Origin of the sequence: Rhizobium sp. BK112, assembly GCF_014193215.1 — a bacterium.
Taxonomy (GTDB): Bacteria; Pseudomonadota; Alphaproteobacteria; order Rhizobiales; family Rhizobiaceae; genus Rhizobium; species Rhizobium anhuiense.
On record NZ_JACHYZ010000002.1, the window covers coordinates 506,661 to 723,483 of the forward strand.

Below are 216,823 nucleotides of genomic sequence, written 5' to 3' on the forward strand. Positions count from 1 at the left end.
ACACCGACATGCTGTTCATCGACGATGACATGCAGTGGTCTCCGAACGATGTGCTTCGCCTCCTGGCGTCCGACAAGCCGCTGATCGGTGGTGTTGGCCGAATGCGGGTGCAAAAGCCGAACAGCGATCCTGCCGTGTGGTGCTGGCGTCCGATCATGGGTGCCGCCGGCTATGCCATTCAGGACGAGATGGGCGCGGTTGAAGTGCTCGGGTTCGGCGCCGCCTTCATGATGATCAACAAGGTGGTTTTCGACCGGATGATTACCGAGCATCCGGAATGGAAAAAATCCGGTCCCGATGATTGGGCGCCTGAGATCCGGCAGCACTATTTCGAGTTCTTTCGCCAGAACCATGAGGGCGAGCCCGGCGAGGTCAGCGAAGATTATGTCTTCTGCGACCGCTGGCGCCGACTGGGCGAACATGTGTGGGTCGATCCGACCATCAGTCTCGGTCACATCGGATCGTGGAATTTCCGGGGCTCGGTCTCCGAAACGATGAGCCAAGCCGAACAATAGAGGAAACTGCCATGGATACCTCCATCGAAATTCGCCGCCTGCTCATCACGGCGGCGAGAGAGCTTTCGGCCCGCGACGGCGGGGCTGCGACGCGTGCTCACCTGATCGGGGCTTTTGGAGGCCTCGGCGCCATCCTCCGTCAGGAGTTCGATCGCGCTATGGCGCATGGCCCCGAGCATCTCGATGACGACGGCGAGCTGCTGGCGGCGCAGGCCGCCGAGAGCAAGGATATCGCCCAACCCGCCACCAGCGCCAAAGCAGCCAAGACGCCGCGCGCAAAGAAGAAGGATATCCCGGCATGAAGCTCGTGGACCTGACAACCGATCTGCGGCCGTGGCGGAAGGGGGACTCGGTTCCCTTGCCGAACGATGTCGCGCGGACCCTCGTCGTTAACGGCGAGGCCAAGAACATGCGGCCGTTCAAGCCGGGAGCGCACGCCGCACCGCAGCCGGTTGAGCGGCCGAAGGGAACTTACCTGACCAAGGGCAAGGACGCCTGACATGAACCTTCTCAATCTTGCAATTGCAGCCGCCGGGTCTGCTGTATCAGCTGCGACCAAGTTCAACGCCGCGCCGCGCAATCTCGCGGTGCAGGCGAAGTTCAATTATGGCTCCGGCGGCACGTCGGTCGACGTCTATCTGCAAACGTCCCTCGATGGCGGGCAGACCTGGATCGATATCGCCAATTTCCACTTCACGACGTCTTCAGCGACGGCGATCTTCAATCTATCGGCGGCTACCCCGAAGACGACGGCCGTGACGCCGACCGACGGCAGCCTTGCTGCCAATACCTGCGTCGACGGCATCCTCGGCGCTCAGTTCCGGACCAAAGTCGTTTCCGTCGGCACCTATGCCGGCAGCACGACGATCGCCATCGACCTCGTGACAGACCAGGCGGCTTGACCAATGGGCGTACGGGTCATTTCGACTGTGGTGACGCCAGCCGTTGGCGGCTATGACCTGACGACCCTCGATGTCGTCAAGGACGAGATGTCGATTACCGGCAACGCTCAGGATGCGACGCTGACGCGTTACATCAAGGCGGCGTCGGCGACGATTTCGCAGTTCTGCAACCGAGTGTTCCAGAGCGAGACCATCAAGGATGAATTCTGGCCGGACCGCGAGCCTTATGCCTACCAGGTTGCCGGCGCCGTACCGAGCCTGCAGCTGTCGCGGTGGCCGGTGACGTCAGTGACTGGTGTGACTGAGAACGGAATTGACCTGACGGTCGACGTCGACTTCAGGGTGGACAAGGCGAATGGCTCGCTGGTGCGCCTCGACGGGTTGGCATATCCCTGCCAGTGGCTGGCCTGGCCGATCGTCGCGACTTATACCGGCGGCTTCGCCGAGATCCCCGGCGATGTTTCCGATGCGGCTGTTCGCCTGGTCAAGGCGCGCTATTTGGCAAAGGGTCGGGATCCTTTCCTGCGGTCTGAAAGCATTCCGGATGTGCGCGATGTCAGCTACTGGATCGCGACTGGCGCCGACGCTGGCGCCCTGCCGCCGGATGTCTCCGACATCCTCGAAAACTATCGCCAGCCGGTGATAGCATGAGCGCTCCAGAGATTGCGGCGCTCGATCGCGCGCTTGCGCGTGCCGGCGAAACCATTGTCCTTCGAAAGTCCAATGCGGCCTCGCCGTCGATTCAGATCATGGCTCATGTTCGGAAGGTTTCGTCGGACGAGATCGATGGTACGACCATTCGGCAGAACGACAGGAAAGTGATTATCTCGCCGACTGGCTTGGAGGACTTCGGGCTGCCGCAGGCCGGCGGATTTGCGCTGATCGACAACGAGCCGCACGCCATCATCGGCAAGCCGGATTACATGAAGATGGCGGATACTGTCGTTCGCATCGAGATGTTCGTGAAGGGCTGACAGGGCGAGGATGGCAAAGCTCACGATGGGCGAGACAATCCGCATCCTCAAGCAGGATACGGAGAAGTTGACGCAGCAGCTGATCGTCAGCACGGCAAAGCGCGAGCATGCGGCCATCATGGGTGAAGAACCAAGGCCCTCGTCCTTCATAAGGATCGTTGACGGCGTGGCCGGCGCTACGGAAGAGCGGGTGAAGGCGGACGGCGTCATCATCTATCAATATCAGCGGATTGCGGAGATCGTGCAGTTCGCCATGGAAACGCTGTTCGATTTCTCGCCGGTCCTGACGGGCGCCTATCGGAATGCACATCAGATGCTGCTGAACGGAAGGGCAGTCGCAAATCTCGCCAATTGGCGCTCGGGCGACGAGGTGATGCTTACGAACACACTGCCATACAGCCGCAAAATCGAAGTCGGCCGCATGAAAATGAAGGTTTCCGGGAGTTCTGAGGTCTATCAGCAGGCTCGCCGAAAGATCACCTCCCGCTTCGGGAATGTCGTCAGCGTCCAGTTCACCTATCGTGCGGTGATCGATGGCGCCGGCGTCAATCAGAGCAAGGCGGCGTCATCCGGCGCGTCGTGGTGGCTCGGCCACGATGGAGCGGAGCGTGCCGCGTCCGGCGTGCTTGAAAGCGCGATCGCGAAGAGACACGGCAAGACCGCCCACAATCAAGCCGACCGGCGCTTCCCGGTCATCATCATTACGGAGCGTTGATGGCTAGCTATGCTGGGGCTGAAGCTGCGATCCGCGCCAAATTGGTGGCGGAATGGACGCTGACGCGCATCGCCTTTGAAAATGAGGTTCCTGCCGATCCGTGGCCGCCTGTCGACGGCGACGCGGTACTGCAGCCATGGGTCAACCTCGAAATTCGTTGTTTGTCGTCGGAGATCTACGGACAGGGCAAGCAGGGAAGCCATCCTTACCAGTACCTCGGGATGATCTTCGTGCACGTGTTCGTTCCTGTTGGGTCGGGCACCGAGCTCGCGAAGCAGTATGGCGATCAGATCGGCGAGATCTTCCGGCGCAAACAGTTCTACGACAGCGTTTCGCCGGGCTGCTACCTGCGCACCGAAGATCCGTTCACGGCTGGCGGCGGAAGCGCATCCGACGATGGTAATTGGTTCGGCGCGACCATGACCTGCGCCTTCATCTATTGGCACCGCGGCTAGAGCGGTTCGGTTTCAACTTCCATCAACCCGCCTGGACGCGGACATCAAGGGAGCCTTCGATGGCCTATTCTGAACAATGGAACGGCTATGTCGCCATCAAGGCGCAGGGCGCAAAGGGAACACCTGCCAGCGGCGCCGGCGCGCTGCTGCTCGGCACCTCGGGCGGCCAGGGCGGTCAGCTGACGAAGCAGTCGATCAACTCGAATATCGTCCGCCAGGACGGTCAGCAGTTGCGCGGCCGTCACGGCTCGCGCCGTACAACCGGCGTCTACAACAGCGAGCTCGCTATCGGCCGCGCGGACCCGATCTGGCAGGCGATCATGCGCAGCACATATTCCGCCGCCGATCTGGCCATCACTCAGGTCGACATGACCAGTGTCACGACGACGACAAGCACGATCGTCGCCGCCGCGGGCGACTGGATTGCCAAGGGGCTGCGGGTCGGCGACGTCATCCGCGCAACAGGCCTCCCGGATGCGGCGAATAACAGCCAGAACCTTCGCATCGTCGGGCTGACATCGTCCGTCATTACCGTGGCTGAGACCTTGGTCGCGAATGCATCGCCGGACACGGCTTTCAGCATTGTCCGTCCCGGTCGCATCCTCATCAACGGCGCAGCGGGCGCGATGACGCGCACCTACTTCACGATCGAGGAGTATGAATACGATCTCGACAGCTCCGAAGTGTTTTCTGACGCGCGCTGGACGCGGGCGGCGCTCCGAATGCAGCCCGATGGTCTGCTCGACACCGAATACGGGTGGACTGGTACCGGCGCCATGAGCACGGCGACCGGCGCATCTGCACCGGTGTTTACGTCGCCGACAGACGTCACAACGCTTTCGCTGGCCGCGACCGAGGCGACGATCCGCCTGGGCTCCACCGACGTCGTCGACATCACCTCGTTCGACATCGCCTTCGACCTGCAGCCGAATGCGCCGAGCACCATCAGCCCCGGCGGCCTGGCGCCCGATGTCTTCACGGGTGTCTTCCAGACGTCCATGAACCTGACGATGCTGCGCAAGGACCTCCAGGCGCTCGCCGATTTCAGTTCCGAGGCGCAGTTCTCGCTGCATGTCCTCGGGCAAGAGAACGCGGCGGCGCCGGCTGCCTTCTTCTCCGTGTTCGTGCCGAATTTTACGCTGGGCAGTGTGGCAAAATCCGCCCTCAGCAAGGCGGGCGGCGCCCGTACCGTCACGATCGGGGTTCCTGCCGAGCTCGTCGGCAAGGATACACGCGGTGGCGCCTATGACGCCACCATGGTGAAACTGCAGGTCAGCAACGCGACCTGAAACTCCAGAAGGAGATCCAGATGGAAGCACTTGAAAAGGCCGTGCGTGATGCCGCCGAAACGCTCCAGCAGGCAGTCGATAAGGCAGTTGCGGCCGGCTACGTGGTGGTCTTTCCGCAGGCGGCGGGTCAACCCGTGACCGCCCTCTCGATCAGTTCGACTGCAAAGGTGGTCGAGGATGTCGCAACGGCAGCCACCCCGTCCGAGGCGGGCAAGAAAGCGAAATAGCAGGAATCGGCACCGAGAAGCCGATTAAAAATTGCGCGCAATGCGGAGGGGCGTTTCTCGGCGCCCCTCCGCTCTCCTTCCCGAGAAAAGGACAGATACAATGGACAATGCAGTTGAACTCGACGGCTTTCTGCCCACGGATGTCGCCGTCATCGAAATCGAGCGAAACGGCACGCCGACCGGCTGGAAAGTCACTCTGGCCGGCCCATCGCATGAAAAGTCGATCGCATGGAGCGACGCGGCAGCCCGCAAGGGCCTGCTCAAGCAGAAGCAAATCGAGAGCGCCCAGGTCAACGGTAAGAAGTATAAGCCGGACGAGATCTCGCCCGAAGAGGCACGGCGCGATAACGTCGCGTGGGTCGTCGCACGGATCGTCGACTGGACGCCCATTAAGATCGGCGGCGTTCTCTATGACGTCTCGAAGGCCAGTGAACTTCTGATCAAGCCGGAGATGGGCTGGGCCTATTCGCAGATCGTCGATTGGCTGGTGGAAGACAAGGCTTTTACACCGCGCTCTGCGACGAGCTGATCGCTTTCGCCGAGCGCCGCTTTGCGCTGAACATCGTCGGCAAGGACGGGGTGACGCATTTTGATCGGGTGAAAGCTCTGCTGAAGCGGACCCGGAATCCGGAGAAAAGGGCGAAGCTGGAGGCGGAAATAAAGCTTCCGTCCTTTCCCCAGCCTCTCGCCTATCTCTGGACAGCTTATCATCGCATCCGCCGCCGCAAGGGCGTCGGATTTGCCGGCCCCGAACCGATCGGATGGTCGGATATTGAAGCCTTTAACCGCATGACGCGCATGCGGCTCGCCCCATGGGAAGTCGAGGTGATTGAAACCCTCGACAATCTCTACCTCGATGCCAAGGAAACGGATCTAGACGACGATGGCTGATCAACGCGATCGCAAGATTGTCGAGCTTGTTATCGATGCCTCTGGCGTCGAGGCTGGCGAGCGCCGTGTGGCTCTCGCTTATGATCACCTCGGCGAGCGTGCCGCGGCTGCGCAGGCGAAGGCGACTGCTGCTATCCAGCAGTCAATGCGCATCTATGAAAACCAGCTGCCGCAGTCGATCGAGCGGACGGCTGCGGCTTATGACCGGCTCCGATCGAAGACTGATCCGGTTCTTGCTGCGCAGCTGAAGCTCGAATCCGAAATGACGCGGTCCCTGCAGGTGATCAACCGCGCCGTCCTTCAGGGTGTTACGACCCAGCAGGAGGCTGAGCAGCAGGTTCTTCGTCTGCGTAACCAGCAGGTCGAGCAACTGGACAAGGTTCGTCTTGCGCATGAGCGACTGAACGAAGAGCAGAAAAAGGGCGCAAACGACAACTCTGCGCAGGGTCGCCGCCAGATCCTCGGCTACCAGGCCTTCGACATAAGTCAAGGTATCGCATCAGGCACGCCGCTCAGCATAATTGCAGCGCAGCAAGGCCCGCAGATTGCCCAGCTATATGCGGGTCAAGGAGGCGTTAAAGCCGCTCTCAGCGATGTGGCCTCTGTCGCGACGGTAGCCGTATCCAGTATCGGCGCACTGCCGCTTGCATTGGGTGCGGCCGGTGCAGCGGCGATCATGTACGCCAAGAGCAGCGAAACCTCGCTGAAGAATGCCGACCAGCTGCTGCAACAGCATCAGGCCAACGTGAAAGCACTGGCCGAAGCCTACGGCGTGGCAGAACGTAGCGCACGGTCCTATTCGGATGCGGACCGGGCTGTTTCGCGGGCATCGACGATTGGTAGCCTCGCCGAGCAGCAGAAGCTGCAGGTGCAGGCGGCGCGCGAGTTGCGCGAACAGTTTGGCACCATGCAGACCCCTGGCAAAGGTGGGCAGGCGTTCTTCAATCTCTCTCCAGATTACAAGCCGTTTGAGGACGCATTCCGCGGGCTCGACAGCGGCATTCGCAGCGGCCGGATCGAGGGGGAGAAGTTCATTGATACGATCTCGGAAATCTCGAAGGTTAACCCTCAGTACGAGGAGTTTGGCAACAAAATCCTCAAGGCTGCCCAGCAGTTTCTGCAGATCAATACAGAGATCACAAAAACCAAGGATCTTCTGACGCAGATCGGCACCTTGCCGCCGCTAGATCCGTTGGGCGTCTTCAGTCCCATTCGCGATGCGCAGGCTCAGGCCGACCGGACGCCATCGCTCTTTCAGCAACAGCAGAACCGCCTCGCCGCCATCAGGCAGGAGGCTGCTGCGCGCTCTCCAGCCGAGCGCGAGGCTGCGGCGCGCGCCTCCGCGGCTGCGCAGTTCAACGAAAGGGAAAGCACGACGGATCGCGACTACAGGATCGATCTCGCGGGCATGCAAGCAAGAATTGCCGCCGAACATCAACTGCTGGAGGCGCAGCGCGATCGTGCGCAGAACATGCAGCGAATGGTGCAGGACCAGCAGACGGAAATCGACCTGATTGGCAAGACCGGCGGCGAAGTTGTTGCGCTGCGCAAGGAATATGAGCTGACTTCGGCGTTGCGTATCGAGGCGGCAAAAAATGGCGTCGACGTCGACCAATCCGAACTGGAGTTGATCCGCCAGAAGGCGCAGGAACTTGGCAAGCTGACCGACGCCTATAACCGTGCCAAGCTGGCAAATGATCTGCAGTTCGAGCGCGAGCAAATCTTCCGTTCGTCTGAAGATCAGCAGATCGCCTCCCGGCAGCGCGGAGCCGGCTTGCCGGTCGACCTGATGTCGCAGGAAGCGCAGGTGATGCGTGACAACATGCGGATTCAGGAACTGCGCGATGGCGTGCGCGGCTTCTTCACCGATTTCCGCGACGGATTGATGCAAGGTGACAGCATCGGCGAGGCGCTCGGTAATGCGATCCTGAACGCGCTCAACAATGTTCTAGCGAAGGTGACGGACCGGCTGTTCGAACAGTTCGTCAATGCGATCGTTGGTACGGGGTCGAGCGGCGGACTGCTCGGCAGCCTGGGCATCGGTAAAATTGCAGCCAACGACAATTTCTCGGCCAATACAACGCTTGGAAAGCTTCTCGGTGCCGTAAACGACAACGTCGGGACGGCTCCGGTGACGCCCGTCACGCGTGCTCCTCTCGGCGATGTGGCCAGTTACATCGCGCAAGCGGCGACGCAGCGCGGGATCGACCCGAGCATCGCACTCGCTGTTGCTCGCTCTGAAGGTGGGCTGAGCAGTTGGAACCTGCAGTCCAACTATGTGAAGAACGGGGTGCGGGAAGCATCTTTTGGACCATTCCAGCTCTATAAGGGCGGCGGCCTTGGGAATGCCTTCATGTCGAAGACTGGACTTGATCCGGCCATCGCCGCCAATGGTCCTGCCGGCATCGATTTCGCGCTCGACTATGCCTCCAAAAACGGCTGGGGCGCATGGTATGGGGCAGGCAAGGCTGGGATCAGCAAGTGGCAGGGGATCGGTGCTAACCAGAACATGGAAAGCGCCGCCGATGCGGTCAACAAGCTGAGCTCTTCTGCCGGCGTTGCCACCAAAGGTCTCGATGGCTTGGGTGGTGGACTCAGCAACATGGCGCCGGCCGTCAACACTGCTGCGCAGGGGTTGACCAATCTTGGTGGCGGCCTCGGCCAATTCTCCCAGCAGCTGGTGGCGGCGGCGAACGGTGCCAACAGTCCATCAAGCTTCCTTGGTAGCCTTGGGAGCCTATTCGGAGGCATTTCGCCGACGAGCTCGATGTGGGCGCCGAATACGACGCTTGGCAGCTTCCTCATTCGCGGCTTTGCCGAAGGCACTGACTTCGCGCCTGGTGGCGTTGCAATGGTCGGGGAGCGCGGCCGTGAGCTGGTGAACCTGCCGCGCGGCTCGAAGGTGGTGCCGAATCAAAAAACCGAAGCATTGCTTTCCGGCGCCAGGAGCGCGGCGAATGTGAATGTGAATTTCAACGTGGTCAACAACAACGGGTCGAGCGTGAAAGCACAGCGGCGCGATACGAATGACGGGCTGCAGTTCGATGTCATTATCGACGAGGCCGTCGCCTCGAATCTGAGCACGCCTGGAACGCGCTCGCGCCGTGCCGTGAAGTCGCAATTCGGTCTTTCGGAAGGCCTTGCACGTCGATGACAGTTCCCTCCTGGCCCGCAGGCCTGCCGCAAGAATTCCTGCAAGACGGTTACTCTGAAGAGGGAGCTGACAATCTGCTCGCCTCTAATGTCTCTGTCGGGCCTGCCAAGGTGCGCCGGCGCACGACAGCGAATGTCCGGCCGATCACCGGCAGCATGATGATGATCGAGGCGCAATATCAAGCGTTCATTGACTTCGTGACCGATGACATCAAGGACCGCGCGCTCGCCTTCACTTTCCCTGATCCGCATGGCGGTTCGCCGTTGCTGGTGAGAATGCGCCAGCCGGCGTCGATCTCCTCGGTCGGCATCGACTGGCGTGTTCAAATCGCACTCGAGGTGCTGCCATGAGCCGGAATGTAAGCGATCGGTTCCGTGAGGTCGTCTATGCCCAGGAAACGGACGAGGTCGTAATTTGTCTCCTTACTGTGACGCATGAGGACCTCGGCACGCCGATCTACCTGTCGAGTGATCCAACCGAACGGCTTTCCGACGACCCGCTCATCTATGGGACGAACAGCCGAGGCAATGAATACCTCTTCTTGCCGTTCGAGTTCACCCTGCCTGACGACGATAGCGATAGCCCGCCGCGTGTCCAACTTAGCATGGACAACACGGACCGGTCCCTGGTTACGATTCTGCGAAGCATTGCGACGCCGGCGGACATCAAGGTCGAACTCGTCCTGGCCAGTGATTTAAGCACGATCGAGATCCAGCTGCCGGCACTTCAGCTTTCGGATGTGACTATGGACGATGGCAGGATCTCCGCCACGCTGGTCGCGGATGCGCTCATCAATGAGCCACACCCGGCGCAGCTTTTCACGCCTGGCAGCTTCCCTGGTCTATTTTGATCATGTCCAAGACAGCGAGCGACTTTGTCGGGATTCCATATGTGGCTCACGGGCGCGAATACGCCGGCGCGGACTGCTGGGGCATCCTGTTCCTCTTCTATCGAGATATGCTCGGCACTCCGGTGCCGGCATATTCCGCCGAGATGGATGCCAGGGAGTTCCGCCGCGGGGATATCGGCCCGTTGATCGCCGAGGAATGTGAGAAAAACTGGCGGCAAGTCGACGCACCTGTTTTCGGCGACTGTGTGCTGATGCGAGCGGGCCGGCATGACAGCCATGTAGGCGTCTTTCTCGGTCAAGGCCGAATGCTTCACAGCGAAGGGCCGGATGATCCGTCCGTCATCCAGCGCATGGGCGACATGCGCTGGCGAAGTCGAATTTCCGGGTTCTACCGGCTCAATCAATAGGGCAGATCAATGCAACTAGTATCGGCGCCGGCGCCGGTTGAGATCTTCGCGCCGGGCGAAGGCGTAGACGTTTATCTGCGTCGCTCGCCACTGCGCCAGCATCGCGAGCACATACGCGTGCCGGCCTGCCTTTCTGTCGCCGAGATCTTAGACTTTTGCGAAGTCGAACCGTCGAGGCTGTACATCACGATCAACGGCCACTCGATCAACCAGGCAAACTGGCCGCGCGTGCGGGTCAAGGCTGGTGCCTCTGTCGCGATCGTGAAGGTGCCCGGCAAGGGGATGCTTAAGAGCATTCTTGGCGCCATTGTGTCGATAGCCGCGGCGATTTTTGCGCCATACCTTCTCGGCGTGCTCGCGCCAGCCTTGGTCGGCACAGCTGCCGGCGCCGCGGTAACCGGTCTGATCGGCGCCGGCCTGACTGTCGTTGGCTCATTGGTGATTAATGCTCTGTTTCCGGTTGCCAAACCAAAACAGCAAGCGGCCGACAACACGAAGACGCTTTATTCCATTGGTGGCGCGCAAAACGAGAACTTGCAGTATGGCGCGGTGCCAGAAATCTTCGGTGTCCATCGTATCTCGCCCCCCAAGGCGGCCGGTGACTACACCGAGATCGTAGGTGACGACCAATACCTGCGGCAGCTTTTCTGCGTCGGCTACGGTCCCGTCGACATAAGCGACCTTAAAATCGCCGAGACGCCGATCAGCAAGTTCGAAGAGGCCACCTATGAGATCATCACCAACCACCTGACCCAGTCTCCGACGCTCTACACCAAGCCGGTGTACGAGGAGAGCGTCTCCGTCCTGCTCGATAGCGCCAGCGGGTGGATTCAGCGCACGACGGCCGACAATGTCGATGAAATATCGGTCGACGTCAGCTTTCCAAATGGGGTCTATCGGTACAAGAAGAAGAACGGCGAGAGAGTCCATTACGGCGTTAACATCGAAGTACACTACGCGGTGGCCGATAGCGGCGCGTGGGTGGCTATGGGCACTATTTCTGTCGTGGCCGCCTCTGCGCAAGCAGTCAGGCGCTCGCTCTCCGTGGCGGTGCCCCGTGGCCAATATGACGTGCGCCTTTGGAAATCATCGGCAGATTACTCTGGCGACGATACCGTATCTGAAACGGCCTACTGGACGGCTGTTCGTGGTCGCCGCAATGAGCCAGTGATCAGCTTCAGCAAGCCGCTGACGCTGATCGCCTTGAGAATCAAGGCTACGAATGAGCTCAACGGCACGGTCAATCAGCTCAACTGCATCGTTAGCCCGCGTATCCGATCCTGGAATGGCATTTCATGGGCGTCCAACCAGGTTACCCGGAATCCGGCAGACCACTTCAGGCAAGTGCTGCAAGGCAACGCAAACGCCCGTCCCGTTGCTGATGCTTCCATTGATCTGCAAAGCATTGAGGACTGGCATGCATACTGCGAAGCGCAGGGCTTCACGTTCGATCTGGTGGCGGCCGATCAGGTGTCGGTCTACGACCGCCTGACCCAAATCGCCGCAGCTGGTAGAGCTTCCGTTTCGTTCCGAGATGGCAAGTGGGGCGTTGTTTGGGATGTTGCCGGGTCCGACATCGTGCAGCATTTCACACCGCGCAACTCGTCCGGCTTCTCTTCGACAAGGGCCTATGCGGACCTGCCCCATGGCTTCCGCGTCAACTTCATCAATCGAGATAACAACTACCTCAACGACGAGCGCGTTGTCTATGATGATGGATACACGGCGGCCAATGCAACGAAGTTCGAAGGCCTCGACTTCCCGGGCGTCACGGACACCAAGCTGATCTGGCGTCACGGCCGCTACCACATCGCGCAACTTCGTCTGCAGCGCGAAACTTACACGCTGACGACCGACTTCGAGCATCTGGTCTGCACCAGGGGCGACCGGGTGCGCGTCAATCATGACGTGGTGCTATGGGGGCTGGGGGCGGCGCGCGTCAAGACGGTCTCTGCGGGCGGCGTTACGCTCGACGATACGTTCTCAATGGAGAGCGGCAAGGCATACTCGATGCGGTTCAGACTGGCCGACGGAACGTCGTTGGTTCGCACCGTTGCGGGCGTGGACGGCGAGTTCACCGCCTTCACGTTCTCCGACACGGGCGCGCTGCCTTCGGTTGGAGATTTGGTGCAGTTCGGCGAGAACGGCATGGAGAGCGTTGTTCTCCGCGTCAAGAGCATCGCGCCGCAGGCTGACCTGTCGGCCAAGTTGGAACTCGTCGACGATGCGCCGGCGATCTTGACGGCCGACACCGGAACCATCCCGCCTTTCCAGACGGGCACGCCGGCCTTGGTGGACTATCGCTCCTATGCGCCGACGGCATTGTCTTCGGTGGAAAGCATTTGGACAACAGCGCCACCGACGTCGGCTCTGATGTTGTCTTGGGTCGCTCCAGAGATCGGCAAGGTTACGGAATACATCGTTCAGTATGCCGTGAAGGGAACGACCAATTGGTCGAATGCCATCACTGTCGGCGCGCCCCAGGTGGAGCTGCGCGCACTCGATCCCGGCGCTTACAGCATTCGGATTCGGGCGATTTTCGCAAATGGTCAGTTGTCGGGATGGCTGAATGAGACTGTAGCTGCCGCCATCTTCGCAACCGCTCCAGCGGATGTAACGGGCTTTGCTATTGCGGTGACTGGTGACTTGGCAACCCTAACGTGGGATGCGATCAGCGCCGATACGGGGATATCTCACTACGAGATCCGGTACTCGCCTGTGCCGTCGGCATTGATAACATGGCAGTCCGCATCGATTTTGCGGTCGCAGGCCGCCGGATCGCAGGCGCAGGTAGCGCCGCTACGCGGCACATATCTGATCAAGGCGGTCAGTTATTCGGGTCTTCAATCCGCAAATCCGGCGGTGATCGTCAGCACAATAGATGGCCTTACCAGTTTCAATGCCGTGGAGGCCGCTCAAGAGGTTGCGCCGTTTGTTGGAACTAAAGACGGCACCTACTACAACGGTGTTGCTCTTATTCTTGATGTCGGCTCTGATGTCTTCGATCTGAATGACTTCTTCGAGGTTGATGATTTCTTCCTGCCGGAAGATAAATTTCTGCCATCAGGATACTACTACTTCGTCGATACGGTTGACCTGGGCGATATCTATACATCGCGCATTTCAGCCGAGATCGACGCGCATGGCGAGTCTTTCAGCGATGACTTCTTCGCGCTGACAGATGCATTCGACCCTGAAGACTTCTTCGGCGATGTCGGCAGCTCTTGGAATGTGTCTCTCGAAATCTCGGTGACCGATGACGATCCGGGCGGGACACCAGTTTGGTCCGACTGGGCAACGCTGGTCACCGGCGATGTTTCGGCGCGCGGCTTCCGCTTTCGAGCTCTCCTCGAGAGCAGTCAGAACGATGTCTCGCCGGTTGTAGATGGGCTGACGGTCACGATCGACATGCCGGACAGGGTGATCGCCGGAAACGATCTGGTGATCGGCACTGGCGGCGTCGCGATAGCGTTCAATCCAGCCTTCAAGCATCTGCAGGGTGTCTCGATCGCCGCTCAGGGCCTGGCCACCGGCGACTACTACGAAATCACCAGCAAAAACGAAACGGGCTTCACCATCATATTCAAGAATGCAGCCGGCGCCGCAATCTCGCGAACGCTCGACTACGTCGCAAAAGGATACGGGACTCTACAATGAGCCAAGCAACATCTTGGTCGGTGCCGCTCAGCGGCCCGGCGACGCCAACCACGATGGCGACCAGAATCGATGACAGCATGGATGCGCTTCTGTCGGCGCACTCTGGATCTGCTCGCCCAGCTTATGCTGTGGCGGGCACGATCTGGATTTCGACCGCCACGGCAGGGAAACTGAAAAAGTATCTTTACGACGGCACGAATGATCGCCTTCTTGAGACGATCGATATTGCGACCGGCGACATCACGCGACCTGGCGCCATTATGAGCGGAGTCATTCAAGATCTGTCTTTTGCTCCCTCGGCGGCGCCCACAAAGATAGCGCACTTCGACAATACCGCCATCACGGCAGGGCAAAACAGAGCGATCAGCATTCCGGATCGCAACATTACATTGGGAATGACGGTAGCTTCAAAAGTTACGCTTCCCTCTGCCGCATCCGTCGACTTTACAGGCATTCCATCTGGCGTTCGTCGGGTGTCCATAGATCTGGACGCCATCAGCACGAATGGCACGGCAGGGATAGTGATCCAGCTTGGGACGAGCTCCGGGGTGGAGACAACCGGCTACACTGGCGGGTTTGCAAACACGAGCGCCTCGGGCACGGGCGCGCAAGCAGGTCCGACATCCAGTCTGGAGTTGGGCATTCCGGGTGCTGCGTCGGATCTTATTACTGGCAGGATCACTCTCGAGCTTATCGACGCAACGAATAATAAGTGGTTAGCCACGGGGCATGCCGCTGCTCCCGCCGCGTCGCGCTTTCATATCATGGCGGGTGCGAAGGCGCTTGCCGCCGTTCTCGATCGCATCCGCCTGACAACGACCGGCAGCGACACATTCGACGCCGGCTCTGCCACCATCACATGGGAATTTTGATATGGCTCAACGCGCAGAGATAGACTTGCAGACGGGCGAGATGGTTCTTGTCGCCTGGACACCGCCAGAACCTGTTCCGCCGACCGTGGTCGACTATCAGACCGCGATCCAGGGCCTCGTCGATGAGACTGCGCGATCCAAGCAGTTCAATGACGGCGTGACGCTGGCAAGCTACAAGGACAGCACCAACCCGCTGTGGGCCGCGCAAGCCGTTGCGTTCATCGCGTGGAGAGATCAGGTTTGGTCCTACAGCTATGCTGAGTTCGAAAAGGTGCAGTCGGGAGAACGGTCACAGCCGTCTGTCGCTGGTTTCCTGGCCGAACTTGAGGTCATTACTTGGCCGGCTTGAACCTCAGATCGATCGCTGTCGCGGAAAAATCGTTGCAGGGAACGCATGGGCTGCTCGTAAAAATCATGAACGAGCTTTGCGAGCAGCACTGTGATCGGAGCGGATAAGACTGCCACCCACAGGATCGGTGCCGACGGCATGGCTGATTTCACAATCCCGAAAACGGGATAGTGCAGCAAGTACAGTGCAAAACTGATCTCACCGAGAAACGTGGCCAAGCGAGCGGCGACGCCGTCAAGGCGGGTGTTCGCGGCGACCCAGACGATTAACAGCGACGCCGCGATCATCACTAGCGAGATTGGTCCGCTGAGAAGTTGCTCTCGAGACGTCCCCAGGATCAGCGGCGCGAGAAACGTCACCAGCATCAATCCGACGATGCTCGCCGCTCTTACCCATTGTGTGCCTGGCACGGCCAGAGATGGCTGGAACGCCTTCGCCATGAAGATCCCGCCGACAAAGTACAAAATGAAGGTGACCGGCTGCGTATAGTAGAGCCAATTGTTCTCGCGCATTGGGCTGATGTTAAAAGTTGCGCCGACATAAAATCGGCTGATCACAAGCAGGACAAGAAACAGGACGGCAGTCGAGAGGGCCGACCTGAAAATCAGCAGAAACGGGAACATCAAGTAGAATACGGCCTCAATCCCCACGCTCCAGCCGCCAGAGACAATTGACATGTATCCGGGGAAAGTAAGGCCAGATAGCAATGTGGTGTTCAGCAGCCCATTCACGATGTTTGTGTCGGAAGGCCCGGCAGTGAACGTGCAGTACAGAGTGACAGCAGCGTAAAGCGGCACGATCCGAAATATTCGGGCCAGGTAAAAGCTTCGCGTGTCCATGTTCGACGATCCGTCTGTTCCATACATGTAGTAAAGCGCGAACCCCGACAGGATGAAGAAAATATAGACGCCGTATGTCCCTGCGGCGTTCTGCGGCCCCAAGCCCATTTCCCATGTGTAATGGCAGAGCATGATGGTGATCGCGCAAAGGCCGCGAACTGCATCAAGTCCCAATAGGCGACCTTTCGAAAGCAAGGTTGCATCCTCTGCGTTTGGTGGCTGAAGGGCTGAATATCTAGCATTGCGCCTCTCTCCAAGCAATGAACAACATCAGGAGTCCCTAATGCTCGTCCACAACTGGCGCGAGGTGCTGAAGCGTGCCTGGTCGGTGCGGTTGATGGCCCTGTCGCTGCTGCTCATCATCCTTGAGCCTATCTATAATTTCGTCGCAGCGACCTGGGTATCGCACAACATCTACATCCAACTCGGCATGCAGATGGTGACCGGCCTTCTTGCCGCGGCGGCGATCGTCGCCCGCATCTTTTTTCAGCGAAAAATATCAGGAGACCTCAATGGCAAACCGCCTGCAGAAGGGTAGTGCCGCTGCGGCCATGGCCGTGGCGCTCGTCGGATCGTTCGAGGGCTTGCGGCAGAACGCCTATCCCGATCCGGCCACTCAAGGCCAGCCGTGGACGATCTGCTACGGCAGCACCAACGGCGTGAAGCCGGGTGACCGCAAGAGCGTCGAGCAGTGCAAGGCGCTGCTCTCGCTCGAACTTCAGGCTTATGCTGCCGGCATTGACGGTTGCGTGAAGGTCCCGCTGCCGGATCCTCGTTTCGTGGCGCTCACGTCGTTTGCCTACAATGTCGGCATCAAGGCTGCCTGCGGCTCGAGCGCAGTAAAGCTCATCAACCAGGGCAAGACGGCCGAGGGCTGCGAGGCGCTTCTGAAGTGGAACCGCGCCGCCGGGATTGTCTTTCCCGGCCTCACCCGGCGCCGGCAGAAGGAACGTCAGTTCTGTCTCGAGGGGATCTGATGTTTGGCCTTTCCAAGCCCGTCGTCGCCGGCCTCGCCGCGCTGCTCATGGTGCTGGCACTGGCGGCCATCGTGCTGCTCGGCGTCCGGGAGATCCGCTCCATGGTCGACGAGGCGGCGGTGCGCGGCAAGGCGCTCTCCGACGCGGAATGGAGTGCAAAGGTCGAAAAGGCCAATGCCGAGGCGAATAGGCGGATTGCCGACCAGGCGAGTGCCGTCGTCGAGATCCAGGCGGCGGCGACCGATCGCGTCAATGCCGCTTCCCAGCAGCTCGAGGAATTGAGGAAGAGAAATGCGGCCCTCCCTGATGGCAATGCTACTGGCCTTTCCCGCGATCGCGTCCGGATGCTCCCTGACTGACAGGCCGGAACCCGTCGTCATTACCCGGACTGTCAAGCCGATCCTGCCGCCCGAATGCCGTAAGGAGACGCCGCCGCTTTCGCCGAAACCTGACCGGGGCATGTCGCAGCAGGAGATCTTCGACAATTGGTCGGCCGACCGCACGGCGCGAAACATCGGCGAAGAGCGCCGCAAGGCATGCGTGACCGCGGTCGACGCGACGAAGTGAAATCAAACATCTGACGCGCAGTCCTGCGCCGCCAGCCCGGCGGCGATCGAAACTTCATCCTGTCACTCACGAAAGGAAATGACCATGGCACTTTCAGGGCTTCATGTCGCTTGGGGTTATGCCGGCGGCGACGGCTACAACAGCGCGAAGCAGGCGATCTTCATCGACGGCCAGCGCAGCGAGACGCTGGCGTCCGCCGGCTCGACGACGCAGGGTGCGCAGGGTGGCGGCCATCGTCGACCGATGGCGCGCGTCCGCGCCTCGGCTGACTCCTGGGTGGCCTTCGGCAAATCGCCGGATGCCTCGCAGGCGGTCGGCTCGACGCCCGACACGACCAGGTTCTATGTGCCGGCAGATGGTGACGATCATGATTTCTATGTCAACGCCGGCGACAAGATCGCCTGGGTCGCCGCATAATGGGCGGCCTCGCGAAATCGGTGCGGCTTCGTCGTTCGTTGGCGAAGCTGCCAGGGCTGGCTGGCGGCACCCCGTCACAGGGCGGTGGTGGCTCTCCATCTCTTCCGACCTTCGTTTTTCAGGCGGAGACGGATGCACTCAACGCCGCAAAGACGGCAGCCGGCATACCGATGTCCTATGCGCAGAAGCTGGCCTTCGACGAGGTCATCACGCGCATCAAGGGCGTCGGCGTCAGTATGTCGAACGCAAAGGGGCTGTACACCCCGGATACGCCGACAGAGATCAACTCGCGCGTCAACAAGTTCCACCCAGGAACGAACGATCTGACCCTGACGGGTGCGGGTACGCCGACATACACCGCGAACGACAGATGGGGTGGCTGGTCGTCGACCACGAAATACAACACCGGCATCGGCCTCCAGTCCTTCGCCCAAGGCCAGTTCACGATCTTCTACTACAGCCGGACAGCAACCGGGGCCGCCAGCGGCGACTTCGGGGCGCAGACGGCAGGCGGCGACGGCATCGGGGCGAACATCCGAGATGCCAGCAACAAGTTCAACGCCCGCCTGCAGGCGGCAAATTATGCCTCAGCGGCAACTAATATAACCCCTGGCCAGGGCATGTATAGCATTCGGCCCAACAAGCTCGATACCTTCGGCATCACGCGCGAGGCGCCCAGCGTCACCTATGTCGCCCCTGCCACCAACCCGACAATCCATCTTGGTGGCATCAATGGCGGCGCGGTATCGGCCCACGACTGTGGCCTCTTCGCCATCTTCGATATCACCTTGAGTGATGCGCAGTGCATGGAGATCAGCGCCGCGCTGCTGGACTACTATCTGAAAATCCGCTTCGGCATGGTCAGATACTATCAGGCCGGCAAGGCGCCCACGACAGTCAACTGCGACGTCTTGGTTTATGGCGCAGACCCGGCGGCAATTGCTTCGGCAAGGGCGGCCAAGGAAGAAGGCAAGGACGCCATTCTCGTTCTTGACTCACTTGCTAAAACCGAATGGGATATCGGCGGCATGCCCACGAACGGGCTGGCTTATATCGATAGCTATGCGTTCACTGCCTGCAAAGGGTTCTATCGCGACCTCACATCGTGGGTGAACAGCACCATCATCAATCGTGCGGATAGCAACACGCAAACCGGAAACTCCGTCGAGTGCTGGCAGTTTGTCCAGGGCATCAGGCGCTGCCTTGACCCGACGCGAACGAACGGAACGCTGATCCTTGGGATGGATATCCCCGTCTACTTCTCGACGGGTATCGCCTCCATCACGGCGAATGGAACCAAGGATACGGCGGTCGTCACGAACGACGGACGAACGTTTACCGCCAAGGAGTTCATCGCGGCCGACTACGACGGCGAGTATATCCATATGTCGCCGGGCATCCCGACAATTACGGGCAGCGAGGCGGCGGGGTCTGGTTCCGAAGCGAACAACGGCTACAAAGGCTCCAGCGCCCTCAGCAAGCCCTATGGTTCGGACATCAGCCCGTACATTGTAGACGGCAATCCGGCCTCCGGTCTGCTGCCGGATATCCAGGGCGAAATGCCACTTCCCGGCTTGACCGTCGATGGCCCCGATCCATCCATCCAGAGCATGAACTACCGCTTGGCGATGACGAACGATCCGGCGCGCAGAGTGCCCGTCACCACGATCGACCCGCATCGCAACTACAACGCGCTCCGCTACGAGACAGCGGCGCGCGCCTACGTCCTAAATCCGAGCGTCACGATCGGCAACCCTGCCAACACGCAGACCATCCTGCAGTTCGCTGTTGGCGGCACGACCGACAAGATGGACGTGAACAATGGTTCTGGCGGCCTATCCACCGACTTGCCCGGCAGCGGCTACCGGTACGCCACCGCAGCGAATGCGGCAGCGCGACAGGCAGTCATCGACGATCTCCGCGATTATCAGCTCGGCTGGTTCTGGTGGCATTCCAACTCCGCCGATATCCGTATTCCATCCACGTTGGTCACGCAGTTCCAAGCGTTCGGCCTGGACGCCCATAATTTCCTGAACCCCGGTCCCACAGGTCTGCTGTTCTGGCCGAACCGGCCCTATCAGCGTGATCCGATCTGGAGGCTCAAGAACACCGGCTACGTCTCCACGGCGCAGGACTACTGCAAGACGGACGGCTCCGCGCTCAGAGACGACAGGACGGTGGCCGTCACTTCGTATGACTGTGATAAGCACCCGCCATGGAAAGTCGTCTCTGGTGGGTTGCTCTATACACAGGGTGCCGTTCCGGGCGGCCTTGTGGCCGGTGCGGATAAGATTGCCCCCATCCCCCTGGCGGCAATCGTTCCGGACGCCTCGGTCAAGACGAATGTCATCGTCCCATGGGCTTCCTCGTCGACTGCCCTTTGCTGGTATATGGAGCGCCTGGAGTTGACCGGGGCCCTGAAGGGCACCGCCGCTGGGTATATGGCGTCCATGGCGATCGACGGGAATATCAACGTCCAGGATGTCGACTACCCGACATTGCGGGCGAAGATCCTGGCAAGTTACGTCAACCACCCGATCTTGCCGCAGGTGGCTTGATCAACCAAGCGACCGGCCGACCCGCTGCGAACGGGGCGACCGGTTTCTCGCATCCCTCGGACACCGAGTCCCTATTATCAAGTGATGGGATGGAGCAATCGTGCCCGACGAACCTTCCGACTAGGGTTAAGATGACATCACCAACCTATATTGGGCCGGGTATCTGGATACGCATCCAGCATCGCTTCGGCCCGCGCATGATGGAGTGGTTCATGGCCTTTCATACGGCCATGTGGGGCTTCGTCCTGCTGCTGCCCGGAAATTCATTCGAGCAGCCAGCCTGGATCGGGTTCCGTGCCGTGTTTCAGAACGACGACACGCTCGGATGGGGCATGGTCCTTATGGGAGCGCTTCGCATCGTTGGCTTAATCGTCAACGGGGCTAGAAAGAATGTTACGCCAGTCATCCGGCAGGCGTCCGCAGGCATTGGCTGCCTTATCTGGGTAGGCATATCGTATTGCTACGCATCCTCCAATGTCATGAGCACATGGCTTGCCATCTATCCACTTTTCGCAATTGGCGAGCTTGTCAATATTCATCGCGCTGCTCATGACCAGGGGGAAATACGGAATGGAAAAACTCGCTGACCTCCCGACGCCGGCGCTCATCGTTTTCGGTGCCACCCTCGCCGTCATCTTCGCGGCTCGATACTTCGGCCTGATGAATGGCGAGCGCACTGGTCCGGTCAACAGCCCGGCCGCAGCGCAAGTCGCGACGATCATTGTCGATCCTACTGCGCTCAATCGACTGACGGATCAAGCGTTCCGGCTGAACGAAAATCTCGAAGATATGACGGCGATCGCGAAAGAGCGGGTGCGCGTTGATGGGCTCATGGCCACCGAACTTGATCGCATTCGTGAGGAGCTGCGCATCCAGCGGGAACTGGCGAGGCGCAGCTGAGGCTTCAACTTTGGCTGTCTCGCATGGCATTCCAGGCCGAGGCGGCCCGCCAGGCCTGATGTTCGCATTGGTTGCCGCCTTCGCGAAAAAACGGCGCCGTCTTCACGGTGACTTTCCTCTTGCATTTCGGACAGGATACGACCGAGGTCGGCCCATAGGCGACGTCTGGCTCGACACCGTGGCATCGGTTGAGGTGCGGCGTGGCGTCGTCAATCGAAAGCGGAAGCATGTGCCGGACGAAGTTTATATCGGAAGTCCGTGCCATCGGACCATAATAATTCCGTTTCATAGAGGGAGCCATCAATTATTACAGATGGCTCCAGAGGGATGCTGGTCAACATTTCGGTAACGATTGCTTTGCTTGATGCGGCAGAAATTAGCCTCAGCGGCATTTTGCCGAGGCCCTCCGCAATGACAGTCAGTTTCTCGTCGTCGGTCATCTCTGGTGGCTCCGCGCGGACCGATTGCGGACCGCTTCGCTGGACATAATTAGAACAGGCGAGAACATATAGAAACCGCCGGTCCCGGATTCATTGGGCTTTCCCGAAGCATCCTCCGTTCGGGACGTGGGGGTCGAGTGTTCGAATCACTCCACTCCGACCAGCTAGAAACCCCGCTTCGGCGGGGTTTTTCGTTTGTACGAATCTCAGCCAAAATTCCCCCGGATTCACCGGAGCGAGTTCAACCGCCCGAAATCCCGTCCTTCTCCGGTTATAATCTGCAGGAAAGGTATAACCGAAGCGCGGCTGGCGGAAGCTCGGTGCATCGGCAACGCAAGAATCGAAGTTCGAGCCGATCCCAGGTTTTGAGCTGCGTCTCCATCCAGGTGCCCCAAGCGCAATTTGCGGACCGCACGAGCGCCGCTCTGGATTTCGGACTCATCTATGCTAGCATCGAGGTCTGCGTGACTGGCGATGAAGGTGGATACCACCGGGGAGCGTGGGAATTTGGCCGCTCGCCTGGGCATCTGGATCATTTTTGCGAAGGTGCCCCATGTCGTCCCGCATCGAAAGTGAACGGCTTGCGAATTGTCTAGCCGAACTTGATCAACTCACGAATTGGGAACGCCGCCCGCGCGGCGATATGCGGGTCGATCTGGAGCCGATGCGCGATCTCGCTCACCGGCTTGGCGATCCCCAGAACAGCTTCCGTATCGTCCATGTGGCCGGCACCAAGGGCAAAGGCTCGACTTGCGCCCTGGTCGAGGCGGGTCTTGCGCAGGCGGGCTTCTCCGTCGGGCGGTATGCCTCGCCGCATGTCATGCACATCACCGAGCGCGTCAGCATTGATGGCCGTCCGGTCGGCGAGGAGCGCTTGGCGGACGCGCTTGGGGCAGCGCTGGCGGCATTCAAAGACGCAAGGCGAGAGGCGACAGCCGCGCAGGGAGCAACCTGGTTCGATATCCTGACGGTTTCGGCCTTGCTGATCTTCAGCATGGAAGGCGTGGAGTGGGCCGTTCTCGAAACCGGACTTGGAGGGCGGTGGGACTCGACCAATATCGTTCAAAGCGATGTCGCCGTTATCACCAATATCGATCTCGAGCACACCGAAATCCTCGGCAAAACCCGCGCGGCCATTGCCTTCGAGAAGGCGGGAATCATAAAGCCCGGCACAACGGTCGTCACACTCCTGCCGGAGGCGGATGAGGCAGGCGCCGTCGTATCCGCCCGGGCAGCAGAACTCGGCTGTGCCGTGCGACGCCCCATCGTGCCGGCCGACGCAACGATTGAGCAGCGGAATGTTGCCGTGGCGGGAGCGGTTCTGGATGTCCTCGGAAAAATGGGCGTCATGACAAAGGGCGCAAGCGCGATGTCGGAGCCTCTTGGAGAACAGCTCCTCGATCCCTCGACGATCGAAGCTGCCCGCCTGCCGGGACGGCTCGAAAAAATCGCCGTCGTCACCAGCCACGGCGATAAGGTCAACGTGGTGCTGGACGGCGCGCATGTTCCCTTCAACCTTGCTGCGGTTCTGAGCGACCTCTCGCAGGAAGAAAAGTACCGCGCTCCGTGCATTGCCGTCGTGTCAATTGCGGAAGACAAGGACGCGGCAGGCTTGCTATCGACGATGACGCGCCACGACATGTCGATCATCTTCACCACCGTCGGCGCCAGATCGCGTTCGCCGGAACAGCTGAAGACGATTGCAGACAGCCTCGGGCTGCTGAGCATCGTCGTGCCGGACCCGCTCGAGGCCTATCAAGAAGCACTGGCCGGCGCCGCGGAATCGGGCGCATGGGTTCTCGTGACGGGATCGCTCTATCTCGTCGGCATTATCCGTGCGGCGTGAGGCCGAGCGGGTGTGAATGACTCCGACCGGAACGCGGTGGAGAAGAAGCCGCCGCCGCTGGAACGTGCGGCGCTATGCTGCGATCTCAGCCGCCGACTGTGATTTCACCATCCGCAACACGTTTGACAAATATCTTCAGACCTTCATGCCTCAGTTTCTTCCAACCGCCGTCGGAAACCATTGATTTAGCCAGATCGGCAAACCCGGTCGTGAGGTAGGGAACCTGCGATGCCGGTCGTTTGCCGAGCGCTTGAATCAAGCAGTCAGTTCTTGGTGGGGACGAGAATGAGTTTCCTGAACGTTTCATGCCGATCTCCAAATGATCTGTGCCATCTGGAAATCTGATCGTCCCATAGCCGCACTTGGCCGCGGCATTCACTTCGGCCTTGGAGAGATTGTCTTGCAGAAGAAATGACAGCTGGCTGAAAGTGTTGTCGGTGTAGTCGAACTGACCCAGTACGATGAAGTCCAGCTCGTTCTGCCCCTTCTTGGCGCCTTTGATCTTGCCATAGAAGTTGGAATTCACCTTAGTGTCCTTGCCTGTCTTCATGGCAAGCATTTCGCCCAGCTTGATATAGGTCCTCGGTTTTGACGAAACGTTTTCGGTACCAGCCGCGGCGTCGCCTGAAGGCAGACTGGCGGTCTCCGGCTTGGCATAGGCGTCAGCGAAGGCTCGCAGTGTCGTGAGATTGAGCGCTTGGGGAAGCGAACCGCTCTCGAACTTGCGGCAAGAGAGAGCGGCTTGCCGTGTTGCCTTGTCAGGCTTGCCCTCAACATTCCCTGGCTTGCAGCCCAAATGAGCCAGTTGCTGCTGCAACGTCTTGAGCAAAACTGCTTGTTCGGCGGAATAGGCGCTGACACCGCGGGTCACACTGACATTGCGGACATCGATGCCGATACCATCCGGCTGCACCACGTCAAACTGGGACGTATGATGGTCATAGTTCTTCCATTCATTGCCCCAACCCATCATCACCGGGCCGAGAATGAAGTTGAATGATTTTGGGTCGCGGTTTGATTGCGGCTCGCACTCGTTCGATTCCCAGCAATGCGGAGCCTGGTTGGTTGCTTCGCCTTCGGCGGCGTAGATCACCTTGTTGTCGCAGCTTGCCGTAACCCATCCGCTGTCATCGTTTGCCCATCGGATTTTCAGCGAGAATGTCGCCCATTTGCCGAAATCTTCCGGTTTTTGGCACTGGCGGGCGAGAAAGTTGACGCCGTTGCGCGTGTCGGCCTTCAGCATATAGATGAAATTGTGGATTGCCGGTCCTTCCCAGGACGCGAAACGCAAATGGCTGTCCCAGCCGTCGGGATAAAAGCCATTTGCGGAGTTGTTGTGCCAGCCTTTGTAGGCAAAAGTCGGATCGAGCCGGAAATCAAACTTGTATTCGACGCTTTCGCCAACCCTCATGTCTCGCGTATAGCGAATCGTGGAGCGGACGTTGCCATTGCGGCAATCATTTTCGCCGCGTCCATCTCCATAGTCGACATTGGAACACTGACGGTCGAATATCTCAAACCGGGTCACGCCGTCCTTGACCTCCGGTCTGACCGATCCGTTGAACTTGTGGCGCTCAAAACCTTTGGGGGAGCGGATCGGCAGTCGCTGCTGCGTGGGTCGCAAAAACCATAAGCGCGCCAACCGCCAGTCCAACTATAGGATTTTTCAGCATAGCCCCTCCTCCAAATTGGACTCCAACCATATCACGATCTCTTTTGGAGGGTCGGGTTTAGATCAGGTTCAGATCGATGCGGATGCAATTAGCGACGACACCCAAGTCCAACACGGAATTCTGGACGAGCAAGTTCGAGAAGACCGTATCGCCTGATCGGCGCATCATGGCCGAGATCGAAAGGTTGGGTTGGTGGGGATGCCACACAGGGCCGGCGGTCGAGGCTATGTGCTCGGAGCCCCAGCGCTCAGCAGCGCCCGTACCAATGCCGCCTGGTTGCGTACGCCGGTTTTGTCGAAGATGCGCTGTAGCTGGGTGCGCAACGTGTTGACACTGACCCCGAGCAGATCGGCGGCGGCTGCGAGATCGTGGCCATCGACGATCAGGCGGGCAAGCCGGGTCTGCGCCGGCGAGAGGCCGAAGACCTCCCGCGCGCTCGCGATCCGGCGCACCACAGTCTCGGCGTCGTCGAAGGAGACCAGCGCCTTGCCGTCCTCGAGCAGAACCCAGCAGTGGAGCGGAATCCCGGCCGCGTCTTCGCCAAGCGCCACCGCCCAGGCCTGCTTCGGCGCGATGTTCAGCGGCCTCTGGCTCTGCAGCTCGCGGAACGCCAGGCGCACCGCCTCCCGCAGTGCTGCGTCGTGTTCGCGCTGCCGGGCACGCAGGCGGCCGGCGGCGGCGACGAGCCCGGGATGGCCGTGCATCCGCTCCCGCGCCAGCCGGTTCGTCCAGAGGATCCTGGCATCCGTGTCGACCTCGATCAGCGGGCAGTTCGCCTCCTCGACGCTGCTCTCCATCATCACCATGCAGCCGATCTTCCAGGCGCCGTCGATCCGCTGGAGGATCCGCAGCTGGCGCTTGCGATCTTCGCCGGTGTCGCTGCCGATCTGATCGAAGGTCATCCAGGCCATGTTGCCGTCGACGACGATGTTGACCTTTTCCCAGCGGACGCGCTCCGAAAAGGCATATTTCTCCGGGAATCGCTCGACGATCTTCCTGATCCGCGCGGCGATCGGGTCCCAGCCTTCGTCCACCCGGACGCCGAGCGAGGCGAAATATTCCATCCGCCGGGTCTGCGGCGACTGCACCCAGTGGCTCGCCAGCGCCTCGAAGTCCCGCTGCAGCCAGGCCTCGGTTTCGGCGCGGATCACGGCCATGATCGCCGCCCGGTCAGCCTCGCTGTCGTCCATCGCGCGGTCCCCCACAACGGATCGCAGCATAGCATGATCGCTCTGTCGGAGCATGACGGCACCTCATGTGTGGATGACGCCGGCCAGCAGCAGCGTCAGGCCGGCGGTCGCGGCAGTCAGCCCGAGTAGCCGAAGCCTCAGGCACGGCAGGGTGATCTGATTTCGGTAGTATCGGTCCTCGGCCGCGGCGCCCATCGGCGTGGGCCGGCGGCGGTTTGGCATGTGCGCGGCGACGAGACTCTGAAGGTCCATTGTGTTGCCTCCCGGTTCGGGCTTCATCTGCCGCATTCTCGCACGCATCCGAGCCAGGCCCTGTCATGCAGACGGAGGACATCGGGCTCGGCGCCCGGCTGGCGAACGAAGAATCATCTCAACCGGAACGAGTCCCGCTGTGATTCGTTGAGTCGCGTATTTCCAGCGTGAGGGGGATGCATCATGAGCAGGCGACGACGGTTCAAGCCGGTGAAGATCACCATCAATGGCAAGGTGAGGACGGTCTATAATGTTGTTCAGGCCGGCAACACTTTGCTGAATGACTGGCCCGAGCAGACGCCGGCGGCGAAGGCTGCCGAACGTCTTGTGCTTGACGTGTTCAATGATGCCGCCGGGCCCGAGCAGGTGCGGCGGGCATTCATTACCGCGGCGAAGGCGAGCGACATCAAGTTCAGCTCCTGATCGGCGGTGTCGGCAAGAGCCCTGGCTAATTTCCATGACACATGCTCCTGGTATCGCAGATCCCGGGTTTTGAACTGTGTCTCCATCCAGCCGGCCGAGATGATCGCCGCGAGGAAACCGAAGGCGAGGCAGGCGATCGCCTGGGTCCGCCACGAGACGAAGCTGAGCGGCGCCGGGGTGACGGGCTTTTGCGCGCAGTCGCCGGGCGGGCAGGCGCAGCCGGAAAAGGCCTTGATCAGGCAATCGCTCATGATGCGCCGCCTTTCACCGTATCGATGGCGGCGAGGATTTTCTGGTGAAGCGGGCAGCCGTGATCGTCGCTGCCGTCGAAAAAGCGTTCGGCCTCCACCAGCGCCTCCAGGAGATCGGGCGCCCCGGCGGTGAAACGGGCCGTGGCGCCGGTCTTTTCGGTTGCTCCGGCCCGTCGGGCGGCGGGACGGGAAGGGCGCTCGGTCGATGGTTCGGATGTGGGATTGGCGGCAGACATCTCCGTTCCCCTCAGGCGTAAAGCTGATCGGTGTCGGTGATGCCCATGATCTCGCGGGCATAGCGGTAGTGCTCCTCGACGCTGGCCGCAGCACCGCGCAGCCAGGACGGGCCGCGGATCGAATGTTCGGGACGGCGCAGGAAGGCAAAGCCGAGGGCGCCCATGCGCTGGGCCTCGTTGGCCATATAGGCGCGGCAGTCGCCCATCGTGCGCGCCGCATTCCAGCGGGCGTCCCGCTTGCTTTCCTCGGTCTCGATCTTGCGAATGTGCTGCATCGCCTGTCCTCTCGCGCCTCTGGTCGGCTTCTGAGGTTAAGGTATTTATTATACCCGATCGCGTCAACGTAAAAAGGTATAAAAAATACCTCATGGATTGACGAGGTACGAATCGTAGGCGTATGTCTGTCGCCAGTGATTGGGCGACCGGGTGCAACTCCCGAGCTGACGAAGCCCAGCGGCGCGGGAAGCGAAAGTCCTTAAGTGCGCTGTCAGAAAATCAGGACGAGGGCGAAGCGAATGGCCCCTCTGGCACGTGTCCCATCCCGGCTCCGGCCTTCAGGACTTGGCCAATGCTCTCCCGGCTTCATGGGCTTTGCTCATGGGGTAGGGGGAAGCTTTGGCCGGAACCCTCCCTCACCAGCCTTCAGGAACCTTCTCCTCCTAAGCTGAAGAGAGAGGAATGAGAATTGAAGTTGGAGTATGAAGCTAGGAGAAAAAAGGAGGCCGGCCATGCGCAGCGACATCGAAATCACCGACGAGGTGATCGAGGCGGGCCTGGCATCACCGAGTTCTACGATCCGTGGGAGGAAAAGCTGCCGACGGATATGTTTCCCGCCGCCATCCGGTCCATCCTGGTGGCGGTGTCGCGAGTGGTGCGCGAACGGCATCCGGAGCTTCCGCAATTTGTGGCTTCAGAGGATGCGTCGTCCCGATATCCCTCGTGATCCCGGCTGGGGATCGGCGAGCTTCGGAGCGAAATCCTACAGGCCGTACATCTCCCGCGCCGCGCTGTATGCCAGGAGAAGCACCGCCGCCGTGACGATGTAGAATCAGATTCTGCCGGCGCGCGATGAAGGGCGGATCATCCTGTTTTTTCTATTGAATTTGATTGATTCGCGGCATCGTTTCCGCGCCTTGCGCTCTCATCCCTACATCTCGATGATCGATCGGCGGACGCGGCCGACGATGGTGACGGCGCCCTGGAATTCCGGCGGCGGCACGTCCTCGTAAGAGGCGGGCTGGAAGGGCGGGTTGTCGTTCGGGCGATAGCGCTTGTAGGTCGCAGCGCCCGTTTCGTCGGCGACGACATAAAGCGCATTCGGCGCCAGGCGCTTGTCGCGCAGATTGACGAAGATGATCGAGCCCGGCGGCGAGATCTTGTTCATCGAATTGCCCTCGACCTCGAGCGCGATCCATTCGCCATCGGGCAGATCGAGGGCGGCGACCGTCGGGAATTCCGAGAAGTCGGTGATCGGCGCCTGCTCGCTGAGCTGGCCGGCGCTGACCCAGGAGATCTTCGGCACATCGGCGACGGAGACCGGCAGCTCATCGGGATCGAGCGCGTTGCCGGTGCCGAACTGCAGCCAGTTGAGATTGACCTTGAAAGCGCGGGCATACTTCTTCGCATCGGCGATGCCGAAGCCGTTGCGGCCGGATTCATGCGCCTTGTAGACATTCGCATTCCAGCCGAACCGATCGACGATCGCCTTCGGCCCGGCAAAGCCAGCATTCTTCCTGGCCATGACGAGGCGCTTTGCGCGTTCTTCGCGTTCAAATTGTTCCTGATCTTTCAACATGATATAAAAAATACCCTAAATTAAGGTACATGTCATGCCCTAATGTGCTTGACATATCGGGTATTAATTGTACCCTAATCGCTATGACAAACACCGACATCATCAACAACGGTCCAGCCTTTCGGACTGGAGGAGACGCCATGAGGTTCACCATTTCCTCGCAAGAGAGGCTCGCCATGGACGTCGTGCCGACCGGCGTCGTCATTCACCGGCCGCAAGGGCCAAGGGGAGGGCGGATGTCCGCGATACCAGTTCGCAACGAGGATATCCCCTTCCTCGCCAAGGCCCTGCAGCAGGTGCTGAACGCCAACCGGGAGGTGGAGTCGCTGTGACCATCTCCACCCCGTCCGCCCGCTACACCGGCTGCCCGCATTGCGGCAAGGCGCTGTCGATCGCCGAGGTGATCGAGCGCCACTGCGAGACTTGCAGCCGGCCGACCAGCCCGAAAGAGCTGCGGGAGATCGCCCCCGGCGCTCTTCCGATCCCCGATCCCGACAGCCTCACTCCTCCCTGATGGCTATCGGTGGCTGGCGTCGTCGCCCTCCCTCGGCGACGCCGGCATCCCGGGCGCGACGATGTCGTGCCCACCGGGCGCGCTCGTGCCCGACCCAGGCGGCGGCCTGGCAGACGACCGGAGCTTTTGCTCCGCAACAGAGCCGGGCTCCGGTCGTCATCCGTGAAAAATCAAAGGCGTTGGCAGCACCCGCTTCGGCGGGAACGGCGAACCGCGTTCGAAGAAGGATCAAGCGATGAGCTTCCAGCTCAAGGCCGCCCCGGCGCAGCAAGGCACCCACATGAACGCGCTCGAGCTCTTCCGCTCCGGCCGGGACTATATCGAAATCGCTGCCATCCTCGGCGTGTCGGTGCCGTCTGTCGAAACCGAGATCCACGCGCTTCGAAGCGCCGAGAAGGGCGACACCGCCCAGCAGGACCATGCCGGCGCGGAGATTCGCCGCTTTCCCCGCCGCCCCCTCAAGCCGGGCACGCCGGTCAATTTCGCCGGCGGCCGACGGCGGGTGCGGGTTTGAAGCCGGCCATCTCAATCGGGAAAGGACATCGCATGGCGAAGGACACAATGAACCAGGAGATCATGGACATCCTCAGCCCGGTGCTGGGGGAGGAGCTGGCAGCGGCGATCATCGAGCATCGCAAACGCACGCTGAAGAAGCCGCTGACGGCTTATGCGGCGAGGATGCAGGCGCGGGAATATCTGGCGACCGGCGACCCGGTCGGCGCCGCCGAGATGCAGATCTTCCGCGGCTGGCAGGCGATCAAATGCGACTGGTACCTCAAGGAGAAGGCGAGGGAAGCCGGGTCGATCAACAGCAGTACGAGAAGGACGACAGTGGATGCCGCAAGAGATTTCCTCTCCGGTGAAGATCATAGCTGGGATGCTTTCGGGTTTCCCGGCATCCGCAGGCACTGATCCCGACATGCAGATCCGCGCCTATCTCGTCGCGATCGAGGGCATTCCGCTGGAGGCGGTCTGGCAGGCGGCCAAACTCTTCATCTGCGGAAAGGTCCGGGATCATAACCGCGCCTTCGCTCCGAGCTGCGCCAGTTTCGCCGAGCAATGCCGCAATCAGCAGGCGGCGATCGAGGCGGAGAGCCGTCCGCGCATGGAGGCCGAGCCGGAGAGGCCGCAGCCGAAGGTCGCCGCCTACAAGATGCAGCTGCTGCGCGACGCCGCCAATGGCAGCCGCAACGCCAAGCGGGAGCTCGCCAGGATGTTCCCCGACAACCCGATCATTGCAAGGGCCGCACGACATGAGGAGGCATTGAGGTGACCATCACATTCTGGACGGAAGACAAGATCGTCAAGGCGGAAAAGCTCTGGAAGGAAGGGCTGTCGGCCAGAGAAATCGCCGTCATGTTCGGCTCGAAGAAGAACACCGTCATCAACATGGCATCCCGCAACCGCGACAGGTTTCCCTCGAGGCAGGACGCCTGGCATCCGCAGCCGAAGGCGGGCCCGCCCGTCCAGCCGATCCGCCACCCCGACCGCGTGACGCGGGTGACCATGTCGGGCGCGCATGTGACGATGCCGCGCGTGCCGTGCATCGATGGGCCTGCAGAGCCATGAGCAAGGTCACCCCACGCGAAACCGAAATCATCCGCTGGATGGCGGCGGGCAAGACAGCAGCCGAGATCGGCACCATTCTCGGCATCTCCCACATCACCGTGAATACGCACATATCAAACGCCAAGGCGCGGCTCGGCGTCTTCAAGGATACGGCGCTGGTCGCCGCGGCACTCAGAAACGGCATCATTCGATAAAAGGACGATCAGCATGGGCGGCAAAGCCACCAAGGTGAAGACAGGACGGGTCAACAAGGGCGCCGGCCGGCCGCGCAAGGAGAATGTCGAGCGTTTTCCCTGCGGCAAGATCAAGCCCTTCGAAACCGAGAAGGAGAATATCAGCGTGGCGATATCGGCCCGCCGCCGCATCCATGGCTTCGGCCGGACGGTCACCGACGAGACGGTCAAGAGCCCCTTTGCCGGCTATACCCTCGGCCGCATCTTCCTCGACGGCCTGATCACCGCCGAGCAGCGCCAGGCCGGCGACGACTATGCCGAGGCCATCGCCCGCTACCACAAGACCACAGGCATCCCGGCCCCGAGCCCGAGGGCGCAATCGCTCTTTGCCGTCAAGGGCCACGAAGGCGAGGTGACCGACACCCACGCCGACCGCGCCCGCAAGGCCAGCAACCGCATGATGGCGCTGCAGGGCATCCTGCTGCGCTGCCCTGATGGACCGCAGGTCAGGAGCACGGTCTATAACGTCACGGTGATGGACTACGACCATTTGCGCCAGATGCCGCCGCAGCAATTGCTGTGGCTGCGCAGGGGTTTGACGGCGTTGCGGGGGGCGAGAGGTGGGTGATGACGGGGCAACGGGCGAAAAAATCGCCCATCTCCCATCCGCCATCGCTGTCCTTGCCGCAGAGCTCACCCCACCCTCCGTCCTCCTCGGGCTTGACCCGAGGATCCACGCCGGCCTCCATCAGCCACGGCCATGGATCCCAGGCTCAAGGCCTGGGATGACGGAGGGCGGGGCGTGTGTTTTCGCCAGAACCGTGCCAATCGAGCCGAAGACCTCAGCCGGATGCCGCTGCCGCTGCTGCTCTTGTGGGCGAGCAGGGGGCTTACGGCGGGGCGAGGGGCGGTTGACGCCGGAATTGTTCGGCCCCGCAGTGTCGCAAATGCCCCGACGTCACGCTGCTCGGCCCGCTGAGGTGATTACAGCCGTCTGCCTTGATGGGAAGGCTTCACGAGGCTGAGAATGTCACCATGACACCGCGCTGCCGAAAGTAGGCCTGCATTCGCTTCCTGCCAGACCGGTTATTCTGCACGAGCCTGGCCGGGTCGAATACGGCCTCTTTTAAACCCGCCCGCGTCAACGCCGCCTTGAGAGTGGCGATATGCGCGTCGATTTCGGCGTTATCAGCCTGGAGCGACTCATAAATGCGGTTTGTTGCATCGGCTACGGTCGGTTCGCTCACTTTGCACTCCTGTTGTCTGTCTGGCTGGCCTGACCGTATTGGGGTGAAACCGGTTCACGTCAATGGGTGACAGTGAATTGGAAGATCTCGTCCGCTTTCGAAGATGAAGCACAGAAGCAGCCCTGCCATCGGGGTTTGCCGTCGAAGCGTCACGGCAACAAAGCGCCAAAAGCCGCCATTCCGCCCCAGCGGGTGATCAGATCACGAATTCCTCCTGGTACGTCTGTGGCTCGGGAACGACCGTAACCTCCACCGGAATGATCCAATTGGCCGCGTAGCTCTCGCAGTCGGAACGTTGGAGCTCGGGCTGCACGCTCCCCGCCCCATCGACAGCGCGACATCGCAGTGTATATCGCCCCACTTCTTCAGGGGTCCACATGTACTCCCACAAGCGCCATGCAAAGGGACGTTCTGTTTCGAGGAGCCTTCCCTCGCGCCAGCCCCTGCCATCTCCGGTGCAGACCTGCACCTGCCGGATAGGAGCCTCTCCGCTCCAGGCGGCTCCAAAAATCCGGTACGGCTGGCCGGCGATGAGCTGCGCCCCCTGGACCGGACGCGCGATCTGCGCTTTGACCTCCATCTCCGCAAGGGGGACCAGCCTGGGTTCCCCGAGGTTGCGCTCCCAACGGAAATAGTCGCGCGCCTGCCAGTAGCCAAGGAACGGTTGCTCCACAACCGTGATATCCGTGATCCACTTGACCCAAGCCATGCCGAACCAGCCACCCACGACCGCGCGCAGCGGGTAGCCGTGATCGCGCGTCAACGGCGCCTCGTTCATCGAATAGGCAAGGATCGTGCTGTCAGCGATGGCCTTCTCAAGCGGTAAACTGCGCGCAAAAGCGATGGGACCGGGAGAAGCCGTTTTCTTGTTCGTGTCGACGACGCCGCTGTCGGCGCCTGCGAGCAGAACCTCACATGCGGTTGGCTTAACGCCTGCCATTTCCAAAATCTCGCGCAGAAGAACACCTGTCCACGCGGCATTGCCGACGGCTCCGTTCTGCCACTGCAACCCCTCCTTCGGCGGCTCATAATAGACGCGCCCGTTCCCTGCACACTCGACGACGGCTGATAAAGTCGTGCTCCGCATCGCCTTGATGCTGTCGAGGTCAAGTTCGATCGGCCGCTCCACCGCCCCGCCAACGCGCAATCTCCAGTCTCGCGCATCGAGGTCCGGCGACGGGAAATGGTTTCGCACGAAGAACTGCTCGGTCGGGATCAGCCAATCGGAGAGCGACGCAAACGGAAACTCGATGTTCGGTGGGGATTTCTGTCGAACTATCAGACTGGGTTGCTGTGGTGTCGGCATCGTCCTCGTCTCCCCTTTGAACGTCGGCTCTAGGTCGCGCAAATTCGGGTGCGATCACACCGCCCCTCGCAGTGCGCCTGTCGCATTCCGCCTTCGGGCCGCATCCTAACACATAGCACGTTCCTCGCATCGACCTCGAACGGCAGCAAAGTGGCGGTAAAGCAGCCTTATCCTTCGATAAGCAAGCCGCCGTCCGGCGGTGCTATTTCAAAGGCAGGAACAGCTCCGCGACCTCGGAGCACCACGCCCGAGAGAGTCAAGAGACCCCGGTACCAGCACCCGTCGTCACGCTTTCACCACCGAGAAGAACAGGAACCGCGGCTTGGTCGTCAGGCTCTGATAGGCCTGCGGAAAAAGCGTGCGGGCTTGCGGGTCGGGCTGGGGCTCGCTGACGATGTCGATCTGAAATCCGGCCGACTTCAGCGCCTCGAACATGGCGTGCAGCGGCCGATGCCAGAAGCGCATGGCGATCTCCCTTCCGCCGCGCTGCCAGGTCTCATCGAAGCTGTAGGTCTCGAAATAATTGTCGCGGCCGGTCGAGGCGTGATCCATGAAGGGATGGTGCGTGGAAAAAACCAGGCGACCGCCTGCCGCGAGCAGCCGGTTGAATTCCGAAAGCGGCCTCGACCAGTCGGGCAGATAATGCATGACCAGCGAGGCAAGGATCAGGTCGAAAGCCTTGTCCTCGAATGGCAAGGGCTCGTTGAGATCAGCGGTCAGCAGGCGCGCGCGCCCTTCCAGGCGACGCTGCGCGATATCAAGCATGCCGGCACTTGCGTCGATCCCGGTCACGACAGCCCCGCGCTCGATCAGCGCTGCCGCATGCGCCCCGCCGCCGCATCCGGCATCGAGCACGGAAAGCCCGGCGGCGTCGCCAACCAGGGCAAGAATAGCCGGCCGCTCGTAATAGGCATTCCAGGCATTGACCTCGTTATCGGCATCATAAGCCGCCGCGAACGCATCATAATCATTCTCGGCCAAGATTTTCCCCTTTTCAGAGACTGTTCGAAGATGCCTGTGCCTCAGAAGTGTGCTCGATCGACCTGCAAATAGGCCGAGATCGCTTCGGCCGTACGCAGGGAAGCGCGATGAACGGCCTCGCTTGGAGGTCCGAGCGCCATAGAATCGGAAATGATGTCATCGAGATAGGCCGCAACCGTTTCGACTGTCGCGCCCTGCAGGATCATGTTGGCGGCCTGAAGGAGATAGGTGTCGTATTCATCGGCTGCGTCGTCTCGCCAGGCTGAATCGTCGAGCTGACGAATTCCGATGGGGTCCCAATGATCCCACCCAATTTTGCGCAGGGCGCGAATGTCGATCTTGACGTGGTCACTCATGCCGCAACTTTTCACGAAAAACGATGCCGACACAACCGGGCCGTATCGGCCAGCTGTTGCCCAGACGTCTCCTCACGCTCCGTCCTCCTCGGGCTTGACCCGAGGATCCACATTCTCGCCTCCATCAGCAGCGGGCCTGGATTCCAGGCTCAAGGCCTGGAATGACGGAGGTTGGGGCCGGTCTCAGCGGGATCCCCGGGAGTCCGTTGCCAAGGGTCAAACGGCGCGGCACGCAGTGGTCGCTGTCGTCATCGAAGGCGCGGTGGTTGTCGGTTCGATCGCGGGAAGGGAGGCGTCCGCTGCGTGCCGCACGAGAGCTGGTAGTGCGGCATTCTTACGCGTCCTTTGCCGGCACTATACCAATCCGTAAGAATGCAGCCCCGGCTGTTCGACCGCCGCACTTTACGAAAATGTATGGTTCGGGCGAGGTCCCCGTGAGGTTTGGAGCGCAGGCTTGGCGCCGTCATTGCCAAGTCGAGGTAGCTCTCTCATGAATATGCGCGCCGCACCTGCCACCCTTATGCCGGCCATTCATCCGGTCAGCCTGCGGGTCAACACCTACCTGATCAATCTCGACCGTGCGCCATTGCGCAGGTTTCGAATGGAGCGCCTGCTGGCAAGCGTCGGCCTTGCCTTCGAGCGTGTGGCGGCGGTCGATGGCGCGGGACTGAGCCTGCCGCATCCGGGCTTCGACGAAGCGGCCTATCTCAGCCGGCACGGCCGCCGGCCGAACCCTTTCGAGATCGGCTGCTATCTCAGCCATGTCGAATGCGCCAGGCGCTTCCTTGCCGACGATGCCGAGTTCGCGCTCATTCTGGAAGACGATCTCGATTTCGATGACGATCTGGCCGAGCTGATCGACGCCGCCCTCGAGCATCAGGCGCGCTGGGACATCCTGCGTCTGTCCACCGTCAGTTCCGGGAAAAAGCACAAGGTGGAGCCGTTGACCGCGTCGCGCTCGCTTGCCATCGCGCTCACCCGCGAGAAGGGGTCCGGCGCCTATCTGATCAATCGCAAGGCGGCCGGGTGGATTGCCGGCGCGCTTCTGCCCATGTGCCTGCCCTATGATCTCGCCTTCGATCTGGAGTTCGATGAGGGGCTGAGCGCCTGCTTCGTTGAGCCGGCGCCGGTGAGCCAAAGGGCGGATCCCTGTTCCCAGATACAGGCAGGACTGTCGACCTACCGGCTTGGCCGCCGCCGGCCATGGAGCGTCCTGCCCTATCGCACGGCCGCTGAAATGCGCCGGTTTGCGCGCCGCTTGCGCCGTCTCGCGGCTTGGAGGGTGAGCGGCTAGAACCGCCCCCCCGGGGATGAGCGGCTAGAACCGCCCCCCCGGGGATGAGCGGTTAGAACCGCTCCCCCGGGGATGAGCGGCTAGAACCGCTCCCCCGGGGATGAGCGGTCAGAACCGCTCCCCCGGCATTAGCGGGAAGCCGATCGAAACGATGAGGCCGGGATGATTGTCCGCCATGGTGATATCAGCCGAATGCAGCTCGGCGATGGCCTTGACGAGGCTGAGCCCGAGGCCGCTTCCCGGTGTCGTGCGGCTCTTGTCGAGCCGGTAGAGACGTCGGAAGACCTTATCCCTTTCGCCGGCGGGAATGCCGGGGCCGCTATCGGCGACCGAGACGATTGCGTGGCCGCCCTGGCGGCGGAGCGAAACCGTGATGTCGGTTCCGGCCGGGCAGTGGTTGATCGCGTTTTCCACCAGGTTGGCGATCATCTGCGTCAACAGATCGCGGTCGCCCCGAATGAGCGCGGGACAGCGCTCCGCGATCGTCAAGGACTGGCGCGCATCTTCCGCGACATCGACATAGACTTCGGAAATCACGGCCAGCACGGCATCGATGTCGGTCGCCTGGAAACGCTCCTTGCGGGCGCCGGCCTCGATCTGGGAAATGCGCAGCAGCGCCTCGAAGGTGGCGTTGATCCGGTCGCTCTCGTGTCTCGCTTCGTCAAGCAGAGCCGAAACATCCGCCTGCCGGTCATTTCCAGCCACTGCGGCATCGAGCGTCAGGCGCAGCCGGTTGAGAGGCGTCTTCAGGTCGTGGGCGATGTCGGCGCTCACCTGCCGCATGCTCTCGACCAAGCGCTGCAGCCGTTCCAGCGCCGCATTGATCTGGAGCGCTACCGTATCGAGATCGTCGCCGTTGCCGCTGATGGCGATACGGGCGTCGAGCGCGCCGTGCGAGACGTCGTTCATCGTGTGGGCGACGCTGTCCAGCCGCGCCTGGGCACGAACGGCAAGAAAGACGCCGCCGCCGATCGCGGTCGCCACGACGATCGCGGCCGCCCATTCGAAGCTCACCAGCACGATCCGCAGCATCTCGTCGACATCGTTGAAGTTTTCCGCCACCACCAGGCTGTAGGGGCCGATGGTCGACACCTGCATCCGATAGCGTTCATGCCCTTTCAGCCCGACATCCCTGGAGGTGACGGTATAGACGCCGTTCGGGATGCGGGGTGCGGCGAAATTGCCGGCAAGTTTGCGCCCGCCTGCATCGGTCAGCGAATAAAGCCCGTCGGAGGTCGATTGGAAGCTCGCATAATTGTTCAGCGTGTTGACCAGATCCTCGGTGTCATTGGGTTCGTAGGTCGAGACGATCAGCGAATTCATCTCGCCCAGCGACTGTTCGAGATCACGCGCAAGGCCGAGGCGCAGCATGTGATAGATGATCGCGCCGCTCAAGATGAAGGCGACGACGAACAGCACGCCGAAGGTGACGGCAAGCCGGAACGGCGTGCTCCTGCGCAGGCTGGAGCATGATGCCGAAAAGTGTGCGCGGTTTTCGGACGACATCATGCTCTTGCTCTTTAGATTGCGAACAGGATTTGAGATTTTCACGCCGATGGGCCTGAAATCATCCTGTTCGAGGCGCATGCAGGCTGTATCCGGTGTTGCGGACGGTGTGCAGAAGCTGGGCCTCGAATGGCTTGTCGACCTTGGCTCTCAGCCGGCTGATATGGGTCTCGACGACGCTGGTCTTCGGATCGAAGTGGAAATCCCAGACCCGTTCCAGCAGCATGGTCTTGGTGATGACCCGGCCTTCGCCGCGCATCAGCACCTCGAGCAGGGTGAATTCGCGCGGCTGCAGCTCGATCATCTGCCCGGCGCGGCGGGCCTCCCGGCGGATCAGATCGAGCTCGAGATCGGCAACCTTCAGCACCGTCCGCTGCTCCTGCACCGGCGGGCGGCGGCCAAGTGCATTGACGCGCGCCAGAAGCTCGGAGAAGGCGAAGGGTTTGACCAGATAATCGTCGCCGCCCGCCTCCAGCCCCTCGACCCGATCGTCGACGCCGCCGATCGACGTCAGGAACAGCGCCGGTGTGCCGACCTTGGCAGCGCGGAGTGAGCGGACGATCGCCAACCCGTCGAGGCCCGGAAGCATGCGATCGACAACGATGACGTCATAGGCCTCGCGCTGCGCCTGAAACAGTCCGTCGCGGCCGTCGCCAAACACGTCACAGACATGCCCTGCCTCGGAGAAGCCCTTGGCGATATAATCGGACGTCTTCGTATCGTCCTCGATAAGCAGGATTCGCATCAGCCCGATTGTTCCCGACTTGCCTGGATGGCGAGATTTAGCCGAGAGGACAGCTTGGCCACAACTTACGGATTGGTAAGGTGATGGGGGAGGGAGCGGCTTCAGACGCAACCGGGCGCCAATGGTTTCCCGCCGTTCCTTGGACGACGGCGACAAGCCGCGCCACGTCAAAGGCCGAAGCGTCCGCAAGAAAGCGGGATGAATGACGATCGTCGACGCCGCCGATCGATGTCAGGAACAGCGGCGATGTGCAACGAAACGCCAGGCGGAAGCCGCCGCCCGCCTATCAACGGCGGTGGGAACTGTCGGACAGAGGAGGAGAAGGCCATGAGCAAAAATAACTGGAAAGTCGGGCTTCGCGCCAAGCTGGAGCATCTCGTCGACGACTGCGTTGTGGCCGGGGCCAGGCAGCAGGACGTCTTCGATGCGATCATCAAGGAGATCGGCAATCTGCGCGCAGCCCTTGAGCGCGACCCCGATCCCGCGGACGACGAGGTGATAGAGGAACCTTCCAACGATTGGCCCGCGGCCGACAGGTGACTGAATCAGATCGCGAGGCGCACATGACCGCTGGGGGCGGGGGCTTATGGAACCAACTGGCGCCGCCGAAGGTTATAGTCTTGTCGCTTGGCAATCGGTTTAGCTCGACCTGCGAGACGCGATAGCCGGCGTATTTCACAATGGGGAATTGCTATGGAAAATGCAGGTATCGGCTGGATCGCCGCAATCATCATCGGCGGCATTGCCGGCTGGCTCGCCGAATTGCTCATGAAGAGCAACATGGGCGTGCTCATGAACATCATACTCGGTATTGTCGGCGCCATCGTCGCCAACTTTATCCTGTCGCTCTTCGGCGTCGCCCTGGGCGGCTGGCTGGGTTATCTGATCGCGGGCTTCATCGGAGCCTGCATCCTGATCGCCGTTGCCAGAATGGTCAGACGTACGGCCTGATGGAGCCGAGGCGGCCCGCCCGGCCGCCTTCATCACGCTCTCGGGTCGCGCTCACGCGCGGCTTGAGGCTGTGGCAGTCCCGTGTCATAGCGCGCCCCGCGAATTGCGTCGCAGCGACCGACCGTGACTGAATTCAGAAGAGACGATCGACAAATTGCTCGGTCTCCCACGTCCTGAGGAAATTCCTGAGGAAATGCGCTTCCCCCGGCCAAAGGATATATGCGCCCACAAAAACACCGACAGGTCGTGGGCGAGAGCTACGATCGACTTTGCGGTTCGCGCGGTGATGTTTTCAACATCGCTGCGGACTTCGGCGTCTTCGACAACGCGCCCACAATGGCTTGTGGGGGAGAAAACACTTAATTTATCCACTCATTATTCCCGATCGACAGCAGATGGGCCATTGCATCGGTAATCGCGTGGCTGTCGTAGGGTTTGGAGAAAAACCGGCTGCCGGTGGGGAGGCTGCTTTCTTCGAGGATGGCTTCGCCGGATGCAACAATCAACCTGACGGGCGGCCACCGATCCCTGATGTAATGAGATAGCTTGATGCCATCCATCGTGCCGGGCATCTGAACATCGGTGAAGACCAGATCGACATCGTTTCGCGACTCAAGGATGCGAATTGCCTCGTCCGCATCACGCGCCTCCAGCGCTTCGTATCCCGCAGAGAGCACCAGATCGACGGCACCCATCCGAATGATCGTGCTGTCTTCGACGACCAGGACGACCGCCTTGCCATTTTTCATCGCTCACTCGGCCAAATTGGAGTGTGAACCTCGTGGGGCTCCGCTAGTGTAGCGCTTGGGAAGCCAATCGGTTCCTACGCGGCCGTAGAAATGTCGGTTCGCAAACCGGCGCTTTCCCGGTGGTTGATTGTGACGGCCGTGCCGGGGCCGGTCCCGAGGCCGGCCTTTGGGGTCTGGCAAAGCTGAGCGAAGCCGGTACGAAGTTTGACTTTACCGCCGTAGGAGGTCGAGAGTTGCCGTTGCAGGCCCGCAATCGACATGACCCGGTGATGGGTGCCTGCGCGCTTCCGCCGACTGGATCCGGCGGTGATGATGACGAATGCTCATTGTCTCGGAGCCAGGCCGTCGAGCAGGAAATCGAGGCCTTTGCGGAAGGCGCCGTCCCAATCATTGTCGAGCAGCAGGCGGGAACGTTCGATTGTCGGATAGTGTTGGCTGAGATCCGTCAGGCGCTGCTGCGCGGCGGCCCTGTCGTCGTCCGAGAGCTCGAAGTTCGCCCGGGTGATGGTGGCGCCGATCACATAGTTCCAGAGCGACCATATCGCGACGTTCAAATCCGCGTCGGCGACACCGGCTTTGGACAGGGTCTTGCCCAGCAGTTCCAGGCGGCTGAGGATGTTCGGGCCGAGCGCCCGGCGCGGCAAAAGCGATGCCGACCAGGGATGGCGCAGCATGCCGGCGCGCCAGTCTTCGAGCATATGGATGATTTCCCCGCGCCAGTCCTGGGGCGCGACGATTTCAGGCGGCCGGCGATATTCGAGCACCGCGTCGAGCGCCAGATCGAAGACCGCCTCCTTGTTGCCGACGTGCCAATAGAGGCTCATCGCGCCCGCGCCGAGGCGATCGGCGAGCCGGCGCATCTTCAAGCCGTCGAGGCCTTCGGCGTCCAGCAGTTCCACCGCGCTCGCCACGATCCGTTCCAGCGAGAGGGGCGCTTCGCCGCGCGGCTCCGGCCCCTGCCGGGGTGAGGCGACCGTCCGTCGAGACTGTTTGCTCTCAGCGCCGCTGCGTTTGGCTGCCATCCGTTTTCCCTAGTGATCAGAACGCCGATCTAAACCGACAATGCCAGGAATGTCGATCCTGACCGATTGACTCGTACAGCGTACGATGACATTGAATCGTACATTGTACGAGTCATTCAATCCTGCTGGCCGCGATGGTCGTTCCTCGCAATCCCCAGATCCCGAAAGAAAAATCATGTCACGCGCAATCAATCATCTGCTTATCGGAGGGTTCATCATCATGACCATGGCAATTCCCACAGCGACGACAGCCAATGCGAAGGATCTCAAGCTTGAGATCGTCAATCCGAAAAACCTCTACGACCCGACGCCGAATGGCTACAGCACGGCGGTGATCGTGCCCCGCGACGCCAGGCTCGCCTATATCTCCGGGCAGGGCGGCCAGGACGGGACGGGGGCCTTATCGCCCGACTTCGCCGTCCAGGTGAAGCAGGCTTACGCAAATCTGCGCACCGCTCTCGAGGGGCTCGGCGCCAGGCCGGATCAGGTCGCCAAGCTCACGGTTTTCGTGGTCGATCACGACATGTCCAAGCTTGAGGTGTTGACCAGGAACGTCAAGGACATGTTCGGCGAAACCCTGCCGGCGCAGACGCTGATCCCCGTTCCCAAGCTGGCGATCGACCCCATGCTCTTCGAGGTCGAAGCCGTCGTCATTCTGGAATAACGGCGGGGCGCAGGTGTGAACGACACGGACGTTCACCCCGCGCTCTGTCTTCCCAGGGCCTGTCCCGAGGATGGACTCTCGCCGCCATCGGCAGCGGGCATGGCGGCTCAGGCCCGCTTCCGCCGCATCTGCGTGACGCTCCGCCAGACGGCCGAAACCAGGAAGTAGAAGGCGCCGAGGCCGGCATATCCGGCGATATTGGCAATGGACGGCGGTTCCGGCATGCGTGCCTGGGCGATGAAGAAGGCGCCCGCCACCGCGGATTGACCGCCGCTGAGGACCATGGCCCACTGGCCGCCATCGGTCTTCCAGCGCCGGATCGCGGTTGTAAGCTGCAGCAGCCCGGAAAAGATGGCCCACAGGCCAAAGACGCCGAGAACCCAGTTCATGCTCATCGTCAGCGCGACGATCACGGCAGCTGTCGTCACCGCGCTGACGATGACGTTGACCGCCTGGCTGCGGTTGTTTGCCAGGCCGCCATTGCGGGCTGCGTCGACCAGGTTGGCGGCGGCATCCCAGGCCGGATAGAGGATCAGCAAACCCGCCGCGAGGGCAGGCGACTGGCGCCCGACCGTCAAAGCCGCCGCCACCCAGATTGCGGAAAAGGCTGCGCGCGAGACATAGTAGCGCGTCAGCCACTGTTCCCGATCGCCAGATGCGATGGTGGTTTGATCATTGGCGGGGAGAATAGCTCTGGTCATTTTGTCTTCCTACTAGTTGGTAGTTTCACTGGTCATAGGAGTCGCTCCGGGCTTATGTCGCCGGAGATCTTATCGAGTGGCGGTCGGAGACAGGCGCTGCAAGGTGGGCGCCAGAATGGTGGCGAAGATCTCCGGAGCCCCATAAGCCCGGGCTGACAGCATGGCGCCATGGACGGAGGCCATGAAGGCCTCAGCCTCGACGCGCGGTTCGCTCGACAGTCTCAAGCTCCCGTCCTTCAAACCTCGTTCCATCACCGAGGTCAGCCATGTCGAAGCAAAGCGGAAAAACGCCTTGACCTCGGCCGCGACCTCCGGCGGCAGCGCCGGCAGTTCGCTCGCCAGCAGGGCGCAGACGCAAAAAGGCCTGCTGGCGTCCTCGATGCACTGGGCCCAGTGGCCGGCATAGGCCTGGAGAAGCGCCAGCGGATCCCGCACCTGCTGCTCGAGGCCGGCGATACCCGCTTCGGCATCTTCGCGATATCGCACGACAAGCGTGCGCACCAGGTCGGTTTTGCTCGGAAAATGGTGATGGATGCTGGCCTTGCGAATCCCGACGACGGCAGCGATATCGGCATAGCTGAAGCCGTTATAGCCTCCGGTCATGATCAGTGCGCGGGCGGAAGCCAGGATCTCGTCGGACGTCGTCAAAAGGTTGCTCATGGCTTTTATCTACCTTCCAGTAGGAAGGCTGTCAAGCCGAGGGCGGAATTTCTGCCATCACCCTTGGTCGAAACTCGACAGGCTTCGCCTTGATACGGGCGAAAAGCGTTGGCGGCGTCGGTTGTAGCGACCGGTCTTGACTCGCCTCCAACACCCAGAACATAATCAGAACATCTAATATGCGGAATGGAGTTCTGGATGTGCGGCCGCGTCTACATCAAGACATCGCTTGAGGAACTGGTGCGCAATTTCGCCTTCGCAGAGCGAGGCGCGATCGATGCGCTCGGGAACCGATTTCCGCGCTATAACGGCGCGCCGACGCTGGATTACCCGATCATCATTCGCGACATGGTCCGCGAGCCGGATGTCATGGGGCCGGTGTTCGCCTCGGCGCGCTGGGGGCTGATGCCGGCATGGATGAAGCCGGGTGGCCGGCCGCCGCCGATCAATGCGCGCTGCGAGGGCATTGCAACCAACGGCCTGTTCCGCTCGGCTTACAGATCGCGGCGATGTCTGGTGCCGATCAACGGTTTCTTCGAATGGAAGGATATCTTCGGCACGGGCAAGAACAAGCAGCCCTATGCGATCGCCATGGCCGACGGCTCGCCCTTCGCGCTCGCCGGCATCTGGGAGATATGGAAAGATCCTGCCGGCATCGAGATCCGGAACTTTGCGATCGTGACCTGTGAGCCGAATGCGATGATGGCGCAGATCCATGACCGCATGCCGGTCGTCCTGCACCGCGAGGATTACGAGCGCTGGCTGTCGCCGGAGCCTGACCCGAACGACCTGATGAAACCGTTCCCGGCGGAGCTGATGACCATGTGGCCGATCGGCCGCAATGTGGGCTCGCCCAAGAATGACACGGCTGACATCATCGATCCGATCGACCCCGATCCGGAACCGACGCTGATCTGAATTCACCGGCTCGGGCGAGAGCCATCCATCAACGATGCGGTCAAAGAGATACCTCGCGAGAGGACAGGACGACGCATGCCAGAACAAATCACATGGAAATCGTGGGAACATGTCAGTGGCCGAGAAATCAAGTACAAGTGGCGGCACGCCTGGAAGGAGAAAGCCGGCGACGATTACGTCGCTTTTGACGGCGATACCCAGATCGGAAGGATATTCCGGTCACAGGCAGGCGGAGGGATCGATAATCGCTGGTTCTGGATCGTGGCGGCTGACGGCAGCCATCGATTGGATTGGCCATCGGCCGGATACGAGGACAGCGCCTATGTCGCCTCGAGGCGGCTGGAGATGATCTATGAGAGCATCAAGAGCGGGAAATCAAGGATGGCGCAGCCATGAGCATTGAAGGCCATTCGAGCGCGCCCGGCGCCAATGAGATCGTCGAGCATTATTGCGAGCACCGGCTTGCCGACGGCACACGCTGCAAGGAATGGGGAGGCTGGGGCCACAGCCCATCCCCGGCCGTGCCGACGCGCTGGTGGTGTTGGGAACATTTCCCGCACAAGACATTCGAACAGGAACAGGCGCTCAGGCGGAAGCTGGAGGCGGCCGGGAAAATCATCCACTGAAGCTGGCTGATGATCCCGCGTTGAAGCGGAAAGCAAAGCCTCTGCCCTCAGCCGTCGGTCGAGACGGTGAGGGATTTCCACGCCTCGATCTCCTGCTGCAGGCGAGCGATTCTGTCCGACACGTGGCTGAGGGCGTCGCTGCCGAGCAGAAGCTGCGGCGGCGGATTATCGGATTCGACCAGCTCCAGCACCGCCGCCGCCAGTTTGGCGGGGTCGCCGAGCTGCTTGCCGCTGACGGCCTGTCGCGCCTGGCGTATCGGATCGAAAAGGGCGTCATAGTCGGCGATGGACCGCGCTGTGCGCACCATCGATCGTCCGGCCCAGTCCGTCCGGAAGGAGCCGGGGCAAAGGGTCGTCACATGGACGCCGAACGGAGCCATTTCCGCACGCATCACCTCCGATATGCCTTGAAGCGCAAATTTGCTGCCGCAATAATAAGCGATGCCGGGCATGGTGATCATGCCGCCCATCGAGGTGACGTTGACGATGAACCCGCGGCGTCGCGCGCGAAACCGTGGCAGAAATGCCTTGGCAACGGCGACGGCGCCGAACACGTTCACGTCGAACTGCCGCCGCATCTCTTCGACCGGCGACTCCTCGAGCACGCCCTCATGGCCGTAGCCGGCATTGTTGATCAGCACGTCGACGGGCCCATGCTCCTCCTCCGCCTGCCGGACGACATCATCGATACGGTCGAACGCGGTGACGTCGCAGAGGACCGGCCGCAGGCCAGGCAGGGTTTTGGCGAGCGCTGTGCGCGAGGCTTGCGAGCGCATCGTGCCGATCACCCTGTGGCCGGCCTGAAGAGCCGCAGACGCGATGGCCAGCCCGAAGCCGGAATTCGATCCGGTGATGAAAAAGGTCTTTCGTGACATCGGCAAACATTCCTTGATTGAGGGTGGGATTTGACAAATAGTATGAAGAACCCGGTGCTTCGATTGCGGATTCTCTGAAGATGTTGCCAAATCCTATGCCTAGCGATCGCGACCGATCGAAGCGGCGAGAGATCGTCGCGCTGGCCGGAAGTCTCGCGCCGCGTCACGGATACAATCCGACCGCGCTCAATTCCGTCCGCATCTTGCGCACCGAAGCCGTGCTCCACGACATCCCGGTGCTCTATAAGCCCGGCGCGGTTTTCGTCTTGCAGGGCAGCAAGCAGGGCATGCTCGAAGGCGAGGTCTTCCTCTATGACGAGGAGCATTATCTGGCGGTGTCGCTGCCTGTCCCGTTTCGGATGACGTCCACGGCCAGTCCCGAGCGGCCATTGCTGGCGGTCTACGTCGAGTTCGATATGCAGATGGCAGCCGAGATCGCGCTGCAGGTGGAACAGCATGCCGAACTGCCGGGTGACGAGCCGAGAAGCCTGGTGTCGAGCAGGATGGATGGCGATATCGAGGACGTCCTGCTGCGCCTGCTGACGGCGCTACGCAGCAGCGTTGAGATTGCCGTGCTTGGCGCCGGCCTTCTGCGCGAACTGCACTACCGGGTCCTGGTCGGTCCGCAAGGCGGCGCGATGATCGCCGCCCTCCAGCAGAAAGGCAGATCCGGAAAGATCATCCGGAGCCTGGCCTGGTTGCGGAAAAACTATGGCCTGGAGATTGCCGTCACCGATCTGGCAAGAGAGGTGGGCATGAGCGTTCCCTCCTACCATGTCCATTTCAAGGATCTGACCGGCAACAGTCCAATGCAATATGTCAAAGCGATGCGGCTTCACGAAGCAAGATTGATGATCGCGCGCCGGACGAGAACGATCGCCGAGGTCGCGGCTTCGGTCGGCTACGCCAGCCCGGCGCAGTTCAGCCGCGACTTCAAACGGCATTTCGGGCGCACCGCCTCGGAAGAGATCAAGTGGGTCCAGCGCCACCTCGGCGAGCCGGGTGACGATCGCGGCTAGGCCATGGGATCGGCCGCCTGCGCAGCGGCGGTCAGCGGGCAGGCGGGATACCGGCGCCGCCGATGGCGACGTGAGGATTCATGCGCCCGACGGTGTAACGGCCCGCAACGCAGTCCTGACGATCGCATCGCCGAACTCCGGCGAGACCGGGCGATGGCCGACCAGCAGCCGGAAGAAGACCGGTCCGTAGATCATGTCGAGCAGCGCCTCCATATCAGGCGGCGCCACGATCTCTCCGCGAGCCAGAGCCTGCTCCAGGATGACACGACCGGCGTTGCGGCTCGACAGGATCACCCGATTGCGGAAGGCCTTGGTGAATTCGCTTTCCGGATCGGCGGCCGCAAGTGCCATGGTGATCTGCCGCCCGCGCGTGCTTGCAAAGGCCGTCACCAGTCCGCTCATCTGGGCGCCGAGAGCCGCCTGCGCCGTGGCCCCTCCAACCTCCGTTTCCGGTAGGCGGTTGACCAGAAGAGCGGCCATCGCCAGTTCCTGCGCGTTGGCCCAGGAGCGATAGATCGTCGGCTTGCCGACACCGGACCGCGCCGCCACCGCTTCGATCGTCATGCGGCCAAAACCTTCGGCCATCAGGATTTCATGGGCGGCCTCCAGGGCACGCCTCTGCGCGGCAGCGCTTGGCGGCCGCCCTCGTTTTTTCGGTGTTGCGTTACGCTCTTGACTCATATCATTACGATACGTAACGTTAATAAAGAACCCAGTCAAGGAGGATCATCCATGCCGAGTTTTGCCCGAAAAGTGAGCGCCTACTTCATCGTCAAGGATGCGGCACGGGCCATCGACTTCTACAAGGAGGCTTTCGGCGCCACGGAAGTCTTTCGCATGACCGATCCTTCGGACGGACGAATCGGCCATGCCGAGCTGCGTTTCGGAGAGACGCTGATGATGCTGGCAGACGAATATCCGGACTTCGGCGCCCTGTCTCCCGATACCGTCGGAGGCTCGCCGGTGACCTTCCACATGGACACGGTGTCGACCGACGCCGCACTGGCGCAGGCGCTGTCGGCCGGGGCGACGATGTTGCGCCCGGCGACCGACCAGAGTTTTGGCGAGCGGGTGGCGCAGGTGCTTGATCCCTTCGGTCATCGCTGGATGTTGTCGCAAACCATCGAGCAGGTCACGCCCGAGGAGATGCAACGCCGCTGGAACGAGGATATGTCGGCGTGAGTGCCGCAGCGACGAGATAAGAGAAGCTGACGGTTGTGGTTAGAGATCGCCGACCTGAATCGGATTTGCAGCCTTGGAAATCCCACCGATTCAAGACAAGATCATCCCGCTCTAGCTGGGGGACTCTGATGGAAAACCACGAGCCGTTTTTACGCGAGGCAATTGCGCTCTCGAAATCCGCGATGGAAGGCGGCGACGAACCATTTGGCTCGGTGCTGGTGAAGGACGGCGAAGTCATCCTGCGCGCCGAAAACAGCGTCTTCACCGGCCACGATATGACGAACCACGCCGAGATGAACCTGGTTAAACTGGCCGCACGGCACTACGATTCTGCTTTTCTCGGTGAGTGCACGCTCTACACCAGCACGGAGCCCTGCGCGATGTGCTCCGGGGCGATTTACTGGTCGGGCATCGGGCGCATGGTGTTTGCGTGCTCGGAAACACGGCTTGGCGAGATCGCCGGGATCGGGTTGAACGTGCCGAGCCGGGCGGTGTTGCAAACCGGCGCGCGCACCGTCACCGTGATTGGCCCGACGGACCTCGAAGACGAAGCCGCCGAAATTCATCAGCAATTCTGGCCGAAGCATCTGGGCAAGGCTTAATGCATGTCGCCCTTTCGGGCTGGTGCAGCCGGTCGGCTTATAGAAGAACGCGCGGTCACAATCATCGGCACAATCGAAGCCCAGATAGCAGTGATCTGCACGCGCGCCATTGATAGTCGAGCGCTGGCGCTGTAGCGTCCGCTTCGCAATCCGGACGAACGAAATAGGAGGCTCTTATGCCAACGGGTACGGTTAAATTCTTCAACGACGACAAGGGCTTCGGCTTCATCACGCCTGAGGGCGGCGGACAGGATGTGTTTGTTCACGTGTCTGCCTTGCAACGCGGCGGTTCGCTCCGCGAAGGCGATAAGGTCAGCTTCGAGGTCGGACAGGACCGCAAGACTGGAAAGTCCAAGGCTGAAAACGTCTCGGTCCTCTGACCGGGCGGCAATGCCGACTATTGAGGGGGCGTAAGCCCCTTCAACTGCCCGGGAATCTGTCCGTAAGCGGTCAGAATGGCCTTGATCAGGCCCGGGAAGCGTTCGTCGAGTTCTGCGCAGCGGGTTTGATTGCGCATCTCCACACCCTGGCGTTCGCTCAGAATCAGCCCGGACTCCCGCAATACCTTGAAATGGTTCGACAGCGACGACTTCGGGATGACGCGCTCCCCGAACTCCGCGAAGGCAGAACACGTCCTGCCGCAGGCAGCACCGGCAAGCTGCGCGAAAATTGCGGCGCGCTCCGGATCGGAAAGCGCATAGAGAATCGCTTCAGGCCGGATGTCCTCTAATGCTGGGTGAAAGAGCGGTCTCATAAATTTTATATAGCCACACTTGACATCAAGATCAACAGTTCCGAATTTCTGAACTACGGAACAAGGCCGCCACTCCCGACGGCCGTCCGAGTCAAAAGGAATTCGATATGGCTAAGCTCACGGGAAAGGTTGCTGTGGTAACCGGCGCCTCGAAAGGGATCGGCGCTGCGATTGCCAAGGCGCTTGCGGCAGAGGGTGCACAGGTGGTGGTGAATTACGCTTCGAGCAAGGCCGGAGCGGACGCCGTGGTTGAGGCGATCCACGCGGCCGGCGGCAAGGCCATCGCGGTCCAGGGCGATGTTTCGAAGGCCGAACAGGCACAGGGACTGGTCGATGCCGCGGTCAAGCAGTTCGGCAAGCTCGACGTGCTGGTCAACAACTCCGGCGTCTATGAATTCGCGCCGATCGAAGAGGTGACCGAGGAGCAGTATCGGCGCATCTTCGACGTGAATGTTCTGGGCGTTCTGCTGACCAGCCAGGCAGCGGTCAAACATCTCGGCGAGGGCGGCAGCATCATCAACATCTCGTCGGTAGTGACCAGCCTGGCGCCGCCGGCCTCTTCGGTCTACACGGGCACGAAGGGCGCCGTGGAGGGCATCAACAGCGTGCTTGCCAAGGAGCTGGGGCCGCGCAAGATCCGGGTCAACGCCATCCTCCCGGGGATCGTGGAGACCGAAGGTACGCACACCGCCGGCGTCATCGGCTCGGATTTCGAGCAGACTTTGGTGGCCCAGACGCCGCTCGGCCGCACCGGCCAGCCGGACGATATCGCCGGCGTCGCGGTCTTCCTCGCTTCCGACGATGCCCGCTGGCTGACCGGTGAGCGATTGGCCGCCAGCGGCGGTTTTCGCTGATCGTCCAGTGCCCGCGTGCGCAGTGATGGCGCACGCGGACGCCAATGCAGAAAGGAAACGCCAGAGCATCGCCCTGGCGTTTCGGTTCAGGCCACCAGGCCCTTGGTCAGTTCCAGCGCCTGCCGCTCGAACAGCCGGCGATAGATGCCGTCCTTGAGCCGGATCAGCGCCTGATGGTCGCCCTCTTCGACGATCTTGCCCTTGTCGAAGACCAGCAGCCGGTCCAGCGCCCTGACCGTCGACAGCCGATGGGCGATAACAAGCGTGGTGCGGCCGTGCATCAGCCGTTCCATGGCCTGCTGGATCTGCACTTCGCTTTCGCTGTCGAGGCTCGAGGTCGCCTCGTCCAGAATCAGCACCGGCGCATCGGCCAGGAAGGCCCGGGCAATGGCGACACGCTGCCGCTCGCCGCCCGACAGTTTGACGCCGCGTTCTCCCACCATCGTCTCATAGCCCTTGGGCAGGTCCATGATGAAGTCGTGGGCGCTCGCCTGTTTCGCCGCCTGCTCGATCTCGCGCCGCGAGGCGTTCGGCCTGGAATAGGCGATGTTTTCCGCCAGCGTGCGGTGGAACAGGATGGGCTCCTGCTGCACGATGGCGATCTGGCCGCGCAGGCTGGATTGCCTGACCCCTGATATATCCTGCCCGTCGATGCGGATCGAACCCGACTTCACGTCGAAGAGGCGCTGGATGAGCTTGACGAAGGTCGTCTTGCCCGAACCCGAATGCCCCACCAGGCCCACGCGCTCACCCGGCTTGATGACGACCGAAAAGTCCTCATAAAGCGGAGTGGGATGCGCGCCATACTGGAAGGTGACGCGATCGAAGACGATCTCGCCCTCGCCAATCCTGATCGGCGTGGCGTTCGGCCTGTCCTCGATGCCAAGCGGCATCTTGTCGAGCAGCACCAGCTCTTCCATGTCGTTGACGGCACGCTGCAGGTTACGGATGTCCTGGCCGACATTGCGCAGATAGCCTTGCAGAACGAAGAACATGGCCAGCACGAAGGTGATGTCGCCAGGCGTCGCCAGCCCCTTTTGCCACATCACCAGGCCCGTTCCCAAAATGCCGGCCTGCATGGAAACCATCATGAAGCCCTGGATCGTGCCGCTCAATGTGCCGCGCTTCCATGTCCGCCGCGTGCGGCTGTCCCATCTGGCGAGCACATGGCCCAGCCGCCGCTCTTCGCGGCTTTCGGCCCCGAAGGCCTTGACCACCGCATTGCAGCTGATGGCATCCGCCAGCGCGCCGCCGAGCTTGGTGTCCCAGGCATTGGCAAGCCTTGCCGCTGGCGACACGAAACCCATGGAAAGCGCCACGGTCACGCCGATATAGACGAGCGACCCGGCAGCCACGATCAGGCCCATGACCGGCCAATAGCTGCCGAGCACGATGCTGGCGCCGACCAGCATGACGATGGACGGCAGCAGGGCGACCAGCAGCAGGTCGTTGAGCGCGTCGAGCGCCCACATGCCGCGGGTGATCTTGCGCACCGTCGAACCGGCAAAGCTGTTGGCGTGCCAGTCGGTCGAGAACCGCTGCACCTTGTGGAAGCCGTCATTGACCACATCGGCCATGGTGCGCAGCGTCAGCCGGATGATGCCGTTGAAGATGAACCAGCGCAGCGCCACGCTGGTCAGGCCGAGCGCCACGACGATGACGAAGGCGTGGAGCGCACCATCGGCTGCATTGCCGCCGGCAATGGCATCGACGATCCGGCCGGAGAAAACCGGCACCATGACTTCGGCCAGCGTGCTTGAGATCACCAGCACGATGATCGCGCCGACCAGGACAGGCCGATGGCGCCAATGATGAAAAACAAAGCCGAGCACATGGCGATAGGCATCGGCGCGGAAATCGAGCTTCTTGCGAGTCATTTTAATCGCTCGGCCCCGTTTCGGCGGCCGGTCCTCAAAATAGAGAGTTGGATGGCACAGCCCAAACGGGAGACAAACTGATCCCGTCAGATCAAATTGGGCTATGAGGGAAATGAAACCGCATGGCGCGCGCTTAAGGCGGGCCGCGAATGGAAATGACCTAGCGTCGGGACATTCCGCACGGGAAGGTTTCGATGATTGCTGGTGTCATGCAACGCCTCCCTTATGTTCGATCTGAAACGGTGACCGTTTTGTAGCGAATGAGATTGCCGTTGCCAAGCGGGTTTTTACAACCTTACGGAAAGTGATGCGCAAACGACACAATTGGGGGACTGGGAAAAGGGAATAGATACGTGCAACGATCACTGCGCCCCACGGGATTTCCGCATTTCGGCATCGCGCCACTGCTGCCATTGCTGCCTCAGCTTGCTCCGGGACATGCCTATGGATTCATCGAGAATCTCGACTTTGAGGATCCGTTCGGTGCGGAAATGACGGAAGGCTTGTTTTGATTGGCACCAGGCGATCAACAGGCTGTGCGCGTCGGCATAGCCGAGAAGCACAGGCCAGACGATGCGGCTGGTGATCGTCCCATCCGCCGCGCGATAGGTGAGCTCAAGCTTGCGGCCTTCCCTGATCGCCAACCTGAGCGGACGCGTATCGCGTGTCGCATCGCCGCCGACATCATCCGGTTTGATGCCGACGGCGGGTTGGGCAATATAGGGAAGAAGGTCCTGCGGCATGACCGATGTGATCTTGGCCATCACATCGCCGGCGGCATTCCGCATGGCCGCGTCATTCAACCTTGCCACCATTTGAACGCCGAGCACGACGGCCTCGATCTCGTCAGGCGTCAGCATGAGCGGCGGCATGTCATATCTGGGATCGAGGACGTAGCCGAATCCCGCTTCGCCCTCGATCGGAACACGCTGGGCCATCAGGTGTGCGATATCGCGGTAGACGGTTCGCCGCGCGACCTCAAGTTCATCCGCAAGCTCGGACGAGGTCACCGGGCGGCTCGACCGTCGAAGAATCTGGATGATCTGAAAAAGCCGCTCCGCTTTTCGCATGCCTGATGACTCCTGCTGCCACAACGCTGTCAGCACGGCTATGTCACAAAAGCAAGGAAAGAGATCGTCGCACACCCAAGGAGAAGATCATGAAGTTCGCATCCACCCGCCTCATTGCCTCGGATATGACAGGCATGGTGGCTTTTTATGAGCTTGTGACCGGCTGCCGCGCCGACTGGCTTGCGCCGGTCTTCGCCGAGATCGTCACCGCCGGCGCGAGCCTCGCAATAGGCAGCGCGCAAACCGTGGCCTTGTTCAGCGAAGGTAGTGCGGAACCAGGGGCCAACAGGACGGCCATTCTCGAGTTCATGGTCTCGGACGTCGATGCGGAATTCGCGCGGCTCAAGGACCAGGTCACGGTCGTGCACCCACCCAAGGATCTGCCATGGGGCAATCGGACAGCGCAGATTTCCGATCCCGAGGGCACACGCGTCGCCCTCTATACACCCGTCACCGACGCCGCGAGACGCCGTTTCGCCGGCCGTTGATTGGCCGACGCCGCTGGCCGGAGCTTTTGTTTGAGCAACGTTCCGCGCGCAGCCGACCGCAACCAGCGCGACGCGTCGGCCGCTTCCGGCCCAGCCGGTCATTGGCCGTCGCAAAAATCCGTTGAGAAACGCCAACTTTTGCGACAGAGTTTTGCGGCGAGAATCCTCGAACGCGGGAAAGACCGGAGTGTCGCAAAAGTCGGGATTTGTGCAGCAAACCATCTCGTGGAAGGGCAACACCGGCCTACAGTGGCTTTCGGAAGAACACGACGCGTTGTGTCTCCTCAAATCCTAATGCGGTATGGAGCGCATGGCTGGCGGAATTCTCTATCGGCGCGTCAGAGCCAAACTCAACACACCCAAGCGACTTACCCCAATCGGCAACGGCATTGCAAAGCAGCCGTGCGATACCCTTTCGCCTGTCAACGGGCCTGATATAAATCCCTTCGAGGAATAGAACGGGCGAACTGCTGCATCCATTCACATAATCACGTCGCAAAGTGGCCTCAGCAAACCCGACAGCTTCATTCGCAGCATTTCGAGCGATGAACGCGACGGCGTCTCCACTTTCTGAAAGAAACGCCAGGCCCAACTCAGCGCGATGATATTCGAGCGAGTGATGCGGCCACAGCGCAACGCGAAGTTCCGCCCACGGCTCAACATCTTTTATGGTCCCAATCGCGATAATCGATTCCATAGTGAGGTTCTCTTTTGTCGCGAAATTCCCGATTAAAGCGACAGTTGTTTTCCTGACTTTTGCAACGTCGCAGAATAGACGGTTTTGCAATGCCGGCAATGTCCGGCATTGGCGCATTCCGGCCGGGACGAAGCTCTTGCATAAAAGCACAGCTACGCAGTCATTGATGATCGCGGGGCCGCTATCGGCCCCGAAGCGGTCATCAGTCGCAACCGAAAGTTAAGGTTCAACCGACAAGTTCGGGCACGGGGCGCTGAGTATGTGATATCGATCGCGTCCGGTGTCCGTCGAGAGTCGACATGAAATTTCGGTTGATTGCAGTATTTCTGATTATCTTGCCAACCGTTTCGACCGCGCAAGAACACAAGCGTCGTTTTCCCAAATATCAATTCTTCTATTGTACGGCCGTCCATATGAAGCTGGCCGAAACCTACGGGAAAACAGGTGATACGGTCGCCGAAGCCCTTCACACCCTAGAGGCGGACTTTCTGTACCAAAAAGGAAAGAATGACCTTGTTGAGATTGGAAAGTCTCCGGAGGACGCCGATAGGCGAGTCCAAAAACATCGGGATGGCATTGATAATGAATTGCAGAGTACGCCAAACAGGATTCGGATTATGCTGCGCCTCTGTAACTCATTCTTTCCAGAGCGAGCGAACCGGCCCAGAAATCGGGCGTAGAAATCTCTGCGTGAGAGACCCTGGTGGCGGGCCGTCCCTAAAGCATCGAAAGGTCAGGCGGAGCATGATCACATTGATGATAACACCACTATTGTGGCATCGATTATGATGGTTGGTGTCTATGGGCATCGAACGGAGGGCCAGTTGGTCGATACCATTCGCCTCAGGGCGCGTTGTAAACCGTGATTCACTTGCGGCGTCGACGGCAGGGCGGCTGACCGGCCTGCAAACAGACCGTTATCGTTATTGGAATTTTCGAATTCTGTACCGAGGTTCATGAATGCAACTTCTCACTTTGCTAATCCTTTTCCGTGACGGCTTTGACGATTTGACTGCGCTACAAGCCGCGCTTGCCCAGTACCGTGAACCCCTTAGGCAGGTCGCTCCGGACCACTTGAAATTCGGTGCACCGGTTGAACTGGACGTTCAATTGGCCAGCGAGAGCGACGTGCTGATTGAATCCCAAGAGATTGCGGAATTTTTCCCTCATAAGGACAGCAGCGAGATTGCACTCTGCAATCAGCGTATCGAACTGTCATGGGAGATGAAAGCCGATCCTGGCTTGATCACAAATCTCATCGGTTTTGTGCAGCCTGAGGTACGTCGCCTGGTCGGCAAGTGTTGGACTTTCGACCCCGCCGGGGGCGCGTGGTTTTAACTGCCCCGCAAAATTGACGACGGCTCGAAGCAGTCACGGGATAGTCCGACTGACTCAGAAAGGTTTTAGGCTCTCGCTGTTACGATCCATATCGAGGCGACCAGTGCTGCGCCAGCCGGGTGGCCAAGGCCCGCGAGTGCTTCGCGCAATTTGGGTTCAGCCGCCAACTTGATCGCGGGGTTCTCACGAGCAATTTCCAAGCGGGCCAATGCTCAGTAACACGCGCGTCATTGCGTCAACGTCGCCGCTCCTTCGTCGTAAGGCACAACTGCAAACCCGCCGCTATGCTTCAGCGGTTCCCGACCCTGGGCATAGCCGTCCTGAGAGCGAGGCGAGCGTTCGTGCGGATCGCAAACCAATTGCAATTTGAAATCAGTCGAGCTATTTTACCGCATGCGCGGATGTGCCCTTTAAGGAAAGGAAGTGGCATGGCTAAGCTCGTGTTCGGAATGAACCAGTCGCTGGACGGCTACGTCGATCATACGGAATTTGGGCCAAGCCCGACGCTCTTTCGCCACTTCATCGAGGGGACCGAGCGGCTGGCGGGCAGTGTCTATGGCCGCCGAATGTATGAGATCATGCGTTACTGGGACGACGATCAGCCTGAATGGGGTGCAGACGAACAAGCCTTCGCGCAAGCGTGGCGGAAGCAGCCAAAATGGGTGGTCTCACGCTCGCTGACGCCGGTCGGCCCCAACGCCACGCTTGTTACGGGTGATCTCGAGACCGCGATCCGCAAGTTGAAGGCCGAGCGCGACGGGGAGATCGAAGTTGCCGGCCCGAACCTGGCGCGAAGCCTGACCGAACTCGGCTTGATCGATGAGTATCAGATCTACCTGCACCCCGTCGTGCTTGGTCACGGTACGCCCTATTTCGCCGCACCGCGGCCGCCGCTTCGCCTTATGGCCCATGATCGGATCGACGAGAATGTGATCCGCTTGACCTACGTCCCTGCCTGATCGCCCGGCTTGCCGGATGGAAATCCGATCGGGTCAGGGGTGGACCCAGCGCGAGGAGGTGAGGGCGCCGAGATTGTCATAGGCAAAGACCGCGCGCCGGTTGTCGGCATGGCGCAGCTGGAACCAGTCGAGCGTCTCGGCCCGGAATATCAGCACGCCGAAGAAGGCCCGTCCGTCGGCATCTGCGACCGTACCGTCGCTCGCAGGCCGCTCCTCGATGTCGTCGCCCGGCGGCCCGCCCATATAGGTGCTGCGTGTCGATGGCGGCAGCAGGCTCCAGGCCTCGGCCGCGCGTTGGCTTGCCGGTCCATAGAGTTCGGCCGATCCCTGAAGGCGAAGCTGCACTTTTAACTGCGGGCCGAAGCCGAGGATGGCGACCGAAGGGTTGGCCGATATTTCCTGCCATTTCGGGCTTCTGACATCGGTATGGATTTCCAGGATGCGCCGCGCCGCATCCGCGCGCCGCAGCACGACCATGCGGGCCTGCGGCCGGCCGCCGGCATCGACCGAACACAGGTTCAGGTAGCGGAAGGCCGACTGCGGATCGGCAGTCGCGCCTTCGAGTTCGGCCCAGGCCGATGCATCGACCTCGGCGAGGGTCACCGTGCCGCCTCCGCCTTGGCATTCCTTGTCTCGCCGTCTTTGACGATCCAGCAGCACATCGCTGTTCTCCCCCAGCGTTGAAAGCGATCCCGATCAGACAGACCGGGTCAGGCCGCCGTCAATCTTGAGGCTCTGGCCGGTGATATAACCCGCCCCTTCGGAAACGAGGAAGGAAATCGTCGCGGCCACTTCGGCGCTGGTGCCGTAGCGCTTCATCGGCACGCTGTCGCGGCGCTCCTCCGTCGCCGGCAAGCTGTCGATCCAGCCCGGCAACACGTTGTTGATACGAATGCCGTCGCCCGCAAAGGTATCGGCGTAAATCTTGGTGTAGGCGGCAAGCCCGGCGCGGAAGACGGCCGAGGTCGGGAACATTGCCGACGGTTCGGCCACCCAGGCGGTGGAGATATTGACGATCGCGCCCGACTTCTGCGCCTGCATGATCGGCGTGACCAGGCGAACCGAACGGATGACATTCATCAGATAGATGTCGAGGCCGGTATGCCACTGTTCGTCGGTGATCTCGGTGATCGGTGCACGGGGCCCGTGACCGGCGCTGTTGACGAGGGCGTCGATCCGGCCCCACTTTTCCATGCAGGCGTCGACCAACCGCTTCAGGTCGTCGTTGGACTGGTTCGAGCCGGTCACGCCGATGCCGCCAAGTTCGTTGGCCAGCGCCTCGCCCTTGCCGGACGAGGAGAGGATGGCGACCTTGAAACCGTCGGCCGCCAGCCGCCTTGCCGCCTCCGCACCCATGCCGCTGCCGCCAGCCGTGATGATCGCTACCTTTTCTACTGCCATCGTCGCCATCCCTGCTCGATTTTACGCCCATTGCCGGGCCTTGATCCTTCGAATACCATGCGCCTTCAATGAGAGCGAACCAGTTTTCCTGAAATATCCCTGTAGAAAAACTATCGAATGTCCATCGGCAATCTCCCATCCCTCAACGCTCTCAGGGCCTTCGATGTGGCGGCGCGGCATCTGAACTTCCGGCTCGCCGCCGAAGAACTCGGCGTGACGCAGGGCGCGGTCGCCCAGCATGTGCGCGGGCTGGAGGCGGAACTCGGGGTGACCTTGTTCGAGCGCCTGCCGAAATCCTTGGCGCTGACGGGCGAGGGGCGCAGCTATGTCGCCGACGTCAGGCGCGCCTTCGAACTGCTTGCCAATGCCACCGCCAACCTGAAGCCGCAGCCGGTGAAACTGACCGTCAGCACGACGCCGACCTTCGCCTCGAAATGGCTGATACCGCGCCTGCCGGACTTTACCGCCAAACATCCCGGCCACGACCTGCACATCCTCGCCACCGATCGAATCTCCAGCTTCCAGACGGATGGCGTCGATCTCGCTGTCCGCTACGGCACGCCGCCCTTCGGTCCCGGCCTTGCCGCCGAGCTGCTGTTCGAGCAGGACATCATTGCGGTCTGCAATCCGGGCCTCGTCCCGGCAGGCCGCGAGCCGCACAATGCCGGTGAACTCACGCGCCACACCCTGCTGCACGACGTGCACAATTTCTGGCCGGAATATATCGACCGCTTCCTCGGCGGCGGCGATCCCACGCTGTTTCGCGGCATCAGCTTCTCGCAGACATCGCACGCGATCGAAGCCGCGATCGCCGGACAGGGCATCGCCATGGCGACCCGGGCCTTCGTCTCGACCGATATCGAGGCAGGCAGGCTGCGGCAGGTCTTCGATGGCGTGCTCAGAGCGCGGGCGGGCTTCTATCTGGTGAAGCCGCGCTACCGGAAGTCGGAAGCGGTGGATAAGCTTCAGGATTGGCTATGGTCGCAGGTGCAGCGCTGACTGTCTGCTCATCTTCCGTCAGTCGCCACATGTTCGGGAAGCGGCCGCATGGGGAAGGCAACACACCAGGCGACAGGCACCAACCCCGTCATTTCTTTTCCTCCCAGTATCTTTGCCAGAGGTCGAGCCTGGGTTTCAGCGTATCGGCTCCGAACGTCGCGCCGCGATTGGTGAAGTCGAAGACCCTGCCGACGGATGGGTCGTGGTGAGGCCATCTTGGCCATGAGCCGCCATTGGGGTCACCGCTCGTTGCAAATTGAACCCAGTAGGCACTCGCCAATGTGGCCATGGCCCAGTCGGCCGGTGTAACCTTGTCTTTCACCAGGGCGTTTGGGATGTTGAGCGTATAGGGAATTTCGAAGCCGTGCAGAGTGCCTTTCCATGTCGGATCGTTGCGGAGAGCCTCGGCGACATAGGAGAAACGATACCACCACGTCAGTTGACCCGCGCGGATCATCTCGTCAGCGAGATGGCGAGACGGTTCGACAAGCGTTTTGTCGGCCAGAACCTGTTGCGTCAACTCATCGAGGGCCTCTTGGCCTGTGGGATCATAGAGCGTCCGGGCTTCGGCCGCATGGTTGCCGAACAGGGCGAAGAGATCGTCTTTCGTCGCGGCCTCACCGATACCGAGATCACGACTATTTGCCCCGACGATGACCGGAACCGGCGCTTGACGGCCTGCCGCAAAAGCCGCTTCCGGCGTTTCGAGCAAAAACCGTCCGTCAAGAATCGAGCCGGAGATGCCGATGACCGGCTTGCCTGTCGACATTCCCGCCATCACCTCTGGTGCCGATGCGCCTTCGGTCAGTTTTTCCGCAGGCAGCGCCCGAAGGGCCTTGAGAGCGTCGGCATCGCGACCATTGATGCCAAGAGAAGCCGCATAGTCCAACGCGGTTTTCTCTGCTTCTTTCAACGGTGACAAGGGAGTGCTCTGCGCACGCGCGGTCGGGAGACCCGGTGACTGGAGAATGGCGCCGCGGAAAAGCCCCCGTGATAACGGCGATATCATGTGAGCCATCACCGAGCCGCCACCGGCCGACTCGCCGAAGATCGTCACTTTCTTCGGATCGCCGCCGAAGGCTTCGATATTTTGCTGGACCCATTTCAAGGCTGCAAGCTGATCCATGTAGCCATAGTTGCCGACGGGCTCGTCGGGGGATTCCTTTATCAGCGCCGGATGGGCAAAATAGCCGAGCCGCCCCATGCGGTAGTTCATGCTGACGAACACGACTCTGCGGGCGGCCAGCTGACCACCGGGATATTGAGGGGTGTTTCCATGAACAAGAGCGCCGCCGTAAATCCAGACCATCACCGGGAGGGGTGTTTTGGAGCGCTTGGCGGGTGTCCAGACATTGAGCGTCAAACAATCCTCCGACTTCGGCAGGTCGTCGGTCTGCATGCAGGACGGACCGAAATCGCGGGCATCCCTCGTCCCGCTCCAGGGCTTCATCGGTCGGGGATTGCGCCATCTCAGATCACCGACCGGTGGCGCCGCATAAGGAATGCCTTTGAAGCTGACGACTGAGCCCGACCTCTCACCCTTCAGAGTTCCGCTGTCGATTGTAACGGTGTCGTCCGCCGCACCCAAGCGTGGCGCGAAAGTCATCTGACAGGATGCGACCGCGAAAAAGAGCAGAAACTTGTGACTGCGTTTCACAAACACTGCACCCTCCAACCGCCAGGCTCAGGGTAAAATACTCCGATAGAGCGGCATCGAACAGCGTCCATCCGACGTCGACCAAAGTCCGGAAGCGGCAGGCATCGTCGGTATCGCCTTCAGCCCTGAAGGCTCGCGCCATGCTTCATTCGCCGATACCCCCGACAAGCTCCCATATATCGACCTTCTCGGCCCGTCCCTTGATCTGCACCAGGCCGAGCGGGCGAAGCTCGAAGCGGTCGGCCACAGTGTCGTGTATGGCTGCACTGACCAGGATCGAGGTGTTGAAGTCCTTGTTCAATCCTTCCAGGCGTGAGGCGACATTGATCGTATCGCCCATGGCCGTGTACTGCTGACGCGAGATTGCGCCGAAGCTGCCGACGACCGCCGGGCCGGTGTGCAAGCCAAAGCGGGTGAAGAGTTCGGGGCGGCCGTTCAAGCGATTGGCTTCGTTCAGGCCGTCCACCGCCGCTTTCATGGCAAGCGCGCATCGGCAGCCGTTTTCGGCATGTCCGGCATCTGGAACAGGGGCGTTCCACATGACGAAAATGGAATCGCCGAGATATTGCACGACGGTGCCGCCATGGCGCTCGGCGATGGTGTTCAGGAGTTCGAAATAGGCCGACAGCGTATCGACCACATCCTCGGGTGAGTTGAGCTCGGAGATGGTGGTGAAGTCTCTGATGTCGGTGAACAGCACCGTCACATCCTGCCGCTTCGCCTTGACGAGCGTTCTTGCCTCGGGATCGATGATCCGCCGGACGACTTCACGCGGAACGTAGAGGGCAAACTGACTGATGGCATGACGGCTGGCCGCCAGCGCGCTCGCCAGCGTGTTGATCTCCGATATCCAGGAATGCGACATGGGCTTTTCGCCGATGTCGAGATCGCCGATCCTGCGCGCCTCGTCGGCGAGACGATAGAGGGAGCGGCTGACCATGCGCGACAGCAGCACCGATGCGGCGACACCTGCTATCACGAAGGCGCTGGCGATGAGGAGATTGTGCAGGAGCAGCCGATTGGCCTCGGCCACCAGGTCCTCCAGCGGCACGACGATTGCGGCCACGCTTCCCTGGAACAGGCCGGAGACGCTGACAGGGGCGAGCTGCACGAGATGGCTTTCGCCATCGAAATCGACCCGCGCCAGGCCGCCGGCGGCAAAGGCCGGATCCTGCCGCAACCTCGCCACGGTTTTAAGGCTCGCGTCGAAGCTGTTTGCACTCGCGGCAAAGCCCCCCGATGTCCTCGACCACAATCCGATGATCCTGTTCATGATATCGGGGTCGGAATGCGCGACGAGATCACCGCTGCCATCGATGATGTAAGCACGGGCATGCGGCGAAATCTCGCGCGTGTCCAGCAGGCGGCTGATGGTCTGCAGGTGAATGTTGATGCCGACGACCACCTGACCATCGTTCCGCATCGGCGCGGCGATCGTCAGCGTCGGAACATTGAGCGTGCCGGTGATATAGGGGCCGACGGAGACAGGCAAACTGTCCTGGACGACGGATTGATACCACGGGCGTTGCCGAGGATCGAAGGATGCAACTTCGACGTCGCGCTCGCCGATCTCTCTTGCCTGGCTGTCGAGAAAGCGAAGCGTCGAGATGACGTCGGCGCTCTGTCTCCCGGCGATCGTCCGGATCGCGAAAGCCGTGCCATCCGGGGTTGCGAGGGTCCGGCGGACGTCCTGCCTTTCGGTGTTGATGGCCTGCAGGTATGAGCCGTCGGAATAGCCGGTGTAGATGCTCGTCGCGTTGGGGACGTTTCGCAGGACCTCCAGAAAGAATTGCTGTTTCGCGTCGATATCCCGAGGCGGCGGGGAGGCAAGCTGCGGCAGGGTCGATGCGAGTGCGACCGCCTCGATGCCTCCCTGCAGCGTATTGCGATATCCCTCGATCAGCCGCAGGCTCATCTCGCGCATCTGCTTCGCGCCGGCGCTGACCGCAGCGTCGCTTCCGTGGCTGAATGCCATCCAGATGATCGGCGTCGACGTGCACAGCAGCGATGCGACGACCAGGACGCCGAGATGCAGTCTTAAGGGTTTGGACCAGCCCACGGGATTTCCCTCGAATGCTCTCCTGCCTTGCCGGGCAGGAACGAGCACTCCCAACGATTTCAAGCTAACCGCTTTTTGAAAGCTTGCACAAGGCGGTGAAGTCAGTGCCGAAAACGATTGGGATCAGCGGGGTTGCGCGGGCGGTGTCAGCGCTTGTATTCGGGCTCGCTGCGATCGAGCGCGCGCTTGACCGACTCCAGATGCAGCCTGGCCGATTCCGGGTCGCCTTCGCGCATCTGCCGATACGCCGCTTGCGCGATCTCCGGCGCGACGGCAAGGACCTGGCGCCCGGTCGAGAGCGCAAGCGTCTGCACCTCGCAGGCGCGCTCGAGATAATAGAGGTCGTCCCAGGCCTCGGCGATATTCGGTGCGCAGACCATCACCCCGTGATGCTTCATGAAGACGATGTCGGCATCGCCGATCGCAGCCGCGATCCGGTCGCCCTCGCGCGCGTCGAGCGCCAGGCCGTTATAGTTGCGGTCGACGGCCGTGCGCCCGTAGAATTTCAAGGCGGTCTGCCCGGCAAAGATCAGCGGATCGCCCTCCGTCATCGAAAGGGCGGTGGCATAAGGCATATGGGTGTGGAACGCCGCCCTGGCACGGGGAACGTTCTTGTGAATCCGGGCGTGGATGTAAAAGGCGGTGGCCTCGGGCTGGCCGCTGCCCGACACGACGTTGCCGTGAAAATCGCAGATCAGCAGCATCGAGGCCGTCAGCTCGGCAAACGCGTAGCCGTAAGGGTTGACGATGAACAGGTCGTCGTAACCGGGAACGACGGCCGAGAAGTGGTTGCAGATCCCTTCCTCCATGCCGAGCCGCGCCGCCATCCGGAAACAGGCGGCAAGATCGACGCGAGCCTGCCAGATGTCATCCGTATCGAGTTTCGGCTGATTGGGGCCGCCGGCGGGCGATGGGGCTGTGTTGAGGGAGTGCGCCATGGGGTCGTCTCGGATTGGTGTCGGAAGGAGAGGGGCTGTGTTCTGGATTACGCCCGGATTGGTCTGCCATCAAGCCGGCTGGGCGCAAAGATGGTTCGCTTCATATCCTGTGGCAGGGCGGGCATATTTTCATTCAGCCAATTCGCGCATGACCTTGATCAGCTCCGACTTGCCTTCGAAGCCGATACCCGGTAGCTCGGGCATCAGGATATGGCCATCGATCACCTCGACGCCATCGGGGAAGCCGCCATAGGGCTGGAACAGATCGGGATAGCTTTCGTTGCCGCCGAGGCCGAGCCCGGCGGCAATGTTGAGCGACATCTGGTGGCCGCCATGCGGGATGCAGCGCGACGGCGACCAGCCGAACTGACGCAGCACGTCGAGTGTGCGCAAATATTCGACCAAGCCGTAGGAAAGGGCGCAGTCGAACTGCAGGTAATCGCGGTCCGGCCGCATGCCGCCGTAACGCAGCAGGTTGCGGGCATCCTGATGGGAGAACAGGTTCTCGCCGGTCGCCATCGGTGCGTCGTAAAATTCGGAGATGGCGGCCTGCAGAGCGTAGTCCAGCGGATCGCCGATCTCCTCGTACCAGAACAGCGGATAGTCGCGCAGCACCTTCGCATAGGCGATGCCGGTCTCCAGATCGAAGCGCCCGTTGGCGTCGACCGCAAGCTGCGCCTGCGAACCGATCTCCTCCAGCACGGCTTCGATGCGGCCCCGGTCCTCGTCGATCGACGCGCCGCCGATCTTCATCTTGACGACGGTATAGCCGCGGTCGAGATAGCTCCGCATCTCCGCCCGCAGAGCGCTGTTGTCCTTGCCGGGGTAGTAGTATCCGCCGGCGGCATAGACGAAGACCTTCGGGTTGGCCTCCCGGCCTTTCATCTCGGCGAGAAGACGAAACAGCGGCTTGCCCTCGATCTTGGCCACCGCGTCCCAGACCGCCATGTCGATGGTGCCGACGGCGACCGAGCGCTCGCCGTGGCCGCCGGGCTTCTCGTTGGTCATCATCCTCGCCCAGACCCTGTGCGGATCGAGATTGCTGCCGGCGTCGTTCATCAGGCTTTCCGGCGCCGCTTCGAGGATGCGGTCCCTGAAGCGCTCGCGGATCAAGCCGCCCTGGCCGTAGCGGCCGTTGGAGTTGAAGCCATATCCGACGACGCGGCGCCCATCCCTGACGACATCGGTGACGACGGCAACCAGGCTGGCGGTCATCTTGCTGAAATCGATATAGGCGTTGCGGATCGGCGAAGCGATCGGCTTCGTGACCTCGCAGATGTCGATGATGCGCATGACGGGCTCCATTCCCTTCGCCGACGGCGGCTGATGACGATGGTTTCATTTTGATGCGCGGCGGTCGGCGCGTCCAATGCCGATGCGGGTTCTATCAGTGCCGTTTCGGCATCATCACTTTGCGCAAACAGGCAGAGAACCACAAAGAAACATTGATTTGTCAGGCGCTATACCGTCTTTTCAGTGTTTACATGGCACTGCAACCGTCAAAGGAAACCTTCCGTGGAGACCGCATGGCTCGCCGACCTCCAGGCTCTTGCCGAAACGCTGAACTTCTCGAGAGCGGCGGAACGGCGCAACATCACCCAGCCCGCCTTCGGACGTCGCATCAAGGCGCTGGAAGAATGGTGCGGGTGGGAATTGGTCGATCGCTCGACACACCGGCTGAAGCTGACGCCGGCGGGAGAGCTGATGCTGGAGGCGGCGAGCGATATCACCGCAAGGCTTGAACGCGCCGCCCGCGATCTCGCGCAGATCAAGGCGGCGACATCGACCGTCACATTCGCGGCCACCCACGCGCTCTCCTTCATCTTTTTGCCCTCCTGGATTCAAGGGTTGGGGCACAGCGCCGCCGCCATGCCCATCCGGCTGCTCTCGGACAATATGAACGAATGCGAGAAGATCATGCTGGAAGGGCGGGCCCAGTTCCTGCTGTGTCATTACCAGGAAAACAGCGGCATCCGGCTGGACATGCAAAACTACCGCCATGTCGTGCTCGATGCCGACCGGCTCGTCCCGGTCTGCGCCCGAAAGAAGGACGGAGAGCCGCTTTACAGCCTCACCGGCGCGACGGGCGTTCCGCTTCTCGCCTTCGAAGAAAAGTCCGGCATGGGGCGCATCCTGGCCGCAAACCTTTCCCAGCGCATGCAGTCGCTACGTCTCGACACGGTGTTCACCTCACACCTCGCCATGGCCCTGAAGGCGCTGGCGATCGAGGCAAAGGGCGTTGCCTGGATTCCGCTGAGCCTTGCAAAGGACGAGACAGGGCCCGGCGGCCGGCTCGCCTTCGCCGGGTCTGAGGAGTGGGCCGTCGACGTGCAGATCGTCCTGATGAGGCCGCGGGCGCGCATGACCGAAATCGCCGAGAGCTTCTGGAAGCTGGTGTGCAGCAGGGATTGACCTGACGGCGCATGGTGCAATGATCCGTGTGGATCAGCAACGAGAGGTTGGCATGTCGATCGCTAGCTTGCCTGCGCCACCCTATTACGTCGTCTGCTTCTCATCGCAACGAACCGAGGTCGAAGACGGCTATGGCGACGTCGGCGCTGCGATGGTGGAGCTGGCGAAGCAGCAACCCGGCTTCTTGGGTTTCGAAAGCGCCCGCCGTGCCGACGGTTTCGGCATCATCAACTCTTATTGGCGGGACGAGGAAAGCATCCGGGCCTGGAAAGCGGTTGTCGATCACGTCGAGGCGCAACGCCGGGGCCGGACTGACTGGTATAGGCGCTATGAAATCCGCGTCGCCCTCGTTCAAAGAGCCTATGGATTCGAAGCGGATATCGCCAAACCGCGATGATCCTTGCCCCGCCATCGGCCGCAGGTATGGATCCCAGGCTCGGGCCTGGGATGACGGAGGGTGGGGGTGCGAAGGGGCTTGTTGACTGTGTTGCCAACACAGGGTTGTATCGAGTGTCGACGCAGGAGGTACGGGCGCGGATGAACTTCGTGAGATTTATTGGTTTATTGGCGTCGCTGGCATGGATTGTTTACGGGCCGTCGGCCAATGCCGGCTCCTTGGGTGATGCGACTTTTAAGAACATCCCAATTGGCCAAGCAGCGAAGTTGTCGGATCTATCGTCCTTTGATGCTCAGGCGGTTTGCCTGCTTCAGCCTTACCAAGACCGACTGTCTTCCAAAGACGCGTTCGCCGCCAGAGTGAACATGTATCTCGTCGCGAACGACTACGTTGCGGATGAGGGCCATTTTGCATTCGTGCTCGTTGGGAAGGAAACAATCGAGCTCGCCCCGTTCAAACGGTTCCAAAAGCTTGATGTCTTGGCAAGGCACGAGATTTCCTCATCGGTCGAGGAGATGTTGCCGAAGGGTTTTGCGCCGCACGACTGCGCCAGCGGTCAATCTGCAGGCTTTGTGAAGATCGGACTGCGCGCAAGAACCTATGTCGTGCTTGGTGAACTGCGCTAGGCACGCAACCGCTGACACGATCCGGTATTTTGATTCGATGGGATGTGACTGAGATAGCCGGCGAGGATCTCCCGCCGGAGGCAGGTTTGGGGATGAAGGTCTCGACCTCACCCTCCGTCTTCCTCGGGCTTGAGCCGAGGATCCAAGCTGGCCTCCACCAGCCACGGGCATTGCACCGCAAGGTAGTTCATAGGAACGAGGCGGCTATGCAGATCGGGGCCATCTGGTTGCCCAGGATCATAGAAGATGCCGTTATCGGCGTCATAGAGGATGAAGTGGTCTCCTTCGACATGGACTACCGCTACCCCGCAAACATCGCCCCAGCTCTCCGCTTTGCGTAATCCGCCAGTCTGCCAGCCCAACTCGCTCAGGACGCCGCGCAGTTCTTTCCAGGTTGTGTAATGATTGGTCTGAACGCCCCAATCGATCATGCTGGCAATTTGGTCGTAGGGTTTGCCCGTCAACATCTGCAAGACGAAAACGCCGCAGCCATCATCCCTTGGACATTGCGTAACAAATTCGAAGCGGACCTTATCGGCTGCGGGTTGTGTCAATGTTCAGTTCCTGCGGGTTAGGTGTCGGACGGCGCCTTGAGTATCGACTCCCATGACACCCACGTAGCTGGTTGCTTCGAATTGCCTTCCGTGGACATTCAACTAAACGTTTGACGGGGCGGTCTCGATGCTGTTGGTAAGTGACTTTAGAGCGTGCTGCCAAATTGCGGCTGCACTCTCTGGCGGCGGCGTGGATGTGACGTCCAAGACCAGGGTGTTGGGATGCTTCGGATCAAAAACCTTGTCCCGCCGGCTTCTCTCCCTGGAGGCTTGCGCATCGGTCGCTTTCAGATCGTTGCGGCGCGCGGGCATGGAGATACGGCGTGCCAGCTCATCTTCGTCGCAGAGCAGTCTCACGGGTACCAGGACAGCCCCGCAGCGTTGAGCGGCATCGTCGAACTGCTGGTAGGTGCGAAGACTGCGCTGATCACCATCCCGGCCGGCATGCGTGAAGATGAAGTTGGCGGAAGGGCCGGTGTATTCGGCAATTGCATCCAACACGGTTTGCCGAATTCGTCCCGTATAATCCCATATTCCTTCAGGAAGGTGGCCCGTTCCATCATCGTCCAGGAGACGCAGAACCGGGTTGTTGAACCAGTGATTGTCGATGACTTTCGCCGAGGACAGGCTTTGCAACTCCCTTGCGATCGTCAGTTTTCCAACGCCCGGAAAACCGATCAGCAAAATAAAGATACGCATCATCCTATGCCTTCAGATGCCGAGGGATCACGTGGGGCGCAGAATAGGCGATATACCGAATGCTGCAATGAGCACTTATGGCGCAGTGCTGAAGAGTCCGCCTTTCCCAATGGTGAGCAGAGACTGACGCCGGCCCCTGCCTTGCTTTCTCTCGCATCTGAACTACGGTGCCGACAGGGTTGAAGGCGTTGATTGGGGGAGTAGTCGCGTGCGTTTCTTTGCAGCTTTGGTGGTTGCGGTCCTCCTGAGCGGCGAGGCGGGCGCTGTGTGCCCTCTCGACGACACCTTGAAGCTCTGCGTGTTGAATGGTCGAAGCCTGGCTGCCCTACACAGTGGTGCCGACCACGGCGATTGGGCGGTTGAAGCGCTTTCTTCGCCGGTCAACCCCATCTCTGAGCCTCGAACCGGCAGTGAGCTTTACACCATGCCGAGTGGGTTACGGTTCGCATTGCATTATCAGGAATACCGAAACCTCTTCTCTGCCTCCTGCACGATCGATATATTCCCAGCCGTGGCAAAGGCGGGTCCGGAAAACTGGCGTTGTTCGAATGCTGAACTTGAGGCCTTCGAAGCTGGGCTCTCCGCTGCCTCATTGGGTTCAATAACGAAAGAGCATAGGCCAAAGAGCGGCACAGCCTATTTGATAGAAAGCCCAAGCGCCTGGATGACGGTGGTGGTCGCAGATGGCGGCACGCAGAAAGGCATGTTGAATGCATGGGTCGAGACGTCAGTCCTCAAGCGGCCGTAGGATATGCCGTGGGAGCAGAAGGCCCAAAGGCGACCATGAGAAACCGTAGCAAACCGCGCTTGGGAAAACGCAGCGCCGACACTCCACCGGTCGACGCGTTCACACGCAATGCACTTGCATCAGATCAGACCTGGCTGCCGGATATGATGGCTGACGGAAAGCCACCCCTTACCGCTGAAGCCTATGTAGAGGGCTATCTCGCGAATCCTGGCGAATGGTATTGGTCGACGATCTTGCTGCACGATCCGAAAGAGATCGTGCTGAAGCGGGTTCTCGCCATTGTCGATCAAGCCGAATTGCCCGGCCACGAGCAAGCGCTCGGCCAGTTGGGCGCCGGTCCGCTCGAAGACATGATGTCGGATGAATTGCTGGATCATCTACAACATCGGCTGCCGTTCACGCCTGCGATGCGATATGCGCTCAGCCGGGTTCGAATGTCCGGCGAATCTGCTGTCTTGCAACAGCGTCTCAATGCCATGTTTTTACGGTAGCGCCTCGGCGGTAGCGGGCATGGATCTGAGGCGCGAGGCCTGGGATGGATGCTACAGCAGACAGACTTCCGGCTCTAGTTCGTCAGGTACGTTTGAAGGAATGTGCGAACGCTGCGGATGGATTTTCCTGCGGCGTCCGGATTGTATTTTTCGATGTGACCCAACACCCGCCTTCCCACCTTGAACTCCGGGGCGTCAAAATCATGATAGGTGCCCTTGTAGATATTGAGCTCGATGGGTGGGCTATCGTCACTCAGCTTGGCAAGCCTCTTCCGGCATCGGTCGGCCGGGCTCCAATTGTCTCGATCGCCGGTTAAAATCAGGATCGGCACCGTCGCATCGCCCTGCGTTGCCGCACAGAGGGGATAGTAGGCAACCGCTGCGGTGAATTTGCGGTCCATCAGCTGTTCGTTGCCTTCGATTTTTGTTCCCTCCAGCGTCGCGGTGCCGCCCGTTGAAAAGCCCATCAGGGCAACGCGCCTGATATCGACAAAGCTTTGTTTCGATAAAAAATTCAAAGCGCCATAGGCGTCGAAGACGCGATCGGGCAGATGGCTTTGACACGGGTCCTCGATGTTGCGGGTGGTGAAGCTATCGACGACCAGCACGACATAACCCCATGCGACCAGCCGTTTCGGCCAAAGGTCCTTGACGCTCAACCGCATGCCCTCGCATCCATGCAGGAGGACGACTGCCGGGAAGGGGCCATCACCCCCGGGGCGGGACAGATATCCCAGCAACGGCGTGCCCTGCGGTTGGGAAAGAATTTCTCCCTGTTCTCGCGCCTTGCTTATTCGAAAGGGGCTTAGCTTGACGGGCGCGCTTTCGAAGTGAACCAGTTCGTCGGCATCAGCCGGGTTTCCGGCGAGCGTGACGCTGAGAAAAGCGGCAAGGCAAAGAAAAAGTCTCGTGGTTTTCACTGAGCTTCTCCAACGTTGGATCAGCAGCTTGCTCATTATACGCCGGACCTGAAGGCGCGCAAAGCGGGTGGCGTTCGGCTGCCGATTGGGTCGGGTAGATTATCCGCGCGTCGCGGTCAGAAGCGCTTGATCACCCTCTGGCAGGTCGTTTATGACTACCGTAAATCCAGGCTGCGAGATTTGAATCCAGGGGGATGTCGACCAAGTCGGCGCCGCTCTCCGGCCGTATGCGCCATTGGCTAAGGCTTGCGGATTTGCCACACGGCCCACCTCTTGCTCCGTCGTCCTCGGGCTTGACCCGAGGATCTACGTTGGTCTCCACCAGAAGCGAGCATGGATCCCAGGCTCAAGGCCTGGGATGACGGAGAGTGGAGGGACGTTTTGCCAAACTTGCCGCTGCAGCGAATGGCATTCTGGCGCCCACTTGATCGAGGCTCGGTTTCGAACTGGCGCGAGACTCACAATTAGCCCTTGATCACCCCCTGGCAGATCATTTATCACTACCGTAAATCCAAGCTGCGAAATTTGAATCCACAGGCGGTGGCGATCAAGCCGGCCCCGCCCTCCGATCGCATGCTACTTGCCAAGGCTTGCGGACCGGTCATTTCTGAAGTCCGGACAGCTTCCTCAGATCATCGTTGATCCTGCTTTGCCATCCTCTTCCGCCTGACTTGTAATGTGCGATCACATCAGGATCGAGGCGGATGGTGATGGTCTGCTTCGTCTGTTCGAGCGCCGGTCGGCCTCTGCCTCTGCGTATCTCGTCGACATGGTCGAAAAACGCATCCGGAAGGATCTCTGCCGCCGGCCGGGCCGATGCAAGCTCCTCATCGGTGAGTTCGGGACTATCGACTGCATCCCAATCCTCTTTCGAGTAGCCATTGCCGGGCTGAAATTCTTTCTTGACGGGATATTTAGCGGTCATGAAAGCACCTTCCTTTCAGTGTTGCTGGCTGGGCGAAAGCTGATGATCGAAACGGCCTCGCTGCCAAGCAGCGCATAGACGACGACAGCGGTTCCGTCCTCATAATAGCCGATAGCCTTGAAGCGGCCGCGTGGCTGGTGGTGATGACGGCATTCTTCCAATCGAAGAAATACACGTCTTCGAAATCGAAGCCATGCTTCTGAAGATTGGCGATCCTCTTTGCTTCGTCCCAGGTGATTTTCATCATTTGTATGTACATTAATTCGCGACGTCATGCAAATAAGTGTACATACAAAAATAAATTCGCTTGGTCGCTGTCCAACCCAAATTCGCCCACAAGCGACGGAGCGACGTCTCTCCTGCGCCCAATATCGCGCGGGGTGGCACCTCTTCACGCCGCCTCAAGATAAAAGCTCGCCTCTTTCAAGGAGAATTGCAATGGACGCCTCGATTGCTCCGGCCTCGCGGGCCGCCGCGGTGACGCCGAACGATACCGCCATCGTCGGTGCGCGTGCGCTTTATATCGGCACGGCGGGGGACGTTGCCATTGCGCCGCGGCGCGACATGGATCCTGTGATCTTCAGGAGCGTGCCGGCCGGGACGGTCCTGCCGGTTCATGCCGCCATCGTGGCACTGACCGGGACCACGGCGTCCAACATCGTCGCGCTTTTTTAGAGAATTCGGCGGCAGCGCCTCATGGGAAGACCGATCAAGTTCAGCCAGGCGATCGCCGAGAAGATCTGCGAGCGCATTGCCGACAGGGAAAGCCTGCGGTCGATCTGCCGGGACGAGGACATGCCGGCGAAATCGACCGTGCTGTCCTGGCTGGCGGACGAGGAGAAGGCGGCGTTTCGGGCACGCTACGCCCTGGCGCGCGAGATCCTCGCAGACGGCTTCGTCGACGAGCTGGTCGAGATCGCCGACGATCGCAGCAATGACTGGATCGAAAAGAAGAACGCCGCCGGTGAAACCACCGGCTGGCAGGAAAATGGCGAGGCGATCCGGCGGTCGCAGCTGCGCATCGCCACCCGCCAATGGGTCGCCGAGAAGCTGAAGCCGAAGAAATATGGCGCCAAGGTCGAGTTCGATCACGGCGTGACCGGCGAGGTTTCGCAGTTGCTGGATGTGATCAATGGCAAAACCCGCGGACTTCCAGACGGCGGTTGACCAGTTTTCCGACTGGCGCTGGCGGCTGAACAACCTCTATTGGATCACCGACAAGGCGGGCAAACGCGTCAGGTTCGAAATGAACTGGACGCAGATGACCTTTTTCGAGCAGATGCATTATCTCAACGTGCTGCTGAAAGCCCGCCAGCTCGGTCTCACCACCTTCATCCAGATCTTCATGCTCGATGCCTGCGTCTTCAACCGGGATATCAGGGCCGGCACCATCGCTCATACGCTGGGCGACGTGCAGACGATCTTCCGGGATAAGATCAAGTACCCTTATGACAATCTGCCGGATGGTATCCGCAACGCCGTGCCTGTGGTCAGAGCCAACCAGACCGAACTGCTGCTCGCCAACAATTCGAGCATTCGTGTCGGCACCTCGCTGCGCTCGGGAACGCTGCAATATCTCCATATTTCCGAATATGGAAAGCTTTGCGCGAAATATCCCGACAAGGCGAGGGAGGTCCGCACCGGCGCGCTGAATACGGTGCAGGCCGGCCAGCTGGTCTTCGTCGAAAGCACGGCGGAAGGCCAGGAAGGGCATTTCTACACGCTCTGCGAAGATTCCCAGGTCAAGCAGCGCCAGGCGCTAGAGCTGACCGAACTGGACTTCAAATTCCATTTCTTTCCCTGGTGGAAGGAGCCGCAATATTCGATCGCGCCACAAGGCGTGATCATCACCGATGCTTTCGTCAAATATTTCCGCAATCTGGCCGACCAGGGCATCACGCTGACGGACGGGCAGAAGGCCTGGTACGTCAAGAAGGCCGAAACCCAGCTCGGCGACATGAAGCGCGAATATCCCTCGACGCCGGCCGAAGCGTTCGAGGCGAGCGTCGAGGGCGCCTATTACGCCGATCAGATGGCGGTCGCCGATGCCGAAGAGCGCATCGGGGTTTTCCCGCATGTGGAAGGCTATCCCGTCCACACCATTTCCGACATCGGCATGGACGATACCAACAGCGTCTGGCTGTTTCAGGTGCTGCCTGGCCGTGTCCGGATGATCGGCTATTTCGAGCATACCGGCACCGGCATGGACGGCATGCTCGACGAGCTGGAGCGGCGCGGCGAAGAACATGGCTATGTCTACGGCATCCACAACATGCCGCATGACATCAAGGTCAGGGAATGGACACGCGGCGGCATGACCCGCATCGAGGTCATGCTGAAAGAGGTCAGGGCCCGCGGTCTCGGCACCGTCCGCAAGATCGAGCGCGCCTATGTCCATGACCGCATCAACGGCACCCGGCGCATTCTGGCGAGGATCGAGTTCGATCAGGCCGGCTGCATCCAGGGCATCAAATGTCTCAGAAACTACCGCAAGGATTGGGACGAGGATCTGAGCGTTTTCCGCGATGAGCCCCTGCACAACTGGGCATCGCACGGTGCGGACGCTTTCGGCGGTCTGGCGATCATCTTCACCGGATTGGCGCCTGAACCGCTGAAGCCGCAAGTGAAGAGCCTCCCGACCTTCCAGACGATGACCTTCAACGACTTTGTTGATTCCACCCCGACCTACAGCGAGCGTGTTTGATGGAAGACGAAACGGCGGTTCCAGAGGGCGGGCAGCAATGGGACCTGGCAAAGGTCGGCGCCCGTTGGCAGCAGGAACTCGAGCGCGCCCAGCGCTATTTCAAGACCTGGCATGACCGCTGCGTCAAGATCGAGAAGATCTATCTCGACCAGCAGTCGGACCAGACGAGTGCGGCCAAGCGTCGGTTTCCGATGCTTTGGGCCAATACCTCGGTGCTGCAGCCGGCCGTCTATGCCCGCGTGCCGCAGCCGGTCGTCGAGCGCCGCTTCAAGGATGCGCAGCCGGTGGCGCGCATGGCTTCGGAACTGGTCGAGCGCAATCTCGCCTATACCGGCGATGAAGCCGATATCGATTCCATCATGCGGGCGGTGCGCGACGATTTCCTGCTCTGTGCCCGCGGTACGGTGTGGCTGCGCTACGAGGCCGATTTCGAGCCGCTCGACATGGGCGTCCAGCCTTCCGCCCCGCCGGCCAGTGGTGGCTTGCCCGAGGGTCTCCTCGGCGGTTTGCCCAGCGGTTTGCCCAGCGGTTTGCCAGGCGACGGCATAGGTGAGAATGGCGGCGCTCCGCCCGAGGTGATCAGCGATGAGCGTGTGTGCATCGACTATGTGCACTGGTCGGATTTCCTGCATTCGCCGGCCCGCCGTTGGAAGGATGTGACCTGGGTGGCGCGGCGCGTTCCGATGACCGATGAGGAGCTGGGGAAGCGCTTCGGCCCCGACGCCATGGCATCGCTCCAGGCGCAAGCTACGGGCAGCAACAAGGGCACCAGCCAGACCGAGCGCGCCGAGAACGAGGACAAGACCCATGTCTGGGAGATCTGGTGCAAGAGCGAAAACTATACCGTCTGGATCGCCGACGGCGCGCCGGTGGCGCTCGAAGTGTCGGAGCCGCCGCTCGACCTGACGCATTTCTGGCCTTGCCCGCGACCGGCCTATGGAACGATGTCGACCAGCTCGCTGATCCCGGTGCCCGACTATGTCTATTATCAGCAGCAATGCGACGAGATCGACCTGCTGACGAAACGCGTCAACAAGCTGACCGATCAGCTGCGCCTGAAAGTGTTCTATCCCTCCGGCGACGGCGCAATCTCGCCAGCGATCGAGAAGGCGATGCGGCCTGACAATGATGCGGTGATGGTGCCGATCCCGGAATGGGCGGCTTTTACCGACAAGGGTGGCTCGAAGGCCATCGTGACGCTGCCGATCGACGAGGTGCAGAAGGTCATTATCGCCTGCATCCAGGCCCGCAAGCAGCTGATCGAGGACGTCTACCAGATCACCGGCATTTCGGACATCGTCCGCGGCGATACCCAGGCGTCCGAGACGGCGACGGCGCAGCGCATCAAGAGCCAGTGGGGCTCGATCCGCATCCGCGACCGCCAGTCGGAGCTTGCCAGGTTTGCCCGCGACATCATCCGCCTGGCCGGCGAAATCATCTGCGACCAGTTCCAGCCGGAAACTTTGATGCTGGTGAGCGGCATCAAGCTGCCGACAATGGCCGAGAAGCAGCAGGTTCAGCTGCAGATGCAGATGGCTGCCCAGCAGGCTGCGGCGCGCGCCGGGCAAATGGGCCAGCCGGCCCAGTCGCCCCCTGAAATGGCGCCGCCCGAAATGCCGTCGCAGCTCCAGCAGATGATGCAGCAGCCGACGATCGACGAGGTGGTGCAGCTGTTGCGCAACGACAGCATTCGCGGCTTCCAGATCGACATCGAAACGGATTCGACGATCGAGCCCGACGAGGACGCCGAAAAGCAGCGCCGTATGGAATTCGTGCAGATGGTCGGCGGCTTCCTGCAGCAGGCCGGCGCCATGGCGCAGCAGAACCCGATCCTCGTTCCCGTCATGGTCGAGACGCTGCTCTTTGCCGCCCGCGGCTTCAGGGCCGGCCGCCAGTTGGAAAGCACGCTGGAGCAGGTCGGCGCCAAGCTCTCCGAGGCGGCGACCGCGCCGCAGCAACCGCAGCAACCGCCGCAACCTTCGCCCGAGCAGATGCTCAAGCTGAAAACGGCTGAGGTGAAGGCGGGCGCCGAACAGCGCAAAGCCGAGCTTGGCGTCGCCCAGGCCGAGATCGAGCATCGCGCCGTGGTGGAACAGGCGCGCGGCGAGGCGGCGGCGCAGGCCTTGCAGCAGCTGCAGGCGCAGCAGCCGGCCTATCAGTGATTGGAGTTGAAACATGAGAGAACGCTATTGCCGCGTCTGCGGCGGCTGGCACGCACTCGACAAATGGCCGCACAACTGCATGCCGGCTGACAACCTGGCGCAGTCCGATCTGCCGGCGCCGCATTTCGTCAGTGACAGCATCGATATCCAGTCGATGCATGACGGCAGGCATTACACCTCGAAAGCCAAGCTGCGCTCCGCCTATCGGGCGGCCGGCGTGGTCGAGATCGGCAATGAAAAGCCGCAGCCGATCGAGAAGCCGAAGACGGATCGAAAGGCAATCCGCAATGAACTGCGGCGGGTTCACGCCGAATACAACGCCTAATGCATGTTGCCCGGAAGCGTGCAGCGTTCCGGGATAACGACAAAGACCTGGCGGGCATCAATCCCCGAAAAAGGAACTTTCCCCAATGGATATGGAAGACCTGAACGAGGCCGGCAACGGCAGCGAAGATTTTGGCGCGTTCGACGACAAGTCCCTGAATGAAAGGCCGGTCAGCATCCGCGACAGCCTGAAGGCGGCAATCGACACCGTCGAAGGCAATGGACCTGGCGATATCACCGGCCAGCCGCGCGACGGCGAAAATGGCCGCTTCCTGGCCAAGGGGCAGGAGCAAACCGCTGCCGCCCATCAGACGCCGCAGGCACAGAGCCGAGGGCAGGGCGTTGAACAGCCCGCAGCCATCGGCAGCCGGGTTCCGCCCGGCTGGTCGGCGGAAGCCAAGGCGCAATTTACCAGCCTTCCCGGTGAAGTGCAGGCGGCGATCGCCAAGCGGGAGCAGGAGGTCGATAACGGCTTCCGCGTCCTGCAGGATTACAAGGGGCTCGAGGAATTCACGCCGCTCATCCGCCAGGCCGGCATGACGCATGCAGACGTCATGCGCCGGGCGATCGACTGGGAAAAGGCGCTGATCCACGATCCCGTCAATACCGTCGTTCACGTCGCCAGGATGGCCGGGGTCAATCTTCATGCCCTGGTCAATGGCCAGACGGATCAGGTCCTGCAGCGGAGTTCGCAGCAGGTACAGCCGCAACCTCGACCCATCAATGTCGAGGCGACGGTCGAACATGTTCTCAGGAAAAGGGACACCGAAACTCAAGTCGATGCCTTCCTTTCCGACCCCGCAAACGCGCACGCCGATGACGTTCTCGACGACATGGTCGCCCTTATCAACGCAGGGCGGGCATCATCGCTTCAGGACGCCTACGACGCCGCATGCTGGATGCGTCCGGACATTCGCCGGCAGTTGATCAGCCAGACTGCGCAGGCGCCTATCCACCAACAGCAAGCCCAGAGGGCCGCAGCGGCAGATCAAGCCCGCCGCGCCTCGCGATCCATCTCTGGATCTTCCGCCCCGGGCCCGACCCGCGATGCGGCAAGAGGCCAGCCCACTTCAATCCGAGACTCGCTTCGCGACGCCATGCGCTCCGCGCGCGGTCAAGTTTGATCAAAGGAATGATCAATGCCCATTTCGCCCAACCTCTCTGAAATCGTGACCACGACGCTGCGCAACCGCAGCGGCACCGTCGCCGACGACGTGACGAAGAACAATGGTCTTCTCACCCGTCTGAACAGCCGCGGCCGAAAGAAACCCATCTCCGGCGGCCGCACCATCGTTCAGGAACTGCAGTACCAGGAAAACAGCACCTTCAAGCGCTATTCCGGCTACGATATCCTGAACGTCCAGCCCTCCGACGTCATCACCGCCGCCGAATACGACCTCAAGCAGGCCGCGGTCGCCGTCTCCATGTCGGGCCTCGAACAGCTGCAGAACTCCGGCGAGGATGCGATCCTCGATCTGCTCGAGCAGCGCATCGAAAACGCCGAAACCACGCTGAAGAACAACATCGCGCTCGACTGCTATTCCGATGGCACCGCCGATGGCGGGCGGCAGATCGGCGGCCTGCAGCTACTGATCTCGACCTCTCCGACCTCGGGCACCGTCGGTGGTATCTCGCGCGCCACCTGGGGGTTCTGGCGCAACCAGAAATTCTCGGCCTCGGCCGACGGCGGTGCGGCTGCCACCAATGCCAACATCCAGAGCTATATGAACCGGCTCTATATGTCCTGCGTTCGCGGCTCCGACGCGCCCGATCTCGTCGTCGCCGACAACAACTTCTTCCGCCTCTACTGGGAATCGCTGCAGGCGATCCAGCGCATCACCTCGGCGGATAAGGGCATGTCCGGCTTCCAGTCGCTGCAATACATGGGCGCCGACGTGATCTTCGACGGCGGCTTCGGCGGCGGTGCGCCTCTCAACCAGATGTTCTTCCTGAACACCAAGTACCTGTTCTACCGCCCGCACCGCGACCGCGACATGGCGCCGATCGGCGACGAGCGCATGAACACCAACCAGGATGCCTTCGTGCAGCTCATGGGCTTCGCCGGTAACCTCACCATGAACAACGCCTTCCTGCAGGGCGTGTTGTTCGCCTAAGTCGAGAAAGGATCAACTCCAATGACCATCGCAACTTCCCAGACCGATCGTCTTGGCGCGAACCCGTTCGTCGTCGAAGGCCCGATCGTTTCCGGCTCCGGTATTCCCGGGCCGAACTTCGCCCTCGGCGCGGTTGCCGGCGGCGACCGTGAATCCGAATGGGTCTATTGCCAGCTCGTGCTGGCCTCGCAGACGACCCTTCAGCCCGGCCAGTGGTTCCAGTGGACCCGGGATTATGTCGCCTCGCTGCTGACCACGGCGGCTGCCGTCGTCGGCCAGCGCTGCGGCGTCTTTTCGGGTGCCGCCCAGCCGCCGACCATTACCGGCGGCCCGGTCGGTGCCGTCACCCTTGCGGCAGGCACCTATTACCTCTGGCTGCAGCGCAATGGCCAGGCGCCGTCGCAGGTGGCAACCGCAACGGCGGCTCTCGTCGTTGCCGAAACCACCACCACCGCAGGCCAGGCGAGCGCGCCGGCCTCGGCGACAACAACCACCAAGGCCATCGCCAACGTCAACTTTGCGGCGGCCAACCAGACGTTTACCGCAACCACGGTCAACGGCTCCAACCTGCTGACCAGCCTGTCCGGCCTCAACGCCGGTTCCGGCCCGTTCATCGGTGCAGCTGTCGCGGGCACCGGGATTGCAGGCGGCACGACGATCTCGGGCATCACCTACAACCCGAACGGCGTCATCCAGAGCATCACCCTCTCGGCCAACGCCACCGCCAATGGCACCGGCGTCACCATCACCGCGACGGGTGTGCTCGAGGCGACGCTGATGCGTCCGTTCCTGTCGAAGGTGAACTAAATCACGTCAACCAACGGGCGCTTCGGCGCCCGTTCGGACTGCTGCTTCTCTTTTGTCATCCGTGGCCTGCCCCTCATCCGGCTGCCGCCACCTTCTCCCCGCTTGCGGGAGAAGAGACATGCCGCGACCCCGGGTGAGGGGCAGCCACCGGCACGACATCACAGCGGGCGCTTCGGCGCCCATCCCACTTTCCCCGCCATCAACAGCGAGACACACCATGCCCGACAACAGCACCGGAATTTACGCCTCTTTCAGCCTCGAACCGGTCGAGCAGACCTTTCTGACGGAGAAGGAAGGCCGGCCGATTTTTGCCGACAGGGAATTCGTCCGCATCTTCATCTCAGGCGACAAACATACCGAAGTCTATCGCGAGGTTACCGACAACGACAAACAGCGCTTTTCCGACGCCTACAAGCGCTTCAAGGAAGGGGCGGCCGCCCGCGAGCAGCTGACCGGCACGCCGCTGGCGCAATGGCCCTATCTCAAGCCCAGCCAGATCAAGGAGCTGGAGGCGGTCAATATCTATACCGTCGAGCAGCTCGCCGCGCTCTCCGACACCGTCAAGCAGAAGGTGGGGATGGGGGCGAACGAGCTCGTCGCCGCCGCCCGGGCCTATCTTGCCACCGCCGAGAATTCCAGCGCGGCCTCGGCCTTTGCCGCCGAAAACGAACGGCTGAAGGGCGAGGTGACCCGCCTGCAGGAGCAGATGAAGGAGATGGCCTCCCGTTTCGAGGCGATCGAAAACGAACGCCAGGGCAGCGGCCAGGGCAACAAGTCTCGCGGCCGCGTCGCCGCCTGAACCGGAGAACCCGCGCATGTCGCTCTTGACCATCATTCAGAACGTCTGCGCGGAAATCGACCTCGATCCGCCGACGGCCGTCATGTCCTCGGCGGATCCGCAGATCATGCAGCTGCGCATCCTCTCCACCCGCGCCGGCCGCGACCTGATGCGCGAGCATGATTGGTCCACACTCCTGGTCGACAGGCAATTCACCGCGACGGGTGTCAACCCCGAGCCGACTGAGCCGCCCGCCGACTGGGACCGTTTCGCCGCCAATGCGAAGATCTGGAACGCTTCGCGCCTCTGGCAGCTCAACGGCCCCGTCGAGCCGCAGACCTGGCAGCGCCAGACGATCCTGAACTCGAACCCGGTGCCGCAGATCTGGCGCATGTCGGGAGGCAAGCTCGACATCTACCCCAACGCCTCAGGCGAGACGATCGGATACGAATATATCTCCGGCTTCTGGGTGGCGGTGAACGGCGGGGCGACTTATGCCGGCAACTGGGCGAACGATACCGATACGGCGCGTTTCCCCGAAGACCTTCTCGAACTCTCGCTGATCTGGCGCTGGAAGCGGGCCAAGGGCCTCGACTATGGCGAGGAGATCGCCAGTTTCGAGCGATCCAAGGAAGCCGCCATCGGCGCCGACCGCGCCGCAAGCGCCGTCGACCTCTCTCTGCCGGGCAGGGGCCAGGCGCCCGAGAATTATTGGCCCGGCACGATCACGGTTCCAAGCCCATGACCCGCAGACCTGTCCCCCCGAACGGGCGCACCCGCCGCGTTTCGCCCAGCAAAGACTGGATCGCGCCGATCGGCGGCTGGCGAACCGATGTCGAGATGGCGGATATGCCTGCCGATGCCGCCTTTCAGCTCGACAACTTCTTTCCCGAGGCCAACCGGGTGCGCGCCCGCTATGGGTCGTTCGCCTTTTCCACTGGCCTCGGCGGCGACGTGCAGACTGTTATGCCCTATTCGGGCGCCACCAACCGGCTTTTTGCCGCAGCCGGTGACAAGATATTCGACGTCACTGTCGGCGGCGCCGTCGGTGCGCCTGTCGTCTCCGGCATGGCCAGCGCCCATTGGTCGGTGCAGCAATATACCAACCCGGCCGGCCAGGAGTTCCTGCGTCTCGTCAACGGCCTCGACACGCCCTTGCTCTTCAACGGCACCGCCTGGACGAACAATTTTCTTGTCGGCACAGCAGCACTTGCCACCCAGAACGTCGCCGTTCGCAACACGCCCTACATGCTGAGCTTCTTCGGCACCGGCTCCGTCACGCTTTCCGGCGCCTTCACCGGCACGCTGAACGGAACTGGTATCAACAACCGGGTGTCGCTCGCCTTCACGCCGGCGGCCGGCACGCTTGTCGTCACCGTTTCGGGAACGGTCGCCAATGCGCAGCTTGAAAAGGGCGCGGTCGTGACACCTTACGTGCCCTCGACGATGATCACGGGCATTTCGGACGCCTCGCTGCTGATCGCGGTGACGGCCTATCGCTCGCGTCTGTGGTTCATCGAGAAGAATTCGACCAATGTCTGGTATCTCGCCACCGATGCCGTCAGCGGCGCGGCGACGGTTCTGCCGGTCGGCGGCAACATGAAATATGGCGGCACGCTGGTTGCGATCAACGTCTGGACCATCCCCGTTTCCACGGGTCTGCAGCAGTGCCTGGTGCTGATCTCCTCGGAAGGCGAGGTGATCGTTTTCCAGGGCTCCGATCCGTCGAGTGCTTCCAATTGGGGCCTGATCGGCACCTTCAAGCTCGGCCGGCCGCTCGGCACCGATCGATGCCTGCTCTCCGTCGGCGCCGATCTGGCGATCATGACGACGGATGGCATCGTGCCGATCAGCAAGGCGGTGCAGCTCGATCGCGGCGCCACCAGCCTCGGGGCGATCACCGCCAAGATCGGCCCGACCTGGCGCGAGACCGTGGCGGCGATCGGCACGACCTCCGAGGAGTGGCAGCTTTCGAGCTTTCCGGCGCGGCAGATGGCGATCGTCAACCTGCCGTCCTCCTTCGGCCCCTATCAATATGTCATGAACACCGAAACCGGGGCCTGGTGCCGCTTCGTCGGCATGCCGGCCTCCTGCTGGGCGACATGGCAGGACCGGCTGTTCTTCGGCAGCGCCGACGGCACGGTCCGTGAGGCGGAAACCGGCGCCAACGACAATGGCGTGGCGATCGATGCGCTGATGGTCGGCGCCTGGAGCCGCTACGGCGACGGGCTCTCGACCAAGCTCTCGAAGCTGATCGGGGTGACGGCGCAGATCGGGGTGTCGACGCTGATGTATGCCGGGATCTCCGTGGACTATCAGACCAAGATTCCGACAGCCCTTCTGTCGTCGGTCGAAAACAATGCGGCGGCGAAATGGGGAACGGCGATCTGGGGTGTCGCGAAATTCCCCGGCATTTCGCTCGTCCGTAAATTCGCCTCCGCAGGGGGCGCGGGTTCGGCGCTCGCGCCGACGATCCGCGCGCTGATCTCGGGTTCATCGGGCTCCGTCTCCGAGGCGGCGGTGATCGGCGGCTCCGTGCTTTATGAAAAGGGCGCGCCGATTTGATCGTCTCCGAACCGCGCGAGGAGATCGCGGCCTGGGTCGGCAACAGGATCGGCGTCGCCTTCTATCCGCCTTACACCACGCTCGCCCATGTCGACCGCGGCCGGATCATCGCCGGCTTCGTCTTCAACGTCTGGACCGAACATGACGTCGAGGTTTCGCTTGCCGCCGACCGGCTGACGCTGACGCTGATGCGATCGGTCTTTCACTACGTGGTTCGCCAGCTCGGCTGCCGCCGGGCAACCGCAAGGACCCGCGCCGACAATATCGAGGCCCAGACGGTTCTGGCCCGGCTCGGCGCCCGTCTCGAAGGCCGCCAGCAAGCCTATTTCGGCGACTGCGACGCGCTGCTTTACGCAATCATGAAAGAGGATTTTCCCTATGGTCTCCACGCCGAAGGCCCCGAAGGCGCCTGATCCGACCCAAACCGCAGCGGCGCAGACGGCCACCAACGTCGACACTGCCATCGCCAATGCGGGACTGAGCCACACCAACCAGTACACGCCGGATGGTTCGCTGGAATACAAGATCAGCGGCTACCAGACGATGAAAGACCAGACCGGCAAGACCTATCAGCTGCCGACCTATTCGGCCTATCAGACCTATTCGCCTGAGAATCAGGCGATCTACAACCAGTCACAGCAGACGCAGCTCGGGCTGGCGAAGCTCGCCAACCAGCAGACGGCCAAAGTCTCCGGTATCCTTGGCACCAACGTCGATCTCAGTTCCGGGAACGTTGACAAATACGTTAACGACCATTGGCAGTCAGGCTTCAGCAACCAGTGGGACCGCGATCAGGCAAGCCTCGATCAGAGCCTGGCCGACAAGGGCATCTCGATGGGTTCGGCCGCCTATAACAACGCCATGCGCGATTTTTCGACGCGCAAGCAGGCCGCCTCCGACCAGTATCTTGGCGACATGTATTCCAATGCCCAGAACTCGATCCTGACCGAGCGAAACCAGCCGCTGAACGAGATTTCGGCGCTGATGTCGGGCTCGCAGGTCCACCAGCCGAGCTATGTCAACACGCCGACGACGCAGCTTCCGACCGTCGATCAGGCCGGGCTGATCAACGAAAACTTCAATCAGCAGATGGGCCTCTACAATCAGCAGGTCGCTCGGTCAAATGCGGCGATGGGCGGCCTCTTCGGGCTTGGCGGCTCGCTGCTTGGCGGCTGGGCGAAATCCGACCGGCGGCTGAAGGAAGACATCAACCGCGTCGGCACGCTGGAGAATGGCCTGCCAGTCTACGCCTTCCGCTACAAGGATGGCGGCCCGACCCAGATCGGCCTGATGTCCGATGATGTGCGCAAGACCCATCCGGAGGCGGTGTTCGAACATCCAGACGGCTTCGACCGCGTCGATTACGAAAGGGCGGTGAACTGATGGCATATATCTTCGGCGGCGATACCGGCAAGACGCAGAGCGACCTTAGCGACCAGCGCAAGCGGCTGGCTTACGCCATGCTGCAGCAGGGCATGGATCCGAGCCCGGTGCAATCGCCGTGGGAAGGGGTCGCGCGGCTTGCCGAGGGCGGGCTCGGCGGCTTGGCGGTTCGTCAACAGCGCCAGGCGCAGCAGGCTGCCACCGATCAAGGGGCCGCCGCTCCGGCCGGCCAGCCTTCCACACCGGCGCCGACCTCTCCCGGCTTCCTGTCGTTGCTCTTCGGCAGCGGCCCGATGCGCCGGACCGGCGGCTGAAACGAGGCATCAGGCGCGTCGGCACGCTGGACAACGGTCTGTCGGCCGACGCCTTCAGGCACAAGGACGGCGGCCCGACCCAGATCGGCCTGATCTCCGACGATGTGCGCAAGATTCATCCGGACGCGATGTTCGAACATGCAGACGGTTTCGACCGCGTCGATTACGAAAGGGCTGTGAACCAATGTCATTGAGGTCATTCATTTCCGGCGGCGATACCGGCAAGACACAGGGCGAGATCGACGATCGGCGCAAGCAGCTGGCCTACGCCATGCTGCAGCAGGGTATGGAGTCGGGTCCCGTACAATCCCCATGGCAAGGGGCTGCGCGTCTCGTCCAGGCACTCCTGGGCGGACTGGCGATCCGCCGGCAGGAGCAGCAGGCAAGCGGCGACGGCAGCGCGGCGCCGGCTGGCGACCCAGGCGACTTTCCCTTCGCGCCGCTGCCGGAAAACGGGCCTGTTCCGCCGGAAAGACCCAATCTCGGCCCGCTGATGACGACGGACGATCGCGGCCAACAGCCCATGGCCCCGGCCGCCCGGCCCGGCGCCGGTCTGTTCGCCCCGCTGCCCGACAACGGACCTATTCCGACGCTGCGGCCCTATCGCGACCCGATGGTCACGACGGATTATCGCCGGGAACAGCCCATGGCGGCCGGTCAGCCTGGCGACGATCCCTTCGGCCCGCTGCCTGATAACGCTCCCATTCCGACGCCGAAGCCCTATCGAGACCCGATGGTCACAACGGATTATCGCCGGGAGCAGCCGATGGCGGCCGATCAGCCGGGCGACGACAGCTTCGCTCCGCTGCCTGACAATGGCCCCATTCCCTCGCTGAGACCTGGATATCGCGACCGGCAGATGACTACGGACGAACGCCGCCAACAGCCCGCGGCGCCGGCTGCTGGCGGCGGCGGCACCGGATCCGCAAACGATGGGGCGGAGCTTCAAACCATTCTGTCCGATCCCGTTCGTCGCGCCGAGTTGCCGCCCGGCATGCGCAACAACAACCCCACGAATCTCAAGTACGCCGGCCAGCACAGGCCAGGGATCATCGGCCTTCCGAGAACAAAGATCAGGGCGATCCACAAGTCGTCTATGCCACGCCGGAAGCTGGCATGGAGCACAATGTCTGGCAGGTCATGAGGAAGTATCAAGAAGGCATGCTGACGCCGAATCAGATCATCGCTGGAAAAAGAGGATGGACGCCTGATTCTTTTACAGCGGCTGCCAACATCGCGCGATCGATGGGCATCGACCCTGACGACGATCTTCGCCTGACCGACCCGGTAATGGCAAAGAATTTTATGCGCGCCCTCATCACTCAGGAGCAGGGGACATCGGGCGGTCTTTATCCGGACAGCATGATTGAAGCGGCAATCGCAGCACAGCCTAAGGCGGCCGCTGCCAATGTGCCCGTTCCCACCCCCAGGCCGGAATATCTCCCGCAGATGACGACGGATGAACGCCGCCAGCAGCCCGCGACGGCGCCCACGCAGCCCGGCGACGATCCCTTCACTCCGCCCGGCAAGGTGCCCGTTCCCACGCCGAGACCCAGCCGCCGCGACCGGCAGGCGGCAAGGGGCGCTCCTAGCCAGCAACCCGTCGACGCCGATGTCTTCAACGGCTTCATGGACACGGTGAAGAACGGCTATAAGCAGCGAGATGGATCGATCATCCAGGTCAGCAACCCTTATGGTCTGGCGGCCATCGCCTCGACGGGCCAGTCCGAAAGCCAGTTCTCGACCAAGAGAGCCAACGGCTCCTGGTCCGACCCGAGCGCGAGCGGAAAGCCGGGCACCTCGGGCGGCATCATGTCGTGGCGCAATACCCGCCTGCAAGCGCTCTATAACTTTGCGGCTCAGAAGGGCGAAAAGCCGGGCGCGATCAGCCCGCAGACGCAGGCCGAATTCTTCCTGCAGGAGGATCCCCGCCTGATCGCCAGGCTGAACGCCGCTAAATCTCTGGAGGAGGCACAACGCCTCATGAACAGGGCCTGGGCTTTTAGAGGCTACGATGAGCCGGGAAACAAGGAGGTCGCCAACCGGCTCGCCAGAGCCAGGAGTTTTATGCCGCAGTACCAGACAGAGGGCGCCGCCGACCCCTTCGCTCTGCCTGACGATCCACCGATTCCGACGCCGAGACCGGATTCTGGCACTCCGCAGGAGACGATGAACCGAGGTTGGAAACAGCCGGCGGCTGCCGCACTCGTGCGTGCACTCCTTGCACGGCAGCAAAATGGCCTATGGTAGCCCGTTCAGGCTTCCGAGGGCAGCAACGCGGGAAAGCTTGCTAGGCGCCGGGCGCTGACACCATGGCGCCGTCGGCGGTCTACCAACTACTGCACAACACAAGGCCTCGCAATTCGCGGGGCCTTTTCTTTTGGAGAAGGTGAATGCCCAGAAACCCATCAACCGGCATCTATTCCAAGCCCGCCGGGACGGCACCCTCTGTCGGTCAGCTTATCGACCCGGTGCCGTGGAATGCGCTGACCACCGACCTCGGCAACGAAATCACCAACTCGCTGCCTCGCGATGGTTCGGCGCCGATGGTCGCGCCAATCAAGGCGGCCGACGGCTCCGCTGCAGCGCCGGGCGTAGGGTTCGCCTCAAATCCGTCGACTGGTATCCATCTCAAGGCGGCCGGCGTAGGCGCACTGGTCGCTAGCGGCGTGGAAATAGCGAACTGGTCTGCGTCCGGCCTCACTGTTACCGGTGCTGTCAGCGGCGGCGTCAAATATGCTACCAAAAACGCCAACTATACTGCGGTTGCTGCCGATGCAGGGACCGTCTTTCGGTTCACCGCCGCTGCTACTCTCACGCTTGCAGCCGCTGCGACGTTGGGGGCGGGATGGCCGGTCACTGTCGTTGCAGATGGCGGTGGGGTTACCATTGATCCTGTTGCATCGGAGACTATCAACGGGCTGGCGACCCTCATCGTGAAGAATGGCTCGACGGCCGAGATCGTTTGCGATGGAACCAATTTCTTCACGATCTTGCGAACGCAGCCGTGGGAAATGATCGGCGATTTCACGGTTGCTGCCTTGTCTGCGTCTTTGTCGGTTACTGATCTGTCGGCATATAGGAAGCTCCGAATCTCTAGCAACGTTACGCCAAGCGCGACCGCCCAGTTTTTCCTACGGACAAGCACGAACAACGGCAGCTCTTATGATAGCGGCGCAACGGATTATACGTGGCAGGTTATTTTAGGGAGGACTTCATCAGTCACGGCAGGCAGTGCGCAGGCTGCTGGCGTAGCATTATTTGCCAGCACTCCAGACGCCTCCAGTGCCGCCACTTTTGAAGTCATCATTGAGAATTTCAATAAGGCTGCGGTCATGCAGGCAATAGCAAACTCATTCAGCGTAAGTGGGGCATTGACATCTGTCGGGATGAGCGGGGGAGCACGAGTTGCTGCTACTGCAAGGAACGCCCTCCAGATCCTTCCTGCATCCGGGACGTTCAGCGGCCAAATTACAGTCGAAGGGATACGCGGATGATCAAGAACGTCAATGGCGCCGATATCGAAATGACCGCGGAGGAGATTGCTGCGTTTGAAGCCGGTCAGGCCAGCCTGAACAACCCGCCGCCGGTCGGTAGCGTCTCAGCCCGTCAATTCAAACTTCAACTCTTCGCGGTCGGCGTACTCGATACCGTCGATGCCTGGGTTGCGCAACAGCCGCGCGATGTCCAGATCGCTTATGAATATAGCGGCACCTTCGTGAAAGGCAGCCCGATGATGGCCGCCGGCTTCGCGGCGATGGGGTTCACTCCGCAGCAGATCGACGGCTTCTTTGCCGCCGCTGCGCTGCTGTAGTCTTCACCTTGGATATTTGTCTCGAAAGACAACGCCACTCTCCAGCCGCACAGCCCAATCGGGCGCATACTCAAACCTCACCGGAGAACTATAGGATTGCTCCACTGCATCTGCCCATCCGCCTCCGGCATTGAACCAAGGTCGCGGGGAAAGGCCGGAGGCGTAGATGTTTGACGTGACGAGGATGGCCGCAGCAATAGCCCCGGCAATCTTCGGTATGGGTCCGCTTTCTCGAACGGCGGAAAGCCCGACAAGCAGCCAGATCACGCCCTGCACATACCAGTATCGATCGGCGACCAGGCCAGTAATAAAGATGTCGGTATCATGCCGGAATTTCGCTACAACGATTGCGGTCAGAAGAAGCGACGAGCCTATGAGGAGCGCTCTTTGAAGCTTGTGCGTCCCGAAGAATACAGAGATGACGCACAGCGCGATTGCCAATATGGCCACAAGGCCGCCGCCTGCCGACAACTCGAGAATTCGACCAAACAACCAGGCTGCATCGCTTCCGCCATGTGGCGTTGGGTTGTTTGGATAGAGCATCACCTCGATGAGTTGGATTGGCGCGCTCGCCACCGCGATCAGCGCCGGCGCGTTGATTTCGCGGCGCTTCAGGAAGTCATTGGCGAGCACGAAAAGATAAGCTGGCGCGAAAGCGATCGTAAACGGCCCGCTGGTTGAGGCCAGCAGGGCGAAAACTATTCCCTCGGCCTTGGATATACCACCCGCCCGGATCGCCAGCAAAAGAAGCGTCGGGGCGAGCAACCATTGCAGGTTTGTCACGCTGCCAATCGGCTCGACCCAGCCATTAGCCAGAACGAGCGCGGCGCCGGCCAAAATCCCGGCAAAACCGCCGATGCTCCGCGCGATGATCGACGCCGACCAGCCGGTGAAGAATAGCACAAAGAACAAGAACACTTCCGGTGCGTACCGTATTGGGAAGGCCAGAGACGCCAGGCTGATCAGTCTCGGGACAGTGTGCAGATACCCGGCATAAGATTGGAAAAGACTGAAAATGCCGTCGTGCTGGGCTTGTATGAGGAAAGCGTACAAATCCTCAGCCCAAAAACGTGCCGGCCAGATGTCTGGCGCGCGCAGATAGAGAATTGCGAGCGTGATGATGACTGATGCGATCCAATTCATAGGCCCGCTCTTATCAACGCGCGTATAGCGGGTAAAGCCCCCACCGCGTACCCGATTCATCCTTAACCGTTTTCGACAATCTGGAGATATCCATGACCCGCGAAGCATTCTACGCGGCGCTGCGGCGCCGTGGGAGTGGCGTATTCAGCGTTGGTCCCGCCAACCAAGCTTGGCAAGCGCACCTAGCGCTTCTCCATCAGGAACCACGTCAAGTCATCTGCCGGGAAAATGTCCCGATGGTAGATAAACCCATAGTCAACAAGCCTTAGGCTCGGGTATAGATCCATCATCTCCCCGGCGAAATCGCGCTTCCACAGCCTACCGTTATGGCCGCGATAGGAAACTTCGACCGGGCTCGGGTTGTAGTACTCGGCAACAAGCACATAGCGGCTGCTGGCTTCATAAAGGCGCTTATAGGCTACCGGCAGCATGTCAGGGTTCAAATGGATCAGAACCCCGGCAGTGAATGCCAGGTCTGTCGGCGCCCAATCGATGGGATCAAACAAGGAAGCATTGGCGGCGGCAATGTCGGGGATGACGTTTAATTGCTTGAAGGCGCTGCCGTTGATTTCGATGGCCTGAAACTCGGCGTTTGGAAGGAGATTTCGCAACGCCAGGATGTTCAACCCAATGTTGGCCCCTAACTCCCTGACCGATTGAACTCGATCGGTGTAGCGCAAGATCTTAGCAAACATGGCGGTCTTCGCTGCGACGACCGCCGGCCCTTGATTGCGGGAGATATAGTTATCTCCAAATTCGCCGGCCCAAAATTCTTCCTGTTCAGTTTCAAACATGATTGCTCTCCCACCGCGATGCGCAATTACCGCTTGGGGTTAGTGCATCATGCCTGAGATATCCAGTGTTAAATCCTCGCAACCTGGAGCCTCCCATGCGTCTCGCATCCGACTGGAAGCGCACGCTTCTCTATGCCTATTCCGTTAGGTGGTGGGCAGCGGCGTCGCTGATCATCCTCGTCGAGCCGTTCATTGGCCTCCTCGTCGATCTTTCCGACGATTGGAACCTCTACGTCCGTTTCGCCCTGCGGTCCCTCTCCGGGGTTTTCGGCCTTCTCGGCATCTGGGCACGCGTCATCAAGCAAAAGGAATTTGAAGATGGCCGGTAGGCTCAAGAAAGGCAGCGCTGCGGCCGCTCTGGCTGTTGCGCTGGTCGGCGGCTTCGAAGGGCTGAGGCAGAACGCCTATCCCGATCCGGCCACTCAAGGCCAGCCCTGGACGATCTGTTATGGCAGCACCAATGGCGTGAAGCCTGGGGATCACAAGACGGTGGAGGAGTGCAAGGCGCTCCTGGCGCTGGAACTGCAGACCTATGCGCGCGGCGTCGAAGGCTGCTTGCGCGTGCCCTTGCCGGATGCGCGCTTCGTGGCGCTGACCTCGTTTGCCTATAATGTCGGCGTCAAGGCCGCGTGCGGCTCCAGCGTCGTCAAACTCATCAACCAAGGCAAAACGGCCGAAGGTTGCGAAGCCCTCCTGAAGTGGAACCGCGCCGCCGGCATCGTCTTTCCGGGCCTTGTCAGGCGCCGGCAGAAAGAACGCGCCTTCTGCCTCGAGGGCATCTGATGTTCGCCATCCTCGACACGCTCAAGATGGGCGCCGGCATCGCCGCCGGCCTGCTGCTCTATCACCTATATGCCGTTTCGATCGGCTATCCCTCGGCGGGCCGGGAGGCGCGCGCCGGCTATGTGCTGCTGGCCGAGAAGGCTGCTGCCGATGCGAGGGCCGCCGAGATGGAGCGCCAGCGCAATGCGGCGTCGCTCGCCAGCGAAGAGCACCGCAAGCGCCTTCTGGCCGTGGAGGTGGCCGAGCAGGCGGCCAGAGACACACTCGAAACCGAGATCCAATCCTATGAGCTTCAGCGGGAAAAGAACCGCGCTTGCGCTGTCACTGCTGCTGATCGTCAGTGGCTACTCCGCCACTGAGCGCTTGCGCAAGGCGGCGGTGGTGAAGGGGCAGGCGGTGGCCGGCGTAGCGCTGCCGCCTTTGCCCGATGATCTGCGCCGGCAGGAAGCGCTGCGCCTGTCGTGGAAGGCGAACCCGTCATCGCCATCCTCGCCCGCGAGCGGCAGGCGCTCGACCGCGCCAACGCCCGCCAGGGGCGCACCGTTCAATTCTACGATGACATCACCACCAGATATGCGCTACCAAAGCGAACGAACTGATCATTAGGGGTTGAGTACTTAAGCCCGCGTTGCGGGTTTCCTGGGGTTGATATGCGTGCATTAACTGATCCTTTGACGAGCGCCGCGGTTGCTTTAGCTGGTGCGACAATCCTGTCCACCGCATGGATGACCTCCATCGCCTACGGCCCAATGCCGTTCTGGGATGCGTGGGAGGTTGCCAGTCTAAGCAGGTCTTGGGGCAAGCTTTGGTCATTGCACAATGAGCATATGATCACTTTCCCGCGCCTGTTCTACGGGCTGGACACCGTTATAGCGAACGGGACAGGGAAACTGAGCATACTATTTATATGGGTATTTCAGCTCACTTCGGCGATCCTGATTGCCCGTATGGCTCGCCTTCAAATGTGGGTAGCGATGCCTATCGTAATTTCTCTGATGTTTTGGGGTAGGCACCTGGAAAATCTGAGTTGGTCGTTCCAGGTCGGCTTCATGGGTCTGTGTTTTGTTGCTGTTCTCACCATGTGGCTGTTGCAGCGGACTTCAATGGCTGCAGCCAGTCTAGCTTTGGCGGTAGGGGGAACGGCGGCCTTTTGGTCCCTCAACGGCTTCCTTGTTCCCGCTATCGCGGCGGCCCATTGCATACTGAGCAAACGCTATGCGATGGCTGCGGCATTCATCTCGGCACTTATAGCTTCTCTGGTCATATATGTTGTATCTGGATTTGGTTCGGCGCCTGGTGGGGCGGTCCACTTGCCCAAGTTAGCGCATATCGCCGCCGTCGGGCTTGACATCGTGGGCGGGCCGTTCGCAGAGCTGATTGTACGCCGCAAAGCTTTCAAATATGTGGCAGAGGGCTTAGGATCGTTGATTGGAGCGCTGATCGTCGGAGCGCTGATCGGTCTTTTGATCGAATTGTGGAGATCGCCCTCCCCAAGGCGCGCAGCCCTGATTAGTGTGTCCCTATTTGGCTCCGGTTCTTGTTTCATGGCGGCTGTCGGCCGGGTAGAGAACTTTACAGCTCCCGCAAATCGATACGCCGTATTCGCTGTTCTTGGTGCTCTTCCCGTATTACTCATGTGGCTTGAGAAGGTAGAACACAGACGGCTCTTCACCTCATTGGCCGCTGTAGTCGTCTGCGGACTCTTCGCTATGAATACGGCAACGTGGTACCGTTTCGCGGTTAAACGCGGCACGATTGAAAGAGATGCGATTGCGGCAATCAAAGCCTCACCCGACAATCCCGAAAGCTACAGGTTGCTCTACCCATCGCCGGAAGCCATTCGAGAGCAAATAGCCTACATGCGTGAGAACGGTCTGGGGATATTCTGACTGCCGTTGTGCGACCGATGAAGGCGCTTCTAACTAGCTGTCACCTAAGCGAGGCACGCCACCGGTATCGAGCGCAGCGTCACGGCCACGCTCCCCGACGCACGTTTCGTCGCCCTGACTTCCCTCGGGTATAATGTCGGCGTCAAGGCGGCCTGTAGCTCCAGCGTCGTCAAACTCATCAACCAAGGCAAAACGGCTGAAGGCTGCTAAGCCCTCCTGAAGTGGAACCGCGCCGCCGGCATCGTCTTTCCGGGCCTTGTCAGGCGCCGGCAGAAGGAACGCGCCTTCTGCCTCGAGGGCATCTGATGTTCTCTATCCTCGACGCATTCAAAATGGGCGCCGGCATCGCCGCCGGCCTGATGCTCTATCACCTTTATGCCGTTGCGATCGGCTATCCCTCGGCGGTTCGCGAGGCGCGCGCCGGTTATGTAATCCTGGCCGAGAGGACCTCAGCCGCTGCCAAGGCGGCTGAGATGGAGCGCCAGCGCAACGCTGCGTCACAAGCCACCGAAGAGCATCGCAAGCGCCTGGCGGCCACCGAACGCGCCGAGCAGTCCGCCAGAGACACACTCGAAACCGAGATCCAATCCTATGAGCTTCAGCGGGAAAAGAACCACGCTTGCGCTGTCACTGCTGCTGATCGTCAGTGGCTGCTCCACCACTGAGCGCCTGAACAGGGCAGCGGTGATGAAGGGGCAGGCGGCGGCCGGCATTGCGCTGCCGCCTTTGCCCGATGATCTGCGCAGACAGGAAGCGCATGCGCCTGTCGTGGAAGGCGAGCCCGTCATCGCCATCCTCGCCCGCGAGCGGCAGGCGCTCGACCGCGCCAATGCCCGCCAGGGGCGCACCATCCAGTTCTACGACGACCTCACCAGCAGATATGGAACACGCCCATGATGAACGCCATCTCGCTTGCCCTGACGAATCCGATGCTGAGCGGCGGCGGGGCCGGAGATTCCGATCGCTACATGTTCTTTACGACCCGCAACCGCATGCCGTCGGGCACGATCGTCACCGCGGCATCCGGCACGAATTATGTATGCAGCAAGATCGTCGTCAACACGCCGCAGTATAAGACCAGAACATTCCGCTTCCACCTCTCGGGCTTCGCCTCGACGGAAGGCGGCAACGCGCCGCAGGAAACGGTCGTCACCGGCACGATCGGCGCGCCCGGCAATTCCGTGGTGGCGGATGCGATGTTCATCAGAGCCGCCGGCATCTTCTACCAATGCACCTTCGCCGGCCTGAACACGGTGACGGTGGCCGACCAGACAAACGGCGCCTGGACGGATGAACTGACCATTCCCGATGTCGATCCGGAAAGCGAAATCGAGATCTGGCTGTTTTACCACACCGCCGTCGGCGACAAGATCTGGCCGGTCTACCGCATCCAGAAACATCGCGGCGAGCGCGTCTGGGGCGCCGGCGATCTCGCCACTCTCCTGGCCCTCAAGGACACGCCGCTCGCCGACAGCACGGCAGCGCTCGACACCAATTATGCCACTCAGACACAGCCGCAATATTATGGCCCGGACTTCATGGTCGCCAAGGGCGATTGGGATGGAAGGCCGGTCGCTCTTGCTGTCGTCGACAGCCTGGGTGAAGCGCGCCAGCAGTTTTCCGCAGCGGCCGACGCGCGCGGCAATCTCGGCTGGTTTCGCCGCTGGCTCGACAAGGACGGCGGCATCGGCCGCATTCCGCATCTGATGATCGGTATGCCGGGGAACGGTTCCGTGCGCGAGCTCACCGGCACCGGTTCTGCGATCGCCACCCGGCGCTGGGCCATTCTCGATGAGATCACCGCCTTCAACAACAATAAGAAGCCATTCACCGTCATCGCCAACCAGATGGGGCAGAACGACACGGCCGCGACCTACACTGTTTACTTCAACACCAACTATCGAAGCCTGGTCACCAGGCTTCGGGCGCGTTATTCCGGCGTCAAGATCGTCGCCTTCCCGCCGCTCGGCCGCACGGCCTCCACCCGCACAGTCACCCTGACATCGGTCGGTACCGTCGTCACCGCAACGATCGCCTCCGGCATCAACGGATTGGTGACGGGGCAGACGGTTTCGATCTCCGGCGCCACGCAGACAGAATATAACGGCAATGTGGTCATCACGGTCACCGGGCCGAACAGTTTCACCTACAATTTCGCGGGATCTGCGACCACGCCGGCAACAGGCACGATCAGCGCCAACGACCTCTATCTCCGGGCGGAGTATCAAAGCTTTTCAACCAACAACACTTGGCCGGCGGATGGCACGGATGCTTCCGGCAAATGGCGCCTTCGTAACGACATTCTTGCGAAAACGAATGCTTGCTGCGACGAGGCGATCGACACCTACGCGGCATGGGTTTCCGGCTTCCGGGATGGCGTCTGGCCGGGCATGCTGGAGCTGCCGAGCACCGTGGTGACGGTGCAGTCGGGAACGGACGGGGTTGCGACCTACACGACGATCGAAGTGGCGGATGCCAGCATTTTCGCGCCGGAGCAGGAGATCAACACCTATGCCGGGCCGGATGGCATTGCACGCCTGTCGACCACCTTGATCGCCAGCATCTCCGGCAATACGATTACCATCTCGATCCCGCGCGCCACGGTGCTACCGGTCGGCTCCATCGTGCGCCCGAGCGTCACGCCGGATGGCGTTCATCCCTACGGCGCTGTGATCGACCGTGTCGCCAATGGCATTCCCCAGTCCGAAAAGTTGAAATTTTATCCCTAGGTGAGCACCGAGAGCGATGACATCCAATGACGATATCCTCCGCGCGCTCGGGCGTGTCGAGGGCAGGCTGACAGGCATCGAGGACAATGTCGCGCTTCTGCGCAGGGAGGTCAGCGACGAAAAGACCAACGCGCACGACAGCCGCGCCGTGATCCACGCGCGGCTCGATGAGCAAGCCAGACAGATCGCCCATCTCGATACCAGCGTGGCGATCAGCGGCGGCGCGGATGCGCAGATCCGCCAGGAGATCAGGAGCCTCAAAGAGACCGTCGAGAAGAACCAGGAGATGGTCGCGCCGGCGCTTGAAGACTGGAAACGAATGAAATCGATCGGCTATGGCATCTCCGGGCTGATCGCCTTTGCCGGCCTGACGATCGGTGGCATTATTGCCTATGCGAGCGATGGCGCGGTGGCGGCGTTGCGACATTGGTTGAAGATCAATTGAGTTGAGGGCGCCGATTGTCCGGAACCTCCATCGCACTCGCAGCATGCCTCAATCAGCCGTTTTTTGATGGGCGGAGCTACGTTGCCAAATCCAACCAACCAAACCCTAAATTTTAGGCATCGCTAACGAACAAATCGGCGGCCTGTTGGTTCTCCTCTCAGGAGGAAACGGTCATGAAAACCATGAGCAATCGCCAAGTTCGCATTCCCGGCCCGCGAGAGCACGATGTTGCCGAGCATTGCCGCAAGTTTGGGATCGGCCCGGCGGAGGAGAAGAAGCTGAAGAAACTTCTCGGGTCTCGGGCGCCGCTCCATGAAATCCAGGCCAATGCTCCGCCACGGCAGCCAAGGTGGCGTTAGAGAATTTCGGGAAAACTGCGAAGCGGTTTCCGTCGGGAAGTGCGTAAAACAAAGGTTGGAGCGGTTCGGCTTTCATCAAGGCTGAGCCGCTTTAACGTGAGAAGGGGACGGCGCATCTGATTGTTTCACGCGGCATTACAGCAATGATTCAAAGATTGAGCGGAACAGAGCAGTGCCGCAAACGCTCGCGAAAGAGGTATTGTTGCCTGGGTTTGAAATGGGCGATCTTGCTTGCACATGAGCCGGTTGTTCGGCTCGTTCCGCTTCGCTCCGCTGAAAGCCCCGCTCCGGCGGGGTTTTTGTTGGCGCGGGATGTGGCCGTCGATTTTCGCCCGGCCGGAGCCTGTCCGTATGACGGCTGCCGTCTTGCCCGGACAGGTTGTCTATTATCCCTCTGTCGGTTTTCCCGGGGGGTGTGGTGTCGGATCTCTGCCGGGAACTTCCACCAATATCGGGGGTTTTGCCCGCGGATCGCGCGGTAGGTTTCGTCTCCTGTACCCACTGCTACCCCTGCAGTTGCTGCGCGGTCCACTGATATCAACGGGATGACGGATGAGGCTTTGCATCTCGGCGATCGCCAGCGGGCGAAGCCGTCTGTCGTTCGTCATCGGCGTCTGGAGATTCAGCCCTTCGAAGACGCAGGTGTGTGTGTTTGTGTCGACGTCCGCATGTGAAATGGCTCACGACGGCACAGCTGCGCGGGGGTCGCCTATCAGTGCCGCAGTTGGCGCGACAGCATCAGGATGTAATCGTCGGCGATATCGGCAACCACCATGGCGGCTTCCGCGGCCGTGTATCCCCTGCTGACGGCGTCGCTGACGATCTTCATGACGGCGGGTTCAAGTGCTTCCCGGCAGTCGGAAAGGCTTTCGGCATGCGGGCATTTGGCACGAAATTCCAATACGTTGTTCATGGCATACCCTCCATTTGATGTTGCTGCGCCCTATGCGTCAGTTGCCCGATCCCCGGAAGAACCAAGCCTTGGTCCCGGTGGAGCGTCGCTCGCGGGGACCAGAATGACTATCGTAAGAATACGATGGCATAGGCCGCCACGTATTCAAGCGCGCGCTGATATTAAGGTAAGCCAGTAGGGTTAATTCGTCCGCTGATGTTGCATCGTGGCATCGGAGGCTGCCGCAGGCCGGATTGCGATAAGAGGTGGCGCCTCCGAGGTTGTCTTCGGTCAGACGCTGATGCGGCGGCCGGCCTTGTCTGCTTCTTTGCGATTGGCGCCGTGTTTCTCGATGATGGTCCTGGCATCCTCGTTGGAAATGCGGTGTTTTTTCGCGAAGTAGATAACATCGTAGGGGCCGTCAGTCGTAGCCGCTTTGGCGGGCTGGACCTTATTCGCTTTGTCATTGGTCATGATTTTTCCTTCCGTGGAAATGTTGGGCTGGCCATCAGTCCATGTCGGCGCATACCAGCACCTATCGTCTCCGGATCGGGGATCGGAGAACCGGCAATCTCAACTCGGTGTCCGTCGAAGACTTGGCTTCTTCCGCCCTATCGATGCGCCCGGGCCGTCATATGTTTTTCCCAGATCTGCGTCGCCTGCGCTGCCGTGCCGGTCTTATGGAAGCGCAGCAGGTGCAATCCTTCCGCCCGTCGTTTCTCGTTGAAGGCGCTGTTTTCATAGTCGGTGCCTTCGACAATGCTCTCGCTTTGAAGAACGGCCTTCAATTCCTGCACATAGTGTCCGGTGATGTTGAAAAGCGCTTCATTCTCAGGTGCGTCTGTCATCGTTTTCCCTATGGGTGGTCGCGTGGCACTCAACGCGGTGCCGGTTCAGCCGGCCACGTTGGTAAGATGCATCAGGCAATCCGCGCCCCTATGGGAAAGGCTGGTATCGGACAGCGTTTAGCTGGGGTGTCTGTCTGGAGTTCCATATATCATGCAGCAGCGCCGCCTTGCGAATCAAGGATCAAGGCGCGGCGGGTCTGAACGGCCGCATGTTAAACCACTTGCCGCCCCGATACCATCTCAATCGGAATGCCGAAGGATATCGGGGAGAGAGCCGTCTTCAGGCACAACGGCGTGTCTGTCCGTCATTGGGCGTTCCGGTGCCTACCAGAAGACGCCCTTGAAAACGATATAAACGATAAAGGTCAGGCTGATTGCCGGCGTCAATTTCACCAGAAAGTCGAGATATCTGAACTTGCCGATATGCCGGGCCAGGCTTTTCCAGGAATGAATGTTTACCGTGGAAGGCATCATGCCCTCCCTTGCTTGGGGCTGGGGAACTCTGACGACCCCTGGTGGCAGCGCCCGTTCACAAACTGCCGCCATAGCAGATATGGGCTCCGATCATCGGCGCTACAAGTCGTGGCGAAGTGGCGGTCCAGCAGAGATCGCAAAGAGGCGCACGATCGCACAGCGCGGCGCGGGCATGTCCGGACGGCTGGGTGCCTCCGGAGAGGATTGCGCTTTTACCTCAACCATCGCTTCAATCAGTTTCAGCCGATCGAGTTTCCGCCGTTGATCGTCATAGAGCCTGCCCAACAGCGCGTAGGCCGGTCCCGCGGGGCTGCCCTTGAGCGACAGTCTCCTGACCGCCTTTTCCTGATCGGTAACGCGGCGCGCGGCCTTCACGACATGGCGACGTGCCAGCTTCAGGTCTTTCGGGCGGTATCGGGTCGAGACCATGAGTTTTGCTTCCCCAGTCATCCGGCAACACCAGGACGATGGCCGTTCCAGCTTGCCGGCGCGATGCTTTCCAGCGATTAGCGAAAATCTTCGGCCCTGAGCGTGAAGTTGTTGCCACGCCGATGCTGATAGACTCTCGATGCGGCTTCCTGAATCGAGGAGCGCGCGGCATCGAAGGCATTGAGGTAGGCGGCCTCGGAAGAGTCTCGCGTGATCGCGCTGCCGAGGGCCGCGTCTTCGACCAGAAACCTGACCTCGAACATGCCGTCATAGCCGGTGAAGCGGACACCTTTTCTGGCTTCGTCGAAGCTGCGGCTTCTGTTGGGAAAAATAAGTGCCATTGCGGTTGTCCTTGGAAGTGGGCACGAGCCGATGTGAGGACCTCGGGCCTGGCGATGATAATGGATGCACGATGGCGATCAGCCTGCCGGCCTGTCCGGCCGTCTGCAGGTCTTAATGGATGGTCTGCACGATGACCCGGCTTTCAAGCAAGGCTTCCGATGTCTTGATCAAGCGCATCGTGCCCGTGATGACCTCATCCGAATAGAGAGAATCGGCACGGGAGATTTCGTCCGTCATATCGTGGAGAACTTTGTTGATCTCCAGCAGAGGCGGCACGAATTCGACCAAACCTGCTGCTGCCAGCCCGTGCGTTAGGCGCGCGATCGCTTCTCTCAGATGATTGACGAGCGCACGTCTTTCCACCGCCAGTGCTGACGGCTTTGTGAGGGTCGCTTCATCGTTGAACTGCATGATGCGTATCCTCCTCTATCTAAAATGGGTTCCGCCACGGCTTTATCAATGGCTGCTGCCGAATGAGGTTGCGGTCAGATGGCAAAGAGCGCAAGCTGATCCATCGGCGGGCACGATACGGGCACCGCTGCTTGGGGCGCGCCAGTGAATACTAGCGCCAGTAAACCCTAGCCCCAACGAAGGAGGACGCCATGTCTTCCACATCTGATCAATTCTTCGATATCGACAATTTGAGGATGCTCGATCGCATTCTGCGAAAGGCCGGCTTTCGTGGCGGCGAAACTTACGCGGCCGATGATGCTGAGATCAGCGCGACGAGTTTTCTCATTCATTGTTTCCAGACGGGCATCGTCGATGAGGCCGCGCTGAAATCGGCTCTGAAAATGTATCTGGCAACGCAGCTGAGTTCCGGTCCGCTTCCTCAGGCGATGGAGGATGGCTCTTTTGCAAGATGGCAGGATGACGGCGGCGCCCCGACGAAAGCCTATCGGATCGCGCGCTATACGGCGCCTGGGCCCACGACCGCATCGCTACGGCCATTGGGCTACCGTTTTCCCAAGACCAGACTGCCTGAACGCGTGTTCGAGATCCCCTGAACGGATCTTGCAGCGACGTCCCCCGGCTAGCCCGGTCGATCGTCGCGATGACATGACGAACAAGGAAGAAGACATGCCTCGCAATCACGCCGATCAAAGGGACGGGATCGGGAAACGCAAGATCACCGCCGTGCGCAAAAGCGCAACGGTCAGCCCGACTGCCGACGATCTGATAAGCCAGGCCCGTCACGCCCGGTCACCGTCGGCGGAGCAGGGGATTGATAGCCCTGATGACCAGGCCTATGGCGTGGCCCGCACGCATAAAGGTCCCTTCGACAACGCGACGGCATTCAGCGCTCCCACTTACGAGCATGATCTGCCGACGCGGCAGCAATTGGAGGCCGCGCAACGCAGCCAATCCGATGCGATCAAGCAGCAAGAGGCAAACCGCCAAAAAGGCAAATCCCGCATTCGCGCCAAGGCGACGAAGCTGAAATCTCCCTGAGCGGAAATGGAACGGAGCGGACTGCCGGTCCGTCGAAAAGCCCGCTCCAGGCAGGCTTCTCATTTCATGGCACAGCGCAGGCGACCTCACGCAGCCCCAAACGGCACGGCGACGAAGGTCTTGTTGCCGTCGCGGCCATCTTAGGCCGCGGTAAAGGGCACGGCGACAAAGGTTTTGTTGCCGTCGCGTTCGACGAGCAGCAGCACCGATTTGCGGCCTGATTTGCCGGCCTCCGCAATCGCGGTCTTGACGTCGCGGGCATTGTGGACCGGCCTGTCGTTCACCGAGACGATGACATCGCCGGACTGAATGCCGGCGGCGGCAGCCGATTTGTCCGGGTTGACGTCGGCGACCACCGCGCCGCTGATCGAGCGCGGCAGGTTGAGCTGCTGGCGCACGTCGGGCGTCAGATCGGCAAGACCGATGCCGAGGCTCGGCTGGCCGCTGCTCTGGCCTTGAGTGTCGGAGCTTTCGGCTGCCGCCTGCTTCTGGCCGGCCTCATTGGTGCCGACGGTAACGTTGAGATTGATCGTCTTGCCGTCGCGCCAGACGCTGAGAGCTTCCTTGGCGCCCGGCGACAGGTCGGCCACCAGCCGCGATAGGTCCTTCGGCGTCTTGACGGTCTGGCCGCCGACCGCAGTGACGATATCGCCGGGCTTCACGCCGGCACGTGCGGCCGGCGTATCGGCGGCAACGGCGGCAACCAGCGCGCCGCCTGCCTTATCGAGGCCGACGGCATCGGCGACATCCTTGGTGACCGGTTGGATCTGTACGCCGAGATAGCCGTGATCGATCGAACCGTCCTTCTGCAGCTTGGCGACGATCGCCTTGGCCTCGTCGGAAGGAATGGCGAAGCCGACGCCGACGCTGCCGCCGTTCGGCGAATAGATGGCGGTATTGATGCCGACGACATTGCCGCTGCGGTCGACCAGCGGCCCGCCTGAGTTGCCATGGTTGATCGGCGCGTCGATCTGGATGAAATCGTCATAGGGCCCGCTGTGCAGGTCGCGGCCACGCGCCGAGACGATGCCCGCCGTCACCGTCGTGCCGATGCCGAAGGGGTTGCCGATCGCCAGGATCTGGTCGCCGAGCTTCAACCTGTCGGAATCACCCCAGGCAATGGTCTGCAGCGGCTTGCCCGCCTCTATCTTCAACACGGCGACATCGGATTTCGGGTCGGTGCCGATCAGCTTGGCCGGCAGTTCCGTGCCGTCATCGAGCGTCACCTTGATGTCGACGGCATTGTCGATGACATGGTTGTTGGTGACGATCACGCCGTCGGGGCTGATGATGAAGCCCGAGCCGAGCGCCATCGCCTGCTGCGAGGGCCGGTTTTTCGGCGCCTGGCGCGGCAGCGGGATGCCCTGATCCTCGAAGAACTGACGGAACTGCTCGTCCATCGGCGACTCCTGCTGATCGGCGCTGACATTGGTCGCCTTCATGGTCGTGGTGATGGTGACGACGGCAGGCTTGTCGGCATCGACGATGGAGGCGAAGGAACCGCTGGGGGCGAGAACGCCGCCGGCATCCGAAGGCGCGGCAAAGGCGCTGGACGAATTGATCGTAAAGGGCAGGCATGCGGCGCCGGCGATGATGGCGGCCCCGACAAGAGCTGCGGTGCGATGTTTGTGGAGGATAGGTGACATGGCGGTGATCCCTTGGACGGTGGTCCCTTGCGAGAGCGTTGGTTTTGGATGGCGTCGTGGTTCCATGTCCTGGGACCTGGCGTCGGATGGCGTTTGGCGCCAATTGCTTTCATCGCAGCGCAGTCGTCGGGGGGACGGCGACCGGGCGAATGGAAGAATTCGCGCTCGGGATTCATATGATCGCGGCCAGCGGATTTACAAATTAAATATTGATCATGTTTATATTGCCGATTTGTAAGATATGACGGGGATTTAATCTTCGCTCCGATGCTTTCGGGCTGGCTGACGCTTCCGGAAATTCCGGCCGGTTTTGCCGCGCCCGAGTATCCTCCGCGACATTTTCATTCGAAAATAAATGGACTTATTCCAGGGAGTGGTGATCCGATCGCCGCAGATGCCCGTAATTTGCCGACGGACAATCCTGCTGCTGTTTCTGGACGTTGTTTCCCCGGAACCTGTTGCTCATACAAAATGTTAGTAGACTCTAAATTATTTCTTCTTCAGAAAGTGAAAATCGCGAATCGAAGGCAGGTGAGTCTCGCGTGCAGCATATGAGGGATGATGGGCAAGTCAGTGGGGCCGGGGCGGAAGGCCAGGCGCGGCGCGCATGTGAAGTTGAGCGATGTGGCGAAAAAGGTGGGGGTCAGCCCCATCACCATTTCGCGCGCGCTTCGCAATCCTGAAATCGTCTCGGAGGATCTGCGCGAGACCATCCTGCGTACGGTGAGCGAGATGGGTTATATCCCCAATCTCGCCGCTCGCGCGCTCGCCGGCCGCCATAACGGCGTTGTGGGCGTCATCACGCCCGCTTTGCACCAATACGGCTTCGCCGACCTGATGATCGGTATCGAGACTCGCTTCCGCGACGCCGAGTTCACCGTTCAATATTCCAGTACGCTGCACCATGCCAAGGGCGAGGCCGGCCTGCTGAAATCCTTCCTGACACAGAAGCCGGCCGGGGTGATCATTGCCGGCGCCGAATCCTATAGTGATCTTCTGCCGCTGATCGGCAATGCTGCCTGTCCGATCGCCCATATCACCGATCTCAGCCAGGAGCCGGAAAAGCTGGTCGTCGGCCTCGATCATCATGCCGCCGGCGCCGAACCCACCCGCTTCCTGTTGTCGAGGGGCTATGAAAGGATCGGCTTCATCGGCCGCGGCGGGGATGTCCGCTCGCGCCGCCGCATACAGGGTTATGAGGCTGCGATGCGGGAAGCCGGGCGTTTCAACCCGGATCTCGTCATCGGCGGGGATGCGGCAAGCCGCATCGGCCTCGGCAGGGAGTTGTTTTCCCGGCTGTTGCAGCGCGTGCCCGATATTGATGCCGCCTTTGCCCAGAGCGACGAACTGGCGCTTGGCGTCCTCATCGAATGCAAAGCGCGCGGTATCCGCGTGCCGGAGGATGTCGGCATCTGCGGTTTCAACGATTTGGAATTCTCTTCCTTCACCGAGCCGACGCTGACGACGGTGCACTTACCGCGTTACGATATCGGTTATCGCGTCGCCGACATGCTGCTGCGCGCCATCCGCGACGAACCGCCAGGCGAAGACAAGGTCAACTGCGGCTTCTCGATCATCCCGCGCGGCTCGACGCGCTAAGCCGGTCCGATCTGCCGAATGAAATGCGACGGACCTGTCGTAGGCGCGAACTAGGCACAGATCAGATTATTCCCTATACGGATGGAATGATGATCACTGTGCTGAAAAATGGATAACACAGGACTGTCTCTCGACAGAATGCGCACATTTGTCCGCGTCGCCGAACGCGGCAACCTGTCGATGGTCGCAAGAGAGCTAGGTATCGGTCAATCCACCGTGACGCGACACCTCAATGAACTTGAGGAGGCTGTTGGCGTCCCGCTTCTCAGCCGAACCACGCGTCGCGTGACCCTTACGGACGAAGGTAGTCGCTATTATGCGAACTGCCTTCAGATACTGCGCCTGGTCGAACAGGCCGCTGAAGAAGCGAGAGATGCCCGTCAGGCGCCTGCCGGTGCTGTTCGACTTTCTTGTACGGCTGCGCTCGGTGTGATGCACGTCACGCGCCTGATCTTTGAATTCCAGGACAAGCATCCGGACATCAGAGTCGACCTCAACCTGACGGACGAGCGCATCGACCTGGTTCGCGAAGGTGTTGACGTGGCACTTCGTCTTGGACCTCTCGCGGACAGCGCGATGAAACTTCATGCGCTCGGAGAAAGCCATCGGCTGCTGGTGGGCGCTCCGACTTATTTGTCCGTTCACGGACGGCCGCAGCACCCTGCCGATCTGTCACGCTACGAAACCGTCGTGATGTCCAATGTGGCGGGGAGCGATCGGGTCGTTCTTTCCTCTCCCGATGGCACGAGCCTGATAATCCCGGTCAGTGGAAAGCTGCGCGTCGATCACGGGCTTGCGGCGCGCGAAGCCCTTGCCGCCGGACGCGGCATTGGTCCTACACACCTCTGGCTGGTCCACGATCTTCTGGATGACGGCAGGCTCGAGGTCGTGCTTGGCGACTATCGTCCTTTGCCGGTTCCGGTAAGCTTGCTGATCGTTCCGGAGCGTGCAGCCATTGCCCGCGTTCGGCTTCTCGTCGACTTTCTTGTCGCCGAGATTTCCAAATTGCCGGGAATCAGGCCATCGTAAGTCTTTGTTTTTAAAGATATCGTTATCGCAAAACCGCTGCACAGTTTTGCGCGACATGCCTCAAAGTCCGAAGGATCGCTTATCGCCACGCCACCCCGTCGTCCTGAGATATTGTTCCCAGTTGAGCGTGTCGGGGTTCAGGCGACGGCTCCAATCGAGGTCGTGCGCCTTGCCGAAATAGCCATATTCGACAGCATATTCGACCATTCCCAGAAGCTCTCGAACGAGAAGTTCGTTGGCCGCAAACTCTGGAAAATAGTGCAGCAGGCCATCCCGGGTGAAAGCGTTTCGATATTCGGCCTTGAGGCCGGTCACGCGCTGAAAGGTTTCGACCATCTCGCGCGGAGAAATGATGTCGCCAACGATCGGCAGCGTTTTGCCGTTATAGCGCTCGGGGTTTGAGAAAATTTCGAGGACGACCGGCCCGGTCGCCGTCAGCGGATCGACAAAGGGCGCTCGGAAATCTTCAGGCAGATAAACCGGCAGGAGCAGCGTATCACCCTCCAGGCGAGGCACGTAATATTCGAGAAGATTCGTGTAGAAGAATGCCAGCATGACGAAGGAATGAGAGATCTGCAGGCCGCGAATATAATCTGCGACGCGCGCTTTGTCGGTAAAATGCGGCGCATACTTCGTCCCACCGGTAATCTTGTCGACATCCTCAAGCGTGCTGAAAACAATATGCCCGACGCCGGCCTCGACGGCGGCATCCGCCAGTTGCCGGCCGAGAGGAGCCTCGATGGTTGCTGGCGGGGCGATCGGCGGCGTCATCAGAAATGCGCCATCGGCGCCTTGGAAGGCAGCGACGAGGTCCTTTTGACGGCCAAGTTCGAGAGGGACGGCCACGATTTCAGCGCCGCCTTCCTCTAGACGTAACGCTTCGGGCGAATCCTTCTTCCGGGTTAAAGCACGCACCCGGAAACGTTGGCTCTGAAGGAGTGTCGCGGCGACGCTGCGCCCCTGTTTGCTCGTTGCGCCGGCAATCGCGATAAGTGGCTTTTCATTTGTGAACATGGAGCTTCAAACCTTTCCCTGTCATTGACGCCGACTGCGGTGCAAGGCGTCATTTTGCGGGAGGGCGGTCGGCTGTGCCGAGAGCCCACCTCAATGGCGGGCACCCTATCTCAACAGGTTCTATGGCTGTAGATATCTGAAATACATAGCATAATGCCATTTTATGGATAAATGGTGCCGTCCAAGCGTCGTCGAAACCCGCCCCGAGGACTGAAGCGCCGACAGCGATTCATAGACTCTGCCGGCGCTCTTTCTCTGAGCAATTAAGGTATCAGCAGAATACTGCCCGCCGAGCGTCCCGATTCCATCTCTTCGTGCGCCTTGGCAACATCGGCCAAACGATACTCAGCACCGATCTGCGAAACGATCCCTGTTTCCATCGCCCCGACGGCAGCCAGAGCCGCCTCGCGATATTGTCCGACGTCGGTGCACCAGGCCATGATGCTCGGATGGCAGAGCGCCTTGCCCGGACGAAGTTCCTCGACAGGTACCGGTGGAATAGCTCCGGCCGCCTGACCGATGGTGACGGCCATGCCGAATGGCCGGACAGAGCATATGCTTTTGAGAAGTGTGTCGCCGCCGATCCCGTCATAGGCGACGTCGACGCCAAGTCCGTTCGTGAGCCGCTTCACCTCGGCGACGATATCGGCGCCTCGTCCAACAATAAGGTGATCGGCCCCATAAGATGCGGCGAGTGCGGCCTTTTCCGAAGAGCTGACCGTCCCGATCACGGTGGCATCGAGCGATCTCGCCCAGCGAACGAGGATGCTCCCAAGCCCACCCGCAGCGGCATGGATCAGAACCTGAGTGCCTGCGCGCACATTGTAGGTCTTTTTCAACAGCATGTAGGCGGTCATGCCTTTGAGCAGCGAACTCGCTGCCGTTTTCGCTGAAACGGCATCAGGAAGTTTTATCGCCCTTTCAGCGGCAATATTCCTGGTAGAGCGATAGGCGCCAACCGGAGGCCCTGCATAGGCAACGCGGTCACCTTTTTGGAAGATGGAGACGCCAGGACCGACATCGTCGACGATGCCTGCCGCCTCGGCACCGATCACCGCGGGGTAGGAGGGCATGGGGTAGATGCCCTTGCGGTGATAGACGTCGAGAAAGTTGGTTCCGATCGCCTGATGACGGATCGTTATCTCGCCATCACCGGGAGGCTGACAACGGTGATGCTCAACGCGGAACTGGGTGACGTCACCGGGGGCGTCCAGCCATATGATTTGGTCAGTCATCTCGTGCTCCTTCATGGGCACAAATTAACCGGTGGCCTGATGTGTGAAAATTCCCTACTGTTTCACAATGATTGGGAGAGAATTCACAAAGATCGATTGGGACGACCTTCGGCATTTCCTGGCGCTCGCGCAGTCGGGAACGTTGCTTGGCGCCGCAAAGCAACTCGGCGTCGAACATGCCACGATCAGTCGGCGGGTTTCGTCGCTGGAAGCCAGCCTGGGGCGCAAGCTCGTAGACCGCCGCGGGCGGCGCATCATTTTAACCTCGGACGGAGAGCAGGTCGCCAGGCACGCAGCTCTTGTCGCGGCGCAGACTGCGGCAATCGAGCAGCTTGGTCGAAGCAGCGCCACGGAATTGCATGGCCATGTGAGGATCAGCGCGCCTCCCGCTCTCTCAAGCGTGCTCCTGGCAAATCCGATCGCGGCCGTCAGGCGAGACCATCCGGGTGTTCAGATCACGCTCGTCGGAGAAAAGCGCCTGGCGTCCCTGAACAGACGAGAGGCGGATATCGCCGTGCGCATGTCGCGCCCCGAGGACGGCGATTACGCCATCGTCAAGCTCGGCGAGACAAGCTTCCATCTCTACGCATCACAGACCTATCTCGAAACGGTTCCACCGTCGGACTGGACCTTCATCGGTTACGACGAAACCATGAGCGCCTCGCCGCAACAATTGCGACTGATCGAGCTGGCCGCCGGCCGGCCGATCGCCGTCAGATCATCCGTTCTGGAGTTTCAGGCCGCAACCGCAAGACTTGGCGCCGGTGTCGTCATGCTCCCCGATTTCGCCGTCCCGGAGTCCAGCGGTCTCCAGCGCATTGAGAACGAACAGGCTTTGACTCGAGAGGTCTGGCTGGTTGTCCATTCTGACATCAAAGACGTCCCCTCCGTCCGCGTCGTCGTCGATGCGCTGAAAACCGCTCTCGGGAAATAGTCAGGTCAGTTGGCTGGGTCGCAAAGCGCCAGAAGCGATGGCTGCCCGCTTACGGTCTCACGGGACCGATCAGCCCTGCAGCCATAAGCACGCGTTCAGCCACCAGCCACCAGCCACCAGCCACACGGCACCGCGATCAGCCCTCATCCCGAGGTGCGGAGGCCAAGGGCCGAAGCCTCGAAGGACGGGGGCGGGTGCTGAGCAGCCACCGTCATACTGCCGGAGCACATACGTCGTTTTATCAATAGGTTACGGTGTGCCTGGACACCAGATGATAACGCGAAATCATTAGGTTTTCTTGAAAAGTGTCCAGACCTATCTAACTCGCTCAGACAGCCCGGCCTAACCCCTTTTGGCGATATTGACTCCGATCTGCATCCTGCCAATCTGCATCCATACGTTGGAACCAATGGGAGGTTCTTGTCTTGGATGCAGTATACCCTGGGCATGAAGCAAGCGCTCACGATATTCTGGAACTGGCATCGTATTACCGAACGGCCGCGACTTTGCTTGGGGAATGCTCTCCTCGGGGCAAATCGCTGTCGCACGCTCCGCGCCGGTTTCTGGCCCTCCACTCGATCGAGCTCTACCTGAATGCGTTTCTGCTCGCCAAAGGGCGTGACCCTAAGATGATCCGCGGCCTTCACCACGACATTGGCGAGCGATCGCGATGGGCGAAGGAAGCGGGCTTAATCTTCCGAAAGCGAACGGAGGAACACTTGGCGACGCTGTCCTCCAACAGGGAATATCTCGTCACAAGATACGATCCGGCCGCCACGCTGTCGCAGGTCAACCGAGTGATGGCGACGCTCGAAGAGTTATCGCAGAAGGTGAGGAAGGTCATCGACGTGGATAAGTCGAACAACGGGAAAACTGCCGGTCCAAACCTGTGAGCATCGGCGATTCGTGCGATGACGCCTTGATGGAACCGGGCGTTTCCAACGCTTGAAGCGAACGGCGCAGGGCACCACCCATTACCCCGGAAGAGATGCCGGCGACCGTGTTGTTGGTCTCCGGGTCGATCAGGATGAAGGAGCCGGAATTGCGGTTCTGCTCATAGGGGTCGATGATCGCCGCTTCGTCGAAGACGAGCCGGACTTTGCCGATGGCGTTCATGTAGAGCCGCTGGGCGGCGTTCCAGCTGGCGGTCTTCAGCTCCAGATCGTTGTCAATGCACGACTTGGGAAGCTGCCGACATCAATTCATGGGAATTCAGTGCCTTGAATGTCTGGAGCCCAGCCTCCAGGACTTCAGTGAAGCTCCAGCGTACGATGCCCTCCCGGTCGATGAGGAACTGACCGACAAGCTGCCCGTGGTCGGCAGTCATCATCTGCTGATCGGCTTCCGTAATTTGATATCCTTCCTTCTCGTTGATGAAATCGTCCATTGCCATCACGCTCATAGGCTCGGGCAACTCGCCCGGCAGATCGATCCGTATTGCCATGACCGTGTCGATCCCGACCTCGCGTAGGCCGAAGGCTTGGTGCGAAGCCCTTATCGGGTCGGAAGCGGCAAGAAGATCGGGTATCGGATGGTAGCGGAAATAGAGCCGCGCGCGTTCGACCGGGGTGTTTACCACCGCCAGGGATTGGACGCCTTTCTCACGCAGCATCGGGTTGAGATATGCCATGGCCGCGACATGGCGCCGGCAGAACGGGCAATGCAGGCCCCGAAACAAACCGATCAGCAATGGGCTGCGGCCACGAAAATCATCAAGTGCGATCTTCCCCTCGCTCGAGATCGCATCAAACACAACGTTCGGGACTCGGTCGCCCGGTTGTAGCGGATGGTCGACATGGCTCGTGGACATTGGACAACCTCCTCGCTCGGGGATCAGTCGAGAAAAGGCGCCGAGTTAGTGCATCGAGGTCGAGATTGAGCGCTGCAAGGCCTGACCTCTCGTCTTACCGCACCGCCTGGATCCGATCTAAGAATGGCCCCACATTGGCCCGCGGGCAAGCGGAAAACAGCGAATCGTGAATTGGAAAAGTCCGTTTTCTGCAAACTCTGATTTTTTTAGCGGCCGTAGAGGCCGACACAGAAAATTGAGCTGGGGAAGCCCCTATCGCAAAGTCTCAGGTTCTGATCGGTTGTTGGCCGTTCGGCAGGGAGTCCGCCAGCCGCAGCCAGAGGATTCGGCCTCGGTAAGGGGCCAGTCTTGCTGGCCCCTATCCCTCATCAGATATCGCTTGCTGCGCTCGACCAGAGATCAGCCGCTTCGGCGGCCGTCATGCGCCGTACCTCGGCCTCATGGCTGCGGCTGGCGAAGAGTTCGCTTGCCATGATCTGCTCGGCAAGATCGGCCGGAAGCGAGAGGATGACGCGGGCTTCGCCATTGTGGAGGCCGCCGAGTTCGGTGCGCTTGCCGGTCACCATGCCGCCGGCGACCGTATTGTTGGTCTCCGGATCGATCAGGATGAAGGAACCGGAAAGCCGGTTCTGCTCATAAGGATCGAAGATCGCCGCTTCGTCGAAGACGAGCCGGACCTTGCCGATGGCGTTCATGTAGAGCCGCTGGGCGGCGTTCCAGCTGCCGGTCTTCAGCTCCAGCTGGCTGAGCGGCTGCACCTGCACACGCTGGCGGCGGCTGCCGCTCTTCAGCCAGTAGCGCTTGCCGGGCTCGATACCCTCGGGCTGGAGTGCGACGATCTGCGCGTCGAAGGCAAGGCCGACCTGCGGCTGGGCGTCGATCGAGACGATCATGTCGCCGCGCGCCACATCCACCTGGCGGTCGAGCACCAGCGTGATCGCGTCGCCGGCAACGGCGGCGTTGCGCACGAGATCGAAGGTGACGATCTTGGAGACGTTGGCGACCATGCCCGACGGCAGGATCATGACGCTGTCGCCTGGTTTGACCGAGCCGCCGGCAACCGTGCCCTGATAGCCGCGGAAGCTTTCGCCGGGACGCGAGACGCGCTGCACGGAAAGACGGAAGCCGACCGTCTGCGACGAGCGCACGGTCGCAAGCTCCAGCGTCTCCACCAGCGTCGGGCCGCTGTACCAGGGCATGGCGGCTTGGCCGGGATAGACGACGTTTTCGCCCTTCAGCGCCGACATCGGAATGGCGGTGATCTGCTTGACGCCGAGCGACAGGGCAAATTCCCGGAACTCGTGGCTGATCTTGTCGAAGCCGGCGCGGTCGTAGCCCGTCAGGTCGATCTTGTTGACGGCGAGCACGAACTGCTTGATCCCTAACAGCGAGGCGATCGTCGCGTGGCGGCGCGTCTGCTCGAGAATGCCGAAACGCGCGTCGACCAGCAGGATGGCGAGATCGGCGGTCGAGGCGCCGGTCGCCATGTTGCGGGTATACTGCTCGTGGCCGGGCGTATCGGCGACGATGAAGGAGCGCTTGTCGGTCGAGAAGTAGCGATAGGCGACATCGATGGTGATGCCCTGTTCGCGTTCGGCCTGCAGGCCGTCGAGCAGCAGCGCGAAATCGGGCAGGCCGAGATCGTTCTGCTTGCCGGTGGAATCGCGCTGCAGGGTGGCGGCCTGGTCTTCCTTGACCGCCTTGGTGTCCCAGAGCAGGCGGCCGATCAGGGTCGACTTGCCGTCATCGACGCTGCCGCAGGTAATCAGGCGCAGCGGGCGCGAGTCGCGCAGAGCTTTCTGCTGCTCGGCGGCGGGCAGGTTGACGACGGTGGCGGCCGAGACGGCGGTTTGGGCTGCGGTCATCTCAGAAATATCCTTCACGCTTCTTCTTTTCCATGGAGCCGGACTGGTCGCGATCGATGGCGCGGCCCTGGCGTTCGGACACAGTTGCAATTTCGAGTTCGGCGATCACCTCTTCGAGGGTGGTGGCCTGGGAGCGGATGGCGCCGGTCAGCGGGAAATCGCCGAGGGTGCGGAAACGGATCATGCCTTCCTGGCGGACCTCGCCGGGCAGCAGCTCCAGGCGCGGGTCTTCGGCGAGGATCATCATGCCGTCGCGCTCCACGAACGGACGCTTCTTGGCGTAGTAGAGCGGCACCAGCGGAATGTCCTCGGCCTGGATGTAGCGCCAGATATCGACTTCGGTCCAGTTCGACAGCGGGAAGGCGCGCACGCTCTCGCCCTTGCGGATCATGCCGTTATAGATGTTCCAGAGTTCCGGCCGCTGGTTGCGCGGATCCCAGCGATGGTCGGGCGTGCGGAAGGAATAGATGCGCTCCTTGGCGCGGCTGGCTTCCTCGTCGCGCCGCGCGCCGCCGAAAGCGGCGTCGAACTGGCCGGCATCGAGCGCCTGGCGCAGGCCTTCGGTCTTCATGATGTCGGTGAAGGCCGCCGATCCATGGGTAAAGGGCGTGATGTTTTCGGCAGCACCGCGCGGATTGATGTGCTCGATCAGATCGAGATCGTATTTCTTCGCGGTCTCGTCGCGGAAGGCGATCATCTCCCTGAACTTCCAGCCGGTATTCACATGCAGCAGCGGGAAAGGCACGCGGCCGGGATAGAAGGCCTTGCGCGCCAGATGCAGCAGCACCGAGGAATCCTTGCCGATCGAATAGAGCATGACGGGACGCTCGAATTCGGCTGCAACCTCGCGGAAGATATGGATGGATTCGTTTTCCAGCGCCTTCAGATGCGGGTCGAGCGGCGCCTTGGCGCTCTGGGGATTGCTGAGTTCCGTATCGAGACGGCTATCGGGCATGTCTTACTCCAGACTGTCGGTCGGTCGTTTGCGGCTCACCGCAAACAATTCCTTGATGTGGCTTCCCCAAGAATGTTGCTTTCCCTGGGAATGTTGGCTTTCCCAAGGCTGCGGCGGTCGCCGCGCCTTGATTTTTGGGAAAGCCGTGGGGTGATTTACTGTGCGGCGATCGCCGCGGCCTCTTCGGCGACATGCAGGCCGCATTCGCGCGTTTCGTCCTGCTCCCACCACCACCGGCCGGCACGTTCCGGCTCGCCGGGCTTGATCGCCCGCGTGCAGGGCTCGCAGCCGATCGAGGGATAGCCGCGCTGATGCAGCGGATTGACCGGCACGCCGTTTGCGGAAACGAAGGCCTTGATCGCCTCCAGGTCCCAATCGGCGAGCGGATTGACCTTCAACAGGTGGCGTTCGGCATCATACTCGGCAAAGGGCGTTTCCGCGCGGTTGGCCGATTGGCCGCGGCGCAGGCCGGTGATCCAGATCGCAGCACCCTCCAGCGCGCGGGCAAGCGGCTTCAGCTTGCGCACGCCGCAACAGGCATGCCGGGCTTCGACGCTCTCGTAGAAACCGTTGAGGCCGTATTGCGCCGCATAGGCGTCAATATCGGCCTTCTCCGGCTCGAAGCGGTGGATGCGGATGTCGTACTGGTTTTCGGTCTCGTCGATCAGCGCCAGCGTTTCGGGAAACAGCCGGCCGGTCTGCAGCGTCGCGACATCGATCGGCAGGCGGTGCGTGCCGATCTCGGCGGTGATCACCTGGTCCTCGATGCCGAGTGACGTCGTGAACACCACGCGGCCGCCGAGGCCGGAGACCAGCGACAGACGTCCGGCAAGGTCGAGGCCCGCCAGCCTGTCATTCAGCGCCTTGGCTTCCGCAATCGGCCCTTCTTCCAAAATTGGATTGATAGCAGTCATGAGAATCCTGTCCTTCGTTGACGGGAGTATCGCAGTTCATACGGGGATCGGACAGAAAAAGGGATTTCGAAAGCTGCGGCCGGAGGAGCAAATATCTCTCCGAAGCTGCCGCGATGCAGAAAAGCAGCCGCATGCGGATGAAAATCCACATCGGCAGCTTGAATGTCTATAGAAATAGTAGAGTTACACGCAGCCTGTCAATCCGAAATCTGAAGTGATGCCGAAAATGGTGCGGAAGGCGCGGTTTTGGCATAGATTAAGAGAGCTTGGCCGAGAGCAAAAAACAAGGCCAAAACGCTTGTCTCTCAAGGCTTTCTCCAGCGCGTTCAAATTCGGTTCATGCTGGTTGTGCCATAGAGGTGAAAGTACTTCCGTAGCAGTGCGGAAATTCGCGCTGCCTGTGTGTGTCGATGGTCAAAAATGATTACGCAAAAGGCGAAATATGCGCTGCGGGCGCTCACGGTCTTGGCTGACGCCGATGCCGGAGAACCGGTGATGATTTCCGATATCGCGGCGCAACAGAAGATCCCGAAGAAGTTTCTCGAACAGATCCTGCTCGACCTGAAACATCACGGCGTCGTCGCCAGCCGCCGCGGCAAGCAGGGCGGTTATCTCCTCCTCAAGCCCGCCCACACGATCACTTTCGGTGAGATCCTGCGCATCATCGACGGCCCGATCGCCCCGCTTCCCTGTCTCTCGATCACCGCCTATCGCCAGTGCGACGATTGCGACGGCGAACAGAACTGCCAGATCCGCCACGTCTTCGCCAAGGTCGCCGACGCCACCCGCAAGGTGCTGTTCTCGACGACCATCGCCGATGCCGTCGCTCCAAAACACAGCGCCGAAGTCACCCGGCTGCTGGCCTGAAGATCGCGCATCTTTCTTCAAGATTTGGTGAAATCCCTTTTCTTCCAGCCGGCATGCTCCACCTGCCTGCCCATAGGGTAGGGAGGACATCATGTTCAGAATCTCAGCACAGCGCATCATCGCTGCGGCCATGCTGTCGACGGCTTTCGCCACCGGCGCCATTGCCCATCATGGCTGGTCCTGGGCCGAGGCGGATCAGATCGAGCTTGCCGGCACCATCGAGAAGATCTCCATGGGCGGGCCGCATCCGACCCTTGACGTCGCCACCGCCAATGACGGCGTCTGGCTGGTCGAGCTCGGCAATCCGCGCCAGACGGAACGCTCCGGCTTCGTCGAAGGTGTCGCCAAGCCCGGCGATAAGGTCGTGGCGCTTGGAAACCGTTCGCAGGATCCAAAGGAGAAGCGGCTGAAGGCGGTGCGCCTCACCATCGGCGAAAAGCGCTACGATATCTATCCCGACCGCATCAAGACGAACTGATCCGGGCCAACCGAGCTGTGATCGACATTCTCGAATGGCTGTCAGCCACGGCACCTGCGGCCGCGCTCCGGCGCTCCGGAACGCTCTACATGTTCGTCAACGCCGCCCATATCCTGGCGATCGGCCTTCTCGTCGGCGCCATCCTGCCGCTTGATCTCAGGCTCGCCGGCTTCTTCCGCAGGGTGCCGGTCGAGATCGTTGCGCTGTTTCTCTCCCGCTGCGCCGGCATCGGCCTTGCCGCGGCTCTTGTCACCGGCTTCTGCCTGTTCAGCGTCCGGGCGGTCGAATATGCCGGCAATCCCGCCTTCCTCGCCAAGCTCGGGCTGATTGCCTTCGGATTACTCAACGTGCTCGTGGTGCATACTGGGCAGGGTTGGCGAACGGCAATCCGGGCCGGCATTCTGCGCCCTGCCATAAAGGTTTCGGCGGCTCTGTCGGCGGTGACATGGATCGCCGCACTTGTGGCGGGACGCTGGATCGGATTTCTCTGATGCGATTCGGCGACAAGGGCGGGGGTCAGCCTCTCAGCACGCGCCGCGCCTCGTAAGCTTCCAGGAACTCCGGAGAAGCGACATCATCGGCCAGCGCGCGAAGCGCAGAAGCGGAACGACCCAGGACCACCTCAACGCGTTGGTTAGCGTCAGCCCACAAGACCAAGGCCTCGTGCAGACGATGCTCACCAGACGTCGTCAGCGTCGCATGCTTCGTGCGGCCATCGTGTTCGTCCGGCATGAGCCCGACCAGTCCGTCCCGGACCAGCGGGCGAAGTGCGTGGGTCAACGCGGAGATGCTGACGGCGAGGCGCTCGGCCAGGGATTGCAGGGTAGGCCATTGATGGCCGCCTTCGCGCAACGCAGCTATCTGGGTCAGAAGCCCGACCTGGGTGGCCTTCAGGCCGGTTGGCGCTACCGCATCGTCATAGAGTTGGCCTAGTCGCCGTGACGCGCGTCGAAGAGCGGTGTTTGTGCACACAAGTTCGGACAGGAGTTCGGGCGGGCTCAGCCTGCCCCCACGCAGTTCCTCTCCAAGATTGCCAATCGAAAGTTTCTTACCCATCTCGCCAAAATAGTTGAGCACTCAGCCATTGACAAGAGTCAGATCTAGCCATACTTAAACTTGAGCACTCAACCAAATAGGAATTTGACATGTCTGTATCGCTTAAGCCTGTTGCCGTCGTCACCGGCGCCTCTGCCGGCATCGGCGCTGTGTACGCCCAACGCCTTGCCGAACGGGGCTATGACCTCATCCTCGTAGCCCGGCGCGCCGATCGTCTGAAGGCGCTCTCGGCCAAACTGGACGCTGCCCACGGCACGACAGTCGAGGTCGTGGAAGCAGACCTCACGAAAGATGCCGACGTGACCCGTGTCGAAAATATGCTGAAGGCGAATTCGGCGATCACGCTCCTCGTCAATAACGCCGGCAACTCAACGCTGGCTCCGGTGGCCCAGACCTCGGAGGAAGACGCGGCAGCGATGATCGCACTCAACGTCACCGCGCTCTCGCGCCTGACGCGTGCCATTCTGCCCGCATTCCTCGACCGCAACGACGGCGCGATCATCAATGTCGCTTCCGTCCTGTCCTTCCACGCCCTGCCCATCAGCGCGATCTACAGCGGCACCAAGGGCTATGTGATGAATTTCAGCCGGGGCCTGCAGCAGGAACTGGCTGAGACCAATGTCCGTCTGCAACTCGTCATGCCGGCAGCCACGGCGACCGAACTCTGGGATTTGTCAGGCGTGCCGCTGGCATCGCTCAACCAGGCGACGGTTATGACATCCGAAAACCTGGTCGATGCGGCCCTGGCCGGTTTCGACAAGGGCGAAGACATTACGCTGCCATCCGTTGCCGACGCCACTCTATGGGATAAGTTCGACGAAGCCCGATCCGCGCTCTTCGCCGCGACGCAGACCGGTGAACCTGCGCCCCGTTACCGCGCCGTCTAAGTATCCGAGGGATCGACCGCACGGAGTAACGCCTGCGCCGGCCGGCGTCGGAGGAGCCGTGCGGGAGATCGATATTCATCTTAAGGAGATCCCCTTGCCCAGCTTATTCGACCAATACACGCTGAAAGGCGTGACGCTCCGAAACCGGATCGCAATTTCCCCCATGTGCCAATATTCCGCGATCGATGGCCTTCCCAACGACTGGCACAGCGTCCATCTCACAAGCTTGGCGCGCGGCGGCGCCGGCCTCGTCAACGTCGAAGCCACCGCCGTCTCCCCGGAGGGCCGGATCACGCCGGGCTGCACCGGTCTTTGGAATGATGACCAGGCAGAGGCCTTTGCGCCGATCGTCGCCGGTATCGAAAAGGCCGGCGCGGTCGCGGGGATCCAGATCGGCCATGCCGGCCGCAAGGGCAGTGCAAACCGTCCTTGGGAAGGTGACGATCATATCGCCGACGGCGATCCCCGCGGCTGGGACACCATCGCACCATCCGCCATCGCATTCGGCGGCGGCTTAAAGAAGGTGCCGCGCGCCATGACGAAGGCCGACATCGATCGCGTCCGTGGCGACTTTGTCGCTGCGGCGATCCGCGCGCGTGACATCGGATTCCGCTGGCTCGTGCTGCATTTTGCGCATGGCTACCTCGGCCAAAGCTTCTTCTCGTCGCATTCAAACCAGCGTGACGACGAATATGGCGGCAGCGCCGATAACCGCGGACGCTTCCTCTTGGAGACGCTGGCGGCCGTTCGTGAGGTCTGGCCCGAGGATCGTCCGCTGACGGCTCGCTTCGGCGTCATCGAGTTTGATGGCCGTGACGAGGAAACCCTGCAGGACGCGATAGAACTCGTCGGAAAATTCAAAGTGGCCGGCCTCGACTTCATTGACGTCAGCCTCGGTTTCTCGACCCCCGCCGCCAATATTCCCTGGGGCCCGGGGTTCATCGCGCCTTACGCCGATCGGGTCCGGAAGGCGGCAGCCCTGCCCGGTGCGGCGAGTTGGAACATCACTCAGCCGGAGCAAGCGGACGAGCTCATCCGAAGCGGACAGCTCGACCTGGTGATGGTCGGCAAGGCGATGCTCGCCGATCCGCATTGGCCCTACGCGGCCGCGCGCAAGCTCGGTGTCGAGCGTCCGTCCTGGACATTGCCTGCCCCCTACGCACATTGGCTCGCCGCCTACCGCACTGCCTGAGTGATCGGGGCTCTCGGACTCGTTGAGGGCCCCTCGTTCTCTTCGCTTTGAAAAAACGCGAAGCACGGCCGCTGATTCACGGTTGCGATGTCATAGACACATCGCGCCTCACGTCAGACGGTTGAGCCGTGGCCGGAGCAGGATTTCCTTGATACGACATCTCAGGCACGTTCACCGCGACAGCGACGGTTCGGGCGAACGTGTCGGGACCGACGATCTTGCTTACGAATTCCGTCGTGCCGGCCTGAATGTCCTTCACTGATGTTGGTTTCTCATCGGTCGCTGACGGCCGCGCGCGGATTGATCCACGGTTCCTGGTTCGAGCGTGCCAGCGGCTGTTTGCCGAGGATATGGTCGGCCGCCTTTTCTCCGGTCATGATCGAGGGTCCGTTCAGGTTGCCATAGGTCACGTGCGGGAAGATCGAGCTGTCGGCGACACGCAGGCCGTCGACGCCGATCACCCGCGTTTGCGGGTCGACCACCGCCATCGGATCGTCCTTGGCGCCCATGCGGCAGGTGCCGCAAGGGTGATAGGCGCTTTCCAGATGTTCGCGCAGGAAGGCGTCGATTTGTTCATCGCTCTGCACGCCTTCGCCCGGTTGGATCTCCGGGCCGCGATAGTCGTTGAAGGCGCTCTGGCCGAAGATCTCGCGGGTGAGGCGCACGCAGTGGCGGAATTTTTCCCAATCCTCGGCATGGCTCATATAGTTGAAGCGCAGCACCGGATCGGCCTTGGGGTCTGCGGAGCGCAAGCTCACGCTGCCGCGCGATTTCGACAGGTTGTAGCCGACATGGACCTGGAAGCCGTGGCTTTTCGCCGCCGCCTTGCCGTCATAGCTGATCGCCACCGGCAGGAAATGGTATTGGATGTCGGGCTGCTTCAGCCCCGGTGCCGAGCGCAGGAAGGCGCAGGCTTCGAACTGGTTGGAGGCGCCGAGACCGCCACGCGAGAGCAGCCATTGCGCGCCGGCCACGCCCTGCCAGAACCATGGTAGCCACGAATAGAGCGACACCGGCTTGGTGCTCACCTGCTGGAAGTAGAATTCCATATGGTCCTGCAGGTTGGCGCCGACGCCCGGCCGGTCGGCTTTGACTTCAATGCCCATGTCCTGCAGATGGCCGCCGGGACCGATGCCCGACAGCATCAGGAGCTTCGGCGAATTGAAGGAGGAGGCCGAGACGATCACCTCGCGGTTCGCCTTCACCACCTCGATCTTGCCCTTGCGTTCGATCTCGACGCCGGTGGCGCGTCCGTCCTCGATCACGATCTTCCGCGCCAGGCCGTAGACGATCCCGACATTATCGCGCTTCAGCGCCGGTTTCAGATAGGCATTGGCGGCAGACCAGCGGCGACCGCCGAAGATGGTCTGCTCCATCAGCCCGAAACCTTCCTGCTTGCTGCCGTTGTAATCCTCTGTCGTCTCGAAGCCTGCCTGTTTGCCGGCCTCGATGAAGGCGCGGAACAGCGGATTGGTGAAGCCGCCGCGCTGCACGTGTAGCGGCCCGTCCGTGCCGCGCCAGCCCTCTTCGCCGCCATGCGAATGCTCCATCCGCTTGAAATAGGGAAGCACGTCGGCATAGGCCCAGCCGCTGGCGCCGAGTTCCTCCCAGCGGTTGAAGTCTTCGGCATGGCCGCGCACATAGACCATGCCGTTGATCGAGGAGGAGCCGCCGATTACCTTGCCGCGCGGCGCGGTGATGCGCCTATTGTTGAGGTTTGCCTCCGGCTCGGAGAGATAACCCCAGTTATACCGCTTCATGCTCATCGGCCAGGCAAGGGCTGCCGGCATCTGGATGAACGGCCCGAAATCGCTGCCGCCGGCCTCGATGACAAGGACGCTGTTCTTGCCGTCTTCCGACAGGCGATAGGCGAGGGCGGAACCGGCCGAGCCCGAGCCGATGATGACGAAATCTGCTTGTTGCATGACGTTCCCTTAGATTCTTTGCAACGGTTCCGAAGACCCGGCCCCAAACCCCTCCCCACAAGGGGAGGGCTTAACTTGCGGCACTGCCTCACTTCAAAATCAGCGCCGTAAGCGATGCGATGGAAGGAGGGCAGAACCGGTGCCCCGGATTGGCCCCTCCCTCTTGTGGGGAGGGGTCTTCACTCCTTCAATAAGGCGCCACCACCGGGCCCATGCCGACATAGACCGTCTTCAGCTCGGAATAATGCTCCAGCGCGGCCAGCGAATTCTCGCGGCCGAAGCCGGATTGTTTCGAGCCGCCGAAGGGGATTTCCACCGGGCAGAGATTGTAGGTGTTGATCCAGAGCGTGCCCGCCTCCAGCCGGTCGACGACGCGGTGGGCGCGGGTGAGGTCGGCGGTGAAGACGCCGCCGGAGAGGCCGAATTCGCTGGCATTGGCCCGCGCGATCACCTCGTCCTCCGCGTCGAAATCGAGCACTGACATGACAGGCCCGAAGATCTCCTCGCGGGCGATGCTCATGTCGTCGGTGACATCGGCAAACACCGTCGGCTGCACGTAATAGCCTTCGCCGGAGACGTTGTTCGGAATGCCGCCGCCGGCAATCAGCGTTGCGCCCTCGGCCTTGCCCTTCTCGATGTAGGAGATCACCTTCTCGCGCTGTGCCCAGGAGACCATCGGGCCGATCTGCGTCGCCTCGTCCATCGGATCGCCGATCAGCATCGCCTCGGTGCGGGCCTTCAGCCGCTTCAGGAACTCGGCTTTGATCGTCTTCTGTACGAAGACGCGCGTGCCGTTCGAGCAGACCTGGCCGGTCGAATAGAAATTGCCGAGCATCGCGCCCCCGACCGCCGAATCGAGATCGGCATCGTCGAAGACGATCAGCGGCGACTTGCCGCCGAGTTCCATCGTCACATGCTTGAGGTTGCCGGCCGCCGCCGCCGCGACCCTGCGGCCCGTCGGCACCGATCCGGTCAGCGATACCTTGGCGACGTCGGGATGGTTGACGAGCAGCGGCCCGGTGTCGCGGTCGCCCTGGATCACATTGAAGAGCCCCTTCGGCAGTCCCGCCTCATAAAGGATCTCGGCGATCTTCAATGCGCCGAGCGGCGTGTTCTCGGACGGTTTGAACACCATGGCATTGCCGCAGACAAGCGCCGGCGCAGCCTTCCAGCAGGCGATCTGCTGCGGATAGTTCCAGGCGCCGATGCCGACGCAGACGCCGAGCGGCACCCGCTTGGTATAGGCAAAGTCCTGGCCGAGCGGGATCTGCGAACCGTTGAGACCGGCCGGCGCAATACCGCCGAAGAATTCGAAGGCATCGGCACCCGAGGTCGGGTCGGCGACGATTGTCTCCTGGATCGGCTTGCCGGTATCGAGCGTTTCCAGTTCGGAGAGTGCCTGGTTTCTCTCGCGCATGATGTCGGCAGCCCGCTTCAGGATGCGCCCGCGCGCCATCGGGCTCATCGCCGCCCACTCCGGTTGGGCGCGTTTGGCCGCCGTGATCGCCCGCTCGACGATCGCAGGCGTTGCGGCATGCAGCCGGGCGATCACTTCGCCGGTCGCGGGATAGAGGCTCTCGATGACGGTGCCGTCGGTATCCTCGACATATTCGCCGTCGATGAAGTGCGACGCTTTCGGCTGGGCTTTCATGTCATTTGTCCTTGGGTGGTTCGATGGGGTCGTCCCTTCTCCCCTCGGGAAGAAGGGGAGGCGGTGGCCAGGAGCGCATTCAGGTAATCCTCGGTCAGCGCGATCGAGGCTTCGATGCCGATCGGCGCGGATTTCAGACTTTGCCTGATATAGAGCCCGTCGATCATCGCCGCAGCGCCTTCGGCGATGCGTTCTGCGGCGTCAGCCGGCAGGAGTGCTTTCAGATCGGCCAAGAGATTGGAACGCAGCCGCCGGGCATAGATCACCAGGAAACGGCGGGTCTCTTCCGAGCGCTGCGCCTCGGCGTAGAAGGCGAGCCAGGCGGCAATCGTCTCCGGCGCGAACTGGTCGGCGTGGAAGCTGACGCGGATGACGGCCGAAAGCCGCGCCCGCGGCGTTCTGACCGCCTTGAGTGCTGCCACCGTATCACTGCGCAGCTGTCGGAGAAGCGAGCGGATCGTCTCGATCAGCAATTGCTCCTTGCTGCCGAAATAATGATGGGCCAGGGCTGGCGACACGCCGGCCTGCCGGGCAATGTCGGACATGGTGACGGCAAGCGAGCCGTGATCGCCGATCACCCGCAGCGCCGCATCGACAAGCGCCTTGCGGCGCATTGGCTCCATTCCGACCTTTGGCAAGCTGCCAGCTCCTGTAAAAATTGAAGCAGGTTATTTTTGATTGACTGATCAATCAATAAAAATCTTTCTCGATTTGATCTGGCGCAGATCTTTCCGTGAAAAATTGCTGCAACATATTCCAAATCTCAGGAGGTGCATCATGGCCGATGTCTTTGAGGGAACACCGACATCTTCACTGCAGTCGAAATGGATCTGGTTCGTCGGCCTCGGCGTGGTGTTGCTCGTCTGCGGTCTGATCGCGCTCGGCAATCTGATGCTCGCCACCGTCGTCTCGGTCTACTATGTCGGCATGCTCATGCTGTTCGGCGGCGTGATCTATCTCGTCCATGCCTTCCAGGTGCGCGGCTGGGATCACGCGCTGTTCTGGGTGCTGAGCGGCCTGCTCTACCTGCTTGCCGGCATCTGCGCCTTCATCAATCCGATCCTCACCTCGGTGGCGCTGACGCTGTTCCTCTCTTTAACCCTCGTCATCGCCGGCGTCTTCCGCACCTGGGTCGGCATGCGCATGAAGCCCACCAAGGGCTGGCGCTGGATCGTCGCAAGCGGCGTCATCACCGCCCTTGCCGGTTTCGTCATTGCGCTTGGCTGGCCGGTGAACAGTCTCTGGATTCTCGGCCTGTTCCTGGCCGCCGACCTCATTATCCAGGGTTGGACGATGATTGCCTTCGGCATCGGCATCCGCAGTGGGGCTGTGGAAAGTGATGCTCCGGCGTCGCTTTCCGACCGTTCTTTTTGACAAGGGGATGACAGGGGATTAGACTTTAAGGGTTAATGCCGGTCCAAAGACAGAGGACCGGCTACGTGCGAATGCACCAAGGCACCGGCTGGTATCGCCGAGAATGCTGAAAATGGTCATGCGTCCCCCAGAGGCAGGGTTCTGCCTGATCAGAAAAGGGAGGAAGTTCATGCCGATGGTCACCGTATCCATCTCTCCGCAACAGGCAGCGGGTATCCGCGCCGCCGTCGACAATGGCGGCTATGCCTCGAGCAGCGAGGTCGTCCGCGAAGCGCTGCGCCTGTGGGATACCGCCCGCAAGCTCAACGAATTCCGGGACGATGTCCTCGACGATGAGGGCGCTCCATCCGGCGGCAGATGTGTCGCCGACATGTTCGCCGATCACGAGGCGGAGCGCCGTCGTTCCGCCTGAGCAAGCATTTGATTGCATTTGAAAAATTGAATAAACGCGGAACGCGCGGCGAGTCTCTGCGCGTTTCATAAAACCTTCACACTGGCGAAAGAGTTCGTTGATCCTTCTGCGGCATGTTCCGGACGAAAAGAACAAGTCACAGTGGAGATCCGCCACAATGAATACCGGCCACGTGAAGACCGACATGTCTTTGGTTGCTACCGTCGAGCCGGGTGTTCTGCGCCGCTACGCCAGCGATCAAATCATCACGCTTGCCAAGCTCGTGGTCGAGAACGCCTTCCAGCCGATCGTCGAGGCCGGCACCGGCACGGTCTTCGGTTATGAATCCCTGATGCGCGGCCAGGAACGCATCGGCTACGACACGCCGGTCGAACTCCTCGACGAGGCCCATCAGCTCGGCCAGCTGCTGCAGCTCGAACAGATGCTCGCCAGCCGGGCGCTCGCCAAATTCGCCACGCTGTCGAATTTTGCGACCTCCACGCTATTCCTTAATCTCGACGTCCGGCTGATCCCGCATGGCGAACGCCTGGTCGAGAACCTGCTACAGCATCTGCGCAAGGCCAATATTCCGCCATCCTCAGTCTGCTTCGAATTCTCCGAACGTTTCGACAATACCAGCGTGCCGGAATTTTCCGCCCTGGTGTCCAGGCTGCGCAAGGCCGGTTTCAAGCTGGCGATCGACGATTTCGGCGTCGGTCACGGCGAGATGAAGCTGCTCTGCGATTATGCCGTCGATTACCTGAAGATCGATCGACATTTCGTCGCCGAGATCGACCGCAGCCCGCGCAAGCGCCATCTGTTGAAGAGCATCGTCAACATCGCCCATGTGCTCGGTACCCGTGTCATCGCCGAAGGCATCGAGACCGAGGCCGAATTCATCGCCTGCCGCGAATACGGCGTCGACCTCGTCCAGGGCTGGTTCATCTCCCGCCCGACGACGCATATATCGGAGCTGACGCCGTCATTCCCGCATCTGCAGGAGCTCGGCAAGAGCAAGCGGGGCAGCCAATCGCTCGACGAAATCCTCATCCGCAAGCAGATCGAACTGTTGCCGACGGTTTATGAGAATGACAGCATTGACAGCGTCTTCGAACTCTTCCGCCGCAATCCGCGCCAGGCCTTCTTTCCGGTTCTGAATGCCAATGACGAGCCGCGCGGCATCATCCACGAGCATCACCTCAAGGAATATATCTACCAGCCCTTCGGCCGCGATCTCCTGAAGAACAAGATGTATGAGCGCTCCATCTCGCATTTCGTCGAGATGGCGCCGATCGTCGGCCTCGATAGCGATGCCGAGCAGTTGATGGCGATCTTCGCCAATATGGAGGGCAGCAACTGCCTGATCCTGACTGATAATATGCGTTATGCCGGCGTCGTCTCCGCCGCCTCGCTGATCAAGGTCATCAACGAGAAGCAGCTGAAGACCGCCCAGGACCAGAACCCGCTGACCGGCCTGCCGGGCAATCGCGCCATCCGCGATTTCATGCGCCAGTCCGGCCGCGACGGCGATGAGGTCCGCCACTTCTGCTATTGCGACTTCGACAATTTCAAGCCGTTCAACGATGCCTACGGCTTCCATCTCGGCGACCACGCGATCTCGCTGTTTGCCGCGCTGATGCGCCGCTATTTCTTCGCCGAGCGCCATTTCCTCGGCCATGTCGGCGGCGACGATTTCTTTATCGGCGTCGTCGGCTGGACCGAGGAAGAGCTGAAGGAGATCCTCGACCGGCTGATCAGCGATTTCCATGACGATGTGCGCGATCTCTATTCCGACGAGGACCGGGCCGCCGGCCGCATCCTCGGTCACGATCGCACCGGCGCCGAAGCCCTGTTTCCGCTGATGCGCTGCTCGATCGGCGTCATCGAACTGCCGGAAGGCCTCGTCATCGACGATATCAACCGCGTCAGCGCCGAGATCGCCATCATCAAGTCGGCCGCCAAGGAAAGCGAGGAAGGGCTCGTCTTCCACCTCCTACAGCGCCGCGCGTCTTTCTAGACGCGCAAAGGACGCTGTAGCACTGATGCAGTGGCCGAGGCGAATTGACGCCCTTGCCACTTCCAGCCTTCCCAAGCCTCCGGGGCTGATCTATTCCGAACATTCGGGATCAGGAGGGCCGCGACATGTCACTGCCTCAGGAAATGCACTTCGTCGATCTGCCGTCCTTCGGCGGGCCGGAGGTGATGGTGATCGGCAAACGCCCGCTGCCGGTGCCTGGTGAAGGTGAGATTCTCGTGCGCGCCGAGGCCATCGGCGTAAACCGTCCGGATATCGCCCAGCGCCAGGGCAGCTATCCCCCGCCCAAGGGTGCGAGCCCGATCCTCGGCCTGGAACTTGCCGGCGAAATCGTCGCGATCGGCCCAGGCGTCACCGGCTACGCCGTGGGCGACAAGGTCTGCGGCCTTGCCAATGGCGGCGCTTACGCCGAATATTGCCTGCTGCCGGCAGGCCAGATCCTGCCCTTTCCCAAAGGCTATGACGCGGTCAAGGCGGCGGCTCTTCCCGAGACCTTCTTCACCGTCTGGGCCAATCTCTTCCAGATGGCCGGGCTGACGGAAGGCGAGAGCGTGCTGATCCATGGCGGCACGAGCGGCATCGGCACCACGGCGATCCAGCTTGCCCGCGCCTTCGGCGCCGAAGTCTACGCGACGGCAGGTTCGAAGGAGAAATGCGAGGCCTGCGAAAGGCTCGGCGCCAAACGCGCGATCAACTACCGGACCGAGGATTTCGCCGCGGTCATCAAGGCCGAGACCGGTGAGGGCGTCGACATCATCCTCGACATGATCGGTGCAGCCTATTTCGAGCGCAACCTCGCCTCGCTCGCCAGGGACGGTTGCCTGTCGATCATCGCCTTCCTCGGCGGTGCGATCGCCGAAAAGGTCAATCTCTCGCCGATCATGGTCAAGCGCCTGACGGTCACCGGTTCCACCATGCGCCCGCGCACGGCGGAGGAAAAACGCGCCATCCGCGACGATCTGCTCTCGGAGGTCTGGCCGCTGCTCGAAGCCGGCACCGTCGCCCCGGTCATCCACAAGGTCTTCGCCTTCGAAGAGGTCGTGGAGGCGCACCGCCTGATGGAGGACGGCAACCATATCGGCAAGATCGTGCTCACCGTCCGAGGTTAGTGGACAAGGCACAGCGTTCAATTGTGAAAAGGCGCCCCGAACCCGAGGCGCCTCTTTCAATTCCGGCGGTCTCTCAGCGTCATCGCCGCCGCAATCGCGACGATGCCGGGCAGCGCCATCAGCAGATAGAGCCAGTGGGCCGCCGAGATGCTGCCGGCAATACCGCCCGGATCGACGAGGCCGGCGCCATTGGCAATGACCCCTGAGAAGGCCGCGCCGAAAGCCCCGCCGAGCGAACTCATCGTCGGGATCGCCGAAGAGGCCTTGTCCTGCTCATTGTCGGCAACGAGCCTCAGGACCATGGCGACGAGATGCGCCCAGCCGAGACCGATGCCGAAGCCCATCATGAACATGCCGATTGCCGCCGGCACGATGAGGAGCAGGTGCCCTTCCGGATTGTCGCTGCCGAGGAAGACGGCGAGCAACGCGGTCGCCGCCGCCTCGATGAGAGCGCCGATGACGATCGCCGCATGGGCTCGGCCGCCGGTTAGCGAGCCGCTGAGGAAGGCCGCGAATGTCCAGCCGAGGGCGACCAGCGCCACCAGATAACCCGATAGGAGTGGCGTCACCCCATGCAGCGTCTGCAGGAAATAGGGAATGAAGACGTCGCTGACCAGCACGACGGTCAGGGCGAACATCGTCAGATAGACCCGTGCAATCGGCCGGGACAGGCTGACGGCGCCGGAGGGCAGCAACCGGTTCGCGCTTCGCCTCTCGATGAGAAACATGCCGGCGACGGCGGCGACCGCGGCGGCAATCAGCGTCGCTTTTGCGCCCGTCGTCTCGATCGCGCCGGCGGCGCTGACCATCAGCACGGCCGCCAGCAGCAGCCCGATCTGCGCAACCGGCGTTTTCGTCTGCTCGCGATCGTCCTCGACTTCGGGCAACAGCCGCGGCGCCAGCGCCGCCATCAGCAGGCCGAGCGGCACGAGCACGATGAAGGCGTAGCGCCAGTGGCTGCCGGACGAAAAGAAACCGCCGAGCGTCGGCCCGATGACGGTCGCCACACCCCAGATCGCCGCATAGAGCGTCGAGGCCTTCGGCCAGAGCGGCTCGGGATAGACGAAGCGGATGAAGGCATAGCCGAGCGCGGCCAGTGCCCCGGTTCCCAGACCCTGGACGGCGCGTCCGATCAGCACCACCGGCATCGAGGGGGCGGCTGCGGCAATCAGGCTGCCGACGCCGAAGACCAGTGCTGCGATCACATAGACGGTGCGAAGCCCGATCCCTCGCGGCCGCATGGCGACGAAGATCGAGCCAAGCACGGCAGCCGCCACGAACAGGCTGGTGACCCAGGAAAACAGCGCGAGCCCGCCGATATCGCGCACGATCGAAGGCGCGATCGTCGCCATGATGTAACTCTCGACGGCATAAAGCATCACGCCGCCGGCCAGCATCAGCGTTGCCGGCAGGTGCTCGGGCAGGAACAGGCGAAAGACGGAGCCGGGATTCGGGAGGGCTGCGGTCTGGTCGATATTCGACATGGGAGAATCCCCGAGATTTTGACTGGCGAAGGATTATTTTCCAAGTTATAAATTGGAAAATTGCATGCTGTCTCGAATTAAACAAGACTTGACTTGGAAAAATATGCGCCAGTCCCCTGCCAACCGCATTCTGATCCTGATCAAAACCGACGGCCCGCAGCTCGCCGCCGCGATCGGCGATGCGCTCGGCATCTCAGGCGAGGCCGCCCGCCAGCAGCTTTCGAAGATGGCGGAGGAGGGGCTGGTGGAACCGGTCACAACAGCCGCCACCGGCAGGGGCCGGCCGCGCCAGCTCTGGCAGCTCACAGCCGCCGGCAACCGCCAGTTTCCCGATGGCCACGCCGAATTGACGGCAAACCTGCTCGGCACGCTGGTCGAACAGCTCGGACCCGCAGCCCTCGATACCGTCATCTCCGCCCGCGAGGCCGAGACGCTGCAGCGCTATCGGAAAGAGCTGGAGACTGCCGGCGACCTTGCTGCCCGCGTCGAGGGGCTTGCCGGCATCCGCACCCGCGAAGGCTATATGGCCGATCATTGGCAGGAGGCGGACGGCGCCTACATGCTGGTCGAAAACCATTGCCCGATCTGCGCCGCCGCCACCGCCTGCGCCGGCTTCTGCCGCTCCGAACTCGAAACCTTCCGCACCGTCCTTGGCGCCGATGTCGAGCGCAGCGAACACATCCTCCTCGGCGCCCGCCGCTGCGCCTATCGCATCACGCCGCGTTGAGGCGGATTGTTCGGAACGTCGCACTTCATGCCGGCTGCCGCGCCTGACGCTTGCTGCTTTCGAGATAGAGCAGGGCGCCGATCGACGCCAGACCCGCGACCGCACCGACGAAAGCGGTGCCGGAATAATCGGTGATCGCGGTGCCGAAGGCGAAGAGGCCGGCGCTGATGCCAACCCCGATGAAGGTGTTCAGCGAGATCAGCGAGCTTCCGAGCCCCGGCCGATCGGCGATCAGGTCCTGCAGATAGGTGATCGGCACGCTGAGGATCGCTGCCACCCCGCAGGCATTGACCAGCAGCAGCGCATAGATGTGCCAGCGCGCGGACGCAAAGCCGAGCAGCGAGAGATAGACGCAGTAGATCAGCGCGCCGAAGGCGAGCACGTGCACGGTCCGGAAGCGGCGCTGCGCCAAACCCCACATCACCATGAACGGCATTTCGAGAAAGGCCGTCAGCCCGGCCATGAAGCCGACATCGACCACGGTGCCGCCGGCCGCATGGGTGATGATCAGCGGCGAGAGCATGCCGTTCAGCCGCTGCAGCCCGAACAGCATCGACATGACGATGACCCGCGACAGCACATAAGGCTCAAAGATCCGCTTCAGCGACGCAAGGAAGCCGACATGATCGGGGGCAGGGCCGGCGGCACCATTTCCGGGCGCGAAGAAGAAATACAGGCAGAAGCAGGTGCAGCTTGCCAGCGCCGCGATCCCATAGGCCGGCGTCATCGACGGCGAACTGACGAGAGCAAGGCCGATCATCCCCGGCGCCAGCGCCCATGAGCCGGAATAGAGTGCCCGCACCGTCGCGGTGATCGCCGCACCCTGGCCGCGCTCCATCTGGTTGGTCCTGGCGCGCAGGCTGGCAAACAGCAGCGAATAGGTGGAGTTGCTCATCGGCACCAGCAACAGCGTGGAGAAGATGAAGACTGCGGGACTGTGGATGATCGCGATCGACCCGAAGCCGAGCATGCCGGCGACGGAAAGCCCCAGCACCAGCGGCCGCCGCTCTTTCAGCCTGTCCGACCAGATGCCGAGCGTCAGGCTCGTCGTGACGTTGACGATCGCCGAGAAGAACACCAGCGCCGAATAGGCGCCGTTGCTCAAGCCCAGTTCATTGATCCCGATGATCGACTGGTAGGGCACGGTCGAGGCATAGGTGAAGGCGAGCGCGACGAGCGTCACCGTCGGGATGCGGATCCTGCTGTCACGAAGAATCAAGGAAAAACTAGAGGGCATGGCGCGGTTCCTGATGCACCACTCTTAGCTGCATCGGACCTATCAGAGAAACGATAGTTTTCGATCCTCTCCGTCAACTTTTGTGATGGATGTCCGCACGATGTGATCGCCGTCCAAGCCCGCAACAGGGCTGAACGCCTATTTTAGAATTTCGCGAGCAGATTGGAGAGCCAGAAGTCGATTTGCCCGAATGGAAGAACATTTCCCAAAAATCCGACCAGAGTTGATGTGATGATTATCAATGCCAGCCCTAGAAGGACTCCAAGGGTGATTCCAACGCTCGTCTTTGCGGGCCGGCGCGCCAGCCAACACGCCAAGCTCAGAGAGACAATCGTGAAAAGTGCCAGCAATGTGGACTCGGTGATAGATATGCCCGATTGCAAAAACAATTCCTCGGATTGTGAAAACTGGATTGCAAGGCATATCGTCTCGAGGCGTCTAAACTCAAGGGATAATGGAGGTTGGGGAGCGCGGCCGGCGGGAGGGCGCACTTCCGCTGCCGCGGTGACGTCCAGCCACATATAGAGCCGGCACTATCAGCAGGCATCCGCCTAGCCACCTAAACCCGGGCAAAACGTCAACCCCGTTGGCTTTCGCCGCGTGACGCGTTATGGACTGCGCAACCCAGCCAGCATCCGGATGAGAGCCTATGTCCAATCCCGTCACCGTCGAAGTCACCCGCGGCCTGCTCGTTGAAAGCCGCCATCGCGGCGCGGTGGCGGTCGTTGATGGAGACGGCAAGCTTGTCCTTTCGCTGGGCGATATCGAGGCCGCCATCTTCCCGCGCTCGTCCTGCAAGGCGATGCAGGCGCTGCCGCTGGTCGAGAGTGGTGCTGCCGATGCCTATGGCTTCGGCGACAAGGAATTGGCGCTGGCCTGCGCCTCGCATAATGGCGAGGACGCGCATGTGGCGCTGGCCGCTTCGATGCTGTCGCGGGCCGGTCGCGATGCCGAGGCGCTGGAATGCGGCGCCCATTGGTCGATGAGTCAGAAGGTCCTGATCCATCAGGCCCGCACGCTCGATGCGCCGACCGCGCTGCACAACAATTGCTCGGGAAAACATGCGGGCTTTATCTGCGCCTGCTGCCATCAGGATATCGATCCGAAGGGCTATGTCGGCTACCAGCACCCGCTACAGGTCGAAATCCGCGCGGCGATGGAAAGCCTGACCGGCGCCGTGCTCGGAGCGGAAAGCTGCGGCACCGATGGCTGCTCCATTCCGACCTATGCCGTGCCGCTTCGCAGTCTCGCCCACGGTTTTGCCAAAATGGCGACCGGCACCGGCCTGGAACCTCTACGCGCCAAGGCGTCCCGCCGGCTGATCGAAGCCTGCATGGCCGAGCCCTTCTATGTCGCCGGTTCCGGCCGCGCCTGCACGGAATTGATGCAGATCGCCCCCGGCCGCATCTTCGTCAAAACCGGCGCCGAGGGTGTCTTCTGTGCGGCGATCCCGGAAAAGGGCATCGCCATCGCGCTCAAATGCGAGGACGGCACGACCCGTGCTGCCGAAGCCATGGTGGCGGCGACGCTTGCCCGTTTCTTCGAGACGGAGGGCGAGGTGCATGCGGGCCTGATGGCCCATGCCGCATTGCCGATGCGCAATTGGAACGGCATCCATGTCGGCGATGTCAGGGTCACCTCCGCCTTGGCCGGATGAGCGTGGCTCTGCATATATAAGTTATTAGAAAAATAAGAATTACCTAATATAAAAGGGTACGTCCCGCGATCGCGGATGCACCCCTTCGCGGCGGCGTGAGCACAGTCCTGGAAGCCATGAGGGCAGGGCATGTTTGCAGGCCGCTATCTCTGGTGGATGCTGATGGGGATCGGCATCTTCCTATTCGCCGCTCTGAGCCTCGATTATATCACCTGGCTCACCATCCAGCTGTCCGGCTGCGGAGAAATGGCCGGCGCCTGCCAGCCGACCCTCCGGCTGATATCGGGCGTGCTCAAACCCGCCTGCATCTGGACCGCGATCGCCGTGCTCTTCGTCGCCACGCTGCTGCGTCTTCACAGGCTCTCGCTCATCTGGTTCTGGGGGCCTGTTGTCACCGTCTGGTTCGTCGCCTCCACGCCGATCCTTCTCTTCCTGGCCGCGGATGCGGCGGCTCTGACGCAGCCCGCCACCCTCGCCGCACTGCCCGTCGCCTTCCTGTTCCTGGCGGCTTTCGTCGCCTATCTCACGCTTGTGCTCGAGGATGGTGACACGCTGCCGCTTGCCGCCTCGGTGCCGTTGCGCCGCACAATCCGCCTGACGGCGGTCTACGGCGCGCTTGCTGGCGCAGCCTTCATGTCGGAGCTGTCGCGGATCGCCGGGACACTGCTCGACATGCCGGCGCTTGCCGTCGTCATCGCGCTCGCGCAGCCATATCTGCAGACGGTGCTCACCCTTGGAACCGGCAGCATGGCGCCGCCCTATGCCGTGCTGGCGGCCTTCATCGCGGCTCTTGCCGCCAGCCTGCTGCCGCACGCCACGGCGCGGCAACAACCCTCGCGCAGGGCCATCATGCTGCGGCGATCGCGCCGTTGAGATCGCGATAGGGTTTCAGCCGCTCTGCCGTCATCTCCATCGGCACGATCAGCCCTGCCACCTCGGAAATGCCGAGCACCGGGCAGGGCGAGACGAGGTCGAACTTCTCCTCGGTCAGCAGCACATGGGTTTCGGCCGCGCAGTGGGCGATATGCCGCTTGATCGCCGCTTCCTCGAAATCGCCGGTGGAAAGCCCGTGCACGGGATGGGCGGCGGTGACGCCGAGGAAGAACAGATCGGGGCGCAGCTGCGAGATTGCCGCCATCGCCGCCGCGCCGGTCGCCACCATCGAATGTTTGTAGAGCCGTCCGCCGGTGAGGATCACCTCGGCTGTGGGGTGGTGCTCCAGTTCGGCGGCGATGGTCGGGCTGTGGGTCGCCACCGTCAGCGGCATGTCGCGGGGCAAGTGCCTGGCGATCTCCGCCGTCGTCGTGCCGCCGTCGAGGAAGATCATCTGTCCCGGCCTGACCATCGCTGCCGCCGCGGCCCCCAGCCGCGCCTTGATCTGCGACGAGACGCTGCGCCGGGCGGTGAAATCAGGCAGGTCGGGCGCCAGCGGCATCGCCCCGCCGTGCACCCGTTTCAACAGCCCCTCCGCCGCCATTTCCCGGAGATCGCGGCGGATCGTGTCCTCCGAAAGCGCGAAATCCTCGGCGACACGCTTGGCGATCACCTGTCCGTCACGGCGCAGGATATCGAGAATGAGGGTCTTGCGTTGCGTCGTCAGCATCGGCTCTCTGCACGAAGTTAAACATAATCACCCGATATTGCACGAAGTGACTCGACATTCAAGAAATATCGTGCATTTTCACGACATCCCGTGCATGAGGCCGGGAGTGCTCCCGCAGAAGCGGGGCGAATGGAGTGGATCATGTTGATTTTGATTGCCGGGCCTTACCGGTCCGGAACGGGCGACGACCCGGAGAAGATGGCCGCCAACCTGAAGCGACTGGAAGAACCCTCGCACGCACTGTTTGCAGCCGGCCACGTGCCGATGATCGGCGAATGGGTGGCCCTGCCGATCTGGCACGCTGCCGGCGGCCGCTCGGTCGGCGACGCGCTCTACGAAGAAATCTTCCACCCGGTCGCCGGCCGGCTGCTGCAGCTCTGCGAGGGCGTGCTGCGCCTGCCGGGCGATTCCAAGGGGGCTGATAACGACGTGCGCATCGCCAGGGAGCGCGGCATCCCCGTCTGGCACCGGCTGGAGGATGTGCCGGGCTGCGGGTGAGGGTGGGCCTGGCTGCGTTAGCTGACAAGGCGAGTTGACGTGCAGGATCTGCCCCTCACCCTAACCTTACCGGGGTCGAGCCACTCGTCTCGCCCCATCCTTCGGACCCCCGTAAAAACGGGGCGAGGGGACGTGCCCTGCGAGAGGTGAGTGAGGAACCGCGAGGTTGCGGCTATCCCCCTTCGCCCCGCCCGCGGGGAGAAGGTGGCGGCAGCCGGATGAGGGGCGCGGCACGGCACACCGATCATGCCCTCACACTCGCACCCACCCTTGTCCCGATGGAGGATCAAAACCCAATCCCCCAGTTCCGGCGCACCCACCGCTACGCTATAACCCTCGCCGAAAGGGAGTCGAACATGCTGACACTGTATTACGCGCCGGGAACCTGTGCGCTCGCAAGCCTTATTGCCCTGGAAGAATCCGGCCTGGCCTTCGACGTAAAGAAGATCAGCCTGCGCGATGGCGAGCAGCGTTCGCCGGACTATTTGAAGATCAACCCGAAGGGCCGTGTGCCGGCACTTGTCACCGATCGCGGCGTGCTGACGGAAACGCCGGCGATCCTGGCTTATATCGCCCAGAGCGCCCCGGCCGCCAAGCTGGCGCCGCTTGGCGATGTCTTCGAATTGGCCAGGCTCCAGTCCTTCAACAGCTATATCTGCTCGACCGTGCATGTGAACCATGCCCATCGCCCGCGCGGCTCCCGCTGGGCCGACGAGCCGGCCGCCATCGAAGCGATGAAAGCGAAAGTGCCGCAAAACATGGCCGATTGCTTCACACTGATCGAGCAGACGATGTTCGAAGGCCCATGGGTGATGGGCGAGGCCTATTCGATCGCCGATCCCTATCTTTTCGTCATGACCGACTGGCTGCCGTCCGACGGCGTCGATCCCACCCGCTTCGAAAAGGCGAGCGACCATCACGCCCGCATGCTGCAGCGCCCCGCCGTCCAGCGGGCGCTGGCCTACGATCGGGCCTGATAGCGGGCAGCAAGCTTCTTCGGCACCCGGAACAGCCAGGCGCCGATCAGCCGCAACCGCAATTCCGCGTCGCCGATCATGGCGGCGCGCACCGGCAGATGCGGCCAGCCGACATAATGATCGGTTTGAAAATAGACGTCGGGCGCCATCTCCAACAAGTGGTCCTTGTCGTCGAGCGAAATCGAGATGACGATCGTCTCGGCGTTCTTCACCGCCACAAAACTCTTGCCGCCGACCTTCAGCGCCGGATTGCCATAGGAGGTGCTCTCCTCGACATCAGGCAGCCCGGCTTCCGCCGTCAGCCGCTTCAGCCGTTCGAAGATCGCATCGACATCACCGGCCATGGTTCCGCCCTTTCTGCCGGGGCGAACCTACCACGTTTTCACGCGCATTTCGCCAGCGGCGGCTTGGCCTCTTTGGGAAAGCCCGCCTGTATCCCGAGCGGCAGATCGGCAATTTCGCGCATCGACATGCGTTCGACCTCGGGATGCCGCAACGGATCGTCCTTCCAGGCCGGGACAATGTCTGCCCTTCCGACGGCAAGGGCAGGTCTCAAGAAAAACTTCAGCAATGACATGGCAGGCCTCGCTTTCTTCGGTGGCGTAGAAGGATGATCGCAAAGTGGCTTCCGCCTGCTGAACTATCTTGCCCGCCTCACGCACTGAGTTCGAATGGATTGCCTATGCTTGCAATGTCGGCCTCTCCAGGCAGAATTTCAATTGAGATTAAAGCGGAGCCGTTATAGAAAAACTATATGAAGAATCTGAATACCGTCCATCTCAACGGACTGCGGGCGCTGGAAACCGTCGGCCGTCTCGGCTCGCTCCAGGCCGCCGCCGAGGAGCTCGGCGTCTCGGTCGGCGCCGTCAGCCAGCAGGTCATCAAAGCCGAAGCCCAGCTCGGCCAGGTGATCTTCGAGCGCACCGCCCGGGGAATGATCGTCACCGAAGCCGGCCGACCGGTTCTCCTGGCGCTGGATGAGGGGTTCGCCCGGCTTTCGGCGGCGGTGTCGATCGCAAACCGCAAGGACGATACCATCCTGACCATATCGGTGGCGCCGGTTTTCGCCGCCCGCTGGCTGGTCTGCCGGCTCGATCGCTTCGCCGAGCGCCACCCAGACATCAAGCTGCGGCTGGATGCGACCACCAACCTCGTCAGCCCGGCGCTTTGCGACGTCGATATCGGCATCCGCGTCGGCAACGGCAAATGGCCTGACGTGAAGGCCGAACTGCTCCTGGAGCAGGAGGTCTTTCCCGTCTGTTCGCCCGAGATGGCGGCGAAATTGAAAGAGCCCGCCGATATCCTCGAACTGCCCGCCATCATCGATGGCCACGCCATGTTCACCTGGGAGGTCTGGATGCGTGAGGCCGGGCTATCGGGTGCGACGCTTTCGACCCGCCACGTTTTCAACGATGCCTCGCTCTGCCTCGATGCGGCGATCGCCGGCCAGGGCGTCATGCTTGCCTGGCAGACCCTGGCCGCCTTCGCGCTTGCCGAAGGCCGGCTCGCCGCCCCCTTCGGCATTCGCGCGCCGACCGGCTTCGGCCACTATTTCGTCACGGCCGAAGGTACACGCGAGCCGAAGAAGGTCAAGGATTTCAAGGCCTGGATCCGCGAGGAAATGGCCGGCACACTGGCTCTCTTCCGGTAGTCCTCACACCTCGATCGGCTCTTTGCCGCGGGTCGCCTGCATCGCCTTGTAGGCCGGGCGGCATTGGCAGCGCTCGATCCAGGCTTTGATATTCGGATGTGCCTGGAACAGCGCCTCCTCGCTCTGGGCGTAGCGCAGCACTTCGGCGAGGTTGAGGTCGGCGACGGTGAAGCGGTCGCCGACGATCCATGGCCGGCCGGCAAGATGGCCTTCGAGAACTTTTAGCGGCCTGCGCAGCGAGCGGCAGGCGACGGCGATCGTCTCTTTGCCGCCTTCGCTGTTTTCAAGCCCATTATCATAGGTGAGCACGATCCGCACCGTATGCGGCTCGACCTCTGCCGCCGCCCAGACCGTCCACATCGTCAACAATCCGTCTTCTTCGACGGTTTGACCGGAAAGCGGCCCGCCGTTTTTGCGGCCGAGGTAGAGATTGATCGCCAGCGACTCGTGCATGACGAGATCGCCGTCCCGAATGCTGGGGATCTGCCCCATCGGATTGACGGCGATGAATTCAGGCGAACGCGTGTTGAGCGGCGCATCCTCCGCCAGCGGATCTGCAAGCCGCCTTGCCTGCAGCACTGGCACCGAGCGGAATTCGAGCCCAAGCTCCTCCGCCATCCAATAGACGCGGGAAGCGCGCGACCGATAGACCCCGTAGATTGTCAGCATGAACGTATCCCCTCGATATTGTCCGCGGGACCGTAAATGCCGGATCGGCGTGGGAAAAGTCCCTGTGGCTGATGGGATGATGAAAGCTTTTGATGGCCTCGGCAACTCCAGCAAACGTGTATAGCGGTTTTGCCAGGTAAAGCGCGAAGCGCTTTTGCTTGGAATTGTCTAAACGGTCACGAGACGCGGTTGCGCTCGATGGTCAGTTGCGCATAAGGCGAGCCGCCGCCTGCCATCTCGGCGGAGACTTTCTTCTCCCACTGGAAGCCTAAAACTGCGCCTTCTGTGGTCTCCTGGAAGATGTTGTCGGTGATGACGGCGGTGCCGGCGCCGTCGGCCACCGAGACGGCGCATCCCACGGGTGCCTTGCGCACCACATTGCCTGTGACAACGACGTTGCGCAGATACGGACCCCAGCCGATCTGCAGACCCCAGCGCGGCGCGCCCTCGATCACATTGCCGGAAATCAGCGTATCGGCCTCCGCCGCGATGCCGATGCCGAAACCGACCTCGTGGGTGTAGGGACCCTTCAGCGTCAGGTTGCGCACGACATTGCCGGTGACGCTCGCCAGCCGGCCGCCTTCGTCGAAATTGGCGATCGAAATGCCGTTTGCCGCACCGTCGATCATATTGGCGGAAACCACGGCGCCCTCGAAGGCGAATTCGACATAGATCGCCGTCTCGCCGGAGCGCCGGCACTGGTTGCTGTTGATCTGGATGTTCGAGGCAGAATTGGCGCGGATCGCCGTGAAGGCACAGTCGGAGATATGGTTATCCGTCACCATCACGCCGTCGGCACGGAAGATATTGATGCCGTTACCGTTTTCGCCGGTGCCGCCGTCATTGGCGCGGATGTTGGAGATGCGGTTGCCGGAAACGACGGTGCCGTCCTCCGCCTTCTTCCAGCGATGCACCAGGATGCCGCCATTGCCGCAATCCGAAACCGTGTTGCCGGTGACCGAAAGATTTGCCGATTCCACCGCGTAAAGCCCGGATTGGGCCGCACCCGAAATGCGGCTGCGCTCGATCCGCCCGCCGCAGCGTTCCAGTTGCAGGCCGTGTTTGCGGCTGCCGCCGATCTCGCAATTGTCGATCAGCACCTCGTCGACGCTGGTAAATTGCAGCAGCGCGCCGGCGTAATCGCCAAGCCAGCGATTGCCGCCGTCGATGACGAGATTGGAAAGCTCGATGCGGCGCACGTTTTCGGCCGAAAACAGGTGGCCTTCGCCGGTGTAGACGATCCGCGAGGCGCCGGGCACGCCAGTGATACGGGTATTGTCGGGCAGGGTGAGATTGGAGATCCGGTAGGTGCCGGGCGGAAGGAAGACCGGCACGTTCTCGCGCGCCGCCCGTTCGATCATCTGCTCAAGGTTGCGGGTCTTGCGGTCGCCGCTTTCGGGAACGGCGCGATATTCCACCGCGTCGATCGCACCGCGCAGATCGGGCTGGGCGGCGGCCGTCAGCGGCGAGGCAAGCGCGCGCGATGCCCCTCCCGCCACCGCCGAGGCAGCGAGAAAGAGAAGCATATCGCGGCGTGAAGGCATTCGGCGCACTCCTGTCATAACGCGCCCGTAGCAGGAAACGTGCCAGGTGGGCATGTATTCTTTTGGTACAAGCTTGGCAGAGGTGAGCGAAATTGCAGGTGTAGCCGCCGCCGACGGCAGGATATCGCCGCTTATATTGTCGTCTTGTTCACCCTTTCATTTAAGCAAGCCGAAGGAAATGAGGACTACTTTGAAGGGAAATTCTACGATGACAAGGGCGGGATACGGCCTTCGGCCGCGGGGGAGAATGGCGTTATGCACGAACCGAGTGCCAGGCGATGGGAATCGACCGATGCCCTGACAGCCGAAACGCGGCGCATCGTCGCCGCGACGGAGGCGATGATGGCATCGACCGCCCATCATCTTTCCGAGGGCATCGAGAACCTGCGCCTCAAGGAAATCGTCCACGAGCTTCCGGATTTCCTCTACGTCAAGGATCGTGACAGCCGCTTTGTCTTCGCCAATGCCGTCACCGCCAGCAGCCTCGGCGTGCAGAGCGCGGCGCAGATCACCGGCAAGCGCGATTTCGACCTGTTCGATTTCGAAACGGCGCGCCACCATTTCGATATCGAGCAGCAGATCATGGCGACGGGCGAAGCCCGCATCGACATGGAGGAATCCTACATCCTTCCCGGCGGCAAAAGACCGATATGCCGGCTGACCTCGAAGATACCGTTGCGCAACGATCGCGGCGAGGTCGTCGGTCTGATCGGCGTGTCCCGCGATATCACCGAGCGCAAGCTTCAGGAGGATCTCCATCGCGGCCAGGCAAAACTGCTCGAAATGATCGCCCGCAACGAGCCGTTGCCGATGATCCTCGAGGCGCTGGTGCTGATGATCGAATCGCAGCTGACGGGGATCGACGGATCGGTGCTGCTGCTCGACAGCGAGGGCACCAGGCTCTATCACGGCGCCGCTCCCAATCTGCCCGGCGGTTATAGCCGCCTGATCGACGGCGTCACGATCGGTCCCAAGGTCGGCTCCTGCGGCACCGCCGCATGGCGCGGTCAGACCGTCATCGTCGAGGACGTGATGGTCGATCCGCTGTGGGAGGATTTTCGCGCGCTGATTGCGCCGTTCGGCTTCCGCTCCTGCTGGTCGACGCCGATCGCCACCTCGCAGAACAACGTGCTCGGCACCTTTGCGCTCTATTCCAGGGAAGTCCGCCGTCCCACCGAGCATGAGATGACGCTGGTGGCGCTCGCCACCCACATCGCCGGCATCGCCATCGAGCGCAAGCGCGTCGATGACCGCATCCATTTCATGGCCCATCATGACGATCTCACCGGCCTGCCGAACCGGGCTTTCCTCAAGGAGCGGCTGGCCAATATCCTCGACCAGGCCCGGCGCAACAACCGCAAGGTGACCGTCGCCTATATCGATCTCGACAATTTCAAGGATATCAATGACGGCCGCGGCCATGCCGCCGGCGACGAGGTGCTGAAGGAGGTTGCCGCCCGCATGGCCAACAGCGTGCGGGCCTCCGATATGGTCGTGCGTCTCGGCGGCGATGAATTCCTCGTGGTGCTCGTCCACCAGTCGAGCCATGATGCCGGCATCACGCGCCGCCTTCGCGAGCTGCAGAAGGCGATCAACCGGCCGATCCGCGGTGAGGATGGCGAGCTCACCGTCACCGCCAGCATCGGCGTTGCTGCCTTCCCGTTCGATGGCGCCACCTCGCAAGAGCTTCTCGCCAATGCCGACCGCGCCATGTACCGCGCCAAGGAGCTCGGTCGCAACACATTGCAGCATCATGAGGGCGGCAGCACGCCCGTCGGAATGCCGCTTGGCGAACAGGAGGAACTGCACCAGGCAATCACCGGCGACCAGCTCTTCCTGCAATACCAGCCGCAGGTCGATGTCGCCACCGGCCGCATCACCGGGCTCGAGGCGCTGGTGCGTTGGAACCATCCGGCCAAGGGTAGGGTGCCGCCGGTCAATTTCATTCCGCTCGCCGAAGAGACCGGCCTGATCGTCCCCCTTGGCCTCTGGGTGCTGAACGAGGCCTGCCGCCAGGCGCGCCAGTGGCAGGATATGGGCCTGACGCCGCTGACGATCGCCGTCAACGTCTCGGCCAAGCAGTTCGCCGATCCGGATTTCGCCACCCATGTCGCCGAGGCGCTCGATCGCCACCGGCTGCAGTCGCGCTGGCTGGAGCTTGAGGTCACCGAAAGCGTGGTGATGCAGGATGCCGAGCGCGCGCTTGCCATGATGGAATCGCTGCGGGCGCTGGGTGTGCGCCTGTCGATCGATGATTTCGGCTCCGGCTATTCCAGCCTTGCGGCACTGAAGACCTTCCCCTTCGACCGGTTGAAGATGGACCGTTCGCTGGTCGAGGCCCTGCCGGGCGACAAGACCGCCGTCGCCATCGCCTCGGCCGTCATTTCACTGGCGCAGACGCTGAAGCTTTCGGTGCTGGCCGAAGGCGTCGAAACCGATGCCCAGATGGATTTCCTGCGCCACGCGCATTGCGAGGAGGCGCAAGGCTACCGCTTCTCCAAGCCCGTCTCTCCGGAGGAGATCCCGGCATTGCTGAAGGCGCGCAGCCTCTAATCGGCCGCCTTGATTTCTAAACGCGAATGACATTGAGCCGCAGAGCGCTGACGACGGCCTGCGTTCGCGTGGTGCATCCCAGTTTCTTGATCGCGCTGCCGATGTGATTGTTCACCGCGTTTTCGGAGAGATCGAGAAGTTTGGCAATTTCATTGCCTTTCCTGCCGCCGGCGGTCAGCCTCAGGCAGTCCAGCTCGCTCGCCGTAAACTCGATGGGCTTGTGTTTCTCGTTCAATGTCAGCTGCGAGAGCCGGTCGTAGATCAGCGTGGCGATGAACAGCAGCTTCGCCATCTCGATCATGCTGAAATTCCGCGACCCTGAAATCGACATGGCGCCGCGTCCGCCCGCGGCATCGTGGACAGGAAAATAGGCGCCTTTTTCCATGCCGTATCGGTTGAACAGCTCGATGACCGTCGACTTCTTGCCTTCGCCGCGATTGGTATTGATTGCTTCGACGTCATAGTTGAACGGGCTGGTCGATCTCAGCATCCGGCGGATGACCGGGCTGTCGATCATCAGGTTATGGGCGTCATAGAAATCCACCATCTCCGCCGGCCAATTGGTGATGATCTTCGTCGCGCCGATTTCGAGGATGTCGACGGTCGGCAGCGTCATGAACAGGAAGGCATTCATTCCAAGGTCTTGCGTGAGACCCTTCATATATTTGAACACCTCGTAATGCGTGTTGAAGCCTGCGGCGACTTCCTCGATTCGATTGAATTCGGCCTCGAGCTTCATGTCTTCTCCATCAGCCGCCGCATCCGGGCGCTTGGCGACGGCCGCCTCATTCCTCAAATCGCAATCGATACAGAGAATGATGCAGCAATTCAAAGTGTTACAGCGTCCTTTGCGCGTCCGAAAGACGTGCAAGGGACGCTGTAATGTGCCGGGCGAATCCGCTCGGATCGGATGTGGATTCTACACGGTTGGAGGACGCTGCAACATGTGGCAGCGGAAGAAAAAGACAAGGCCTCACCTGCCGGGAAAAGTACGCTTACGAGACAACGAGCCCTTAACAAATCGTAAAGGCGCTTTCTGGCTTCCGGGCACAAAAGCGGTGAAAAATCGCCAATGTCGGCATGGAAAATCCACCGCGGCAAATCTTGTATCGAACCGATACGTTCGAAACGAATGCTTATATCAGATTGATTTTATTGACACATTTCTCCTATGCCTGATTGGCTCGAAGAGCCTGTATGGGTGAATGACCGGGTTAATGGATACTTAAAGAATTTGCCGGATTTTATCTTCAGATTGCTCGTCCAGCGCAAGCTCGCAGTGGGAGCGCTGCTGGCACTCTTTGAGGGGACCGCATACCGACCGCCAATCGACGATGTCTTCCGCCAATTCGTTTTGATCGATGAAATTGTAATAAGTAACTGTAAATATTAGAGGAATATGTCGTGCCCTGGCAAGTCTTGATCGGAAATGTGGCTGCGGTTGCGCTCGTCATTTCGGTGTGGATGCACCTGCATTACAAGTTCTACCGCCTGTCGAAGGTCCAGGCAGAACTTGGTTTCGGCTTGATGATGGGCCTTGGGGCAGTCTTGTCGATGCTGCTGTCCGTCGAGGTCGACAGCGGCTATTATCTCGATCTCCGTTCGACCTTGCTGGCGGTCTCGGCAGTCTACGGCGGTCCGCTGGCGGTTCTGACGACAGCCGCCCTCACATCCGTGCAGAGGATCTCCATGGGTGGCGCCGGTGTCGAGCCGGCACTGATCTCGATCATGCTGGTATCCGTGTTTGGACTGGCGGTCCACTTGCTGTTTGGCAGGGGCTCGGCGGATGTCAAAAAGGCTCTGGCTTGTGCCGTAACGGTGGCCGCGGTCACATTGGCGATGAGCATTTTCCATCGAGGTGGCTGGTCGCATATCACGACTGTCAGCCTTGCCGTCATAGGCGTGAAATTCGCCGCGACCTTGGCCGCGGCATCCGTCATTACCTATTTCCATGCCTTTACCCTCGAGCGGGATATCTTGAAGGCCGCGCTGACCCAGGCGCCGGATTTCCACTATGTCAAAGACCGGAATAGCCGCTTCGTCGTCACCAACCTCAACGTCGCGCGAAACCACGACCGCACCAAGTCTTCGGAGATGGTCGGCCTGACGGATTTCGATCTCTATCCCAGCGAAATGGCGCAAGCGTTCTTCGATCACGAACAGGAGATCATGGCGACCGGCGAACCCATCGTCGACTTCGAGGAACCGCTCGTCCAAGAGAATGGCCGGGAACGCTGGTTCATGACGTCGAAGGTCCCGTTGCGGAACCGCCACGGCGATCTGATCGGACTTTCCGGCGTGACCCGCGATATCACCGAGAAAAAGCGCCTCATTCAGGAAGCGCTCGACAGCAAGAACGTGCTGTCCCAAGCGATGACGGAAATGTCCGATGGGCTTGCCATGTTCAATTCCGCGGGCCGGCTGGTGTTTTGCAACGATCAGTATCGTGCCGCCTTTCCCCGTTCAGCCGATGCCAGACGGCCCGGCGCTGCTATAACCGACATCCTGCAGGCCGTTATGCGCAACGGTGAGCGGATCGACGTCGGCCCGGATGCCGGCGAGGACTGGATAGAGACGGAAGCAGCCCAGCTTTTCCTGACCCATGATAGTGACATACCGATGTTCGATGGACGCTGGCTCAGGCAGCGCACCCGTTTGGCGGCCGACGGCTCCGCCCTGGTGGTGGTTTCCGACATCACCTCGATGAAGCACTCCGAGGAACGGCTGACGCAGCTCGCCATGAAGATGAAAGGGCTGGCCGACACCGACGCATTGACCGGTATTGCCAATCGCAGAGTGTTCAACGAGGCGATCTCGGAAGAGTTTGCCCGCGCCCGCCGGGCCGAATCCGCTCTCAGCCTGCTGCTGATCGATGTCGATCACTTCAAGGCCTACAACGATACCTATGGTCATCTCGAAGGAGACAACTGCCTGAGGATGATCGGCGAGGTCCTCAGGTCGATTGCCAAGCGCCCCTGCGACCTCGCGGCGCGATTTGGCGGGGAGGAGTTCGCCATCCTGCTGCCCGGCACGGACAGGGACGGCGCGGTCCGGCTTGCCAAGATGCTGCGCTCGGCATTGCATCGGCGCGCAATCCCGCACAGTGAGAGCAGCAAAACGATCGTGACGGTCAGTATCGGTGTGGCGAACATCTTGGATCGATTTGCGACGCCGGCAGAATTGGTCGCGGCCGCAGACCGGGCGCTTTACGCGGCGAAAAAGCACGGTCGCGACCGTATTGAAGCCGCTGCAGTTCAAGCAAGAGCGGCGTGAGTTCCGACACTTCGGACACGTCTCGCCCCTTTTTCTCAGCGAGCCTCACTTTGCAAGCTTGCCGATCGCCTCGATCTCGTTCGTCCATATGCCCGCTGCATAGTCTTGCGGCAGCTGCGCCAGTTGCGCGGGGTCGTCGATGCCGGTGGAAAAATCGCTGCCGCGATAGGGGCCGAGCACGAAGACCTCGGTCCCGGCATCCTGCATCCGGTTGAGAAAACGGTCCGGCCAGCCCCAGAGCCACGGCGCGATATTGATCGGCACCAGCATCATCCGATGTTTGCAGGCGTCCGGCAGCACGCCGCTCCAGCCATAGCCGATATAGCCGAACAGGCAGCCCTTCAGGCTCTTGCGCGAGGCGGTCCTGATATCGGGCGAAAGCCGGCGCAGGACGTCGATCGGCTCGTCGCCGCCATAGACTGTGATATCAGCCCGTCGCGCGGCGGGAAGCCCGTTGAGCACGGCGGCGAGCTTTTCGCCCTCGGAAGGGTCGCGGCTCTTGACGTTGATGAGGAAGCGCCGATCCGGAAAGGTCGTCAGCACCTCGGCAAGCGTCGGCATCATGCCGATGCCCTGGCCGCGAAAGGGAAAGCTCTTGCCGCCATCGGCCGTATAGCCATAGCCGAGGTCGAGCTTCTTCATGTCGGCCATCGAATGCTCGCGCGTGACGCCGTGCCCGTCGGTGCGGCAGTCGAGCGTCCAGTCGTGAAAGACGGCGAATTGCCCATCCGTGGTCGGATGCACGTCGATCTCGACCATATCGGCGCCGGCTGCAAAGCCTGCCTGCATCGAGCGGATGGTATTTTCGAGATAATCGTGTTTCGGCGGCAGCATGCGGGCGGCCGTGCAGGTATCGTTCTTCAGATCGGTTTCGTCGAACCGCTGGGCGATGCCGCGATGGGCGAGCAGCACCGGTTTTCCCGGCCGATGCTCTGCGAGCAGGTTGGTATTGTTGAGGTAGATGCCGGCGGCTGCAGCGGCGATTGCCGCCGTGCAATAGAGAAGCTTCCTGCCCAAGATTTATCCCCCTCCGGTTGCATCGAACGCACAAGGGCTAGAAAGCGATTCCGGTTGTTCTTGGGCCCTTTTCCGGCTTTTCTATGCCATCGCCTATTTGCCGGACGGGAGCCTGATCGCTATGGAACCACAAGACGACGAGCTCATCCATTTTGAAGCGCATGGCGCCGCCCCGTTGCCGCCGGCAGCAGTCGAAGGCCATGTCGAGCACGACGGCGCCCGCATCTGGTATGCGAGCTACGGCGCCGGCCCTCCCGTCATTCTGTTGCATGGCGGCCTCGGCCATAGCGGCAACTGGGGCTATCAGATCCCGGCACTGTTGCTGAGCCGCCGCCGCGTCGTGCTGATCGACAGCCGCGGCCACGGAAGAAGCAGCCGCGATATCAGGCCCTATGCCTATGAGCTGATGGCTGCCGACGTGCTTGCCGTCATGGACGAACTCCATATCGATAAGGCGGCGATCGCCGGCTGGAGCGACGGCGCTTGCATCGCTCTGATCCTGGCCATGACGGCGCCGTCGCGGGTTGAGGGCGTCTTTTTCTTCGCCTGCAACATGGATCCGAGCGGCACGCTGGAATTTCATCCGACCCCGGTCATCGACCGATGCTTCAGCCGGCACGCCAGCGACTATGCCGCCTTGTCCGCCACGCCGGACGATTTCCATCCTTTTGTCGAGGCGGTCAGCCTGATGATGCGGACGGAGCCGAATTATGACGCGGCCGACCTCGGCCGGATCCGCGTGCCGGTCGCCATCGTGCTCGGCGAACATGATGAATTCATCAAGCCCGACCATGCCGAATATCTGGCCCGCAGCATTCCGGACGCTGCGATGATCTATCTCCCGGGCGTCAGCCATTTCGCGCCGCTGCAGCGGCCGGCCGAGTTCAACGCCGCGGTGGTCACCTTCCTCGATGGGATAGGATCACCGGCGTGAGCGGCGCATTCGATCGTGAGCTTTTCCAGCCCCTCTGGCCTCGCGCCCATTTCCCGCTATCTCTCGTTTCATGAGACCTGATGCGCTGCTCTATCCCGCCCCCGAAGGGCTCTATTGCCCCGAAGGCGGCTTTTATGTCGATCCGGTGCGGCCAGTCGAGCAGGCGCTCGTCACCCACGGTCATTCCGATCACGCCCGGCCGGGCCATGTGAACGTGCTTGCCACCCGCCAGACGCTCGACATCATGCGCCTGCGTTACGGCGAGGGTTTTTGCGCCAGCGAGCAGGCTGCCGCCTTTGGCGAGGCGCTGCTGGTCAACGGCGTCAAGGTGAGCTTTCATCCGGCCGGCCATGTGCTCGGCTCTGCCCAGATCGCCATCGAGAAGAACGGCACCCGCATCGTCGTCTCCGGCGATTACAAGCGCCGCCCCGACCCGACCTGCGAGGCCTATGTGCCGGTTCCCTGCGATGTATTCATCACCGAGGCGACCTTCGGCCTGCCGGTCTTCCATCATCCCGATCCGATGGACGAGATCGGCAAGCTGCTGGCGTCGCTGCGGCAATTTCCCGAGCGCACCCATCTCGTCGGCGCCTATGCGCTGGGCAAGGCCCAGCGTGTCATCCGGCTGCTGCGCGATGCCGGTTATGCCGAACCGATCTATATCCATGGCGCCATGGAAAGGCTCTGCGACTATTATATCGGAGAGGGCATCGATCTCGGCGAGCTGCTGCCGGCCACCATCGAAAGCCGCGACAAATCAGCCTTCAGGGGCGCCGTCGTCATCGGTCCGTCATCGGCCTTCGCCGACCGCTGGGCTCGCCGTTTCAACGAACCGTTGCCGGCCTTCGCCTCCGGCTGGATGATGGTGCGCCAGCGCGCCAAACAGCTCGGCGTCGAACTGCCGCTCGTCATCTCCGATCATTGCGACTGGCCGGAACTGACGGAAACGATCCGGGAACTGCACCCGGCCGAGGTCTGGGTGACGCATGGCCGCGAGGAGGCCCTGGTGCGCTGGTGCCAATTGCAGGGCATCAAGGCGAAACCGCTGCATCTGGTGGGGTATGAGGACGAGGGGGATTGAGGATGGAGTTCGTTGCTGAAAATCCCTCCCCAAACCCTCCCCACAAGGGGGAAGGGCTGCCGCGCCTCGCCCGTCGCATTTTACCTCTGACGGCCTTGCATGCAGCGACGTTGCCTTGGGGCGAGGCGTTGCCGCAGGATAGTTCCTCCCCCTTGTGGAGAAGGCTTGGGGAGGGGGCTTTTCCATACGCCATTGGGGAGGGGTTTTCCTCGAGAGCCGGGAGGCGCCCATGAAAGCCTTCGCCGACCTCCTCGACCGCCTGGTGCTCACCCCCAGCCGCAACGGCAAGCTGAAGCTGCTCACCGATTATTTCCGCGACACGCCGGACCCCGACCGCGGCTATGGCCTTGCCGCCATTGCCGGCACGCTGGAGGTGCGCAACGTCAAGCCTGCCATGCTGCGCGAACTGGTGCTGGAGCGCATCGACGAGGTGCTGTTCCGCTATTCCTATGATTATGTCGGCGATCTTGCCGAAACCATCTCGCTCGTCTGGGACAATGAGAGGGATATCGACCGTTCGGCACTCGCTCAGCCGCGCCTCGGCGAAGTCGTCACCGGCATGAACGCGCTCGGCCGCACCGAAGTGCGCAGCTTCGTCCGCGACCTGCTCGACCGGCTGGATTCGTCCGGCCGTTTCGCCTTCATCAAGCTGGCGACCGGCGCCATGCGCATCGGCGTTTCCGCCCGCCTTGCCAAGCAGGCGCTCGCCGATCTCGGCGGCAAGGACGTGACCGAGATCGAAACCCTCTGGCATGGCCTGCAGCCACCTTACGAGACCTTGTTCACATGGCTGGCAGGCGGCGGCGAAAAGCCGGTGCTGGCCACACCGGCGATTTTCCATTCCGTCATGCTCGCCAATGCGGTGGAGGAGGGCGATCTTGCCGGCCTCGATCCGGTGAATTACGCCGCCGAATGGAAATGGGACGGCATCCGTGTCCAGCTCTCCCGCTCGGGCGACAGGCGCAAGATCTATTCCCGCTCCGGCGACGACATTTCAGGCGCCTTTCCCGATATTCTAGACGCGATCAATTTTTCCGGCGTCGTCGACGGCGAGCTGCTGGTCGGCGGCACCGCCCGCTCCAACAGCCCGACCCGAACCTTCTCCGACCTGCAGCAGCGCCTGAACCGCAAGACGGTGACGGCGAAGATGCTTGGCGACTATCCCGCCTTCATCCGTACCTATGACCTGCTCTTCGACGACGAGGAGGATGTCCGCGGCCGCTCCTATATCGATCGCCGCGACCGGCTGACCGAGATCATCGACCGCGCCCCCCATGACCGTTTCGACCTCTCGCCGCTCGTGCCGTTCTCCTCATGGGAAGAGCTCGACGCCCTGCGCGCCGCCCCGCCCGATCCCGTCATCGAAGGCGTGATGATCAAGCGCCGCGACAGCATCTACCAGGCCGGCCGCATGAAGGGCCCCTGGTTCAAGTGGAAGCGCAATCCTTACAATGTCGATGCGGTGCTGATGTATGCCCAGCGCGGCCACGGCAAGCGCTCCAGTTATTATTCCGATTTCACCTTCGGCGTCTGGGCCGACGACGAGGACGGCGAACAGCTGGTGCCGGTGGGCAAGGCCTATTTCGGCTTCACCGATGCCGAACTCGAGGTGCTCGACAAATTCGTGCGCAACAATACCACCGAGCGTTTCGGCCCGGTGCGGGCCGTGCGGGCCGACAGGGATTTCGGCTTTGTCGTCGAAGTGGCTTTCGAGGGCATCAACCGCTCGACCCGGCACAAATCCGGTGTCGCCATGCGTTTTCCCCGCATCGCCCGCCTGCGCCCCGACAAACCCTCCTACGAGGCAGACCGGTTGCGCACGCTGATCGCCATGATCGACGCCAAACCGGCGTGACCGGATGGATATTGCCGAAGCGCGTTGCATGAATGACGCAGACTGTAGCAGAAGCCGTCAAGCGATCCGCCTACGGGTCCCAGGCGATGATTTCAAGATCCGGCCACAGCGTGCCCCACCGCGCGATCTTCTTCTCGTAGATTTCCCGGGTAATCTGCTTCTTGTTGGCTCGCACCACCGGGGCCAGGAGGTCCTTCAGGCCGTAGGGTGCAAACAGATCCAGCCCCTTGTCCACGGGGCGAATGCCGACGGCAGCGGCCGTGGTCGGAAAGGTCGTGATCGCCTCATCTGTGGATGTATACGGCGTTATCGAATGCCCGAACTTTTCCTTGTACCAAATATGAACTCTGGCCTGGTTCTTCACGTCTATCCAGACAGGCAGATTGGATAATAGCCCCCGAATACGGGCAGAGTGATCTGCTTCGGCGCTTTCGGACAGATCATTGCCATCGAAATAAACAATATCGATGTCATTGATGCCGTGATCGTGGGCAAAGCCAAAGGCGTGGTTCCATACTGTCTGGGCGATCGCCCCGGCCACCAATCGCGCATCAGGCAACCCGATACGGTCCCAGTGATCGAGCACCGTCGAGAGAAGCGGACTGTCCGAAATGATCGCCTGGAGTTCCATGTGCGGATTCAGCGTCAATTCCCCCTTTTCGCTTATCCAACGCGATTCCCGATATAAGATTGTTGCGATAAGGTTTGCGTGGCAACCTGCGCAACAATGACGCAGGGCAATATTTTCAACACCATGTGTATTGGCGGCAACGATCTTCCGGTGCAGATTTTGCATGCCGGGGAGATGATTTGGGTGCTGCGTTATGAGCTCGCGTGAACAAAATTCCTTTTTCCTCCAACGCCGTGCCGTGCTGGCGGGTCTTGCCGGTGCATTCGTCCTGCCGCGGATGGCGGCCGCCTTCGATGTCCCGGACGAGCCGCGCCTCGCCAAAGGCGACTATGCCAAAGTCCGCCACCATTTTCGCACCAAGCTGTTGCAGAAGGGCCCGGCGCCCGACAAATACGAACCGCTGAATGCGCCTGCCGATGCAGACAAGATCTTCTACCGCTCCGGCTACGGCGAGTTGGAACTGGCGGCCTGGGTTTCGAAATACAAGCGCGAGCGCGCCGCCAAACCGGCCGTGCTCTTCCTGCACGGCGGCAATGCCATGGGCATCGGCCACTGGCAGTTGATGAAGCCCTATATGGATGCCGGTTATGTCGTGATGATGCCATCGCTGCGCGGCGAAAACGGCCAGATGGGCAATTTCTCCGGTTTCTATGACGAGGTCGACGATGTGCTCGCCGCCGCCGAGCGCCTGGCGCATCTGCCGGGTGTCGATCCCGAACGCCTGTTCATCGCCGGCCACAGCATCGGCGGCACGCTGACCATGCTGGCGGCGATGAGCACCGATAAGTTCCGTGCCGCGGCGCCGATTTCGGGCAATCCCAATGCTTTCCGCTTCTTCAGCCGCTATCCCCAGGATATCCGCTTCGACGACAGCAATGCGCATGAGTTCGAGGTGCGGTCGGCGCTGTGTTACGCCCACAGCTTCAAATGCCCGGTCCGTGTCGTCCACGGCACCGAAGAGGCCCATTTCAATGACCGCGCCGATCTGCTTGCCCGCCGCGCCCGCGCCGCCGGCATCCATATCGAAACCGATACCGTCGCCGGCAACCACACCTCGGCGCTGCCGGCCGAGATCGAACAGAGCATCCGCTTCTTCCACGGGGTGGCGGCCTGAGTTTTGCCGATACCGGCAGCAGCGATGAAGTGTGACGGATGATTGATTGCGATCCCGCCGCCGCCCACGGTGGCGGGTTCATCGTTTGCTGATCTTGCTTTTCCCACCCCAACACCAGCCTCGCGCCAGCCGCAGATGCCATCGTCCCGGCAGATGTCGTTGTCTGCCGATCGTTGATAAGGGTGGTTCCATGAATTTTCTGCGCCGGGTCTTCCCGATTGCCGGGCTTGTGATTGCCGTTGCGTCGCTGAGCGGCTGCAACATTCTCATTCCCGATGTCGCCGCCGATTCGCCCGCCCGCTTCGTCCAGGAAACCTCGCCGGTGTTTTATCAGCCGCCCGGCGTCGATCCGCGCCGGGTGCGGCCCATTCCCGATCAGCCGGTGCCGCAGACGCGCGAACTCTACAAGACCCAGTTCCATCAGACCTACGGCCTGCCGGTCACCAATCCCGTGCACATGGCGATGTATGGCCAGCTTCGCGACGAGGATTTCACCCTGCCGGCGATCCCGATCAGCCGCGTGCAGCCGCAGTTCCTGCGCCAGGAGGTCGATTACCAGACGACAGAGCGGCCCGGCACCGTGATCGTCGATACCAAGACGCGCTTTCTTTATTTCGTCGAGGGCAACGGCAAGGCGATGCGCTACGGCGTCGGCCTCGGCCGCGACGGTTACGCCTGGTCGGGCCGCGGCACCATCCAGTGGAAGCAGAAATGGCCGCGCTGGACGCCGTCAGTCGAAATGGTCTCGCGCCAGCCTGAGGTTCGCCCCTTCGGCGCGGAGAATGGCGGCATGAATCCGGGACTGATGAACCCGCTCGGCGCCCGCGCCATGTATATCTTCAAGGGCGGGCAGGACACGCTCTACCGCATCCATGGCACGCCCGACTGGCAGTCGATCGGCAAGGCCACTTCATCTGGCTGCGTGCGCATGCTGAACCAGGACGTCATCGATCTCTACGACCGCGTTCCGGCCAAGGCTGAGATCGTTGTGATGTAGCGCTGCAACAGCGCGCCCCATATCGTCTGCCCCAGGCCGGACACGTCTGCGTGAAGCTATGGTTTATTTGGCGCAAGCCGATAGATTCACTGATGTCGTTATCCCAGGATTCCCGCATTAAAGGAAATCAGTCCCGCGTCATGAGCTTCGATAGACATCTTTCCCGCCGTAGCTTTCTTTCCTTTTCGGCATTGACCGCAGCCTCCGCACTCACCGGCTGCGCCTCCAGCGCCAACACGGTGACATCAGGCGATACAACGATCATTTACCGTTCGCCCATGCGCCTGTTCCAGTCCCCGGGGGCGTCGAGCGTGCCGAGCGGAGCCGAGCTTGCCGTCATGTATGGCCCCATCGAGGACGGCGGCTTTCTCATTCCCGCCGTTCCCTACGAACAGATCGATCCGCGCTATTATCGCCAGCGCGTCGTCGATCCCACCGGCCAGCCGCCGGGCACCATCGTCGTCGATACGCCATCGCGTTTCCTCTATCTCGTCCAGAGCGATGGCATGGCGATGCGTTACGGGGTCGGCATCGGCCGCGAGGGTTTTGCCTGGCAGGGCTCGGGCGTCATCCAGTGGCGGCAGAAATGGCCGCGCTGGAAGCCGCCGAACGAGATGGTCGCCCGCCAGCCGGAACTCGTCAAATATTCGATCGACAACGGCGGCATGGAGCCGGGCCTGAAGAACCCGCTCGGCGCCCGCGCGCTCTATATCTTCTCGAATGGCGAGGACACGCTCTACCGCCTGCACGGCAATCCCGACTGGCGCTCGATCGGCAAGGCCGTCTCATCGGGCTGCGTGCGGCTGATGAACCAGGATATCATCGATCTCTACGACCGCGTGCCGACAAAGGCGCCGATCGTCGTCTGGCAGTAATGATCACCAGGGCGGCCCACAATCCGGCCGCCCCGGATCGATCCTTTTCCCCGAGGAAGTCGTTGCTTCCGCCCAAAAGCACCAGCTTTCGCTTGAGCAAGAGTTTTCATTTTGCGCCGCCAGGGGATTTTATTTTTCGAAATACCATTGCTTAATTCGATAAATATCCTACATGGTGCGTATCGAATTGCTTGCGACCTTTGTCCACGCGCTGAAGCGCTCCGTCAGATATCCTCTCAACATCGATACGGCTTGTCGGATATCTCTCCGCAGGCGAACACAAACGGTTGAAAAGGAGATCGTTATGAATTCAGGCGTCGTCAAGTGGTTCAATGGCACCAAGGGCTTTGGCTTCATCCAGCCCGATGATGGTTCTACCGACGTTTTCGTTCACATTTCAGCGGTTGAACGCGCCGGCATGCGCGAACTCGTTGAAGGCCAGAAGATCCGCTACGATCTCGTCCGCGACAAGAAGTCCGGCAAGAACTCGGCTGATAATCTTCAGGCCGCATGATTTGTCATTCGCCTGCGCTGACCATGAACATGGCGGCGGGCTGACCAAATGCTGGCAGTGAGCTGACCACGGATGTACTGGCAGCGAACTGACCAAAGATTGGCAGCGGGCTGAGTGACTGGAAGAGGTCGGGTCCGAGCCCGGCCTTTTTGCTTTGATCGCCTGGCTTTGCTGATTTGATCGCCCGGCCGTTGATTGATCGATTGCGCAGCCGAAGAGTCGAAGGGACGCTGAAATGGGCAGACCAAACTATAAAGTCGGCGACATGATCGTGCTGAAATCCGGCCTCACCCGTACGGCCAAAGCCGACAAGCGGTGCCGGATTTCCAGCATCCTGCCCAACGACCACGGGCATGTGCAATATCGGGTCCAGTTCGATGCGGAGAATTTCGAGCGCCGCATCACTGAGGCCGATATCGATACGGGGGAAACGCCATCCAGGGTTTCTCCCGAGGCGGCGGCCAAGTCCGATGGCGCCGAGCCATGGCTGAAGTTTTCGAGCATCAAGATCGGGAAGTAGTCCCGCCGTTTTTACTATGACAGCGCGGCCTTGCCGCCGACAGGAAGGATATCGTTTTGCAGGTTCTCGTCAGGGATAACAACGTCGATCAGGCGCTCCGCGTGCTCAAGAAGAAGATGCAGCGGGAAGGTCTGTTCCGGGAAATGAAGGCGCGCAGCGCCTTTGAGAAGCCGTCCGAGAAGCGCGCCCGCGAAAAGGCCGAAGCCATTCGCCGCCAGCGCAAGCTTGCCCGCAAGAAGCTGCAGCGCGAAGGTCTGCTGCCGGCACCGAAGAAGGTTCTTCGCGCCCGCTAAACCTAGCCGTGGAATCACGGCGCCTGCCGTGGAATCGTGGCGCCAAACATGGAGCCGCGGTTCCAGCCGCGGAGCCACGACTCTAGCGCCGCCATCACCTGAGAAAGGGGCACATGACCGCCACCAAGGGAGAATTCTTCAATCCCGCCAAGCTCTCGTCTCGCGACAAGGCGGAAGCGACCGATCATACGGCGCGCGCCATCATCGCCGCTGAGGCATCGGCTCGTGACAAGAAGACGGAGAAGCTGAAAGCACTGCGCCTGCAGCAGGAGGCCGAAGCCGAACCTAAGGCGCCGCCTGCAAAGAAGCGCCGGTCGCCGGCCAAGCCGGCTGCGGGACGGCCCTAATCCTCGGTGGGTGCCCTTATTTAGGCTGACCGGGTGGATGCGTTCAGCCGTCCGTGCCGGCGTGGGCGAGATTGCCGCGCAGCCGATGCAGCATGTCGCGCATCTCGGCCATTTCCTTGAGCGTGCAGCCGGCGGCTTGCCCGATCGCCGTCATGATCGTATCGATCTCCCCCTTCATCGCCTCACCTCTCGGGGTCAGTGACACGATTACCTGCCGTTCGTCGCGCAGGTCGCGGATGCGCTTGATCAGTCCGCCCTGTTCCAGCCGTTTCAACAGCGGCGACAGCGTGCCGGAATCGAGATCGAGCTGCTCGCCGATCGTCTTCACCGGCAACTCGCTGCGTTCCCAGAGCACCAGCATCACCAGATATTGCGGATAAGTCAGCCCGACCCGGTCGAGGATTGGCTTGTAGGCGCGGGTGAAAGCATGCGCCGTCGCATAGACCGCGAAGCACAACTGCTTTTCCAGTCGTTTCTCCTCTTGCGGTATCTCCATCGTCTTCGTCGTGTGCGCTTTCATATCCATCATCCTTGAGGCCTTATTGTCCTCTTTTCGAATTCGAAATGCAATTTGCAAAATTCACTTGCGTACAATTTAATTGTGCGATATTGAAAATCCAACCCGATCGAAGGGCCAATCAAAGGAGATCGTCATGCCTATTCTCTATACGACCAAAGCCTCTGCCACCGGCGGCCGCGCAGGCCGCGCCGTTTCCGAAAACGGCGTTCTGGACGTGACGCTGACCGTTCCCAAGGAACTCGGCGGCGACGGCGCGACCGGCACCAATCCCGAACAGCTCTTCGCTGCCGGTTACTCCGCCTGCTTCCTCGGTGCTTTGAAATTTGTCGCGGGCCAGCAGAAGGTCAAGATTCCGGAAGAGACGACGGTTTCCGCCAAGGTCGGCATCGGCCCGCGTGAAGATGGCGGCGGCTTCGGCATCGAAGTGGCGCTGACGGTCAATATCCCCGGTCTCGACCGCGAAACCGCCGAAAAGCTCGCCGCCGCGGCCCACATCGTCTGCCCCTACAGCCACGCCATGCGCACCTCGACCGAAGTTCCGGTCACGGTTGCCTGATCGGCTTTAAGAAAAGCGGCAGCCGCGATGGCTGCCGCAATCTGCCGGCAGGGCAGGGCCATTGACCTGGTGGGAAATCGGTTCGATTTCAGCTCCGCATCGCGATCAGCGCCGCCGAACCCGCCATCAGCCCTGCCGCCGACCGGTTCACCGCCCGCATCTGGCGTGGTGAGCGGATGAAGGCGCGGGCTCTTGCCGCGACCATGAGATAGGCGACTTGCACGCCGAGATCGATCGCAAGGCCGAGAGCGACGATCACGGCAATCTGCGATACCGACAGCGCCGTCAGATCGAAGGCCTGTGGCAGCACCGCCCCGAAAAACACCACCGCCTTCGGATTGCCGAGCGTCAGCAGCATGCCGGCGACCAGGCCGCGCTTGCCGCCCGCCTGCGCCTGGATGCCATCAGGCGCGCTCGTCCAGAGCTTCCAGGCTATGAACAGCAGATAGGCGACCCCCAGCCATTTGACGATGACGAAGGCGGCCTCGAAGCGCAATGCCAACGCCGAAAGCCCTGAGATCGCTGCCACCAGCCAGAGCGAATTGCCGGCGACCATGCCGAGGATGAAGGTAAGCGTCGAGCGCCCGCCACGCGTAAGCACCTGCGCGATTAGCGCGCCCTGGGCCGGTCCCGGAAGGGCGGCGGCGAGTGTGAAGGGAATGATGAAGAACCAGATGCTCATAGCCCGCCTATTCCGCCGTTGTCCGCCTGTTATGACGGGACGGCCGCGGCGACGCAGCGGCCTTCAGCGTTTCGGCCGGCATGGATGATAGCGCCTGCAGGTCCTGCCGCAGCCGCGCGGAACCGCCATCCGAGAGCCTGCCGTCAAGCAGCGCATGCGTTTTTTCCCAGATCGGCAGCGCCTTTGCCAGCGCCGCCTTGCCATCGGCGGTGAGGCTCAGCAGCCGGCCGCGCCTATCCCGGGGGTTCTCCATCACTGCGACCCAGCCCTTGCGCTGCAGCGGCTTCAGCGCCGCCGTCAGCGTTGTCTGGTCCATCGCGAGCAGGGCGGCGACCGGTCCCATCGGCGGCGGTTCCGGCCGGTTCAGCGACATCATCAGCGAAAACTGCCCGTTGGTCAGCCCCGCCGGCCTCAGCGCATCGTCGAACAGCCGGGCAAGTGCGCGCGCTGCCCGCTGCACATGCAGGCAGAGGCAGGTGTCGCGCACCATCAGCGTCGTGGAAAAGGGAATCTCGATCGAATTTGACATGCTCCATTTCTATTGATATCAATGTAATTAGTCAAGGAAAAGGAGCGTGCCGGAGGAGGGCGCATTCCATGCAGAATGAGGTTGTTTCCCGAGAAGAATGGCTCGAAGCCCGCCGCGCCCTGCTGGTAAAGGAGAAGGAGGCGACGCGGCTGCGCGACAGCGTCAACGCCGCCCGTCTGGCGATGCCCTGGGTGAAGGTCGACAAGGATTATGTCTTCGACACGCCGGAGGGAAAGAAATCGCTCGCCGATCTTTTCGACGGCCGCAGCCAGTTGCTGGTCTATCATTTCATGCTCGGTCCCGATTGGGATGCCGGCTGCACCGGCTGCTCCTTCCTGTCGGATCATGTCGACGGCGCTCTGCCGCATCTGAACCATCACGACGTCACCTGGGTCGCCGTTTCGCGCGCGCCGCTCGACAAGATCGCCGCCTACAAGCGGCGCATGGGCTGGCAATTTCCCTGGGTCTCTTCCTTCGGCAGCGATTTCAATTTCGATTATCACGTTTCTTTCAGCCCGGAGGATCTTGCCAAAGACAAGGTCTTTTACAATTTCACGCCTATGCCGCCGGCTGATGCCAATGACGAGCTGCCGGGCCTCAGTGCTTTCTACCGCAACGACAAGGGCGAGGTCTTCCATACCTATTCGAGTTATGCCCGCGGCCCGGAAGAACTGATCGGCACCCTGATGATCCTCGACCGCGCCCCGAAGGGCCGTAACGAGGACAGCACGATGAATTTCGTGCGCCGCCACGACGAATATGAGGGGGCCCCGAAGGCGCCATCCTGCTGTCACTGAGCCGGGATGCGGAAAGACGACGCCACCATCACTCAAGGGAGAAGAGGACGATGAAGACCGCTGAAGTGCTGAAGGAACATTCCTTCCTGGAAAGACTGATCGGCGAATGGACCGTCACCGCACCCGATATGACCGGCAGCGAGCCCTGGACGGAAACCGTGCGCTCGCTGCACGGCATCTGGTTCGTCGCCGAAGGGACCGGCCGCATGCCGGATGGTAAAGAGGCGACCAGCATCCTGACGCTTGGCTACAACGCCGCAAAAGGCAAATATATCGGCAGCTGGATCGGCAGCATGATGGACTATATGTGGGTCTATGAGGGCGAGCTCGACGCATCCGGCAATGTGCTGGACCTCTATACGACAGGTCCCGACTTCAATGGCGAGGGACTTGCCGATTACTGCGAGCAGATCACCTTCACCGACGCCGATCACCGCACCTTCATCTCCAGCGCCAAGCAGCCTGACGGTTCCTGGAAGCAGTTCATGGAAGCACATTACGCCCGCAAGATCTGACAATCACGGCGCTCGACCTTGAAAGAAGGGGTTTCGAAAAAGAGGCCTCGGGAAAGGAGCGTCGAAAAAGGGAGAGTAGGATGTCCGAGACGCATGGAAAGTTCATCTGGTGCGAGTTGATGACCCCCGACACAGCGGCTGCTGCGAAATTCTACAGCTCCGTCGTCGGCTGGACGACCTCCGAGATGAAAATGGAGGGCATGCCGACCTATACGATCTTCGAGGCGAACGGCATCGGCGTCGCCGGCCTGATGGAGTTTCCGGCCGAACTCGAGGGCAAGGGCATTCCACCGAACTGGACGGGTTATGTTGATGTCGACGACGTCGATCAGTCGGCCAAGGATTTCGCCGCCAATGGCGGTTCGGTCCGCCGTCCGCCGGAAGACATCCCGACCATCGGCCGCTTCGCCGTCGTCGCCGATCCGGGTGGCGCGGTGATCTGTATCATGACGCCGGCGCCGATGGACAAAACCTGGCCGGAACTGGCCTTCGACGCGCCCGGCAATATCGGCTGGCACGAACTCTACGCCGGCAATGGCGAACAGGCGCTGGCCTTCTATTCCAAGCTGTTCGGCTGGACGAAGCACAGCGATTTCGACATGGGTCCGATGGGCGTCTACCATCTCTTCGCCCATGGTGGCCGGCAGATCGGCGGCATGATGACCAAGCCGGACAATATGCCGATGCCCTTCTGGTGCTACTATTTCATCGTGCCGGCGATCGACGCCGCGATCGAACGCGTCACCTCAGGCGGCGGCAAGGTCGTCAACGGCCCGATGGAAGTCCCCGGCGGCAGCTGGATCATCCAGGCCACCGACCCGCAAGGCGCCTTCTTCTGCCTGGTGGCGCCGAAGCGGTAGGTTTTGCCGCATTTTTGGCGGTGTGGCGTAAAGCCCCCTTATCCGCCCTACGGGCACCTTCTCCCCGAGGAGAGAAGGGGGAATCGAGACGTCGCCACGAGTCCCTTCTCCCCGCGGGGAGAAGGGCGGCAGCTGGATGAGGTGGCTTCACGGCACACGGCCAACACCAATCACACCCATCCATCACCCCGCAACCGAAGCAAAGAACCCTTCCGGGCTCTCCACCTCCACCAGCCGCTTCTTCTCGATCAGCCAGAACCGGTTGCCCACCGCCCGCATGAAACTGCGGTCGTGTGAGACCAGCAGGCAGCTCGCTTCATGCGACATCAGTTCGCCCTCCAGCGCTTCCTGTCCATCGATGTCGAGGTGATTGGTCGGCTCGTCGAGCAGATAGAAGTTCGGCTCGGTCAGCCGCAGCACCAGCATGCCGAGCCGCGCCTTCTGGCCACCGGACAGCTGGCCGATCGGTTTTGCCTGCATGTCGATCGTCATGCCGGCGCCGGCCAGCAGGGCCCGTGCCCGCTGGTCGCCGACATCGAAGCGGCGGATGATCGTGCCAATCGGCGTGTCGCCGTCGGCGAGATCGGCAAGCGCCTGGTCGCCATAGCCGAGCACGAGCGAAGGCGTCGCCTTGATGCTGTCGCGCGCCGTCTCCGGCCTTTCGATCGCCTGCTTCAGCATCGACACCAGCCGCGACTTGCCGGCGCCGTTGAGGCCGAGCAGCACGATGCGGTCGCCCTGGCAGATGAATTGCCGGCCGGTCTTGAATAGAGGCGTCCCATCCGGCGTCGTCACGGCCGCATCCTCCAGGCGTCACGAGCACCTTGGCATGCGTGCCGCGATTGGCGAGCCGGATGGCGCCGGCCGAGCGCTCGAGATGCGCCGGTTTTGCCGCATCCTCCAGCTTCTCGGCCCGCTGCTTGAGCTGCTTCGTCTTGACGACGAGCAGGTCGCTGCCCGAATTGATGCCGATATTGTTGAGCTTCGCCGCCTGCTTGCGCAACTGCTCCGCCACCTTCATGTCGCGCTCGTAGCGCCGGGCCTCTGACGCATCGGTTTCGTCGAGGGCGGCGCGCGCGCGCGCGTAGGGCAGGGCGAAGACCGGCGATTGCTCCGGCCGCAGGAACAGCGTCCGGTTGGTCGTCGCATCGAGGAAGGCGCGGTCGTGGCTGGACAGGATCACCGGCACGTCGCGCGGCAGCGCATTCAACCAGCCTTCGAGCTGGGCGATCTTTTCAAGGTCGAGATGGTTGGTCGGCTCGTCGAGCAGAAGCACGTCGGGCTCGCTCACCCAGGTGCGGGCAAGCATGGCCAGCCGTTGCCATCCGCCGCTCAACTGCTTCAGCGGCCGCTGGCGCATGGCCTCCGGCACCTCGAGCGATTCCAGCACCACATCGACGCGCCAGCTCTCGCTTTCGGCCTGATCGGCCGGCAGCGCCTGCTGCACGGCATCATAGAACGGCGTGTCGAAAAGCCCGGGCGGTACATTCTGCGCGACATGGCCGACGGTCAGCCCGCGCGCCTTGGTGATCTCGCCCTCGCTCGGCTCCAGCGCGCCGGTGATGCAGGCAAGCAGCGTCGATTTGCCCCGCCCGTTGGCGGCGACGAGGCCGATGCGATCGCCTGTGTTGACGACGAGATTGAGCTTGGAAAACAACGGATTGCCCAGCGTCACGCCGAGATTGCGGATATTGATGAGTGTCATGATCGTTCTCTGGTCTTGACCGGGTATCACGCGCGATCCGGGGCATTCAGCCATCACGGGATTGCGTGTATCGGGCCTGGAAATTGAGAAGAATGCGCGCTGTCAGCTACGGCGTCGCATTGGCCACGAAGGGCAGACCAGGAAGAGATGTCGAGAAACGGCCTCTGGTCAGCCCTGCAAACGCGTTTGCAGGGCGTTGATGTCGTTCATCGATGTTCGTCGCCATGCAAATTTGACTTTGTTTTGTCAATGTTTTTTCCTTTGCCGTCCACTCTTGTCCGCTGATATTCATGGTGTATATTGGGCACTATTGGGCACTACGGATACAGCACATGGTCTCGAAAATCGACACGGTTGCAAAGCGAACTAAGCTTCCAATCGCCAAGAAACCAGTATGGGAACGCCTCGCCCCCGGCGTGTTTCTCGGTTACCGAAAATCGCCAGAGGCCAGAAAATGGCTGGTTCGTTACCACGACCCGGACGCGCCTAAAGGTGCGAGCAATCCCTACAAGATGCAAGTCTTTGCGAATGCGGACGATGCCCATATCGATGAAGAAACGTTGAGTTTTAAGCGCGCATCAGTCGAGGCACTGAAGCTCGCTGAAGCCGCAGCCGTTCCAAGCGCCAAGGGTGCGCGTCCCCTCACGGTGCGCCGTGCGGTAGAGGAATACATAGCCGTTCGGAATTCTCGCGACAGGAAAAACAAAGGCCGTGTTGATATCCGATCCGATGCCGATACTCGTCTGTCGCGCAATGTCCTCTCTGACGTTGACCTGTGCGATACGAAGCTGAGGGACACAACGCGGGAACGGCTGCTTGAATGGCTCGACAACCTACCGCTGAGCGCCGCGACGAGGAAGCGGCTTGCAGGCGACTTCAAGGCGGCGCTACGCCTTGCCGGTGACAACTACGCGAAGTCCCTTCCGGCGACGTGGAAGGCGGAGATTTCCAGCGCTCTCACGGTGACGAACGACGAGCCGAACAGCCGCGATATCCAAGTTCTCGCCGACGACCAAATCAAAGCAGCCTTGCGCGCGGCCAAGGAAGTGGACGAGGCCGGAAATTGGGACGGCGATTTGTACCGCCTAATGGTCGCACTCGCCTCGACAGGTGCGAGGTTTTCACAGGTGGCGAGGATCAACAGGAAAGGCGCGTTCCGGCAGCAACGCATGGACCGGGTGAGCGGTACAGAGATGACCGATTACGTGATAATGGTCCCGGCAAGCCGCAAGGGCAGGGGTGGCAAAACCGAACTGGTAACTAAGCGAATTGTAGCCGCAGCCGACTTCGACATACTGACATCTGGAGCAGATACCGACCCAGACGGCCCGTTGTTGCAGCGATGGAAAAACGAGGAAATCTCGCCAACTGTTTGGAAGCGTGGCAGCCGTGCGGCCTGGTATCACGCTTCCGAAATCACCCGACCTTGGGGCCAAGTCGTGAAACGGGCCGGACTTCCGAACCACACCGTACCGTATGCCTTTCGCCATTCTTCTATCGTTCGGCAGCTTCAATCGGGATTGTCGGTGACGCTGGTCGCGGCGCTCCATGACACGTCCCCTGCGATGATCCAAAAACATTACGCCCGTTTCATCGCAGATGTCAGCGACGGCATCGTCGCCGCTACAACGCTGAGCGTTGCCGAATAGTAGGCGATAGGTGGAAAATTATCCCCCATCGCTCTTTGGCGATGGGGAGTGCAGATAGTGAACATTGTGATCGAAAAAAACTAAAAAGGGGTCTTTACAGCCTTCGAGCGCATCACCGACGATCTCCCAAGGCCCGCGAAAAACACTCGCGGCCCAACACGGAGACATCCTATGACAGCAGACAAGCAGGAACGAAAACGCGGCTCGCGAAGGCCAGCTATAGAGGCACGCGGAGCTCTTTCGGTAGATGAGGCAATCGATTACCTAAACGTGGGCCGAACCAAGATTTATGCGGAGATGCAATCCGGGCGACTGCCGTATCGGAAAATCGGCCGCAAGACCCTAATTCTCAAGGCCGATGCCGAGGCGTATCTGGAAGCATTACCCACGGGGCTTGGTTCGCCAGTCGGCAAACAGCCCCAGCAGGATGATCCATCCGCAGCCGAAACCCACACGTAAAGAAGCCCACCGCGATTGTGCACGGCGGGCCACAGCGTTCCGTCTTAACAGCCAAGGACACGCAGCACCGCACCGCGCAACGTGGCAAGGATGTACGATGCCAACCAACGACCATGAAACTTCCCGGCGTTCTAACTCGGAATGCACCGGGTTCGTGCCATCGGCGCGGGAAGCCGTGACCGTTGTGGAGGGTCTGCAATGACGGCTGCCGGTCGGAAGAAATCGGAAGCGGAAGCGGTACCGGAAAAGAAGGCCACCAACCACGCGACGTGGAAGTTTGAGCTTGAGAATACCATCAACGCCGATCCGCAGTGCGATGGTGAATGTCTGAAAATCGTGCGGGCATACCTCGACTTCATGGGGTCGGCCGATACCTGCCCATATCGGTCGCTGATTGAACTGCGGGTCGCTACCCGCTTGGCCAAGGGCACGATTATCAGCCGCCGAAAGAAGCTGGTCAAACTTGGCTATTTTACCCCAGCTGGCGTCACCAGCGACGGTGTGCAGCGATATCGGATTGTGAACGCCAGAGAAAATCACGTCCTAGAACATCAAACCGCCTTCCGTGAGTATCTTCGCGAGCGTGACGCCGAGGAGAAGGAAATGGAGCGCCGGAAGCGAAAGACCAAGGCGGCCGCATCGTCGCCCTCGCTATGCGGCAGCGCCCGAGATGACGGTTTAGGGGGTCCACGGCGTAAACCCCTAAATGACGTTAGGGGGGTCACGGCGTGTACGGACAGGGGTCCACGGCGTGAACCCAATTACGTGGAGCACTCCGTGGATAGTTTTAGTATGGAGAGAGGAGCTATCTCTCAGAGCGCTTCCTTTCCGACGTGTATTGATGTCGTCGTACCCCACGATTTTTTGATTGGTGACGAGATTTCCATCGGTGACGACGTGCTCGTCGAGGACGAAGTTTCCATCGAAGATGAACTCGACCTATGGCTTCCAAAACTTGTCGGGCGTGACAGCCGTCTCAAAAAGCAGGACGAAATTGAGCCTACAGCGAATGGAGGCCGCCATGACGCATGACCATCCTTGCCACCTTGTCCTGTTCCCGATGGTCAACCGGATCGGCAAAATCCGCCATGTCGCCGCGAAGATGCTCACAATGACCACGCGCCGGGAGGCCGAAATTTACTACAAGCAGGTCACGCACGGCATCCGCCGTCACTTCGACCACATTAACCTTTCCGAAGCCGAGCAGCGCGAGCAGATGAAGGTGTTTTGGGATGCGGTCTGGAATGAATGGTCGCGACAGCGCGGTCGGGTGTCCCGAAAACCGTGACAGGAAAATGCCCGAACCGGAGTATCATCGCCCTATGCCACCGCTTTCGAACCAACGCCATGAAGCTTTCTCCCGCCTCATCGCCAAGGGTGAAGCCGCGTCCAGAGCCTATTCCAACGCCTATGGCGTCTCTGGTCGAACGGCTGAGGTGAGCGCCCATAGATTGATGAGAAATGATGCAGTGCTCGACCGCATCGCAGAACTGCAGGGAGCGGCGGCCCAGCGGACAGTTAAAACGGTCGAAAGTTTGGTCAGCGACCTCGATGAAACCATTGCTTTCGCGAGGGAATGCCGAAATCCGGCGGCTATGGTGGCCGCCATCAACGCCCAAGCGCGGTTGCTTGGATTGGTGGTCGAACGGTCAGAGGTGAGCGTCCTGCATAGGCCCGCACCCTTGCCGACCAAAATCCTCGAATTAACCGAAGCGGAATGGACGGCGCAATTTTCCGCGAGCAGGCCGGGACCGAAGCCAGCGCTTGCCGGTGTCAAGCGCAATGAGGTGGAGACGCGAAAGGCGAATGGTGATGCCATCGCATGGGATGCCGAGACGGCCTCGATACGGCGCAGGGGAGTGATCGAACTTGACTGACACGCAAGCGGTCACCCGCGAGGGAATTGTTCCCGACCTGCGGAGGTTGGCCGACTTGGCTGAGGAACGTGGTGACAGGGTTTCCGCTGTCCGGGCGCTGAAGTACGCATGGCGCATCGAGCGCTTTTGCCCTGTTAATCCCGTCGCGCCTTCCATCGACCGCATCATTGAAGTTGGCGAGGCGATTGGCCCGCTCGCGCGCCGCTTCATTCCGGAAGATGCCGCAAGGGTCGCCGAGACCGTTGCTGATTTGCGTCAATGCCGCATGGAGCTGATCGCGGCCGAGCGACAAAACGCTACCTTGCACTGACACGGAGACGTGCTTCGTTCTCCACAGGGCCGGAACTAGACGGTTTAGAAATGCTATGCGTAGATTGCATTTCTTTCCAAGGGACCGATGGTTGAGGAATGCCGCACGCAATCAGCATCAAGTGCCTAAATGAAACGGCTGCGCCGATCTTCCGGCTTTGGCAGCAGGCTGGCCGCTTTGAGAATATCCCATCGATGCGTGAATTGGCGTATCCACCACACGTCACGCTGGCCGTCTTTCCGAACCTCGTGGGTGGCCTTGAAACGGTGCTTGATGATGTTTTCGCATCTCATTCCAAATTGCTTCTAACCTTCGAGAGCATCAGCTATTTCGAGAACGATGTTATCGTTCTGTGGGCAAAACCTCGTCCATGCAGCACTCTGCTGGCGCTTCATGCACAATTGCATCGGCATATCGATCCTACCGCGTGCCATGAGCACTACCGAAAAGAACGATGGGTTCCCCATTGCAGCCTGGCGACTAGGGTACCGAAGTCACAAGCCACCGCAGCTATCAGCTGGGCGAAACAGAAGCGGGAGGAATTTTCCGTCGAGTTTGATGCTGCTGACCTCGTCGTTTTTCCACCCGTTGCAATAGCGAAGGAATGCCTGTTGCTCTGAAACGAACGCTTGTGGGGCGAAGTGGTCGAGGATGGTCAACCTTCGGTCATTTTGCGGGCGCTAGTTTTCGCGCGGTTGTCTGCTGGCTATTCGAGGCGCAGGCGAAGAACAATCGTATGGTTTGTTCGACTGGCGACATAGGTTCTCAACTTTTGAGGCTAACTGTCTTCAACTTCAGTAACGCGTGTCAATTTCTCTCGCATCCATGTGTAATGCGGTGTATCATTTGCTCAAGGAAGCGATACACGAAAGAGGACGGATGCATTGAGCAACAGGGGAAACATCAAGGCGGTGGCCTATCTCCGGACCTCCAGCGCGGCCAATGTCGGGCAGGACAAGGACAGTGAGAGACGGCAGCGCGAGGCAATCAACGCCTTCGCCCATTCAGCCGGTTACGAGATCGTGGACACCTACTATGACGCCGCCGTTTCTGGTGCCGACGCGGTGACCGCGAGGCCGGGCTTCTCGGCAATGCTGGAACGGCTGCTATCGAATGGGGTGCGAACGATCCTCGTCGAGACGGCCAGCCGCTTTGCCCGCGACCTCATCGTGCAGGAAACCGGCCACGAGATGCTGAGAGCGCGTGGCATCGATCTAATCGCCGTCGACAGCCCGGACAGTTTCGTTGCAGACACGCCAACCGCCCGGCTTATCCGGCAGGTGCTCGGCGCGGTCTCCGAATTCGAGAAGGCCATGCTGGTCGAGAAGCTGCGCGGTGCCCGTGAGCGCAAGCGCCGCGAGACCGGCAAGAAGGTCGGCGGACGGAAGAACTATGCCGAGATCGAAGGCGGTTCAGAGATGATCGCGCTGGCAAGGAAGCTTCACCGCTATCCAGTCAATGGCAAGCGACGCTCGCTGAACGAGATAGCGGATGCGCTGGAGAAGAAAGGTTACGTTTCCAGCACCGGAACCCGATACACCCGAGCAGCGATCACCCGGATGCTCGAACGGAAGCCGGAGGTCGAGTAGGAGGCGGGCGGCCCCCTCCGGGGTCTTCCGACTGGCGGGGGTGGGGCGGCATGCAGGAGCCCCGTTGGAGCGGCTAGAACAAGCCCTAGAGCGATATACGTTCCCGTGTGAAGACCGGTGGTAAGTGAACCCCGCCTAGATGTGTACTGATCGCAGACCCCACCAAGCAGCGCTTGCAGATGAAGGCTACCGGCCAGCGGCGGCCTTGCTATCCTGTTCGGCCTTGGCCGCCGCTGCCGCCTTTGCCTGCGCTTCCTTTATCGCCCATTCCTTTTCCATCTCGATGTAGGCCGGATCATCCTTGCATAGCTCAAGCCATGCTTGACCCCCGGACCCATACTTGCCAAATGGATTGTCGCAGCCCACGGCGTTTGGCTTATTCGGGATCAGATCATCAAACATGCTCGTGGTGGGCTTGGCCGTGGTCGGATCAAACCGGCTCTTGGGCGCAATCTGAGGCCAGAAAATCAGCGCCGCGCCAATCGCACACAACAGGATTGCAGCCGGGATAACCCATTTCCAGAAACGCCATGTCACATAGGCCACGCCAGCGGCTGCAAAGACCCCAAGCGCAGGCAGGAAACCGTCCCAAAACGTCATAATCGGTAACCTCTATTTTCCCGGGCAAAAAGCTTCCCGAACGCCTTGGATGAGCGAAGACGCGGCATAGTCGCGCTTTTCCGGATTGTTTCGGTAGAACCGCACGGTGACGTCGATCAGCTGGCCACCTGTTACGCCCGGGCGCATGCACGGCTGCATCCCTTGGGTGGCGCGGTAGGTCTCGTAGGCATCCGTGACACCTTCAATGTAACCCAAGCACAACATGCGCTCGACGTCCTTCGCAGACTGGCAAACTTGGTAAATTTCGTTGCCGGATTGGAACGTGACGATGTTGGTATCATATGCATAGGCCTGCGCGGTCATCATCGTTGCCGCCGCGGCGGCCATAAGCAGTTGTCTCATTTTCCCCTCGTGTACGGTTCAGATTGGCCAGCAGTGCAGCACATGCCAGTGCAGTTACTTTGCCGGTGCCTTCACGTTGCAAACGGCTCATCGATTGGGGACCACGCCCCAAGTGCGCCGCGCAATGACCCGAAGGAAAATCATAGACTTTCAGGGCTTGGGGCCTCCCCCTCCGGGCTTTCCCGTCGGCGGGGTGGGGGTGCAAATGGGTCCCCCGTGTTCCACAGATGATGCGACGGCCTCGTCTGCAATCGGCCCAATGTCGGCACTGCTCAAGCACACGCCCTCTGTGGGGGAGGGTGGAACCATCGCCATCGTCCTTCGCGACCGGCTTGCTGCATAGTGTGAATAGTCCGCGCTAAAGTTCAATCTCATCTTCTTCCGATGCGAAATCAAACCCGGTTGGTTCTGTGACGATGAACGAGCGTCCGGCGCGCTTTACGTTGCCCCTTACCTTGACCGACTTATACTCACGGTGTGCCTGAGTAGCCTTGTCATATTCAGCTACTGGAAGGGCTACAACGACCTTTCTAAGAGCATCATCGATTGACGCATAAATGGTGACGCGGCCGCTCGGTTCACCTTCATCCCTTGCCAGTTTTACGACTGGCCCTTGGACGAGGTAGTCGTCTAGGGTATCGGTAGCCCTGAAAAGCCTTGCGGCCTCGGAGATGGCCGGAACCACATCTTTGCTGATTGTGATTTGCGATTGTTTATCGTTTGGCAAGGGTCTGTTTTGCGCCCATGCTACTGACACGCCTATCGATAATGGGTCGCCAACCTTAAACAATCGAGTGACGGCCTCACAGAGATTTGCGCTCACTCCCCCGGAGACCGCATCCTGAAAAGGTTGAAAGCTTCCGCTTGCAGATGCCTCTGCCGCTGCATCCACAGTTAAGCTGATTGACCTTGCAAGGGTTCGGATAACTTGCCGCTCGAACGGTTCTCCCGGAAATAGGTCGGTATCGCTGTAGGCATTTAACTGGGGGGCCACTGGGGACAACAGGGTAAGCACGTAGCTTCCGTGCTCTGTCTGCCCCAATCGTGCAGTCTCCATATATTCATTGGCCTGTTGAGGTTTGCGAGCGTGGAAGACCGGTCGCGGCTTCACCGTCGCGCAGGCAGCCGACATTAAGATTTCGCGGGCCTGCTCGAACAGCATAAGACCCTCATCAATTCGAATAGAACCGCCCGCCGCATCTGGCGATTTTGCAGCCAGCCGCACCACATCGAACCCGGAATTGAGAAGGTCTCTTATGATATCAAGTTGTGACCGCCCCTCGGCCAACTCTAGCTCACGCAAGACGCCGCTTAAAAGCGACACGAAGTCAGATGCGCGCTTGTAGGGGATTACCAGTTCGGCGTCTGGGTTTAGGTCGTTTATCCAGACAGAGAATTTGCCCGCTGTCTCGCTATATCGGGTCCAGCCCTTGGCGCGCAAATAGCCGATGACGCTGAGAGGGCTGAGCGACGATATTGCTTCTTGGTCGGTAACGAGCGCCTTCATGCCAGTTCTTCCGCATCGGTTACGCCAGCGAGGTCTTCCCCATTGCTTGCCCTTACCATCATCGCTTGCAAGGTTCGGGGGGAAAAAATATTGGTTCTGGGTAGATGCACGGTCCTTGTGGCCTGATTTAGAATTTCCGGCGCGCCTTTAAGCGACACCCAATAGGCGCAGTGCCTAAGCGCCAACTGTGCCTCGTCCTGAAGCAGCCAGTCGGGAAAGTCGTTGGGGACCAGAACCACAACTAGAATTCGGGGAGACGAAACACGCTCATCCCGTAAGTTGTCATATGTATCGATGTCTAGAGTATAGGACGTGTGCTCGCCTTTGGCGGCAGCATTCAAAAAACACTTCGCCTGGATATGAATTTGAGGCTTCGTGAATGTCGTTCCACGAACACGCGAGCTCACCCACCAGTCGATTTTATCGTTGTCGGGCTTAGGCGATGCAATCGAGCAACCTGCGACTGCCGCGACTGCCTGAATGTAGGCGCCTGAGTACGCCTCTTGGCGCGCGGTGATATCACTATAGGGCCTCTTCAGAGACGTCGATGACATTCGATTTTCCCCACGAACCAGTTGGCCGCTTGCGCAATTTTTACACGTGTTGGTCTTCATAAATAGCTAACGCTACACTTCGACGTCCAGCAAGATTTGCGATGCGGTCGCGCGGGTATAGGCACACGCGGACGAGGCGCGGATTGGCGGCAAGGCAACTTGCACCACGCATACCCTATGAGCATGTCTGCTAGAGAAAAGCCCACAGCAGGCCACTTGGGCCCCATGATGCCTTGCTCGTGTCCGCTTGGCTTCTGGTTTTTTGGGGAATGGTAGCTAAGGGGGCACGCCGACTTGAATGTTCGCCACCATTCACCGGAGATTTTGGGCACCGGATTTGGTCACTCTGCGATAACTTACTGAAAAATATACGTATTAATTTTCAGTTCACGCATTTGCAGGGCGTTGACGGGACCACGCTGGCGATTAAACCGAAAATAATACTGCATTGCGTGATCCTCCTTTCTCAAAAAAAAGGTTGCACGATCCAAATAACATTGCCCTCAAAAAGAGGCAAGTGAGCCGCAAGGACGCCGATATCCGCCATAAGCCGCTGGTCTAGATACCGTCGCCCGAGCTCTGGCTTGCGCCGTTCGACTGCTCCCCCTTCAAGCTGAGGACCGTCCCGGCGATCCACAGCAACTGGGTCTATTCGAAGCGACAACAAACACGAGATTAAGTCCGGGCACTGTGAAAATTTGGCACGCGATTTGCTTTCTGCCCGCGAGAATCGCTCGTCTTTTGCCGACGAGGCGTTGTCTTTCAATTTCGCCACATCTTGGCCGTTTCGATTGAGCTTGTATGCCTGAAAACGCTTCATTTGGCTTCCCGCCCCGCTTCCAAGGGTCAACTTTTGAGCAGATGGTTGAGAGTCACACGGAGAATTTCGGCCCTTTCGAAGCATGGCCCGCTAGCCCGGCAGGAAAATTTCTCTGGAAATCAGATACCCGATCTGACGGCACCGTGACGGTGGTCTCAGCGCAGTATTCGTCGCCGTGGCAGCTAAAAGCTGCGCCCGAAACTCCGGAGTGGCTATCGATTATTTTACCTCGCAGCGGTGCAGTCGTTGTAACGCTTGGCCGAAGAACAATCGAAGGCACGCCTGGTGGGATGCTCCTGGTGAACTCTCATGAGGCAGAGCGTTTTGACGTGAAGGGGGAACCCCATCTATCAGACGTGCTGCGACTGGATTGGAAAATGATTTCAAAGACCATCGCCGCGGTCTTTGAAATACCGTTTACCGGAGCGCTGGAGTTGTTGCCGGCGATGGATCTTTCCACCCAATCTGGCCAATTGATCGGCAAGGTGGTCCAAACCTTCGCCATTGGGATGCGCGACAATGGACTGCTGCTCCAATCGCCGGTCGCGATGTCGCACCTGACGGAAGTGCTGGCGGATCTGGTGGTGCGAACGATCCCGCATCGCTTCTCGGCGCTTTTGGACAAGAAGCCTTTGACGATTGCGCCTCGGCACGTTCGCCACGCAATCGACTTCATGCAGGCCAATATCGACCGGCCTATTGTAACGCAGACGGTGGCTGAGGCGGCCGGCGTTTCCATTCGCGCACTTGAAAACGGCTTCCGCGTTTTCAGGCAAACGACGCCGGCGGCCTATCTGCGCACGATGCGCTTGCAGGCGGTCCGTCAGGACCTGCTGGATCCGTCGAACCATCAATCGGTGAGAGAAATATGCCAGAGGTGGGGCTTCTCTCATTTCGGTCGCTTTTCCGCCATCTATCGAGCTGCCTACGGCGAGAATCCATCGGACACCAGGAAACGATCTTTTGTTGTTTGACTGGCGCTGCGATCCGGTGAATGCGCATAATTTAAAAGAGGATTCAGGTTTTAGGTCGACCCGGCCTAAAACCATCCTGTTCTAGGCGGCGTCCGCCAGGTCGAGGTTTGCGAACAAATGATCGAGGTTCAGGAAGCAAACCATGCCCTGTTCGAGGGGGATGATGCCGTGTGAGAAGGCAGGATCGAATGCGGCGCCCAGATCAGGCACAGGCTGGATCAGTTTCTCGCTGATCGACAGGATATCGGAGACCCGATCAACGACCAGGCCAACGATGTTTGTGCCGACCTCGGCGACGACGATGGCGCTGCGACTGGTATCGACGACACTGAGCACACCGAGCTTCGCTGCCAAGTTTATGACGGGAATGACCAAGCCACGCAGGTTCATCACGCCGAGAGCATGCGGCGGCGCATGGGGCAGCGGCGTTGCCGCTGCCCATCCCCGGATTTCCCGTATCACGGTCGTCCTGATGCAGAATTGCTGGTCGCCGAGGTGGAAGGCGATGATTTCCAGAGCCGTGCTTGAGCGCTGCTCGCCGGAATGCTGATCAGGCATCAAAAGTCCTCCCATTCTTTCACAGCTGCAGCTGTGGCCGTCCTGCTGCCGTAGGCGCTGGCGAGCCTATTTCCGAGCGCGCGGGCGGGCGAAGCCACCGGTCGGTTCGCGGAGACAGCTGCACGTGGCTGGGTGGCCGCGCCTTCAAGGCTGAAGCGGGCGACGAGATCGCGCAACTTGGCCGCCTCCTGGGCGAGGTTTGAGGCTGCCGCGGTCGATTGTTCCACCATCGCTGCGTTCTGCTGGGTGCTCTGGTCCATCGAATTGACCGCGGTGTTGATCTCGGCCAGCCCTGTCGACTGCTCCCGCGCCGAGGTGGCGATCGCGTTCATATGGCTGTTGACCTGCCCGATGAAGCCGCCGATCACGTTCAGCGCCTCGCCGGTTTCGCGCACCAGCCTGACGCCGCTTTCAACTTCCGTCGACGAATTCTGAATCAGCCCCTTGATCTCCTTGGCGGCCTGAGCGGAGCGCTGCGCCAGTTCACGCACCTCTTGGGCGACGACGGCAAAGCCTTTGCCGGCTTCGCCGGCACGGGCCGCCTCGACCCCGGCGTTGAGCGCCAGGAGATTGGTCTGGAAGGCGATCTCGTCGATGACACCGATAATGTTGGAGATCTGCTGCGAGCTCTCCTCAATGCGGCGCATGGCTTCTTCCGCATGAGAGACGACCTGGGCTGATTTCTGCGCACTCAGATTGGCCTCGGTGGCAATCGAACGCGCCTCTTCGGTTCGCTTCGTCGAAGAGCTGACATTGACGGTGATCTGATCGAGGGCCGCTGCCGTCTCCTCGAGCGAGGCCGCCTGCTGTTCGGTGCGCTTCGACAGATCCTCGGCGCTCTGGCCGATCTCCTGTATGCCGGTATCGATTGCGCCGGTCGCATGAGCAACAGCACGCAACGTGCCGGCGAGCTGGGCCACCGCCGCATTGAAGTCGGTGCGCAGGCTTTCAAAGTCGGAGGCGAAGGGCTCGGAAAGCTGGATCGACAAGTCGCCGCTCGCCAAATGCTTGAGACCTGCCCCAAGGCCTTCCGTCGCCTGCGTCATTTCCTCGGCGCGACGCTGGTCCGCATCGGCCTGGCGGCGGCGTTCCTCCTCGGACATGTTGCGATTGGCTTCGGCTTCTTGTTCCAGCTTCCGGTTGGTGAGCGCATTTACGCGAAAGACTTCGACTGCCGCTGCCATTTCGCCGATCTCGTCTCGACGCGAGATCTGGGCCACATCGACATCGAGCTCGCCTTGTGAGAGCCGCCGCATCGCAATCGTCATGGTCTGGATCGGTTTGGCGATGCTGAACATCAGGCCGATGGCCGAAGCAAGAAGGACAAGAACGACACCGGCACCAACGATCAGCGCAATCGAGTCGCCCCTTGCGACCGTCGCAGCCAATGCGGCTTTTGCTTCTTCGGTGAAATGGCGCGCATTCTTGATGGACGCCTCGGTTGCGACGCGGGCTTGATTCATCGTCTGTCCGATTTCATCGTTCGAAACGACAGCCAATGCGGCAGAGATGTCCGTCTGGCTCAGTGCCACCCCTGGTTTGTTCGCCATGGCGCCAGACAGCGCAGAGGCACGTTTGGCAATCAACGCTTCGTAGGCTCTGAGGGTGTTGCGGATATCGTTGAGAACATCGGGCTTCAGGGCAATGCTTATGGGTTGGGCGAGGCCATCCCAAGCCTGTTGGCTGGCGGTTTTGGCTCGATTGAGTGCCGCTTGCAATTCCTCACCAGATATCGCGAAATCGACATCGCGAGCGGCAACGCGCATTTCGGCGAGAGACAGAGAGGCCGTCTGGATACCGTTGAGGATGATCTGTTCCCGATCAACGGTTTGGTTCGCCAGGGCTATATCCCGCCCTGCCAGCTGTTGATTGACGATCATGCAAATGATGAGAAGGATTCCGACCGCCGACGATACGGCAAGCTTTGTTCGGACTCTGGCGTTCTTGAAGAAAAGCATATCAACTCCTTAAATTGCTGTAATATTCGCTTGCAGCCAAGCGCAAAGGATCGTCTTCCGCGGATGGCGAAAACCGGTGAATAGGCATTCATGCCTGTGAAATAGCGATGCTCTCGGCCAACGCTTGGGCGGCGTTGATCTCAGGTGGCCCTTCAATCGGGTGAAAATGAGCGCCTCTGTCGACGATGTCATTTCGCCGACATGTTCCCTCGCTCACGGGCCACCAGAAAGCTCCTAGTGGATCGCGTCTTTTGGCAACTGGAGCAAACCATTGTATTGGTTAATAAAATTTTGCGTGAAGAAATGCGCCAGCTTTAATCGACGCGAATTGGACAGGAGAGTGGAGACCAGGATAGCCAAGACACAGATCTTGTAAGGCAAACATCACGCGAACCAGAAGCTCGGCTGTCTTGGCTGAGGTGGTGATGGTGCTTCAAAGGGCTGGATTTAACACCGCGTCTACCCGCCAATTCCTCATTTATCCACTCAGCCCAGCGGCAGTCAGCTCCAGCCGCCGCGTTATCCCGATGCTCCTGAGAAAGGTCTCGTCGTGGCTGACGAGGAGCAGCGCCCCGTCATAAGCGCGCAGCGCGGCCTCGACCGCTGATATCGAGTCGATGTCGAGATTGTTGGTCGGCTCGTCGAGGATCAGGAGCGTCATCGTGACCAGAAGTGTCGCAATGGCTCACCATATCTGCACCAGAATTGGGCCGTTCAGAAGTCATTGGCGGCAAAGGTTACTTATTGCTCCAACCTTTTGCTGCAGGTCCGCAAGGGCTTTGGCAGTCAGTTCAGTGCCCAATTGTTTGTACGTCGTGATGTCGGCCATCTTCTCGGTCAAACAGGTGCAATAGGTTTGGATTTGCTGCTGGGTAATAGCTTGGTTGAGTGAGGCCTGCTTCTGAACGCACGCAAACTGGGTGTCAGCTATGAATGATTGTCGCGCTTCGCCACCGATTGCTTCATCGCGAGAGAACACAAACTCTCCGTAGGTAAAAAGGCCGGCGAAAATTGTGACAAAGAGCGCCGCGAACGTGATTGCCCCCCGAATGGCACTTGCGTTCGACTTAGCTTGCCCCCTTTTGAAAACGTTTCGTATGGCCGCAATCACAACAAATAATAGTGGTGCGGCGAGAACCTGCCCACCTAAAGCGCCAATCGTTTCCGCACTCCGAGTGTGGGCGTAGTTTGCTAGTTCAAAGCCTCGACCGTTGGCGACCTGAAGTAACAAGGTGACAGCGCTAACGCTAACGCCAATATTGGCGCTTCTCCAAAGGCTCCACTTTTGGGCTGCACGATGCCCGATCGCCTCTTCCATAGTCATGCCCTTCTCCTCCAAGCCGCGGCGGTGACTGTCATAGGTTGAATGCGTTATATCTTGCAAGTAGGGTATTGCTTTCGAACTAGCGACAGGAGGCCTTTTCATGGCGAAACGGGCTAGTGGAGCAATCGAGATTGAGCGAAGACTTGATGGCAGGCCGAAAGGCAAAATACCCCAGGGCAGCCGTCAGAGCGTCGCTGGCGGGAGGCACCGATGCTCCCCCCTAAAATCACTTAACCCCATCACCCGGTAACTCCAGCCGCTGCTCTATCCCGATACTCTCGAGAAACGTCTCGTCATGGCTGACCACCAGCAGCGCCCCGTCATAAGCGCGCAGCCCGGCCTCAACCGCAGCAATCGAGTCGATGTCGAGATGATTGGTCGGCTCGTCGAGGATCAGCAGCGGCGGCGGTGCTGAGCCCAGGACGCAGGCAAGGCCGGCGCGCAGCAATTGCCCGCCGCTGAGCGCCGAGACGGTCTGCAGCGCCGCATCCGCCCTGAACATGAAGCGGGCAAGGGCCGCCCGGCAAGTATTTTCATCGGAAAGCGGATTGATCCGGCGGAAATTGTCGCGGATCGAGGCCGAGGGGTCGAGCAGGCTGACCTTCTGATCGAGCATCGTGAAAGCGGTCATGACGGCGACGGTGCCGGCCCAGGGTTCCAGTTCGCCGGTGATGAGCGCCAGCAAGGTGGTCTTGCCCGAGCCGTTGGGGCCGGTGACGGCGATCCGTTCCGGCCCAGTCACGTCGAAGGAGAGATCGCGGATGACGGGATCACCCGGCTGGTAGCCCGATGTCACGTCATCCATCCTGAGCACGATCTTGCTGGCGGGCAGCCCGGTCGGCGGCAAGGTGACCGACAAGGGTTGCAGGATCTCGATCTTTTCGCGCGCCGCCTTTGCCTCTTCCAGCGCCTGGGCGCGCCGCCGTTCGGCAAGCCGCGCATTGTCGCCGCCCGTCGTTTCGCTCCGCTCCTTCATGCCACCGAGCATGATGCGCGGTATGCCGCCCTTGGCGGCCATCTTCCGCCCGGTACTGTCCCTGTGCGCCTGACGCTCCACCGTCGCCTGCGCCTTCCGCGCCACCTCGGCCACGCGTTTATCGGCTTCAGTGAGATCATGTTGTGCCGCCGCCAGCTCGAGCGCCTTGCGCTCGCGATAATGGCTCCAGTTGCCGCCATAGCGCGTGGCGCTGAGCGAGGTCAGTTCGACGATCGCATCGACGCTTTCAAGCAATTCCCGGTCATGGCTGACGATGATGGCGCCGGCCCGCCAGCCTGAAATCAGGCCGATCACCGCCTCGCGGCCATCGCGATCGAGATTGTTTGTGGGTTCGTCGAGCAGCAGGAAATCCGGCTCGGTGAAAACAAGCGCCGCAAGCCCGGCACGTGTGCGCTGCCCGCCGGAGAGTGCGGCAAGCGGGGTCTGCGCGGCCACGTCGAGGCCGGTGCGATTGAGCGCTGCGGCCATGCGCGCCTCCAGCGTCCAGTCGGCCGATGCCAGCTCGTCGGCCGTCGCCTCGCCGGCTTCGGCACGATGCAGAATAGCCAGCGCATCGGTGACGCCGAAGAGATCACCGACCGTCTCGTCAGACGCCACCTGAACGCTCTGCCGCAGCACGCCGAGGCTGCCGCTGACGGAAACCGTCCCCGAATGCGGTTGGATATCGCCGCAGACGAGCTTCAGCAGCGTCGTCTTGCCGACGCCGTTGCGCCCGACAAGACCGGTGCGCTCCGACCCGAAGCTGAGGTCGAGATTGGAAAAAAGCGGTCGCCCGTCAGGCGCGGACCATGAAATCTGGGAGAGGGTGATGGATGCAGGCATGGATATGGATTTCCTCGTTGGCAAGGCGAACTGGCGTTGCGATCGAGTTGAAATCCATTGCGGCACACATCCTGTTGAAATGATCGATGGCGGGGAATTTAGGGAAGAAAGGCAGAAGGTTCAAGGCAAAGAGTCAACTGACCGCCCGCTTTCCTTGGCGGGCTTCGTCAGGAGATTGCCCCTCACCCTCACCCTCTCCCCGTAAACGGGCGAGGGAACGTGCCCTGCGAGAGGGTGGTGGGGAACGGAAAGGTCGAGACACGTGGCCCGACCCCGGTCGGTGCCGGCAGGCGGATGAGGGCTTACGGCGCGCCGCAAACCTACCGCTTCAAACTCCCCAATATCCCGCGCACCAGCGCCCGGCCGACTTGGGTCGCCACCGTGCGCGCCACGCTCTTCATCGCCGCTTCCACCACCGTTTCGCGCTGGTAGCCGGAAGTCCTGCCACGCGATTGGCCGCGGCCCCGGTTGTCGTCGTCATTGCCGCCGCCGAAGCCCGGCAGGTTCCAGCCGGAGGTCGTGCCGCCCTGCTGCTGGGCCGCTTCTTCCTGCGCCCGCTTGGCGGCATCGGCATCCGCCGCCTTCTTCGCCCGCGCCGCCAGCAGCTCGAAAGCGGATTCGCGGTCGATATCCTCGTCATAGACGCCGAGAACCGGACTCCTGTCCATGATCTGCTGGCGCTCGGCATCCGTCACCGGGCCGACGCGGCCCGACGGCGGGCGGATCAGCGTGCGCTCGACGATCGACGGCGCGCCCTTGGCTTCCAACGTCGAGACCAGCGCTTCGCCAGTGCCGAGATTGGTGATGACGGTGGCGCAATCGAAGGCCGGGTTGGCGCGGAAGGTATCGGCCGCTGTCCTCACCGCCTTCTGCTCGCGCGGCGAATAGGCGCGCAACGCATGCTGCGCCCGGTTGCCGAGCTGGGCGAGCACCGTTTCCGGCACGTCGAGCGGATTCTGGGTGACGAAATAGACGCCGACGCCCTTGGAGCGGATCAGCCGCACCACCTGCTCGACGCGTTCGGTCAGCACCTTCGGCGCATCGTTGAAGAGCAGATGCGCCTCGTCGAAGAAGAAGACGAGCTTCGGCTTTTCCGGATCGCCCACCTCGGGCAGTTCCTCGAAGAGCTCCGAGAGCAGCCAGAGCAGGAAGGTGGCGTAGAGGCGCGGATTCATCATCAGCTTGTCGGCGGCGAGCACCGAGATCTGGCCATAGCCATTGTTGCTGGTGCGCATGATGTCGGTGATCTTCAGCGCCGGTTCGCCGAAGAAATGCTCGGCGCCCTGCTGTTCGAGAACGAGCAGCGCCCGCTGGATCGAGCCGACCGAGGCCCTGGAGATCAGGCCGTATTGGTTGGAAAGCTCGGTGGCGTTCTCGCCCATATAGTTGAGCAGCGAGGTGAAATCCTTGAGGTCGAGCAGCGGCAGCCCGGCCTGGTCGGCGATCTTGAAGGCGATGTTGATGACGCCTTCCTGCGGTTCGGAGGCATCCATCAGCCGGGCGAGCAGCAGCGGCCCCATCTCGGCGACCGTGGTGCGCACCCGGTGGCCTTTCTCGCCGAACAGATCCCAGAAGATCACCGGAAACTGGTCGAATTCATAATCGGTGAAACCGATCTGCTCGGCGCGTTTCGTCAGGAAATCCTTGGGCTCACCCTTGGCGGCGATGCCGGAAAGATCGCCCTTGATATCGGCCGCAAAGACCGGAACGCCGGCCCGCGAAAAGCCTTCGGCGAGCACCTGCAGCGTCACAGTCTTGCCGGTGCCGGTGGCGCCGGTGACGAGGCCGTGGCGGTTGCCGAACTTCAGGTCGAGATATTCCGGCTTGTTGATGCTGTCATCGGGATTGCGGCTCGCGCCGATGAAAATCTTGCCTTCCTCGATCATTCGGAATGCTCCCTTCGGGCTTTGCCGCCATTTATGTCAGAAGGCTCGGTGTTCTCTCCCGCCGCCTTCATCGAACTATCGTTTCCCTGTTATAAGCAGGGAGATGGATGCGGACAACTGTTTGCATTGAAAGCAAAACCGGACAAAGTGCCCCCCGCGGAGAGGCCGGCTTGAGTTGCTGTGGAATTTCCATTAACGTTGACGTTAACGTCAAAATAACAGGAGGCTGACGATGAATGAAATTGTGACCCAGATCGCCGATCGCGTGGGTATTGCGCCCGACTTGGCCGAAAAGGCGCTCGGCATGATGCTCGGCTTCCTGCAGCGCGAGGCTGCCGATGGTCCGGTCGCCAAGATGATCGAAGCGATCCCCGGCGGCGCCGATCTCGTCGCCCAGTTCAATGGGGCAGGTGCCGGCGGCGGCGGCCTGCTCGGCGGGCTGATGAGCTCGCTCGGCGGCGGCGGCATCATGGGCCTTGGCCAGCAGCTGATGGGCGAAGGCCTCGGCATGGGCGAGATCACCTCGCTTGCCAAGGAAACCATCGCCATCGCCAAGCAATATGCCGGCGAAGAGGTGGTCGACGAGGTCGTCGCTTCCGTCCCCGGCCTCAGCCAGTTCGTCTGAGACGGGAGATCGGCATGAGCCTCGCGTTGCCGCGGGGCTCATATTCTTGCGCCGGAAGCGCGCTGTCCACTGGCTGCCCTATGAACGGAAGGAGAGCAGATGACCGTCTGGCGCCCGTCGCAGCAGATCAGGGTGAAGGTGATCGGCCTTGCCTGGCGGAAAGACCAACTGCTCGCCGCCGAAGTGGAGGATGACAGTGGCCGTATCAGGGGCGTTCGCCCGCTCGGCGGCGCCATCGAATTCGGCGAGAGCCGCGAAGAGGCCCTGCACCGCGAATTCCAGGAGGAGCTCGAAACGGCGATCCGCGTCGTTGGCCCCTGGCATCTGCTTGAAAACATCTACGAGCATCATGGCGCGACCGGCCACGAATATATCTTCGCCGCCGATATCGAACTGGCCGATGAAAGCCTCTATGAGCGCGACGAAATCCGCTATTCCGAACTCGATGAGACGGCGGCGACGGCGCGCTGGTTCGGCCGCGACAGGCTGCGCGAGGCCGGCATCGATCTTTATCCGACAGGTCTCGAAAGACTGCTGTCGCGCTGGCGAGACTGAGCCTCATATCGCCAGTTTAGAGGACTGATATCCCGATCGCCAAACTTTGATCGCCAGTGCCCGCTTCCGGGGGGAACAATGAGGTCGTCCTGCTGTTTCTGTCGCATCGATGAAACCAGAAGGAATAGCATCATGCGCAGGTTTATTGCAGCAGCCTCGATCGCTCTCCTCAGCCTCTCCGCCCCGGTTCTTGCCCAGTCGAACATGGGCATGGATGCCAGCGGCCGGATCGACGGCACGCCGCCGCTCGGCACCGCGCCCGGAGCCGAAACGCAAAGCGGGCTGATAATCCCGCTCGACTCAATCGAAACCGGCAGCATCGACAATGAGCCAGTCAGCGGCCCCGTCGACTGGGCGCGCTGCCCGCCGCGCAAGGCGCGGGGAGCGCTGGCCACCGAAGGCGGCAACAGCGGCGCCTCGGTCAGCGCCGCATGCCGTGACGAGGGAAATCAGTAATATCAGGGGAGGGCGCTATTTGCCGTCCTTCTTGTCGTGATGCAGAATGACGCCGAGTTCATGCCACTCCCGCCTGTCGCGCTGGATCAGTTCGTCGGCTGAGGCAGGTCCCATGCTGCCCGGCGCGTAAGCGTCGGGCACGCTCTGATCCCTAGCCCAGATATCGAGGAAGGGCTGCACCGCCGCCCATCCTGCCTCGATGCCGTCGGCACGCTGGAACAGCGTCTGGTCGCCGATGAAGAGATCGTAGAGCAGTGATTCATAGCCGGTCGTCTTGGCGATATCGAATTTGTCCGCATAGCGGAAATCAAGGGAGACCGGCACGGTATCGACGGAAAGCCCCGGCGACTTGATCGAGATTTCCATGCTCATGCCTTCGTCCGGCTGCACCTGGATCACCAGCCGGTTCGGCGGCAGGCGGCGCTTGACGTCGGTCTCGCGAAACTGCGCGAAGGGAACCGGCTGAAAGGTGATGACGATCTCGGTGTCGCGCGCCGTCAGCGCCTTGCCGGTTCTCAGATAGAAGGGCACGCCGGCCCAGCGCCAGGTATCGGCATAGAGCTTCAGTGCCACGAAGGTCTCGGTCCTGCTGTCGGGCGAAACGTCCTTGGTGTCGCGATAGGCCGGAAGTTCAGCACCATTGAGCGGACCTGCGGCATAGGCGCCGCGCACGCCATGCGTCTTGGCCTCCTCCGGCGTGTAGATGCGCAGCGCCTTCAGCACCTTGCTCTTCTCGTTACGGATCGCTTCGGCATCGAAGCTGTTCGGCGGCTCCATGGCGATCATCGCCAGCAGCTGGAAGAGATGGTTCGGCACCATGTCGCGCAGCGCGCCGGTTGCGTCGTAGAATTTGCCGCGGCTGCCGACATCGACGATCTCGGCGGCGGTGATCTGCACATGATCGATATAGCGGCTGTTCCACAAAGACTCGATCATCATATTGGCGAAGCGCGCCGTCATCAGGTTCTGCACCGTCTCCTTGCCGAGGAAATGGTCGAGCCGGTAGACTTGGCTTTCTTCAATCTGGGCGAGGATCTGCGCATTCAGCGCCTGCGCCGAGGCGAGATCGGTCCCGAACGGCTTCTCGATGGCGACGCGGCGGAAAATGCCGTCGCTTTCATCGGTCAGCCCGTGAGCGGCGAGCTTCTCGACGATCGTGCCGAAAAAGGATGGCGGTACCGCGAGATAGAAGGCGGCATTGGCATTCGGCCCCAGCCGCTTGCCGATCTCGACGAAAATATCGTCCTTGGTGAAATCCCCGGACGTATAGGAAATGCGCCGGCGCAGGCTTTCCCATGCTTCGTCCTTGACCCTCGGCTCTTCGCCGCTGAGATGGTTGAGGAACTGGTCGAGCCGCCCGCGCAGGAATTCGTCGTCACCCGGCTCGATGCCGATGCCGAGAATGTGGAGATCGTCGCCGACGAGGCGGCTGCGCGTCAGATTGATGATCGCCGGCACCAGCAGGCGGCGCGTCAGGTCGCCCGTCGCGCCGAAGATGACCAGGGTGACCGGCGGGGTGGGGGCAGCGTCCATGTGTCATCTCCTTGCAATTTGCGGCCGACTATAATGCGTGCCGGTTTCGCCGCAACATAGGCGGCGAGGGGTAACAGGCATTTGACATCCTCTGGCGTGCGCCCGAGGTCGGTTACGCTTTGACCGCCACCATGAAAATCCTCGGAAACCTGAGCAGCACCCGGCCATCCGAAAGCTTGGGATAGGCCTGTTCCACCCGCTTGAGGTAATCGGCCAGGAAGGCCTCGCGATGCTGCTCGCCGGCATGGGCGAGATAGGGCATCAACCCGGTTCCCTTCACCCATTCGACGATCGCGGCCGCATCGGCCATCGGGTGATTGTAGATGGTGTGCCAGATATCGACGCGCGAGGCTTTGGCGATCAGCCTGTCGTAATAGGCGGAGGGCGGCGGCAGCGCCTTTCGGCGGACGCTCTTCGCCTCGAAGGCGGCCTTCCATGGGCCGGCATGCGCCGTTTCCTCCATCGCCAGATGCGAGGGTTCGCCGAGATTGTCGGGCATCTGTACGGCGAGCACGCCGCCTGCGGAAAGCCCGTCCATCAGCCGGTCGAAAATGTCGATATGATCGGGCAGCCATTGGAAGACGGCATTGGCAAACAGCAGGTCGGCCGGTTCCGTGGGCTGCCAGCTGCCGAGATCGGCCTCGACGAAATCAGTGCCTGGAAGCCGCTTGCGGGCCGCCTCCAGCATGTTCATGTCGCTGTCGAGGCCGGAGACGCCGGACGCTCCGTAACGCTCGATGATCAGTTCGGTGGAATTGCCGGGTCCGCAGCCGAGATCGACGGCGTGGCGAAGGCTTTGCAGCGGCACCTGCGCCAGAAGGTCACGCGCCGGTCGCGTGCGCTCGTCCTCGAATTTCACATATTGATGGGCGGACCATGCCATGGCGTTCACTCCTGCTGTATCTGTGTAAGGCGCCTGCCGACCTTCATTCAGCCGACACAAGTATCTTGTCCACGCGCCTTCCGTCGAGATCGACGACTTCGAAGCGCCACCCATCTCTCGTGAAGCTCTCGCCCAGTTCCGGCAGATGTTTCAGCTCTTCCAGCACCAGGCCGGCCACAGTCTGATATTCCAGATCGTCATCGAGCTTGAGGTTTAGGAATTCAGCGAACTCGTCAATCGGCGTCCAGCCCGACACGAGATAGGAACCGTCGTCTCGACGAGCGATGGCCTGTTCATCGACAGGTCCCTCCTGGAGAGCCCCCATGATCGCTTCCAAAATGTCGCCTGACGAAACAACTCCCTCGAAATGGCCGTACTCGTCGAAAACCAGCACCATGTGAACGGGCGATTTCCGGATTGCCTCAATAACGTTGATGGCCGTTGAAAGGTCTGAAACCACCGGGACATCGTGTGTCAGAGCCTTGATATCGGCGCTGCCGTGTTCGGACATCGAGTCGTAGAAGTCCTTGACCGGAAGAATGCCAATCACCTCGTCCGAACTGCCTTTTCGAACGGGCAACCGCGACCGTTTCGTCCTGTGCAGCTGGGTCCGAATTTCCTCGAGGCTGTCGTCAATATCAATGATTTCGACGTCTCGCCGGGGCGTCATAAGCGCTCGGGCGGTGCGGTCCGCCAGCCGCATGACGCCTGATATCATCGCAGACTCTTCGCTTTCAATCACGCCAGCCGACTGCGCCTCGGCCAGTACGGTTTTGATCTCTGCGTCGGAGACATTGTCGCCGCCTTTTCCCGACTGGCCCAGGAGCTTCAGCACCAGATTTCCGGAGGCGTTCAGAAGCCACACGAGGGGCAACGCAATTTTTGAAAGCACCGCCATGGCGGGTGCGACCTTGGCCGCAACCGCCTCGGGTTCTCGCAATGCGATCTGCTTTGGAACAAGTTCGCCGATGATCAAGGAAAGATATGTGATTGCCACGACGACCGAACCGACGCCGATGGCATCAGCGGCCGTCGAGGACAACCCTTGTGCTTCCAGCCATCCGCTCAGCCGGCCCCCGAGCGTGGCGCCTGAGAAAGCGCCCGAGAGAACACCGACCAGCGTGATGCCGATCTGCACCGTGGAGAGAAAACGTCCGGGGTTTTCAGCGAGTTTGATCGCTTGAGCGGCACCCTTGCTCCCATTGTCGGAGAGAACCTTTAGGCGGGCCGTTCGCGAAGACACAACGGCCAGCTCCGACATGGCGAGCACACCATTCAGGATGGTGAGAAATGCCACAATTCCAATTTCCAGAAACACAGGGACCCTATTCGTTGAGGTTGTCATACCGCATTCATCAGGCGAAGCGGCGAGGTATTCGAAGGGACGCTACTATAGACGCATCACCTGTCGTCTTTCCATCATCGTGTTACATCGGTGTAGGTTCCATCCGTTTTCAGAATTCGGTGAGTGGCAACCCCGACCCATGGGGAAAGGGCCGAATCCAGTCGAAAGACATCAGCGACCATAAGCGGTCGTCGTCATGAGGGACCGCTCCTTGTGAAGTGGAAGTCATAGGTCGTCGGGAAAAGCGGGCCGGCATGCGGCCGCCCGTCATGCTCGATGATGTGGAAAGCGGCTGCTCGCTGCGGGAGCCTGAGGTGCCCAGGGCAAGGAGGAGGTCATCGCGCCATCTACAGTGGTCGCCAGCGTCCTCGGCCGGGAGATCCCGGTTGGAACGGGCGGAGCTTGTACTGGATGGGTCGCTGTCAGGCATGGCGCAATTTTGGCGGTGAAACGATTCCGGCGCAAGAGGCGCCGGACGAAAATCCTTATAGCGTCTTGATATGACAGTTTTGAAAATAGCGGCAGCGCCGCGTTCCGGTTGAGAATTTCAGGGGAATTTTCGTGTTTCTACAGCGATGGAGGAACAACCGCTTTGGCGTATTATGCAAGTGCCTTGGCATCTCTCGTCAGTGATCGGGGGCCAAACGAGCCCTAGATGATCTCATCACAAAGAGAGGTCGAGATGATTGACAAGAAAACCGCACTCGTTACAGGCGCATCCTCCGGAATGGGCAAGGCGATCGCCAAGCGTCTGCTCGTCGATGGCTACAGAGTCTACGTCGCCGCCCGCCAGGTCGAGAAGATGGAAGACCTTGTACGGCTCGGCGCTACGCCCTTGCGCATGGACATATCGAGGGAAGGTGAGATCAAAGCCGCTGTTGAAACGATTCTGGCGGAAGTCGGCACTATCGACGTGCTGGTCAACAATGCCGGCTTCGGGCTCTACGGTCCGGCTGAGGAGATCGGTATCGACGAGGCCCGCTACCAGTTCGAGGTGAATGTGTTCGGCCTGGCGCGGCTGACGCAGCTTCTGCTTCCAGCGATGCGTGGGAAGGGCGCCGGCACGATCGTCAACATCACCTCCATGGGCGGCAAGATTTACACTCTGCTCGGCGCTTGGTACCACGCCACCAAACATGCGCTGGAAGGTTGGTCGGACTGCCTGCGGCTGGAGCTTGCCCCGTTCGGGATCCGAGTCGTGATTGTCGAACCCGGCCTGATCGAAACGGGATTTGGCGACGTCGTTGCCGACGGACTCATCAAGCGTTCGGGGAAGGGGCCCTATGCCGAGGTGACGCAGGCGGTTGCCAAGTCGACGCGCGAAGCTTACGGCCATGGCCGCGGCACCGATCCCGATGTGATCGCCGACATCGTCTCCAAGGCGGTCAAAGCGAAAAAACCGCGCACGCGCTACGTCGCCGGCAAGTATGCGAAGCCGATGATCATGATTCGCAACTGGTTCGGCGATCGCATATTCGACCGCGTGATCATGAGCCAGATGCGATAGGGGAGGCAGCCATGAGTGGAGCGCCGGCAGATCGGTGCAAGATACCGCGGGCTTTCTGGCTCGCGGTCGAGCATATCGGTGTGCCGCCCGCGGCGCTGCTGCGGCAGGCGCGCCTGCCGGCGACTTTGCACCTGAATGGCCAGGGTCTGGTCAGCACGGCGCAGTTCTTCGCCCTCTGGCGGGCGCTGGAGGAACTGACGGCGGATCCGGGCCTCGGGATCAAACTGGTTGAATCGGCGGAAACCGCCGTGCACCCGCCCTCCAGCCTCGCGGCCTTCCATGCCCGCGACTATCGGGACGGGTTGTCGCGATTAGCCCGGTTCAAGCGGCTTTGCACCCCGGAGCAATTGCACTTTTCCGAGCAAAGCGGGGAATGCACGATCAAGGTCGAGTGGCTCTACGCCACCGAACCGGAGCCGGCAGTCGCCGTCGATGTAGACTTCGCCACGCTGGTCGAACTCGGCCGGCGCGGTACCGGGCAAAGGCTGACGCCGGTTCGCGTGGAATTCCAGCGCGCCGGTCCGCAGCGCGACGCGCATCGATCCTATTTTGGATGCCCCATCCGCTATGGACAATCCCGCAACGCCCTGATTCTCAAATCCGCCGATCTCGGCCGGCCTTTCCTCGGGCACAATCCGGAACTGCTCGAACTCCTCACGCCCGCCCTTGCCTCAGCACTTGGCGAAATCCAGGCGCGCAGTGCAATCCGCGAGCAGGTCAAGATCGTTCTGAAGAGAAGCCTGGCGAGCGGCCGGCCGGAACTGTCCGATGTGGCCTTCGACCTGGGCATGAGTGAGCGCACACTGCAGCGCCGGATCACCGATGAGGGCTCGACCTTCCGGGAGTTGCTCGTCGAAGCACGTCAGGAATTGGGGAGGCAATTGCTCTCCGATCCCTCAGCCGGGATTGACGAGGTCGCGTGCCTGCTCGGCTATCAGGATACAAGCTCCTTCTATCGCGCTTTTCGGGATTGGGAAGGCGTGACGCCCAACCAGTGGCGGGAACGCAACCTGGGACACCTCGGACGCCGGGTGATTGCCGGCGTCTCCGTGCATTAGATCCATCACGCCGCCAGGATCGTAATCCCGTAAGCATTGGCGGCGGCCGTCATGCGGGCGATGGTCTCAGTCGAAGGGCTGGCCTTCGGGGGTTCGGTCGCGCCCTCCGCTTCGATGAACTCGGCCATCTCACGATCAACGATCGCGGAAAACACCACCGGGACGGTTCCGCGGTTGGCATAGCCATGCACCATGAAGGGCGGGATGGTGACGATGTCGCCGGCACTGGCCTCGATCTCTTCCGGGCCGCTGTCGCTCAGGCGCCAGATCGTCAGACGTCCCTCGCGGATGCGGAACACTTCAGGGCTCGCATGCGCATGTTTCGGCGTCCGGCTGCCTGATGGCACAGTGACGTCGAAGATATTCAGCCAGGTTCCGCTGATTCTAAGCCGCCGCTCGACCCGGTCGCCGAGAACGAAAAACCGCTTCGCCTCGTCACTGCCATGCATTTTCACAAATGAGTTGGACATCATGTCTCTTTCTTTTTCTTCCAGGGCTTTTTCTTGCGGGCGCAGCCGTTAAACCTCTACGCCGCTTTTGACAACCACACTGTTGTCTGGGGCAACATTGCCAAGCGCCTTCAACGCGGCGCTTCGGTCGCCGAAGCGATGAACGTACGGCTCCGTTGCCGAGAGTTCAGTGCAGCTCGTGCGCCTGGAGCAATTCCAGGAAAAGTGCGAACCGGTTTTCCGTCCGGAATTGCGCAAAAACAAAAGGATAGAGCGGTTCTGCGCTTCCGTTAAAAGCTGAACCGCTCTAGCCATCACGAGTAGTCGGCGCTGATATCGGTACGGCGGGTCGTTTCCGCAAGGCCCGAAAATGCCGCACCAGCTGTGCGGAAATGACTGAAGCCGGAGGGTTTCGAGTCTGCCTGTCTGTAATACCGCCGACACAGAAGGGGCGCATAGAACGCGGCGGCCGTTCTTGACCGTTCTTCCATTTTCACATTGATCATTCCAATTGATGGAGCGCATCCATGTCTTCTCTTCCCGTCGTCGGCGCCGCCATGACGCTCGATGAAGTCGAGCTTCACCGCGACTGGCTTTTCGAAAAATCCCGCGATCTCGAATTGCAGAGCTTCATCGATGCCGAGGTTCTCAACGGCGACTGGGCGCCGCTTGCCGCCCGCACCAGGCGGCTTCTCGACGGCCACAGCGGCCGCCTCGGCATTCACGGCCCGTTCTGGGGCTTCACCATCGCCTCGGAAGATCCCGATATCCGCGCCATCGTCACAAGGCGCCTGCTGCAGGGTCTCGATGTCTGCGCCGCCATCGGCGCCACCCATATGGTCATCCACAGCCCCTACACCTCCTGGTCTTACAACAATCTCGACGACAATGCCGGCGCCCGCGAAGCCTTGGTCGAGCGCACGCACATGACCCTGCGCGACGCCGTCCGGCGCGCCGAGGATATCGGCTGCACCATGGTCATCGAGAACATCGAGGATAAGGATCCGCATATTCGCGTGGCGCTGGCCGAAAGCTTCCACTCGCCCGCGGTCGCCGTCTCGATCGATACCGGGCACGCCCATTATGCCCATGGCTATACCGGTGCTCCGCCGGTCGATTACTACGTCAAGGCCGCCGGCAATCGCCTGCAGCATGTCCACCTGCAGGATGCCGACGGATACGCCGATCGCCACTGGAGCCTCGGCGAAGGCTCGATCCACTGGCACGCCGTCTTTAGGGCACTTGCCAAGCTCGACAGCAATCCGCGCCTCATCATCGAGATCAAGGACAAGTCGAAGATCCCGGCTTCATCAGCTTTTCTCGCCTCGATCGGCGTAGCTCAATAGGGTCTTGTTGCTCGTCCCGCCCTCCCTGAGTCCGGTGCTCGTCACGGGCGGGGAGGGTGGAATTCCCTCATGAAAACCGGGTAATCACGCTGATTCCGGTGGCCTCAGCCTTGTCGAGCGCCATCAGCGCCGGCACGGCCTCTTCGAGGCTGACCCGCCGTCCGATCAGTTTTTGCGGCGCGATCTTGCCGGCCGAAAGCATCGACAGCATGGCGTCGTAACGCCAGGCCTGCATGCCGTGGCTACCGTAGATTTCCAGCTCGTGGCCGATCACCTGCGCCATTGGAATCTGCGGTGTCGCCTGTTCACCGAGCATCAGCCCCACCTGCACATGCCGTCCGCGCCGGCGCAGGTTCTTGATCGAGTTGAAGCAGGTGACAGGATGGCCGAGCGCGTCGATCGAGACATGCGCGCCGCCCTTGGTGATTTCGCGCACCGCCTCCGCCACGTCGGCGACGCCTGCTGCATTGACCGTCGCCACCGCCCCGCAGTCGCGCGCAAAGGCGAGCTTCTCCTCGGATATGTCGATGCCGATCGCATTCGCCCCGAGGGCGGTGGCGATCATGATCGCCGACAGGCCGACGCCGCCGCAGCCATGCACGGCGATCCATTCGCCGGGCCCGGTGCGGGCCTGGTCGGCGACGGCGCGAAACGAGGTGGCGAAGCGGCAGCCGAGGCTTGCGGCCGTCGCATCGTCGATCGTATCGGGCAGGTGCACCAGATTGGTGTCGGCATAATCGATCGCCACATATTCGGCGAAGGAGCCCCAATGGGTGAAGCCCGGCTGGAACTGGTTGGGGCAGACCTGCTGGTTGCCGGAATGGCATTCGCTGCAATGGCCGCAGCCGGAAACGAAAGGCACTGTCACCCGGTCGCCGACCTTGAAACGCATCACGCCGCGGCCGGTGGCGACGATGCGCCCGGCAAGCTCGTGTCCCGGCACATGCGGCAGGCGGATATCGGGATCGTGTCCCATCCAGCCGTGCCAGTCGCTGCGGCAGAGCCCGCTTGCGCCGACCGCTATGACAACGCCGTCCTCGGTCGGCGTCGGATCGGGCAGGGTGCGGATTTCGGGCGCCTGTTCGAAGGCTTCGTAGAACATGGCTTTCATCGGCGTCTTCCCTTGCTGCGTATCCGCTGTTGCACCCCATCATCGCATGCTGCAGCCAACCATTCCAACATTCCATTCCATCATTTTTGCTGATGCACCCATCGATGAAGCCGCTGTTGCTGCGCACGAATATTGCGGCATGATCGCATCCTTCGGCATTTTCTTGCTTCCGTGTTTCCGAGCGGGATTTGTCCTTGACCCGGCTTGCCGCGGAGGTTTTTGCTTTGCCGGCTTTATAGGGAGGGCAGCATGGCCGTCGATACATCACCCCGTTCAACCACCTGGACCCATGTCGATGGAGAATGGCTCCCCGGCAATCCGCCGCTGATCGGGCCGACCTCGCATGCCATGTGGCTGGGTTCCACGGTCTTCGACGGCGCCCGCTGGTTCGATGGTATCGCGCCGGATCTCGACCTGCACTGCCAGCGCATCAACCGCTCGGCGCTGGCCATGGGCCTGAAGCCGGTGAAGTCGGCCGAGGAGATCGCCGCACTCGCCTGGGAAGGCGTTGCGAAATTCGATGGCGCCACGGCGATCTACATCAAGCCGATGTATTGGGGCGAACATGGTTCGCCCGGCAGCGTCGTTTCCGTCGATGCGGAATCGACCCGCTTCGCGCTCTGCCTGTTCGAAGCGCCGATGGGCGGCCATGGCGGCACCAGCCTGACCGTTTCGCCCTATCGCCGCCCGTCGCCGGAAACGGCGATGACCGAGGCGAAGACCGGCTCGCTCTATCCGAACAGCGGCCGCATGATCGCCGAGGCGCGCAGCCGCGGTTTCGACAATGCGCTGGTGCGCGACCTGAACGGCAACGTCGTCGAAACCGCCTCATCGAACGTCTTCATGGTGCGCGACGGCGTGGTGATGACGCCGGCCGCCAACCGCACCTTCCTCGCCGGCATCACCCGCGCGCGGGTCATCGGCCTGCTGCGCCAGGCCGGTTTCGACGTCGTGGAAGCAGCGCTCTCCGTCGAGGATTTCCTCGCAGCCGACGAGATCTTCACCACCGGCAACTACTCCAAAGTCGTCGGCGTCACCCGCCTCGACGACCGCAATTTTCAGGAAGGCCCGTTCACCCGCAAGGCGCTCGAGCTTTATATGGACTGGGCCTACGGCCGCAGCGAAAGCGAGGAGTGAGCAGCGGTTCGGCGCAGCCGAAGCAATCGATCCAGTGAATCGATTGCAGCTGCGAACGCCCGGAGCGCAAGCGTAGGGCAGGGGCGGTCGCCTCCAGCAAAATCCGAGTCTGCGTCCGCCCCTCATCCAGCTGCCGCCACCTTCTCCCCGCGGGGAGAAGGGGCATGCCGCGACCTCTCCGTTCCCCACAGACCTCTCGCATGGTACGTCCCGTTTGCGGGGAGAGGGTTAGGGTGAGGGGCAATTTTCTGGCTGTGAGGGCAGCCTATAGTCCCGATGTCTGCCCCTCACGTCATCCACTTCCGATGCTCGGCAAATCTCTCCACCAAGAGATCGATGAACAGCCGCACCTTCGTCGGCAGGTGGCTGCGGTTGGGATAGACCGCGTTGATGTTGAATTCCACCGGCCGGTAGTCCGGCATGATCTTCACCAGCCGCCCTTCGGCGATGTCGTCGAACACCACGAAGCTCGGCGCTAGGAAGATGCCCCGCCCGCTCAGCGTCAGGAAGCGCAGCATCTCGGCGCTGTTGGAGACGACGTTGCCGGCGATCTTGACGCTCTCCGGGTTGCCCGCGCCATCCTCGAAGCGCCATTCGTCGCCATAGGGATAATAGGCATATTGCAGGCAATTGTGCTCCGCGACCTCCGCCGGCTTCTTCGGCATCGGATGACTCTCGAAATAGGCCGGCGAGCAAACGAGCATATGGCGCCAGGGCGTCAGCTTGCGGGCAACGAGCGAGGAATCCGGCGGCGGTACGGTGCGCATCACCAGGTCGTAGCCATCCTCGATCATGTCGACCATCCGCTCGCCGACACTGAAATCGAGTGAGATCGACGGATAGAGCTCCATATATTCGCTGACGACGGGCAGCAGGAAACGCACGATGGCACTGCTGGTATAGACCCTCAGCGTGCCGCGCGGCGTCGAGCTCAGCGCGCCGGCCGTCCGGTCCGCCTCCTCAAGTTCGGCCAGGATCTGCGACGAGCGTTCGTAGTAATATTTGCCGGTTTCGGTCAGGCTGACCTTGCGTGTCGTGCGGTTGAGCAGTCGCACGCCGAGCCGATCCTCCAGCGATTGCACGTGATTGCCGACCATGGTGACCGACATGTTGAGCCGGCGCGCCGCGGCGGAAAAACCGCCGCATTCCACCACCCGGCCAAAGACTGTGAGGCTTGTCAGCCGATCCATATTGCCCTCGGATTATCCGCTGAGAGTTGATGATCCTTCCCGATTTAAACAGATTATCAAAATAAATGTCAGGGCGCATTTTTCTTCGCATCGAACATGGCCTCTCACAGAGGAGGCCAACGGTGAAGGAGAATGACGATGGTCGAGTTACCCCAGAGGCAAGTTTTCGAAACTTCCAGGCAGGCCGAGCAGATCCTGGCCGAGGAAGCTGCCAGGACGCCCACTGCCGAGGCGCCGCCCATGCCGGCCGCCGAAGCACCGGTCGCGGCTGATTCCGGAAAGACTGGCCGAGGGATCGTCAAGCGCGCCGTCCTTGCCGCCGCGCTGCTTGCCGGCGTCGCTTTCGCCGGCGATTTCGGCTACCGCTACTGGACGGTCGGCCGCTTCATCGAATCCACCGACGATGCCTATGTGAAGGCCGATTACACCACTGTCGCCCCGAAGGTCGCCGGCTATATCAGGCAAGTGCTGGTCAGCGACAATGACCAGGTCAAAGCCGGTCAGGTTCTCGCCCGCATCGATGACCGTGACTTCCAGGCTGCCCTGTCGCAGGCGAGAGCCGATGTGAAGGCGGCCGAAGCCGCCATCACCAATATCGATGCCCAGATCGCCTTGCAGCAGTCGGTGATCGAGCAGGCGAGGGCAACGATCGACGCCTCGCAGGCCTCGCTGGATTTTGCCGTGTCGGACGCCGCCCGCTCGGCCCGCCTGATCACCAACGGCGCCGGCACGCAGTCCCGTGCCGAGCAGACCCTGTCGGCCAGGGAACAGGCCGCTGCCGCCGTCGAGCGCGACCGGGCAGCCCTCGTCGCGGCTCAGAACAAGGTGCCGGTGCTGCAAACCCAGCGCGAACAGTCGGCTGCCCAGCGCGATCGCGCCGCCGCCGCCGCCCAGCAGGCGGAGCTCAACCTCTCCTATACGGACATCGTCGCCGCCGTCGACGGCACGGTCGGCGCCCGCTCGATCCGCGTCGGCCAATATGTCACCTCCGGCACCCAGCTGATGGCGGTCGTGCCGCTGCATGCGGTCTATGTCGTCGCCAATTTCAAGGAAACGCAGCTGACCTATATCAGCCCCGGCCAGCCGGTCGAGATCAAGGTCGACAGCTTTCCCGACATCTCGATCAAGGGTCATGTCGACAGCGTTTCGCCGGCAAGCGGCCTGGAATTCTCGCTGCTGCCGCCGGATAATGCCACCGGCAACTTCACCAAGATCGTCCAGCGCATCCCGGTCAAGATCGTCATCGACGACGAGCCTCTGAGCGGCCTGTTGCGTTCGGGCATGTCGGTCGAGCCCGAAATCGATACCAAGGCTGCCCAGACCCAAGCTGCCGAAACCAAGCCTGCCCAAGCCAGGGCTGGCCAGGTCTCCGGGGCAGCCGAAGAAGGATGATCCAGCCACGAAGGTTGATCCTTCTCTTCTCCGCCGAATGATCCCGATCATTCCTGAATGATCTCGATCATTCCCCGAACGATCACCCGAACCCCGTCATGAGAAAGTTTCCCGCGAGAGCTGGAAGGAGATAAGCCATGGCCACTCTTCAGATCGCCGCAAACGGCAATGCGCTTGCGCGCCCCGCCGCCGCAGCACCCGTGGCGCCTGCCGCCATGAGCCCGCTGCGCATGTGGGCAGCCGTTGTCGGCTCGACACTCGGCGCCTTCATGGCCGTCCTCAACATCCAGATCGTCAATGCCTCGCTCGCCGATATCCAGGGCGCGATCGGCGCCGGCACCGATGACGGCGGCTGGATCTCGACGTCCTATCTGATCGCCGAGATCGTCGTCATCCCCTTGAGCGCCTGGCTGGCGCGCGTCTTCTCGGTCCGCAACTATCTGCTGACCAACGCCATCCTCTTCCTCGTCTTCTCCGTCGCCTGCGCCTTCGCGGCCAATTTGCAGCAGATGATCATCCTGCGCGCCATACAGGGCTTTTCCGGCGGCGTGCTGATCCCGATGGCCTTCACCATCATCATCACGCTGCTGCCCAAGGCCAAGCAGCCGATCGGTCTTGCGCTCTTTGCCCTGTCGGCCACCTTCGCGCCGGCGATCGGCCCGACGATCGGCGGTTACCTCACCGAGAACTGGGGCTGGGAACATATCTTCTACGTCAACCTGGTGCCCGGTGCGCTGATGGTCGGCCTGCTCTGGGCCTCGCTCGACCGCGCGCCGATGAACCTGAAGCTGCTCGCCAAGGGTGACTGGCCTGGTATCATCACCATGGCGATCGGCCTCGCAGCCCTGCAGACCGTGCTGGAAGAGGGCAACAAGGAAGACTGGTTCGGCTCCGATTTCATAGTCCGCCTGTCGGTCATCGCCGCCGTCTCGCTGACGCTGTTCCTGATCATCGAGCTGAAGACCGCCACTCCGCTGCTGAACCTCCGCCTGCTGGTCCGCCGCAATTTCGGTTTCGGCATCGTCGCCAATTTCCTGCTCGGCATTGCGCTTTACGGCTCGGTCTTCGTGCTGCCGATCTATCTGACCCGCATCCAGGGCTATAATTCCGAGCAGATCGGCATGGTTCTCGCCTGGACGGGCATCCCACAGCTGCTGCTGATCCCCCTGGTGCCGCGCTTGATGAAACGTTTCGACGTGCGCCTGCTGATCGTCGTCGGCTTTGCCCTCTTCGCCGCTTCGAACTTCATGAACGTGCACATGACCGGCGATTATGCGAGCGACCAGCTCTTCTGGCCGAACATCGTCCGCGCCATCGGCCAGGCGCTGGTCTTCACGCCGCTTTCGGCAATCGCCACAGCAGGCATCGAGCAGGAGAATGCCGGTTCTGCTTCTGCACTCTTCAACATGATGCGCAATCTCGGCGGCGCCGTCGGCATCGCCTCGCTGCAGACCTTCCTGTCGAAGCGCGAACAGTTCCACTCGAACATCCTGACCAATTCGGTCTCGGTCTTCGAGGAGGCCACCCGCGATCGCATCGCGGGGCTGACCGGCTACTTCATGAGCCATGGGGTCAGCGATCAGGCGCTCGCCAGCCACAAGGCCGTCGTCGCCATCGCACTCAAGATACGCAAGCAGGCCAATATCATGGCCTTCAGCGACACCTTCTTCCTGCTCGGCGTGGCGCTTGTGGTCGCCCTGCTGGCAAGCCTGCTTCTCAGAAAACCCGGTCAACTCTCCGGCGGCGGCGCTCACTAGCGCTCCGCCTTCCCTTAAGGAGGAGAAAGCCATGACATCAGCGATCTATGCTCCCGATACCGACAGGCTGCAAACGAAGATCGCCGGCCATGCCGTCAGCGCCGCGGCGCTGCTGTCGATCATCGAATGGCTTTCCGGCGATGAATGCCACGCGCTCGACGAAGCCGGCCTCGTCTCCGGCCTCGGCCGCAGGCTCCAGGCGCTCGGCCTGCCTATCGACCGGTTGACCCTGCATCTGATGACGCTGCATCCCGAGTTTATCGGCCGCACCATCGCCTGGGCGCCGGGCGAGCCGGTTGAGATCCACGACCGAGAACACGGCGCCCGCGTCGCCATCGCCAATACGCCGCTGCGCAAGGTCATGGAGACCCGGGAGCCGCTGGTCGTCGATACCGGCGAAAGCGTGCATGGCCGCTGGCAGCATATCGATGTCTTCGCCGATCGCGGCCTGATGCAGCTCGTCATCGCGCCGCTCTGCAACGTCGACGGCCCGGTCAGCGCCGCCGTCTTCGGCACCAGGCGGCCTGGCGGCTTCACCGCCCCCGAGCGTCAGGTGATCGAGCGCATCCTGCCGGCGCTGCGCAACACCAGCGAGCTGCGCATTCTGCGCCAGGTCGAGCTCAGCCTGCTCGATACCTATATCGGCCCGCTGACGGCAAGCCGCATCCTGGCCGGCCGCATCCGCCGCGACGAGATCGAATCGATGGAGGCGGCACTGCTGCTCTGCGATCTGCGCGGCTTTACCGAACTGTCGAACCGTCTGCCCGGCAGCACCGTGCTCGGCCTGCTCAATGCCTATTTCGACAGGATCGTGCCGGCCATCACCCGCGAAGGCGGCGAGGTGCTGAAGTTCATGGGCGATGGCGTGCTTGCCTTCTTCCCGGGTTACGATGCCGCCCATTCCTGCGGCGCCGCCCTGGCATCGGCCCGCGCCATCCTCGAGGAGATCGACCATTTCCAATATGAGGGCATCGGCGTGAAGGCCGGCATTGCCCTGCATTACGGCGAGGTCAGCTACGGCAATGTCGGCTCCGGCCGCCGCCTCGACTTCACCCTGATCGGCGGCGACGTCAATCTTGTCAGCCGCATCCAGACCGCCTGCAGCGAGTTGGGAGAGGCCTTGCTGATGTCGGCACCGTTCCGTCAGGAGGCCGGGGCAGGGGATGTAGTGTCCGCCGGAGCGCACAGGCTGAAGGGTTTTGCGGATCCGGTGGAGCTGTTCACGATCGTGCGGTAGGTGCGAACCCAGCCCGGAGATACTGCGCCCCAACGCCCCACTTGCATAAAATGCATGGCAGCTCTGCCCGAAACGGTTTCGTCTTCCCCCATCTTTTCGCCATAGTGGCGCCGAAATTCCGTAAGTGGGAGGAGAGGCTTATGACGGTGCTGTTCGACGAACAAGGCGAGATCATCCGCGAACTGGGTGTTGCCGCCGACATCGACCCTGAGCACGAGATCGAACGGCGGACCGCGTTCCTCAAGGATTATCTCGTCGCCTCGGGCATGCGCGGCTACGTCCTCGGCATCAGCGGCGGCGTCGATTCGCTGACGGCGGCGCTGCTGGCTCAGAAGGCGGTGCGCGAGCTGCGGGACAGCGGCCACACCGCCGAATTCATCGCCGTGCGCCTGCCCTACGGCGTCCAGGCAGATGAGGCCGATGCGGTGAGGGCGCTGGAAACGATCGGCGCCGACCGCTCGATGGTGGTCAACATCAAGGAGCCGGCCGATGCGATGCTTGCCGCCGCGCTAAATGGCGGCCTCGCCTTCGCCGATGCCGGCCGGCAGGATTTCATCCTCGGCAACATCAAGGCCCGTCAGCGGATGATCGCCCAGTTCGCCCTGGCCGGCGCCCTTGGTGGCCTCGTCATCGGCACCGATCACGCGGCCGAGGCGGTCATGGGCTTCTTCACCAAGTTCGGCGATGGCGCCGCCGATATCCTGCCGCTCGCCGGCCTCAACAAGCGCCGCGTCCGTCTGCTGGCAAAGCGCCTCGGCGCCCCGGACGAGCTGGTGTTCAAGGTGCCGACGGCCGATCTCGAGAGCGAGCGCCCACTGCGCCCCGATGAAGAAGCCTATGGCGTCAGCTATGACGAGATCGACGATTTCCTCGAAGGCAGGCCGGTCGGCGAGATCGCCCGCCGCCGCATCCTCGCCGCCTATCGTGCCACCGGCCACAAGCGTGCCCTGCCGGTCGCCGTCAACGCCGTCTGATACCCCTCGGTGTCGCGGTGTGGCCGACCTCGTGTTTACGGCCTGACCGGCGAGCCGGTCCGTCCTGATGTGGCGAGATAGGCGTGTGGCGCAAAATAGACGCCGTCGGCATCGAAGGCCTCGAGATCTTCGGCCTGCAGCGCCTCGCGCACCTTCGGTCGAGCCGCCACGCGGGCCATGAAGCCGTGCAGTGCCGGCCATTGCTTGAGATCGATGTTGGTCCAAGGCGACCAGTTCAGGCAGACGAAGAGATAGGCATCCGCCACCGTAAACGCATCGCCGGTGAGATAGGGTCCGGCAAAACGGCCGTTCAGCCAGGCGAGTCGCTTCGATATCAGCGCGCGGATCTCCTCGTGAACGCTGGAATAAATCGGATTGAAGAGCAACACCATCGGCTTGTGCAGCTCGGCAGTGATGAAGTTGAGATAGGATTGCACCTCGTTGCGGCGGATGTTGCCGACCTCAGGCAACAGGGCTGCTCCTTCGGGCACGCTGTCGGCGAGGAACTGTACGATCGCCGGCCCCTCGGTCAACACCTTGCCATCGTCGAGCATCAGCGCCGGCACATAGCCGTTGCCGTTGATGGCTAGATAATCCTCGCCGTTGCTCGTCCGATGGGTCTGCCGGTCGACCTGGACGAGTTCGATATCGAGCCCCAGCTCCCGGCAGATGATGTGCGGCGAAAGCGAACAGGCCGCGGCGTGCATATAGAGTTTCATTGCGGTTTCCTCTCCTTGGGGAGGCAGGTGATGCCGCCCGCCGATAGCGTTGAACATTTGTACTGTTTCGCATAAAATAAACTTCGTCAAGAATTTAATGCGAAACGGTACAAAATATGAAGGACGAGAAGAAGCGCGGCCGCCCGAGGGGCTTCGACCCCAAGGCGGCGCTTGGCAAGGCGCGGGATGTGTTCTGGGACAGGGGTTTTGCCGCCGCCTCGCTCGACAATCTGAGCGCTGCGACCAACCTCAACCGCCCGAGCCTCTACGGCGCCTTCGGTGACAAGGAGGATCTCTATCTCGATACGCTGGAGGGGTATCGGCAGGACGGCATGGACGTGCTGATTGAGGCGCTCGACCCGTCACTGCCGCTTCGCGACAATATCGCCCGCGTCTATGCGGGTGCGCTGGCGATCTATCTGCACGGTGAAACCGCCGCCCGCGGCTGCCTGCTGATCGGCACGGCATCGGCCGAAGCGGTCCAGCATGAGCGGGTCCGCGAAGTGCTCGGCCGCAGCCTCAACGATTTCGACGACGAGATCGAAAAGCGCATGCGCCTTGCCGTGGAAAGGGGCGAGCTTCCCCGAAGCGCCGATCCGCAGATGCTTGCAAGGCTCGCCTCCGCCGTCATGCATTCGCTCGCCGTCCGCGCCCGCGCCGGCGACAGCCGCGAGACGCTGGAAGCGATCGCCCGGTCAGGCATCGAGATGATCTGCGGGAGCGCGCCTTAGCCGGATGTCTGCCGATCCCGCGGCCGCACTACCCAGGCATAGGCAGCGCCGGCGACAAGCAGCACGGAGGTGCCGAGGAAAACCGCCCGCATGCCGATATGGCCGCCGACGAAGCCGCCAAGGATGGGACCGGCGACCTGGCCGACATATTGCGAGGAGATGGAAAGCCCGAGAATGCTGCCGGCCGCACTGTCCGGCACGCTGTGGCGGATGACGGCGGCGATGCAGGGCAGAAGCCCGCCAAGTGCTGCGCCCATCAGAAAACGCAGGATGATCAGCTGCCAGGAGCTGGTGACGAAGGCCTGTGGGATCAACAGCAGCCCGGCGACGGCGAGGGCGCCTGAAATCACCGGCCAATGGCCGATCCTGTCTGCAAGCTTGCCGAGCCACGAGGCCGAGAGAATGCTGCCGAGGGCGGCGGCCGACATGACGACGCCCGATACGATCGTCACCTGGGCTTCTACGGCCACCAGCTGCGCGACATAGACGGTGATGATCGGCTCGATCGACATATTGGCAAACATCAACAGCATGCCGGTTGCCAGCATGGCGACGACAGGCCGCTTGTCGGCAATGGATTTCCAGCCGCCGCTGGCCTTGGCTGCCTGCTTGCGGGCCGGCGATTTCTCCTCCTTGATCAGCAAGGCCGTGGCGAGAAAGGCGAGGAAGATCATGCCGCCGGCGGCGAGAAACGTGCCGCGGATGCCGATGATCGGCGGGAGCGCCCCGCCGAGCAGCGGCCCGACGAGATTGCCGGCCATGATGCCGGAGGAGAGCACGCCGAGCGCCCAGGCCGAACGGTCCTTCGGCGTCTGCGTCGCCACCAGCACCATAGAGCCGGAGGAGTACCCGCCGGCAAGCCCGACGAAGAGGCGCAGCGCCACCAACTGCCAGACATTGCCGGCCATGCCCATCAGCGCGATCGCCACCGTCATGCCGAGACTGGCGCGCACCAGCATCAGCTTGCGGCCATAGATATCGCCGAGCCGCCCCCAGAGCGGCGCGACGAGGGCGGCGGCAAAGAAGGTGGCGCCATAGGCGATGCCCGACCATTGCACGATCGCCGCATGGTCGCTGACACCGAGTTCCTCGACATAGAGCGGCAGAAAGGGAAGCAGCAGCGTCATCGCCACGATCGTGGTGAAGGAGCCGATCAGCGAGATCACCAGGTTGCGCTTCCAGTAGATCGAGCCCGGCCTGGCGCTGGCAGCTTCCAATTGTGTATCGGTCATTCTTTCGGCCTCGGCATTGATCGCACGGCGAAGTTCCGCCCGCCCGATGAAACGATGTACCCCTTGCCGCGGCGAGGAGATCGACGCGGGTGAAACTGTCCTGAGATCGAGCTTTTCGAGGTCGAGCGCACGGGCCTGGCGGAGCATGCGCTCGTCGTTCCAGGGCGGGCACGCGCTGATATAACCGCCTTGTCGCCCGTCCTTCAAGACGGCGTTTGCGCATCGGTGGCCTGTCTTTGGGAAATTATCGCCGTAAGCTGGACCCGTTCCGGCAAAAGTGTTAGAACGTGACCGATTGCATGATGCAATCAGTTAAGCCGAGGAGATTGCCATGAGCGACATGCGCACATCCCGAGAACAGACCGTCCGTCATCTCTACGCCGCCTATCTCGACGACCGCAAGGATATGGTCGGCGCCATCTTGACGGAGGATTTCACCTTCTCCAGTCCGCGCGACGACCACATCGACCGAGCGACGTATTTCGAGCGCTGCTGGCCGAAGGAGCCGGTCTTCCGCGACTTTCACATCGAATTCCTGGCGATTGACGGCGACGAGGCGGTCGTCCGCTACCGCGCCGAAAAATTGGACGGCGGCAGCTTCCGCAACATCGAGAGCTTTCGCTTCCGTGGCGACAAGATCGCCTCCGTGGATGTCTATTTCGGCCGGAATCTGTAACCCCTTTTACAGGATCCGCATCGCCGACGTGCCGATGATGATCATCGAGACAGCCACCATCAACGGCCGCACCGGCAGCCTCTTGACCAGGATCGCGCCGAAGGGGGCAGCGATGACACCGCCGATGATCAGGCCGATCGCCGAATCGAGCTCCGACCAGCCGAGCGTCAGGACGAAGGTCAGGGAAATCGTCAGCGTCACTGCGAATTCGGTGAAGTTGGTCGAGCCGATCACCCGCTTCAGGTCATGGCCGCGGCTGACGAGCGAACTGGTGACGATCGGCCCCCATCCGCCGCCGCCGATCGCATCGAGCAGGCCACCGAAAAGCCCGACCGGCGGCACGATCCAGTCGCGAACATCCCGCTTCGGCGGCGGCCGGAAGGCTTTGTAGAGAATCACCAGCCCGATCACGATCAGATAGGCCGACACGAAAGGCTCGATCGCCTTGCCGTCGACATTGGCAAGCAGATAGGCCCCCATCGCACCGCCGAGCATGCCGGCCGGGGCGAGCCGCGCCACCAGGCGCCAGTCGACATTGCGATGATAGGCATGTGAGAGGCCCGAGGCGGCGGTCGTGAACATTTCCGCCACATGCGTCATCGCGCTGGCATTGGCCACCGGTACCCCGAAGGCGAGAAGGCTCGTCGTCGACAGCACGCCGAAGGCCATGCCGAGCGCGCCATCGACGACCTGCGCGCAGAAGCCCACGACGATGAAGAAGAAAAAATCCGATGTCATGCGGTCCCCTCAGGCGAACGGTAGTATCAGAACAAACGACGCGGGGAAAAAAGTTCCGGTCTCAGGCGGCCAATCCTCTCAGGCGATAGGTTCGCGCTGCTTCAGCCGGATGATCTTGAAGAAGCCGTTCGGAAAGACCGGCAGGATTTCGGCAGCGTCAAAATCGCCGCGGCGCTCGGCCCAGGCGATGATGCGGTGGATACGGAAGGCAGAGGACCAGCCGATATGACGCACCAGCGGCGCCACCGCCGTCTCGATCGCGCCCTGCAGGCCGGCGCCGTCGCCAAGCTTGCTGGCAAGGATGATCTCGCCGCCCGGCCGCAGCACCCTTGCGCATTCGTCAAGCGCACGTTCGGGCTCGGGGATGAGCGTGATGACGAAAGGCAGGCAGACCGCATCGAAAGACCGGTCGGCATAGCTCAGCGCATGCGCATCCATCACATCGAGCGCCTGCACATGCTGCAGGTTTTCGCGTTTCGCCTTTTCGCGCGCCCGCACGATCATATGTTCGGAAATGTCGATGCCGGTCACCCGGCAGCGGCGCGGGTAGTGCCCGAGCGTCAGGCCGGTGCCGACGCCGATCTCCAGAATATCGGTGCCGGCCGCGGCGGCCAGCGCCGCCAGCTTGCGGTGGCCATCGCGCAGGATGCCGCGATAGACCCGGTCATAGACCGGCGCCCAGCGCTGATAGATTTTCTGCTGATCGTCCGCCCGGTTGCGAAGCTCTGACATGCCGACACCTCCCCAGCAAGTCCAGCAAAAGTGCACAGCGGTTTTGCGTTCGGAATTGCTTAAAACAAAAGATTTGGAGCGGTTGCGCGCTTCCATGAAAAAGCTGATCCGCTCGAAAGCCCAGCCTTTCAACTCCCAAGGGTAGGCTTCGGTTCCCGAGGAATGTGACGCAGGTCACAAATAGCCATGGTGGATCACCCGCAGCAGACTATTTTGCCGGCATCAGCCCGAGCTGTTTGGCATCTAGCTCGCTGCCGATCTCGACGGTTTTCTTTTGCTTGTCGTAGACGCAGATCTGGGCAATCAGCCCCTTGGCACCCTTCGGTTTGCCCGTCACCAGGGCGAGTCCGTAATGCGAGCTGCCGAAGGGATCGACAGTGGCGCTGGGCTTTTCGATCGTGACCGCTGCCTTCTTGCTTTTGGCTTCGACGTCGGCAGCAAGCTGCTTCCAGGCATCGTCGGAGGAGGCATGCGCCGCAGCTGGGAGCGAAAGTAGCACGGCGGCAGCGAGAAGCTGGATTATATTCCTGTTCATATCGGTCTCCGTTGATCTCCGTCACAGGCGAAGCGGTTTTCGCGGCGCGCAACCCGGGCGATTTGCCCGCGCGACTAAAGCCCCGTAACTGAGGCAAATTTTCCTCCGGCCGGTCGTTTTTTGATATTTCGCCGGTTGCCTCTCCCCCTTTCCCCTCCTATGTTCCGCCACACCTGCCGATGACGCAATCTATTGCCAAGAGGAGATCTGACATGGCTTTCGAATTGCCTGAACTTCCCTATGATTACGAAGCGCTTGCTCCCTTCATGTCGAAGGAAACGCTGGAGTTCCACCACGACAAGCACCACAAGGCCTATGTCGACAACGGCAACAAGCTCGCCGCCGAAGCCGGTCTTTCGGATCTCTCGCTCGAAGACGTCGTCAAGAAGTCTTTCGGCACCAATGCCGGCCTCTTCAACAACGCGGCCCAGCACTACAACCACATCCATTTCTGGAAGTGGATGAAGAAGGGCGGCGGCGGCAACAAGCTGCCGGGCAAGCTCGAAGCGGCCTTCACCTCCGATCTCGGCGGCTACGACAAGTTCAAGGCCGATTTCGCCAATGCCGGCGCCACCCAGTTCGGCTCCGGCTGGGCCTGGGTTTCCGTCAAGAACGGCAAGCTCGAGATCTCCAAGACCCCGAACGGCGAAAATCCGCTGGTTCACGGCGCCACCCCGATCCTCGGCGTCGACGTCTGGGAGCATTCCTACTACATCGACTATCGCAACGCCCGCCCGAAATATCTCGAAGCTTTCGTCGATAGCCTGATCAACTGGGACTACGTCCTGGAACGCTACGAAGAAGCCACGAAGTAAGCGGCACCGGACTCGCCGCCATGGTGGCGATGTCGCCCGCCTCTTAGAATTCAGCACCCGGCGTCTCAGGCGCCGGGTGTTTTGTTTTCACACAAAGCCGTCACATCCCTGTCACCGACCGCTCCTAATCACGCCCCCATGTCGTCTTCCGATTCTCCCCTGTTCCGCTTCGGCATCATCGCCGATCCGCAATATGCGGCGATCGCGCCGCATGTGGCCATGGATCGCCACTATGCCAACAGCCTCGCCAAGGTCGCCGAGGCGATCGAGACATTCAACGGTGAGGAACTGAGCTTCGTCATGACGCTCGGCGATGTCATCGACCGCAGCTTTTCAAGCTTCGACGATATCCTGCCGGTCTATCGGAAGCTCCGGCATGAGGCGCTCTTCCTGCTCGGCAATCATGATTTCTCGGTTTCGGCGGGGCATCTCTCCGAAGTTGCCGCGCGTCTCGGCATGCCGTCGCCCTATCACAGCTTCTTGCGCCACGGCTGGCGCTTCATCGTGCTCGACGGCAACGAGGTCAGTATCTTCGCGCCGCCCGAAGGCCATCCTCATCGCGCGTTGGCCGCCGAGATGCTGGCGGAGCTGCAGGCCAAGGGCGCGGCGAATGCCCATCGCTGGAATGCCGCGCTGAGCGACGAGCAGTTTGCCTGGCTCGGCGATGAAATCGCAAAAGCGGCCGCGGCCGGCGAGAAGGTAATCGTCATGAATCACTATCCGGTGCATCCGCCGAGCGAGCATGGCATGTGGGACAGCGAACGCATCGTCGCGCTGCTCGCCTCACGCAGCAATGTCATTGCCTATCTCAACGGCCACGACCATGTCGGCAATTACGGCATGGCCGGCGCCTGCCACTTCGTCAATTTCAAGGGCGTGGTCGACACTGAGACCAAAAACGCTTTCGCGATCGTCGAGGTCCATCCCGACCGCCTCGAAATCCGCGGCTTCGGCCGGGAAGAGAGCCGCGCGCTGGCTTATTAGGTTGCTCGCTACTGTTTGATTCACGCGAGCAGCTGCCCCTCACCCTATAACCTTACCGGGGTCGAGACACGTGGCTCGATCCAGGCAGAGGTGCCGGCAGGCGGATGAGGGGCTGGTCTCGCCAACCTCATGGCCGGAATGTTAGGTGACACTGACGCCTGCTCGTACCTCAAACGCCGCGCCTCAGGCAGGAACAGCCTTCTCCGTCCAGCCGCTCGTCCACAATTCCCGCAGCCCATCGCCGTCGCCCTTGAAGTAATCCTCGCTCGGCGCGCAGCGTTCCACCCGGTCGCTGCGGAAATTGCGGATCGCCTGGCGCAGTTCGCACCAGGCGACGATATTGGCGGTCTGCGAATAATAGATCAGTGCGATCGGCCGGATCGTCCTTTCGCTGGCGCGGCCGAGTTCGTCGCGGTAGCCGAGCATCAGCTTGCGTTCGTCGCGGATCGCCCGGCGCACGATCGCCAGGTCCAAGCCGGCCGGCTGCGCGATCGAGCCCCAGGCATAGAGCGCCTTGTTGTCCATCGCCTGGCGCAGCGGGGCGGGCACCGCGCCTGAAATCTTCCGGTTGACCCGGCGCGCCGCCTGTTTCAGTTCCTCGTCCGCCGTCCGGTCGAGCAGCGCCAGCGACAGCACGATCGCCTCCATCTCCTCGATCGAGAACATTAAGGGCGGCAGGTCGAAGCCCGGTCGCATGATGTAGCCGATGCCGCGCCCGCCTTCGATCGGCACCCGCATCGCCTGGAGTGCGGCGATGTCGCGATAGATCGAGCGCGCGGTCACTTCGAGCGTCTCGGCCATGTCAGCCGCCGTTATCGGCTTTCTTGCCAGCCGGAGGATCTGAATGATCTCGAAAAGCCGCGAGGCCTTGCGCATTTAACCTCTCCCATCCGCCACGCTCCTGACAGTACACTGTCAGTTGGGTTCCCGTATAGAGCCGCCTATCAGATTGAAATCAATCAGGGTCTTTGAAAACGGCCCGCAGAAATTCAAGGCGGTAACTGACATGAACTACCATGAAAACCTCTGGCTTTTCTTCACCCTTCTGTTCGGCATCATCATCGTGCCGGGCATGGACATGCTCTTCGTGCTCGCCAATTCGCTGACTGGCGGCGTCAAGCGTGGGCTGGCGGCAACCGGCGGCATCATGGCCGGGGGTGCGGTACATTCGGCCTATGGCGCGGCCGGCGTCGGCGTGCTCGTCACCATGCTGCCCCAGCTTTTCAACGTGCTGCTCTTTGCCGGCGTGGCCTACATGATCTGGATCGGGATTTCGCTGATCCGCAGCTCGATCACCGTCGAGGCGGTCGGGCCGGGAACGGCGCGCTCCGGCTGGCGCGCCTTCCGCCAGGGGGCCGTCACCTGTTTGGTCAACCCGAAGGCCTATATCTTCATGTTTGCCGTCTACCCGCAGTTCCTGAGACCGGAATATGGTCCGCTCTGGATACAGGGGCTGATCATGGGCGTCATGACTGTCGTCACCCAGTTCGCCATCTACGGCACACTGGCGATGACGGCCGGCCGCAGCCGCGACCTGCTCGTCGCCAACCCTGACGTCACGGCCTTTGTCGGCCGCTTCGCCGGACTGCTGCTGGTTGCGGTCTCCGCCTTCAGCCTCTGGCAGGGGTGGAAAAGCGCTTGAGCCGCTGCGGCCTATCACATTGTTTTTATGATGATCCGGCAAAACGTGACTGCCCGGACGCATGGATTTTGGCATGCTCCCGGTGCAGATTGGCCTTCGGCCACCCTGGCCGAGGAGAAATGGAGAGGAATATGAATTGGAAAGCAGTAGCTGCGGCCCTGGCGATGGCCGGCATGGCCGCCGGTTCGGTGACCGCCGCCGACGGCACTCATGATTCGCGCGTTGCGTTGATGAAGCAGATCGGCGGTTCGGCGGGGGCCTTGGCAGCCATCGCCAAGGGCACCAAGCCCTATGACGCCGAGGCAGTGAAGGCGGCGCTGACGACGATCGCCGCAACTGCCAAGGTCTTCCCCGACCAGTTCAAGCCGGGCACGGACACGAATGACGAAGGCGCGAGCCCGAAAATCTGGGAAAACATGGACGACTTCAAGGCGCGCGCCGCCAAGCTCTCCAGCGACGCTGAAACCGCGCTGGCTCAGCTTCCGGCCGATCCTGCGGCCGTCGGCGCCACGATGAACACGCTCGGCGCCAATTGCGGCGGCTGTCACAAGGCCTATCGCCTCAGCAAGTGAGCGATAGGCCATTTTCATCTGGATACAGGATCCGCGCCGGCCTTGTCGCCGGCGCGGATCGCCTTATTCTCCGCCTGCGCAGATCGATCGGGGGATCGATCGACGCGGAAATCTCGGCAAAAGGGGAGGCGGCGCATGGTCCGCAGGTTCATCCGGTTATTGCTCTGTCTGATCGGCGTCGCCGTCCTCGGCGGAGGCGCCTTCTATCTCGTCACCGCACCCGATCCGCTGCCGGAAAGCCATTGGGCCAATCTCGGCGCGCCTGATACGGCAAACGGTGAGATGGTCTTCTGGGCGGGCGGCTGCGTCAGCTGTCATGCCGCACCCGGTTCCGAAGGTGATGCCAAGCTGACACTGTCAGGCGGCCTGGCGCTGAAGAGCCCTTTCGGAACCTTCCACGTGCCGAACATCTCACCCGATGAAAAGGCCGGTATCGGCGGCTGGACGCTTGCCGAGTTCGGCAATGCCATGAAGCGCGGCGTCGGCCCGGGCGGTCAGCATCTCTACCCATCCTTTCCCTATGCCTCCTATTCCCGGATGAGCGACAAGGACGTCAACGATATCTACGCCTTCCTGAAAACCCTGCCGAAGAGCGCAAACGTCGCGCCGCCGCATGAGCTGCCGTTCCCCTTCAATATCCGGCTTGCGCTCGGCGGCTGGAAATTCCTCTATTTCAACGACCAGCCGCGCGTGGCGCTGGCAAAGAGCGACGACAAGATCAAGCGCGGGCAATATCTCGTCGAAGGTCCCGGTCATTGCGGCGAATGCCATACGCCGCGCGATGCGCTCGGCGGCTTTACGGCGGATCAATGGCTTGCCGGCGCTCCCAATCCGGAAGGCAAGGGCCGCATACCCGATATCACGCCGGCCTCCAAGAGCATCGGCGGCTGGAGCGAGGCCGATATCGCCAGCTATCTCGAAACCGGCTTCACGCCCGATTTCGATTCCGTCGGCGGCTCGATGGTCGATGTGCAGCAGAACATCGCCCATCTCCCGGCCGCCGACCGTGAGGCAATCGCCGCCTATCTGAAGGCCGTGCCGGGGCGTTAGTGGTGGGGCGAAGTCACTGCGGCCTGCAGTTGATAATATCTTTCTACGGGATATCGCTTTGCCCGGCGGCGGCAGCGCTTTCCGCTTCGATATGTCGGTGCTAAACGGCGACGTTTGTATTTCAAGGACATATCATGAAAAGATTGCTTCGCCTGCTGCTGACGATCGCACTTGCGGTCGTGATTTTCACCGGTTTCCGCTGGTATCGCTATATCACCAACACCGACAGCCCCTATGATGAAATCGGCATCACGCTCAACAATGCCATGCCCGGCCCGATCAACAGCTGGGGCTGCGCCAAGCTGAAAATCACCTTTGCCGGTTCCCTGCCGCCATACGGCTGCGCCGCCGTTGACGGGACCCAGTGGAAATAACGGTGCCAACCGGGCGAGGGCTTTCGCGCGTTCACTTGGTTGCTTGGCGCCTTCGGAAGATCCCATGCTCTGTCTACAGGGAGGTGGGACCCGGCATGAGATCATAGGGATGGCGCCAGCCAGCCATGTTTCTGATCCGATCTTTCCAAGCTGCAATAGCCGGAAAGGCGCTGTGATCGATCCCGGTTTCCTCCGGCATGAAGACGTAGCCCGCCAAAGAGAGGTCTGCGATCGTCAGCCGGTCGCCAACCACGAAGGCCCGACGCGCCAGATGTTCGTCGACGATTGCGTAGGCAGCTTTAGCCCTCAGTCTTAAAAACTCGACGACTGGCGTCTCGCCGCACTTCTGCAGGCCATACATGAACCTCAACGTCGCGTAATAGCTCGTGAATTTGTGGTTATCGAAAAGAATCCAACGCATGATGTCTCGTCGTTCTTCGGCTGTCTGCGCCCCGAAGTGCCCAGTCACCTCCGACAAATAGTCAAGGATGATCCCCGATTGGCTGATCTTCGTTTGCCCATGTTCGAGCACAGGGGCTTCGCCCTGCTCGTTTATGGTCTTTCGCCATTCTTCGGTGCGCGTTTCGCCGCCCAGATAGTCAACGAAAGTGCTCTCCCACTCGATGCCGGCAAGTGCGAAGAAGAGCGCGACCTTGTAACAGTTCCCCGAGAGAGCAAAGCAATGTAGCTTGAAATCTGGCATGAAAGCTCCTCATGCAATTCGATAATTGTCGGTAGGCTGAAACCGGTTCCTGCATAAACCCGGCGGGCGCCTCGTGCCTGCCAGCCTTGAAGCGCGTCGCAATCTTTCAGATTCGTTCGTCGCGCTTTAGGGCTTTTTGTTAATGCATCCCGTTATCGCAACACCGCTCGCACCATGCCCGACGCGCTTCAGGCGATCGACTGCATGTAGCGCATGCCGGTTACCGGACGCGGGGTGAAATCCAGCTGTTCGTAGAAGCGGTGCGCCAGCACGTTTCCGGTCGCAGCACTGACGGAGAGGTAGCCGCAGCCGGCTTTGCGGGCGGTTTCGCGCGCCCGGTCGACGAGCAACTGGCCGGTGCCGTGACCGCGATGGCCGTCGCGCACGAACAGATGGTGCAGGTCCATGCCGCGCTTGCCTTCCTGCGCCCTGTAGAGCGGCACGAGAATGGCGTATCCGATCAGCCCTTCGGCGGTCTCGGCCACGAGCGCATGGATCCAGGGCAGCGGACCGAAGAGGTCGCGCTCCAGTTGCTCCGGCGTTGTCGCAGCCGCATCGCCATGATGGGCGGCGAGCAGGGCGATCATCTCGTTGAGCTCGGGCAGGTCGCGCGGCTTGGCGGCGCGGATCGTTACCACCGATGGGCGCATCAGTGAAATTTCGCTGTCTTCGATTTCGGTCATGGTCTTCGCGTCCTTTGATATTCTGCCGTCAGGACGCTGCCGATACAACAAAGCCGCCTGACGGCGGCTTGTTGACAATATGATCTTGTCCGGCCGCCCTTTACAGGTACAGCCAAAAATACGAGCGGCTCTGGTGCGCGTTTTTGATCATGGGCCATAGATCGTCGGAAACGCGGCCTTTGTCAATGGCGGATTAAGCCGCGCATTCGCTTTCATTAGAAAATGCTGTGAGGGGCTCGCGCGGCCATGATCGCATCGAATGTCGCGAGAAGGAGCGGTGCTGAACGACATCATCGGCATTGAGCTCTGGCTTCACGCTTGATACTATACCCCCCTATGCTATATGAGAACCCACCATGTCCCACACCACCCTGCAGAAAAAGAAGCTCGTCGCCCGCATCAGCCGCCTGAAAGGGCAGATGGAGGCGGTCGAGCGTGCGCTCGAGGCTGAGCGCCCCTGCGGCGAAATTCTGCAGCTGCTCGCCTCGATCCGTGGCGCGCTGACCGGGTTGACCGGCGAGGTGCTCGACGACCACTTGCGCGAACATGTGCTGAATGCCGCCAATGATGCGGCGAGGGCCGAGGCGGTCGAGGAAATATCGGAAGTCTTGAGAATCTATATTCGCTGAATGCCGTGAAGAAGGAGCCTGTAATGCGTGCCGGAATCGACAAGGCTGGAATGGACGCCCTGGAACACGACCATGTCTTCCTCGGCGCCGATCACACGCGCAATGAGCGGCGCATCTGGCTGGTGATCGCGCTGACGGCGGTGATGATGGTGGCGGAAATCGCCGCCGGCACCGTCTACGGCTCCATGGCCCTTGTTGCCGACGGCTGGCACATGTCGACCCATGCCAGTGCGCTGCTGATTTCGGCGCTCGCCTATCTCTTCGCCCGTCGGCAGGCGCGCAATCCGCGCTTCACCTTCGGCACCGGCAAGCTCGGCGATCTCGCCGGCTTTGCCAGCGCCATCGTCCTTGCCCTGATTGCCCTGCTGATGGCCTGCGAAAGCCTGCTGCGCCTTTCTAACCCCGTGCCGATCGGTTTTGCCCAGGCGATTGCCGTTGCGGTCATCGGCCTTGCCGTCAACCTCGCCAGCGCCTGGCTGCTCGCCGGCGGCGGCCATGCCGCGCATGGCCATCATATGCACGCGCATGGCCAGCATGCGCACCATGGCCACCATCATCACGCTCACGGCCACCACGGACATGGCGATCACGGGCGCCATGGACATGGCGACCACGCCCACCACACAAAGACTGGCGACAACAATATCCGCGCCGCCTACCTGCACGTCATCGCCGATGCCCTGACCTCCGTGCTCGCCATCGCGGCGCTGACGCTCGGCAGCCTTTACGGCTGGCTCTGGCTCGATCCCATCATGGGCATTGTCGGCGGGTTGGTCATCGCCAACTGGTCATGGAGCCTGATGAAATCCTCGGGCGGCGTCCTTCTCGACGTCGTCCCCGAAGGCGAGACGCTGCCGGCCGAAATCCGCGGCGCCATCGAGACCGAGGACGACCGGATCACCGATCTGCATGTCTGGCAGGTCGGCCCCGGCCATCATGCGGCAATCGTCGCCGTCCTCACCTCGCAGCCGCGCGACCCGGCTTTCTACAAGGGCAGGCTTTCGGGCCTGGAGGAATTGTCCCATGTGACGGTCGAGGTCACCCGCGCCGCGTGACCAGTGCGGACGATAGAGGTCGCTCGGCGGGCGAAGAAGTCGCCGCGTTGACGACAAGTCGCCGCAATCGCTCCTTAGCTCTGTCCTCCCACCCGCCGGAGGATTTCATGGATCTCAGTTTGACCCGCCGCATGCTGCTCGGCTCGGCCCTTTGCCTGCCTGCGATGGGCCTGCCCGCGCTGGTGCTTCCCGCCAATGCCGAGGAGGGGACCAAGGAGGAGAATACCGAGAAGGGCGACGACGACATCCAGCACCGCCTTGCTGCGCTCGAAAAACGCACCGGCGGCCGTCTCGGCGTTTCGGTGCTCGACACTGAAACGAGCATCTCCTTCGGCTATCGCGGCAGCGAGGCCTTTCCGATGTGCAGCTCCTTCAAGGCGCTGGCAGCAGGTTTCGTGCTGGCCCGTGTCGACAAGGGCGAGGAGAAGCTCGACCGGCGGGTGACTTATGGCAAGGACAAACTCGTCGACTATTCGCCGCTCAGCGAAAAACATGCGGGCACCGACGGCATGACCGTTGCTGAACTCTGCGAGGCGGCGGTGAGCGTCAGCGACAATACCGCCGGCAACCTGCTGCTCGAAAGTTTTGGCGGGCCGGCAGGACTGACCGATTGGCTGCGCTCGATCGGCGATGGCACCACGCGTCTCGACCGCACCGAACCGACGCTGAACGAGGGCAGGAAGGGCGATCCGCGCGACACGACGACCCCGGAGGCGATGCTCGACACGCTCGGCAACCTGACGCTCGGCTCGGTGCTTGCCGAGGCTTCCTGCGACCGGCTGATCGCCTGGCTGGTGGCCAGCACCACAGGCAAGGAACGGCTGCGGGCCGGCCTGCCCCAGGATTGGAAGGTCGGTGACAAGACCGGCACCGGCCCGAACGGCTCTCTCGGCGATATCGCCGTCATCTGGCCCCCGGATCGCGGCCCGATCGTCGCCGCCGTCTATATCGCCGAGGCGACCGCACCGGTGACGGAACTCAACCCGGTCTTCGCCGAAGTCGGCCGCATGATCGTCGAGATGGTGTGAATCGGGAGAAAGCTGACGCGGGTTTCCCGCGAGTTGTATGAAATCCTGAAACCAGCCCCTCATCCGCTTGCCGGCATCCTCTCCCCGTAAACGGGGCGAAGAGACCATGCCGCGCCGCCTTCCTCAACCTCGAGGCCGCGTTTGGCACGTCCCTTCTCCCCGCGAGCGGGGGTCCGAAGGACGGGTCGAGACGAGGGGCTCGACCCCGGTAAGGTTGGGGTGAGGGGCAAGCCACAGGCAGTGAGGGGCTGCCATGGGCGCGAACCGAAGAGCCTTGGGCCATCAAGGCAGCGTGTAGGCGATCACGTAGTCGCCGGGCTTCGTGCCGACCGAGCCGTGGCCGCCGGCGACCATGACGACATATTGTTTGTTGTCATCAGCCATATAGGTCATCGGCGTCGCCTGGCCGCCGGCGGGAAGCCGTCCCTGCCAGAGCTGCCGCCCACTCGTCACGTCGTAAGCGCGCAGATAGTTGTCGACCGCAGCCCCGAGGAAGGCGACGCCGCCCTTGGTCAGCATCGGCCCGCCGATGCCCGGCACGCCCACCTTGAAGGGCAGGGGCAGCGGCGTCATGTCGTGCACGGTGCCGTTCTTGTGCATATAGGCGATCTTGCCTGTGCGCAGGTCGACGCCGGCGACATAGCCCCAGGGCGGCGCCTGGCAGGGGATTTTGAGCAGCCCGAGGAAGGGACCCATGAAGACGCCGTAGGGCGCGCCGTCATTGCGGTTGAGTCCCTGTTCGCTGCCCTTCTCGTCCTGGCCCCTCGGCGGAATGTCGGCCGCCGGCACCAGGCGCGAGGTGAAGGCGAGATAGGTCGGCATGCCGAACATGATCTGCCGCTCCGGATCCACCGCCACCGAGCCCCAGTTGAAGGTGCCGAAATTGCCGGGATAGACGATCGTGCCTTTGAGCGAAGGCGGGGTGTAGCGGCCCTCGTAGCGATAACGGCGGAAGTCGATGCGGCAGGCGAGCTGGTCGAACAGCGACACGCCCCACATGTCCTTTTCCTGAAGCGGCTCGGGCGAGAAGGTGAGATCGGAGATCGGTTGCGTCGGCGAGGTATGATCGCCGGCCACGGCGCCGCCCGGCGCCGGGATTTCCTTGACCGGAATGATCGGCTCGCCGGTCCGCCGGTCGAGCACATAGATATCGCCCTGCTTGGTCGGGCCGACCAGGGCGGGAACGGTCGTGCCGTCCTGCTTCGTCAGATCGATCAGAACGGGCTGTGCCGGCACGTCCATGTCCCAGAGATCGTGGTGCACGGTCTGGCGCACCCAGCGCAGCTGGCCGGTGGCGATATCGAGCGCGACGATCGAGGAGGAGAATTTCTCGACATTGTCGCTGCGGTTGATGCCGAGCTGATCGGGCACCTGGTTGCCGAGCGGGAGGTAGACCATGCCGAGCGCCTCGTCGACGCTGAAGACCGACCAGCTGTTCGGCGAATTGGTGGTATAGGTCTGCCCTTCGGTGAGCGGCGTCGTCACGTCGGGATTGCCGGAATCCCAGTTCCAGATGAGCGCGCCGGTATTGATGTCGAAGGCGCGGATGACGCCGGACTGCTCCTGGGTGGAGTAGTTGTCGTTGACCGCGCCGCCGATGATGATCTTGCCCGCCACCGCGACCGGCGGCGAGGTGGAATAATAATAGCCGGCCGGGTTGTAGCGCATGCCGGCTTCCAGATGCAGCACGCCCTGATTGGCAAAGCTGGTGCAGATCTTCCCGTCCGCCGCATCGAGCGCGATCAGCCGGGCGTCGGATGTCGGCAGGTAGACGCGCTCGGCGCAGGGCTGGCCGGCGGCAACGGCGGGATCGGCATAATAGGTGACGCCGCGGCAGGTCTGATGCTGCCGGTCGGGGTTCATGCCGGAGTTGGCGTCGTACTTCCATTTCTCCTTGCCGGTCTTGGCGTCGAGCGCGATCGCCCAATTATGCGGCGTGCAGAGATAGAGCGTGTCCTTCACCTTGAGCGGCGTTACCTGATAGGTCGTCTCGCCGACATCCTCCGGCCGCTTGACGTCGCCGGTCTGGTATCGCCACACCTCCTTGAGGGTGGAGACGTTTTCGGCGGTGATCTGGTCGAGCGGCGAATAGCGCTGGCCGAAGGGCGTGCGGCCGTATTGATGCCATTCGCCGTCCGGCACGCTGCCGCCGAAGGCGGGGCTGGCGGCGACCTTGTCGGTCGGCAGATCGCCGGCAAGATCGTGCGGATCTGTGGTCATCGAATAGAGGGCGACGAGAATGGCGAAGATGACGGGTATGGCGAGCGGCAAGGGATTGGCGCCGTAAGTGAAGCCGGTCGGGCTGCGCAGGCCGAGCGGCCGGCGGATCCAGGGCGTCAGCAGCCAGAGCCCGAGCAGGATGATCATTCCGCCGCGCGGCCCCAACTGCCACCAGTCGAAGCCGACCTCCCACACCGCCCAGCCGAGCGCGGTGACAACAAGCACCGCATAGACCCAGAGCGCCACCGCCTTGCGCATCAGCAGCAGCCCGGCGGTGATCAGGAACATCAGCCCGGCGAACAGATAGAAGACGCTGCCGCCGAGCGTGACGAGCCACAGCCCGCCGCCGCCGAGGGCCAGCCCGATGATGATGAAGAAGATGGAGGTGATGACGATCGCCATAAGGCTGTATCTCCCGCTGAGGTTCGCCGGGTGAGGGATCGGCGGAAAAGTCCCGCCGATCAGCCAGATAGCGCGAAGGAGATGCCTTTCAACGGCCACAATTGCCGCAGGCTGTCGTCACGTTTTGGATACCCTGAACTGGGCTTGATGCTGGTTGTGAGGAGATGACGACGCCTGTTACGTCCCGCAGAAGGTCGCGAGCACCCGTTCGTCCGGCTTCGGCGGTGCCCGATAGGCGGCAAAGCCCGGCTGATCCTCATAGGGTTTTGAAAGCACGGTCAGCAGCGCCTCGAACAGCGAGAAATCGCCGTTCTCGACCGCGGCCTCGATCGCCTGCTCGACCCGGTGATTGCGTGGAATGAAGGCCGGATTGACGCTGCGCATGGCAATGGCGCGCACGGTGGCCGTCTGCGGATCGCGCGACAGCCGCTCGCGCCACTGCGCAAGCCAGGCGCCGCAGGCCTCCGGTTCGCGGAAACTCGCCGCAAAACCCGGCTCTGCCGCGTCATCGCCGGCAAGATCCGACAGCCGCCGGAAGGTCAGGGTGAAATCGGCGGCCTGCGTCTGCATCAGCGACAGCAGTGCCTGCACCAGTTCGAGATCGCCGTCCTCTTGCCCGGCAAGGCCGATCT

Annotated in this window: 245 protein-coding genes, 12 pseudogenes and 1 riboswitch (2 of these 258 only partly in view); of the genes and pseudogenes, 157 read left to right on the top strand and 100 right to left on the bottom strand. The window is 61.3% G+C overall.

The annotated features are described in order from the left end of the window. The 18 genes from FHT75_RS07770 to FHT75_RS07855 all read left to right on the top strand — a co-directional run. Nucleotides 1-515: the 3' portion of a hypothetical protein gene (locus tag FHT75_RS07770; protein WP_183851482.1), read on the top strand. The gene continues 271 nt to the left of window position 1, outside the view; 515 of the gene's 786 nt are visible here — the last part of the coding sequence; its start codon lies beyond the left edge, outside the window; its stop codon occupies nt 513-515. An 11-nt stretch (nt 516-526) separates the two neighbouring features. Continuing rightward, entirely contained in the window at nt 527-817 is a 291-nt protein-coding gene (locus FHT75_RS07775) for a hypothetical protein (protein WP_183851483.1), read from the top strand. Next, nucleotides 814-1,014 (top strand): hypothetical protein, encoded by a 201-nt coding sequence (locus FHT75_RS07780; RefSeq protein ID WP_183851484.1) that lies wholly within the window; start codon nt 814-816, stop codon nt 1,012-1,014. The genes FHT75_RS07775 and FHT75_RS07780 overlap by 4 nt, the downstream gene beginning before the upstream one ends. A gap of 1 nt (nt 1,015) precedes the next feature. Beyond that, the gene (locus tag FHT75_RS07785; protein WP_183851485.1) at nt 1,016-1,417 is read left to right on the top strand and encodes a hypothetical protein; all 402 of its coding nucleotides are present in this window, start codon (nt 1,016-1,018) and stop codon (nt 1,415-1,417) included. 3 nt (nt 1,418-1,420) lie between these two features. Continuing rightward, complete coding sequence (locus FHT75_RS07790; protein ID WP_183851486.1) at nt 1,421-2,068, top strand: head-tail connector protein; 648 nt, start codon at nt 1,421-1,423, stop codon at nt 2,066-2,068. Beyond that, nucleotides 2,065-2,391: a hypothetical protein gene (locus tag FHT75_RS07795; RefSeq protein WP_183851487.1), complete on the top strand. Its 327-nt coding sequence runs from the start codon at nt 2,065-2,067 to the stop codon at nt 2,389-2,391. The genes FHT75_RS07790 and FHT75_RS07795 overlap by 4 nt, the downstream gene beginning before the upstream one ends. A gap of 10 nt (nt 2,392-2,401) precedes the next feature. Next, nucleotides 2,402-3,106 (top strand): hypothetical protein, encoded by a 705-nt coding sequence (locus tag FHT75_RS07800; RefSeq protein ID WP_183851488.1) that lies wholly within the window; start codon nt 2,402-2,404, stop codon nt 3,104-3,106. Then, nucleotides 3,106-3,561 carry a hypothetical protein gene (locus FHT75_RS07805; protein ID WP_183851489.1) on the top strand — a complete coding sequence of 152 codons (456 nt, stop codon included), beginning with the start codon at nt 3,106-3,108 and terminating at the stop codon, nt 3,559-3,561. The genes FHT75_RS07800 and FHT75_RS07805 overlap by 1 nt, the downstream gene beginning before the upstream one ends. Nucleotides 3,562-3,620: 59 nt before the next feature. After that, entirely contained in the window at nt 3,621-4,850 is a 1,230-nt protein-coding gene (locus FHT75_RS07810; RefSeq protein ID WP_183851490.1) for a phage tail tube protein, read from the top strand. Between the two features lie 20 nt (nt 4,851-4,870). Continuing rightward, a complete protein-coding gene (locus FHT75_RS07815; RefSeq protein WP_183851491.1) occupies nt 4,871-5,077 on the top strand; it encodes a hypothetical protein in 207 nt (68 codons plus the stop codon). A 100-nt stretch (nt 5,078-5,177) separates the two neighbouring features. Beyond that, complete coding sequence (locus FHT75_RS07820; protein WP_183851492.1) at nt 5,178-5,606, top strand: hypothetical protein; 429 nt, start codon at nt 5,178-5,180, stop codon at nt 5,604-5,606. Beyond that, nucleotides 5,558-5,968 (top strand): hypothetical protein, encoded by a 411-nt coding sequence (locus tag FHT75_RS07825; RefSeq protein ID WP_183851493.1) that lies wholly within the window; start codon nt 5,558-5,560, stop codon nt 5,966-5,968. The genes FHT75_RS07820 and FHT75_RS07825 overlap by 49 nt, the downstream gene beginning before the upstream one ends. Further along, complete coding sequence (locus FHT75_RS07830) at nt 5,961-9,122, top strand: phage tail length tape measure family protein (RefSeq protein WP_183851494.1); 3,162 nt, start codon at nt 5,961-5,963, stop codon at nt 9,120-9,122. The genes FHT75_RS07825 and FHT75_RS07830 overlap by 8 nt, the downstream gene beginning before the upstream one ends. Beyond that, nucleotides 9,119-9,472 (top strand): hypothetical protein, encoded by a 354-nt coding sequence (locus FHT75_RS07835; RefSeq protein ID WP_183851495.1) that lies wholly within the window; start codon nt 9,119-9,121, stop codon nt 9,470-9,472. The genes FHT75_RS07830 and FHT75_RS07835 overlap by 4 nt, the downstream gene beginning before the upstream one ends. Then, nucleotides 9,469-9,972, top strand: a complete 504-nt coding sequence (locus tag FHT75_RS07840; protein WP_183851496.1) for a DUF1833 family protein — start codon at nt 9,469-9,471, stop codon at nt 9,970-9,972. Before FHT75_RS07835 ends, FHT75_RS07840 begins: the two co-directional genes overlap by 4 nt. Before the next feature lie 2 nt (nt 9,973-9,974). Continuing rightward, on the top strand, nt 9,975-10,379 hold the full coding sequence (locus tag FHT75_RS07845; protein WP_183851497.1) for a C40 family peptidase: 405 nt from the start codon (nt 9,975-9,977) through the stop codon (nt 10,377-10,379). A gap of 9 nt (nt 10,380-10,388) precedes the next feature. After that, complete coding sequence (locus FHT75_RS07850; RefSeq protein ID WP_183851498.1) at nt 10,389-14,036, top strand: host specificity factor TipJ family phage tail protein; 3,648 nt, start codon at nt 10,389-10,391, stop codon at nt 14,034-14,036. Beyond that, entirely contained in the window at nt 14,033-14,908 is an 876-nt protein-coding gene (locus FHT75_RS07855) for a hypothetical protein (RefSeq protein ID WP_183851499.1), read from the top strand. The genes FHT75_RS07850 and FHT75_RS07855 overlap by 4 nt, the downstream gene beginning before the upstream one ends. Nucleotides 14,909-15,160: 252 nt before the next feature. Here FHT75_RS07855 and FHT75_RS07860 read toward each other — a convergent pair whose 3' ends face one another. Next, nucleotides 15,161-16,291: an acyltransferase family protein gene (locus FHT75_RS07860; RefSeq protein WP_183851500.1), complete on the bottom strand. Its 1,131-nt coding sequence runs from the start codon at nt 16,289-16,291 to the stop codon at nt 15,161-15,163. Nucleotides 16,292-16,379: 88 nt separating this feature from the next. Here FHT75_RS07860 and FHT75_RS07865 point away from each other — a divergent pair, with 88 nt between their 5' ends. The 7 genes from FHT75_RS07865 (at nt 16,380) to FHT75_RS07895 (ending at nt 21,515) form a co-directional block, all read left to right on the top strand. Beyond that, nucleotides 16,380-16,634, top strand: a complete 255-nt coding sequence (locus FHT75_RS07865; RefSeq protein WP_183851501.1) for a hypothetical protein — start codon at nt 16,380-16,382, stop codon at nt 16,632-16,634. After that, nucleotides 16,609-17,073, top strand: a complete 465-nt coding sequence (locus FHT75_RS07870; RefSeq protein WP_183851502.1) for a lysozyme — start codon at nt 16,609-16,611, stop codon at nt 17,071-17,073. The genes FHT75_RS07865 and FHT75_RS07870 overlap by 26 nt, the downstream gene beginning before the upstream one ends. Continuing rightward, complete coding sequence (locus tag FHT75_RS07875) at nt 17,073-17,432, top strand: hypothetical protein (protein WP_183851503.1); 360 nt, start codon at nt 17,073-17,075, stop codon at nt 17,430-17,432. Before FHT75_RS07870 ends, FHT75_RS07875 begins: the two co-directional genes overlap by 1 nt. A 292-nt stretch (nt 17,433-17,724) precedes the next feature. Then, nucleotides 17,725-18,057 carry a hypothetical protein gene (locus tag FHT75_RS07880; RefSeq protein ID WP_183851504.1) on the top strand — a complete coding sequence of 111 codons (333 nt, stop codon included), beginning with the start codon at nt 17,725-17,727 and terminating at the stop codon, nt 18,055-18,057. Then, on the top strand, nt 18,057-20,615 hold the full coding sequence (locus FHT75_RS07885) for an FAD-dependent oxidoreductase (RefSeq protein ID WP_183851505.1): 2,559 nt from the start codon (nt 18,057-18,059) through the stop codon (nt 20,613-20,615). The genes FHT75_RS07880 and FHT75_RS07885 overlap by 1 nt, the downstream gene beginning before the upstream one ends. Before the next feature lie 131 nt (nt 20,616-20,746). Next, the gene (locus FHT75_RS07890) at nt 20,747-21,202 is read left to right on the top strand and encodes a hypothetical protein (RefSeq protein WP_183851506.1); all 456 of its coding nucleotides are present in this window, start codon (nt 20,747-20,749) and stop codon (nt 21,200-21,202) included. Further along, on the top strand, nt 21,186-21,515 hold the full coding sequence (locus tag FHT75_RS07895) for a hypothetical protein (protein ID WP_183851507.1): 330 nt from the start codon (nt 21,186-21,188) through the stop codon (nt 21,513-21,515). The genes FHT75_RS07890 and FHT75_RS07895 overlap by 17 nt, the downstream gene beginning before the upstream one ends. 209 nt (nt 21,516-21,724) lie before the next feature. Here the strand turns inward: FHT75_RS07895 and FHT75_RS07900 are convergent, their stop codons facing one another. Then, a complete protein-coding gene (locus FHT75_RS07900) occupies nt 21,725-21,955 on the bottom strand; it encodes a hypothetical protein (RefSeq protein WP_183851508.1) in 231 nt (76 codons plus the stop codon). Nucleotides 21,956-22,409: 454 nt separating this feature from the next. After that, a riboswitch (ZMP/ZTP riboswitch) is annotated at nt 22,410-22,487 on the top strand. A 21-nt stretch (nt 22,488-22,508) separates the two neighbouring features. Between FHT75_RS07900 and FHT75_RS07905 the strand changes: the two genes are divergently transcribed. Further along, nucleotides 22,509-23,801, top strand: a complete 1,293-nt coding sequence (locus FHT75_RS07905; RefSeq protein WP_183844699.1) for a bifunctional folylpolyglutamate synthase/dihydrofolate synthase — start codon at nt 22,509-22,511, stop codon at nt 23,799-23,801. 85 nt (nt 23,802-23,886) lie between these two features. On the opposite strand, the pseudogene FHT75_RS07910 reads toward FHT75_RS07905, so the two are convergent. From FHT75_RS07910 to FHT75_RS07920, 3 genes and pseudogenes are all read right to left on the bottom strand, one after another. Next, nucleotides 23,887-25,474 (bottom strand): annotated as a pseudogene (locus FHT75_RS07910) (hypothetical protein). 224 nt (nt 25,475-25,698) lie between these two features. Beyond that, nucleotides 25,699-26,718, bottom strand: coding sequence for a LuxR family transcriptional regulator (locus FHT75_RS07915; protein WP_183844698.1), 1,020 nt, complete (start codon nt 26,716-26,718; stop codon nt 25,699-25,701). Nucleotides 26,719-26,727: 9 nt separating this feature from the next. Beyond that, on the bottom strand, nt 26,728-26,916 hold the full coding sequence (locus tag FHT75_RS07920; protein WP_183844697.1) for a hypothetical protein: 189 nt from the start codon (nt 26,914-26,916) through the stop codon (nt 26,728-26,730). Between the two features lie 183 nt (nt 26,917-27,099). Here FHT75_RS07920 and FHT75_RS07925 point away from each other — a divergent pair, with 183 nt between their 5' ends. Next, nucleotides 27,100-27,339, top strand: a complete 240-nt coding sequence (locus tag FHT75_RS07925; RefSeq protein ID WP_018069182.1) for a DUF982 domain-containing protein — start codon at nt 27,100-27,102, stop codon at nt 27,337-27,339. Between the two features lie 29 nt (nt 27,340-27,368). Here the strand turns inward: FHT75_RS07925 and FHT75_RS07930 are convergent. The 3 genes and pseudogenes from FHT75_RS07930 to FHT75_RS07940 form a co-directional block, all read right to left on the bottom strand. Next, nucleotides 27,369-27,590 (bottom strand): annotated as a pseudogene (locus FHT75_RS07930) (hypothetical protein); the annotation flags it as partial. After that, nucleotides 27,587-27,826: a hypothetical protein gene (locus FHT75_RS07935; protein WP_047614030.1), complete on the bottom strand. Its 240-nt coding sequence runs from the start codon at nt 27,824-27,826 to the stop codon at nt 27,587-27,589. The pseudogene FHT75_RS07930 and the gene FHT75_RS07935, both read right to left, overlap by 4 nt. An 11-nt stretch (nt 27,827-27,837) precedes the next feature. Further along, nucleotides 27,838-28,101: a hypothetical protein gene (locus tag FHT75_RS07940; protein WP_097542798.1), complete on the bottom strand. Its 264-nt coding sequence runs from the start codon at nt 28,099-28,101 to the stop codon at nt 27,838-27,840. A 453-nt stretch (nt 28,102-28,554) separates the two neighbouring features. On the opposite strand from FHT75_RS07940, the gene FHT75_RS07945 reads away from it, so the two are divergent. Beyond that, on the top strand, nt 28,555-28,872 hold the full coding sequence (locus FHT75_RS07945; RefSeq protein ID WP_245294614.1) for a hypothetical protein: 318 nt from the start codon (nt 28,555-28,557) through the stop codon (nt 28,870-28,872). Between the two features lie 101 nt (nt 28,873-28,973). Here FHT75_RS07945 and FHT75_RS07950 read toward each other — a convergent pair whose 3' ends face one another. Beyond that, entirely contained in the window at nt 28,974-29,621 is a 648-nt protein-coding gene (locus tag FHT75_RS07950) for a S24 family peptidase (protein ID WP_007627142.1), read from the bottom strand. A 140-nt stretch (nt 29,622-29,761) separates the two neighbouring features. Here FHT75_RS07950 and FHT75_RS07955 point away from each other — a divergent pair, with 140 nt between their 5' ends. The 8 genes from FHT75_RS07955 (at nt 29,762) to FHT75_RS07990 (ending at nt 32,505) form a co-directional block, all read left to right on the top strand. Next, nucleotides 29,762-29,953 carry a hypothetical protein gene (locus FHT75_RS07955; protein ID WP_063476531.1) on the top strand — a complete coding sequence of 64 codons (192 nt, stop codon included), beginning with the start codon at nt 29,762-29,764 and terminating at the stop codon, nt 29,951-29,953. Continuing rightward, the gene (locus tag FHT75_RS07960; RefSeq protein WP_183844696.1) at nt 29,950-30,135 is read left to right on the top strand and encodes a hypothetical protein; all 186 of its coding nucleotides are present in this window, start codon (nt 29,950-29,952) and stop codon (nt 30,133-30,135) included. The genes FHT75_RS07955 and FHT75_RS07960 overlap by 4 nt, the downstream gene beginning before the upstream one ends. A gap of 235 nt (nt 30,136-30,370) precedes the next feature. Continuing rightward, complete coding sequence (locus FHT75_RS07965; protein ID WP_097542922.1) at nt 30,371-30,649, top strand: RNA polymerase subunit sigma-70; 279 nt, start codon at nt 30,371-30,373, stop codon at nt 30,647-30,649. 32 nt (nt 30,650-30,681) lie between these two features. After that, nucleotides 30,682-31,047 carry a hypothetical protein gene (locus tag FHT75_RS07970; protein WP_063476533.1) on the top strand — a complete coding sequence of 122 codons (366 nt, stop codon included), beginning with the start codon at nt 30,682-30,684 and terminating at the stop codon, nt 31,045-31,047. Next, nucleotides 31,013-31,408, top strand: coding sequence for a hypothetical protein (locus FHT75_RS07975; RefSeq protein WP_183844695.1), 396 nt, complete (start codon nt 31,013-31,015; stop codon nt 31,406-31,408). The genes FHT75_RS07970 and FHT75_RS07975 overlap by 35 nt, the downstream gene beginning before the upstream one ends. Then, nucleotides 31,405-31,704, top strand: a complete 300-nt coding sequence (locus tag FHT75_RS07980; protein WP_063476535.1) for a GcrA cell cycle regulator — start codon at nt 31,405-31,407, stop codon at nt 31,702-31,704. Before FHT75_RS07975 ends, FHT75_RS07980 begins: the two co-directional genes overlap by 4 nt. Continuing rightward, complete coding sequence (locus FHT75_RS07985) at nt 31,701-31,898, top strand: response regulator transcription factor (RefSeq protein ID WP_063476536.1); 198 nt, start codon at nt 31,701-31,703, stop codon at nt 31,896-31,898. Before FHT75_RS07980 ends, FHT75_RS07985 begins: the two co-directional genes overlap by 4 nt. Before the next feature lie 13 nt (nt 31,899-31,911). Next, a complete protein-coding gene (locus tag FHT75_RS07990) occupies nt 31,912-32,505 on the top strand; it encodes a hypothetical protein (protein WP_063476537.1) in 594 nt (197 codons plus the stop codon). Between the two features lie 385 nt (nt 32,506-32,890). Here FHT75_RS07990 and FHT75_RS07995 read toward each other — a convergent pair whose 3' ends face one another. The 4 genes from FHT75_RS07995 to FHT75_RS08010 all read right to left on the bottom strand — a co-directional run bounded on the left by FHT75_RS07995 (nt 32,891) and on the right by FHT75_RS08010 (nt 35,767). Beyond that, complete coding sequence (locus FHT75_RS07995) at nt 32,891-33,124, bottom strand: hypothetical protein (RefSeq protein WP_063476538.1); 234 nt, start codon at nt 33,122-33,124, stop codon at nt 32,891-32,893. 196 nt (nt 33,125-33,320) lie between these two features. Then, nucleotides 33,321-34,430: a sulfite oxidase gene (locus FHT75_RS08000; RefSeq protein ID WP_063476539.1), complete on the bottom strand. Its 1,110-nt coding sequence runs from the start codon at nt 34,428-34,430 to the stop codon at nt 33,321-33,323. Nucleotides 34,431-34,715: 285 nt separating this feature from the next. Next, a complete protein-coding gene (locus FHT75_RS08005; protein ID WP_063476540.1) occupies nt 34,716-35,411 on the bottom strand; it encodes a class I SAM-dependent methyltransferase in 696 nt (231 codons plus the stop codon). 41 nt (nt 35,412-35,452) lie between these two features. Then, a complete protein-coding gene (locus FHT75_RS08010; protein ID WP_063476541.1) occupies nt 35,453-35,767 on the bottom strand; it encodes a hypothetical protein in 315 nt (104 codons plus the stop codon). 490 nt (nt 35,768-36,257) lie between these two features. Here FHT75_RS08010 and FHT75_RS08015 point away from each other — a divergent pair, with 490 nt between their 5' ends. Next, nucleotides 36,258-37,061: a glycosyltransferase family 25 protein gene (locus tag FHT75_RS08015; protein WP_063476542.1), complete on the top strand. Its 804-nt coding sequence runs from the start codon at nt 36,258-36,260 to the stop codon at nt 37,059-37,061. Nucleotides 37,062-37,169: 108 nt separating this feature from the next. Here FHT75_RS08015 and FHT75_RS08020 read toward each other — a convergent pair whose 3' ends face one another. Next, entirely contained in the window at nt 37,170-38,570 is a 1,401-nt protein-coding gene (locus FHT75_RS08020; protein WP_063476698.1) for a sensor histidine kinase, read from the bottom strand. 58 nt (nt 38,571-38,628) lie between these two features. Beyond that, on the bottom strand, nt 38,629-39,312 hold the full coding sequence (locus FHT75_RS08025; RefSeq protein WP_063476543.1) for a winged helix-turn-helix domain-containing protein: 684 nt from the start codon (nt 39,310-39,312) through the stop codon (nt 38,629-38,631). Nucleotides 39,313-39,639: 327 nt separating this feature from the next. On the opposite strand from FHT75_RS08025, the gene FHT75_RS08030 reads away from it, so the two are divergent. Both FHT75_RS08030 and FHT75_RS08035 read left to right on the top strand, forming a co-directional pair. Further along, nucleotides 39,640-39,852 (top strand): hypothetical protein, encoded by a 213-nt coding sequence (locus tag FHT75_RS08030; RefSeq protein ID WP_047614457.1) that lies wholly within the window; start codon nt 39,640-39,642, stop codon nt 39,850-39,852. A gap of 153 nt (nt 39,853-40,005) precedes the next feature. Next, nucleotides 40,006-40,263: a GlsB/YeaQ/YmgE family stress response membrane protein gene (locus FHT75_RS08035; RefSeq protein WP_047614066.1), complete on the top strand. Its 258-nt coding sequence runs from the start codon at nt 40,006-40,008 to the stop codon at nt 40,261-40,263. 359 nt (nt 40,264-40,622) lie between these two features. Here FHT75_RS08035 and FHT75_RS08040 read toward each other — a convergent pair whose 3' ends face one another. The 3 genes and pseudogenes from FHT75_RS08040 to FHT75_RS08045 form a co-directional block, all read right to left on the bottom strand. Beyond that, a complete protein-coding gene (locus FHT75_RS08040) occupies nt 40,623-41,012 on the bottom strand; it encodes a response regulator (RefSeq protein ID WP_063476544.1) in 390 nt (129 codons plus the stop codon). Nucleotides 41,013-41,086: 74 nt separating this feature from the next. Next, nucleotides 41,087-41,318 (bottom strand): annotated as a pseudogene (locus tag FHT75_RS35770) (histidine kinase); the annotation flags it as partial. A 17-nt stretch (nt 41,319-41,335) separates the two neighbouring features. Continuing rightward, nucleotides 41,336-42,034, bottom strand: coding sequence for a TetR/AcrR family transcriptional regulator (locus tag FHT75_RS08045; protein ID WP_063476546.1), 699 nt, complete (start codon nt 42,032-42,034; stop codon nt 41,336-41,338). Nucleotides 42,035-42,209: 175 nt separating this feature from the next. Here FHT75_RS08045 and FHT75_RS08050 point away from each other — a divergent pair, with 175 nt between their 5' ends. Then, nucleotides 42,210-42,698 (top strand): RidA family protein, encoded by a 489-nt coding sequence (locus tag FHT75_RS08050; RefSeq protein WP_063476547.1) that lies wholly within the window; start codon nt 42,210-42,212, stop codon nt 42,696-42,698. Between the two features lie 107 nt (nt 42,699-42,805). On the opposite strand, the gene FHT75_RS08055 is transcribed toward FHT75_RS08050, so the two are convergent. Then, nucleotides 42,806-43,399, bottom strand: coding sequence for a DUF308 domain-containing protein (locus tag FHT75_RS08055; protein ID WP_063476548.1), 594 nt, complete (start codon nt 43,397-43,399; stop codon nt 42,806-42,808). Between the two features lie 69 nt (nt 43,400-43,468). Next, on the bottom strand, nt 43,469-44,059 hold the full coding sequence (locus tag FHT75_RS08060) for a TetR/AcrR family transcriptional regulator (protein WP_047614076.1): 591 nt from the start codon (nt 44,057-44,059) through the stop codon (nt 43,469-43,471). 198 nt (nt 44,060-44,257) lie between these two features. On the opposite strand from FHT75_RS08060, the gene FHT75_RS08065 reads away from it, so the two are divergent. The 3 genes from FHT75_RS08065 (at nt 44,258) to FHT75_RS08075 (ending at nt 45,603) form a co-directional block, all read left to right on the top strand. Then, complete coding sequence (locus FHT75_RS08065) at nt 44,258-44,977, top strand: SOS response-associated peptidase (protein ID WP_047614460.1); 720 nt, start codon at nt 44,258-44,260, stop codon at nt 44,975-44,977. Between the two features lie 75 nt (nt 44,978-45,052). After that, nucleotides 45,053-45,373 (top strand): hypothetical protein, encoded by a 321-nt coding sequence (locus FHT75_RS08070; RefSeq protein ID WP_097542782.1) that lies wholly within the window; start codon nt 45,053-45,055, stop codon nt 45,371-45,373. Then, nucleotides 45,370-45,603, top strand: coding sequence for a hypothetical protein (locus FHT75_RS08075; protein ID WP_063476550.1), 234 nt, complete (start codon nt 45,370-45,372; stop codon nt 45,601-45,603). The genes FHT75_RS08070 and FHT75_RS08075 overlap by 4 nt, the downstream gene beginning before the upstream one ends. 47 nt (nt 45,604-45,650) lie before the next feature. Here FHT75_RS08075 and FHT75_RS08080 read toward each other — a convergent pair whose 3' ends face one another. Next, the gene (locus FHT75_RS08080) at nt 45,651-46,478 is read right to left on the bottom strand and encodes an oxidoreductase (RefSeq protein ID WP_183844694.1); all 828 of its coding nucleotides are present in this window, start codon (nt 46,476-46,478) and stop codon (nt 45,651-45,653) included. An 80-nt stretch (nt 46,479-46,558) separates the two neighbouring features. Here FHT75_RS08080 and FHT75_RS08085 point away from each other — a divergent pair, with 80 nt between their 5' ends. Beyond that, nucleotides 46,559-47,497 carry an AraC family transcriptional regulator gene (locus FHT75_RS08085; protein ID WP_183844693.1) on the top strand — a complete coding sequence of 313 codons (939 nt, stop codon included), beginning with the start codon at nt 46,559-46,561 and terminating at the stop codon, nt 47,495-47,497. A 78-nt stretch (nt 47,498-47,575) separates the two neighbouring features. On the opposite strand, the gene FHT75_RS08090 is transcribed toward FHT75_RS08085, so the two are convergent. Further along, complete coding sequence (locus FHT75_RS08090) at nt 47,576-48,178, bottom strand: TetR/AcrR family transcriptional regulator (protein ID WP_183844692.1); 603 nt, start codon at nt 48,176-48,178, stop codon at nt 47,576-47,578. Nucleotides 48,179-48,229: 51 nt separating this feature from the next. On the opposite strand from FHT75_RS08090, the gene FHT75_RS08095 reads away from it, so the two are divergent. The 3 genes from FHT75_RS08095 to FHT75_RS08105 all read left to right on the top strand — a co-directional run bounded on the left by FHT75_RS08095 (nt 48,230) and on the right by FHT75_RS08105 (nt 49,661). Next, nucleotides 48,230-48,679, top strand: coding sequence for a VOC family protein (locus FHT75_RS08095; protein WP_018449534.1), 450 nt, complete (start codon nt 48,230-48,232; stop codon nt 48,677-48,679). 128 nt (nt 48,680-48,807) lie between these two features. Then, nucleotides 48,808-49,281: a nucleoside deaminase gene (locus tag FHT75_RS08100; protein WP_183844691.1), complete on the top strand. Its 474-nt coding sequence runs from the start codon at nt 48,808-48,810 to the stop codon at nt 49,279-49,281. Between the two features lie 176 nt (nt 49,282-49,457). Further along, a complete protein-coding gene (locus FHT75_RS08105) occupies nt 49,458-49,661 on the top strand; it encodes a cold-shock protein (protein ID WP_047614086.1) in 204 nt (67 codons plus the stop codon). Nucleotides 49,662-49,678: 17 nt separating this feature from the next. On the opposite strand, the gene FHT75_RS08110 is transcribed toward FHT75_RS08105, so the two are convergent. Further along, the gene (locus FHT75_RS08110; protein WP_183844690.1) at nt 49,679-50,035 is read right to left on the bottom strand and encodes an ArsR/SmtB family transcription factor; all 357 of its coding nucleotides are present in this window, start codon (nt 50,033-50,035) and stop codon (nt 49,679-49,681) included. Between the two features lie 107 nt (nt 50,036-50,142). On the opposite strand from FHT75_RS08110, the gene FHT75_RS08115 reads away from it, so the two are divergent. Then, nucleotides 50,143-50,889 carry a glucose 1-dehydrogenase gene (locus tag FHT75_RS08115; RefSeq protein ID WP_183844689.1) on the top strand — a complete coding sequence of 249 codons (747 nt, stop codon included), beginning with the start codon at nt 50,143-50,145 and terminating at the stop codon, nt 50,887-50,889. Nucleotides 50,890-50,975: 86 nt separating this feature from the next. On the opposite strand, the gene FHT75_RS08120 is transcribed toward FHT75_RS08115, so the two are convergent. After that, a complete protein-coding gene (locus tag FHT75_RS08120; protein ID WP_183844688.1) occupies nt 50,976-52,766 on the bottom strand; it encodes an ABC transporter ATP-binding protein in 1,791 nt (596 codons plus the stop codon). Nucleotides 52,767-53,128: 362 nt separating this feature from the next. Further along, nucleotides 53,129-53,836: a helix-turn-helix transcriptional regulator gene (locus FHT75_RS08125; RefSeq protein WP_183844687.1), complete on the bottom strand. Its 708-nt coding sequence runs from the start codon at nt 53,834-53,836 to the stop codon at nt 53,129-53,131. Between the two features lie 89 nt (nt 53,837-53,925). Here FHT75_RS08125 and FHT75_RS08130 point away from each other — a divergent pair, with 89 nt between their 5' ends. Then, nucleotides 53,926-54,324, top strand: coding sequence for a VOC family protein (locus tag FHT75_RS08130; RefSeq protein ID WP_183844686.1), 399 nt, complete (start codon nt 53,926-53,928; stop codon nt 54,322-54,324). A 244-nt stretch (nt 54,325-54,568) separates the two neighbouring features. On the opposite strand, the gene aac(6') is transcribed toward FHT75_RS08130, so the two are convergent. Continuing rightward, a complete protein-coding gene (aac(6'), locus tag FHT75_RS08135; protein WP_047614093.1) occupies nt 54,569-55,021 on the bottom strand; it encodes an aminoglycoside 6'-N-acetyltransferase in 453 nt (150 codons plus the stop codon). A gap of 299 nt (nt 55,022-55,320) precedes the next feature. Between aac(6') and FHT75_RS08140 the strand changes: the two genes are divergently transcribed. The 3 genes from FHT75_RS08140 to FHT75_RS08150 all read left to right on the top strand — a co-directional run bounded on the left by FHT75_RS08140 (nt 55,321) and on the right by FHT75_RS08150 (nt 57,318). After that, nucleotides 55,321-55,701 carry a hypothetical protein gene (locus tag FHT75_RS08140; protein ID WP_047614095.1) on the top strand — a complete coding sequence of 127 codons (381 nt, stop codon included), beginning with the start codon at nt 55,321-55,323 and terminating at the stop codon, nt 55,699-55,701. Nucleotides 55,702-55,981: 280 nt separating this feature from the next. Beyond that, a complete protein-coding gene (locus FHT75_RS08145) occupies nt 55,982-56,359 on the top strand; it encodes a hypothetical protein (protein ID WP_052213350.1) in 378 nt (125 codons plus the stop codon). 428 nt (nt 56,360-56,787) lie between these two features. Then, nucleotides 56,788-57,318, top strand: coding sequence for a dihydrofolate reductase family protein (locus tag FHT75_RS08150; protein WP_183844685.1), 531 nt, complete (start codon nt 56,788-56,790; stop codon nt 57,316-57,318). 33 nt (nt 57,319-57,351) lie between these two features. Here the strand turns inward: FHT75_RS08150 and FHT75_RS08155 are convergent, their stop codons facing one another. After that, nucleotides 57,352-57,921 carry a pyridoxamine 5'-phosphate oxidase family protein gene (locus FHT75_RS08155; protein ID WP_097595795.1) on the bottom strand — a complete coding sequence of 190 codons (570 nt, stop codon included), beginning with the start codon at nt 57,919-57,921 and terminating at the stop codon, nt 57,352-57,354. Nucleotides 57,922-58,014: 93 nt separating this feature from the next. Next, on the bottom strand, nt 58,015-58,719 hold the full coding sequence (locus FHT75_RS08160) for an SDR family oxidoreductase (RefSeq protein WP_063476699.1): 705 nt from the start codon (nt 58,717-58,719) through the stop codon (nt 58,015-58,017). Nucleotides 58,720-58,836: 117 nt separating this feature from the next. Here FHT75_RS08160 and FHT75_RS08165 point away from each other — a divergent pair, with 117 nt between their 5' ends. After that, on the top strand, nt 58,837-59,718 hold the full coding sequence (locus tag FHT75_RS08165; protein ID WP_127430445.1) for a LysR substrate-binding domain-containing protein: 882 nt from the start codon (nt 58,837-58,839) through the stop codon (nt 59,716-59,718). An 88-nt stretch (nt 59,719-59,806) separates the two neighbouring features. On the opposite strand, the gene FHT75_RS08170 is transcribed toward FHT75_RS08165, so the two are convergent. The 4 genes from FHT75_RS08170 to FHT75_RS08185 all read right to left on the bottom strand — a co-directional run bounded on the left by FHT75_RS08170 (nt 59,807) and on the right by FHT75_RS08185 (nt 65,665). Then, complete coding sequence (locus FHT75_RS08170; protein WP_127430444.1) at nt 59,807-61,381, bottom strand: carboxylesterase/lipase family protein; 1,575 nt, start codon at nt 61,379-61,381, stop codon at nt 59,807-59,809. A gap of 139 nt (nt 61,382-61,520) precedes the next feature. After that, nucleotides 61,521-63,434: an adenylate/guanylate cyclase domain-containing protein gene (locus FHT75_RS08175; RefSeq protein ID WP_183844684.1), complete on the bottom strand. Its 1,914-nt coding sequence runs from the start codon at nt 63,432-63,434 to the stop codon at nt 61,521-61,523. A 146-nt stretch (nt 63,435-63,580) separates the two neighbouring features. Then, nucleotides 63,581-64,372, bottom strand: coding sequence for an aldolase (locus FHT75_RS08180; protein ID WP_047615530.1), 792 nt, complete (start codon nt 64,370-64,372; stop codon nt 63,581-63,583). A gap of 129 nt (nt 64,373-64,501) precedes the next feature. Then, on the bottom strand, nt 64,502-65,665 hold the full coding sequence (locus FHT75_RS08185) for a mandelate racemase/muconate lactonizing enzyme family protein (protein ID WP_127430442.1): 1,164 nt from the start codon (nt 65,663-65,665) through the stop codon (nt 64,502-64,504). A 222-nt stretch (nt 65,666-65,887) separates the two neighbouring features. Between FHT75_RS08185 and FHT75_RS08190 the strand changes: the two genes are divergently transcribed. From FHT75_RS08190 to FHT75_RS08200, 3 genes are all read left to right on the top strand, one after another. Beyond that, the gene (locus FHT75_RS08190) at nt 65,888-66,784 is read left to right on the top strand and encodes a LysR family transcriptional regulator (RefSeq protein WP_127430441.1); all 897 of its coding nucleotides are present in this window, start codon (nt 65,888-65,890) and stop codon (nt 66,782-66,784) included. 52 nt (nt 66,785-66,836) lie between these two features. Further along, the gene (locus FHT75_RS08195; protein WP_047615534.1) at nt 66,837-67,181 is read left to right on the top strand and encodes an antibiotic biosynthesis monooxygenase family protein; all 345 of its coding nucleotides are present in this window, start codon (nt 66,837-66,839) and stop codon (nt 67,179-67,181) included. Between the two features lie 140 nt (nt 67,182-67,321). Continuing rightward, nucleotides 67,322-67,807 (top strand): hypothetical protein, encoded by a 486-nt coding sequence (locus FHT75_RS08200; protein ID WP_183844683.1) that lies wholly within the window; start codon nt 67,322-67,324, stop codon nt 67,805-67,807. Nucleotides 67,808-67,914: 107 nt separating this feature from the next. Here the strand turns inward: FHT75_RS08200 and FHT75_RS08205 are convergent, their stop codons facing one another. After that, entirely contained in the window at nt 67,915-68,361 is a 447-nt protein-coding gene (locus tag FHT75_RS08205) for a hypothetical protein (RefSeq protein WP_244604795.1), read from the bottom strand. A 102-nt stretch (nt 68,362-68,463) separates the two neighbouring features. Beyond that, nucleotides 68,464-69,060 carry an AAA family ATPase gene (locus FHT75_RS08210; RefSeq protein WP_063476702.1) on the bottom strand — a complete coding sequence of 199 codons (597 nt, stop codon included), beginning with the start codon at nt 69,058-69,060 and terminating at the stop codon, nt 68,464-68,466. A gap of 208 nt (nt 69,061-69,268) precedes the next feature. Here FHT75_RS08210 and FHT75_RS35775 point away from each other — a divergent pair, with 208 nt between their 5' ends. Next, entirely contained in the window at nt 69,269-69,808 is a 540-nt protein-coding gene (locus FHT75_RS35775) for a hypothetical protein (RefSeq protein WP_312865373.1), read from the top strand. Between the two features lie 35 nt (nt 69,809-69,843). Beyond that, nucleotides 69,844-70,299 carry a hypothetical protein gene (locus FHT75_RS08220; protein ID WP_183844682.1) on the top strand — a complete coding sequence of 152 codons (456 nt, stop codon included), beginning with the start codon at nt 69,844-69,846 and terminating at the stop codon, nt 70,297-70,299. Between the two features lie 74 nt (nt 70,300-70,373). On the opposite strand, the gene FHT75_RS08225 is transcribed toward FHT75_RS08220, so the two are convergent. The 3 genes and pseudogenes from FHT75_RS08225 to FHT75_RS08235 all read right to left on the bottom strand — a co-directional run bounded on the left by FHT75_RS08225 (nt 70,374) and on the right by FHT75_RS08235 (nt 72,388). Then, a complete protein-coding gene (locus FHT75_RS08225) occupies nt 70,374-71,255 on the bottom strand; it encodes a dienelactone hydrolase family protein (RefSeq protein ID WP_183844681.1) in 882 nt (293 codons plus the stop codon). 565 nt (nt 71,256-71,820) lie between these two features. Continuing rightward, the gene (locus FHT75_RS08230; RefSeq protein ID WP_183844680.1) at nt 71,821-72,144 is read right to left on the bottom strand and encodes a BrnA antitoxin family protein; all 324 of its coding nucleotides are present in this window, start codon (nt 72,142-72,144) and stop codon (nt 71,821-71,823) included. Beyond that, a pseudogene (locus FHT75_RS08235) lies at nt 72,141-72,388 on the bottom strand (BrnT family toxin). The gene FHT75_RS08230 and the pseudogene FHT75_RS08235 overlap by 4 nt, the downstream one beginning before the upstream one ends. A 194-nt stretch (nt 72,389-72,582) precedes the next feature. On the opposite strand from FHT75_RS08235, the gene FHT75_RS08240 reads away from it, so the two are divergent. The 19 genes and pseudogenes from FHT75_RS08240 (at nt 72,583) to FHT75_RS08325 (ending at nt 89,109) form a co-directional block, all read left to right on the top strand. Further along, the gene (locus tag FHT75_RS08240; RefSeq protein ID WP_183844679.1) at nt 72,583-72,819 is read left to right on the top strand and encodes a hypothetical protein; all 237 of its coding nucleotides are present in this window, start codon (nt 72,583-72,585) and stop codon (nt 72,817-72,819) included. A gap of 21 nt (nt 72,820-72,840) precedes the next feature. Continuing rightward, entirely contained in the window at nt 72,841-73,311 is a 471-nt protein-coding gene (locus tag FHT75_RS08245) for a terminase small subunit protein (protein WP_183844678.1), read from the top strand. After that, the gene (locus tag FHT75_RS08250; protein ID WP_183844677.1) at nt 73,277-74,848 is read left to right on the top strand and encodes a terminase; all 1,572 of its coding nucleotides are present in this window, start codon (nt 73,277-73,279) and stop codon (nt 74,846-74,848) included. Before FHT75_RS08245 ends, FHT75_RS08250 begins: the two co-directional genes overlap by 35 nt. Next, nucleotides 74,848-77,010 (top strand): hypothetical protein, encoded by a 2,163-nt coding sequence (locus FHT75_RS08255; protein ID WP_063476574.1) that lies wholly within the window; start codon nt 74,848-74,850, stop codon nt 77,008-77,010. Before FHT75_RS08250 ends, FHT75_RS08255 begins: the two co-directional genes overlap by 1 nt. A 13-nt stretch (nt 77,011-77,023) precedes the next feature. Beyond that, nucleotides 77,024-77,335, top strand: coding sequence for a hypothetical protein (locus FHT75_RS08260; protein WP_063476575.1), 312 nt, complete (start codon nt 77,024-77,026; stop codon nt 77,333-77,335). A gap of 85 nt (nt 77,336-77,420) precedes the next feature. After that, on the top strand, nt 77,421-78,458 hold the full coding sequence (locus FHT75_RS08265) for a hypothetical protein (RefSeq protein WP_063476576.1): 1,038 nt from the start codon (nt 77,421-77,423) through the stop codon (nt 78,456-78,458). A 15-nt stretch (nt 78,459-78,473) separates the two neighbouring features. Continuing rightward, nucleotides 78,474-79,448 (top strand): phage major capsid protein, encoded by a 975-nt coding sequence (locus FHT75_RS08270; protein ID WP_063476577.1) that lies wholly within the window; start codon nt 78,474-78,476, stop codon nt 79,446-79,448. Nucleotides 79,449-79,469: 21 nt separating this feature from the next. Then, on the top strand, nt 79,470-80,255 hold the full coding sequence (locus FHT75_RS08275) for a hypothetical protein (protein ID WP_063476578.1): 786 nt from the start codon (nt 79,470-79,472) through the stop codon (nt 80,253-80,255). A 217-nt stretch (nt 80,256-80,472) separates the two neighbouring features. Next, nucleotides 80,473-81,054 carry a hypothetical protein gene (locus FHT75_RS08280; RefSeq protein WP_063476579.1) on the top strand — a complete coding sequence of 194 codons (582 nt, stop codon included), beginning with the start codon at nt 80,473-80,475 and terminating at the stop codon, nt 81,052-81,054. Nucleotides 81,055-81,070: 16 nt separating this feature from the next. Continuing rightward, entirely contained in the window at nt 81,071-81,778 is a 708-nt protein-coding gene (locus FHT75_RS08285) for a hypothetical protein (protein ID WP_063476580.1), read from the top strand. Next, on the top strand, nt 81,775-83,598 hold the full coding sequence (locus tag FHT75_RS08290; protein WP_063476581.1) for a hypothetical protein: 1,824 nt from the start codon (nt 81,775-81,777) through the stop codon (nt 83,596-83,598). The genes FHT75_RS08285 and FHT75_RS08290 overlap by 4 nt, the downstream gene beginning before the upstream one ends. After that, entirely contained in the window at nt 83,595-84,011 is a 417-nt protein-coding gene (locus FHT75_RS08295; protein WP_063476582.1) for a GNAT family N-acetyltransferase, read from the top strand. Before FHT75_RS08290 ends, FHT75_RS08295 begins: the two co-directional genes overlap by 4 nt. Continuing rightward, nucleotides 83,977-84,981 (top strand): tail fiber domain-containing protein, encoded by a 1,005-nt coding sequence (locus tag FHT75_RS08300; protein WP_063476583.1) that lies wholly within the window; start codon nt 83,977-83,979, stop codon nt 84,979-84,981. Before FHT75_RS08295 ends, FHT75_RS08300 begins: the two co-directional genes overlap by 35 nt. Next, nucleotides 84,981-85,295 carry a hypothetical protein gene (locus FHT75_RS08305; protein WP_082849761.1) on the top strand — a complete coding sequence of 105 codons (315 nt, stop codon included), beginning with the start codon at nt 84,981-84,983 and terminating at the stop codon, nt 85,293-85,295. Before FHT75_RS08300 ends, FHT75_RS08305 begins: the two co-directional genes overlap by 1 nt. Further along, a pseudogene (locus FHT75_RS35780) lies at nt 85,283-85,489 on the top strand (tail fiber domain-containing protein); the annotation flags it as partial. The gene FHT75_RS08305 and the pseudogene FHT75_RS35780, both read left to right, overlap by 13 nt. Next, nucleotides 85,480-86,439 carry a hypothetical protein gene (locus tag FHT75_RS35785; RefSeq protein WP_246712894.1) on the top strand — a complete coding sequence of 320 codons (960 nt, stop codon included), beginning with the start codon at nt 85,480-85,482 and terminating at the stop codon, nt 86,437-86,439. The pseudogene FHT75_RS35780 and the gene FHT75_RS35785, both read left to right, overlap by 10 nt. Then, nucleotides 86,412-87,545 (top strand): phage tail tip lysozyme, encoded by a 1,134-nt coding sequence (locus FHT75_RS08315; protein ID WP_183844676.1) that lies wholly within the window; start codon nt 86,412-86,414, stop codon nt 87,543-87,545. The genes FHT75_RS35785 and FHT75_RS08315 overlap by 28 nt, the downstream gene beginning before the upstream one ends. 143 nt (nt 87,546-87,688) lie before the next feature. Continuing rightward, nucleotides 87,689-88,792 (top strand): hypothetical protein, encoded by a 1,104-nt coding sequence (locus FHT75_RS08320; protein WP_063476587.1) that lies wholly within the window; start codon nt 87,689-87,691, stop codon nt 88,790-88,792. After that, the gene (locus FHT75_RS08325; protein ID WP_245294611.1) at nt 88,789-89,109 is read left to right on the top strand and encodes a hypothetical protein; all 321 of its coding nucleotides are present in this window, start codon (nt 88,789-88,791) and stop codon (nt 89,107-89,109) included. The genes FHT75_RS08320 and FHT75_RS08325 overlap by 4 nt, the downstream gene beginning before the upstream one ends. A gap of 3 nt (nt 89,110-89,112) precedes the next feature. On the opposite strand, the gene FHT75_RS08330 is transcribed toward FHT75_RS08325, so the two are convergent. Both FHT75_RS08330 and FHT75_RS08335 read right to left on the bottom strand, forming a co-directional pair. Continuing rightward, on the bottom strand, nt 89,113-90,252 hold the full coding sequence (locus tag FHT75_RS08330) for a hypothetical protein (protein WP_125853794.1): 1,140 nt from the start codon (nt 90,250-90,252) through the stop codon (nt 89,113-89,115). A gap of 182 nt (nt 90,253-90,434) precedes the next feature. After that, nucleotides 90,435-91,046: a pseudaminic acid biosynthesis-associated methylase gene (locus FHT75_RS08335; protein ID WP_063476589.1), complete on the bottom strand. Its 612-nt coding sequence runs from the start codon at nt 91,044-91,046 to the stop codon at nt 90,435-90,437. 95 nt (nt 91,047-91,141) lie between these two features. Here FHT75_RS08335 and FHT75_RS08340 point away from each other — a divergent pair, with 95 nt between their 5' ends. From FHT75_RS08340 to FHT75_RS08385, 11 genes and pseudogenes are all read left to right on the top strand, one after another. Beyond that, nucleotides 91,142-91,375 (top strand): hypothetical protein, encoded by a 234-nt coding sequence (locus FHT75_RS08340; protein WP_063476590.1) that lies wholly within the window; start codon nt 91,142-91,144, stop codon nt 91,373-91,375. Then, nucleotides 91,365-91,829 carry a lysozyme gene (locus FHT75_RS08345; protein ID WP_063476591.1) on the top strand — a complete coding sequence of 155 codons (465 nt, stop codon included), beginning with the start codon at nt 91,365-91,367 and terminating at the stop codon, nt 91,827-91,829. The genes FHT75_RS08340 and FHT75_RS08345 overlap by 11 nt, the downstream gene beginning before the upstream one ends. Next, nucleotides 91,829-92,188: a hypothetical protein gene (locus FHT75_RS08350; RefSeq protein WP_063476592.1), complete on the top strand. Its 360-nt coding sequence runs from the start codon at nt 91,829-91,831 to the stop codon at nt 92,186-92,188. Before FHT75_RS08345 ends, FHT75_RS08350 begins: the two co-directional genes overlap by 1 nt. 19 nt (nt 92,189-92,207) lie before the next feature. After that, a pseudogene (locus FHT75_RS08355) lies at nt 92,208-92,428 on the top strand (hypothetical protein). A gap of 51 nt (nt 92,429-92,479) precedes the next feature. Further along, nucleotides 92,480-93,718, top strand: a complete 1,239-nt coding sequence (locus FHT75_RS08360; protein ID WP_097623263.1) for a hypothetical protein — start codon at nt 92,480-92,482, stop codon at nt 93,716-93,718. A 54-nt stretch (nt 93,719-93,772) separates the two neighbouring features. After that, nucleotides 93,773-94,024: pseudogene (locus FHT75_RS35790) on the top strand (lysozyme); the annotation flags it as partial. Beyond that, nucleotides 94,024-94,383, top strand: a complete 360-nt coding sequence (locus FHT75_RS08365) for a hypothetical protein (RefSeq protein WP_063476594.1) — start codon at nt 94,024-94,026, stop codon at nt 94,381-94,383. The pseudogene FHT75_RS35790 and the gene FHT75_RS08365, both read left to right, overlap by 1 nt. 19 nt (nt 94,384-94,402) lie before the next feature. Then, the gene (locus FHT75_RS08370; protein ID WP_063476595.1) at nt 94,403-94,615 is read left to right on the top strand and encodes a hypothetical protein; all 213 of its coding nucleotides are present in this window, start codon (nt 94,403-94,405) and stop codon (nt 94,613-94,615) included. Continuing rightward, nucleotides 94,612-96,447: a hypothetical protein gene (locus FHT75_RS08375; protein WP_063476596.1), complete on the top strand. Its 1,836-nt coding sequence runs from the start codon at nt 94,612-94,614 to the stop codon at nt 96,445-96,447. Before FHT75_RS08370 ends, FHT75_RS08375 begins: the two co-directional genes overlap by 4 nt. Nucleotides 96,448-96,463: 16 nt before the next feature. Continuing rightward, the gene (locus tag FHT75_RS08380; RefSeq protein ID WP_047614135.1) at nt 96,464-96,892 is read left to right on the top strand and encodes a hypothetical protein; all 429 of its coding nucleotides are present in this window, start codon (nt 96,464-96,466) and stop codon (nt 96,890-96,892) included. 173 nt (nt 96,893-97,065) lie between these two features. Continuing rightward, nucleotides 97,066-97,251: a hypothetical protein gene (locus FHT75_RS08385; RefSeq protein WP_018241117.1), complete on the top strand. Its 186-nt coding sequence runs from the start codon at nt 97,066-97,068 to the stop codon at nt 97,249-97,251. 712 nt (nt 97,252-97,963) lie between these two features. Here the strand turns inward: FHT75_RS08385 and FHT75_RS08390 are convergent. From FHT75_RS08390 to FHT75_RS08420, 7 genes are all read right to left on the bottom strand, one after another. Continuing rightward, nucleotides 97,964-98,164 carry a hypothetical protein gene (locus FHT75_RS08390; protein WP_183844675.1) on the bottom strand — a complete coding sequence of 67 codons (201 nt, stop codon included), beginning with the start codon at nt 98,162-98,164 and terminating at the stop codon, nt 97,964-97,966. Nucleotides 98,165-98,434: 270 nt separating this feature from the next. After that, on the bottom strand, nt 98,435-98,617 hold the full coding sequence (locus FHT75_RS08395) for a hypothetical protein (protein WP_047614140.1): 183 nt from the start codon (nt 98,615-98,617) through the stop codon (nt 98,435-98,437). Nucleotides 98,618-98,754: 137 nt separating this feature from the next. Further along, nucleotides 98,755-98,991: a hypothetical protein gene (locus FHT75_RS08400; RefSeq protein WP_018241121.1), complete on the bottom strand. Its 237-nt coding sequence runs from the start codon at nt 98,989-98,991 to the stop codon at nt 98,755-98,757. 324 nt (nt 98,992-99,315) lie between these two features. Beyond that, complete coding sequence (locus tag FHT75_RS08405) at nt 99,316-99,462, bottom strand: hypothetical protein (protein ID WP_183844674.1); 147 nt, start codon at nt 99,460-99,462, stop codon at nt 99,316-99,318. A gap of 102 nt (nt 99,463-99,564) precedes the next feature. Further along, nucleotides 99,565-99,894, bottom strand: a complete 330-nt coding sequence (locus FHT75_RS08410; protein ID WP_246712893.1) for a hypothetical protein — start codon at nt 99,892-99,894, stop codon at nt 99,565-99,567. Nucleotides 99,895-99,971: 77 nt separating this feature from the next. Next, a complete protein-coding gene (locus FHT75_RS08415) occupies nt 99,972-100,235 on the bottom strand; it encodes a DUF1488 domain-containing protein (RefSeq protein WP_047614145.1) in 264 nt (87 codons plus the stop codon). Between the two features lie 112 nt (nt 100,236-100,347). Beyond that, entirely contained in the window at nt 100,348-100,647 is a 300-nt protein-coding gene (locus FHT75_RS08420; RefSeq protein ID WP_047614147.1) for a hypothetical protein, read from the bottom strand. Nucleotides 100,648-100,838: 191 nt separating this feature from the next. Between FHT75_RS08420 and FHT75_RS08425 the strand changes: the two genes are divergently transcribed. Continuing rightward, on the top strand, nt 100,839-101,243 hold the full coding sequence (locus tag FHT75_RS08425; protein WP_028757658.1) for a hypothetical protein: 405 nt from the start codon (nt 100,839-100,841) through the stop codon (nt 101,241-101,243). 52 nt (nt 101,244-101,295) lie between these two features. Next, nucleotides 101,296-101,688: a hypothetical protein gene (locus tag FHT75_RS08430; protein WP_088930371.1), complete on the top strand. Its 393-nt coding sequence runs from the start codon at nt 101,296-101,298 to the stop codon at nt 101,686-101,688. 140 nt (nt 101,689-101,828) lie between these two features. Here FHT75_RS08430 and FHT75_RS08435 read toward each other — a convergent pair whose 3' ends face one another. Then, on the bottom strand, nt 101,829-103,334 hold the full coding sequence (locus FHT75_RS08435) for a DegQ family serine endoprotease (protein WP_183844673.1): 1,506 nt from the start codon (nt 103,332-103,334) through the stop codon (nt 101,829-101,831). 561 nt (nt 103,335-103,895) lie between these two features. On the opposite strand from FHT75_RS08435, the gene FHT75_RS08440 reads away from it, so the two are divergent. After that, nucleotides 103,896-104,933: a LacI family DNA-binding transcriptional regulator gene (locus FHT75_RS08440; RefSeq protein ID WP_048338313.1), complete on the top strand. Its 1,038-nt coding sequence runs from the start codon at nt 103,896-103,898 to the stop codon at nt 104,931-104,933. A 108-nt stretch (nt 104,934-105,041) separates the two neighbouring features. Continuing rightward, a complete protein-coding gene (locus tag FHT75_RS08445; RefSeq protein ID WP_097595776.1) occupies nt 105,042-105,962 on the top strand; it encodes a LysR family transcriptional regulator in 921 nt (306 codons plus the stop codon). A 60-nt stretch (nt 105,963-106,022) separates the two neighbouring features. Here the strand turns inward: FHT75_RS08445 and FHT75_RS08450 are convergent, their stop codons facing one another. Both FHT75_RS08450 and FHT75_RS08455 read right to left on the bottom strand, forming a co-directional pair. After that, nucleotides 106,023-106,976: an NmrA/HSCARG family protein gene (locus tag FHT75_RS08450; protein WP_183844672.1), complete on the bottom strand. Its 954-nt coding sequence runs from the start codon at nt 106,974-106,976 to the stop codon at nt 106,023-106,025. 263 nt (nt 106,977-107,239) lie between these two features. Beyond that, nucleotides 107,240-108,211 (bottom strand): quinone oxidoreductase family protein, encoded by a 972-nt coding sequence (locus FHT75_RS08455; RefSeq protein WP_183844671.1) that lies wholly within the window; start codon nt 108,209-108,211, stop codon nt 107,240-107,242. Between the two features lie 67 nt (nt 108,212-108,278). Between FHT75_RS08455 and FHT75_RS08460 the strand changes: the two genes are divergently transcribed. Next, complete coding sequence (locus tag FHT75_RS08460) at nt 108,279-109,145, top strand: LysR family transcriptional regulator (RefSeq protein ID WP_183844670.1); 867 nt, start codon at nt 108,279-108,281, stop codon at nt 109,143-109,145. 425 nt (nt 109,146-109,570) lie between these two features. Next, the gene (locus FHT75_RS08465) at nt 109,571-110,038 is read left to right on the top strand and encodes a hypothetical protein (protein WP_082008808.1); all 468 of its coding nucleotides are present in this window, start codon (nt 109,571-109,573) and stop codon (nt 110,036-110,038) included. A 97-nt stretch (nt 110,039-110,135) separates the two neighbouring features. Here the strand turns inward: FHT75_RS08465 and FHT75_RS08470 are convergent. From FHT75_RS08470 to FHT75_RS08490, 5 genes and pseudogenes are all read right to left on the bottom strand, one after another. After that, a pseudogene (locus tag FHT75_RS08470) lies at nt 110,136-110,306 on the bottom strand (elongation factor 1-alpha C-terminal domain-related protein); the annotation flags it as partial. Between the two features lie 7 nt (nt 110,307-110,313). Beyond that, nucleotides 110,314-110,955, bottom strand: coding sequence for a peroxiredoxin-like family protein (locus tag FHT75_RS08475; protein ID WP_183844669.1), 642 nt, complete (start codon nt 110,953-110,955; stop codon nt 110,314-110,316). 368 nt (nt 110,956-111,323) lie between these two features. Further along, entirely contained in the window at nt 111,324-112,820 is a 1,497-nt protein-coding gene (gene cysN / locus FHT75_RS08480; protein WP_063476603.1) for a sulfate adenylyltransferase subunit CysN, read from the bottom strand. Nucleotide 112,821: 1 nt separating this feature from the next. Then, nucleotides 112,822-113,775: a sulfate adenylyltransferase subunit CysD gene (gene cysD / locus FHT75_RS08485; protein ID WP_047614166.1), complete on the bottom strand. Its 954-nt coding sequence runs from the start codon at nt 113,773-113,775 to the stop codon at nt 112,822-112,824. 155 nt (nt 113,776-113,930) lie between these two features. Next, nucleotides 113,931-114,689, bottom strand: coding sequence for a phosphoadenylyl-sulfate reductase (locus FHT75_RS08490; RefSeq protein WP_047614167.1), 759 nt, complete (start codon nt 114,687-114,689; stop codon nt 113,931-113,933). A 420-nt stretch (nt 114,690-115,109) separates the two neighbouring features. Here FHT75_RS08490 and FHT75_RS08495 point away from each other — a divergent pair, with 420 nt between their 5' ends. From FHT75_RS08495 to FHT75_RS08505, 3 genes are all read left to right on the top strand, one after another. Further along, nucleotides 115,110-115,556 (top strand): RrF2 family transcriptional regulator, encoded by a 447-nt coding sequence (locus FHT75_RS08495; protein WP_047614168.1) that lies wholly within the window; start codon nt 115,110-115,112, stop codon nt 115,554-115,556. A gap of 91 nt (nt 115,557-115,647) precedes the next feature. Continuing rightward, the gene (locus FHT75_RS08500; protein WP_025554871.1) at nt 115,648-116,034 is read left to right on the top strand and encodes a DUF6152 family protein; all 387 of its coding nucleotides are present in this window, start codon (nt 115,648-115,650) and stop codon (nt 116,032-116,034) included. Nucleotides 116,035-116,051: 17 nt separating this feature from the next. Continuing rightward, nucleotides 116,052-116,525, top strand: a complete 474-nt coding sequence (locus FHT75_RS08505) for a DUF6644 family protein (RefSeq protein WP_063476604.1) — start codon at nt 116,052-116,054, stop codon at nt 116,523-116,525. 25 nt (nt 116,526-116,550) lie between these two features. Here FHT75_RS08505 and FHT75_RS08510 read toward each other — a convergent pair whose 3' ends face one another. Then, nucleotides 116,551-117,090 (bottom strand): MarR family winged helix-turn-helix transcriptional regulator, encoded by a 540-nt coding sequence (locus FHT75_RS08510; RefSeq protein WP_063476605.1) that lies wholly within the window; start codon nt 117,088-117,090, stop codon nt 116,551-116,553. Between the two features lie 89 nt (nt 117,091-117,179). On the opposite strand from FHT75_RS08510, the gene FHT75_RS08515 reads away from it, so the two are divergent. Beyond that, on the top strand, nt 117,180-117,977 hold the full coding sequence (locus tag FHT75_RS08515; RefSeq protein ID WP_063476606.1) for an SDR family NAD(P)-dependent oxidoreductase: 798 nt from the start codon (nt 117,180-117,182) through the stop codon (nt 117,975-117,977). A 94-nt stretch (nt 117,978-118,071) separates the two neighbouring features. Continuing rightward, nucleotides 118,072-119,169 carry an NADH:flavin oxidoreductase/NADH oxidase gene (locus FHT75_RS08520; RefSeq protein WP_063476607.1) on the top strand — a complete coding sequence of 366 codons (1,098 nt, stop codon included), beginning with the start codon at nt 118,072-118,074 and terminating at the stop codon, nt 119,167-119,169. 108 nt (nt 119,170-119,277) lie between these two features. Here the strand turns inward: FHT75_RS08520 and FHT75_RS36355 are convergent. The 4 genes and pseudogenes from FHT75_RS36355 to betI all read right to left on the bottom strand — a co-directional run. Beyond that, nucleotides 119,278-119,431 (bottom strand): annotated as a pseudogene (locus tag FHT75_RS36355) (oxidoreductase); the annotation flags it as partial. Nucleotides 119,432-119,441: 10 nt separating this feature from the next. After that, on the bottom strand, nt 119,442-121,094 hold the full coding sequence (betA, locus tag FHT75_RS08525; RefSeq protein WP_063476608.1) for a choline dehydrogenase: 1,653 nt from the start codon (nt 121,092-121,094) through the stop codon (nt 119,442-119,444). Nucleotides 121,095-121,281: 187 nt separating this feature from the next. Next, the gene (gene betB, locus FHT75_RS08530) at nt 121,282-122,745 is read right to left on the bottom strand and encodes a betaine-aldehyde dehydrogenase (protein ID WP_183844668.1); all 1,464 of its coding nucleotides are present in this window, start codon (nt 122,743-122,745) and stop codon (nt 121,282-121,284) included. Between the two features lies 1 nt (nt 122,746). Then, nucleotides 122,747-123,383, bottom strand: a pseudogene (gene betI / locus FHT75_RS08535) (transcriptional regulator BetI). Nucleotides 123,384-123,522: 139 nt separating this feature from the next. Between betI and FHT75_RS08540 the strand changes: the two are divergent. The 4 genes from FHT75_RS08540 (at nt 123,523) to FHT75_RS08555 (ending at nt 127,654) form a co-directional block, all read left to right on the top strand. Further along, nucleotides 123,523-124,119 carry an HdeD family acid-resistance protein gene (locus FHT75_RS08540; RefSeq protein ID WP_063476611.1) on the top strand — a complete coding sequence of 199 codons (597 nt, stop codon included), beginning with the start codon at nt 123,523-123,525 and terminating at the stop codon, nt 124,117-124,119. 169 nt (nt 124,120-124,288) lie between these two features. Then, on the top strand, nt 124,289-124,531 hold the full coding sequence (locus tag FHT75_RS08545) for a type II toxin-antitoxin system ParD family antitoxin (RefSeq protein ID WP_047614177.1): 243 nt from the start codon (nt 124,289-124,291) through the stop codon (nt 124,529-124,531). A gap of 157 nt (nt 124,532-124,688) precedes the next feature. Next, nucleotides 124,689-126,527 carry a GGDEF domain-containing protein gene (locus FHT75_RS08550; protein WP_183844667.1) on the top strand — a complete coding sequence of 613 codons (1,839 nt, stop codon included), beginning with the start codon at nt 124,689-124,691 and terminating at the stop codon, nt 126,525-126,527. Nucleotides 126,528-126,652: 125 nt separating this feature from the next. Beyond that, on the top strand, nt 126,653-127,654 hold the full coding sequence (locus FHT75_RS08555) for an NAD(P)H-quinone oxidoreductase (RefSeq protein WP_063476613.1): 1,002 nt from the start codon (nt 126,653-126,655) through the stop codon (nt 127,652-127,654). Nucleotides 127,655-127,710: 56 nt separating this feature from the next. On the opposite strand, the gene FHT75_RS08560 is transcribed toward FHT75_RS08555, so the two are convergent. After that, nucleotides 127,711-129,138: an MFS transporter gene (locus FHT75_RS08560; RefSeq protein ID WP_097542752.1), complete on the bottom strand. Its 1,428-nt coding sequence runs from the start codon at nt 129,136-129,138 to the stop codon at nt 127,711-127,713. 103 nt (nt 129,139-129,241) lie between these two features. Here FHT75_RS08560 and FHT75_RS08565 point away from each other — a divergent pair, with 103 nt between their 5' ends. After that, on the top strand, nt 129,242-129,865 hold the full coding sequence (locus FHT75_RS08565) for a helix-turn-helix transcriptional regulator (RefSeq protein ID WP_047614181.1): 624 nt from the start codon (nt 129,242-129,244) through the stop codon (nt 129,863-129,865). Between the two features lie 25 nt (nt 129,866-129,890). Here the strand turns inward: FHT75_RS08565 and FHT75_RS08570 are convergent, their stop codons facing one another. Next, complete coding sequence (locus tag FHT75_RS08570; protein WP_063476615.1) at nt 129,891-131,102, bottom strand: MFS transporter; 1,212 nt, start codon at nt 131,100-131,102, stop codon at nt 129,891-129,893. A 649-nt stretch (nt 131,103-131,751) separates the two neighbouring features. On the opposite strand from FHT75_RS08570, the gene FHT75_RS08575 reads away from it, so the two are divergent. Further along, a complete protein-coding gene (locus FHT75_RS08575) occupies nt 131,752-132,759 on the top strand; it encodes an asparaginase (protein ID WP_063476616.1) in 1,008 nt (335 codons plus the stop codon). Between the two features lie 129 nt (nt 132,760-132,888). Beyond that, a complete protein-coding gene (locus FHT75_RS08580; RefSeq protein WP_063476617.1) occupies nt 132,889-133,632 on the top strand; it encodes a hypothetical protein in 744 nt (247 codons plus the stop codon). Here FHT75_RS08580 and FHT75_RS08585 read toward each other — a convergent pair. After that, complete coding sequence (locus FHT75_RS08585; protein WP_048338321.1) at nt 133,607-134,362, bottom strand: DeoR/GlpR family DNA-binding transcription regulator; 756 nt, start codon at nt 134,360-134,362, stop codon at nt 133,607-133,609. The two genes, FHT75_RS08580 and FHT75_RS08585, sit on opposite strands and share 26 nt — an antisense overlap. Nucleotides 134,363-134,503: 141 nt before the next feature. Between FHT75_RS08585 and FHT75_RS08590 the strand changes: the two genes are divergently transcribed. Together FHT75_RS08590 and FHT75_RS08595 are read left to right on the top strand one after the other, a co-directional pair. Next, a complete protein-coding gene (locus tag FHT75_RS08590) occupies nt 134,504-134,860 on the top strand; it encodes an NUDIX hydrolase (protein ID WP_047614493.1) in 357 nt (118 codons plus the stop codon). Between the two features lie 356 nt (nt 134,861-135,216). Beyond that, nucleotides 135,217-135,837, top strand: coding sequence for a glutathione S-transferase family protein (locus FHT75_RS08595; protein WP_047614494.1), 621 nt, complete (start codon nt 135,217-135,219; stop codon nt 135,835-135,837). On the opposite strand, the gene FHT75_RS08600 is transcribed toward FHT75_RS08595, so the two are convergent. Both FHT75_RS08600 and FHT75_RS08605 read right to left on the bottom strand, forming a co-directional pair. After that, complete coding sequence (locus FHT75_RS08600) at nt 135,822-136,181, bottom strand: MmcQ/YjbR family DNA-binding protein (RefSeq protein ID WP_047614187.1); 360 nt, start codon at nt 136,179-136,181, stop codon at nt 135,822-135,824. The genes FHT75_RS08595 and FHT75_RS08600 overlap by 16 nt on opposite strands. A 38-nt stretch (nt 136,182-136,219) precedes the next feature. Beyond that, complete coding sequence (locus FHT75_RS08605) at nt 136,220-136,414, bottom strand: hypothetical protein (RefSeq protein WP_047614189.1); 195 nt, start codon at nt 136,412-136,414, stop codon at nt 136,220-136,222. A gap of 177 nt (nt 136,415-136,591) precedes the next feature. Here FHT75_RS08605 and FHT75_RS08610 point away from each other — a divergent pair, with 177 nt between their 5' ends. Further along, nucleotides 136,592-137,488 (top strand): LysR substrate-binding domain-containing protein, encoded by an 897-nt coding sequence (locus FHT75_RS08610; RefSeq protein WP_047614191.1) that lies wholly within the window; start codon nt 136,592-136,594, stop codon nt 137,486-137,488. Nucleotides 137,489-137,491: 3 nt separating this feature from the next. Here the strand turns inward: FHT75_RS08610 and FHT75_RS08615 are convergent, their stop codons facing one another. Both FHT75_RS08615 and FHT75_RS08620 read right to left on the bottom strand, forming a co-directional pair. Beyond that, the gene (locus tag FHT75_RS08615) at nt 137,492-138,157 is read right to left on the bottom strand and encodes a glutathione S-transferase family protein (RefSeq protein WP_047614193.1); all 666 of its coding nucleotides are present in this window, start codon (nt 138,155-138,157) and stop codon (nt 137,492-137,494) included. Nucleotides 138,158-138,333: 176 nt separating this feature from the next. Next, nucleotides 138,334-139,701, bottom strand: a complete 1,368-nt coding sequence (locus FHT75_RS08620; RefSeq protein WP_063476618.1) for a TIGR03808 family TAT-translocated repetitive protein — start codon at nt 139,699-139,701, stop codon at nt 138,334-138,336. Nucleotides 139,702-139,956: 255 nt separating this feature from the next. On the opposite strand from FHT75_RS08620, the gene FHT75_RS08625 reads away from it, so the two are divergent. Continuing rightward, nucleotides 139,957-142,254 (top strand): EAL domain-containing protein, encoded by a 2,298-nt coding sequence (locus FHT75_RS08625; RefSeq protein ID WP_047614196.1) that lies wholly within the window; start codon nt 139,957-139,959, stop codon nt 142,252-142,254. A gap of 16 nt (nt 142,255-142,270) precedes the next feature. Here FHT75_RS08625 and FHT75_RS08630 read toward each other — a convergent pair whose 3' ends face one another. Next, nucleotides 142,271-142,993 carry a helix-turn-helix transcriptional regulator gene (locus FHT75_RS08630; RefSeq protein WP_047614496.1) on the bottom strand — a complete coding sequence of 241 codons (723 nt, stop codon included), beginning with the start codon at nt 142,991-142,993 and terminating at the stop codon, nt 142,271-142,273. Nucleotides 142,994-143,658: 665 nt separating this feature from the next. On the opposite strand from FHT75_RS08630, the gene FHT75_RS08635 reads away from it, so the two are divergent. Beyond that, entirely contained in the window at nt 143,659-145,527 is a 1,869-nt protein-coding gene (locus FHT75_RS08635; RefSeq protein WP_063476620.1) for a diguanylate cyclase, read from the top strand. 45 nt (nt 145,528-145,572) lie between these two features. Here the strand turns inward: FHT75_RS08635 and FHT75_RS08640 are convergent, their stop codons facing one another. Next, complete coding sequence (locus FHT75_RS08640) at nt 145,573-146,544, bottom strand: glycerophosphodiester phosphodiesterase family protein (RefSeq protein ID WP_063476621.1); 972 nt, start codon at nt 146,542-146,544, stop codon at nt 145,573-145,575. Between the two features lie 121 nt (nt 146,545-146,665). Between FHT75_RS08640 and FHT75_RS08645 the strand changes: the two genes are divergently transcribed. The 3 genes from FHT75_RS08645 (at nt 146,666) to FHT75_RS08655 (ending at nt 150,414) form a co-directional block, all read left to right on the top strand. After that, nucleotides 146,666-147,478 (top strand): alpha/beta fold hydrolase, encoded by an 813-nt coding sequence (locus FHT75_RS08645; protein ID WP_063476622.1) that lies wholly within the window; start codon nt 146,666-146,668, stop codon nt 147,476-147,478. A gap of 70 nt (nt 147,479-147,548) precedes the next feature. Further along, nucleotides 147,549-148,559: a ligase-associated DNA damage response exonuclease gene (locus FHT75_RS08650; protein WP_048338326.1), complete on the top strand. Its 1,011-nt coding sequence runs from the start codon at nt 147,549-147,551 to the stop codon at nt 148,557-148,559. Nucleotides 148,560-148,788: 229 nt separating this feature from the next. Continuing rightward, nucleotides 148,789-150,414 carry a cisplatin damage response ATP-dependent DNA ligase gene (locus tag FHT75_RS08655; protein WP_063476623.1) on the top strand — a complete coding sequence of 542 codons (1,626 nt, stop codon included), beginning with the start codon at nt 148,789-148,791 and terminating at the stop codon, nt 150,412-150,414. A gap of 70 nt (nt 150,415-150,484) precedes the next feature. Here FHT75_RS08655 and FHT75_RS08660 read toward each other — a convergent pair whose 3' ends face one another. Further along, nucleotides 150,485-151,063: a nucleotidyltransferase family protein gene (locus tag FHT75_RS08660; RefSeq protein ID WP_245445208.1), complete on the bottom strand. Its 579-nt coding sequence runs from the start codon at nt 151,061-151,063 to the stop codon at nt 150,485-150,487. 175 nt (nt 151,064-151,238) lie between these two features. Between FHT75_RS08660 and FHT75_RS08665 the strand changes: the two genes are divergently transcribed. The 7 genes from FHT75_RS08665 to FHT75_RS08695 all read left to right on the top strand — a co-directional run bounded on the left by FHT75_RS08665 (nt 151,239) and on the right by FHT75_RS08695 (nt 155,705). Beyond that, a complete protein-coding gene (locus tag FHT75_RS08665) occupies nt 151,239-152,159 on the top strand; it encodes an alpha/beta hydrolase family protein (protein ID WP_029868116.1) in 921 nt (306 codons plus the stop codon). Nucleotides 152,160-152,349: 190 nt separating this feature from the next. Next, a complete protein-coding gene (locus tag FHT75_RS08670) occupies nt 152,350-153,156 on the top strand; it encodes a L,D-transpeptidase (RefSeq protein ID WP_029868115.1) in 807 nt (268 codons plus the stop codon). A 140-nt stretch (nt 153,157-153,296) separates the two neighbouring features. Then, on the top strand, nt 153,297-154,031 hold the full coding sequence (locus FHT75_RS08675) for a L,D-transpeptidase (protein WP_029868114.1): 735 nt from the start codon (nt 153,297-153,299) through the stop codon (nt 154,029-154,031). A 304-nt stretch (nt 154,032-154,335) separates the two neighbouring features. After that, nucleotides 154,336-154,545, top strand: a complete 210-nt coding sequence (locus tag FHT75_RS08680) for a cold-shock protein (RefSeq protein WP_003546468.1) — start codon at nt 154,336-154,338, stop codon at nt 154,543-154,545. 235 nt (nt 154,546-154,780) lie between these two features. Further along, nucleotides 154,781-155,065 carry a hypothetical protein gene (locus tag FHT75_RS08685; protein ID WP_029868111.1) on the top strand — a complete coding sequence of 95 codons (285 nt, stop codon included), beginning with the start codon at nt 154,781-154,783 and terminating at the stop codon, nt 155,063-155,065. A gap of 56 nt (nt 155,066-155,121) precedes the next feature. After that, nucleotides 155,122-155,358: a 30S ribosomal protein S21 gene (gene rpsU / locus FHT75_RS08690; RefSeq protein WP_003569533.1), complete on the top strand. Its 237-nt coding sequence runs from the start codon at nt 155,122-155,124 to the stop codon at nt 155,356-155,358. 113 nt (nt 155,359-155,471) lie between these two features. Further along, nucleotides 155,472-155,705, top strand: a complete 234-nt coding sequence (locus FHT75_RS08695; RefSeq protein ID WP_029868110.1) for a hypothetical protein — start codon at nt 155,472-155,474, stop codon at nt 155,703-155,705. A 43-nt stretch (nt 155,706-155,748) separates the two neighbouring features. Here the strand turns inward: FHT75_RS08695 and FHT75_RS08700 are convergent, their stop codons facing one another. Then, nucleotides 155,749-156,234, bottom strand: coding sequence for a MarR family winged helix-turn-helix transcriptional regulator (locus tag FHT75_RS08700; RefSeq protein WP_047614211.1), 486 nt, complete (start codon nt 156,232-156,234; stop codon nt 155,749-155,751). A 124-nt stretch (nt 156,235-156,358) separates the two neighbouring features. On the opposite strand from FHT75_RS08700, the gene FHT75_RS08705 reads away from it, so the two are divergent. Next, a complete protein-coding gene (locus FHT75_RS08705; protein WP_029868108.1) occupies nt 156,359-156,781 on the top strand; it encodes an organic hydroperoxide resistance protein in 423 nt (140 codons plus the stop codon). A gap of 88 nt (nt 156,782-156,869) precedes the next feature. Here the strand turns inward: FHT75_RS08705 and FHT75_RS08710 are convergent, their stop codons facing one another. Both FHT75_RS08710 and FHT75_RS08715 read right to left on the bottom strand, forming a co-directional pair. Next, nucleotides 156,870-157,463: a LysE family translocator gene (locus FHT75_RS08710; protein ID WP_063476625.1), complete on the bottom strand. Its 594-nt coding sequence runs from the start codon at nt 157,461-157,463 to the stop codon at nt 156,870-156,872. A 7-nt stretch (nt 157,464-157,470) separates the two neighbouring features. Beyond that, a complete protein-coding gene (locus FHT75_RS08715; protein WP_063476626.1) occupies nt 157,471-157,992 on the bottom strand; it encodes a MarR family winged helix-turn-helix transcriptional regulator in 522 nt (173 codons plus the stop codon). 68 nt (nt 157,993-158,060) lie between these two features. Here FHT75_RS08715 and FHT75_RS08720 point away from each other — a divergent pair, with 68 nt between their 5' ends. The 3 genes from FHT75_RS08720 (at nt 158,061) to FHT75_RS08730 (ending at nt 160,164) form a co-directional block, all read left to right on the top strand. Further along, the gene (locus FHT75_RS08720; RefSeq protein WP_063476627.1) at nt 158,061-158,789 is read left to right on the top strand and encodes a DUF899 domain-containing protein; all 729 of its coding nucleotides are present in this window, start codon (nt 158,061-158,063) and stop codon (nt 158,787-158,789) included. Between the two features lie 50 nt (nt 158,790-158,839). Next, the gene (locus FHT75_RS08725; RefSeq protein ID WP_029868104.1) at nt 158,840-159,304 is read left to right on the top strand and encodes a DUF1579 domain-containing protein; all 465 of its coding nucleotides are present in this window, start codon (nt 158,840-158,842) and stop codon (nt 159,302-159,304) included. Between the two features lie 80 nt (nt 159,305-159,384). Next, nucleotides 159,385-160,164, top strand: a complete 780-nt coding sequence (locus tag FHT75_RS08730; protein ID WP_029868103.1) for a VOC family protein — start codon at nt 159,385-159,387, stop codon at nt 160,162-160,164. A gap of 183 nt (nt 160,165-160,347) precedes the next feature. Here FHT75_RS08730 and FHT75_RS08735 read toward each other — a convergent pair. Further along, nucleotides 160,348-161,869 (bottom strand): annotated as a pseudogene (locus FHT75_RS08735) (ABC-F family ATP-binding cassette domain-containing protein). 332 nt (nt 161,870-162,201) lie between these two features. Between FHT75_RS08735 and FHT75_RS08740 the strand changes: the two are divergent. The 8 genes from FHT75_RS08740 to FHT75_RS08775 all read left to right on the top strand — a co-directional run bounded on the left by FHT75_RS08740 (nt 162,202) and on the right by FHT75_RS08775 (nt 167,753). Continuing rightward, nucleotides 162,202-163,518 (top strand): hypothetical protein, encoded by a 1,317-nt coding sequence (locus FHT75_RS08740; RefSeq protein ID WP_097630630.1) that lies wholly within the window; start codon nt 162,202-162,204, stop codon nt 163,516-163,518. Between the two features lie 171 nt (nt 163,519-163,689). Beyond that, complete coding sequence (locus FHT75_RS08745) at nt 163,690-163,977, top strand: helix-turn-helix domain-containing protein (protein WP_097630631.1); 288 nt, start codon at nt 163,690-163,692, stop codon at nt 163,975-163,977. A gap of 198 nt (nt 163,978-164,175) precedes the next feature. Next, nucleotides 164,176-165,009, top strand: coding sequence for a hypothetical protein (locus FHT75_RS08750; protein WP_097630633.1), 834 nt, complete (start codon nt 164,176-164,178; stop codon nt 165,007-165,009). Beyond that, nucleotides 164,999-165,265, top strand: coding sequence for a DUF6074 family protein (locus FHT75_RS08755; protein ID WP_097630722.1), 267 nt, complete (start codon nt 164,999-165,001; stop codon nt 165,263-165,265). The genes FHT75_RS08750 and FHT75_RS08755 overlap by 11 nt, the downstream gene beginning before the upstream one ends. Then, nucleotides 165,222-165,854: a terminase small subunit gene (locus FHT75_RS08760; protein ID WP_246712891.1), complete on the top strand. Its 633-nt coding sequence runs from the start codon at nt 165,222-165,224 to the stop codon at nt 165,852-165,854. Before FHT75_RS08755 ends, FHT75_RS08760 begins: the two co-directional genes overlap by 44 nt. Then, the gene (locus FHT75_RS08765; RefSeq protein ID WP_183844666.1) at nt 165,847-166,164 is read left to right on the top strand and encodes a hypothetical protein; all 318 of its coding nucleotides are present in this window, start codon (nt 165,847-165,849) and stop codon (nt 166,162-166,164) included. Before FHT75_RS08760 ends, FHT75_RS08765 begins: the two co-directional genes overlap by 8 nt. A gap of 98 nt (nt 166,165-166,262) precedes the next feature. Beyond that, nucleotides 166,263-166,784, top strand: coding sequence for a 2'-5' RNA ligase family protein (locus tag FHT75_RS08770; protein ID WP_097630639.1), 522 nt, complete (start codon nt 166,263-166,265; stop codon nt 166,782-166,784). Between the two features lie 264 nt (nt 166,785-167,048). After that, nucleotides 167,049-167,753, top strand: a complete 705-nt coding sequence (locus FHT75_RS08775; RefSeq protein WP_097630641.1) for a recombinase family protein — start codon at nt 167,049-167,051, stop codon at nt 167,751-167,753. A 186-nt stretch (nt 167,754-167,939) separates the two neighbouring features. Here the strand turns inward: FHT75_RS08775 and FHT75_RS08780 are convergent, their stop codons facing one another. The 5 genes from FHT75_RS08780 to FHT75_RS08800 all read right to left on the bottom strand — a co-directional run bounded on the left by FHT75_RS08780 (nt 167,940) and on the right by FHT75_RS08800 (nt 171,597). Beyond that, on the bottom strand, nt 167,940-168,353 hold the full coding sequence (locus tag FHT75_RS08780; protein WP_097582816.1) for a hypothetical protein: 414 nt from the start codon (nt 168,351-168,353) through the stop codon (nt 167,940-167,942). A gap of 12 nt (nt 168,354-168,365) precedes the next feature. After that, entirely contained in the window at nt 168,366-168,716 is a 351-nt protein-coding gene (locus FHT75_RS08785) for a Rap1a/Tai family immunity protein (RefSeq protein WP_141507446.1), read from the bottom strand. A gap of 358 nt (nt 168,717-169,074) precedes the next feature. Further along, on the bottom strand, nt 169,075-170,223 hold the full coding sequence (locus FHT75_RS08790) for a hypothetical protein (protein WP_028741570.1): 1,149 nt from the start codon (nt 170,221-170,223) through the stop codon (nt 169,075-169,077). After that, a complete protein-coding gene (locus tag FHT75_RS08795; RefSeq protein ID WP_050578741.1) occupies nt 170,220-170,777 on the bottom strand; it encodes a DUF4365 domain-containing protein in 558 nt (185 codons plus the stop codon). Before FHT75_RS08795 ends, FHT75_RS08790 begins: the two co-directional genes overlap by 4 nt. 466 nt (nt 170,778-171,243) lie before the next feature. Further along, nucleotides 171,244-171,597, bottom strand: coding sequence for a hypothetical protein (locus tag FHT75_RS08800; protein WP_176707417.1), 354 nt, complete (start codon nt 171,595-171,597; stop codon nt 171,244-171,246). Between FHT75_RS08800 and FHT75_RS08805 the strand changes: the two genes are divergently transcribed. Next, nucleotides 171,579-172,571 (top strand): AraC family transcriptional regulator, encoded by a 993-nt coding sequence (locus FHT75_RS08805; protein WP_025554920.1) that lies wholly within the window; start codon nt 171,579-171,581, stop codon nt 172,569-172,571. The two genes, FHT75_RS08800 and FHT75_RS08805, sit on opposite strands and share 19 nt — an antisense overlap. 81 nt (nt 172,572-172,652) lie before the next feature. Here the strand turns inward: FHT75_RS08805 and FHT75_RS08810 are convergent, their stop codons facing one another. From FHT75_RS08810 to FHT75_RS08830, 5 genes and pseudogenes are all read right to left on the bottom strand, one after another. Continuing rightward, nucleotides 172,653-173,129, bottom strand: coding sequence for a chemotaxis protein CheW (locus FHT75_RS08810; RefSeq protein ID WP_025554918.1), 477 nt, complete (start codon nt 173,127-173,129; stop codon nt 172,653-172,655). Next, nucleotides 173,129-175,087 (bottom strand): methyl-accepting chemotaxis protein, encoded by a 1,959-nt coding sequence (locus FHT75_RS08815; protein WP_025603016.1) that lies wholly within the window; start codon nt 175,085-175,087, stop codon nt 173,129-173,131. The genes FHT75_RS08810 and FHT75_RS08815 overlap by 1 nt, the downstream gene beginning before the upstream one ends. A gap of 478 nt (nt 175,088-175,565) precedes the next feature. Further along, nucleotides 175,566-175,742 (bottom strand): annotated as a pseudogene (locus FHT75_RS08820) (ABC transporter ATP-binding protein); the annotation flags it as partial. Between the two features lie 66 nt (nt 175,743-175,808). Then, on the bottom strand, nt 175,809-176,411 hold the full coding sequence (locus tag FHT75_RS08825; protein ID WP_183844665.1) for a hypothetical protein: 603 nt from the start codon (nt 176,409-176,411) through the stop codon (nt 175,809-175,811). Nucleotides 176,412-176,637: 226 nt separating this feature from the next. After that, nucleotides 176,638-178,230: an ABC-F family ATP-binding cassette domain-containing protein gene (locus FHT75_RS08830; RefSeq protein WP_063476629.1), complete on the bottom strand. Its 1,593-nt coding sequence runs from the start codon at nt 178,228-178,230 to the stop codon at nt 176,638-176,640. Here FHT75_RS08830 and FHT75_RS08835 point away from each other — a divergent pair. Further along, nucleotides 178,229-178,435, top strand: a complete 207-nt coding sequence (locus tag FHT75_RS08835; protein ID WP_176707418.1) for a hypothetical protein — start codon at nt 178,229-178,231, stop codon at nt 178,433-178,435. The two genes, FHT75_RS08830 and FHT75_RS08835, sit on opposite strands and share 2 nt — an antisense overlap. Nucleotides 178,436-178,550: 115 nt before the next feature. Here FHT75_RS08835 and FHT75_RS08840 read toward each other — a convergent pair whose 3' ends face one another. Further along, a complete protein-coding gene (locus tag FHT75_RS08840; protein ID WP_025554710.1) occupies nt 178,551-180,116 on the bottom strand; it encodes a helicase HerA-like C-terminal domain-containing protein in 1,566 nt (521 codons plus the stop codon). A 232-nt stretch (nt 180,117-180,348) separates the two neighbouring features. On the opposite strand from FHT75_RS08840, the gene FHT75_RS08845 reads away from it, so the two are divergent. From FHT75_RS08845 to FHT75_RS08855, 3 genes are all read left to right on the top strand, one after another. Then, nucleotides 180,349-180,741, top strand: a complete 393-nt coding sequence (locus tag FHT75_RS08845) for a hypothetical protein (RefSeq protein WP_003546502.1) — start codon at nt 180,349-180,351, stop codon at nt 180,739-180,741. 99 nt (nt 180,742-180,840) lie between these two features. Then, entirely contained in the window at nt 180,841-181,296 is a 456-nt protein-coding gene (locus tag FHT75_RS08850) for an NUDIX hydrolase (protein ID WP_025554715.1), read from the top strand. Between the two features lie 132 nt (nt 181,297-181,428). Beyond that, nucleotides 181,429-181,752 (top strand): hypothetical protein, encoded by a 324-nt coding sequence (locus FHT75_RS08855; RefSeq protein ID WP_025554717.1) that lies wholly within the window; start codon nt 181,429-181,431, stop codon nt 181,750-181,752. Nucleotides 181,753-181,767: 15 nt separating this feature from the next. On the opposite strand, the gene zwf is transcribed toward FHT75_RS08855, so the two are convergent. From zwf to FHT75_RS08870, 3 genes are all read right to left on the bottom strand, one after another. After that, nucleotides 181,768-183,285: a glucose-6-phosphate dehydrogenase gene (zwf, locus tag FHT75_RS08860; protein ID WP_025554806.1), complete on the bottom strand. Its 1,518-nt coding sequence runs from the start codon at nt 183,283-183,285 to the stop codon at nt 181,768-181,770. 112 nt (nt 183,286-183,397) lie between these two features. Next, nucleotides 183,398-184,168 (bottom strand): trans-aconitate 2-methyltransferase, encoded by a 771-nt coding sequence (tam, locus tag FHT75_RS08865; protein WP_025554805.1) that lies wholly within the window; start codon nt 184,166-184,168, stop codon nt 183,398-183,400. A gap of 43 nt (nt 184,169-184,211) precedes the next feature. Continuing rightward, nucleotides 184,212-185,486, bottom strand: coding sequence for a hemolysin family protein (locus FHT75_RS08870; RefSeq protein ID WP_025554804.1), 1,275 nt, complete (start codon nt 185,484-185,486; stop codon nt 184,212-184,214). Nucleotides 185,487-186,195: 709 nt separating this feature from the next. Between FHT75_RS08870 and FHT75_RS08875 the strand changes: the two genes are divergently transcribed. Continuing rightward, nucleotides 186,196-187,020, top strand: coding sequence for an oxidoreductase (locus FHT75_RS08875; protein WP_063476631.1), 825 nt, complete (start codon nt 186,196-186,198; stop codon nt 187,018-187,020). A gap of 11 nt (nt 187,021-187,031) precedes the next feature. Continuing rightward, nucleotides 187,032-188,078, top strand: a complete 1,047-nt coding sequence (locus tag FHT75_RS08880) for an AraC family transcriptional regulator (protein WP_025554952.1) — start codon at nt 187,032-187,034, stop codon at nt 188,076-188,078. A gap of 5 nt (nt 188,079-188,083) precedes the next feature. Here FHT75_RS08880 and FHT75_RS08885 read toward each other — a convergent pair whose 3' ends face one another. After that, a complete protein-coding gene (locus tag FHT75_RS08885; RefSeq protein ID WP_025554954.1) occupies nt 188,084-188,551 on the bottom strand; it encodes a cupin domain-containing protein in 468 nt (155 codons plus the stop codon). A gap of 503 nt (nt 188,552-189,054) precedes the next feature. Between FHT75_RS08885 and FHT75_RS08890 the strand changes: the two genes are divergently transcribed. Further along, entirely contained in the window at nt 189,055-189,873 is an 819-nt protein-coding gene (locus FHT75_RS08890; protein WP_025554526.1) for a sugar phosphate isomerase/epimerase family protein, read from the top strand. A gap of 67 nt (nt 189,874-189,940) precedes the next feature. Here the strand turns inward: FHT75_RS08890 and FHT75_RS08895 are convergent, their stop codons facing one another. Then, entirely contained in the window at nt 189,941-190,984 is a 1,044-nt protein-coding gene (locus tag FHT75_RS08895; protein WP_025554528.1) for a zinc-dependent alcohol dehydrogenase family protein, read from the bottom strand. 249 nt (nt 190,985-191,233) lie between these two features. On the opposite strand from FHT75_RS08895, the gene FHT75_RS08900 reads away from it, so the two are divergent. Further along, nucleotides 191,234-192,121 carry a branched-chain amino acid aminotransferase gene (locus tag FHT75_RS08900; RefSeq protein WP_047614241.1) on the top strand — a complete coding sequence of 296 codons (888 nt, stop codon included), beginning with the start codon at nt 191,234-191,236 and terminating at the stop codon, nt 192,119-192,121. A gap of 287 nt (nt 192,122-192,408) precedes the next feature. Here FHT75_RS08900 and FHT75_RS08905 read toward each other — a convergent pair whose 3' ends face one another. Then, nucleotides 192,409-193,311: a LysR family transcriptional regulator gene (locus FHT75_RS08905; RefSeq protein WP_025554530.1), complete on the bottom strand. Its 903-nt coding sequence runs from the start codon at nt 193,309-193,311 to the stop codon at nt 192,409-192,411. A 138-nt stretch (nt 193,312-193,449) separates the two neighbouring features. Here FHT75_RS08905 and FHT75_RS08910 point away from each other — a divergent pair, with 138 nt between their 5' ends. The 4 genes from FHT75_RS08910 (at nt 193,450) to nadE (ending at nt 198,671) form a co-directional block, all read left to right on the top strand. Then, a complete protein-coding gene (locus FHT75_RS08910; protein WP_029723086.1) occupies nt 193,450-194,703 on the top strand; it encodes an HlyD family secretion protein in 1,254 nt (417 codons plus the stop codon). A 137-nt stretch (nt 194,704-194,840) separates the two neighbouring features. Then, nucleotides 194,841-196,460 carry an MDR family MFS transporter gene (locus FHT75_RS08915; protein WP_025554532.1) on the top strand — a complete coding sequence of 540 codons (1,620 nt, stop codon included), beginning with the start codon at nt 194,841-194,843 and terminating at the stop codon, nt 196,458-196,460. A gap of 31 nt (nt 196,461-196,491) precedes the next feature. Next, nucleotides 196,492-197,697: an adenylate/guanylate cyclase domain-containing protein gene (locus tag FHT75_RS08920; RefSeq protein ID WP_063476632.1), complete on the top strand. Its 1,206-nt coding sequence runs from the start codon at nt 196,492-196,494 to the stop codon at nt 197,695-197,697. Nucleotides 197,698-197,837: 140 nt separating this feature from the next. After that, entirely contained in the window at nt 197,838-198,671 is an 834-nt protein-coding gene (gene nadE, locus FHT75_RS08925) for an ammonia-dependent NAD(+) synthetase (RefSeq protein ID WP_047614250.1), read from the top strand. A 35-nt stretch (nt 198,672-198,706) separates the two neighbouring features. Here the strand turns inward: nadE and gstA are convergent, their stop codons facing one another. Then, on the bottom strand, nt 198,707-199,390 hold the full coding sequence (gstA, locus tag FHT75_RS08930; RefSeq protein WP_063476633.1) for a glutathione transferase GstA: 684 nt from the start codon (nt 199,388-199,390) through the stop codon (nt 198,707-198,709). A 116-nt stretch (nt 199,391-199,506) separates the two neighbouring features. Here gstA and FHT75_RS08935 point away from each other — a divergent pair, with 116 nt between their 5' ends. Next, a complete protein-coding gene (locus FHT75_RS08935) occupies nt 199,507-200,121 on the top strand; it encodes a TetR/AcrR family transcriptional regulator (protein WP_047614252.1) in 615 nt (204 codons plus the stop codon). On the opposite strand, the gene FHT75_RS08940 is transcribed toward FHT75_RS08935, so the two are convergent. Continuing rightward, nucleotides 200,118-201,353 (bottom strand): multidrug efflux MFS transporter, encoded by a 1,236-nt coding sequence (locus tag FHT75_RS08940; RefSeq protein WP_047614506.1) that lies wholly within the window; start codon nt 201,351-201,353, stop codon nt 200,118-200,120. The genes FHT75_RS08935 and FHT75_RS08940 overlap by 4 nt on opposite strands. Nucleotides 201,354-201,684: 331 nt before the next feature. Between FHT75_RS08940 and FHT75_RS08945 the strand changes: the two genes are divergently transcribed. Then, on the top strand, nt 201,685-202,029 hold the full coding sequence (locus tag FHT75_RS08945; protein ID WP_025570125.1) for a nuclear transport factor 2 family protein: 345 nt from the start codon (nt 201,685-201,687) through the stop codon (nt 202,027-202,029). Nucleotides 202,030-202,035: 6 nt separating this feature from the next. Here FHT75_RS08945 and FHT75_RS08950 read toward each other — a convergent pair whose 3' ends face one another. From FHT75_RS08950 to FHT75_RS08960, 3 genes are all read right to left on the bottom strand, one after another. Next, on the bottom strand, nt 202,036-202,767 hold the full coding sequence (locus tag FHT75_RS08950) for a sulfite exporter TauE/SafE family protein (RefSeq protein WP_025570126.1): 732 nt from the start codon (nt 202,765-202,767) through the stop codon (nt 202,036-202,038). Nucleotides 202,768-202,845: 78 nt separating this feature from the next. Then, the gene (locus FHT75_RS08955) at nt 202,846-203,499 is read right to left on the bottom strand and encodes a class I SAM-dependent methyltransferase (RefSeq protein ID WP_063476634.1); all 654 of its coding nucleotides are present in this window, start codon (nt 203,497-203,499) and stop codon (nt 202,846-202,848) included. A gap of 208 nt (nt 203,500-203,707) precedes the next feature. Then, complete coding sequence (locus FHT75_RS08960) at nt 203,708-204,034, bottom strand: hypothetical protein (protein WP_183844664.1); 327 nt, start codon at nt 204,032-204,034, stop codon at nt 203,708-203,710. Between the two features lie 212 nt (nt 204,035-204,246). Between FHT75_RS08960 and FHT75_RS08965 the strand changes: the two genes are divergently transcribed. Further along, a complete protein-coding gene (locus FHT75_RS08965) occupies nt 204,247-204,849 on the top strand; it encodes a superoxide dismutase (protein ID WP_008528928.1) in 603 nt (200 codons plus the stop codon). 138 nt (nt 204,850-204,987) lie between these two features. Further along, nucleotides 204,988-205,833: a metallophosphoesterase gene (locus tag FHT75_RS08970; protein WP_063476636.1), complete on the top strand. Its 846-nt coding sequence runs from the start codon at nt 204,988-204,990 to the stop codon at nt 205,831-205,833. A gap of 183 nt (nt 205,834-206,016) precedes the next feature. On the opposite strand, the gene FHT75_RS08975 is transcribed toward FHT75_RS08970, so the two are convergent. After that, nucleotides 206,017-206,709, bottom strand: coding sequence for a helix-turn-helix transcriptional regulator (locus tag FHT75_RS08975; RefSeq protein WP_063476637.1), 693 nt, complete (start codon nt 206,707-206,709; stop codon nt 206,017-206,019). 130 nt (nt 206,710-206,839) lie between these two features. Between FHT75_RS08975 and FHT75_RS08980 the strand changes: the two genes are divergently transcribed. From FHT75_RS08980 to FHT75_RS08995, 4 genes are all read left to right on the top strand, one after another. Beyond that, nucleotides 206,840-207,475, top strand: a complete 636-nt coding sequence (locus FHT75_RS08980) for a LysE family translocator (protein ID WP_047614260.1) — start codon at nt 206,840-206,842, stop codon at nt 207,473-207,475. A gap of 131 nt (nt 207,476-207,606) precedes the next feature. Further along, nucleotides 207,607-208,047 (top strand): c-type cytochrome, encoded by a 441-nt coding sequence (locus FHT75_RS08985; protein ID WP_025570139.1) that lies wholly within the window; start codon nt 207,607-207,609, stop codon nt 208,045-208,047. 135 nt (nt 208,048-208,182) lie between these two features. Continuing rightward, complete coding sequence (locus tag FHT75_RS08990; RefSeq protein ID WP_063476638.1) at nt 208,183-209,097, top strand: cytochrome c; 915 nt, start codon at nt 208,183-208,185, stop codon at nt 209,095-209,097. 134 nt (nt 209,098-209,231) lie between these two features. Then, nucleotides 209,232-209,471, top strand: coding sequence for a hypothetical protein (locus FHT75_RS08995; RefSeq protein ID WP_183844663.1), 240 nt, complete (start codon nt 209,232-209,234; stop codon nt 209,469-209,471). Nucleotides 209,472-209,544: 73 nt separating this feature from the next. On the opposite strand, the gene FHT75_RS09000 is transcribed toward FHT75_RS08995, so the two are convergent. Beyond that, entirely contained in the window at nt 209,545-210,174 is a 630-nt protein-coding gene (locus tag FHT75_RS09000) for a glutathione S-transferase family protein (protein ID WP_025570145.1), read from the bottom strand. A gap of 188 nt (nt 210,175-210,362) precedes the next feature. Further along, the gene (locus tag FHT75_RS09005) at nt 210,363-210,857 is read right to left on the bottom strand and encodes a GNAT family N-acetyltransferase (protein WP_025570147.1); all 495 of its coding nucleotides are present in this window, start codon (nt 210,855-210,857) and stop codon (nt 210,363-210,365) included. 356 nt (nt 210,858-211,213) lie between these two features. Between FHT75_RS09005 and dmeR the strand changes: the two genes are divergently transcribed. From dmeR to bla, 3 genes are all read left to right on the top strand, one after another. After that, the gene (gene dmeR, locus FHT75_RS09010) at nt 211,214-211,486 is read left to right on the top strand and encodes a Ni(II)/Co(II)-sensing transcriptional repressor DmeR (protein WP_025570150.1); all 273 of its coding nucleotides are present in this window, start codon (nt 211,214-211,216) and stop codon (nt 211,484-211,486) included. A gap of 23 nt (nt 211,487-211,509) precedes the next feature. Then, nucleotides 211,510-212,541 carry a CDF family Co(II)/Ni(II) efflux transporter DmeF gene (gene dmeF / locus FHT75_RS09015; RefSeq protein ID WP_063476640.1) on the top strand — a complete coding sequence of 344 codons (1,032 nt, stop codon included), beginning with the start codon at nt 211,510-211,512 and terminating at the stop codon, nt 212,539-212,541. 107 nt (nt 212,542-212,648) lie between these two features. Then, complete coding sequence (gene bla, locus FHT75_RS09020; RefSeq protein WP_082849767.1) at nt 212,649-213,569, top strand: class A beta-lactamase; 921 nt, start codon at nt 212,649-212,651, stop codon at nt 213,567-213,569. Between the two features lie 282 nt (nt 213,570-213,851). Here bla and FHT75_RS09025 read toward each other — a convergent pair whose 3' ends face one another. Both FHT75_RS09025 and FHT75_RS09030 read right to left on the bottom strand, forming a co-directional pair. Further along, nucleotides 213,852-216,191, bottom strand: a complete 2,340-nt coding sequence (locus FHT75_RS09025) for a glucose/quinate/shikimate family membrane-bound PQQ-dependent dehydrogenase (protein WP_183844662.1) — start codon at nt 216,189-216,191, stop codon at nt 213,852-213,854. Between the two features lie 177 nt (nt 216,192-216,368). Then, on the bottom strand, nt 216,369-216,823 hold the final stretch of the coding sequence (locus FHT75_RS09030; protein ID WP_063476642.1) for a protein adenylyltransferase SelO. The gene runs 1,048 nt beyond the window's last position; only the last 455 of its 1,503 coding nucleotides appear in the window; the start codon falls outside the window, past its right edge; its stop codon occupies nt 216,369-216,371.

What these genes read in the sequence shown, in the direction of transcription:
- FHT75_RS07775 (WP_183851483.1), top strand. Translation starts at nt 527, where the DNA reads ATGGATACCTCCATCGAAATTCGCCGCCTGCTCATCACGGCGGCGAGA.
- FHT75_RS07780 (WP_183851484.1), top strand. Translation starts at nt 814, where the DNA reads ATGAAGCTCGTGGACCTGACAACCGATCTGCGGCCGTGGCGGAAGGGG.
- FHT75_RS07785 (WP_183851485.1), top strand. Translation starts at nt 1,016, where the DNA reads ATGAACCTTCTCAATCTTGCAATTGCAGCCGCCGGGTCTGCTGTATCA.
- FHT75_RS07790 (WP_183851486.1), top strand. Translation starts at nt 1,421, where the DNA reads ATGGGCGTACGGGTCATTTCGACTGTGGTGACGCCAGCCGTTGGCGGC.
- FHT75_RS07795 (WP_183851487.1), top strand. Translation starts at nt 2,065, where the DNA reads ATGAGCGCTCCAGAGATTGCGGCGCTCGATCGCGCGCTTGCGCGTGCC.
- FHT75_RS07800 (WP_183851488.1), top strand. Translation starts at nt 2,402, where the DNA reads ATGGCAAAGCTCACGATGGGCGAGACAATCCGCATCCTCAAGCAGGAT.
- FHT75_RS07805 (WP_183851489.1), top strand. Translation starts at nt 3,106, where the DNA reads ATGGCTAGCTATGCTGGGGCTGAAGCTGCGATCCGCGCCAAATTGGTG.
- FHT75_RS07810 (WP_183851490.1), top strand. Translation starts at nt 3,621, where the DNA reads ATGGCCTATTCTGAACAATGGAACGGCTATGTCGCCATCAAGGCGCAG.
- FHT75_RS07815 (WP_183851491.1), top strand. Translation starts at nt 4,871, where the DNA reads ATGGAAGCACTTGAAAAGGCCGTGCGTGATGCCGCCGAAACGCTCCAG.
- FHT75_RS07820 (WP_183851492.1), top strand. Translation starts at nt 5,178, where the DNA reads ATGGACAATGCAGTTGAACTCGACGGCTTTCTGCCCACGGATGTCGCC.
- FHT75_RS07830 (WP_183851494.1), top strand. Translation starts at nt 5,961, where the DNA reads ATGGCTGATCAACGCGATCGCAAGATTGTCGAGCTTGTTATCGATGCC.
- FHT75_RS07835 (WP_183851495.1), top strand. Translation starts at nt 9,119, where the DNA reads ATGACAGTTCCCTCCTGGCCCGCAGGCCTGCCGCAAGAATTCCTGCAA.
- FHT75_RS07840 (WP_183851496.1), top strand. Translation starts at nt 9,469, where the DNA reads ATGAGCCGGAATGTAAGCGATCGGTTCCGTGAGGTCGTCTATGCCCAG.
- FHT75_RS07845 (WP_183851497.1), top strand. Translation starts at nt 9,975, where the DNA reads ATGTCCAAGACAGCGAGCGACTTTGTCGGGATTCCATATGTGGCTCAC.
- FHT75_RS07850 (WP_183851498.1), top strand. Translation starts at nt 10,389, where the DNA reads ATGCAACTAGTATCGGCGCCGGCGCCGGTTGAGATCTTCGCGCCGGGC.
- FHT75_RS07855 (WP_183851499.1), top strand. Translation starts at nt 14,033, where the DNA reads ATGAGCCAAGCAACATCTTGGTCGGTGCCGCTCAGCGGCCCGGCGACG.
- FHT75_RS07865 (WP_183851501.1), top strand. Translation starts at nt 16,380, where the DNA reads ATGCTCGTCCACAACTGGCGCGAGGTGCTGAAGCGTGCCTGGTCGGTG.
- FHT75_RS07870 (WP_183851502.1), top strand. Translation starts at nt 16,609, where the DNA reads ATGGCAAACCGCCTGCAGAAGGGTAGTGCCGCTGCGGCCATGGCCGTG.
- FHT75_RS07875 (WP_183851503.1), top strand. Translation starts at nt 17,073, where the DNA reads ATGTTTGGCCTTTCCAAGCCCGTCGTCGCCGGCCTCGCCGCGCTGCTC.
- FHT75_RS07880 (WP_183851504.1), top strand. Translation starts at nt 17,725, where the DNA reads ATGGCACTTTCAGGGCTTCATGTCGCTTGGGGTTATGCCGGCGGCGAC.
- FHT75_RS07885 (WP_183851505.1), top strand. Translation starts at nt 18,057, where the DNA reads ATGGGCGGCCTCGCGAAATCGGTGCGGCTTCGTCGTTCGTTGGCGAAG.
- FHT75_RS07890 (WP_183851506.1), top strand. Translation starts at nt 20,747, where the DNA reads ATGACATCACCAACCTATATTGGGCCGGGTATCTGGATACGCATCCAG.
- FHT75_RS07895 (WP_183851507.1), top strand. Translation starts at nt 21,186, where the DNA reads ATGGAAAAACTCGCTGACCTCCCGACGCCGGCGCTCATCGTTTTCGGT.
- FHT75_RS07900 (WP_183851508.1), bottom strand. Translation starts at nt 21,955, where the DNA reads ATGACCGACGACGAGAAACTGACTGTCATTGCGGAGGGCCTCGGCAAA.
- FHT75_RS07905 (WP_183844699.1), top strand. Translation starts at nt 22,509, where the DNA reads ATGTCGTCCCGCATCGAAAGTGAACGGCTTGCGAATTGTCTAGCCGAA.
- FHT75_RS07915 (WP_183844698.1), bottom strand. Translation starts at nt 26,718, where the DNA reads ATGCTCCGACAGAGCGATCATGCTATGCTGCGATCCGTTGTGGGGGAC.
- FHT75_RS07920 (WP_183844697.1), bottom strand. Translation starts at nt 26,916, where the DNA reads ATGGACCTTCAGAGTCTCGTCGCCGCGCACATGCCAAACCGCCGCCGG.
- FHT75_RS07925 (WP_018069182.1), top strand. Translation starts at nt 27,100, where the DNA reads ATGAGCAGGCGACGACGGTTCAAGCCGGTGAAGATCACCATCAATGGC.
- FHT75_RS07935 (WP_047614030.1), bottom strand. Translation starts at nt 27,826, where the DNA reads ATGTCTGCCGCCAATCCCACATCCGAACCATCGACCGAGCGCCCTTCC.
- FHT75_RS07940 (WP_097542798.1), bottom strand. Translation starts at nt 28,101, where the DNA reads ATGCAGCACATTCGCAAGATCGAGACCGAGGAAAGCAAGCGGGACGCC.
- FHT75_RS07945 (WP_245294614.1), top strand. Translation starts at nt 28,555, where the DNA reads ATGCGCAGCGACATCGAAATCACCGACGAGGTGATCGAGGCGGGCCTG.
- FHT75_RS07950 (WP_007627142.1), bottom strand. Translation starts at nt 29,621, where the DNA reads ATGTTGAAAGATCAGGAACAATTTGAACGCGAAGAACGCGCAAAGCGC.
- FHT75_RS07955 (WP_063476531.1), top strand. Translation starts at nt 29,762, where the DNA reads ATGAGGTTCACCATTTCCTCGCAAGAGAGGCTCGCCATGGACGTCGTG.
- FHT75_RS07965 (WP_097542922.1), top strand. Translation starts at nt 30,371, where the DNA reads ATGAGCTTCCAGCTCAAGGCCGCCCCGGCGCAGCAAGGCACCCACATG.
- FHT75_RS07970 (WP_063476533.1), top strand. Translation starts at nt 30,682, where the DNA reads ATGGCGAAGGACACAATGAACCAGGAGATCATGGACATCCTCAGCCCG.
- FHT75_RS07975 (WP_183844695.1), top strand. Translation starts at nt 31,013, where the DNA reads ATGCTTTCGGGTTTCCCGGCATCCGCAGGCACTGATCCCGACATGCAG.
- FHT75_RS07985 (WP_063476536.1), top strand. Translation starts at nt 31,701, where the DNA reads ATGAGCAAGGTCACCCCACGCGAAACCGAAATCATCCGCTGGATGGCG.
- FHT75_RS07990 (WP_063476537.1), top strand. Translation starts at nt 31,912, where the DNA reads ATGGGCGGCAAAGCCACCAAGGTGAAGACAGGACGGGTCAACAAGGGC.
- FHT75_RS08000 (WP_063476539.1), bottom strand. Translation starts at nt 34,430, where the DNA reads ATGCCGACACCACAGCAACCCAGTCTGATAGTTCGACAGAAATCCCCA.
- FHT75_RS08010 (WP_063476541.1), bottom strand. Translation starts at nt 35,767, where the DNA reads ATGAGTGACCACGTCAAGATCGACATTCGCGCCCTGCGCAAAATTGGG.
- FHT75_RS08015 (WP_063476542.1), top strand. Translation starts at nt 36,258, where the DNA reads ATGAATATGCGCGCCGCACCTGCCACCCTTATGCCGGCCATTCATCCG.
- FHT75_RS08020 (WP_063476698.1), bottom strand. Translation starts at nt 38,570, where the DNA reads ATGATGTCGTCCGAAAACCGCGCACACTTTTCGGCATCATGCTCCAGC.
- FHT75_RS08025 (WP_063476543.1), bottom strand. Translation starts at nt 39,312, where the DNA reads ATGCGAATCCTGCTTATCGAGGACGATACGAAGACGTCCGATTATATC.
- FHT75_RS08030 (WP_047614457.1), top strand. Translation starts at nt 39,640, where the DNA reads ATGAGCAAAAATAACTGGAAAGTCGGGCTTCGCGCCAAGCTGGAGCAT.
- FHT75_RS08035 (WP_047614066.1), top strand. Translation starts at nt 40,006, where the DNA reads ATGGAAAATGCAGGTATCGGCTGGATCGCCGCAATCATCATCGGCGGC.
- FHT75_RS08040 (WP_063476544.1), bottom strand. Translation starts at nt 41,012, where the DNA reads ATGAAAAATGGCAAGGCGGTCGTCCTGGTCGTCGAAGACAGCACGATC.
- FHT75_RS08045 (WP_063476546.1), bottom strand. Translation starts at nt 42,034, where the DNA reads ATGGCAGCCAAACGCAGCGGCGCTGAGAGCAAACAGTCTCGACGGACG.
- FHT75_RS08050 (WP_063476547.1), top strand. Translation starts at nt 42,210, where the DNA reads ATGTCACGCGCAATCAATCATCTGCTTATCGGAGGGTTCATCATCATG.
- FHT75_RS08055 (WP_063476548.1), bottom strand. Translation starts at nt 43,399, where the DNA reads ATGACCAGAGCTATTCTCCCCGCCAATGATCAAACCACCATCGCATCT.
- FHT75_RS08060 (WP_047614076.1), bottom strand. Translation starts at nt 44,059, where the DNA reads ATGAGCAACCTTTTGACGACGTCCGACGAGATCCTGGCTTCCGCCCGC.
- FHT75_RS08065 (WP_047614460.1), top strand. Translation starts at nt 44,258, where the DNA reads ATGTGCGGCCGCGTCTACATCAAGACATCGCTTGAGGAACTGGTGCGC.
- FHT75_RS08070 (WP_097542782.1), top strand. Translation starts at nt 45,053, where the DNA reads ATGCCAGAACAAATCACATGGAAATCGTGGGAACATGTCAGTGGCCGA.
- FHT75_RS08075 (WP_063476550.1), top strand. Translation starts at nt 45,370, where the DNA reads ATGAGCATTGAAGGCCATTCGAGCGCGCCCGGCGCCAATGAGATCGTC.
- FHT75_RS08080 (WP_183844694.1), bottom strand. Translation starts at nt 46,478, where the DNA reads ATGTCACGAAAGACCTTTTTCATCACCGGATCGAATTCCGGCTTCGGG.
- FHT75_RS08085 (WP_183844693.1), top strand. Translation starts at nt 46,559, where the DNA reads ATGTTGCCAAATCCTATGCCTAGCGATCGCGACCGATCGAAGCGGCGA.
- FHT75_RS08090 (WP_183844692.1), bottom strand. Translation starts at nt 48,178, where the DNA reads ATGAGTCAAGAGCGTAACGCAACACCGAAAAAACGAGGGCGGCCGCCA.
- FHT75_RS08095 (WP_018449534.1), top strand. Translation starts at nt 48,230, where the DNA reads ATGCCGAGTTTTGCCCGAAAAGTGAGCGCCTACTTCATCGTCAAGGAT.
- FHT75_RS08100 (WP_183844691.1), top strand. Translation starts at nt 48,808, where the DNA reads ATGGAAAACCACGAGCCGTTTTTACGCGAGGCAATTGCGCTCTCGAAA.
- FHT75_RS08105 (WP_047614086.1), top strand. Translation starts at nt 49,458, where the DNA reads ATGCCAACGGGTACGGTTAAATTCTTCAACGACGACAAGGGCTTCGGC.
- FHT75_RS08110 (WP_183844690.1), bottom strand. Translation starts at nt 50,035, where the DNA reads ATGAGACCGCTCTTTCACCCAGCATTAGAGGACATCCGGCCTGAAGCG.
- FHT75_RS08115 (WP_183844689.1), top strand. Translation starts at nt 50,143, where the DNA reads ATGGCTAAGCTCACGGGAAAGGTTGCTGTGGTAACCGGCGCCTCGAAA.
- FHT75_RS08120 (WP_183844688.1), bottom strand. Translation starts at nt 52,766, where the DNA reads ATGACTCGCAAGAAGCTCGATTTCCGCGCCGATGCCTATCGCCATGTG.
- FHT75_RS08125 (WP_183844687.1), bottom strand. Translation starts at nt 53,836, where the DNA reads ATGCGAAAAGCGGAGCGGCTTTTTCAGATCATCCAGATTCTTCGACGG.
- FHT75_RS08130 (WP_183844686.1), top strand. Translation starts at nt 53,926, where the DNA reads ATGAAGTTCGCATCCACCCGCCTCATTGCCTCGGATATGACAGGCATG.
- FHT75_RS08140 (WP_047614095.1), top strand. Translation starts at nt 55,321, where the DNA reads ATGAAATTTCGGTTGATTGCAGTATTTCTGATTATCTTGCCAACCGTT.
- FHT75_RS08145 (WP_052213350.1), top strand. Translation starts at nt 55,982, where the DNA reads ATGCAACTTCTCACTTTGCTAATCCTTTTCCGTGACGGCTTTGACGAT.
- FHT75_RS08150 (WP_183844685.1), top strand. Translation starts at nt 56,788, where the DNA reads ATGGCTAAGCTCGTGTTCGGAATGAACCAGTCGCTGGACGGCTACGTC.
- FHT75_RS08160 (WP_063476699.1), bottom strand. Translation starts at nt 58,719, where the DNA reads ATGGCAGTAGAAAAGGTAGCGATCATCACGGCTGGCGGCAGCGGCATG.
- FHT75_RS08165 (WP_127430445.1), top strand. Translation starts at nt 58,837, where the DNA reads ATGTCCATCGGCAATCTCCCATCCCTCAACGCTCTCAGGGCCTTCGAT.
- FHT75_RS08180 (WP_047615530.1), bottom strand. Translation starts at nt 64,372, where the DNA reads ATGGCGCACTCCCTCAACACAGCCCCATCGCCCGCCGGCGGCCCCAAT.
- FHT75_RS08185 (WP_127430442.1), bottom strand. Translation starts at nt 65,665, where the DNA reads ATGCGCATCATCGACATCTGCGAGGTCACGAAGCCGATCGCTTCGCCG.
- FHT75_RS08195 (WP_047615534.1), top strand. Translation starts at nt 66,837, where the DNA reads ATGTCGATCGCTAGCTTGCCTGCGCCACCCTATTACGTCGTCTGCTTC.
- FHT75_RS08200 (WP_183844683.1), top strand. Translation starts at nt 67,322, where the DNA reads ATGAACTTCGTGAGATTTATTGGTTTATTGGCGTCGCTGGCATGGATT.
- FHT75_RS08210 (WP_063476702.1), bottom strand. Translation starts at nt 69,060, where the DNA reads ATGCGTATCTTTATTTTGCTGATCGGTTTTCCGGGCGTTGGAAAACTG.
- FHT75_RS08220 (WP_183844682.1), top strand. Translation starts at nt 69,844, where the DNA reads ATGAGAAACCGTAGCAAACCGCGCTTGGGAAAACGCAGCGCCGACACT.
- FHT75_RS08225 (WP_183844681.1), bottom strand. Translation starts at nt 71,255, where the DNA reads ATGAGCAAGCTGCTGATCCAACGTTGGAGAAGCTCAGTGAAAACCACG.
- FHT75_RS08230 (WP_183844680.1), bottom strand. Translation starts at nt 72,144, where the DNA reads ATGACCGCTAAATATCCCGTCAAGAAAGAATTTCAGCCCGGCAATGGC.
- FHT75_RS08240 (WP_183844679.1), top strand. Translation starts at nt 72,583, where the DNA reads ATGGACGCCTCGATTGCTCCGGCCTCGCGGGCCGCCGCGGTGACGCCG.
- FHT75_RS08245 (WP_183844678.1), top strand. Translation starts at nt 72,841, where the DNA reads ATGGGAAGACCGATCAAGTTCAGCCAGGCGATCGCCGAGAAGATCTGC.
- FHT75_RS08250 (WP_183844677.1), top strand. Translation starts at nt 73,277, where the DNA reads ATGGCAAAACCCGCGGACTTCCAGACGGCGGTTGACCAGTTTTCCGAC.
- FHT75_RS08255 (WP_063476574.1), top strand. Translation starts at nt 74,848, where the DNA reads ATGGAAGACGAAACGGCGGTTCCAGAGGGCGGGCAGCAATGGGACCTG.
- FHT75_RS08260 (WP_063476575.1), top strand. Translation starts at nt 77,024, where the DNA reads ATGAGAGAACGCTATTGCCGCGTCTGCGGCGGCTGGCACGCACTCGAC.
- FHT75_RS08265 (WP_063476576.1), top strand. Translation starts at nt 77,421, where the DNA reads ATGGATATGGAAGACCTGAACGAGGCCGGCAACGGCAGCGAAGATTTT.
- FHT75_RS08270 (WP_063476577.1), top strand. Translation starts at nt 78,474, where the DNA reads ATGCCCATTTCGCCCAACCTCTCTGAAATCGTGACCACGACGCTGCGC.
- FHT75_RS08275 (WP_063476578.1), top strand. Translation starts at nt 79,470, where the DNA reads ATGACCATCGCAACTTCCCAGACCGATCGTCTTGGCGCGAACCCGTTC.
- FHT75_RS08280 (WP_063476579.1), top strand. Translation starts at nt 80,473, where the DNA reads ATGCCCGACAACAGCACCGGAATTTACGCCTCTTTCAGCCTCGAACCG.
- FHT75_RS08285 (WP_063476580.1), top strand. Translation starts at nt 81,071, where the DNA reads ATGTCGCTCTTGACCATCATTCAGAACGTCTGCGCGGAAATCGACCTC.
- FHT75_RS08290 (WP_063476581.1), top strand. Translation starts at nt 81,775, where the DNA reads ATGACCCGCAGACCTGTCCCCCCGAACGGGCGCACCCGCCGCGTTTCG.
- FHT75_RS08300 (WP_063476583.1), top strand. Translation starts at nt 83,977, where the DNA reads ATGGTCTCCACGCCGAAGGCCCCGAAGGCGCCTGATCCGACCCAAACC.
- FHT75_RS08305 (WP_082849761.1), top strand. Translation starts at nt 84,981, where the DNA reads ATGGCATATATCTTCGGCGGCGATACCGGCAAGACGCAGAGCGACCTT.
- FHT75_RS35785 (WP_246712894.1), top strand. Translation starts at nt 85,480, where the DNA reads ATGTCATTGAGGTCATTCATTTCCGGCGGCGATACCGGCAAGACACAG.
- FHT75_RS08315 (WP_183844676.1), top strand. Translation starts at nt 86,412, where the DNA reads ATGGAGCACAATGTCTGGCAGGTCATGAGGAAGTATCAAGAAGGCATG.
- FHT75_RS08320 (WP_063476587.1), top strand. Translation starts at nt 87,689, where the DNA reads ATGCCCAGAAACCCATCAACCGGCATCTATTCCAAGCCCGCCGGGACG.
- FHT75_RS08325 (WP_245294611.1), top strand. Translation starts at nt 88,789, where the DNA reads ATGATCAAGAACGTCAATGGCGCCGATATCGAAATGACCGCGGAGGAG.
- FHT75_RS08330 (WP_125853794.1), bottom strand. Translation starts at nt 90,252, where the DNA reads ATGAATTGGATCGCATCAGTCATCATCACGCTCGCAATTCTCTATCTG.
- FHT75_RS08335 (WP_063476589.1), bottom strand. Translation starts at nt 91,046, where the DNA reads ATGTTTGAAACTGAACAGGAAGAATTTTGGGCCGGCGAATTTGGAGAT.
- FHT75_RS08340 (WP_063476590.1), top strand. Translation starts at nt 91,142, where the DNA reads ATGCGTCTCGCATCCGACTGGAAGCGCACGCTTCTCTATGCCTATTCC.
- FHT75_RS08345 (WP_063476591.1), top strand. Translation starts at nt 91,365, where the DNA reads ATGGCCGGTAGGCTCAAGAAAGGCAGCGCTGCGGCCGCTCTGGCTGTT.
- FHT75_RS08350 (WP_063476592.1), top strand. Translation starts at nt 91,829, where the DNA reads ATGTTCGCCATCCTCGACACGCTCAAGATGGGCGCCGGCATCGCCGCC.
- FHT75_RS08360 (WP_097623263.1), top strand. Translation starts at nt 92,480, where the DNA reads ATGCGTGCATTAACTGATCCTTTGACGAGCGCCGCGGTTGCTTTAGCT.
- FHT75_RS08365 (WP_063476594.1), top strand. Translation starts at nt 94,024, where the DNA reads ATGTTCTCTATCCTCGACGCATTCAAAATGGGCGCCGGCATCGCCGCC.
- FHT75_RS08375 (WP_063476596.1), top strand. Translation starts at nt 94,612, where the DNA reads ATGATGAACGCCATCTCGCTTGCCCTGACGAATCCGATGCTGAGCGGC.
- FHT75_RS08380 (WP_047614135.1), top strand. Translation starts at nt 96,464, where the DNA reads ATGACATCCAATGACGATATCCTCCGCGCGCTCGGGCGTGTCGAGGGC.
- FHT75_RS08385 (WP_018241117.1), top strand. Translation starts at nt 97,066, where the DNA reads ATGAAAACCATGAGCAATCGCCAAGTTCGCATTCCCGGCCCGCGAGAG.
- FHT75_RS08390 (WP_183844675.1), bottom strand. Translation starts at nt 98,164, where the DNA reads ATGAACAACGTATTGGAATTTCGTGCCAAATGCCCGCATGCCGAAAGC.
- FHT75_RS08395 (WP_047614140.1), bottom strand. Translation starts at nt 98,617, where the DNA reads ATGACCAATGACAAAGCGAATAAGGTCCAGCCCGCCAAAGCGGCTACG.
- FHT75_RS08400 (WP_018241121.1), bottom strand. Translation starts at nt 98,991, where the DNA reads ATGACAGACGCACCTGAGAATGAAGCGCTTTTCAACATCACCGGACAC.
- FHT75_RS08405 (WP_183844674.1), bottom strand. Translation starts at nt 99,462, where the DNA reads ATGCCTTCCACGGTAAACATTCATTCCTGGAAAAGCCTGGCCCGGCAT.
- FHT75_RS08410 (WP_246712893.1), bottom strand. Translation starts at nt 99,894, where the DNA reads ATGGTCTCGACCCGATACCGCCCGAAAGACCTGAAGCTGGCACGTCGC.
- FHT75_RS08415 (WP_047614145.1), bottom strand. Translation starts at nt 100,235, where the DNA reads ATGGCACTTATTTTTCCCAACAGAAGCCGCAGCTTCGACGAAGCCAGA.
- FHT75_RS08420 (WP_047614147.1), bottom strand. Translation starts at nt 100,647, where the DNA reads ATGCAGTTCAACGATGAAGCGACCCTCACAAAGCCGTCAGCACTGGCG.
- FHT75_RS08425 (WP_028757658.1), top strand. Translation starts at nt 100,839, where the DNA reads ATGTCTTCCACATCTGATCAATTCTTCGATATCGACAATTTGAGGATG.
- FHT75_RS08430 (WP_088930371.1), top strand. Translation starts at nt 101,296, where the DNA reads ATGACGAACAAGGAAGAAGACATGCCTCGCAATCACGCCGATCAAAGG.
- FHT75_RS08435 (WP_183844673.1), bottom strand. Translation starts at nt 103,334, where the DNA reads ATGTCACCTATCCTCCACAAACATCGCACCGCAGCTCTTGTCGGGGCC.
- FHT75_RS08440 (WP_048338313.1), top strand. Translation starts at nt 103,896, where the DNA reads ATGGGCAAGTCAGTGGGGCCGGGGCGGAAGGCCAGGCGCGGCGCGCAT.
- FHT75_RS08445 (WP_097595776.1), top strand. Translation starts at nt 105,042, where the DNA reads ATGGATAACACAGGACTGTCTCTCGACAGAATGCGCACATTTGTCCGC.
- FHT75_RS08450 (WP_183844672.1), bottom strand. Translation starts at nt 106,976, where the DNA reads ATGTTCACAAATGAAAAGCCACTTATCGCGATTGCCGGCGCAACGAGC.
- FHT75_RS08455 (WP_183844671.1), bottom strand. Translation starts at nt 108,211, where the DNA reads ATGACTGACCAAATCATATGGCTGGACGCCCCCGGTGACGTCACCCAG.
- FHT75_RS08460 (WP_183844670.1), top strand. Translation starts at nt 108,279, where the DNA reads ATGATTGGGAGAGAATTCACAAAGATCGATTGGGACGACCTTCGGCAT.
- FHT75_RS08475 (WP_183844669.1), bottom strand. Translation starts at nt 110,955, where the DNA reads ATGTCCACGAGCCATGTCGACCATCCGCTACAACCGGGCGACCGAGTC.
- cysN (WP_063476603.1), bottom strand. Translation starts at nt 112,820, where the DNA reads ATGACCGCAGCCCAAACCGCCGTCTCGGCCGCCACCGTCGTCAACCTG.
- cysD (WP_047614166.1), bottom strand. Translation starts at nt 113,775, where the DNA reads ATGCCCGATAGCCGTCTCGATACGGAACTCAGCAATCCCCAGAGCGCC.
- FHT75_RS08490 (WP_047614167.1), bottom strand. Translation starts at nt 114,689, where the DNA reads ATGACTGCTATCAATCCAATTTTGGAAGAAGGGCCGATTGCGGAAGCC.
- FHT75_RS08495 (WP_047614168.1), top strand. Translation starts at nt 115,110, where the DNA reads ATGATTACGCAAAAGGCGAAATATGCGCTGCGGGCGCTCACGGTCTTG.
- FHT75_RS08500 (WP_025554871.1), top strand. Translation starts at nt 115,648, where the DNA reads ATGTTCAGAATCTCAGCACAGCGCATCATCGCTGCGGCCATGCTGTCG.
- FHT75_RS08510 (WP_063476605.1), bottom strand. Translation starts at nt 117,090, where the DNA reads ATGGGTAAGAAACTTTCGATTGGCAATCTTGGAGAGGAACTGCGTGGG.
- FHT75_RS08515 (WP_063476606.1), top strand. Translation starts at nt 117,180, where the DNA reads ATGTCTGTATCGCTTAAGCCTGTTGCCGTCGTCACCGGCGCCTCTGCC.
- betA (WP_063476608.1), bottom strand. Translation starts at nt 121,094, where the DNA reads ATGCAACAAGCAGATTTCGTCATCATCGGCTCGGGCTCGGCCGGTTCC.
- betB (WP_183844668.1), bottom strand. Translation starts at nt 122,745, where the DNA reads ATGAAAGCCCAGCCGAAAGCGTCGCACTTCATCGACGGCGAATATGTC.
- FHT75_RS08540 (WP_063476611.1), top strand. Translation starts at nt 123,523, where the DNA reads ATGGCCGATGTCTTTGAGGGAACACCGACATCTTCACTGCAGTCGAAA.
- FHT75_RS08545 (WP_047614177.1), top strand. Translation starts at nt 124,289, where the DNA reads ATGCCGATGGTCACCGTATCCATCTCTCCGCAACAGGCAGCGGGTATC.
- FHT75_RS08550 (WP_183844667.1), top strand. Translation starts at nt 124,689, where the DNA reads ATGAATACCGGCCACGTGAAGACCGACATGTCTTTGGTTGCTACCGTC.
- FHT75_RS08555 (WP_063476613.1), top strand. Translation starts at nt 126,653, where the DNA reads ATGTCACTGCCTCAGGAAATGCACTTCGTCGATCTGCCGTCCTTCGGC.
- FHT75_RS08560 (WP_097542752.1), bottom strand. Translation starts at nt 129,138, where the DNA reads ATGTCGAATATCGACCAGACCGCAGCCCTCCCGAATCCCGGCTCCGTC.
- FHT75_RS08565 (WP_047614181.1), top strand. Translation starts at nt 129,242, where the DNA reads ATGCGCCAGTCCCCTGCCAACCGCATTCTGATCCTGATCAAAACCGAC.
- FHT75_RS08570 (WP_063476615.1), bottom strand. Translation starts at nt 131,102, where the DNA reads ATGCCCTCTAGTTTTTCCTTGATTCTTCGTGACAGCAGGATCCGCATC.
- FHT75_RS08575 (WP_063476616.1), top strand. Translation starts at nt 131,752, where the DNA reads ATGTCCAATCCCGTCACCGTCGAAGTCACCCGCGGCCTGCTCGTTGAA.
- FHT75_RS08580 (WP_063476617.1), top strand. Translation starts at nt 132,889, where the DNA reads ATGTTTGCAGGCCGCTATCTCTGGTGGATGCTGATGGGGATCGGCATC.
- FHT75_RS08585 (WP_048338321.1), bottom strand. Translation starts at nt 134,362, where the DNA reads ATGCTGACGACGCAACGCAAGACCCTCATTCTCGATATCCTGCGCCGT.
- FHT75_RS08590 (WP_047614493.1), top strand. Translation starts at nt 134,504, where the DNA reads ATGTTGATTTTGATTGCCGGGCCTTACCGGTCCGGAACGGGCGACGAC.
- FHT75_RS08595 (WP_047614494.1), top strand. Translation starts at nt 135,217, where the DNA reads ATGCTGACACTGTATTACGCGCCGGGAACCTGTGCGCTCGCAAGCCTT.
- FHT75_RS08600 (WP_047614187.1), bottom strand. Translation starts at nt 136,181, where the DNA reads ATGGCCGGTGATGTCGATGCGATCTTCGAACGGCTGAAGCGGCTGACG.
- FHT75_RS08605 (WP_047614189.1), bottom strand. Translation starts at nt 136,414, where the DNA reads ATGTCATTGCTGAAGTTTTTCTTGAGACCTGCCCTTGCCGTCGGAAGG.
- FHT75_RS08610 (WP_047614191.1), top strand. Translation starts at nt 136,592, where the DNA reads ATGAAGAATCTGAATACCGTCCATCTCAACGGACTGCGGGCGCTGGAA.
- FHT75_RS08615 (WP_047614193.1), bottom strand. Translation starts at nt 138,157, where the DNA reads ATGCTGACAATCTACGGGGTCTATCGGTCGCGCGCTTCCCGCGTCTAT.
- FHT75_RS08620 (WP_063476618.1), bottom strand. Translation starts at nt 139,701, where the DNA reads ATGCCTTCACGCCGCGATATGCTTCTCTTTCTCGCTGCCTCGGCGGTG.
- FHT75_RS08625 (WP_047614196.1), top strand. Translation starts at nt 139,957, where the DNA reads ATGCACGAACCGAGTGCCAGGCGATGGGAATCGACCGATGCCCTGACA.
- FHT75_RS08630 (WP_047614496.1), bottom strand. Translation starts at nt 142,993, where the DNA reads ATGAAGCTCGAGGCCGAATTCAATCGAATCGAGGAAGTCGCCGCAGGC.
- FHT75_RS08645 (WP_063476622.1), top strand. Translation starts at nt 146,666, where the DNA reads ATGGAACCACAAGACGACGAGCTCATCCATTTTGAAGCGCATGGCGCC.
- FHT75_RS08650 (WP_048338326.1), top strand. Translation starts at nt 147,549, where the DNA reads ATGAGACCTGATGCGCTGCTCTATCCCGCCCCCGAAGGGCTCTATTGC.
- FHT75_RS08655 (WP_063476623.1), top strand. Translation starts at nt 148,789, where the DNA reads ATGAAAGCCTTCGCCGACCTCCTCGACCGCCTGGTGCTCACCCCCAGC.
- FHT75_RS08665 (WP_029868116.1), top strand. Translation starts at nt 151,239, where the DNA reads ATGAGCTCGCGTGAACAAAATTCCTTTTTCCTCCAACGCCGTGCCGTG.
- FHT75_RS08670 (WP_029868115.1), top strand. Translation starts at nt 152,350, where the DNA reads ATGAATTTTCTGCGCCGGGTCTTCCCGATTGCCGGGCTTGTGATTGCC.
- FHT75_RS08675 (WP_029868114.1), top strand. Translation starts at nt 153,297, where the DNA reads ATGAGCTTCGATAGACATCTTTCCCGCCGTAGCTTTCTTTCCTTTTCG.
- FHT75_RS08680 (WP_003546468.1), top strand. Translation starts at nt 154,336, where the DNA reads ATGAATTCAGGCGTCGTCAAGTGGTTCAATGGCACCAAGGGCTTTGGC.
- FHT75_RS08685 (WP_029868111.1), top strand. Translation starts at nt 154,781, where the DNA reads ATGGGCAGACCAAACTATAAAGTCGGCGACATGATCGTGCTGAAATCC.
- FHT75_RS08695 (WP_029868110.1), top strand. Translation starts at nt 155,472, where the DNA reads ATGACCGCCACCAAGGGAGAATTCTTCAATCCCGCCAAGCTCTCGTCT.
- FHT75_RS08700 (WP_047614211.1), bottom strand. Translation starts at nt 156,234, where the DNA reads ATGATGGATATGAAAGCGCACACGACGAAGACGATGGAGATACCGCAA.
- FHT75_RS08705 (WP_029868108.1), top strand. Translation starts at nt 156,359, where the DNA reads ATGCCTATTCTCTATACGACCAAAGCCTCTGCCACCGGCGGCCGCGCA.
- FHT75_RS08710 (WP_063476625.1), bottom strand. Translation starts at nt 157,463, where the DNA reads ATGAGCATCTGGTTCTTCATCATTCCCTTCACACTCGCCGCCGCCCTT.
- FHT75_RS08715 (WP_063476626.1), bottom strand. Translation starts at nt 157,992, where the DNA reads ATGTCAAATTCGATCGAGATTCCCTTTTCCACGACGCTGATGGTGCGC.
- FHT75_RS08720 (WP_063476627.1), top strand. Translation starts at nt 158,061, where the DNA reads ATGCAGAATGAGGTTGTTTCCCGAGAAGAATGGCTCGAAGCCCGCCGC.
- FHT75_RS08725 (WP_029868104.1), top strand. Translation starts at nt 158,840, where the DNA reads ATGAAGACCGCTGAAGTGCTGAAGGAACATTCCTTCCTGGAAAGACTG.
- FHT75_RS08730 (WP_029868103.1), top strand. Translation starts at nt 159,385, where the DNA reads ATGTCCGAGACGCATGGAAAGTTCATCTGGTGCGAGTTGATGACCCCC.
- FHT75_RS08740 (WP_097630630.1), top strand. Translation starts at nt 162,202, where the DNA reads ATGGTCTCGAAAATCGACACGGTTGCAAAGCGAACTAAGCTTCCAATC.
- FHT75_RS08745 (WP_097630631.1), top strand. Translation starts at nt 163,690, where the DNA reads ATGACAGCAGACAAGCAGGAACGAAAACGCGGCTCGCGAAGGCCAGCT.
- FHT75_RS08750 (WP_097630633.1), top strand. Translation starts at nt 164,176, where the DNA reads ATGACGGCTGCCGGTCGGAAGAAATCGGAAGCGGAAGCGGTACCGGAA.
- FHT75_RS08755 (WP_097630722.1), top strand. Translation starts at nt 164,999, where the DNA reads ATGACGCATGACCATCCTTGCCACCTTGTCCTGTTCCCGATGGTCAAC.
- FHT75_RS08760 (WP_246712891.1), top strand. Translation starts at nt 165,222, where the DNA reads ATGAATGGTCGCGACAGCGCGGTCGGGTGTCCCGAAAACCGTGACAGG.
- FHT75_RS08770 (WP_097630639.1), top strand. Translation starts at nt 166,263, where the DNA reads ATGCCGCACGCAATCAGCATCAAGTGCCTAAATGAAACGGCTGCGCCG.
- FHT75_RS08780 (WP_097582816.1), bottom strand. Translation starts at nt 168,353, where the DNA reads ATGACGTTTTGGGACGGTTTCCTGCCTGCGCTTGGGGTCTTTGCAGCC.
- FHT75_RS08785 (WP_141507446.1), bottom strand. Translation starts at nt 168,716, where the DNA reads ATGAGACAACTGCTTATGGCCGCCGCGGCGGCAACGATGATGACCGCG.
- FHT75_RS08790 (WP_028741570.1), bottom strand. Translation starts at nt 170,223, where the DNA reads ATGAAGGCGCTCGTTACCGACCAAGAAGCAATATCGTCGCTCAGCCCT.
- FHT75_RS08795 (WP_050578741.1), bottom strand. Translation starts at nt 170,777, where the DNA reads ATGTCATCGACGTCTCTGAAGAGGCCCTATAGTGATATCACCGCGCGC.
- FHT75_RS08805 (WP_025554920.1), top strand. Translation starts at nt 171,579, where the DNA reads ATGCCTGAAAACGCTTCATTTGGCTTCCCGCCCCGCTTCCAAGGGTCA.
- FHT75_RS08800 (WP_176707417.1), bottom strand. Translation starts at nt 171,597, where the DNA reads ATGAAGCGTTTTCAGGCATACAAGCTCAATCGAAACGGCCAAGATGTG.
- FHT75_RS08810 (WP_025554918.1), bottom strand. Translation starts at nt 173,129, where the DNA reads ATGCCTGATCAGCATTCCGGCGAGCAGCGCTCAAGCACGGCTCTGGAA.
- FHT75_RS08815 (WP_025603016.1), bottom strand. Translation starts at nt 175,087, where the DNA reads ATGCTTTTCTTCAAGAACGCCAGAGTCCGAACAAAGCTTGCCGTATCG.
- FHT75_RS08825 (WP_183844665.1), bottom strand. Translation starts at nt 176,411, where the DNA reads ATGACTATGGAAGAGGCGATCGGGCATCGTGCAGCCCAAAAGTGGAGC.
- FHT75_RS08835 (WP_176707418.1), top strand. Translation starts at nt 178,229, where the DNA reads ATGGATATGGATTTCCTCGTTGGCAAGGCGAACTGGCGTTGCGATCGA.
- FHT75_RS08830 (WP_063476629.1), bottom strand. Translation starts at nt 178,230, where the DNA reads ATGCCTGCATCCATCACCCTCTCCCAGATTTCATGGTCCGCGCCTGAC.
- FHT75_RS08840 (WP_025554710.1), bottom strand. Translation starts at nt 180,116, where the DNA reads ATGATCGAGGAAGGCAAGATTTTCATCGGCGCGAGCCGCAATCCCGAT.
- FHT75_RS08845 (WP_003546502.1), top strand. Translation starts at nt 180,349, where the DNA reads ATGAATGAAATTGTGACCCAGATCGCCGATCGCGTGGGTATTGCGCCC.
- FHT75_RS08850 (WP_025554715.1), top strand. Translation starts at nt 180,841, where the DNA reads ATGACCGTCTGGCGCCCGTCGCAGCAGATCAGGGTGAAGGTGATCGGC.
- FHT75_RS08855 (WP_025554717.1), top strand. Translation starts at nt 181,429, where the DNA reads ATGCGCAGGTTTATTGCAGCAGCCTCGATCGCTCTCCTCAGCCTCTCC.
- zwf (WP_025554806.1), bottom strand. Translation starts at nt 183,285, where the DNA reads ATGGACGCTGCCCCCACCCCGCCGGTCACCCTGGTCATCTTCGGCGCG.
- tam (WP_025554805.1), bottom strand. Translation starts at nt 184,168, where the DNA reads ATGGCATGGTCCGCCCATCAATATGTGAAATTCGAGGACGAGCGCACG.
- FHT75_RS08875 (WP_063476631.1), top strand. Translation starts at nt 186,196, where the DNA reads ATGATTGACAAGAAAACCGCACTCGTTACAGGCGCATCCTCCGGAATG.
- FHT75_RS08880 (WP_025554952.1), top strand. Translation starts at nt 187,032, where the DNA reads ATGAGTGGAGCGCCGGCAGATCGGTGCAAGATACCGCGGGCTTTCTGG.
- FHT75_RS08885 (WP_025554954.1), bottom strand. Translation starts at nt 188,551, where the DNA reads ATGATGTCCAACTCATTTGTGAAAATGCATGGCAGTGACGAGGCGAAG.
- FHT75_RS08890 (WP_025554526.1), top strand. Translation starts at nt 189,055, where the DNA reads ATGTCTTCTCTTCCCGTCGTCGGCGCCGCCATGACGCTCGATGAAGTC.
- FHT75_RS08895 (WP_025554528.1), bottom strand. Translation starts at nt 190,984, where the DNA reads ATGAAAGCCATGTTCTACGAAGCCTTCGAACAGGCGCCCGAAATCCGC.
- FHT75_RS08900 (WP_047614241.1), top strand. Translation starts at nt 191,234, where the DNA reads ATGGCCGTCGATACATCACCCCGTTCAACCACCTGGACCCATGTCGAT.
- FHT75_RS08905 (WP_025554530.1), bottom strand. Translation starts at nt 193,311, where the DNA reads ATGGATCGGCTGACAAGCCTCACAGTCTTTGGCCGGGTGGTGGAATGC.
- FHT75_RS08910 (WP_029723086.1), top strand. Translation starts at nt 193,450, where the DNA reads ATGGTCGAGTTACCCCAGAGGCAAGTTTTCGAAACTTCCAGGCAGGCC.
- FHT75_RS08915 (WP_025554532.1), top strand. Translation starts at nt 194,841, where the DNA reads ATGGCCACTCTTCAGATCGCCGCAAACGGCAATGCGCTTGCGCGCCCC.
- FHT75_RS08920 (WP_063476632.1), top strand. Translation starts at nt 196,492, where the DNA reads ATGACATCAGCGATCTATGCTCCCGATACCGACAGGCTGCAAACGAAG.
- nadE (WP_047614250.1), top strand. Translation starts at nt 197,838, where the DNA reads ATGACGGTGCTGTTCGACGAACAAGGCGAGATCATCCGCGAACTGGGT.
- gstA (WP_063476633.1), bottom strand. Translation starts at nt 199,390, where the DNA reads ATGAAACTCTATATGCACGCCGCGGCCTGTTCGCTTTCGCCGCACATC.
- FHT75_RS08935 (WP_047614252.1), top strand. Translation starts at nt 199,507, where the DNA reads ATGAAGGACGAGAAGAAGCGCGGCCGCCCGAGGGGCTTCGACCCCAAG.
- FHT75_RS08940 (WP_047614506.1), bottom strand. Translation starts at nt 201,353, where the DNA reads ATGACCGATACACAATTGGAAGCTGCCAGCGCCAGGCCGGGCTCGATC.
- FHT75_RS08945 (WP_025570125.1), top strand. Translation starts at nt 201,685, where the DNA reads ATGAGCGACATGCGCACATCCCGAGAACAGACCGTCCGTCATCTCTAC.
- FHT75_RS08950 (WP_025570126.1), bottom strand. Translation starts at nt 202,767, where the DNA reads ATGACATCGGATTTTTTCTTCTTCATCGTCGTGGGCTTCTGCGCGCAG.
- FHT75_RS08955 (WP_063476634.1), bottom strand. Translation starts at nt 203,499, where the DNA reads ATGTCAGAGCTTCGCAACCGGGCGGACGATCAGCAGAAAATCTATCAG.
- FHT75_RS08960 (WP_183844664.1), bottom strand. Translation starts at nt 204,034, where the DNA reads ATGAACAGGAATATAATCCAGCTTCTCGCTGCCGCCGTGCTACTTTCG.
- FHT75_RS08965 (WP_008528928.1), top strand. Translation starts at nt 204,247, where the DNA reads ATGGCTTTCGAATTGCCTGAACTTCCCTATGATTACGAAGCGCTTGCT.
- FHT75_RS08970 (WP_063476636.1), top strand. Translation starts at nt 204,988, where the DNA reads ATGTCGTCTTCCGATTCTCCCCTGTTCCGCTTCGGCATCATCGCCGAT.
- FHT75_RS08975 (WP_063476637.1), bottom strand. Translation starts at nt 206,709, where the DNA reads ATGCGCAAGGCCTCGCGGCTTTTCGAGATCATTCAGATCCTCCGGCTG.
- FHT75_RS08980 (WP_047614260.1), top strand. Translation starts at nt 206,840, where the DNA reads ATGAACTACCATGAAAACCTCTGGCTTTTCTTCACCCTTCTGTTCGGC.
- FHT75_RS08985 (WP_025570139.1), top strand. Translation starts at nt 207,607, where the DNA reads ATGAATTGGAAAGCAGTAGCTGCGGCCCTGGCGATGGCCGGCATGGCC.
- FHT75_RS08990 (WP_063476638.1), top strand. Translation starts at nt 208,183, where the DNA reads ATGGTCCGCAGGTTCATCCGGTTATTGCTCTGTCTGATCGGCGTCGCC.
- FHT75_RS08995 (WP_183844663.1), top strand. Translation starts at nt 209,232, where the DNA reads ATGAAAAGATTGCTTCGCCTGCTGCTGACGATCGCACTTGCGGTCGTG.
- FHT75_RS09000 (WP_025570145.1), bottom strand. Translation starts at nt 210,174, where the DNA reads ATGCCAGATTTCAAGCTACATTGCTTTGCTCTCTCGGGGAACTGTTAC.
- FHT75_RS09005 (WP_025570147.1), bottom strand. Translation starts at nt 210,857, where the DNA reads ATGACCGAAATCGAAGACAGCGAAATTTCACTGATGCGCCCATCGGTG.
- dmeR (WP_025570150.1), top strand. Translation starts at nt 211,214, where the DNA reads ATGTCCCACACCACCCTGCAGAAAAAGAAGCTCGTCGCCCGCATCAGC.
- dmeF (WP_063476640.1), top strand. Translation starts at nt 211,510, where the DNA reads ATGCGTGCCGGAATCGACAAGGCTGGAATGGACGCCCTGGAACACGAC.
- bla (WP_082849767.1), top strand. Translation starts at nt 212,649, where the DNA reads ATGGATCTCAGTTTGACCCGCCGCATGCTGCTCGGCTCGGCCCTTTGC.
- FHT75_RS09025 (WP_183844662.1), bottom strand. Translation starts at nt 216,191, where the DNA reads ATGGCGATCGTCATCACCTCCATCTTCTTCATCATCATCGGGCTGGCC.